At 38.8% G+C, this 230,686-nt stretch carries 177 protein-coding genes, 4 tRNA genes and 2 pseudogenes (2 of these 183 running past the window's edge); 78 read left to right on the plus strand and 105 right to left on the minus strand.

The genetic code is table 11. The features are described from left to right. The 3 genes in view from LVD15_RS02325 to LVD15_RS02335 are tightly spaced (each overlapping or abutting the next) and all read right to left on the minus strand, a layout consistent with a single transcriptional unit that may run on beyond the window. Nucleotides 1-992, minus strand: the 5' portion of a protein-coding gene (locus LVD15_RS02325) for a TRAP transporter large permease (protein WP_233778681.1). The gene continues 301 nt to the left of window position 1, outside the view; the window shows 992 of its 1,293 coding nt (coding positions 1-992); the start codon lies at nt 990-992; its stop codon lies beyond the left edge, outside the window. Continuing rightward, entirely contained in the window at nt 982-1,455 is a 474-nt protein-coding gene (locus LVD15_RS02330) for a TRAP transporter small permease (protein ID WP_233778682.1), read from the minus strand. Before LVD15_RS02330 ends, LVD15_RS02325 begins: the two co-directional genes overlap by 11 nt. Next, a complete protein-coding gene (locus tag LVD15_RS02335) occupies nt 1,452-2,441 on the minus strand; it encodes a TRAP transporter substrate-binding protein (protein WP_233778683.1) in 990 nt (329 codons plus the stop codon). The genes LVD15_RS02330 and LVD15_RS02335 overlap by 4 nt, the downstream gene beginning before the upstream one ends. 259 nt (nt 2,442-2,700) lie before the next feature. Between LVD15_RS02335 and LVD15_RS02340 the strand changes: the two genes are divergently transcribed. The 3 genes from LVD15_RS02340 to LVD15_RS02350 all read left to right on the plus strand — a co-directional run bounded on the left by LVD15_RS02340 (nt 2,701) and on the right by LVD15_RS02350 (nt 6,158). Then, complete coding sequence (locus LVD15_RS02340; RefSeq protein WP_233778684.1) at nt 2,701-3,834, plus strand: endo-1,4-beta-xylanase; 1,134 nt, start codon at nt 2,701-2,703, stop codon at nt 3,832-3,834. A 17-nt stretch (nt 3,835-3,851) separates the two neighbouring features. Further along, a complete protein-coding gene (locus LVD15_RS02345; RefSeq protein ID WP_233778685.1) occupies nt 3,852-4,679 on the plus strand; it encodes an aldo/keto reductase in 828 nt (275 codons plus the stop codon). Between the two features lie 186 nt (nt 4,680-4,865). Continuing rightward, nucleotides 4,866-6,158 (plus strand): glycoside hydrolase, encoded by a 1,293-nt coding sequence (locus LVD15_RS02350; protein ID WP_233778686.1) that lies wholly within the window; start codon nt 4,866-4,868, stop codon nt 6,156-6,158. A 79-nt stretch (nt 6,159-6,237) separates the two neighbouring features. Here the strand turns inward: LVD15_RS02350 and LVD15_RS02355 are convergent, their stop codons facing one another. The 8 genes from LVD15_RS02355 to LVD15_RS02390 all read right to left on the minus strand — a co-directional run bounded on the left by LVD15_RS02355 (nt 6,238) and on the right by LVD15_RS02390 (nt 20,863). After that, on the minus strand, nt 6,238-8,193 hold the full coding sequence (locus LVD15_RS02355) for a sialate O-acetylesterase (RefSeq protein WP_233778687.1): 1,956 nt from the start codon (nt 8,191-8,193) through the stop codon (nt 6,238-6,240). A 12-nt stretch (nt 8,194-8,205) separates the two neighbouring features. Then, nucleotides 8,206-9,963 carry a family 43 glycosylhydrolase gene (locus LVD15_RS02360; RefSeq protein WP_233778688.1) on the minus strand — a complete coding sequence of 586 codons (1,758 nt, stop codon included), beginning with the start codon at nt 9,961-9,963 and terminating at the stop codon, nt 8,206-8,208. 283 nt (nt 9,964-10,246) lie between these two features. Beyond that, on the minus strand, nt 10,247-11,368 hold the full coding sequence (locus LVD15_RS02365) for a carbohydrate binding domain-containing protein (protein ID WP_233778689.1): 1,122 nt from the start codon (nt 11,366-11,368) through the stop codon (nt 10,247-10,249). A gap of 19 nt (nt 11,369-11,387) precedes the next feature. Next, nucleotides 11,388-13,154 carry a RagB/SusD family nutrient uptake outer membrane protein gene (locus tag LVD15_RS02370; RefSeq protein ID WP_233778690.1) on the minus strand — a complete coding sequence of 589 codons (1,767 nt, stop codon included), beginning with the start codon at nt 13,152-13,154 and terminating at the stop codon, nt 11,388-11,390. A 25-nt stretch (nt 13,155-13,179) separates the two neighbouring features. Further along, the gene (locus LVD15_RS02375) at nt 13,180-16,254 is read right to left on the minus strand and encodes a SusC/RagA family TonB-linked outer membrane protein (protein ID WP_233778691.1); all 3,075 of its coding nucleotides are present in this window, start codon (nt 16,252-16,254) and stop codon (nt 13,180-13,182) included. A gap of 514 nt (nt 16,255-16,768) precedes the next feature. Further along, a complete protein-coding gene (locus LVD15_RS02380) occupies nt 16,769-19,453 on the minus strand; it encodes a restriction endonuclease (RefSeq protein WP_233778692.1) in 2,685 nt (894 codons plus the stop codon). 881 nt (nt 19,454-20,334) lie between these two features. Continuing rightward, a tRNA-Arg gene (locus LVD15_RS02385) sits at nt 20,335-20,406 on the minus strand. A gap of 181 nt (nt 20,407-20,587) precedes the next feature. Further along, complete coding sequence (locus LVD15_RS02390) at nt 20,588-20,863, minus strand: hypothetical protein (RefSeq protein ID WP_233778693.1); 276 nt, start codon at nt 20,861-20,863, stop codon at nt 20,588-20,590. 278 nt (nt 20,864-21,141) lie between these two features. Here LVD15_RS02390 and LVD15_RS02395 point away from each other — a divergent pair, with 278 nt between their 5' ends. Then, nucleotides 21,142-21,582, plus strand: coding sequence for a helix-turn-helix domain-containing protein (locus LVD15_RS02395; RefSeq protein ID WP_233778694.1), 441 nt, complete (start codon nt 21,142-21,144; stop codon nt 21,580-21,582). Nucleotides 21,583-21,600: 18 nt separating this feature from the next. Here the strand turns inward: LVD15_RS02395 and hflX are convergent, their stop codons facing one another. After that, the gene (gene hflX, locus LVD15_RS02400) at nt 21,601-22,749 is read right to left on the minus strand and encodes a GTPase HflX (protein WP_233778695.1); all 1,149 of its coding nucleotides are present in this window, start codon (nt 22,747-22,749) and stop codon (nt 21,601-21,603) included. Between the two features lie 215 nt (nt 22,750-22,964). Here hflX and LVD15_RS02405 point away from each other — a divergent pair, with 215 nt between their 5' ends. The 19 genes and pseudogenes from LVD15_RS02405 to LVD15_RS02490 all read left to right on the plus strand — a co-directional run bounded on the left by LVD15_RS02405 (nt 22,965) and on the right by LVD15_RS02490 (nt 46,810). Beyond that, nucleotides 22,965-24,071, plus strand: a complete 1,107-nt coding sequence (locus LVD15_RS02405) for a glycosyltransferase family 4 protein (protein ID WP_233778696.1) — start codon at nt 22,965-22,967, stop codon at nt 24,069-24,071. A 70-nt stretch (nt 24,072-24,141) separates the two neighbouring features. Continuing rightward, nucleotides 24,142-24,687, plus strand: coding sequence for a dTDP-4-dehydrorhamnose 3,5-epimerase (gene rfbC, locus LVD15_RS02410; RefSeq protein ID WP_233778697.1), 546 nt, complete (start codon nt 24,142-24,144; stop codon nt 24,685-24,687). Between the two features lie 14 nt (nt 24,688-24,701). Then, nucleotides 24,702-25,469, plus strand: a complete 768-nt coding sequence (locus LVD15_RS02415) for a polysaccharide biosynthesis/export family protein (protein WP_233778698.1) — start codon at nt 24,702-24,704, stop codon at nt 25,467-25,469. Nucleotide 25,470: 1 nt separating this feature from the next. Further along, nucleotides 25,471-27,810: a GumC family protein gene (locus LVD15_RS02420; protein ID WP_233778699.1), complete on the plus strand. Its 2,340-nt coding sequence runs from the start codon at nt 25,471-25,473 to the stop codon at nt 27,808-27,810. Then, nucleotides 27,803-28,189 (plus strand): CpsB/CapC family capsule biosynthesis tyrosine phosphatase, encoded by a 387-nt coding sequence (locus LVD15_RS26790; protein ID WP_255763369.1) that lies wholly within the window; start codon nt 27,803-27,805, stop codon nt 28,187-28,189. Before LVD15_RS02420 ends, LVD15_RS26790 begins: the two co-directional genes overlap by 8 nt. Further along, on the plus strand, nt 28,186-28,533 hold the full coding sequence (locus tag LVD15_RS26795) for a CpsB/CapC family capsule biosynthesis tyrosine phosphatase (protein ID WP_255763370.1): 348 nt from the start codon (nt 28,186-28,188) through the stop codon (nt 28,531-28,533). Before LVD15_RS26790 ends, LVD15_RS26795 begins: the two co-directional genes overlap by 4 nt. Further along, complete coding sequence (locus LVD15_RS02430; RefSeq protein WP_233778700.1) at nt 28,533-29,513, plus strand: NAD-dependent epimerase/dehydratase family protein; 981 nt, start codon at nt 28,533-28,535, stop codon at nt 29,511-29,513. The genes LVD15_RS26795 and LVD15_RS02430 overlap by 1 nt, the downstream gene beginning before the upstream one ends. A gap of 304 nt (nt 29,514-29,817) precedes the next feature. Further along, a pseudogene (locus LVD15_RS27245) lies at nt 29,818-29,925 on the plus strand (hypothetical protein); the annotation flags it as partial. A gap of 132 nt (nt 29,926-30,057) precedes the next feature. After that, complete coding sequence (locus LVD15_RS02440; protein ID WP_233778701.1) at nt 30,058-30,990, plus strand: tetratricopeptide repeat protein; 933 nt, start codon at nt 30,058-30,060, stop codon at nt 30,988-30,990. Beyond that, entirely contained in the window at nt 30,990-31,763 is a 774-nt protein-coding gene (locus LVD15_RS02445; RefSeq protein WP_233778702.1) for a phosphosulfolactate synthase, read from the plus strand. Before LVD15_RS02440 ends, LVD15_RS02445 begins: the two co-directional genes overlap by 1 nt. A 12-nt stretch (nt 31,764-31,775) precedes the next feature. Further along, nucleotides 31,776-32,717 carry a polyprenyl-phosphate transporter gene (locus LVD15_RS02450; RefSeq protein WP_233778703.1) on the plus strand — a complete coding sequence of 314 codons (942 nt, stop codon included), beginning with the start codon at nt 31,776-31,778 and terminating at the stop codon, nt 32,715-32,717. Further along, nucleotides 32,717-33,457 carry a shikimate dehydrogenase family protein gene (locus LVD15_RS02455; RefSeq protein ID WP_233778704.1) on the plus strand — a complete coding sequence of 247 codons (741 nt, stop codon included), beginning with the start codon at nt 32,717-32,719 and terminating at the stop codon, nt 33,455-33,457. Before LVD15_RS02450 ends, LVD15_RS02455 begins: the two co-directional genes overlap by 1 nt. A 307-nt stretch (nt 33,458-33,764) precedes the next feature. Further along, on the plus strand, nt 33,765-39,878 hold the full coding sequence (locus LVD15_RS02460) for a type I polyketide synthase (protein WP_233778705.1): 6,114 nt from the start codon (nt 33,765-33,767) through the stop codon (nt 39,876-39,878). After that, nucleotides 39,878-40,321 (plus strand): lipocalin-like domain-containing protein, encoded by a 444-nt coding sequence (locus LVD15_RS02465; RefSeq protein WP_233778706.1) that lies wholly within the window; start codon nt 39,878-39,880, stop codon nt 40,319-40,321. Before LVD15_RS02460 ends, LVD15_RS02465 begins: the two co-directional genes overlap by 1 nt. Before the next feature lie 270 nt (nt 40,322-40,591). Further along, nucleotides 40,592-40,999 carry a hypothetical protein gene (locus LVD15_RS02470; protein WP_233778707.1) on the plus strand — a complete coding sequence of 136 codons (408 nt, stop codon included), beginning with the start codon at nt 40,592-40,594 and terminating at the stop codon, nt 40,997-40,999. A gap of 180 nt (nt 41,000-41,179) precedes the next feature. After that, nucleotides 41,180-43,207 (plus strand): excinuclease ABC subunit UvrB, encoded by a 2,028-nt coding sequence (uvrB, locus tag LVD15_RS02475; RefSeq protein ID WP_233778708.1) that lies wholly within the window; start codon nt 41,180-41,182, stop codon nt 43,205-43,207. 8 nt (nt 43,208-43,215) lie between these two features. Further along, nucleotides 43,216-44,646 carry a trypsin-like peptidase domain-containing protein gene (locus LVD15_RS02480; protein WP_233778709.1) on the plus strand — a complete coding sequence of 477 codons (1,431 nt, stop codon included), beginning with the start codon at nt 43,216-43,218 and terminating at the stop codon, nt 44,644-44,646. Nucleotides 44,647-44,717: 71 nt separating this feature from the next. Beyond that, the gene (gene amaB / locus LVD15_RS02485) at nt 44,718-46,265 is read left to right on the plus strand and encodes an L-piperidine-6-carboxylate dehydrogenase (protein ID WP_233778710.1); all 1,548 of its coding nucleotides are present in this window, start codon (nt 44,718-44,720) and stop codon (nt 46,263-46,265) included. 128 nt (nt 46,266-46,393) lie between these two features. Then, a complete protein-coding gene (locus LVD15_RS02490) occupies nt 46,394-46,810 on the plus strand; it encodes a response regulator (protein WP_202244039.1) in 417 nt (138 codons plus the stop codon). 80 nt (nt 46,811-46,890) lie between these two features. Here the strand turns inward: LVD15_RS02490 and LVD15_RS02495 are convergent, their stop codons facing one another. From LVD15_RS02495 to LVD15_RS02505, 3 genes are all read right to left on the minus strand, one after another. Then, nucleotides 46,891-48,339 carry a hypothetical protein gene (locus LVD15_RS02495; protein WP_233778711.1) on the minus strand — a complete coding sequence of 483 codons (1,449 nt, stop codon included), beginning with the start codon at nt 48,337-48,339 and terminating at the stop codon, nt 46,891-46,893. 552 nt (nt 48,340-48,891) lie between these two features. Continuing rightward, nucleotides 48,892-48,965 (minus strand) — tRNA-Ala (locus tag LVD15_RS02500). Nucleotides 48,966-49,016: 51 nt separating this feature from the next. Next, nucleotides 49,017-49,487 carry a C40 family peptidase gene (locus LVD15_RS02505; protein WP_233778712.1) on the minus strand — a complete coding sequence of 157 codons (471 nt, stop codon included), beginning with the start codon at nt 49,485-49,487 and terminating at the stop codon, nt 49,017-49,019. Between the two features lie 111 nt (nt 49,488-49,598). Here LVD15_RS02505 and LVD15_RS02510 point away from each other — a divergent pair, with 111 nt between their 5' ends. From LVD15_RS02510 to asnB, 3 genes and pseudogenes are all read left to right on the plus strand, one after another. Further along, entirely contained in the window at nt 49,599-52,526 is a 2,928-nt protein-coding gene (locus LVD15_RS02510) for an FAD-binding and (Fe-S)-binding domain-containing protein (RefSeq protein ID WP_233778713.1), read from the plus strand. A gap of 37 nt (nt 52,527-52,563) precedes the next feature. Next, nucleotides 52,564-54,672 carry an ATP-binding protein gene (locus LVD15_RS02515; RefSeq protein WP_233778714.1) on the plus strand — a complete coding sequence of 703 codons (2,109 nt, stop codon included), beginning with the start codon at nt 52,564-52,566 and terminating at the stop codon, nt 54,670-54,672. A 6-nt stretch (nt 54,673-54,678) separates the two neighbouring features. Continuing rightward, a pseudogene (gene asnB / locus LVD15_RS02520) lies at nt 54,679-56,579 on the plus strand (asparagine synthase (glutamine-hydrolyzing)). Between the two features lie 20 nt (nt 56,580-56,599). Here asnB and LVD15_RS02525 read toward each other — a convergent pair. From LVD15_RS02525 to LVD15_RS02620, 20 genes are all read right to left on the minus strand, one after another. Next, a complete protein-coding gene (locus tag LVD15_RS02525; RefSeq protein ID WP_233778715.1) occupies nt 56,600-57,874 on the minus strand; it encodes an OmpA family protein in 1,275 nt (424 codons plus the stop codon). Nucleotides 57,875-57,952: 78 nt separating this feature from the next. Beyond that, the gene (locus tag LVD15_RS02530; RefSeq protein WP_233778716.1) at nt 57,953-59,200 is read right to left on the minus strand and encodes an OmpA family protein; all 1,248 of its coding nucleotides are present in this window, start codon (nt 59,198-59,200) and stop codon (nt 57,953-57,955) included. 97 nt (nt 59,201-59,297) lie between these two features. After that, nucleotides 59,298-61,652, minus strand: a complete 2,355-nt coding sequence (pbpC, locus tag LVD15_RS02535) for a penicillin-binding protein 1C (RefSeq protein ID WP_233778717.1) — start codon at nt 61,650-61,652, stop codon at nt 59,298-59,300. Nucleotides 61,653-61,782: 130 nt separating this feature from the next. Beyond that, the gene (locus tag LVD15_RS02540; protein WP_233778718.1) at nt 61,783-62,232 is read right to left on the minus strand and encodes a GNAT family N-acetyltransferase; all 450 of its coding nucleotides are present in this window, start codon (nt 62,230-62,232) and stop codon (nt 61,783-61,785) included. Between the two features lie 303 nt (nt 62,233-62,535). Further along, complete coding sequence (locus LVD15_RS02545) at nt 62,536-63,009, minus strand: hypothetical protein (RefSeq protein WP_233778719.1); 474 nt, start codon at nt 63,007-63,009, stop codon at nt 62,536-62,538. A gap of 72 nt (nt 63,010-63,081) precedes the next feature. Next, on the minus strand, nt 63,082-64,128 hold the full coding sequence (locus tag LVD15_RS02550; protein WP_233778720.1) for a beta-ketoacyl synthase chain length factor: 1,047 nt from the start codon (nt 64,126-64,128) through the stop codon (nt 63,082-63,084). 5 nt (nt 64,129-64,133) lie between these two features. Beyond that, nucleotides 64,134-65,174, minus strand: coding sequence for a beta-ketoacyl-[acyl-carrier-protein] synthase family protein (locus tag LVD15_RS02555; protein ID WP_233778721.1), 1,041 nt, complete (start codon nt 65,172-65,174; stop codon nt 64,134-64,136). Further along, entirely contained in the window at nt 65,158-65,331 is a 174-nt protein-coding gene (locus LVD15_RS02560) for a hypothetical protein (RefSeq protein ID WP_233778722.1), read from the minus strand. The genes LVD15_RS02555 and LVD15_RS02560 overlap by 17 nt, the downstream gene beginning before the upstream one ends. Before the next feature lie 8 nt (nt 65,332-65,339). Further along, nucleotides 65,340-65,609 carry a phosphopantetheine-binding protein gene (locus LVD15_RS02565; protein ID WP_233778723.1) on the minus strand — a complete coding sequence of 90 codons (270 nt, stop codon included), beginning with the start codon at nt 65,607-65,609 and terminating at the stop codon, nt 65,340-65,342. Nucleotides 65,610-65,642: 33 nt separating this feature from the next. Then, the gene (locus tag LVD15_RS02570) at nt 65,643-66,920 is read right to left on the minus strand and encodes an ABC transporter permease (protein ID WP_233778724.1); all 1,278 of its coding nucleotides are present in this window, start codon (nt 66,918-66,920) and stop codon (nt 65,643-65,645) included. A gap of 2 nt (nt 66,921-66,922) precedes the next feature. Next, complete coding sequence (locus tag LVD15_RS02575) at nt 66,923-67,663, minus strand: ABC transporter ATP-binding protein (RefSeq protein WP_233778725.1); 741 nt, start codon at nt 67,661-67,663, stop codon at nt 66,923-66,925. A 3-nt stretch (nt 67,664-67,666) separates the two neighbouring features. Next, entirely contained in the window at nt 67,667-68,701 is a 1,035-nt protein-coding gene (gene darH, locus LVD15_RS02580; RefSeq protein WP_233778726.1) for a BtrH-related acyltransferase DarH, read from the minus strand. Further along, nucleotides 68,667-69,092 (minus strand): flexirubin biosynthesis protein DarG, encoded by a 426-nt coding sequence (DarG, locus tag LVD15_RS02585; protein WP_233778727.1) that lies wholly within the window; start codon nt 69,090-69,092, stop codon nt 68,667-68,669. The genes darH and DarG overlap by 35 nt, the downstream gene beginning before the upstream one ends. 11 nt (nt 69,093-69,103) lie before the next feature. Next, entirely contained in the window at nt 69,104-70,249 is a 1,146-nt protein-coding gene (darB, locus tag LVD15_RS02590) for a dialkylresorcinol biosynthesis protein DarB (protein ID WP_233778728.1), read from the minus strand. A gap of 147 nt (nt 70,250-70,396) precedes the next feature. Continuing rightward, nucleotides 70,397-71,800 (minus strand): NAD(P)/FAD-dependent oxidoreductase, encoded by a 1,404-nt coding sequence (locus tag LVD15_RS02595; RefSeq protein WP_233778729.1) that lies wholly within the window; start codon nt 71,798-71,800, stop codon nt 70,397-70,399. A gap of 22 nt (nt 71,801-71,822) precedes the next feature. Next, nucleotides 71,823-72,086: an FAD-dependent oxidoreductase gene (locus LVD15_RS02600; protein WP_233778730.1), complete on the minus strand. Its 264-nt coding sequence runs from the start codon at nt 72,084-72,086 to the stop codon at nt 71,823-71,825. Nucleotides 72,087-72,093: 7 nt separating this feature from the next. Further along, nucleotides 72,094-73,002, minus strand: a complete 909-nt coding sequence (locus LVD15_RS02605; RefSeq protein ID WP_233778731.1) for a hypothetical protein — start codon at nt 73,000-73,002, stop codon at nt 72,094-72,096. A gap of 19 nt (nt 73,003-73,021) precedes the next feature. Then, nucleotides 73,022-73,486: a hypothetical protein gene (locus LVD15_RS02610; protein ID WP_233778732.1), complete on the minus strand. Its 465-nt coding sequence runs from the start codon at nt 73,484-73,486 to the stop codon at nt 73,022-73,024. 220 nt (nt 73,487-73,706) lie between these two features. Beyond that, entirely contained in the window at nt 73,707-76,031 is a 2,325-nt protein-coding gene (locus tag LVD15_RS02615; protein ID WP_233778733.1) for a hypothetical protein, read from the minus strand. Further along, nucleotides 76,028-77,056 carry a hypothetical protein gene (locus tag LVD15_RS02620; protein WP_233778734.1) on the minus strand — a complete coding sequence of 343 codons (1,029 nt, stop codon included), beginning with the start codon at nt 77,054-77,056 and terminating at the stop codon, nt 76,028-76,030. Before LVD15_RS02620 ends, LVD15_RS02615 begins: the two co-directional genes overlap by 4 nt. Nucleotides 77,057-77,169: 113 nt before the next feature. Between LVD15_RS02620 and LVD15_RS02625 the strand changes: the two genes are divergently transcribed. Further along, nucleotides 77,170-77,649, plus strand: a complete 480-nt coding sequence (locus LVD15_RS02625; RefSeq protein WP_233778735.1) for a glutathione peroxidase — start codon at nt 77,170-77,172, stop codon at nt 77,647-77,649. 357 nt (nt 77,650-78,006) lie between these two features. Next, on the plus strand, nt 78,007-78,939 hold the full coding sequence (locus LVD15_RS02630) for a right-handed parallel beta-helix repeat-containing protein (RefSeq protein ID WP_233778736.1): 933 nt from the start codon (nt 78,007-78,009) through the stop codon (nt 78,937-78,939). 60 nt (nt 78,940-78,999) lie between these two features. Here LVD15_RS02630 and LVD15_RS02635 read toward each other — a convergent pair whose 3' ends face one another. Beyond that, entirely contained in the window at nt 79,000-80,073 is a 1,074-nt protein-coding gene (locus tag LVD15_RS02635) for an adenylate/guanylate cyclase domain-containing protein (protein WP_233778737.1), read from the minus strand. 540 nt (nt 80,074-80,613) lie between these two features. Here LVD15_RS02635 and LVD15_RS02640 point away from each other — a divergent pair. Further along, nucleotides 80,614-81,174, plus strand: a complete 561-nt coding sequence (locus LVD15_RS02640) for a T9SS type A sorting domain-containing protein (RefSeq protein WP_233778738.1) — start codon at nt 80,614-80,616, stop codon at nt 81,172-81,174. A gap of 315 nt (nt 81,175-81,489) precedes the next feature. On the opposite strand, the gene LVD15_RS02645 is transcribed toward LVD15_RS02640, so the two are convergent. From LVD15_RS02645 to LVD15_RS02675, 7 genes are all read right to left on the minus strand, one after another. After that, the gene (locus tag LVD15_RS02645; RefSeq protein ID WP_233778739.1) at nt 81,490-82,041 is read right to left on the minus strand and encodes a DUF3347 domain-containing protein; all 552 of its coding nucleotides are present in this window, start codon (nt 82,039-82,041) and stop codon (nt 81,490-81,492) included. Between the two features lie 74 nt (nt 82,042-82,115). Continuing rightward, on the minus strand, nt 82,116-83,816 hold the full coding sequence (locus LVD15_RS02650; RefSeq protein WP_233778740.1) for an efflux RND transporter periplasmic adaptor subunit: 1,701 nt from the start codon (nt 83,814-83,816) through the stop codon (nt 82,116-82,118). Then, nucleotides 83,803-85,137: a TolC family protein gene (locus LVD15_RS02655; RefSeq protein WP_233778741.1), complete on the minus strand. Its 1,335-nt coding sequence runs from the start codon at nt 85,135-85,137 to the stop codon at nt 83,803-83,805. The genes LVD15_RS02650 and LVD15_RS02655 overlap by 14 nt, the downstream gene beginning before the upstream one ends. Then, a complete protein-coding gene (locus LVD15_RS02660; RefSeq protein ID WP_233778742.1) occupies nt 85,130-88,939 on the minus strand; it encodes an efflux RND transporter permease subunit in 3,810 nt (1,269 codons plus the stop codon). The genes LVD15_RS02655 and LVD15_RS02660 overlap by 8 nt, the downstream gene beginning before the upstream one ends. Before the next feature lie 133 nt (nt 88,940-89,072). Then, nucleotides 89,073-89,489: an HYC_CC_PP family protein gene (locus LVD15_RS02665; RefSeq protein ID WP_233778743.1), complete on the minus strand. Its 417-nt coding sequence runs from the start codon at nt 89,487-89,489 to the stop codon at nt 89,073-89,075. 177 nt (nt 89,490-89,666) lie between these two features. Continuing rightward, on the minus strand, nt 89,667-90,401 hold the full coding sequence (locus LVD15_RS02670) for a copper homeostasis protein CutC (protein ID WP_233778744.1): 735 nt from the start codon (nt 90,399-90,401) through the stop codon (nt 89,667-89,669). Between the two features lie 116 nt (nt 90,402-90,517). After that, the gene (locus tag LVD15_RS02675; RefSeq protein ID WP_233778745.1) at nt 90,518-91,981 is read right to left on the minus strand and encodes a TlpA family protein disulfide reductase; all 1,464 of its coding nucleotides are present in this window, start codon (nt 91,979-91,981) and stop codon (nt 90,518-90,520) included. A 129-nt stretch (nt 91,982-92,110) separates the two neighbouring features. Here LVD15_RS02675 and LVD15_RS02680 point away from each other — a divergent pair, with 129 nt between their 5' ends. Both LVD15_RS02680 and LVD15_RS02685 read left to right on the plus strand, forming a co-directional pair. Then, nucleotides 92,111-92,428 (plus strand): hypothetical protein, encoded by a 318-nt coding sequence (locus tag LVD15_RS02680; RefSeq protein ID WP_233778746.1) that lies wholly within the window; start codon nt 92,111-92,113, stop codon nt 92,426-92,428. Next, on the plus strand, nt 92,421-93,086 hold the full coding sequence (locus tag LVD15_RS02685) for an ATP-binding cassette domain-containing protein (RefSeq protein WP_233778747.1): 666 nt from the start codon (nt 92,421-92,423) through the stop codon (nt 93,084-93,086). The genes LVD15_RS02680 and LVD15_RS02685 overlap by 8 nt, the downstream gene beginning before the upstream one ends. 7 nt (nt 93,087-93,093) lie before the next feature. Here LVD15_RS02685 and LVD15_RS02690 read toward each other — a convergent pair whose 3' ends face one another. The 3 genes from LVD15_RS02690 to LVD15_RS02700 are packed head-to-tail and all read right to left on the minus strand — an operon-like array spanning nt 93,094 to nt 94,314. Beyond that, nucleotides 93,094-93,762 carry a hypothetical protein gene (locus LVD15_RS02690; RefSeq protein ID WP_233778748.1) on the minus strand — a complete coding sequence of 223 codons (669 nt, stop codon included), beginning with the start codon at nt 93,760-93,762 and terminating at the stop codon, nt 93,094-93,096. A gap of 37 nt (nt 93,763-93,799) precedes the next feature. Next, nucleotides 93,800-94,060 (minus strand): Txe/YoeB family addiction module toxin, encoded by a 261-nt coding sequence (locus LVD15_RS02695; protein WP_233778749.1) that lies wholly within the window; start codon nt 94,058-94,060, stop codon nt 93,800-93,802. Beyond that, a complete protein-coding gene (locus LVD15_RS02700) occupies nt 94,060-94,314 on the minus strand; it encodes a type II toxin-antitoxin system Phd/YefM family antitoxin (RefSeq protein ID WP_233778750.1) in 255 nt (84 codons plus the stop codon). The genes LVD15_RS02695 and LVD15_RS02700 overlap by 1 nt, the downstream gene beginning before the upstream one ends. A gap of 190 nt (nt 94,315-94,504) precedes the next feature. On the opposite strand from LVD15_RS02700, the gene LVD15_RS02705 reads away from it, so the two are divergent. From LVD15_RS02705 to LVD15_RS02720, 4 genes are read left to right on the plus strand one after another with little or no spacing between them, the layout of a single operon-like run. Next, nucleotides 94,505-94,894, plus strand: a complete 390-nt coding sequence (locus LVD15_RS02705; RefSeq protein WP_233778751.1) for a group III truncated hemoglobin — start codon at nt 94,505-94,507, stop codon at nt 94,892-94,894. Continuing rightward, nucleotides 94,891-95,391 carry a GNAT family N-acetyltransferase gene (locus LVD15_RS02710; RefSeq protein WP_233778752.1) on the plus strand — a complete coding sequence of 167 codons (501 nt, stop codon included), beginning with the start codon at nt 94,891-94,893 and terminating at the stop codon, nt 95,389-95,391. The genes LVD15_RS02705 and LVD15_RS02710 overlap by 4 nt, the downstream gene beginning before the upstream one ends. 53 nt (nt 95,392-95,444) lie before the next feature. Further along, nucleotides 95,445-96,482, plus strand: coding sequence for a potassium channel family protein (locus LVD15_RS02715; RefSeq protein ID WP_233778753.1), 1,038 nt, complete (start codon nt 95,445-95,447; stop codon nt 96,480-96,482). 46 nt (nt 96,483-96,528) lie between these two features. Further along, entirely contained in the window at nt 96,529-97,095 is a 567-nt protein-coding gene (locus LVD15_RS02720; RefSeq protein ID WP_233778754.1) for a pseudouridine synthase, read from the plus strand. Nucleotides 97,096-97,173: 78 nt separating this feature from the next. Here the strand turns inward: LVD15_RS02720 and LVD15_RS02725 are convergent, their stop codons facing one another. The 5 genes from LVD15_RS02725 to LVD15_RS02745 form a co-directional block, all read right to left on the minus strand. Beyond that, complete coding sequence (locus LVD15_RS02725) at nt 97,174-98,340, minus strand: porin (protein ID WP_233778755.1); 1,167 nt, start codon at nt 98,338-98,340, stop codon at nt 97,174-97,176. 6 nt (nt 98,341-98,346) lie between these two features. Further along, complete coding sequence (locus LVD15_RS02730) at nt 98,347-99,075, minus strand: SdiA-regulated domain-containing protein (protein WP_233778756.1); 729 nt, start codon at nt 99,073-99,075, stop codon at nt 98,347-98,349. Between the two features lie 4 nt (nt 99,076-99,079). Then, nucleotides 99,080-100,240, minus strand: a complete 1,161-nt coding sequence (locus LVD15_RS02735; RefSeq protein WP_233778757.1) for a hypothetical protein — start codon at nt 100,238-100,240, stop codon at nt 99,080-99,082. Nucleotides 100,241-100,704: 464 nt separating this feature from the next. Next, the gene (locus LVD15_RS02740; protein ID WP_233778758.1) at nt 100,705-102,063 is read right to left on the minus strand and encodes a M28 family peptidase; all 1,359 of its coding nucleotides are present in this window, start codon (nt 102,061-102,063) and stop codon (nt 100,705-100,707) included. A gap of 103 nt (nt 102,064-102,166) precedes the next feature. Continuing rightward, nucleotides 102,167-103,966: a SpoIIE family protein phosphatase gene (locus tag LVD15_RS02745; protein WP_233778759.1), complete on the minus strand. Its 1,800-nt coding sequence runs from the start codon at nt 103,964-103,966 to the stop codon at nt 102,167-102,169. Between the two features lie 243 nt (nt 103,967-104,209). Between LVD15_RS02745 and LVD15_RS02750 the strand changes: the two genes are divergently transcribed. Then, nucleotides 104,210-106,087: a M1 family metallopeptidase gene (locus LVD15_RS02750; protein WP_233778760.1), complete on the plus strand. Its 1,878-nt coding sequence runs from the start codon at nt 104,210-104,212 to the stop codon at nt 106,085-106,087. Nucleotides 106,088-106,135: 48 nt separating this feature from the next. Here LVD15_RS02750 and LVD15_RS02755 read toward each other — a convergent pair whose 3' ends face one another. The 5 genes from LVD15_RS02755 to LVD15_RS27075 all read right to left on the minus strand — a co-directional run bounded on the left by LVD15_RS02755 (nt 106,136) and on the right by LVD15_RS27075 (nt 111,837). After that, nucleotides 106,136-106,696, minus strand: coding sequence for a TetR/AcrR family transcriptional regulator (locus LVD15_RS02755; RefSeq protein WP_233778761.1), 561 nt, complete (start codon nt 106,694-106,696; stop codon nt 106,136-106,138). 145 nt (nt 106,697-106,841) lie between these two features. Further along, nucleotides 106,842-108,419, minus strand: coding sequence for a hypothetical protein (locus LVD15_RS02760; protein WP_233778762.1), 1,578 nt, complete (start codon nt 108,417-108,419; stop codon nt 106,842-106,844). Between the two features lie 74 nt (nt 108,420-108,493). Next, on the minus strand, nt 108,494-109,672 hold the full coding sequence (gene uxuA / locus LVD15_RS02765) for a mannonate dehydratase (RefSeq protein WP_233778763.1): 1,179 nt from the start codon (nt 109,670-109,672) through the stop codon (nt 108,494-108,496). Between the two features lie 27 nt (nt 109,673-109,699). Continuing rightward, entirely contained in the window at nt 109,700-111,271 is a 1,572-nt protein-coding gene (locus LVD15_RS02770) for an alpha-glucuronidase (protein ID WP_306416843.1), read from the minus strand. Next, nucleotides 111,205-111,837, minus strand: a complete 633-nt coding sequence (locus LVD15_RS27075; protein WP_306416844.1) for an alpha-glucuronidase family glycosyl hydrolase — start codon at nt 111,835-111,837, stop codon at nt 111,205-111,207. Before LVD15_RS27075 ends, LVD15_RS02770 begins: the two co-directional genes overlap by 67 nt. A gap of 117 nt (nt 111,838-111,954) precedes the next feature. Between LVD15_RS27075 and LVD15_RS02775 the strand changes: the two genes are divergently transcribed. Continuing rightward, nucleotides 111,955-114,147: a glycoside hydrolase family 3 N-terminal domain-containing protein gene (locus LVD15_RS02775; protein ID WP_233778764.1), complete on the plus strand. Its 2,193-nt coding sequence runs from the start codon at nt 111,955-111,957 to the stop codon at nt 114,145-114,147. A 211-nt stretch (nt 114,148-114,358) separates the two neighbouring features. Beyond that, a complete protein-coding gene (locus tag LVD15_RS02780) occupies nt 114,359-114,994 on the plus strand; it encodes an energy transducer TonB (protein ID WP_233778765.1) in 636 nt (211 codons plus the stop codon). Nucleotides 114,995-115,012: 18 nt separating this feature from the next. On the opposite strand, the gene LVD15_RS02785 is transcribed toward LVD15_RS02780, so the two are convergent. The 24 genes from LVD15_RS02785 to LVD15_RS02900 form a co-directional block, all read right to left on the minus strand. Further along, nucleotides 115,013-115,654, minus strand: coding sequence for a hypothetical protein (locus LVD15_RS02785; RefSeq protein ID WP_233778766.1), 642 nt, complete (start codon nt 115,652-115,654; stop codon nt 115,013-115,015). Between the two features lie 20 nt (nt 115,655-115,674). Beyond that, a complete protein-coding gene (locus LVD15_RS02790; protein ID WP_233778767.1) occupies nt 115,675-117,831 on the minus strand; it encodes a TonB-dependent receptor in 2,157 nt (718 codons plus the stop codon). Nucleotides 117,832-117,938: 107 nt separating this feature from the next. Further along, the gene (locus LVD15_RS02795) at nt 117,939-119,957 is read right to left on the minus strand and encodes an nSTAND1 domain-containing NTPase (protein ID WP_233778768.1); all 2,019 of its coding nucleotides are present in this window, start codon (nt 119,955-119,957) and stop codon (nt 117,939-117,941) included. After that, nucleotides 119,944-122,664 (minus strand): baseplate wedge protein, encoded by a 2,721-nt coding sequence (locus LVD15_RS02800; RefSeq protein ID WP_233778769.1) that lies wholly within the window; start codon nt 122,662-122,664, stop codon nt 119,944-119,946. Before LVD15_RS02800 ends, LVD15_RS02795 begins: the two co-directional genes overlap by 14 nt. 14 nt (nt 122,665-122,678) lie before the next feature. Next, the gene (locus LVD15_RS02805) at nt 122,679-123,428 is read right to left on the minus strand and encodes an adhesin (protein ID WP_233778770.1); all 750 of its coding nucleotides are present in this window, start codon (nt 123,426-123,428) and stop codon (nt 122,679-122,681) included. A gap of 19 nt (nt 123,429-123,447) precedes the next feature. Further along, nucleotides 123,448-124,284, minus strand: a complete 837-nt coding sequence (locus LVD15_RS02810; RefSeq protein ID WP_233778771.1) for a baseplate J/gp47 family protein — start codon at nt 124,282-124,284, stop codon at nt 123,448-123,450. Continuing rightward, nucleotides 124,269-127,232, minus strand: coding sequence for a baseplate J/gp47 family protein (locus LVD15_RS02815; RefSeq protein ID WP_233778772.1), 2,964 nt, complete (start codon nt 127,230-127,232; stop codon nt 124,269-124,271). Before LVD15_RS02815 ends, LVD15_RS02810 begins: the two co-directional genes overlap by 16 nt. A gap of 7 nt (nt 127,233-127,239) precedes the next feature. After that, nucleotides 127,240-127,659, minus strand: coding sequence for a GPW/gp25 family protein (locus LVD15_RS02820; protein ID WP_233778773.1), 420 nt, complete (start codon nt 127,657-127,659; stop codon nt 127,240-127,242). 3 nt (nt 127,660-127,662) lie between these two features. After that, nucleotides 127,663-127,962, minus strand: coding sequence for a PAAR domain-containing protein (locus LVD15_RS02825; RefSeq protein ID WP_233778774.1), 300 nt, complete (start codon nt 127,960-127,962; stop codon nt 127,663-127,665). Between the two features lie 20 nt (nt 127,963-127,982). Then, the gene (gene vgrG, locus LVD15_RS02830; protein ID WP_233778775.1) at nt 127,983-129,779 is read right to left on the minus strand and encodes a type VI secretion system tip protein VgrG; all 1,797 of its coding nucleotides are present in this window, start codon (nt 129,777-129,779) and stop codon (nt 127,983-127,985) included. Further along, complete coding sequence (locus LVD15_RS02835; protein WP_233778776.1) at nt 129,757-130,449, minus strand: CIS tube protein; 693 nt, start codon at nt 130,447-130,449, stop codon at nt 129,757-129,759. The genes vgrG and LVD15_RS02835 overlap by 23 nt, the downstream gene beginning before the upstream one ends. 3 nt (nt 130,450-130,452) lie before the next feature. Then, complete coding sequence (locus tag LVD15_RS02840) at nt 130,453-130,629, minus strand: DUF5908 family protein (RefSeq protein WP_233778777.1); 177 nt, start codon at nt 130,627-130,629, stop codon at nt 130,453-130,455. Nucleotides 130,630-130,635: 6 nt separating this feature from the next. Next, entirely contained in the window at nt 130,636-131,136 is a 501-nt protein-coding gene (locus LVD15_RS02845) for a phage tail protein (RefSeq protein ID WP_233778778.1), read from the minus strand. Between the two features lie 75 nt (nt 131,137-131,211). Further along, a complete protein-coding gene (locus LVD15_RS02850) occupies nt 131,212-131,664 on the minus strand; it encodes a phage tail protein (protein WP_233778779.1) in 453 nt (150 codons plus the stop codon). Nucleotides 131,665-131,714: 50 nt separating this feature from the next. Further along, a complete protein-coding gene (locus LVD15_RS02855; protein WP_233778780.1) occupies nt 131,715-133,208 on the minus strand; it encodes a phage tail sheath family protein in 1,494 nt (497 codons plus the stop codon). Between the two features lie 18 nt (nt 133,209-133,226). Beyond that, on the minus strand, nt 133,227-134,249 hold the full coding sequence (locus tag LVD15_RS02860) for a hypothetical protein (protein WP_233778781.1): 1,023 nt from the start codon (nt 134,247-134,249) through the stop codon (nt 133,227-133,229). A 165-nt stretch (nt 134,250-134,414) separates the two neighbouring features. Next, nucleotides 134,415-134,981 carry a Pvc16 family protein gene (locus LVD15_RS02865; protein ID WP_233778782.1) on the minus strand — a complete coding sequence of 189 codons (567 nt, stop codon included), beginning with the start codon at nt 134,979-134,981 and terminating at the stop codon, nt 134,415-134,417. Nucleotides 134,982-134,994: 13 nt separating this feature from the next. Beyond that, the gene (locus LVD15_RS02870; RefSeq protein ID WP_233778783.1) at nt 134,995-135,234 is read right to left on the minus strand and encodes a hypothetical protein; all 240 of its coding nucleotides are present in this window, start codon (nt 135,232-135,234) and stop codon (nt 134,995-134,997) included. 5 nt (nt 135,235-135,239) lie between these two features. Beyond that, entirely contained in the window at nt 135,240-136,985 is a 1,746-nt protein-coding gene (locus LVD15_RS02875; RefSeq protein ID WP_233778784.1) for a glycosyl hydrolase family 18 protein, read from the minus strand. Between the two features lie 5 nt (nt 136,986-136,990). Beyond that, nucleotides 136,991-137,884, minus strand: a complete 894-nt coding sequence (locus LVD15_RS02880; RefSeq protein WP_233778785.1) for a hypothetical protein — start codon at nt 137,882-137,884, stop codon at nt 136,991-136,993. 32 nt (nt 137,885-137,916) lie between these two features. Continuing rightward, nucleotides 137,917-139,110, minus strand: a complete 1,194-nt coding sequence (locus LVD15_RS02885; RefSeq protein WP_233778786.1) for a DUF4407 domain-containing protein — start codon at nt 139,108-139,110, stop codon at nt 137,917-137,919. Beyond that, nucleotides 139,097-140,332, minus strand: coding sequence for a hypothetical protein (locus tag LVD15_RS02890; protein WP_233778787.1), 1,236 nt, complete (start codon nt 140,330-140,332; stop codon nt 139,097-139,099). Before LVD15_RS02890 ends, LVD15_RS02885 begins: the two co-directional genes overlap by 14 nt. A 108-nt stretch (nt 140,333-140,440) precedes the next feature. Continuing rightward, nucleotides 140,441-141,793, minus strand: a complete 1,353-nt coding sequence (locus LVD15_RS02895; RefSeq protein ID WP_233778788.1) for an ATP-binding protein — start codon at nt 141,791-141,793, stop codon at nt 140,441-140,443. Nucleotides 141,794-141,799: 6 nt separating this feature from the next. After that, nucleotides 141,800-147,049 carry a contractile injection system tape measure protein gene (locus LVD15_RS02900; RefSeq protein ID WP_233778789.1) on the minus strand — a complete coding sequence of 1,750 codons (5,250 nt, stop codon included), beginning with the start codon at nt 147,047-147,049 and terminating at the stop codon, nt 141,800-141,802. 208 nt (nt 147,050-147,257) lie between these two features. On the opposite strand from LVD15_RS02900, the gene LVD15_RS02905 reads away from it, so the two are divergent. The 4 genes from LVD15_RS02905 to LVD15_RS02920 all read left to right on the plus strand — a co-directional run bounded on the left by LVD15_RS02905 (nt 147,258) and on the right by LVD15_RS02920 (nt 152,498). Continuing rightward, nucleotides 147,258-147,824 carry an RNA polymerase sigma-70 factor gene (locus LVD15_RS02905; RefSeq protein ID WP_233778790.1) on the plus strand — a complete coding sequence of 189 codons (567 nt, stop codon included), beginning with the start codon at nt 147,258-147,260 and terminating at the stop codon, nt 147,822-147,824. A 21-nt stretch (nt 147,825-147,845) separates the two neighbouring features. Next, nucleotides 147,846-148,838: a FecR family protein gene (locus tag LVD15_RS02910; protein WP_233778791.1), complete on the plus strand. Its 993-nt coding sequence runs from the start codon at nt 147,846-147,848 to the stop codon at nt 148,836-148,838. Further along, on the plus strand, nt 148,825-149,955 hold the full coding sequence (locus tag LVD15_RS02915; RefSeq protein WP_233778792.1) for a hypothetical protein: 1,131 nt from the start codon (nt 148,825-148,827) through the stop codon (nt 149,953-149,955). The genes LVD15_RS02910 and LVD15_RS02915 overlap by 14 nt, the downstream gene beginning before the upstream one ends. 68 nt (nt 149,956-150,023) lie before the next feature. After that, nucleotides 150,024-152,498, plus strand: coding sequence for a PKD domain-containing protein (locus LVD15_RS02920; protein WP_233778793.1), 2,475 nt, complete (start codon nt 150,024-150,026; stop codon nt 152,496-152,498). An 83-nt stretch (nt 152,499-152,581) separates the two neighbouring features. Here the strand turns inward: LVD15_RS02920 and LVD15_RS02925 are convergent, their stop codons facing one another. Then, on the minus strand, nt 152,582-153,649 hold the full coding sequence (locus LVD15_RS02925; protein ID WP_233778794.1) for a UDP-glucose--hexose-1-phosphate uridylyltransferase: 1,068 nt from the start codon (nt 153,647-153,649) through the stop codon (nt 152,582-152,584). A gap of 151 nt (nt 153,650-153,800) precedes the next feature. On the opposite strand from LVD15_RS02925, the gene LVD15_RS02930 reads away from it, so the two are divergent. Both LVD15_RS02930 and LVD15_RS02935 read left to right on the plus strand, forming a co-directional pair. After that, the gene (locus tag LVD15_RS02930; protein WP_233778795.1) at nt 153,801-154,031 is read left to right on the plus strand and encodes a DUF2188 domain-containing protein; all 231 of its coding nucleotides are present in this window, start codon (nt 153,801-153,803) and stop codon (nt 154,029-154,031) included. Nucleotides 154,032-154,212: 181 nt separating this feature from the next. Then, complete coding sequence (locus LVD15_RS02935; RefSeq protein ID WP_233776421.1) at nt 154,213-155,550, plus strand: transposase; 1,338 nt, start codon at nt 154,213-154,215, stop codon at nt 155,548-155,550. Nucleotides 155,551-155,825: 275 nt separating this feature from the next. On the opposite strand, the gene LVD15_RS02940 is transcribed toward LVD15_RS02935, so the two are convergent. From LVD15_RS02940 to LVD15_RS02975, 8 genes are all read right to left on the minus strand, one after another. Continuing rightward, complete coding sequence (locus LVD15_RS02940) at nt 155,826-164,501, minus strand: OmpA family protein (RefSeq protein ID WP_233778796.1); 8,676 nt, start codon at nt 164,499-164,501, stop codon at nt 155,826-155,828. Nucleotides 164,502-164,503: 2 nt separating this feature from the next. Continuing rightward, complete coding sequence (locus LVD15_RS02945; protein WP_370687395.1) at nt 164,504-165,466, minus strand: PorP/SprF family type IX secretion system membrane protein; 963 nt, start codon at nt 165,464-165,466, stop codon at nt 164,504-164,506. A gap of 14 nt (nt 165,467-165,480) precedes the next feature. Further along, complete coding sequence (locus tag LVD15_RS02950; RefSeq protein ID WP_233778798.1) at nt 165,481-176,454, minus strand: BspA family leucine-rich repeat surface protein; 10,974 nt, start codon at nt 176,452-176,454, stop codon at nt 165,481-165,483. Continuing rightward, entirely contained in the window at nt 176,435-177,181 is a 747-nt protein-coding gene (locus LVD15_RS02955) for a hypothetical protein (RefSeq protein WP_233778799.1), read from the minus strand. Before LVD15_RS02955 ends, LVD15_RS02950 begins: the two co-directional genes overlap by 20 nt. A gap of 171 nt (nt 177,182-177,352) precedes the next feature. Beyond that, nucleotides 177,353-177,514, minus strand: a complete 162-nt coding sequence (locus LVD15_RS02960; protein WP_233778800.1) for a hypothetical protein — start codon at nt 177,512-177,514, stop codon at nt 177,353-177,355. A 493-nt stretch (nt 177,515-178,007) separates the two neighbouring features. Beyond that, nucleotides 178,008-178,424 (minus strand): hypothetical protein, encoded by a 417-nt coding sequence (locus LVD15_RS02965; protein ID WP_233778801.1) that lies wholly within the window; start codon nt 178,422-178,424, stop codon nt 178,008-178,010. Between the two features lie 23 nt (nt 178,425-178,447). After that, on the minus strand, nt 178,448-179,023 hold the full coding sequence (locus tag LVD15_RS02970; RefSeq protein ID WP_233778802.1) for a chorismate--pyruvate lyase family protein: 576 nt from the start codon (nt 179,021-179,023) through the stop codon (nt 178,448-178,450). Next, nucleotides 179,020-179,727, minus strand: coding sequence for a class I SAM-dependent methyltransferase (locus LVD15_RS02975; protein WP_233778803.1), 708 nt, complete (start codon nt 179,725-179,727; stop codon nt 179,020-179,022). The genes LVD15_RS02970 and LVD15_RS02975 overlap by 4 nt, the downstream gene beginning before the upstream one ends. Nucleotides 179,728-180,319: 592 nt before the next feature. Between LVD15_RS02975 and LVD15_RS02980 the strand changes: the two genes are divergently transcribed. Both LVD15_RS02980 and LVD15_RS02985 read left to right on the plus strand, forming a co-directional pair. Continuing rightward, on the plus strand, nt 180,320-181,204 hold the full coding sequence (locus LVD15_RS02980) for an alpha/beta fold hydrolase (RefSeq protein ID WP_233778804.1): 885 nt from the start codon (nt 180,320-180,322) through the stop codon (nt 181,202-181,204). A gap of 486 nt (nt 181,205-181,690) precedes the next feature. Beyond that, nucleotides 181,691-182,569 (plus strand): alpha/beta fold hydrolase, encoded by an 879-nt coding sequence (locus LVD15_RS02985; protein ID WP_233778805.1) that lies wholly within the window; start codon nt 181,691-181,693, stop codon nt 182,567-182,569. A 50-nt stretch (nt 182,570-182,619) separates the two neighbouring features. Here the strand turns inward: LVD15_RS02985 and LVD15_RS02990 are convergent. Both LVD15_RS02990 and LVD15_RS02995 read right to left on the minus strand, forming a co-directional pair. Beyond that, a tRNA-Lys gene (locus LVD15_RS02990) sits at nt 182,620-182,692 on the minus strand. Between the two features lie 182 nt (nt 182,693-182,874). After that, nucleotides 182,875-182,947: transfer RNA gene (locus LVD15_RS02995), tRNA-Lys, on the minus strand. A 217-nt stretch (nt 182,948-183,164) separates the two neighbouring features. Between LVD15_RS02995 and LVD15_RS03000 the strand changes: the two genes are divergently transcribed. After that, a complete protein-coding gene (locus LVD15_RS03000) occupies nt 183,165-183,893 on the plus strand; it encodes an SH3 domain-containing protein (protein WP_233778806.1) in 729 nt (242 codons plus the stop codon). Between the two features lie 4 nt (nt 183,894-183,897). Here LVD15_RS03000 and LVD15_RS03005 read toward each other — a convergent pair whose 3' ends face one another. Beyond that, the gene (locus tag LVD15_RS03005; protein ID WP_233778807.1) at nt 183,898-186,567 is read right to left on the minus strand and encodes a T9SS type B sorting domain-containing protein; all 2,670 of its coding nucleotides are present in this window, start codon (nt 186,565-186,567) and stop codon (nt 183,898-183,900) included. Nucleotides 186,568-186,685: 118 nt separating this feature from the next. On the opposite strand from LVD15_RS03005, the gene rlmD reads away from it, so the two are divergent. The 5 genes from rlmD to LVD15_RS03030 all read left to right on the plus strand — a co-directional run bounded on the left by rlmD (nt 186,686) and on the right by LVD15_RS03030 (nt 189,516). After that, the gene (rlmD, locus tag LVD15_RS03010; protein WP_233778808.1) at nt 186,686-188,107 is read left to right on the plus strand and encodes a 23S rRNA (uracil(1939)-C(5))-methyltransferase RlmD; all 1,422 of its coding nucleotides are present in this window, start codon (nt 186,686-186,688) and stop codon (nt 188,105-188,107) included. A gap of 150 nt (nt 188,108-188,257) precedes the next feature. Next, complete coding sequence (locus LVD15_RS03015; RefSeq protein ID WP_233778809.1) at nt 188,258-188,512, plus strand: ribbon-helix-helix domain-containing protein; 255 nt, start codon at nt 188,258-188,260, stop codon at nt 188,510-188,512. Continuing rightward, on the plus strand, nt 188,499-188,792 hold the full coding sequence (locus LVD15_RS03020) for a type II toxin-antitoxin system RelE/ParE family toxin (RefSeq protein ID WP_233780923.1): 294 nt from the start codon (nt 188,499-188,501) through the stop codon (nt 188,790-188,792). The genes LVD15_RS03015 and LVD15_RS03020 overlap by 14 nt, the downstream gene beginning before the upstream one ends. 81 nt (nt 188,793-188,873) lie before the next feature. Beyond that, nucleotides 188,874-189,164 carry a DUF2752 domain-containing protein gene (locus LVD15_RS03025; RefSeq protein ID WP_233778810.1) on the plus strand — a complete coding sequence of 97 codons (291 nt, stop codon included), beginning with the start codon at nt 188,874-188,876 and terminating at the stop codon, nt 189,162-189,164. A gap of 4 nt (nt 189,165-189,168) precedes the next feature. Further along, nucleotides 189,169-189,516 carry an NINE protein gene (locus LVD15_RS03030; RefSeq protein ID WP_233778811.1) on the plus strand — a complete coding sequence of 116 codons (348 nt, stop codon included), beginning with the start codon at nt 189,169-189,171 and terminating at the stop codon, nt 189,514-189,516. A gap of 77 nt (nt 189,517-189,593) precedes the next feature. On the opposite strand, the gene clpB is transcribed toward LVD15_RS03030, so the two are convergent. Then, nucleotides 189,594-192,200: an ATP-dependent chaperone ClpB gene (clpB, locus tag LVD15_RS03035; RefSeq protein ID WP_233778812.1), complete on the minus strand. Its 2,607-nt coding sequence runs from the start codon at nt 192,198-192,200 to the stop codon at nt 189,594-189,596. Between the two features lie 156 nt (nt 192,201-192,356). On the opposite strand from clpB, the gene LVD15_RS03040 reads away from it, so the two are divergent. Then, nucleotides 192,357-193,637 (plus strand): tetratricopeptide repeat protein, encoded by a 1,281-nt coding sequence (locus LVD15_RS03040; RefSeq protein ID WP_233778813.1) that lies wholly within the window; start codon nt 192,357-192,359, stop codon nt 193,635-193,637. A gap of 57 nt (nt 193,638-193,694) precedes the next feature. Then, on the plus strand, nt 193,695-194,741 hold the full coding sequence (rlmN, locus tag LVD15_RS03045; protein ID WP_233778814.1) for a dual-specificity RNA methyltransferase RlmN: 1,047 nt from the start codon (nt 193,695-193,697) through the stop codon (nt 194,739-194,741). On the opposite strand, the gene LVD15_RS03050 is transcribed toward rlmN, so the two are convergent. The 6 genes from LVD15_RS03050 to LVD15_RS03075 all read right to left on the minus strand — a co-directional run bounded on the left by LVD15_RS03050 (nt 194,738) and on the right by LVD15_RS03075 (nt 201,428). Next, nucleotides 194,738-196,003 carry a hypothetical protein gene (locus LVD15_RS03050; protein ID WP_233778815.1) on the minus strand — a complete coding sequence of 422 codons (1,266 nt, stop codon included), beginning with the start codon at nt 196,001-196,003 and terminating at the stop codon, nt 194,738-194,740. The genes rlmN and LVD15_RS03050 overlap by 4 nt on opposite strands. A 138-nt stretch (nt 196,004-196,141) precedes the next feature. Continuing rightward, nucleotides 196,142-197,347 carry an IS4 family transposase gene (locus tag LVD15_RS03055; RefSeq protein WP_233776251.1) on the minus strand — a complete coding sequence of 402 codons (1,206 nt, stop codon included), beginning with the start codon at nt 197,345-197,347 and terminating at the stop codon, nt 196,142-196,144. Between the two features lie 133 nt (nt 197,348-197,480). After that, a complete protein-coding gene (locus LVD15_RS03060; protein WP_233778816.1) occupies nt 197,481-198,398 on the minus strand; it encodes a rhomboid family intramembrane serine protease in 918 nt (305 codons plus the stop codon). Between the two features lies 1 nt (nt 198,399). Beyond that, entirely contained in the window at nt 198,400-199,197 is a 798-nt protein-coding gene (locus LVD15_RS03065) for a rhomboid family intramembrane serine protease (RefSeq protein WP_233778817.1), read from the minus strand. 5 nt (nt 199,198-199,202) lie between these two features. Continuing rightward, complete coding sequence (gene mutL, locus LVD15_RS03070; RefSeq protein WP_233778818.1) at nt 199,203-201,062, minus strand: DNA mismatch repair endonuclease MutL; 1,860 nt, start codon at nt 201,060-201,062, stop codon at nt 199,203-199,205. Between the two features lie 15 nt (nt 201,063-201,077). Then, on the minus strand, nt 201,078-201,428 hold the full coding sequence (locus LVD15_RS03075) for a hypothetical protein (protein ID WP_233778819.1): 351 nt from the start codon (nt 201,426-201,428) through the stop codon (nt 201,078-201,080). 205 nt (nt 201,429-201,633) lie between these two features. On the opposite strand from LVD15_RS03075, the gene LVD15_RS03080 reads away from it, so the two are divergent. The 4 genes from LVD15_RS03080 to LVD15_RS03095 all read left to right on the plus strand — a co-directional run bounded on the left by LVD15_RS03080 (nt 201,634) and on the right by LVD15_RS03095 (nt 206,408). Continuing rightward, nucleotides 201,634-203,913: a serine hydrolase domain-containing protein gene (locus LVD15_RS03080; RefSeq protein WP_233778820.1), complete on the plus strand. Its 2,280-nt coding sequence runs from the start codon at nt 201,634-201,636 to the stop codon at nt 203,911-203,913. Between the two features lie 33 nt (nt 203,914-203,946). Then, nucleotides 203,947-204,543: a serine hydrolase domain-containing protein gene (locus tag LVD15_RS03085; RefSeq protein WP_233778821.1), complete on the plus strand. Its 597-nt coding sequence runs from the start codon at nt 203,947-203,949 to the stop codon at nt 204,541-204,543. Nucleotides 204,544-204,558: 15 nt separating this feature from the next. Continuing rightward, entirely contained in the window at nt 204,559-205,716 is a 1,158-nt protein-coding gene (gene bshA / locus LVD15_RS03090) for an N-acetyl-alpha-D-glucosaminyl L-malate synthase BshA (RefSeq protein ID WP_233778822.1), read from the plus strand. A gap of 80 nt (nt 205,717-205,796) precedes the next feature. Next, on the plus strand, nt 205,797-206,408 hold the full coding sequence (locus LVD15_RS03095; RefSeq protein WP_233778823.1) for a sterol desaturase family protein: 612 nt from the start codon (nt 205,797-205,799) through the stop codon (nt 206,406-206,408). Nucleotides 206,409-206,587: 179 nt separating this feature from the next. On the opposite strand, the gene mdh is transcribed toward LVD15_RS03095, so the two are convergent. The 4 genes from mdh to tilS all read right to left on the minus strand — a co-directional run bounded on the left by mdh (nt 206,588) and on the right by tilS (nt 209,459). Next, the gene (gene mdh, locus LVD15_RS03100; RefSeq protein WP_233778824.1) at nt 206,588-207,520 is read right to left on the minus strand and encodes a malate dehydrogenase; all 933 of its coding nucleotides are present in this window, start codon (nt 207,518-207,520) and stop codon (nt 206,588-206,590) included. 101 nt (nt 207,521-207,621) lie between these two features. Then, nucleotides 207,622-208,140, minus strand: a complete 519-nt coding sequence (locus tag LVD15_RS03105) for a Crp/Fnr family transcriptional regulator (protein ID WP_233778825.1) — start codon at nt 208,138-208,140, stop codon at nt 207,622-207,624. Further along, complete coding sequence (locus LVD15_RS03110) at nt 208,133-208,294, minus strand: tRNA lysidine(34) synthetase TilS C-terminal domain-containing protein (protein WP_233778826.1); 162 nt, start codon at nt 208,292-208,294, stop codon at nt 208,133-208,135. The genes LVD15_RS03105 and LVD15_RS03110 overlap by 8 nt, the downstream gene beginning before the upstream one ends. Beyond that, on the minus strand, nt 208,284-209,459 hold the full coding sequence (tilS, locus tag LVD15_RS03115; RefSeq protein ID WP_233778827.1) for a tRNA lysidine(34) synthetase TilS: 1,176 nt from the start codon (nt 209,457-209,459) through the stop codon (nt 208,284-208,286). Before tilS ends, LVD15_RS03110 begins: the two co-directional genes overlap by 11 nt. 46 nt (nt 209,460-209,505) lie before the next feature. Here tilS and LVD15_RS03120 point away from each other — a divergent pair, with 46 nt between their 5' ends. The 15 genes from LVD15_RS03120 (at nt 209,506) to LVD15_RS03190 (ending at nt 223,044) form a co-directional block, all read left to right on the plus strand. Then, entirely contained in the window at nt 209,506-210,360 is an 855-nt protein-coding gene (locus tag LVD15_RS03120) for an OstA-like protein (RefSeq protein WP_233778828.1), read from the plus strand. Nucleotides 210,361-210,379: 19 nt separating this feature from the next. Further along, a complete protein-coding gene (locus tag LVD15_RS03125) occupies nt 210,380-211,165 on the plus strand; it encodes an LptA/OstA family protein (protein ID WP_233778829.1) in 786 nt (261 codons plus the stop codon). Between the two features lie 96 nt (nt 211,166-211,261). Then, complete coding sequence (locus tag LVD15_RS03130) at nt 211,262-211,972, plus strand: T9SS type A sorting domain-containing protein (RefSeq protein ID WP_233778830.1); 711 nt, start codon at nt 211,262-211,264, stop codon at nt 211,970-211,972. A gap of 103 nt (nt 211,973-212,075) precedes the next feature. Then, the gene (locus LVD15_RS03135; protein WP_233778831.1) at nt 212,076-212,888 is read left to right on the plus strand and encodes an outer membrane protein assembly factor BamD; all 813 of its coding nucleotides are present in this window, start codon (nt 212,076-212,078) and stop codon (nt 212,886-212,888) included. Nucleotides 212,889-212,912: 24 nt separating this feature from the next. Next, nucleotides 212,913-213,236 carry a DNA-directed RNA polymerase subunit omega gene (locus LVD15_RS03140; RefSeq protein WP_233778832.1) on the plus strand — a complete coding sequence of 108 codons (324 nt, stop codon included), beginning with the start codon at nt 212,913-212,915 and terminating at the stop codon, nt 213,234-213,236. An 8-nt stretch (nt 213,237-213,244) separates the two neighbouring features. Next, nucleotides 213,245-214,444 (plus strand): bifunctional phosphopantothenoylcysteine decarboxylase/phosphopantothenate--cysteine ligase CoaBC, encoded by a 1,200-nt coding sequence (coaBC, locus tag LVD15_RS03145; RefSeq protein WP_233778833.1) that lies wholly within the window; start codon nt 213,245-213,247, stop codon nt 214,442-214,444. Next, nucleotides 214,432-215,322: a type IX secretion system protein PorD gene (gene porD / locus LVD15_RS03150; RefSeq protein ID WP_233778834.1), complete on the plus strand. Its 891-nt coding sequence runs from the start codon at nt 214,432-214,434 to the stop codon at nt 215,320-215,322. The genes coaBC and porD overlap by 13 nt, the downstream gene beginning before the upstream one ends. Beyond that, nucleotides 215,323-215,544: a hypothetical protein gene (locus tag LVD15_RS03155; protein WP_233778835.1), complete on the plus strand. Its 222-nt coding sequence runs from the start codon at nt 215,323-215,325 to the stop codon at nt 215,542-215,544. Further along, a complete protein-coding gene (recN, locus tag LVD15_RS03160) occupies nt 215,545-217,203 on the plus strand; it encodes a DNA repair protein RecN (RefSeq protein ID WP_233778836.1) in 1,659 nt (552 codons plus the stop codon). It abuts the gene before it with no gap. A 101-nt stretch (nt 217,204-217,304) separates the two neighbouring features. Continuing rightward, nucleotides 217,305-218,210: an STM4015 family protein gene (locus tag LVD15_RS03165; protein WP_233778837.1), complete on the plus strand. Its 906-nt coding sequence runs from the start codon at nt 217,305-217,307 to the stop codon at nt 218,208-218,210. Nucleotide 218,211: 1 nt separating this feature from the next. Continuing rightward, nucleotides 218,212-219,342 (plus strand): STM4014 family protein, encoded by a 1,131-nt coding sequence (locus LVD15_RS03170; RefSeq protein ID WP_233778838.1) that lies wholly within the window; start codon nt 218,212-218,214, stop codon nt 219,340-219,342. 1 nt (nt 219,343) lies between these two features. After that, nucleotides 219,344-220,006, plus strand: coding sequence for an HAD family hydrolase (locus LVD15_RS03175; RefSeq protein WP_233778839.1), 663 nt, complete (start codon nt 219,344-219,346; stop codon nt 220,004-220,006). Between the two features lie 3 nt (nt 220,007-220,009). Then, entirely contained in the window at nt 220,010-220,807 is a 798-nt protein-coding gene (locus LVD15_RS03180) for an STM4013/SEN3800 family hydrolase (protein ID WP_233778840.1), read from the plus strand. Between the two features lie 21 nt (nt 220,808-220,828). After that, complete coding sequence (locus LVD15_RS03185) at nt 220,829-222,166, plus strand: STM4012 family radical SAM protein (protein WP_233778841.1); 1,338 nt, start codon at nt 220,829-220,831, stop codon at nt 222,164-222,166. After that, complete coding sequence (locus tag LVD15_RS03190) at nt 222,163-223,044, plus strand: STM4011 family radical SAM protein (RefSeq protein ID WP_233778842.1); 882 nt, start codon at nt 222,163-222,165, stop codon at nt 223,042-223,044. Before LVD15_RS03185 ends, LVD15_RS03190 begins: the two co-directional genes overlap by 4 nt. 37 nt (nt 223,045-223,081) lie before the next feature. On the opposite strand, the gene LVD15_RS03195 is transcribed toward LVD15_RS03190, so the two are convergent. Both LVD15_RS03195 and LVD15_RS03200 read right to left on the minus strand, forming a co-directional pair. Beyond that, complete coding sequence (locus LVD15_RS03195) at nt 223,082-223,996, minus strand: NAD(P)/FAD-dependent oxidoreductase (protein WP_233778843.1); 915 nt, start codon at nt 223,994-223,996, stop codon at nt 223,082-223,084. Nucleotides 223,997-224,046: 50 nt separating this feature from the next. Further along, nucleotides 224,047-224,604, minus strand: a complete 558-nt coding sequence (locus LVD15_RS03200) for a TetR/AcrR family transcriptional regulator (protein WP_233778844.1) — start codon at nt 224,602-224,604, stop codon at nt 224,047-224,049. Between the two features lie 144 nt (nt 224,605-224,748). Between LVD15_RS03200 and LVD15_RS03205 the strand changes: the two genes are divergently transcribed. From LVD15_RS03205 to LVD15_RS03220, 5 genes are all read left to right on the plus strand, one after another. Beyond that, a complete protein-coding gene (locus LVD15_RS03205) occupies nt 224,749-226,194 on the plus strand; it encodes an SLC13 family permease (RefSeq protein WP_233778845.1) in 1,446 nt (481 codons plus the stop codon). A 36-nt stretch (nt 226,195-226,230) separates the two neighbouring features. After that, nucleotides 226,231-227,445, plus strand: a complete 1,215-nt coding sequence (gene dinB, locus LVD15_RS03210) for a DNA polymerase IV (protein WP_233778846.1) — start codon at nt 226,231-226,233, stop codon at nt 227,443-227,445. Nucleotides 227,446-227,542: 97 nt separating this feature from the next. Beyond that, the gene (locus tag LVD15_RS03215) at nt 227,543-229,777 is read left to right on the plus strand and encodes a PHP domain-containing protein (protein WP_306416846.1); all 2,235 of its coding nucleotides are present in this window, start codon (nt 227,543-227,545) and stop codon (nt 229,775-229,777) included. Further along, a complete protein-coding gene (locus LVD15_RS27080; RefSeq protein WP_306416847.1) occupies nt 229,770-230,546 on the plus strand; it encodes a helix-hairpin-helix domain-containing protein in 777 nt (258 codons plus the stop codon). Before LVD15_RS03215 ends, LVD15_RS27080 begins: the two co-directional genes overlap by 8 nt. Before the next feature lie 107 nt (nt 230,547-230,653). After that, a protein-coding gene (locus tag LVD15_RS03220; protein WP_233778847.1) for a carbonic anhydrase crosses the window boundary here: on the plus strand, nt 230,654-230,686 show its 5' end (the start). 759 nt of this gene lie beyond the right edge of the window; 33 of the gene's 792 nt are visible here — the first part of the coding sequence; it begins with the start codon at nt 230,654-230,656; the stop codon falls past the right edge of the window.

Raw genomic sequence — 230,686 nt, forward strand, 5'->3', positions numbered from 1 at the left:
CCTATAAAAAGAAGTATCATGTTAATGATTAGAAGTATCACAAACTTATTATCACTGAGCTGAAGTAGTGCTTCACTAAATGATTGTGGAATATCAGCATAAGCCATAACCCATGACATACTCATGGAAGTACCTATAAGTAGAAGAACGATACTAGTAGTTAAAATAGACTTAATGAAAATATCAAAAAACCGCTTTCTATCCATTTCACCATAGATTAGGGAAAGAACAAAAGTATATAACACTGCCACACCAGAAGCTTCGGTGGCGGTAAATATACCGGTGACAATTCCTCCGATTACCACCACTAACAGGAGTAGACTTGGCAAAGCATCGAAAAACTTTAGTATTAAATCTCTTAAAGTAGTTCTGGAACCTGTCGGGTAATTCTTCTTTTTGGCCCAGTACGCTGCCACTGCCATAAGCACCAAGCCAGTAATAATGCCCGGGATATAGCCCGCAAGAAAAAGGGCTGTTATAGATGCTCCGCCACTAGCTAATGAATACACAATCAGAATATTTGACGGAGGAATAATTAGCCCTGTAGTAGCGCTGGTAATATTAATGGCCGCTCCAAACTCTCTGGGATACCCTTCTTTTTCCATCCTGGGGCCTAAAATACCTCCAATGGCAGAAGCAGCTGCAGCTGCAGATCCTGAAATAGCGCCAAATAACATGGCTCCGATAATATTAACATAGGCCAATCCTCCAGGAAAAGAACCTACCAATGCTTTAGCAAAAGCAATGAGCCGATTGGCAATCCCCCCTTGATTCATAATTTGCCCGGAAAGAACGAAAAAAGGAATGGCTAATAAAGCAAAACTATCCAGCCCGGTAGCCATTCGCTGTGCCACCGTAGTAAACGCCGGAACAGAATCTATAGAAATGAGCATAGTAAAGAGAGTGGACAAACCTATACTCCAGGCTACAGGCAGCCCTAAGCCTAGAAATATGAGAAAGGTAACTACGAGTATTAGAACTTCAATGGCCATCGGAAATGTTTTTTGGAGAAATAATTTCTGCTATTTTGTAAATAAGAACAAGCACACCGCTAATAGGAATGATTGCATAAATCACCGAAAGTGGAATATTTAATGCGGGAGAGCTCTGAGAGAGCTTATAGGTAATATATACCAGACGACCACCTCCTAAAATCATAGCGGTAAAAGCAAAAATGCTAATCAGTATGTTTTGTAAAATTTTTAAACGTACCTGCTGCTTTTCATTTAATTTATCTGACAAAAGGTTAATTGCTAAATGCCTCCCTTGTCCGGAAGCATAGGCGGCTCCTAAAACACCTATCCATATTAAAAGAAATCTGGCCAGCTCATCAGTAAATGAACTTGGAGAAACTAATATATATCTGGAAAACACCTGCCATAATACATCGAGCACCATGACTACCATAAGAATTACCAGCACATAGGATAAGCCTTTATTTATAACCTTTATCATTTCGTATTCTGGATTTGTTGGATCAAACTATTCATTCGGGCCTCAGAACCATAGGTATCATACATATCTTCTACCCTGGAGCTGAAAAGCTTTTTATCAGGATAAATCACTTCTACTCCGGCCGCTTCCACAGCATCAATAGCATCTTTTTCTGCTTTTTGCCATAAGGTACGCTGATATTCTACTGACTCATCTACCGCCTCTTGCACCCATTTCTTCTCCTGATCAGACAGCTGATCCCAAACCACAGTACTCATAATCAGCACATCCGGCAAATAGGTATGTTCATCTATTGTATAATATTTACAAACTTCATAATGATGTGAGAGATAAAAACTAGGAGGATTATTCTCAGCTCCATCTACAATGCCTTGCTGAAGTGCAGTATACAATTCACCCCATGAAACCGGTGTAGGTGATCCGCCCAGTGCTTTCACCATATCTATAGAAGTAGCACTTTCCTGCACCCGTATTTTTAGACCTTTGAGATCTTCCGGAATATTAATAGGTTTGTTTATAGTATAAAAACTGCGACTACCGGCATCATAATAAGCCATACCTTTTAGCCAGTATTGTTTTCCTTCTACTAATAAGTCCTGCCCCAAATCACTATCTAAAACATTGTAATAGTGCTCTCTATCTCTAAATAAAAAGGGCAAACCAAACACTTTCATGCCGGGAGCAAAATTCTCTAACACACCCGTAGACACCTTGGTCATACCCAAACTACCAATCTGAAGAAGTTCCAGACATTCTCTTTCAGTACCCAGCTGTTGACTAGGATAAATATCAATATTTAAACTGCCATTAGATTTCTCCTCAACCCTATCTGCCATGAACTCCATAGCTACATGCACAGGGTGTGATACATCCAGCCCATGAGCTAACTTGATAGTTTTTACATTACCTTTCTTTTCACAGCCCATTACGAGCGCCAGTAAAAGGCAAATTATCACTTTTTCAATCGTTTTCAGTTTATATATCATAGCAAATGTGTCTAACTGAATATTTTACTTCAATCGATTTCATAATCCACAATATAGTTGTGCAATCGATTGTACACAAATATATAATTTAAGAAATGATAAAAAAATAAAATTTAATTTCTATAATTAGAAAACGATTTATTTTCATGTTCAATGACTAATATTAAAAATTACAATCCTTTGCTGAATTTAACACAGTGGTTTATTTCCGTTTACGCAATCGATTGTTTAAATTAATAAAAATATATCATACTTAGAAATGAATAACGCTAGCATTCTAAATATTTATTCAATAAGTTTTCTTATTATTTTCATATCATTATCTTCTTCTTGCAAGAAAGAATCAAAAGATACCTCCTTAACTTCAGCTAATGACAGCACTATGGGACTTAAAGATTACTATAAGGACTACTTTCCTATTGGCGTTGCGGTATACCCTGAAGCTTTTGATGGTGAGCAATCAAATTTAATTACTACTGAGTTTAATAGCATGACGCCTGAAAATGTCATGAAAATGGGGCCAATACATCCGAAACCTGACACTTATTATTGGCAAGACGCCGACAAAATAGCTGCTTTTGCACAGCAACACAATATGAAACTGAGAGGTCATGCCTTATGCTGGCATCAGCAAACACCGGATTGGATTTTCACTGATAGCTTAGGCGAAACCATTTCTAAGCAGGCTTTACTACAAAGATTAAAGGAGCATATCTTCACCGTGGTAGAAAGGTACAAAGGAGCAATTTACGCCTGGGATGTAGTAAATGAAGCCGTAGCAGACGATTCCACTAAAATCTATAGAGACTCTGAATGGTACCAGATCTGCGGTGAAGAATTTGTAGCTAAGGCCTTTGAATATGCGCATGAGGCCGATCCTGAGGCCAAGCTTTTCTATAATGACTACAATATAGTAAGGCCCGAAAAACGACGACGGGTTTATCAGTTTCTCAAAAAGCTTATTGATCAGGGAGTGCCTATTGACGGGGTAGGCATACAAGGTCATTGGTCAATATTTGAACCAACAGAAAATGAATTAAGAGAGGCCATAGAAACCTATGCTTCACTGGGCTTAGAAGTACAGATTACTGAACTGGATGTTTCAATCTACCCTTGGGAAAAGCATGTGCGAGAGAAAAAAGAAGGTGAACATGATGATTACACTCCGGAGCTCCAAAAGCAGCAAAGCGACCAATATGAAATGTTTTTTAGAGTTTTCAGAGAATATAAAGACACCTTAACCGGCGTCACTTTCTGGAATATTTCTGACAAGTACAGTTGGCTTGACACCTACCCTGTACCTGGTAGAAAAAACTACCCGCTATTGTTTGATCAAAATCTTCAGCGTAAACAAGCCTATAAAAAAGTTGTTGATTTTTATGAGGAAGAATAATTACCAAGATTAATACCATGAATATATCTAACCTAAACGGAACCGTACAACTAAAAAATGGCCTGCCCATGCCCTATTTCGGACTCGGCGTGTATAAAGCCAAAGGTGATGAAGTAGTGCAGGCAGTAAAACACGCTTTATCTACCGGCTACAGAGCCATTGATACAGCGGCCATGTACAAAAATGAAAAAGATGTGGGCCACGCCATCACCTCCTCTTCCATAGATCGGGAAGAAGTATTCGTTACCAGCAAAGTCTGGAATAGTGATCAGGGTTATGACTCTACCATAAAGGCATTTCAGCTCTCATTAAGCGAGTTAGGCTTTAGCTATCTTGATCTTTTTCTAATTCACTGGCCAGTAAAAGGCAAATACAAAGAGACCTGGAAAGCCCTGGAAACACTTTATGAAGAAGGTAAAATAAAAGCCATTGGGGTAAGCAATTTTCTAACAGATCATCTAGAAGATCTTTTCCAAGATTGTAAAATAAAGCCGATGGTTAATCAGTTTGAGTTTCACCCCAAGTTGATTCAACAAGACCTGATTGATTTCTGCCATAAAAATGAAATAAAAACCCAGGCCTGGAGTCCGCTCATGCAAGGAGATTTGAATAATGAAACGCTAAAAGCTATTGCTGCTCAATATGATAAAACAGTAGCTCAGGTGATTTTAAGGTGGGACCTTCAGAAAGGTATGGCTACAATTCCCAAAAGTAGCACTCCATCCAGAATTGAGGAAAATGCTAATATCTTCGACTTCCAATTATCTGATGCAGATATGGGAAAAATTGAAGAATTAAATCAAGATAGAAGGTTAGGTCCAAACCCTGCCAACTTCAATTTTTAGTACACTCAACCCTCCTACTTCTTGGGATAATTTATTTTAAATTCAAAAAAACAAACGGTTGTTTCTTATTTTGATAATAATACAAATAATAAGCTATTTTACAGCTATTTAATAAACGCAATCGTTTGCGTAAATTGATGTAAATGATTATTTTGAAGTTGAATATTACGCAACTACAAACCAATCATGAAAAGGACAAATTACATTTTTTTACTCTTCTTCATCATGCCTCTTTTTTCTTGTGGAGATGATGACTCTTCGGAGCCACAAGAAGAAGATACCAGTCACAACTATCAGATTACGCTTAATCCCGCCACTACTTATCAGACTATTGCAGGTTTTGGGGCTGCCAATGGCGTATTTAATCTTTCTTTATACCCTACTACGGCAGAAACACAAAAGGCTTTTGGTTTAGATGACGGAGAAATGGGCCTCAGCATATTCCGTATTAAGCTGCCCTATGATTCAGATGATTGGGAACGGCTCATTGCTCCTGCCACTGAAGCACAGAAGTATGGCGCTAAAATACTGGCCTCTCCGTGGTCTCCTCCTCCTGCCTTAAAAAGCAATAATGATCCTGTAAGAGGATATTTACTGCCAGAAAATTATGATGAATACGTAACCCATCTTAATAGTTTCATAGATTATATGGAAACCAACGGAGTGGATTTACATGCTATCTCTATACAAAATGAACCTGACTGGGAGGCTGAATATGAGTCTTGCGATTGGAGCTCTACCCAAATGATCAACTTCCTGAGTAACCATGGGGCAGATATAGATGACCGGGTAAAAATAGTAGCTCCAGAATCACTAAATTTTGATCAGGGTTTTACAAATGCCTTATTAAACAATGATGCCGCTGCTGCCCAACTCGATATAGCTGGTGGACATTTATATGGTGGCGGATTGGCTGCTTTTCCTATTGCAGAACAAAAAAACAAAGAAATCTGGATGACAGAATATCTCCTCAATCTGGAGGAAGGAGACTGGAGAAGTGCTTCTGAAAACACAAAATGGCAAGAAACGCTCAACATGCTCAATTCTGTGCATGAAGCGATGACTTATAACTGGAATGCCTACATATGGTGGTATTTAAAAAGGTATTATTCGTTTATTGGAGATGGAGAGCAAGGCACCACCAGAGGCACCGTAATGAAAAGAGGCTATGCCTTCGCCCACTTTTCTAAGTTTATAAGACCGGGCTATCAAAGAATAAACTTTGAAGAAGATACTTCAACCGGGCTTGACATCACTTCTTATATGGAAGATGATAAATTGGTAATGGTAATCATTAACCCTACCGGCACCTCGGCTTCAGACATAGCTATTGCAGCGGAAGGCATGGATTTCTCTACAGCCATGGCCTATACAACCACTATTAATGAAAATATGACCGAGCAAACACTGGAGATATCTGATAATATGGCCATTGTTAACATTACTGGTAGCAGTGTTACCACTATTATACTAGAATAAATATTGGAGCTGTCTCAACAGTAACTTTTAAGTCAGAAGACTCTCTCTGATAGAGCCACTACTTTTGAGACAGCACTTTTTACTTCACTTCAATTTGAAAAGGAGAAGCTGGAAGTCCTTCTTTATTGTAAAGATTCACCTGATCTGGATTATCCGCCCAGCCATAGCGTACATATTCAGGATTTTCTACCGTTTCATTCCACACTATAAGCGTTTTCTGATCCGTTGAAATCTCCGCTTGAGCCCAAACAAACTTCTTATCCTTTCCTGCTATGGCAAACCATTTTAAAGGCTCATCATTATTAACCTCAAGTCCACTACCCACATGATCAAACTGAAGCACCACTTTCTGACCTTCTTTCTTTGCTGATTGAATCAATGGCCCTGAATAGACTATATTTTCATCTCCATAAGCCATATGCTGCGCCGCTAGGGCTAATCTATCCCCTACTGGCTTCTTACGATCTGGGTGTATATCATTCCACTCCCCTAGATCAATAGCTACTGCCATAGCTGTATTGGGCATACTTAAGGCTTTTCGCTGCGCCTCTCTGATCTCTGCCCAACTGCTCTCCGTTGGCTGATAATTGACATCTAAAAAATTAGGTAACTGTACGTAAAGAAAAGGCAATTCTTCATCATTAAACTGATTCCTCCAATCATCAATTAAGGCTTTTTGCAAATCAAGGTAACTTCCTGGCTTGTCTACATTGCTTTCTCCCTGATACCACAATACACCTTTTAAATGAAGCTTCTTATAGGGAGCAACCATTCCATAATAATAAACCGTTGGTTGGAATCTCAGCAAAACTGATGGTGGTTCTTCTGCCTTTTCAGGATAGACGGCTCCCACTTTGTATTGCCAATACCCTTTTAAATCTACTGTATCACTTTCACTGGCTATGTAATAGGGCTTATCTGGCACCAAACCACCTTTTCCTTCATAATTCAACACTCTGATAACAAATGTATTCTTGCCTTCCTTTAAAAGCCCCGCAGGCACATTATACCTCCTCTGAGGATACAAATAGGTAGTATTTCCGATCTCTTTGCCATTGACATAAAAATGATCAGCATCTACAATTCTACCCAGCGCTACGCGAGCGGGCTGGCCTGCCATAGTAGCGGGAATATCTACTTCCTTTCTATACCAAACTACTCCGTTAAGTTGCTTTATGCCCTGATCTTCCCAATATCCCGGCACATTCATCCTTCGCCAGCTATCAGACTTATAATCAGCACTATACCATGGATTTTCTGCAACAAGCCCCTTATCTTCAGGAAGGTTAGCGTACCAATCACTTCTAAAAGCCTCCGCTTTCCTATTCAAACCAAATACCTCTGCCGTATCTTTATTTTGGATGAGTTGAGCCGATAAATCATCAAATGATTTAAGTCCTGATTCACTAATCCAAGCTTCTATGCGCGAACCTCCAATGCTGGCATTAATAAGACCAATAGGCACAGCGTATTTAGCATATATTTTTTTAGCAAAGAAATAGGCTACAGCCGAAAATTTAAGCACATTTTCAGAACTAGCTTCTTTCCATTCCCCATCGGGTAAGTCTTCAATTGGGCCTGTTAAAACCGGGTTAGATGACACTAAAAATTGCCTTATTTCCGGGTTTTGCGCTTCCTTGATCTCCTGAGCATACCTATCCTGATGCAGTTCCAGGTAATGAACCATATTAGACTGCCCGGCACAAAGCCACACATCTCCAAATAAAATATTGGATAATGATATGGTGTTTTTCTCTCCTTTAACCGTTATTTTAAATGGTCCGCCAGCCTTCTGTGCAGGGAGTGTAATTTCCCAATCGCCTTCTTTATTGGCTTTGGTTTTATAGGTTTTCTTTTTAAAATCAATACTTACAGCTTCGCCCTGACTTGCCCAGCCCCAAATCTTGACTTTGCTGTCCCTTTGAAGAACCATTCCATCACTTATGAGTCTGGGTAAGCGTACCTGAGCAGCCGAAGGATTATGCCAAATAGCGCACGAAACAAAAGCCAAAAGCAATACAATGGTTCTTTTCATAACAAGTTCTATCTATTCAGCCACCTGAACTTCTGCCAAGCTTCCAATTCCATTTTCATTAAAAGCCTGAATATTGAAATAATACTTTTGGTTCACATCTAGAGAATTGATTTGCACGCTTTCAACATCATAGACCTTATAATTATGGTAAAGCTTATCTGCACTGGTTCCATAGGCAATGTTGTAGCCCATAGCGTCATCAGAAGCATTCCATTTTAAAGAGACCTCTCTTTTATCATCAGAATTTCTTTGAACTGCAAGACCTTCAACTTTCTCAGGCACAGCGCCATCACCCTTACCAAAAACTCTTAGTCCACTCAAAGCAAAATTACCAGAAGACACCCTCATATTCCTAATTCGAATAAATTGAGCCATTACTTCTTCAGGCAGTTGAATATAATCATGTGATCTGTCTTTATTGTTTTGAGACCGATCTACCAGCATTTCCCAGTTCTCATCGTCATTAGATATTTCTATGATATACTCATAAGCCAAGCTATCCTTACGACCAAAGACCGCAGTATTATGTTCTGCAAAATTAACCTGAATAGCATGTACATGCTTAGAAGAACCTAAATCTACTGTAGCCCATTCATTGCTTTTACCTGACGCAGCAGACCAATAGGTTCTTATATCTTCATCTACCATATTTGAAGCAGGAAAGGAATCAAGCACTGAAGAGGAAGTCACTTTTTTGTTATATGAGAGCAACATCCAACCTGCGAAGTAATCATCAAAACCATTGATTTTTTCATCAGGCATTATCATGGGATAATCACCAAACTTAGTGATAGAATGCAGCACACCTTCTTTATCAAAAAAAGTAGGATATAGCACCAAGCGTCTCTCAAACATCTGCTTCACTGAGATAGAAGCGGTAGCCATATGCCAATAATTACCATATTTATCCTGAAAAGTGCTTCCATGCCCGGCGCCATTCGCAAAGCCTTCTGGTTTATAAGAAAAAGGATTATGACTAGCCAGCTCAAAAGGACCAAGTGGACCTTCTCCAGTATACACTGCATCAGCATAGCTTTTGTATTCTGTACCAGGGCCGGCATATTGAAGATAATATTTACCATCGTACTTATTTACCCAAGCGCCCTCAATCCAGGGAGCGGTGCTTTTGTTAGTATTATAATCACCAGGCACTTCCCAACCATACTGCGCTGGGGCTGGATGCATTAATTCTTTAGGTGAGCCTATAAAATCAAAATTATTTTTATAATCGATTTCTACGCCATAAAGAGGATTTACGTTAGAGCAACCCCAGTACAGGTATAGTCGTTGGTCATCATCCATAAAAAAGGCGGGATCCCATACAGGCTGAGCCAGTTCCTCTCTGGCCACTTGCCAATGTCCACTTAAAGGGTCTGCAGATTTATAAATAGTACTTTTTTCATTCGAAGAGGCCAGAAAATAGACTGTATCACTGATTACTATGGCCGTTGGAGCGTACTCTTCAGTAGGAATTTCATCAGTTTGAATAAAATTCCATTCTATCAAATCAGCAGAAGACCAGTACCCTCCTGACTTGGAAGCGAATAACAAATATTGATCTTTATATGCGATAACACTAGGGTCTGCCGCCTCTCTTCTTGAGGGAGAATCTAAGGCAAAGCGGCAGCTTATGTTTAAAGGATTACATACAGTAGTAATGGCATTTTCCGCAGGAGTAACAGTGCTTTCTGTCTCTGTAGGCGTACTACATGAAAGCCCCAAAAAAATTAGAATTATAGATCCTAAAATATAATTAGATGGTTTATTCATAACTGAAAGAGGGTTGATATTCAATTAATATTATTGATTTGCAATGCTCGTTTGCGCTTTCTTCAAACCTAATGATTCAGCCTTTATTATAACCTGCCCTTTTTGATTTTTTTAGTTTTTATGATAATTAAAAAAACCTTATTAATCATGATTTATAATTTACAATCAGGTATTAACCGCTTCCACATTAAAGACATAATTTAGATATTAAAAAAGAAGCTGTCCAGAAATTATGACATAATTCACAACTCCCAGACAGCTCAACGCAAACGATCAAATTATATCATTCTTCTACTACTCTCACATTATCTATAAAGTAGGTATTAGCTTCTCTTCCCATATCAAATGACAGCTGTGTGGCTGTTTGTGTAGGTTCAGTTACTGTAAAGCTCCATGTTACTTCCTGCCATGATGAATTGATAGTCTGATCACCCTGATAAGATGCATTAGGCATTGAAGATAAACGGATGCTGCCACCATCAGAAGCGGCTTTTACCCAATAGCTGACAAGATAAGTTTTTCCTGACGTGGTAGGAAATGCATCAGAAACCACCTGCACGCGCCACTGACTAGAGCCGTAGGCCGTGGGGTTAACTACCTTCATTGAATAATTACCCGTGAGCACCTCATCAGGTCCACTACCTACGGTTACGGTAGCATCACCTGACGGATTTCCTGTATTATAAATATTCCAGTTTACCAGAGAAGATCCATCCCCTGCCTCAAAACCACCATTGGCATTAATCTCTTCTAAACAAGCCGGAATGGAACCATTGCTTTCGCAAGCTACATAAGCATAGGTAGTCTCCACTCTGGCTCCAGAACTGGAAATCAGATAGAAATTATCTCCATCAGTAGCTCCGGAAGGCACAGTAAAAGTGAGCATTCCTGCTGATGAACTGACAATGCTCCCTGCCACGGAACCAATACCTGCTTCAGCCACAGCATCAAGATTAGTACCTATAAATGAAATTTCATCTCCTTCAAAACCAGCCATAGGGTAGACCATGCTTACAGATGGGTTAGCCACTACTTCTATTTGAGAATAAGCACGCTCAGGGCCTGAAAATATCAGCACCACATCTACCATGCCCAATGAAGGAGCTGGCGTACGAGGGACCTCAAAGGCCACGCTGGTCTCCTGGGCTTCTACATCTGGCGAAAGCAAACCATCGATCATTACAAACTCTACTCCCTCAAGGCTGCTGCCCTGCACTGTGGCGATAGCACCTGCGCCGGTCACTTCATTATCAAATCCCGTAATCCGGCTGCTTACATCTACTGCCTGATCTACAGGAGCAGCTCCGGTAAGCTTTTCTTCATGCTCATCATCACAAGCCGGCAGTACTATAAAGCCAACTGCCACACATGTGATGGTCCATATATTCTTAAAATTGAATTTCATGTTTCTTGTGTTTAGTCGATTAATAGCCATCGTTTTGAGGATATCTGCCATCAGCTTGTGATGGGTCTATAGAAAGGTCAATCTGACTTTGAGGTATAGGTCGGTATCTATGAAATTCCTCTATTTTATCTGCAGCTATCGCATTGTAAAGCCTCACTCTTTCCAGCAATTTTTCTGTCCTTTTCAGATCAAACCATCGCTTCATTTCTCCTGCCAGCTCTCTGGAGCGTTCATCTAAGATAAAATCTACCGAAACATCTCCTGAAGTAATTTCCATAGCAGTTTCCATACCCGGATTAGCGGCCCTTCTTCTCACTGTATTAATAAATTCAGCAGCCAGAGCAGCATCTCCACTCATAAAGGCAGCTTCCGCACCTATTAAATAAGTCTCCGCCAATCTATGCGCCAGATAAGGACGATAAGAACCAACATTTGGATTATCTTCCGTTCCATCCTGAGGTCTTTCTACGGCATTGTGCTTGCTTAGAGAAGGGTAATAATCATCCTGCTCACTTACCTCGCTAGGATCAAAAATAGTATACCTGGCACTTGCCTGATCTGCATTTGAAATCTCAAAAGGAGGCATATACAAAGCCGTATCTCCTACCTGATATTTAGGCTCGCCTACCTGCGAATCATCTACATAGCCGGCATCAGCATCTTGCTGCGTCCATAAGGGCAAGCTTTCTTCATCATTAGCGTACCACACGGTTTGAAATGATTTGAAATACCTTGAATCCACATCTTTCATATTAAAGACATTGTTCAAAAGGTTATCAGTAGGTTTCATTCTTATCCATGGCCTTCCGTTTTGCACATCTCTGATTAAGCCATCTACATCACGATAGTAAAAACATCTGAAATAAAAGTTGGCTCTGTTTTGCAGGTATTGATCATCAGTACTTACAAAGGCCTCTATGTTAGTATAATCAGCATCGCCGTTTCTGTTAGCTGAAAACAAGATTTCCGCATTATATTCATTCCCTTCTCTATGCACATCAGCAAAATCTGGCAAAAGTTGGGCGCCATAATTAGCATTAGGGGAGGTAGCATCAGGAATTAGCCGTTCTACAGCCATCAAAGCACTATCATAATCAGCATTATTATTTAACAACCAGGCACGGGTAAGATAGGCTTTCGCCAACAAATGAATAGCAGAAGCCTTCCACACATGACCATCACCACTAGAGGATTCTGGTAAGCCCGCCTCAGCATCTTTTAAATCCTGAATAATGGCTTCATAAACCTCTTCTTCAGAGTTTCTACTCACCATTACCGTTGGGTTTTCGTTATACCTCAATCTGCCCGCTCCCAGATCCAGTGTCACTCCGCCATAGGTCTGCACTAATATAAAATACCAGTGAGCTCTTAGGTATTTAGCCTGAGCAATGAGAGAATTAAGCCTGTCTTCGGAAATATCATCAGCGTTTTGTCCTAAATCTATTACACCATTACAAGTGTTTATGGCGGGATATGCCCTATTCCAGGCAGTATTTATTGAGCCAGAAGCAGGTGTAATTATATACGTATTAAGATCCGGGCTATTCGCCTGGTCTCCTTCAGTCCATTCATCGGTACCAAATTCTACCATGTCCATGCCTCCCATAGATCCGTACCAATATCTGAAGTAAGCATAAGCAGCAGTTACTCCGCGCTCTATGCCATCTCCTGTTTCAAAGTAATCGGCCGTTAATGCCGCCCTGGGTTCTTCGTCCAATACATCCTGACAGCTGGCAAAAGGGAATGCCAGGATGATGAATAACATTATATATTTTAATACTTTCATTGTGATTCTAATTTTGAGATAATACTTAGAAAGTGAGGTTAACACCTAGCATAAAGGTTTTTACAGGCGGCGTATCGGCTGATACTGTAAGCTTATTGCCTAAACCCGGAGTAATACCGTTAGTTACACCTCTGCTGGTAGGCTCAGGATCTAACCCACCATAATCCACATAGTCTGAGAAAAAGGCTTTGAAAGGATTGCTGGCACTGAAGTATACTCTGGCTGATTTAAGGCCTACCTTATCTAGCAAATCATTGGGTAGCTGATAGCCAAGATTAATACTTCTGATTTTTACAAAATCACCAGAAAAGTAGCCTGTAGTACTTCCGTATCTCACAGTGTTTCTTCCTGGCCTCGAAAACTCATTGGTAGGATTATCTTCTGTCCAATAATCTACATCAGGGCCATTTCTTCTTCCTTCAAGGCTATTGACTGGGTTACTGGAGTTCATCTGATACAGTGAGCTCACTATTTCATGCCCAAACATACCGAAGGTCACTACACTTAAATCAAAACCTTTGAAAGACGCTCTGGCGGTAAACCCGAAAGACCATTTAGGGTCCAGCTGACCAAGAATCGTCCTATCTTCATCATCAATATCATCATCACCATCTTGGTCTTTTACTTTTATATCTCCTGGAGCATCACCATACTGAGCGGCTTCATCGGCTTCATCTAGTTGCCAGATGCCTACCTTCTCATAATCATAAAGCACATTGATGGGCTCACCCACAAACCAGGCTCTGTCAGGGTTGCTGTCTCTACCTTCAGTCAGCTTTACTATTTCTGTGCTATAGCTTGTAAAGTTTACATCGAAACCTAATCCGAACTCATTTCTGTTAAGCGCTTCAATGGCCTCACCAGAAATCATCATTTCGATTCCTTCACCTTTAGTTTCACCTACATTTTGGGTAAAGCTACCGGTAATACCAGAGGTAATAGGCAGCTGCACTTCTTGCAATACGCCATCAGTCCTGTTCTGATAATAATCAATGGATCCTGTAATTCTATTAGTTAAAAGGCCAAAATCTAAACCTACGTTAAACGAATTAGTGAACTCCCAGGTAAGATCAGTATTGGCCAAATTAGAAACATAAAAGCCGATTGCTCCACCTTCATTTCCAAAATTATATCTTATCTGATCTAGCTTACCTATAGATGAATAGGGTGCCACAGCCTGGTTAGAGGTACGTCCATAACCAACTCTCAATCTTAAATTAGACAAGAAATCATTCTCACTTAAAAAGGATTCGTTATGTATGTTCCAGCCAACAGCAAAGCCGGGGTAAGTAAACCACTCATTGCCATCAGCCAAACGCGAAGATCCATCTCGTCTTACGGTAACAGTAGCAACATATCGATCATTAAAATTATAATTTAAGCGAGCCATGAAAGAAGACAGCCCCCAGCGCGTATAATTATAAGCACTGCCAGGTATAACATTATTCGCAGCTAATGAAAGGTTATAATATTGTAGGTCATTCGCCAAAACTCCTACAGCATTTACCCCACTACTATTATATTCTTCTTCCTGCACACTATACAAACCGGTAAATTTAAAGGAGTGCTCTCCAAAAGACCTTTCGTATAAAATGAGGTTTTCAATGGTATATCCCCAGGTGTCACTATTGCTTATGGAAGCTGCATTTCCATTATCAATGTTTTGCATGGGCGTAACCTCACTGAAAAATCTGCCATATTCATCCTGACGATAATCAAGGCCCGCATTAAGTTTATAACTCAAACCTTCTACCGGTAAGTTTACTTCTAAATATGCGGTATTAAACGTCCTGATTCTTCTTCGGTCTTCCTCCCAGGCTCCATCTCTGTATAAGGTAAGCGGATTTACCAGATTAGGATCTAAACTACCTTCAGCAGGAGTTTCTTCTACTTCACCATCTTCATTATAGGCATTATATAAAGGACTTAAAGTCAAAATATTAAACATAGGACTCACTCCTTCTCCTTTTCTATAAGAAATGGAATTCAAAGTGCTAATTCCTACTTTCAGCCAATCATTTACTCGCTGATCTAAGGATAGCTTTAAGTTGTACCTCTTAAAAGATTGACCTGGGAAAACCGTGGTTTGTTTAAAATAACCAGTAGAAACAGCAAATTGAGTATTTTCACTACCACCAATTACGCTCAGGTTATGATTTTGAATATAACCGTCTTTGATCATCAGGTCTTGCCAGTCAGTACTTCTGGCTTCTTGAAGTGATTGCAGCTCTGCCTCTGTGAAATTGGCATCCGTATATAATTTTAGCCTGGCAAATTCTTCTCCATTCATCAGATCATATTTACCCAAGGCCTGTGTTACACCTGCATAACCATTATAACTAAAATTAAGCTCACCTACCCTACCTCTTTTAGTGGTAATAAGTATAACCCCATTTGCACCTCTTGATCCATAAATAGCTGTAGCTGAAGCATCTTTCAGCACGTTAAAAGACTCTATATCAGTAGGGTTTATATCATTTAAGCTTCCGCTAAAAGGGATTCCATCTACCACAATCAGCGGGCTGTTTAAATCTCCGCTACCTAATGATCTATTTCCCCTAATCCTTATTTGCGGATCACTACCAGGCCGGCTAGAGGTTTGACTGATCTGCACACCCGCTATTCTACCTTGTAAGGCAGAAGAAGCTCCTGTAGCCGCGGGCACTTCAGATATTTTAGCCGCATCTACAGATACTAATGAGCCTGTAACATCTGTCTTTTTCTGTTTACCATAGCCTACTACCACTACCTCTTGTAGTGCTGTAATATCTTCAGTGAGCTCCACATCTATTTTAGTTTTAGAACCAACCGCAATTTCATGTGTGGCATAACCCACAAAAGAATAAATTAACACATCATTAGGCCCAGCTTTAATGGTGTATTCTCCATCAATATCTGTAACTGTACCCGAACTAGTTCCTTTAACCATTACTGCTACACCAGGTAAGGGTTCACCTCCGTCTCCACTAAGCACAGTACCGGTTATGGACTGCTGCTGAGCAAAAAGCACAGAGGTATAAAACAGTAATGCTAAACAAACTATTAAGGATAAGGCTCCTGAGAACCCCTTCCGTAAATAAAGTAGTAACGTTTCTCTCATAATAAGGTAATTAGTTTGTTTTCAATAGAAGTTGAGTCAATTGTTCTCTGATTTGAGGGAATCATGAGTTTCGAAAACGATTGATAACCACAACTTTTCAACAAAGTAGTAAACATTTGAGATTTACGCAATCGATTGTGTAATTATTTAACGAATTGCTCTCATAATGAGTCGAAAAACAACCTAATCAACGATTAAACACCGCAAACGATTGATGTTTTACGCAACAAAACTTGAGTGAGAAGAATGAATTGTTCCTTCTGACAAGCAGCCCCTAGCAGACAAATACAGAAACTTTTGCAAGCGGATTTGGCTGCAATCGAATTTTTTAAAAAGCAGGATTGTAGTGGGATGGAGACCTCCTTGTGCGGTTGTGTGTGGCGCACCGTGAGCCATAAGCTCACACTACTGTTGATCACATAACAAGAGCCGTATGAATCGAGAGGTTCACGTACGGTTCTGTGAGAGGCTTAGGGGTGAGATTCCTATTTGCCTACTCGATTGTGCAACGTTTTTATTTTGAGCTAATAAATTTTGCCCATTGTAAAATATATCCTGCGTAAATGGTTTTCGATCCATCTGAAAGATTGGAATCAAGAATGTTAGGATTATCCTTAATTAGACTTTTAGCTGTTACTCGTGTAGTATTGTTTTTAATTAAAAGTAAAGCTTCTTGAATCTTAGGAACTGTTTTAGCTTGTTCTCTTATTAATTCTTCGGAGTTTTGATTATTAAGTCTTTTACCAACTTCAGTTAATTCAAAATGACCATTATTTAATGTAACGATCCCAAACAATGCAAGGTCTCGGACAATATTTGAATCTAAGTTATTCAAATCTAGGTCGTTTGGAATTGTCTTTATTATTGGTAATAATTCTTTTGTAGATGTTCTAGGAGATAGAGTTGAAGGATCGTTCTTTATTTTTTCATAAAGAGAAACCTTTTTGCCTCCACCTTTTTTGGGCAGCTCAATTTTATTTTTAATCTTCAAGTCGCTGTAATAAATCCAATTTAGTAGGTAATTCGCATAAATTTTCCAGGTTTGATCCTTAAACGAGTAGCCTTTGAAATTTGCCTTAAATAATTCTACAATGTTTTCCGAAGTAATTGGTGGTTTTAAATCAGCTAGTTGATTAATAATTGAATAATTCTTGAATTTTTCAGTTATGAAACTCTTAAAGTAATCGTCTGAGGCTAAAACCTTTTCATTACCTAAAGTGAATTTTTCTTGAGATTCTACTTTTTTGATTAAACCTAAATTTCTTAAATCAATCAGACTATTCTCAATTGCTTGATTGGCAATGGATTTTCCTAGTTCAGATTGAATTTGTCCAGTTGAAAGTGTGCTCTTTTTGTTGAAAGTTTTGAAAATCTCAAGACAGGTATTAACACTTGATCTAATTATATAACTTTCACCAATTATTGGTACTTGACCAGTCACGAGATAATCACGGAAGATATCCCAGTATATGTTATAATTTAAGCCTGAACGTATAATTAATCGCTTATCTCTTAAAGAAGAGATTACTTTTTCTGAAATTATTTCGTTGACGTCAGATGCTTCGAAGAATTTACCATCATAGGCACACTGAGCAATATGTTTTAAGCCTTGAATTTCAGGCGAATCAAGCTGCTCCAAATCTGAATTAAATAGTTCTTCAATGTTTAGGTTTTCATCTATCAAATCTGATTTTTCTTTCCCAGCCTTGATTTGGTCATAAATATGTATACAAAGCTTTTTTGTTAGCCAAGGGTAGTTTTGAGAGCTTTCTACTATTCTACGTTTTATGTCGTTATTTAGTTTTCCTATACTTTTCTCTAATTGGGATATTATACCATTAGTCTCTTTAGAACCAAACTCCGTTATTGCAAATTCTACTGCTTGTTCTTTGGCCTGCTGCCATAGGTGATAAGCTTTGTTTTCACTAGGGATAAGTATTTCAGTCTTCCATGAAAAACCAATTATTATATTTTCTTTTAAGTCTGATATATCAACTAAAAATTTATAGAACGACTCAAATAAGTAATCCTTTCTAAATATATCCTCGAATTGATCAAAGATGAGAACCAACATTTTCTCATTTGTTCTCAAATATTTCAGTAACTCCCTCACCGATTCTGAGCTTAGTAAATCATAAGTAGAAGTAAATGAAATATTCTTTTGAAATAAATCTTGTTTAATAAAACCATCCTCGATTGCCTTTTTGAGAATTTTTTCAAAGGAGAGAGCGACAAAATTTGAGGAAAGGGCACTTCGTGAATCTATAGCTAAAGCATAAAATCTGTTCTTGTAATACTTATTTCTACTTCTTCCTTTAATATCTGCAACTAATGAACTTTTACCCCAACCCGATTTTCCTGTTAAATAAAATAGTCTTCTCTGTGTCTCACTTTTAAGAGCTTTGTTGAAAAAATTGAAGACATCTGATCTTATTTGGTCTCGCCCTACAATGTGTTTTGTAGAGGCGGGTAGGTAATCAAACCAATTCTCACTTTCCTGTACTTCTGATACTGTTTGAATTTCTAGCTGCTTTTCCTTTTGCTGAACAGGAGATTGATTTGATATAGGGGCTACCAAGGTCAATTCATTCAATTCTGGAAGTTTTTCAGATAATTGAGTCTGAATATCATCATCATCAATTAATTTACCCTTAGATGCATCTACTAAATAATATGAACTAGGTACAGCTCCTAAGGTTTCTTTAATGATTAAAATATAAAAGTCGCCAAAATGTGTCACTGCTAGGATTTCCTTTGTTATTTCTTTATCTACATTCGGAATGGGCTTTATCTTTTTAGCTTCTTGCAGAAGACTTATTAACTTTTTCGGTTCAAAGAATGTCAAGTTCCTATACCTATCGTCCGTTTGAAGTTCGTCAACTAATCCTTTTGCTTGATGTTCTAATTCCTTAGTCCTAATAAAATATCCAAAGTCAACTTTTTTTAGTCTAACCTTAGATTCAAATGTTAGTATTTCAGAAGAGCTAACTTTATCCTTGGCTTTGCATTCAACATATAGAGTCTCGTTGGGTCGATCTTTGTGCTTACATGTAAGATCTAACTCCATTCCAGTGTAATTGACGTTCGAACTAACTTCATATCGATGTGTTTCAATAATGTCTCTCACAATTCTCTCGAAACAGTTTCCCTGTTTAAAAGGATTTTGATCTTCCAGAATAAATTGAATTTCAGAATTCATTTGAATTGGTTTTTCAGTGTTGCACAACGTTTACTGTATGTTTCGTGGCTGATTTCAAGGTAGTGAAATTTCGGTTTACCACTGAGTCAATCCGCAAGATTGACCGATTTTTCACGAAGAACTAAAGCCTCGAAAACCACCAACCAGTCATGAAATATACAGCGTGTGGTGTGCCTTGAATGGTGAATATAGCTCAAGAAAATGAGTGTTCCAAAGGGTTAGAGTCCCGTAAGCGCCGGGGTCGTGCCCAGAAGCCAAGCAAGTGGCAAGGCTGTCATCGGTTACAATGGAACTGAGGAAATACAAAGCATTCATGAATACCTTTAAAATAAAACACGCATGAATAAAGCCAGACTGCGATGTCTGTACTGAAGAACATGAACTGCATAAAGAGGCTATAAGTTAACACATCCTGCCGAAGTCCAACTCCTCGAAAGAGACTAGTGCCGAAATAGTAGATGTGGCAACGATAGACACCAAGATATTCCCCTTACCTGGGGAGGTCTTCCCCCATCGAGAATGAGAAAAGAAGCCAGCAGAGGCCATAGTAGCTATTGGCATCGAGCCTTGACATTCAAAGATCATTCTTTATGGAATTCTATTCTGTCTATAAGTTGTCCAGTTTCAATATTCTTTGGGTCAATTAGAGCCAGCATCGATGCTTAACGCAACAAAACTTAAATGAATAGCTATTTGCTATCTCTTTAAAGAATAATTCGGCTTATTTTTTATGGAAGAAAATAATACGTATATAGACGGTGGGGAGCGTATAAAATGATTTTATACGGAGGGCAGCGTATAAAAAAACCAACACATGTATTATTTAATGTATAAAAGGTAAGAAACAGAAAAAGGAAGAATGAATTCTTCCTTCTGATAAGTAGCCCCGACAGGAATCGAACCTGTATCTGGAGTTTAGGAAACTCTTATTCTATCCATTGAACTACGGGGCCTCCTTGTTTTAAGGGATCGCAAAGTTAATGAAATTTTCTTTTAAGCCAAGGTAGAGACGTTTTTAGTAAAAACCATTACTCTATAAAATAAAAAATGTCATCCGAGGAGATAACGTTTTACCTCCTCTAGATGACGTTCAACCTAAACCCAGGTGGGTGTCTTTAATATTTTATTCGCCTTTTAGGCTGTTATTCTCATATCTACCAGATCCTGACTAAATGTAATCTTTGCAATCACTTCTTTAGTCTGTCTATCTGTATAAAAAAGCTGTCCTCCAGTCATTTCCACTTCCAAATTACTTTCTTCAAAGGCCTTTCCATACTCTATTTCCAGCTCCTCGCATGCTACCCAACAAATCGGCAGCTTTTCTACATGCTTAAAGGATTCTTCAATCAGATCTCCTTGAGCTGAATGAATAAAAAATTCTAAACGCGGATAGTTGTCAATTGATATCATGTCGGTATATAAGGTTTAGTTGGTAAATTATACGGTTAAGTGATTAATTATACTTCAAATAAACGCTATATAGAATTTTTATTCAACCAAATGTAAGTTTTTATACGTATTACACAAAATATATATCGTATTTTTAACCAAAATATTCTTTATACTATTCATTTTTTTTGATTGTGTATCGGAAATGGAACAATCGTTTTTTTTCTTATATTTAAAATTCTAAATAGTTTATTTTAGCAAAACTCACTAACATTAACTCTAATTAAGGTGTTATTACTTTGACGACGACAGCAAATAAAATTGCTTTTTTTCGCAAAAAGAAAGGGCTTACCCAGCATGATCTGCGAAATGAAGTGTACAAACGGATAGGTAAAAAATTCAGACAGGGAACTATCTCATCCTGGGAAAACGGGAAAACAGCCCCTGATATGGACGTATTAAATGTACTGGCTAGTATCCTGGATGTAAGCGTAAATGAACTATACGAAAAAACGAATAATCAGGAAGCACCTGTTGTCACCACCTTAAAAGACATTACTCTTTACATGCAGGCCTTAAATGATATCCAAAGAGATTATGATAAAGGCCAGATGGAATCTGCTTATAATGACTTAAAAGAATTAACTGAGGAAATTATTAGTGAACTTAGTGATGTAGTAAACCAGCATGAAAAAGTTATTACCCAACTAAAGGCAGTAAAAGAAATTATGCGCCTTTAATTAAAGACGCTATAATTACTACCATGTAACATCACTCAATGAATTGGGGTAAATCTGGTAATGTTTATTCTTAGCTGCTAATAAAATCTTTTCTCTAAGCTGATCCATATTAATCTTCTTCTCAGCTGATACAAAAACTCTTTCATCGTCACTCGCTATATTAGCGATTTGCATATTTTCAACACCCTCTCTCACCTCATCATCTAGTAGATCTACCTTATTAAACACATAAATAGTAGGCTTATCAAGCGCATCTAGCTCTTTTAACGTTTCTTTTACCACTTTTATATGGTCTTCAAACGCTGGGTGCGCTACATCTACTACATGTAATAAAACATCAGCCTCTTTCACCTCTGCCAAAGTAGACTTGAAAGACTCAATTAAGTGGTGAGGAAGTTTGCGTATAAAACCTACCGTATCTGATAATAAGAATGGAATATTTTCAAAAACCACCTTTCTAACAGTGGCATCTACAGTAGCAAACAGTTTATCCTCCGCCTTTACATCACTCTTACTCAACAATGTCATTAAAGTAGATTTACCTACGTTAGTATACCCTACTAAGGCTACTCGTACTATTCCACTTCTAGACTTTCTCTGCACCTCATTCTGCTTTTCTATTTTTTCAAGCTTTTTCTTAAGCACAGAAATCTGATTCCTAATATTTCTTCTATCAGTTTCTATTTCTTTCTCTCCAGCTCCGCCTCGAGTACCTGTTCCTCCACGTTGTCTTTCAAGGTGAGTCCACATTCTGGTTAACCTAGGCATCAGGTATTGATACCTCGCTAATTCTACCTGAGTTTTTGCCTGAGCGGTTTGTGCTCTATTAAGAAATATATCAAGGATTAATAAACTCCTATCATACAACTTGCACTTTAGCTCTCTTTCCAGGTTTCTAAGCTGACTAGGAGAAAGATCATCATCAAATATCACAATATCGATCTCTCGGCTAGTGATATATTGTTTTATTTCCTCCAGCTTACCTTTACCTACAAAAGACCGTATATCGGGTTTATCTAGTTTCTGTATAAAAACTTTCTCAGTTGTAATATGTGCGGTAGAAGCTAAAAACGCTAACTCATCCAGGTGCTCATTAATAACCACCTCATCGAGTCCCTTTTCTGCCACTGTAACCAGCACACCTTTCTCATTTTTATTTCTACTCACTGTCTCCATATTCTATTAAAGATAATGATAAATTAATTTACAATGTTATGGAATATGTTTAACTTATATAATATTCGAACCTTCTTACGATCATGTAAGAAATGGTTACTTTGAAAACATTTTTGATATAAAACCAAAATAAGTTTCTTAGAGGTTCAAATTTATAAAATAACATAAGGAATTTTATTTAGTTAAAAGAATTACTAGTTGGTGGAATGAAGGTTGCTATTGTATTAAACACATCTTGGAATGTCTTCAACTTCAGAATGAACCTGATCAAGGCATTACAAGAGCAGAATCACACGGTCTATGTTGTTGCTCCTGCAGATGATTATACCCATAAGCTCAAAGAGGCTGGGTGCATTTTTCATCCTGTAAAAATGGATAGCCGGGGCGCTAACCCAATCAAAGATTTTGCTTTATTTTTTGAACTAAGAGGCATCTATAAAAAGATTAAGCCTGACATTATTTTACACTATACCATTAAGCCCAATATTTACGGTACCATGGCAGCGGCTTCATTAAAATTACCTGCCATAAACAACGTATGCGGCTTAGGAACAGTCTTTCTACAAAAAGGAATTGTGTCTAGCATTGCTTTAATGATGTATAAAGTAGCTTTTAAATTCCCTAAAAAAGTTTTCTTTCAAAACCACCATGACTACGATCTATTCATAGAGAAGAAGCTCATCAAGAAAGGCATCAGCGATGTTATTCCCGGATCTGGCATTGACCTATCTCACTTTCCGCCCATGGCCTTTCAAAGAAATACACCTTTTACGTTCCTTCTCATATCAAGACTTATTCATGACAAAGGAGTGATTGAATTTATAGATGCGGTGAAGCAATTAAAGAAATCAGGACTTAATGCACGCTTCCAAATACTGGGTGCAAAAGACCCTGAACACAGGCGAGGTATTAAAACTGAGATCATAGATGAGTGGATAAGCTCAAACACCATTGAATATCTGGGCACTACTAACGATGTAAGATTTTTTATAAAAAATGCGGATTGTATAGTATTACCATCTTATAGAGAAGGCACGCCGCGCACCTTACTTGAAGCAGCCAGCTCAGCTAAGCCTATTATAGCTACAGATGTACCCGGATGTAATAACGTAGTAGAAAATAACTATAACGGCTTTTTGTGTGAACTAAAAAGCGCTGAAGATCTGGCTCAAAAGATGCGCAATATGAGCATTTTATCAGATGGAGAAATAGAAGCTTTTGGTTTAAATGGCAGAAAAAAGGTAGAAAATGAGTTTAGCGAACAAATAGTTATCGAAAGATACCTAAAATCCATAGCAGAATTTAACAGATAAACTTTAATTCTCAGAACACTAGTGCTAACTTAGTAGTTTATTGTGCACAAATCGATAAACTAATCTAACCATGACCATTAAAGAAACCGGCATTTCGGGGCTATATGAAATATATCCCAGCATTTTCAATGATGACAGAGGCTTTTTCTTCGAATCATATAATGATAAAAAATTAAGCGAATCCGGAATTAACTATAATTTTGTTCAGGACAACCAATCCTTTTCAAAGAAAAATGTAATCCGAGGATTGCACCTACAGCATGCGCCATATGCACAGGCAAAGCTTGTAAGGGTAATTACCGGAAAAGTGCTGGATGTAGTAGTAGATTTACGTCCTGACTCAAAAACTTACAAGCAAGTTTATTATTGCCTGTTAGAAAGCGATAAAAACAATGCTCTCATGGTGCCAGATGGTTTTGCTCATGGCTTTGCCGCGCTGGAAGACAGTATTTTTAGTTATAAATGCAGTAATCTGTATAATAAAGAATCAGAAAGTGGAATTATATATAATGACACAGATTTAAACATAGATTGGCAAGTAAGCACGCCTATTGTTTCAGACAAAGACTTAGAACTACCTAGTTTGGCTGAATTTGAAAAGGCTGTTTTAAATTAAACACTTTCAATAATTTGAAGAACTTATTTTTTTTTGGGGTCATTCTTACTTTATGCTCATGTGGAGCTTCTAAGAACACTGTAATGTTCAAAGAATATGATAATAAGCTTTCTAAACTTAACGAAGAAGTATTAAAGGCTGAAAGCAATTACATCATAGAAAAGAATGACTACCTTAAGCTTTCTGTATATACACAAAACGGGGAACAATTGATTGACCCGGAAAATCAATTATCACAAACCGCAAAAAGCCCAGAAAGCAGCACTTCAACAACCACTATAGGCATTAGGTATCTTGTAAATATTGAAGGCTTTGTCAACTTCCCTATGTTGGAACCTATAAAACTGGAAGGCCTCTCTATTGCTGATGCAGAACAGATAATTGCTAAGAAGTATGCTACTTTTTACACAGAGCCATTTGTAAGACTAACGTTTTTAAACAAGAGAGTAACATTATTAGGTACAAATTTAGGAGGAGAAGTTATACCTCTGGAAAATGAAAATTTAAAGGTCACTGAGGTTATAGCGCTCTCAAAAGGCATAAAGGAAACAGCTAAAGTCAATAACATCAGGTTACTGAGAGGAGATGAAGTATATTTGATAGATTTATCTACCATAGATGGGTATTTAAACTCTAATATGATAGTGCAAAACGGCGATATTATTTACCTAGAACCTTTGAGAAAGCCATTTACTGAGTTTATCAGAGATAATGGACCGGTTATTTCAATTTTAAGTAGTGTAGCATCTCTCATAGCTGTTGTAATCAGCCTCAATAATTAACGTGGAAAAGGACGCTAACAAATCTTTAGAAGCTTTTGACTTAGATAAAGCATATGCAGTATTCAGAAAAAGTATTATCTGGATTATGCTTATACTTCTTACCACAAATGTTATTGCCTATTTATATGTAAGGTGGACCAAACCACTCTATGAATCTCAATCAGAATTAAAGTTAGACGTAAAATCAGAAGCATCAGAATTAGGTCTGCCTGGCATCAATGACAATTCAAGTTTAAATGTCATTTCTGGAGAAATTGAACTTCTTAAATCAAGACTGTTCTTCGATAAGGTTATCCAAACCATTGATTTGAGCATTAGCTATTATACATCGGGTAATGTACTGATAGATGAAAAATTCAAAACTTCGCCCTTTATTGTTGATTATAATCTAAAAGATCCATCATTATATGATAGGAGAATTTATTTAACCATCATTGATGATCATAATTACACTATTAATTTCACAGGCTCCGAAAATGAAGATAGTAATCAAAAATTCAGATTTGGTCAAAAAGTAAGCAATAATCAAATAGATCTAAGCATATATCTTACTGATTACTATGAACCCAAAGGAGATAAAAACTTCTTTTTTGTGATTAATAGTAAAGAAGCTCAAATACAATACATCGCCAGAAATATTTCCGTAGAACCGTTAAACCTTAACGCCAATACCATAAAAGTAGGCTTCAGAGATTATAATGCTCAAAAAGCCAGAGACCTTGTCAACGCTATTGACACACTATATCTTAACTATACTGAGCAGGAAAAGAATCTTGAAAACAACCAAAAGATAGAGTGGCTAAACAAAGAGCTAAGACAAATAGAAATGCAACTCGAAGGTTATGAGAATTACTTCGAAAACTTCACCATTGAGAACAGAACTAATAACCTTGATGTAGACCTGCAACAAACTATACTAGCGATTAATATGCTAGATTCTCAAAAATATGAGTTAAACAAAAAGATCAACATTACCTCAGAGTTACTTACTAAAGTAAAAAATGAATCCAGTGAAGAGCTTCTTAATAACAACCTAAATGTATTTCCTATCTCTTTTCAAGATAAGCTTGTTGAACTTCAGGAGTTAGTTAAGAAAAAGAAAAGCATACAACTATCTTACAGTGATAGCACCTTTGCTGTAAAACGGTTGAACCTGCAAATTACTGAACTACAAAACAGTTTAATTTCGCACCTGGAAAGCCTCAAGGAATCATATCAAAAAGACAGAATAAACCTAAATAACAGGCAAAATGCTCTGGAAAAAGACTTCATAGAATTACCAGAAAAAAGCACTGAATTTAACAAAAACGAAAGGTTCTTTAAACTTTACGAAGAGTTTTATTTGTCTTTAATGCAAAGTAAAGCTCAATATCAAATAGCTCAGGCGGGCACTACTACAGATTTCAAAATTTTATCCCCTGCTTTTATCCCCACCGCTCCTATTTCGCCAAATGTAAGAATTATTCAAGGCATAGGAATGGTCTCCGGGCTGGTGCTCAGCTTATTATTTGTAATGCTGAGATATGTTTTGCATAATAGTATAAATGGAGTTAAAGAACTTGAAAGACTCACCAGCGCACCAATACTGGGCAGTGTACCAAAAAGCCAGGAAAGAATAGTAGAGACACAGTTAATCATTCACAAAAGACCCAAATCAGCTGTTAGTGAATCTTTAAGAACGATAAGAACCAATATCGAATTCCTTATACCAAAAGACAAAAAGAAAGTAATAGCTGTCACCTCCACCGTTAGTGGTGAGGGTAAAACTTTCATTTCGGTTAATCTTAGTGGCATTATAGCTGCTTCTAAAAAGAAGGTGATCGTATTAGACCTTGATATGCGTAAACCTCGGGTTCACTCTGCCTTTAATAGTGAAGAGTCTTCCAAAGGAGTAAGTACCATACTAATAGACAGACATACCATAGCCGAATGTATTCAAAAATCTGCTGTAGAAAACCTGGATTTCATCCCTGCAGGACCTACTCCTCCTAACCCGTCAGAATTGCTTATTAATGGTGAATTTGATCAACTACTAGAACAGTTAAAGCTGCAATATGACATAGTAGTACTTGATACTCCTCCCGTTGGTCTAGTTACTGATGGAGTAATAGCTATGAAAAAAGCAGATGTGGGCTTATACATTGTTAGGTCTAACTATTCTAAAAAAATCTTCATGAACACTTTAAACAAATTGGTTAAAGTGAATAACTTCAATAATTTGGCTGTTATCATGAATGCCACTTCAATAGTAGGCGCAAGAAGCTATGGTTATGGCTATTATGAAGAAAAACCAAAAGGGTTCATTAACAAAATAAAGCACGCATTTACAAAAGGTGTTTAATATATTCAAGAAAAAAAATACTGCCTCAAAAAGGTTTCTTAAAACAGATCTCCATTCTCACTTGCTACCTCAGTTAGATGATGGTGTAGAAAGCTTTTCAGAATCACTAGAAATAATAAAAGGCCTTAAAAGCTTAGGTTATAGTAAAATCATAACGACACCACATGTTATGTATGATTTTTATGATAACACCCCTGAAACTATTTTGGAAAAATACAATGCCTTACTAAAAGCACTTAAGGAAAACGAAATAGACATAGAATTACAGGCCAGCGCAGAATATTACTTAGATGAAAACCTGGTTGAAATTGTAACCAAAACTCCTGAGAAGCTCCTGACCTTTGGAGACAACAATTTTCTTTTGAAACCTCATTTATGAATGAGCCGTTTTACCTTCAAGAATTCATCTTTGAAGCTAAATCAAAAGGACTAAATCCTATTATGGCACATCCGGAACGCTACGCTTATATTCATAGCGATTTTTCTAAAATAGAAGACCTGATTAATAGAGGCGTACTTATGCAAGTAAACATAAACTCGTTTTCAGGCTATTATTCTAAACAAGTAAAAAAGACCGCTGAAAAAATAGTAGACAAAGAATTAGTGCATTTTATTGGTAGTGACTGCCATAACCTAAAGCACTTTGAAGTAATGAAAAAATCTGTGACCGAGAAATATTATAAAAAGGCGTTAGATTTGCCATTACTAAACGAGCGTCTATAATGATTTTAGTAACAGGAGCTAATGGTCTGGTCGGTAGTTATGTGTGCAGAATGCTCTTACAGCGCAACATGCCTTTTATAGGCTTGGTGAGAGAAACTAGCGATCTAAGCCTTTTAAATGACATTAAAGATTCTATTCAGTTAGAGTATGGAGACCTGAGAAACCCTCAGGAGCTGGAGCCTATCATAAATAAAGTGAATACCATTATTCATTGTGCGGCTATAGTATCTTACTCGCCTAAAGAAAAAGATAAAATATACAGGGTTAATGTTGAAGGAACGGAAAACCTTGTCAACCTCTCACTGGCAGCTAATATTGAATATTTCATTCACCTCAGCTCTGTAGCTGCTATTGGCAGATCTAAGCCCAGCGGCACCATTAATGAATCAGAAAAATGGGACAATGGAGCATGGTCTACTCGCTATGCTGAAACCAAATACCAGGCAGAACTAGAAGTTTATAGAGGTATAGCTGAAGGTTTAAATGCCGTAATTCTAAACCCCTCTCTTATTCTAGGTCCCGGTGATTGGGAGAAAAGCAGCGCTAAGCTCATAAAATATGTCTGGGATGAAAAACCGTTTTATACTGAAGGCACATTAAACTATGTTGACCTCAGGGATGTTGTTAACATAATAATAAAAATGCTTGACACCCGTTTAAGTGGGAGTAGATATATACTTAACGGAGGAGCCCTGAGTTACAAAGACTTTTTTGTGCTGGCAGCTGAAAAATTAAACAAAAAAGCACCTCACATAAAAGCGGGAAAATGGATGACCACCGCTGCTCTGTTACTACAAAAAATAAAATCATTATTCACTAATAAAGAACCTGTTATAACAAAAGAGACGGCAAGACTTAGTAAAAACAAAATATACTTTGATAATAGCAAGATCAAGAGTGAACTAAATTATACCTTTGCCCCTCTTTCCGATACCATTGATTGGATCTGCGAGTTTTATTTGAAGAAGAATACAAATTAAAATTCACCTTTAGTCTTTTTTGAAAAAATTAAGATTATTTTAATTAAATTGTTTAAACTTTTTGAGGTGATTGAATGGCTGAAAACTTTAAGAAAAAAGAAGAAAACGAACTCCTAAAAAGGTTCGAAGATCATATAAAAAACAGAGCTAATTATTTTTTGAACTCGAAGGATTTGAGCAAATAATTGGCATATACCTCGATAGAGGACAGTATAAAAAGGCTCTGACAGCAGTAAACATAGCCGGTGATCAGTATCCATTCTCCACAGAACTACTTATTACCAAGGCACAAATACTGTCTAACCTGGAAGAATACAATGAAGCTTTAGAGTTACTTGACAAGGCCGAATCTTTCCAGCCTAATGATGCTGAAATATACTTTCTACAAGGCTCCATATTTTCTTTAAGAGCAGATTATGACGCGGCTATAGAAGCTTACCTTAAGGCTCTTCCTTTTACTGAGGAAAGAGATGAGGTGTTTTATAGCATTGGCTTAGCTCATCAGAGTAAAGAAGAATATTTAGAGGCTATTAAAGCTTACAAGATGGCCATTGAAGAGAACATCCTTCATGATGGAGCGCTATATGAGCTGGCCTACTGCCTGGATCTTTGTGGCGAGCTGGAAAGTAGTATATCCTATTATAAAAAATTCATTGACGCTGATCCTTACTCACAAGCCGCTTGGTATAACCTGGGTATAGTATATAATAAACTCGGGGAATACGAACAAGCAGTAGAAGCCTATGAGTATGCGGTAGTAATAGAAGAAAACTTCTCTTCTGCTTACTTTAATATGGGAAACACCTACCTGCAAATGGAAAAGTTTCCTAAGGCGCTTGATGCATATGTTAAAACCCTTGACATAGAAGGACCTAGCCCTGAAGTATATTGCCAAATAGCCATTGTTTATGAAAACATGGAGCAATATGAGCTAGGGTTAAAATACTTCCAAAAAGCAACAAAACTCGATAATTTATACGATGAAGCATGGTTTGGTGCAGGAAAATGCCTATTTCAACAAGAAAAGTGGTATCAATCCTTGCATTTCTACAATAAAGCACTGAAACTTGACCACGAAAATGCAGAGTATTGGAAAGCTGTGGCACAAACAGAGTATAATATAGGTAATATAGTATCTAGTATAGATGCATACGAAGAAGCTAGTATGTTAAATCCGGACGACAAAGAAATCTGGATGGACTGGTCCTATATTTATTACGAGCAAGGAGAATATGAAAAAGCAATTGAACTCATTTTAAGTGGCCTAGAAGAGGCTCCAGACGCCCCTGAGTATTTTTACAGGCTTACCGCTTATCTAATAAGTGCCGGAAAATATAAAGAAGCCTTTAATTATCTAGAAAATGCCTTAATTTTGGACTTTGATATGCATGAAGTTCTTCTTGAGTTTTTCCCTCGGCTAGAAACTCAAAAAGCATTGTATAAAATCATTAACCAATTTAGAAAAGAAAATTCATAATGAATTATACTTTGAAAAACGTTCCTGAGCGCACTGTTAAGCCCAGGCAATATGGCTTTACTATGGCCATGGACAAAGGTCTAAGCATAAGAGAAGCAGAAGATTTTATTAGCATCTGCGGTGATTATGTAGATATCGTGAAATTTGGCTGGGCCACGTCCTATGTTACTCCAAATCTTAAAGAAAAAATCAAAGTCTATCAAGATGCAGGCATTCCTGTATATTTTGGCGGCACTTTATTTGAAGCTTTTATAACCAGGGGTCAATTTGACGACTACCGAAAAGTTCTAGATAAATACGATTTGCAGTATGCAGAAGTTTCAGATGGCTCTATTGAATTAGATCATGATAAAAAATGTGACTACATCAATAAACTTTCTGAGCAAGTAACTGTACTTTCTGAAGTTGGCTCTAAGGATGAAGAAAAAATCATTCCTCCTTACCAATGGATTAAATTGATGCAGGAAGAACTAGATGCAGGAGCCTGGAAGGTAATAGGCGAAGCAAGAGAAAGCGGAAACGTAGGCCTATTTAGATCTACGGGTGAAGTAAGATCAGGTCTGGTTCAGGAAATCTTAACAAAAATACCTTTTGAAAAAATCATTTGGGAAGCTCCTCAAAAAGCACAGCAAGTGTGGTTCATTAAGCTATTAGGCTCTAATGTTAACCTTGGTAACATTGCTCCAAATGAAATCATACCACTAGAAACAATTAGATTGGGATTGAGGGGAGATACTTTTAGCCATTTTCTTTCATTACAAAATAACTTATAATCCCAATAAACAATGAGCAAATATAAAAAGAGCTTACTCATATATCTTAAAGGTTTAGGTATGGGAGGAGCTGACGTAGTGCCGGGTGTATCAGGTGGTACTATCGCTTTTATAACAGGTATCTATGAAGAACTGCTAGACTCTATCAAAGCCGTCGATCTGGATGCATTGAAGTTATTGCTCAAGTTTAACATAAAAGAGTTTTGGAAAAAGATCAATGGCAACTTTTTGTTGCCTCTTTTTCTGGGCATTATCACCAGTCTGGCCACTCTATCAAAGATCATTCTGTACCTTTTGGAAAATCACCCAATACCAATTTGGTCATTTTTCTTTGGTTTAATTATTATCTCAGCCATTTTAGTGTTGAGAGAAGTTAAAGAGTGGAAAGCAGGTGTGTTTGTGTCCCTCATTTTAGGGATCATCATCGCTTACATCATTACAGGCGCTACGCCAGCAGAAACGCCAACAGCTCCATGGTTCATTTTTATATCAGGAGCCATTGCTATTTGCGCCATGATTTTACCTGGTATTTCCGGGTCATTCATCCTTTTGGTTTTGGGTAAATATGAATACATATTCAAAGCCCTAAGCAATCTGGATATTACCACCATACTCATATTCATAGCGGGTTGTGTTACCGGACTACTATCTTTTGTAAGAGTAATATCATGGCTATTAAAAAAATATCATAACCTGGCTATATCTCTACTTGCAGGTTTTATGCTAGGGTCGCTTAACAAAGTTTGGCCATGGAAGATACCCACAGCCTACAGAGTTAACCATGATGGTGAACAAGTAGTATCTTTCACTAAAAACGTTCTCCCTACAGAATACCTGGAACACTTTAATAAAGACCCTCAAATATTGATCTCAATCATATTCTTGGCAGTAGGTATCTTCGTAGTAGTTTTAATTGAGAAAGTAGCCAATTACAAAGTAAAACCTGCTCAGTAATGGTTGAATTTGGTCTGATAGGAAAAAAGCTCACTCATTCCTTCTCTAAGGATTACTTCTCTAAGAAATTCATGGAACTAGGCCTCAGTGATCATGCTTATGAGCTTTTTCCTTTGGCTGATATTAGTGAGCTAACTGCTTTAATCAAAAACCACAAAGACCTTAAAGGCCTGAATGTAACCATTCCTTATAAACAAGAAATTTTGCCATTTCTAGATGCTATTGACCCTAATGCAGAAACTATAGGAGCGGTAAATGTAGTGAAGATAGAAAAGGGTAAGCTAAAGGGGTATAACTCTGATTTTTTCGGATTTAAGCAATCTTTAGAAGAATGGCTTCCCGATAACTTTCAAGATCCTGCTCTTATTTTAGGTACTGGTGGGGCTAGTAAGGCTGTAGCCGCGGCACTAAACGCCATAGGCATACCGTTTCAATACGTGTCCAGAACAGCCTCTTCTTCAACTATAAGTTATTCTGATCTTCAAGAAAATCAGCATGTTTATAAAAGCCACAAGCTTATAATTAATACCACCCCTCTTGGTATGTCTCCTAAAACGGATGAATATCCTGATATACCTTATCATCAGCTTACTTCAGATTATTTTCTTTATGATCTAATCTATAATCCTGAAGAAACTCAATTTCTAATTAAAGGTAAGGCCCACGGGTGCCACACCAAAAATGGATTAGAAATGCTACACCTCCAGGCTGAAAAGTCTTGGGAAATATGGAACTCATAAGTTCTTTCCTATTAAAGCAAAACTCCACAAGTAATTTGTAGCCAAATAGTTGAGAAATATCAAGCTATATTCTCAAAAGCTTCTATAACTTTCTTGACCTCCATTTACATTTCTTCCATTTATAAGTACAATTTTTCACACTTCACCAATTGAAGTAATATTGAATATTTCATCTTCATAAATCTCTATTTCTGGTTTGTTTAATGTAGGGTATTTATTACTTAAGTAGAGTTTAACAAAACTTAGATATAAGGTTTAATTCTTAAGCTTATAATTTCATAGGTGGATTATTTAATTGCCATCGACGATGATATCAGGGAGAAGTGAAAATGTGGGGAAAAGTGTTAAACCTATTGCCATTGTTGGTCTGTCCTGCAGATTTCCTAAAGCTCATAACTTACAAGAGTTTTGGAATATGCTGGAAAAGGGAATTGATGCTGTAGAAAAAATCCCAATTAACCGCTGGGATATTGAAGAGTACTACGATGCTGATAAGTCAGTTCCAGACAAAACACATCAAAGGCATGCCGCCATGCTCGATGATCTGGATAAATTCGATCCATTCTTTTTTAATATCTCTCCTGCTGAAGCCTCAGAAATGACACCTTCCCAAAAGCTTATGATGGAGCTCACTTGGGAATGTATAGAAAACAGCAATATCGCTTATAACCAATTGGCAGGGCAAAAAATTGGAGTATATATTGGCAACATATGGAATGATTTTGAACATCTGAGAAAGCATAAAAACGCAGAAATTTCCTCTCACTCTGCTATGGGGCAATCTGCAAATATCATTGCTAACCGTATTTCATATTTCTTTGGCTTCACCGGCCCAAGTTTGGTGGTAGATACCGGATGTTCGTCATCATTGGTAGCCCTTCATTTATCTTGCCAGGCACTGTGGGATAACAGTATAAATCATGCCATAGTGGGTGGTGTAAATCACACGCTAGATCCAGATCAAAACATTCTTTTATCTAAGTTTGGAGGGCTTTCAGCCAAAGGGAGTTGCAGCACCTTTGATGCTGCTGCTGATGGCTTTGTACGCGGCGAAGGAGGTGGTATCATACTCTTAAAAAGGCTGGAAGATGCTGAAAGAGATGGAGATAAAATTTTCGCCGTGATTAGAGGTAGTGCCATGAATAACAATGGTTTTAATGTAAACTTACCTGCCACCAGTACTGCCGGACAAAAAAGTGTATTGAAAGATGCTTATAAAAACTCAGGAATAGTTCCTGAAGAAGTTCATTACGTTGAAGCTCATGGTACGGGCACTAAACTAGGAGATCCTACCGAATGCCGTGCATTAGGCGAGTTTTTTGGAGAAAATAGGAAATCTCCACTTCATATTGGCTCAGTAAAAACTAACATTGGGCACCTGGAAGGAGCAGCCGGAATTGCAGGGTTGATAAAAACCATCCTAGCTATAAATAATCGCAAACTACCCAAAAACCTTCATTTCAATAATCCCAATCCTAATATTGATTTCGAAAATCTTAAGCTCAAAGTACAGCATGAATTAACCGACTGGCCTTCCTCTACTATTGAAACTCTAAAAGCAGGAATCAATTCTTTTGGCTGGGGAGGCACAAATGCTCATACTGTGATAGAAGAGTATAATCCTAAATCATGTAGTGTTAGTATTGAAAATCACAATCATGCTAAATATATTTTACCCATCTCAGCCAGGTCTGAGCAGGCATTCTTTAAAAACATTGAAAACCTACTCTACCATCTAAAAACACAAGTTAACGGTGTAGCTTATCAGTTTAAAAACATCTGCAAGTTAGCCGCCACCAGAAGGCAACATTTTGAATACCGAACAGCCTTTTCTGCCTCTGATAAAGATGGAATGATCGAGCAGATAAGCACGTTTTTAAATACTAACAAGCAGTGGTCTGCTTCTACTCCTGCCTCTAAAGAAGATAAGACAGTATTTATATTTCCCGGGCAAGGTTCACAATGGCTGGGCATGGGAAAGCAGCTTTTCGAAACCGAACCTGTTTTCAAAAAGGCGATACTAGCTTGTAATGAGGAATGGAAGAAATATACTGACTGGTCACTTATTGAGCAGTTATATGCCTCCGAAGAAACTTCCAGACTATCTGAAATAGATGTTATACAACCATTACTATCAGCTGTACAAATTGCCCTGGGAAAACTATGGTTATCTCTTGGAGTTATTCCTGATGCGGTGGTAGGCCATAGTATGGGAGAAGTGGCCGCAGCCTATATTGCAGAGGCTATATCATTAAATGAAGCCGCTCAGATCATTTGCACAAGAAGCAAACTAATGAAAACTGTAAGTGGCAAGGGTGGAGCCATGGCTGTAACCGAGCTCACAGTAGAGCAAGCAGAACGATTTATAGAACAGTACCCATCAGTATCTATTGCAGTTAATAACAGCCCCAAATCTACAGTAATAGCCGGAAATGAGTTAGCCATTGAAGAAATAATAGAAGCCTTAGACAAGCAAGGCAGGTTCGCCAAACGCGTTAAAGTAGATGTAGCTTCTCACTCATCTCAAATGGACGACCTAAAAGAACCATTAAAAAACAGCTTAACTGTTAATCCCCAAAAAAGTCAGATTGATTTATACTCAACAGTTAGAAACCTAAAGGTGGACGGCCCTGAGCTCACAGAAGATTACTGGACTGATAACCTTAGAGAAAGTGTGAAATTTGCATCTGTAATGGAGCAGTTGATAAAAGATGGTCATAAAACTTTTATTGAAGTTAGCCCCCACCCTGTGCTTATCACTTCTATACAGGAGTGCCTCGAAGCTCACCAGCAAAAAGGAGCAGTTACCTACACACTTTACAGAGACAAACCTGAGCTAAATGAACTTTATAACAACTTCAATAACCTGTATGAAAATGGAGGGTACATCCAATGGGATAAGTTTTACAAAAATGTAAATTCATACCATACTTTCCTTCCTAATTATGCTTTTGACAGAGCTAATTACTCGCTTATAGAACGTATTATCATTGATAAGAACAAACAAGGTCACCCTTGGATAGGCAGAGAGATAAAACTCGCCAACCTACCTGAAATTCACTTTTGGGAAGCTCATATTAACATTAATCAGTTTCCATTTCTTAGAGATCATCAGGTAAACAATGTGGTGGTACTTCCTGGTGCGAGTTATGTAGAAATGCTTCTCGCTGCCTTAACAGAGTTCTCAGGATCCAACCATTGTGAAATAGTAAATCTGGAATTTAAAAATGCGGTGACTTTTGACAATAATGAGTCAATCAAAATTCAACTTAAAATCCATGATGAAGACAGCGGGCTTTCATCTTTTAAATTTTATCATGAGAGCCAGGATCAATGGATATTAACCGCACAGGGCCAATATCATATTAAAGATGAAGTAAGAAGTTATAATATACAAAAGTTTAAATCTGTAGCAGGAGAAATTATTGAAGGGAAAGACTATTATGACAAACTCCAAAATATAGGACTCCAATATGGCCCATTATTTCAGGGGATTTCTCAAATTATAATAGATGGTGAAGACATTAAAACAACTGTAAAAGTAGATTCCAGACTTGCCGGCAAGCTCAAGAAATACCATTTTCATCCGGCCATAATGGACAGTTGTTTTCAAGCCATTTTTGCCAATTCAGTAAATAACAGCAATGATGATTACCGAACTACCTACCTCACAAAAATCGGCAACATAGAAGTTTTTAATGACATACCTGCCAATTCAGAATTACAGGTAAACGTAAAACTATATCCTCAAAAATCTAATGATCATCATAGCGAAATAGTAGCGGATCTATTTATTTATGATCAAAATGGCACTGCTTTATTGAAAGCCGACAAGGTATCAGGTAAGATTCTAACAGTCTCGGATTTCCATCAGGAAGATTCAGAATGGTTTTATCAAATTAATTGGTTAAAAACAGAACTAATTAAAAAACAGGCACCATCAATTTCGAAAAAATATCTCATAATTACTGATGCCTACACTACTGTGCACCAGCTTGCAATTAAACTGATTAAAAATGGGCACTCTGCCGATATCATATGCAGCAAGGTAGACCACCATGTCATTCCAGAAGTAAAAGTACATAGGGTAGACTTTGAAAATCATGAACATATTGCGGCTACTATCAGTAACCTCCATATTGACAGCACCGATGATATTATATTCTTTTTCAACAAAGAGCTTCGTCATGAGAAATTTCAGCCCAAAACAGAATCAGCTTTTTATCTTATAAGCATATTAAAATCTATTAACGAGCTGCATTTCAAAAGATACCCCAGGCTTACGCTAGTTACTAATGGAGGCAAACCTATAGAAAGCTCTATGTTAAATGTAGAGCATGGCCCATTGGTAGGTATAGGAAGAGTTACCGCTAATGAATTACCACAATTCGAGACTCAACAGGTGGACCTCAGTCTGCATCCCAATAATGTTGAGATAGATGCTCTTATAAATTTGCTACAAAATAGATTAACTAAAGAACCTGAAGTAGCCATTAGAAATAACAACACCTATGTAGCCCGATTAGAAAGAACTAAGCCTGATGTATTTAAAATACAAAACACAAAATTCAACGGTGAGGGTTATTACTTCATAACCGGATTCAATGGTATTGCTTTCAGACTAGTAGAGTGGATGTATGAGAAAGGTGCCAGAAAATTTGTGCTGGCCAGCCGCAGTGGAAAAGTAGATGAATATGTCAAAGAAAAAATAGATCTACTATCTTCCCAAGGTGCCAGTTTTGATGTAATTGCTTGTGATGTAGCTGAATATTTTTCATTAAAAAGTGTCTTTGAAACTAAGTTTGAAAGAAATACACTGAAAGGCATTGTCCATGCGGCAGGCCTTATCAAAGCCTCTCCTTTAGTAGAACTTGAAAGTTCAGAGTATTCTAATATTCTAGCTCCTAAAGTAAAAGGAGGATGGAACCTGCATCTACTTTCACAAAATTATGATTTAGACCTATTCCTATTATTCTCCTCCGCCTCATCTATGATAGGCCTCAGTGGACAAGCTAGCTATGTGGCAGCTAATGCGTTTTTAGACGCTTTAGCGCAATACAGGGTTATGCTCGGTCAAACAGCCATTTCAGTTAACTGGGGAGTAATGAAAGACGCAGGCATGGTCGCTAATGCACAAGACATGGCCAAATATGCTGAAGCAGAAGGCTTCACCCCTACTCCCATGCAGGATGCCGTACATGCTTTAGAGCATATCATTTTTATGAATCCAACCAATATTGGAGTATTTAAGCTTAATGCTGAGCAGACTGCTGACTTCTTCCCGGTCTTAGGTGCCAGCAACTACTTCAGCAATCTCCTAAAAAAACAAGTGCAAAACGCAAATGGTCAAAACCTACTTCAGACACTTGAATTACTTCCTAATAAAGAAGAGAAACAGCTGGCTCTGGAAAACCACCTTAAACAGCTAACGGCACAGATAATAAAAACCACTGCCGATAAACTCTCTCCTGATATGAAATTTAAGAGCTTGGGCATTGATTCTATTATGGCAGTACAACTCAGAAATAAGTTAGAGAAAGATTTATCTCTTAAGCTGTCTGTAACCAATATATGGGAATATCCTACTATCGCTGAATATGCCGAGTTTTTGCTCAACAGAATTATTCCAAATGAAAATGCAGACATTGCTTCCAACACAGAAAATAATACTGCACCAAAAGGAATAATTATTCCAAAATATAACCCAGAAGCCAAATTCCGTGTAATTTGTATTCATGATGCAGGAGGAAGTGCTTCCCTATTTCATGGCTGGGAGAACCAATTAGTAAACGAACTAGAACTAATAATTGTAGAGTTGCCTGGCAGAGGCAAACAACTATCTCAAAAGCCATTTAATGATATACAAATAGCAGTAAACAAAATAATGCTAGATCTGCAGGGTTATTTAAATAAGCCTTATATCCTGTTTGGTCATAGTATGGGAGGATTAATCGCCTTTGAACTTATGCGTTTATTAAGGCAGAAAAAGCTCAATCTTCCGCAGCAACTTTTTGTGAGCAGCACGCCACAATTAGCAGTGTATGAAAAAGCATACCTGAACCCGAAGCAGGACACAGACCAACTAATGTCTTCTTTTCCTCATTTAAAACCAGAAAACATCCCTGATCCAGAACTTAGAAAAGTACTTATCAGCCTATTACGAAATGACCTGAGCCTAATAGACAGTTTCAGCTACCAATTTGAACCTCCGTTTGACTTGCCCATTACGGCCATTCACGGAGTTCAGGACAACAATATTACTCCTGCTCAAATGCAGAATTGGAAAAATGAAACCACCCAAACATTTAAGCTAATACAGCGAAAAGGCGGGCATCACTACCTACACCATGACAGTGAATTCGTAACTCACCTTATTAATTCTGAGGTATCTCAGGCTATAAAAATTTTAAGTAACAGGTAATGGAAAATTCTATGACAGAAAAAATAATAGGCACGTGGAAACTGGAATCCTGGTATTATGAAGATGAAAACGGACAAAAGATTGATTATTTCGGAAAATCGCCGGAGGGCATTCTTATTTATGATAAAGTAGGCTACATGAGCGTTCATATCATGAAGCATGACCGTCAACTTTTTCAGCTCAATGGAATGTATGAAGGCTCCTCAGAAGAATTAAGCTCCGCCTTCAGAAGCTATTTCGGTTATTATGGAAGGTATTATTCTGACGAAACAGGCACCTTAACCCATATTGTAGAAGGCAGTGCTTTTCCTAACTGGAAAGGCAATATTGAAAAACGGTATGCCAAAATTGAAGGTGACAGGCTGATCATATATACACCACCTATAGAAACAGAAAACGGAAGTATTATATTTTTCATCACTTGGGAAAGATGTAAGAAATGAATTAAATACATGGATTTTAATCATAAACAATCATTGATGCTACAACATATTAAAATGGCATATTATCACCCATGAACACACCATTTATGTTCAACGCACCTAAATCCTGTAAATCAACACGTTAAAGAGATATCAATATTTCAGAAAACGTTAGAAATAATGAACTTTTATTAATTTCTGATGTAAATATTATTAGCGCACATATTGATTCTTTTTTTATAATAAAAAAATGAAAATTAGATAAATCATTAACTTATAAACAAGAAGGAAATGGACAGGGAAATTTTATTAAAGCAGTCAAATTTGGAAGTTAGTTTTGATAAAACCAATAAAATCATGTACTGCACATGGTTAGGTTTTCAAAACAAAGAAAAGATAATGACCAGTGGTGAAAAAATCATTGAACTTCTTAAAAGCAAAAAATGTGGTAAAGTTTTAAATGATAATACCAGCGTATCTGGCCCATGGCAAGATGCCGCAGAGTGGACTGCTAAAAACTGGTTTCCCAGAATGGAAGAAGCTGGGCTTAAATACTTTGCATGGGTATTCTCCCCTAATATTTTCGCTGAACTTTCAGCTCAAAAAGCAAAACCCGATTCTGAAGTAGTCACAACTTTTCATTCAGTATATGATGCCGAGCAATGGCTAAAGTCCAATGAGGTAGTATTTGATGAATAATTATTACTACCTCTAAAACAGGTTCCCAAAAAAATTACATCACAATATCCGGTGACACCTAACGTCATCGGATTTTTCATGTTTGCTTGAGCGCCAAAAGCACTGATAATTACAAACATTTTTAATCCTAGCCGTATTATAAGATATCAGTTCTTTAGATTTGAATAGAACGATTAGCTTATGCAGTTTAAAATTTCAAGTGAATACGAACCTACGGGTGACCAGCCTAAGGCTATAGAAGAATTATCGTCAAACATAGAATATGGAGAAAATTTCCAAACTCTATTGGGGGCCACAGGTACCGGAAAGACGTTTACTATGGCTAATGTTATTGCTAAAGTAAACAGGCCTACTCTTATACTTTGCCATAATAAAACCCTGGCAGCGCAGCTATACGGAGAATTTAAAAGGTTCTTCCCGGAAAATGCCGTAGAGTATTTCATTTCTTACTATGACTATTACCAACCGGAAGCGTTTATACCTTCTTCTAATGTATATATTGAAAAGGATCTTTCCATTAATGAAGAAATAGAAAAGCTAAGACTAAGCGCTACCTCCTCTTTGCTTACGGGGCGTAGAGATATTATTGTAGTAGCTTCGGTTTCTTGCATTTATGGTATCGGAAATCCTGATGAATTTGGCAGAAACATCATTAAACTAAAAGTGGGTGAAAGCATCCCAAGAAACAAGCTACTGTTTTCTTTGGTAGACATCCTCTACAGTAGAACGGAAGGTGAATTCAAAAGAGGAAATTTCAGAGTGAAAGGTGATACGGTTGATATTTTCGTAGCTTACGGAGATTTTGCCTACAGAATCATGTTTTGGGGTGATGAAATTGAATCTATTCAGCAAGTAGATCCTATTAGCGGAAAAACTATCTCCAACGAAACCAGCATTACCATTTTCCCGGCTAACTTGTTTGTAACGGGTAAAGAACTTTTGCATAAAGTGATCCACGAGATACAAGATGACATGGTATCTCAGGTGGAACATTTTCAAATCGAACAAAGGCACCTGGAGGCCAAACGACTTCAAGAACGTACCGAATTCGATATAGAAATGATGAGAGAACTCGGCTACTGTTCAGGTATAGAAAACTATTCCAGATATTTTGACAGGAGATCTCCCGGCGCACGACCTTTCTGCCTTTTAGATTATTTTCCTGATGATTATCTAATGTTTATAGATGAGAGCCATGTAACTGTGCCACAGGTAAGAGCTATGTGGGGCGGTGACCGTGCCAGGAAAGTCAATCTGGTAGACTTTGGCTTTAGACTTCCTGCTGCCCTGGACAACAGACCTCTCACTTTTAATGAGTTTGAAGGTATGCTTAATCAGGTGGTGTATGTCAGTGCCACTCCGGCTGAGTATGAGCTGCGGAAATCTGAAGGTGTAGTGGTAGAGCAAATTATTAGACCTACTGGCCTATTAGATCCTAAAATAGATGTAAGACCAAGCCTTAATCAAATAGATGATTTACTTGAAGAAGTAGATGAACGCACTAAGAAAGATGAAAGAACGCTGGTAACTACTCTTACCAAAAGAATGGCTGAGGAGCTCACGAAATTCCTCGAAAGAGCTGGCGTAAAATGTAGGTACATACATAGTGAAGTAGATACTTTGGATCGTGTGGAAATTCTACGGGAACTTAGACTGGGGGTATTTGACGTTCTGATAGGTGTAAACTTACTTAGAGAGGGACTTGACCTGCCAGAAGTGTCTTTGGTAGCGATATTAGATGCTGATAAAGAAGGATTCTTAAGAAACCAAAGGTCTCTGATACAGACAATAGGTAGAGCGGCACGTAACGTAAACGGTATGGTTATCATGTATGCTGATTCTATAACCCCTTCCATGAGAGCATCTATTGATGAAACCAATAGAAGAAGGAGCATACAGATGGCATATAATGAAGAACATGGCATCACTCCTCAAAATATTATCCGTTCTAAAGATTCTATACTGCAACAAACTAATGTAGCAGACAAGAACAAGAAACATAAAAAATACTATACTGGTGAAGAAGCTCCTTCTGTAGCTGCCGATCCTGTTATAGAATACATGGGTAAAAATGAGCTTGAAAAACTCATCACCAAAACTCAGAAAAACATGGAAAAAGCAGCCAAAGATTTAGATTTCATTGAAGCTGCAAAACTGAGAGATGAGTTAACAGAGTTAAAAAAACTAGTGAGCGAAAAAGAGAACTGATAGAATATATGAACAAACGTAGCTATTTCCTGGGAATGTTTTTGTCTTCCATATTAGGAGGCCTTATCGCGGCCTCTGCCATTTTCATATACCTGGAAAGAACGCCTCAAAAAACATATAATTCAATCTCTGAAAGACAAAAACGCATAAGCTTATCTTCTAAAAAAGATACCGCCTACATTGTTCCTCAGGGGCTCGATTTCATCTATGCGGCGCAAGAAGTTACCACTGGCGTAGTCCACATCCGAGCTATATATTCTTCAGGAAAATATAGTCTAAATCCACTAGAAAGCTATCTGGGAGGCCCATCACAATCTTCAGGCTCTGGGGTAATCGTATCTGATGATGGTTATATCGTCACCAACAACCATGTAATTGAAGATGCCAGCCAAATAGAGGTTATACTCAATGATAACCGCACTTACTTCGCTAAGGTAGTGGGCACCGATCCTACCACTGATCTGGCACTTATAAAAATCGCCGCTGAAAGCTTAAATTTTGTAGAGTATGGTGATTCGGATAATGTGAAAACCGGTGAATGGGTTCTGGCTATAGGAAACCCGTTTGATCTTAACTCTACCGTTACTGCTGGCATTGTAAGTGCAAAAGCAAGAAATATTGGCATATTAAGAGATAAGAACAACCTACAAATAGAATCATTCATCCAAACAGATGCTGCTGTAAACCCTGGCAACAGTGGTGGCGCATTGGTAAACCTAAAAGGTAAACTCATAGGCATTAATACTGCTATAGCTACTCCTACCGGGAATTATACAGGCTACTCATTTGCAGTTCCTGTATCTCTGGTGAAAAAGGTTATTGATGATTTACTAGAGTTTGGTGCGGTACAAAGAGCCTTGCTGGGCATTAGAATCGGAGATATGAATTCCAGGATAGCTGCCGCTGAAAATCTGGATATATTCAATGGCGTTTATATTAGCAATGTTAATAAAAACAGTGCCGCTGAAAAGGCCGGCTTACTTCCTGGTGATGTCATTATATCAATTAATGGCACTTCTATTAGTAATGTTTCTGAACTACAGGAGATGGTAGCCAGAAACAGACCTGGCAATAAAATAGAAGTGACCTACATAAGAGATGGTAAGAAAAGCTCCACTCAAGCCACACTTCAAAATACAGCTGGAAACACTGAAATTATCACTAAAACCTTTGACGGTGTTATTGAAGGAGCTACTTTTCAAAACTTCACTCCACAGGATGAAGATCCATCATTTAAAGGAGTCAAAATAATTGAGCTCCAAGAAGGTAAATGGAAAGAAGCCGGTATTAAAAAAGGCTTTATTATCACGGCAATAGATAAAACTACTATTGAAAGCATAGAAGATCTCAACAGGGTACTCACTAACAAGCAGGGAGGCATTCTTGTAGAAGGCATTTACCCTGATCAATCTAAAGGAGTCTATGGTGTAGAATGGTAAATGCCATTCTTTCTATTTAAAAATTGCACCTAAGGCTCATTTTTTTAGTTTTGTAAGCAAAATATAATCTCATGAATATAACAGCATCAGGTATTCAAGAAACTCTTGAAGCACTCAACATACAATCTAATAACAAGGGAGCCTCTACCGGATCCAACTGGCTTTCCGGAAGTGGAGAATCAATAGAATCACAGTCTCCTGTTGATGGTTCACTCATCGCCACAGTAGAAATTTCATCTCCTGAAACTTATGATGAAGTAGTAAAGCAAGCCGCAGCTGCATTTGAGCAATGGAGAATGACTCCTGCACCTAAAAGAGGTGAAATAGTACGCCAAATCGGAGATAAGTTAAGAAAGCATAAGGCTGATCTGGGGAAACTAGTTTCCTTTGAAATGGGTAAATCATACCAGGAAGGGCTAGGTGAAGTACAGGAAATGATAGATATCTGTGACTTTGCAGTAGGCTTAAGCCGTCAGTTGCACGGCTTTACGATGCACTCAGAGCGTCCCAGCCATAGGATGTATGAACAATATCATCCCTTAGGCATTGTAGGCATTATATCGGCTTTTAACTTCCCTGTAGCCGTATGGTCCTGGAACACTATGCTAGCCTGGGTATGCGGAGATGTGTGTATATGGAAACCTTCTGAAAAAACACCTCTATGTGGTATTGCTTGTCAGAATATTGTAGCTGAGGTTTTTAAAGAAAATGATGTACCAGAAGGTGTTTCATGCCTACTTAATGGTGATGCTAAAATAGGCGAATTGATTTCTAATGATAGTCGCATACCTTTAGTTTCTGCTACAGGATCTACCAGAATGGGTAAAAAAGTAGGAGCAGCAGTTGGCGCCAGACTAGGCAAGGCCTTATTAGAATTAGGAGGTAATAACGCTATGATTATCACTGAAAACGCTGATCTTAAAATAGCCATTACAGGGGCTCTTTTTGGTGCTGTAGGTACCTGTGGACAAAGATGTACCTCTACCCGCAGACTTATCATTCATGAAAGTATCTATGATCAGGTGAAAGAAAAACTGGTGAATGCTTATGGCCAACTGAAAATAGGTAACCCGCTGGACGAAACTAATCATGTAGGTCCACTTATAGATACTGATGCTGTAAAAATGTACTCAAATGCCATTGAGCAGATTAAAGATCAGGGTGGAAACATTTTAGTAGAAGGAGGCACATTAACTGGCGAAGAATATTCATCTGGCTGTTATGTTAAACCAGTGGTAGCAGAGGTGAAAAATGACATGCCTATAGTGCAGCACGAGACTTTCGCCCCTATTTTATACCTTATCAAATACAGTACTTTTGACGAAGCCCTAGCCATGCAAAATGGTGTTGCTCAAGGACTATCTTCAGCGGTAATGACCAACAACATGAGAGAAGCAGAGCGTTTTCTTTCTCATGCCGGCTCAGACTGTGGTATTGCTAATGTAAACATAGGAACCTCTGGTGCTGAAATAGGTGGAGCCTTTGGTGGCGAAAAAGAAACCGGAGGAGGAAGGGAGTCTGGATCTGATGCCTGGAAGGTATATATGAGAAGACAGACCAACACAATTAACTACGGCACAGAACTTCCTCTCGCTCAAGGAATAAAATTTGATATTTAATCCGTATATTCTATATATAAAGTAAAAATCTTATTAAAAGTAGCCGTAATATACTTTTTTATCTTGTATTGATAATTTTGTAATTACTGCGGTATGAATTATATTTAAATATACATTAAATCAACTCCATGTCTGAGAACGAAAAAAAATACATTTCAGTAATGTTAATCGACGATAATGAGATAGATAATCTCATTAATCAAAAGATGATTGAGGCAGCAGATATTTCTAAATATATTTATACTCACACTGGTGCCAAAAGTGCAATTGAATTTTTAAAAAACATTGAAAAGGTAGAGGAGATCTCTGCCAATGTACTACCTGATGTGATCTTTCTGGATATCGACATGCCCCTTATGGATGGTTTCCAATTCTTAGATGAGTTCGAAAAACTTTCAGAAGAAACCAGAAACAAATGTAAAATTGTGATGCTCACCTCCTCTATTAACCCTCAGGATGTGAATAAATCCAAAAAGTACAGCTACGTAAAACAATACATCAACAAGCCATTATCTCAGGAAAACCTTGAGAAACTAAATATTTAGCGGCTAACTTGATAAAGAAAAACAAAGGCTGATTAAATTAATAATCAGCCTTTACTTCACATCTGTAAATGTGATTTATATTATGGTTGCGTGCTTAATCTACTTATAAAGTCCTCATCTAACCTGATAAGAGCTGTAGGCGAAAAATGATCAATCTTCACACTCTCCGTCTTTTCTATTAAAGACTTAATCTTATCTACTTTATTCCTTTTTATATCACTGATAGACACTTTCATTATCTTAGATAAAAGAAGAATGTGTTCGCAGTTCTCTTTTCCAAGTAATCTTATTTGCCGTTGTATACTGTTTATCAGCTGATTAAATAGATCATAATCATTCATAAGACAATACTGTAAAGCCAGCACTATCTTAATCTCTAACTGCATAAACGGAAATTTCTTAAGACTTATCTCGTTTAGCAAGTTGTTAATCCATTTACTGGCTTCATCATATTTCTCTACGTAGTAACAAGAAATAGCCCTGTACATGGTGTAAGTAACATAGGTAGGCACATCCTGTTTATCAATTTCAAAATCATGGAAAATGCCTTCGTTCTCCTCATATACCTTTCGCACATTACCTATTCTGATATGGCGCTCCATTTTGGTTGCCAAAAACTGAGCCGGATAGGTATATAAAGTATAGTTAGTGAGCAAGTTACTGGCAGCATCATTCACCTCTTCATAAAATCTTTCAGCCTTTCTAAACACTCTATAGTGAGTATAATATTCGAATTTCAAAAATTCAAACACCAGATTAAGATGATAATAGATGGAATCTAGTTGATAAGAGTTGAAGATCTTCTGTACATTCTCCAGGATATCCTCTATTGGCTCATTATCTTCATCCATAGAATCTTGCTGATCCACAAATAGACGATGGAATATAACCATACAGCTGTAGTAAACATATAGCCTGTGAGATTCATAAAGTACGCTCACATTATACATTTCCTTTAGTAACAGCGTCAGTCCTAGTTTATCCGTTTCATCTCCTGATAAAGAATAGTTGCCGTACTTTTTAAAGTACTCCGCTAATAAATCTTCTGACTTATCTACTGCCAGCATATAAGCCACATGGCGGTTATACAGCTGAGAGTAACTATAATAATCAGGTGAATTGATATGCAGCTTTTTCAGAGATTTATAAACAATGGTAAGCTCATTAGAAAGATCGTAATCCAAAAGCTCCTTTTCTAACTTTTTCAGGGTGGCTACAGCAATGGCTCTTTTCTTAGTAAAGATGATCTCATTAATATTAGCCACCTTTTTCAGAATGTCCGTTCTAGGACTCTCCATTTGCTGAAGCAGATATTCCTCAATCTTTTGATTCAGACGAGACCTCAAAGTATAATACGCATTAGTATTTACTTCCAGCTCCAGCATAATTTTGGTATCAGAAAGCTGACGCTCACGCATTGCCTGAATCAGATAAGCTGATTTATCTGCATTACTTTCTAGTAACGAATCATGTATAGCTTTATAATCCCTTGTCGAAAGTTGTTTAATAATGTTCTTCAGCTTAGCCATAGACTCTAATTATTTCAAAAAAATTTATGTTATCAATATTAAAAGAAATATGTAAGCCTTACAACTTACATATAATATGAAAAAGTTACTAAATATATTGCTTACTTACATTATAGCCACCATATAATTTGATATTCTTATTAACATTACTATCCAAAGTAAGGCAAAAAAATACAACCCCTCATGTAAGATTTACTCGGCAACGATTCGAAAAAAAACAAAATAATAAAACCCAATTTAGTTAATTCAAATCAAAAGATTGCTGCAATGCTAAAATTTACTGCAATCGCACTATTTATAAACCAATATTAGCCGCCATCTTAATTTTTAATTAAACCCTACACAAAAACATACAACGTAACAAATCAGGAAGGTATTGCTCACCTCTATTCAAATAGGCCAAATACATTACAAGATGAGATGAATGTATATTCCTTTGATGAAATAGTTTTCCAAAGGAGAATGGTCATTAACCTTACTTTGAGAATAGAATAATAAAATTTAATTGGATTGGACGGAATATAGAATTGAGTATTCCGAAAAGAAAAATTGTGGAGAATACCGGATTCGAACCGGTGGCCTCTACACTGCCAGTGTAGCGCTCTAGCCAACTGAGCTAATTCCCCATTTTTCAATTTCCCTGTAAAAGGAGTGCAAATATATTAATTTTATAAATACTAAAAAGGCCTTCTGGCAGTAATAAATCTTTTTTTGTAATATTTTGTATCCATATCACTTTCTACCACTCCCAGAGAGGATGAGCTATGGATAAAACGCACGGTACCGCCTCTGGAGTAAGTCACCAAACCCACATGTGTTATTTTCCTTCTCTTTTTGCCGGTAGCAAAGAAAACCAGATCCCCAGCTTCAATTTTGTTTTTACTTACCTTCTTGCCAAGCTGACTTTGCATAGCTGAGGTTCTGGGCATATTAAACCCAATAGATGAATAACTATTATAAAGTAGTCCTGAACAATCCATTCCCCCTCTGGTAGTTCCTCCCCATTTATAAGGAGTACCCATAAAACTTTTTGCAGTTTTAATAACAGTCTGAATTTTATCCTGCCTAACTTTAGCCTTTCTGGCCGATGCACAGGAAGCAAGAAAAATGATCAAGGCCAACCAAATAACGATGCGGTTTTGCTGCATTTATAAGGTATAGTTTAAAAAATTTATTTTTCCTTTAACTTAAATGGTTAAGATCTTTTTACAAAAGACAAAAGGTTTTAATTTTCGAAAAAAAATAATTTACCAAGGAAGTTGGATACGAAGATAGATTTTACAGCATTAAAAGCTCAATTTGAAGGTGAATTTTATACTGATGATACCATGCGAACCTTATACGCAACGGATGCATCAGCTTACCGCGAATTTCCTTTGGCAGTAGCCATACCTAAGCATAAAAAAGATATTAAAGCGCTCATTACTTTTGCGCATAAAACCCAAATACCGCTTATACCGCGTACGGCAGGTACTTCGCTTGCTGGTCAGGTAGTAGGTGCAGGCATAGTGGTAGATGTATCTAAAAACTTCACCAAAATACTAGAAGTAAATGAGGAAGAAAGGTGGGTAAGAGTAGAACCAGGTGTCATAAGAGATGAGCTAAACATGCACCTGAAACCTTTTGGACTGTATTTTGGTCCGGAAACGTCCACTGCAAACCGAGCTATGATCGGTGGAATGATAGGCAACAACTCTTGCGGCTCTAACTCCATAGTGTATGGCAGCACCAGAGATCACCTTATTTCTGTTAAAAGCTTCCTATCTGATGGCTCAGAAGTAGAATTCGGCTCTCTTAGTAAAGAGGCCTTTGAGTTAAAAACAGCTCAGATAGATCTAGAGGGCAAACTTTATAAACATGTAAAAACAACCCTTTCTGATCCTCTTATTAGAAAGCAGATAGAAGATAACTTCCCTAAAAAATCTATTCATAGAAGAAATACAGGCTATGCTATTGATCTACTTAAAGACCTGGCTCCCTTTGCTGAAAATGGTGAAGACTTTAACTTCTGTAAACTGATAGCTGGCTCTGAAGGCACCCTAACCTTTGTTACAGAAGCCAAATTGGCGCTTCAGCCCTTACCAAAAGCGCATCAAGGCCTGCTATGTGTTCACTTTGAGTCTGTATACGAGGCTTTAAAAGCTAACCTTACCGCTCTAAAATATGAGCCCACAGCTAGTGAGCTGATGGATAACTATATATTAGAGTGTACTAAAGAAAATGTAAACCAAAGACAAAATCGGTTCTTTGTAGAAGGAGATCCTCAAGCCATTCTGGTGGTAGAGCTCAGAGAAGATAGCGAAGAGGAGATGCAAAAAAAGGTACTGGCGCTAACTGAGGAGTTAAAAGCTGAGGGGCTAGGCTATCATTTTCCGCTAGTGACCGGAGAAGACACCAAAAAAGTTTGGACGCTGCGTAAAGCAGGCTTAGGGCTTTTAAGCAACCTGCCGGGTGACGCTAAACCCGCACCTGTTATAGAAGATACAGCGGTAGATGTAAATGACTTACCAGATTACATCAACGATTTTAACGAAGTACTCACTAAGCACAACTTGTTTTGCGTTCATTATGCGCATGCAGGATCAGGAGAGTTACACTTAAGGCCTATTTTAAACCTGAAAACAGCTGAAGGGCATGAGCTTTTCAGAACTATTCTGGATGAAATAGCCAAATTGGTAAAAAAATATAAAGGTTCTTTAAGCGGAGAGCACGGGGATGGTAGACTGAGGGGAGAATTTATTCCTTTTATGATCGGTGATGCCAACTACCAGCTCCTCAAAGAGCTTAAAGCAGTATGGGATCCTAATCATGTCTTAAACCCAGGCAAAATAGTAGATACTCCTGCCATGAATACCATGCTACGGTATGAAGCAGGTCAGGAGACCAGGCAGTTCAATACTACCTTAAACTTTGACCAGTTTAAAGGCTACCTGCGAGCTGCTGAGCAGTGTAATGGTTCTGGTGACTGTAGGAAAACACATCTCTCTGGAGGAACCATGTGCCCGTCTTACATGGCCACTAAAAGTGAGAAAGACACTACCAGAGCACGAGCTAACATATTAAGAGAGGTGCTCACTCATTCTAAAAAGGAGAATCCATTTGATAGTGAAGAGATAAAAGATGTAATGGACCTCTGTCTTTCTTGCAAAGGCTGTAAATCAGAATGCCCCTCTAATGTAGATGTGGGTAAGCTTAAAACAGAATTTCTACATCAATATTATAAGTCAAATGGAGTGCCTTTCCGCACCAAGCTGATATCCAATTTCTCTGCTTTAAATAAATTGGCCTCTATTGCACCAGGTATTTATAATTTCACCTTCACCAATAGCATCACCGCCCCTATCGCCAAGTCCATGACAGGCTTTGCGAAAGGAAGAAGCATGCCTCTATTGCATAAAAAGTATACGCTCAAAAAATGGTTCGATAAAAAATTCACCCCTACAGGCAATAGAAATAATGGATCTGTTTACCTGTTTATGGATGAGTTCACCAACTATAATGACGTAGACCTGGGTATAAAAACAATTCAGCTTTTGGATAAACTGGGTTATGAAATAAAAACCGTAGAACACGAAGAAAGCGGCAGAACTTATCTTTCAAAAGGGCTTTTAGATGAAGCTAAAGTGGTAGCTCAAAAGAACTACGATATATTTAAAGATATCATTACTTCAGAGGTTCCGCTTATAGGTATAGAACCATCGGCCATACTGTCTTTTAGAGATGAGTACCCCGATTTAGTTAATCCTGCTGAGCGCAAACAAGCCCAGCAGCTGGCCAAGAACACATTAATAATTGATGAGTTTCTTGATCAGCAAATGGCCGCAGGTAAAATAAAAGCTGACCTATTCACTGATGAGCCAAGGTTAATAAAACTTCATGGACATTGTCATCAAAAAGCTTTATCATCTCTGGTGCCAACTAAAAAAATATTATCATTACCTAAAAATTATCAGGTACAATTAATTCCTTCTGGCTGTTGTGGTATGGCTGGTAGTTTTGGCTACGAAAAGGAACACTTTGATATTTCTATGAAAATAGGCGAATTAGTACTTTTCCCTACGGTAAGAAAACAAAAGGAAGATGTGATCATAGCGGCTAATGGAACCAGTTGTAGACATCAAATAAAAGACGGCACCAAAAGAAAAGCTATGCACACGGTTGAAATTCTTTATGAAGCATTGATTTAGAAATAGAATTTTTTCTATATTAAAGAAATTTGTCTCTATGAAAATAAGAGGACTCTTCTTTATAATATTATTTTTTTGTCTTTCTATTGCTAAATCACAGGATAGCACGGTTATTCCTGATTTTATATTAAAAAAGGAAGACGGTAACGAGCTTCAGGTTCATCACTATTTTGATAGTATCCAGTCCACTCAGGATTCGGCTATGCTATCAGAAATTTATAATACCCTGGAAAAGCATGGCAACAAAAACAAGTGGCCACTGCTCCAGGCTGCATTATATAAAAGCCGAGGAGACCTATACTTTAACCAAAACAGCTTTGTAAATGCTATCCATAGCTATCAAAAAGGCTTAGACCTATGTGAAAAATATGAGCTAGAACTCACACAAGGCCTCATTCTTTTCGAAATGGCACAAGTATATGAAGCTATCGATAAAAAACCCGAAGCGCTTGAATCACAATTAAAAGCCTATTCTTTATTAATTAAACATGATTCAGAATATGCTTACAATAGCCTTTCTCATATGGCAGACATTCATTATAGTTCAAAAAACTATGATGAAGCCATTGAAATAGGAAAGCAAGCCATAAACCTGATAGAATCACTACCTCCACATCAAACCGATTATTCAAAATACATTAGTGTATTAAATACCATTGGCATTGCCTACCGAGAGAAGAATGAGCCTGATAGTTCTATTTTCTACCTAAATCATGCCGCGGTTTTAGCTAAAGAAAAAGGTTTTGAATTCTGGGAAGGATTAGCACTCGGCAACCTTGGTTTAATGTATCAGAAAATGGGCAAAATCAATATTGCCAGAGAGCTGGTTTTAAAAGATTACAGAATAAGTCTTTATCATGATCAAAATAGAAGTGCTATTAAATCAGCCATTGAAATTGGAAAAATGTATCAAACAGAAAAGAATTTCAATGATGCCAAACACTATTATGATACCGCTCTATTCCTCATAGATAATGAGATCATTCAAAACAAACTACCATTATATGTAAGACATGCAAAGGCTGTGGCTTCATGGTATGAAGCTCAAGGCGATTTTATTAACGCCTTTAAACTTCAAAAGCAATACATAGCTATGTCAGACAGCCTTAGCGCTCAGGCCATACAGCTTAAGCTAGCAGAGATTAAGGCTACTAACGATTTTGACACTCAGGTAAATGCCATAAAGCTACTTACAAAGAATGGTGAACTTCAAAAACAAAAAATACAAAAGCAAAACCTTATTATAATAGCTTCTATCACCTCTTTGCTATTCATTATCACTACAGCTATACTTATATACAGACAGTTGATCCTCAAGAAAAGAGACCATCTTCTTTTGGAGAAACATAAAGATAAAATTGAAGCCCAAAACACTGAACTAGAGGCCCAAAGTGAGCAGCTAAGCCATCAGAACAAGCTCATTCAGCACATTAACACCAACCTGGAACAAGAAGTACAAAAGCGTACTATAAAGCTTAAAAAGCTCAATGAAGAATTAGATACCTTCATTTACAGATCTTCACATGACATCAGACAGCCTATTGCTACTATATTAGGCTTAGAAAATATAGCACGGACTTATGTTAATGATGGCAGGGTACTAGAGGTGCTAGCAAAAATAAAAGCTACTGCCGCCAGCATGGATAACATGCTATGGAAACTACAAATGAGTTATTTGCTTAACCATGACCATAACCAGCTGGCTGAAATACAAATAGAACCCTTCCTGCTGGGTATTATAAGCATCTATAATGATTACATTACCCACAGGAACATAAACCTGACTACTCAAATAACACCATTTTCGATTACCAACAATCCGGAACTGCTTAAAATAGTTCTTAGAAATATAGTTGAAAATGCCCTGCATTTTAGTGATGAAACCTCTCCTGAAGTAGAAATTACTGGATATGAACAAGAGGGAGAATATATATTGAAGGTTTCTGATAATGGAGAAGGGATTAACCCTAACCAGGTAGAAGATATTTATAAAGCCTTTTATAAAGCCAATACAAAATCACAGGGAAATGGCTTAGGTTTGTATCTGGCAGCCAAAGCTGCAGATATTCTAAATATTAATATTGACGTTAACTCTAGTTTTGATAAAGGCACCACTTTTACTTTATCAATCCCTGTAAAAGCTTAAGATCTCATGTGTGGCATTACTGGTATTTACGCGTTTAACATGGTCGGACGAGTAAGCATGATTAATGTGGCTAAGGCCACTTCTGCTTTAGAAAAAAGAGGCCCTGATGTACAAAACACATATAATGATCATTCGGTAGCCTTAGGCCACAGAAGACTATCTATTATAGACCCCACACCCGAAGGCCATCAACCCATGTATGATGAGTCGGGCAGGTATGTAATAGCCTTTAATGGTGAAATATTCAATTACAAGAGTCTTAAGGAAGAGCTGCAAGCTCAAGGCCATACTTTTTCGCTCACAGACTGACACTGAGGTACTGCTGCAGCTGTTTATCAAAGAAGGGAAAGAATGCCTTCAAAAACTCAATGGCTTCTTTTCTTTTGCCATCTGGGACACTCAAGACAAGTCTTTATTTATAGCCAGAGACCGAATTGGTATAAAGCCACTCTACTATATGATGGATAATGACAGGCTGCTTTTTGGTTCAGAAATGAAAGCCATAGAAGCTTATGGCATTGAAAAAGAATTAGATTACACTTCACTCAACACTTACCTGCAGCTTAACTACATACCTGCCCCCAGAACCATATTTAAGTCAGTAAAAAAGCTGATGCCCGGTCATTACATTGAGGTTACCCCAGAACGCTTTTATATAAAAGCCTACTATGATATACCTACACCAGACAAAAATAATAGCACTAAAAGCTATGAAGAACAAAAAACTGAGCTAAGCCAACTTCTGGAAGGTTCAGTGCAAAAAAGACTTATGGCTGATGTTCCGCTAGGTTCCTTTCTCAGTGGCGGTATTGACTCATCAGTAGTAGCTACTCTGGCTGCAAGACACAAACCCGATCTGCATACTTTTTCTATAGGCTATAAAGATGAAAAATTCTTTGATGAATCTGACTATGCCCGGCTAGTTGCCAAGAAAATAGGTACGGATCACACGGTTTTCTCACTCACTAATCAGCAGATGTATGCACACTTGCATGACATACTTGACTATATGGATGAGCCCTTTGCAGACAGCTCTGCCATTGCGGTGTATGTACTCTCTCAGGAAACCAGAAAGCATGCTACAGTAGCTCTTTCTGGAGATGGAGCCGATGAGCTATTTGCCGGATATAATAAACATGCCGCTTTCTTTAAGATTATTGAAGGTGGGCAAAAAGCGGAATGGGTTAAAAACCTTGGCCCCGTTTGGGGATTGATGCCCAAGTCAAGAAACAACAAGCTCACCAATCTTTTCAGGCAATTACACAGATTCAGTGAAGGCATGAAGCTTAACAGTCGGGAAAGATACTGGCGATGGGCTGGCTTTGCGACTGAAAACCAGGTCAGTAAATTATTAACTCCTGAAAGCCGGCAGAAAATAGATCAGGAAGAGTATTTAACCTTTAAAAATAGCATTCTTCAGCATTTACCAGACCAAGAGTCTATCAATGACATTTTATATACAGATGTAAAATTAGTTTTACCAGACGACATGCTGACCAAAGTAGACCGCATGTCTATGGCAAATAGCCTGGAGGTGAGAGTGCCTTTCCTCGATCATGAAGTGGTAGAGTTTGCCTTCAGCATCCCTCCTTCTTCCAAAATCAATAAAGACATTCGTAAGCGAATACTTCAGGATACTTTTAAGGGTATTTTACCAGAAGAGCTGTATAACAGGCCCAAAAAAGGGATTTGAAGTACCGCTTTCTAAGTGGCTCCGTACCGATATGAAATCAATGATTACCGATGATTTGCTAAACGATAAGTTTATTGCCGATCAAGGTGTTTTTGATGTAAAAGCCATAAAATCATTAAAAAAGCAACTGTTTTCCAGCAACCCGGGAGACGCACATGCCCGGGTTTGGTCAATTATTGTATTTCAATGGTGGTGGAAAAGGTATATGGCCTAAGCCTATAATAGGCCTATGCTTTATTCTTCTAGAATTTCTATCTCTACCCTAACGTTTTCGCGAGCTTTAGGGCTGTTTTTATCATAAAGCATGCGTCTGCCGCCCCATGCTTTTATTTGGATGCGATCTTCATCTATACCCTCATTTAAAAGGTATTCTTTTATAGTTAGTGCTCTTTGTTTAGAAAGCTCTTTGGCTGAGCCAAACCCTTCCTTATTCTCTTCATTAAGCGCAAAAAACTCTTCTGAATCCCCTTTAGAAATTATCTTACCTGGTCTTCTACCATTAGTATGCCCGTGAATCTTAATGGTATATCCCTCGTTTTCTTTTAACATTTCTAACAGGCTATTCACTTCATATCTGGACTCTGGCCTCATTAGCGTCGCGTCATTATAAAAATGCACATTAAACATGGTAACAATATCGCCTATATGATATCTTACCAATTCAAAGTTCACTACATAAACATCTGATAGCAGCTCTACATCTTCAGAAACCGTGTCCTGCAAAGGGTGGTAATAGTTGATTTCCTTTTGTACTTTTCTATATCCAAAAATATCACACAAAAGCGTGATATCTCCGCTGCCATTTTCAGGATCAGACAGCTTTATATAATCCCCACCTTCCTCTTTCCTTAGCAGCTTGGCCCTTTCAGTATCAATTATTTTTACTTTGCCGTCTACATCTTTATGATTTCTGCCATTAAACAGATTTATAAACAGGGAATAATTAGAAAGACTGAGCGAATCCTCTTCCTCTTCAATATCTTCAATCTCAATCTCTTCTGTCACATCATTTTCAGCTATTACAGTAAGTGAATCGACTGCATCTTCTACAAGATCATTTTCTTGACCTTTGTTTTCAGTCAAATCATCAGTCTTATTGATGTCATCTGTATCTGTTTCTTTCGGAGACTCTTCAGCAGCGGCTGTTTGCCCGGACTTCACCGGCCCTGTTTTGCATACAAAAACCCAGGCATCCTTATATGAACTACTCTTTCGGATTTCTCGCATTTGCTGAATAGAGGCCCCGTAATTTTCAGAATAGTGTAGATACACAAAAAGAAGATTTTTCCTGGCATTAAAACCATATTGAGCGCCAAGACCTGATTTATTCACCTCATTAACAAACCGTTGCGCTAAATCTTCTTTATTAGGTGAGTAAGCTCCAATAACTACATAATAGCCCTGAGCCATTGTGAGATCATCCTGAATCTGAACAGACTGAGACTGACTATAAAAAGAAGAAGCAAGCACTACAAGTGCTGTTAACCAGATTCGGGTAGATAATTTCATTAAGATAAAATCGATTTATACGCTAATTAATGCTAAAAATAATATTATGGAAGCAAAAATATTATTTTTACAAATATATTAATCATCGGTAATTTCAATCTCAACCCTTACGTTTTTATATGCCTGAGCATCAAACTTATCGTAAAGCATTTTTTTACCACCCCAGCCCTTCACCTCCATTCTTTCAGGATCAACCCCTTGCTCTATCAACCATTGCTGAATGGTGCTAGCTCTGTAAAATGAGAGTTTTTTAGCACTTCCTTTAGTTTCCTTATGCTCATGATCTAAGCTAAAGTAATTCTTATTCTCTTCATCCAGATGAATAATTTTTCCCATCGAGTTTCCATTAGTATGGCCATGAATAGTCACTTTAAACTTTTTGTTTTCATTGAGCATATCTAGCAAGCTATTCAACTCAAAGATGGATTCGGGCTTCATTATAGCAGCATCTTTAAAAAAATAGACATTGTACATCACCAGTACATCTCCCTTTTTAAACCGCTGCATATCAAAATTAACAATGATAGAATCACCTTGAGTTTCTACGAATGTTTCTGTAGAATCATTGATTGGGTTATCAAGATACAAGTTATGTTGCACCTCTTTAAATCCGAAAATATCAGTAATCAGTTGTATCCTTTCTGTGCCATTATTAGGATCTCGCAGCTTCACCAGTTCATGCGTTTTTACTTTATCGAGTTCTTTTAACCTTTCAGAATCAATGATTCTCACTTTACCTTTTACTTCCTGATAATTTTTAATGTTTACACTATTCAAATACAAATAATAATAGCCTTCTTCAGGCACCAGATTGATTGATTTTGCCTCCTTTCCCTTTATGTCAGTACCAAAATCTGTAATTTGCTCCTCGGGTACTGACATAGGCTTAGCTTCTGTGTCATCCTCCTCTTCAGCTATAACTGAAACAGGCTTTTCTTCCGCAATATCTTCTGAAGGCAACATGGTTTCCGGCTGTTCATTAAAGCTGCCGGTAAAGACCCATACATCATTAAAATCATACATATTACGTATCCTGTTAGCCTCGCTTACGGCCTCTTCTTTATCATCAGAAGAAAATACATATACATAATAAAGGTCTCTATCTGTTCGCTTTTCGTAATGAGCAACCAAGTCATTCTGCTGAGCATAATTCATCAGCTTGATGGCATTTTTCTCATAAGCAAATGCTCCTATTACTACGTAACTCTTATCGGGATTTGGCTCACTGATTATGCTACCCTTCATATCATATGAACACAGCACCAGCAACACACTTAAATAAAGAGGGGTGAACCTGAACCTCTTAAGGTATTCTTTCCAAAACATTGCAAAGTTTCAAATGGTATCTTACTCAATATAACAGATAAAAAGCTTAATTTAAAATGAAACAGAACAATCTATTAATCAATATTTTACAGAAACGCTATTCTGATATCACTTTAAAATGGCGAGTTACTGTTTCGCCAGCTTCGTCTACAAGGGTTAGTGTATAGTCTCCTGCCCCGGGATTAATAGACATTTGATGTATACGTTTGGTCTCTCCGAGGTATTGATCATTCAAATGCCAGTAAATAGTGGTTTCAGGTCTTCTGTGAGCCACCTCTAGCACGGCACTACCTGGGCTGCTATCCAACTCTCTGGGAATGAATATTTCTGCATTAGCCTTGGGATAAATGATTTCCATAGCCTGTCTTCCGTTCTCCTCAGCCATGCAATCACTTCTATATGGAGGTAATTTTTTATATGATGGATTATTAGACCTGTAATAATATTCCTGCACCGGAGGAAGCACAAACCAGCTTACATGCTCCATATTATTCACTGATTCGCAATTAGAGTTCACTCTATAACCATTATGATCCAGATGTATTCTATGATGAAAAGGGCAAGGAGACATCTTTTGACCAGCAGATATCACCTCCAAAGTATCTACTTCAGGGCACACATCAGAAGCCTGATAACCAGACACAAGACATATCGGCAACTTTATCATTTCAGAAGAAGGAGACTTAAACCATTCTGCTTTAGGCAAAACATCAAAAATATCGAACAAAATGGGAGCTGCCGCTTCAACTCCTGTAAGTCCGGGGCGGCCTTCACCATCAGCATTACCTACCCAAACACCTACCACATAATCGGCAGTGGTACCTACTGCCCAGGCATCTCTGTAGCCAAAGCTGGTTCCTGTTTTCCATGCGATCTTCTGAGAAGACTCAAAAAGCTGCCAGGGCCCTTCATCTACCGGGCGATAGACCTCAAGCATAGAGGTTAGTGTATGATAAATAGCGGCCGCGCTCAGCTCTCCTGTCTTGGTTCTCTTGCCTTCTCTTTGCTCTTGAAGATAAGTGAGCGGCATGAAGTTATTAGTTGCATATTTATAACTGTCTGTCTGCTCGTAGAAAGATCCTAATGTTCTGGATAGCCCGGCATACATACCCGAAATATCCCACAGAGTACCTTCTGCACCGCCTAGCACTAGTGCCAAGCCATAATGATCTGGTGATTTGGTAAGGGTGGTCATGCCTAATTCTTTAAGCAGTGAATGAAATTTCTCATACCTATACCTTCTTAAGAGCTGTACGGCAGGCACATTTAAAGATCTGGCCAGGGCTCTATCTGCTGCTACGGCACCATCATAAGTTTTAGAGAAATTTTTAGGAGCAAAGCCACTAAAAAACACAGGCACATCAGGAATTAACATTTTAGGAAGCAACTGCCCCTCATCCATCATAGCAGCATATAAAAAAGGCTTGAGAATGCTGCCTGTACTTCTAGGCGCTGTAATTATATCTACCTGACTATCATGATTAGCACCCGCAGAAGAAACATTACCTACATAAGCCAAAACCTGACCAGTACGTACATCTGCCACCAAAGCCGCTGCATTATGCACTTCATTACCCTTCAAGTGTCGATGGTGCGTTTCTAAAATTTGAGATACTCTATCCTGCAAGCCTGGTCTAATGGTGGTATGCAAATTTTGCTGCGACTTACCATCATTAATAGCTCGGGTAAGCAGATGAGGAGCCTTTTGAGGCAATGGCAACGGTTCTTCGGGAATAGGCTCAGCCATAGCCAATGAGCATGTCATTTCATCTATAACACCATCATCTCTTAGTTTCTTTAACAGCCGATTGCGTTTACTTTCCAGCTCATCTCTATTTCTACCAGGATGTATCAAAGCTGGGCTATTAGGCAGAACCGCCAGGAGGGCCGCTTCTCCCCAACTCAGCTCATCTGGCTCACGATTAAAATATCGCCAGGTAGCTGCTCTGAGTCCAACCACATTACCTCCAAATGGCGCATGAGAGGCATACATAGCCAAAATCTCATCTTTAGAATATTTTACTTCCAAACGAGTAGCCAGCACTATTTCTATTATCTTTTCCCAAATGCTTCTAGGCCTATCTTTTCGACTCAGCCGCATTACCTGCATGGTTATAGTACTACCTCCACTCACTACATGCCCTGCATTTATATTTTGCCAGGTGGCACGCACCATAGAAAATGGATTCACCCCGGGGTGCCAGTAAAAAGATTCATCTTCAAAATAGGTGACCGCAGTTGCATATTTCTCAGGTACCGAATCTAATGCAGGGAATCGCCATTGACCATCAGGAGCCACAGAAGCGGAGAGCAGCTGACCGTCTGCGGCGGTAATGACGGTAGAATAAGGATCATTGAAAAGCTTGCGCGGAAGAATTAGGCTATACGCCAACAATAATACCACAATACCACCAACCCAATAATACTTATACTTTTTAAAATGCTGTTTCACAGCCGCAAATGTAGGCGAACCACCTTTATTTAAAGGTGCTTATAATGAATAATTTAAAGAATGAATAGGGTGATAATCTCTTCAATCGCATCTCACTAAAAGCGCTAATTTCATGTATTCTGCGAAATAACTAGAGCTTTTTCTGAAAACACCGGCTATTATCAACACCTATATACTGTCCATAATTAGGGATCGGTGAATAACCACACTTCTCGTATAATCTTATTGCTTCAGGCTGTCTTATGCCTGTTTCCAGCACACACTTCTTATAGGAAAGTTCTGCTGCCCACTTTTCCAATTCACTTAGAATTTGTACTGCTATCCCTTCTCCACGGCATTCGGGTGCGGTAAACATCCGCTTCACTTCCATAGTAGACTCATTAAATTCTTTAATAGCACCACAGGCAACAGGCTTGTCATTTTTATAGGCTACCAATGCATATTTAATGCTATCCAGCTTATTATATTGATCATAAAATGCATGTTCATCTCCATCTCTTACCGCCAGATCAGCATCTAAAATGGATACCAAGCTTTTAAAAGCCGAATCAGAAGCATCAGTTCTAACTATTTTAATCATCTCAATATAATTATAAATTCATGAATTAACTAAGCTCTACCTATTCCGCCTTTTCTTCCTTTTTGACTTTTTCTCAATACTATCGGAAGAATCCTCGATTCGGTAACAAAAGGAAATGGGTATAATTTGTACTACTTCAACTATTCTACCTTCATGTACACCTGGCGTAAACTCAAACGGCATTTTGCCAATTACATTTAGGCAAAAAGTAATAAAATTCTCATTCAAGTGTCTTTTTAGTCCATAATGACGTAAACTAAAAAGTCACATAAAGCCTTATTAAGTCGTATAGCTAACCTAAAACTACTTTTTCAGTACTATTTCTGCTTTACTAATTTTTAGGGTAGGATTTTCTGAAGTAACCAAAATGGCCTGAAAAGTATAATTTCCATCTTCTTCTATGGTGAGGTTTGCATTTCTAGCATTAAACTGCCATTTTGTTAGACCTCCTGCCTGCACTTTGGTCTCAGACATAGTCATATCACTCTCAAAAGGATCAATTTCCATACCTCCGAATTTGGCTCCATCTTTAAGCACCTCCATTCTGAAACTCATTACCACATCACCTTCATATTCTACGTCTATATCAGACCAAATACTCAGTTCATCTCCCTTTTCCAGGTCAATGGATGTTTCTTTAATGATGAGGTTATTGTCATCAGTGCTTACTTCATTAACGGGTATACGCGCCACTTCTTTGCCAGTAAGGGCATCACAGCTTGCTAAAACCAGTACTACTAAAATTATTGAGAGTGTATTAAATATCTGTTTCATCATATTTGCTTTTGAGAAAACAAAATTAGTATTCCGATAAGGAAAAACAATTGGCGAGTCCTTATTTTAAAAAAATCACTTTTTTAGCAGGATGAAGCCGTGCTGCTTCCCTTCGCAATTGTTATATAACAATATATGCTTAAATTCTTTTTTGCCCGCATTTTTCCATAGACAAATATCAGGCAATGCACTTCCTGTTATCAACATAGCTGCAATCCACAAAGAAAAGGCTGGCACCGAATAATAATCACCTGAAAGGTGCTTATAAACATATAAATTCTGCTCTTTAAACAAATGCTTTTCTACGTGATCATAAAACCTGTCTGCCACCACATCTCCATTTCTGCCCAGCACTAAAGCATCAAGGTCATTAACATCGAGATGATTTCTGCTCAAAAACTGTTTTATCTTATCCTCAACCATAACCTCATCTACATGCTGAATGGAGTCTACATCCACCACCTCGGCTATACTTCTATCACTTCGGTTAGCTTCAGCCACAAACATGGTTACCCCTTCACCAGGCAACGTACCTTGAGTGCCTGACTTCAGCAGATGTTCCGTGGAGATCTCCTCCTTTTTAAAAAGATTCCTTTGAGATTCTATATTGTAGTTACTCGAAGACTGTTCTTCACCCCCTCCAATTAATAATGCTTTGCAGTTGCCTTCTTCCAGCAACATTTTGGCGTCTAACACTGAAGATTCAAAGCACAACCCTTGGTTTACATGCGTAGTATTATAACCTCTCTTCTTGCCCATTAAGGCCAGCATACCCGCTACACAATTAGGCGTAGACTGCACAAAATCAGTTGGTGTGAGTGTTCCTTCGTTATAATCTATGATTTGATTTAAAAAGCGCAATGAATGGTCTACACTTCCATTTGACGAAGCAAATATTACGGCATCTACATCGTTATTCTGCTCCATTAGCGGCATACCTGTAGCTACGCTCATGCGCACTAACTTGCTCATTCTGCGCAGCAGCCCCATAGGAATAATGCCTTTGTAGCTAGGCTCATTGGCCAGCAACTGAGGATCATTATAGAATTTTACACCTTCCGTGAACAGAGCTCCATAATAAGTCTCCTGAGGTGAAATGCATGACATATCCCGGATAAACATACTACTCAAACTTTAGAAAATATTAATGAAGAACAATTACCGCCAAATCCAAATGAATTAGAAAGGACATGATCTACTGCTTGCCTTTGCTCATACTTCATTACCGGAACTAAACCATACTCTGCTATTGGTTTAGCACAATGAAGACTGGGATACAACTCTTTATTATTCAAGACCAGCAAGCTAAAAACAGCCTCTATGGCTCCTGCTGCGCCAAGTGTATGACCAGTATAGGTTTTGGTGGATTGAAAGGCGGGCACTTTACCTGCAAAAACTTTATTCATACCGGTTTGCTCGGTAATATCATTATTGGGAGTGCCAGTGCCATGCGCGTTAATGTAGTCAATTTTCTCAGGCGATAAGCCAGATACTTGCAAGGCGTTGGATATTGAAGCCACTACGCCAAAGGCTTCATCTGAAATGGAAGACGGATGAAAAGCATCATTAGCATTACCATAGCCAGCCACCTCGCCATACACTCTTTTATCACCTGCCAGCTCTTCAGATTCAAGAATAAGATAAGCGGCTCCCTCTCCAAGATTCAATCCTACCCGATCTTCATCAAAAGGCTTACTCTCTTCTTGCGATAAAATCTGCAATGAATTAAATCCATTTACTGTAAACTTGGCCAGAGCATCGGCACCACCTACTATGGCTCTGTTGGCTCTGCCTGACTTTATGAGCTTGGCGCCAAACATAATGGAATTAGCCGATGAAGAACAGGCCGTATTAAAAGTAGTAGAAGCACCTTTAATCTTTAACCTTCTGGCAATATTGCTAGTATGCTCCCCTACATTATACGAAGCCAAAAACTGTGATGGGGGGCCTATTAAGTGAGCATCTTCATATAACTGATCGGTTCGTGACATACCTCCCACTGTACTGGCAGAAATAAAGGCTGTTTTAAAGTCCTGTACCTGTTCTGAGGAAAGCCTTGCATCAGCAATAGCCTGAATTACGGCATAAGAAGCCAGGGCTTCTGTTCTGGATATACCCTCCTCATTAATCTGACACCTGCCCAGTAGTTCATCAGTAGAAATGGGCACCTCCCCCGAAAGGAAACACCTCAGTATAGCGCGTCTTTAAGATACTGGCCTTTTTCACTCCACTGATCCCATGCCTCAGGTTCTCCCTGTTTTCGTCCATATTACTTCCTATGGCAGAGATAATACCTATACCAGTAATAAAAACACGCTTACTCATAAATTAACTTATGCTTTTTGGTTTTCGGTTATAAAATCAGCTAGCTGACCTACGCTACCCATAATTTTTTTACCCTGCTTAGAATCTGTGATCTTAAGACCATACTCTCTTTCTAACAGCACACTCAGCTCTATGGCATCAATAGAATCTAATGCAATATTGCTATCAGGTCCAAATAATGGTTCATCAGCTTCGATATCTTCTGGCTGCATATCCATTAAATTAAGATACTCAATGATCTGCTTTTTTAATTTTAAAATAAGTTCTTCACTAGCCATAGTTATGCTATTAAAATAAAAATTGATATTAAATTAAACTATTCTATTCTTCTTCAATTGAAAGAAGGTAATTACAAAACAAACTAAACAAAAAATAAACAGCCCCAGCAAATCGGACCAAAGTGCCTGCCAGTTTCCTCCTTTTAGAAATAAAGTGTAAAAACATTCCAGGCACCAATATAATGGAGAGCCATGACTTATAACTTGCATGTATTCTGGCATAACAAAACTGGGCACCAGCACCCCGCCAATAGCGGCAAAAATAACAATAGCCACCGCCCCAAAGCCATTGGCCTGCTCCTGTGTTCTTGCTGACATACCCACGGCAGCCGAAAAACTGATAGCCGAAAGCCCTGTCATAATAACTACGACAAGGCAAGCCAATAAATTATCAGGAAGTACTAACTCCGGCAACCCAAGTGATGGAAAAGTAAATCTTGCCAGAGAGAAGATAACTGATACCTGAAGTATAACCGCCAAAAGGTATATAAAAAGCTTTGCCCATAGCACCAGTGTGAAATTGGTAGGCATAGTCTTTAGTCTCATAAAGCTACCGTTCAACCGCTCCTTTACCAGATTATTACCCATAGGGATCACCATAAAAAATATAGCAAAAATGGTCCATGCGGGTACATTATGCTGGGTAGAGTTAGGCGCTAATTCATTTTCAGAAAGGGTAGCTGCATACTGTTCTATGGTTACCTGGTTAGAAGTAAGCGCCTTTTCCAGCCGTTCTGGAGCCTTATCTAATTGTAATTGCGCTGATATTTCTTTTATTAACAAGTCGCCTTCTATACTTTTTACAAAGGCATTGACCACATTAATAATAGAAGAGCTGAAATTTTCTTGCAACACAGGATCATGATAAAATAAGAGCGAAGGCATATTTAACTCTGTAGAAGCCTGAGATTCTGCTTTTACCTCTAGCTCTTCCAGCATGATATCACTCACTAAGCGAGATTTTTGGGTAAGCTTATCAGAAAAATCAACAGGAATAATTAAACCTGCTATTTGACTTTCTGCATTCATGGCCTGTTTAATATTATCTTTACTGAGGCTATCACGCTCAGTAATAGTGAAAAAGCGTGACTCATCAAGCAGCTTCACTAGCCGCTGTCCTTGCTCGCCGGTATCTTTATTGGCTACTATTAGCGTAACCTTGTTTTCATTAACTATTTGAAAAGCACTATCCTGAATGATGGTAATAATAAAAACCAGCAGCACAGGCATGAAAAACATGAGTGCCAATCCTGTTTTATCATTCCACAAGATCAGAAGTTCCTTCTTACAAGCTATCCAAAATCTAAACATAGTTAATCCCTGTACGACTCCCCTGTTAAGTTAATGAGTAATCCTTTTAAGTCTACTTCGTGCTCTTGCAGCAGATGCTGAGTATTGCCTTTAATAATGATTTCTCCATGATCTATGAGTGCCACTCTATTACAAAACTCTTCCGCTTCATCAAGGTGATGAGATGTGTAAATAATGGTAGCACCTTCTTCGTTGAGGTGCTCCAGAAGTTTTATAATGGCCATTTTACTCTGCACATCTACTCCCACGGTGGGTTCATCTAAAAAGATAACTGCCGGCTGGTGTATAATGCCAATTGCCAGATTCATACGCCTTTTCATACCTCCTGAAAAAACGCCTACCTTCTTATTCTTCACCTCACTAAGCCCTAGTATATTGAGAATATCCAATGACCGGGATTTTATTTCTGCTCTTGACAGTTTGTACATAGCCCCGAAATATTCGAGGTTTTGCATAGGAGAGAGCTCTCCATAAAAGGCATATTCCTGAGGCACGAAGCCCAGTTGCTGTTTTACTTCTATTTTATTGATCTCACTATCACCCCAATAGTAAAAATGCCCGGAAGAGGGCTCTTGCAGACCACATAATATAGATATTAGCGTGGTTTTACCCGCTCCATTTGGCCCAAGTATACCGTACCGATCTCCCTTAGCTATAGTCAAATCTATGCCTTTCAGGGTGTCTTCTGTCTGCCCCGGGTATCGCTTAGTAATGCGCTCTATAGTTATGCAACTGTCTGCCATAAACTACAAACGAAGCTTACGTAATTCTTTGAAAGTTTTTAATTCTAGCGCAGAGATTTCTGACATGGCATCAGCTACTTCATCAAAGTTTTGCTGTGCAGTGGCTCTGCCTTTTATAATACTAGCCATGCGCACAGCATTATATCTTAGCAAGTCACCTGATTTAGTCATTTCTTCTGAAAAGCGAATGAGCTCATCTTTGCCTAATATCTCAGCGGCCTGCTCTAAAAAGGCAGCATATATAAAACGGAAGCCTCCACCGCCGGTTCCTATCTCCTCTTGCATACGCACAATCTGAGCCAGATACAAGGCTGCTCTACGCTCACCCAGCTGATCTCTCCACTTCCTTATTTTCTTGGCAGTGTAATTAAAGCCACTAGCCCCTACTTGCTCCATAGGCACTTGCGTCATCCACCAGGTAGTTTTTTTAATTCCTTTTTTAATGGCCTTTTTAAGCTTGGCTTCGTCTATTTCTCCCACATTTATGGGGTAGTACATTTGTCCGTTAGGCGCTAATGGTCCTCTGGCGAAGCGTACCTCATCTAACTGCTCAGGGGTGAGCTTAGTAAGTGTTTCCATAACAGGATCACTCACTATGTAATGGCCATCTTCAAAGCCATGCACAATGATATTATGCGCATTAAAATGGAAACGGTATTCTCTGGGGAAATAAGGCAGATGAAAAACCCCTACCTGACATCCTACAGGATCACCATCTTCCAATTTTTTATCTAGATAAGCCCTGGCCGTAACTGGAGATCTGAATTTTTTTCTGGAAACTTTTACCCCCAGCGCCTTACAGGTATCTCTAAAAATATAGCCCGGCATAATTCTAAAAGCTATCGCGGGAGCATTATTCACCTTTAAAAAAGGGAGATGTACATAAAACATACCGGCTCCGATACCGAAAGCCAGCGGCTCATTCATAAAATCAACTCCATGATGCCTTAGTAATGTAGTAACTACTCCATTCTCACAGTGAGCAGTTTGTATATGTTTTATGTTATTTTCTGATGTATTTGTCAATATTCCCTCCATCAAATCTTTTCAATTCTTCCACTGAGATTTTGAATGCAGCAGCATATTTCCCCAGCTTTTTATCACTCAGCTTTTTAAACACAGAAGGTTTTATATGTCTTTTTATAGTCCACTTCCAAAATCCGGTATATCCAGATAAGGTAGGGTAATCCATGATGTTTACTTCCATAAAAAACAGCACCGGGCTTTTCTTCCCAGACTTCACCTCCTCTGCAGCTTCTCTTACCCTGTCATTAATATCTGCCCAGGCTTCATCTAAAGCATCAGCCTTTACCTTCCAGCCAGTACTCAGGCTCTGCCCGTATTTACCGTCATCATCTTTAACATAGCACACCTCTCTGGTAACATCTCTCAGTGCTGACGAATCTTGTGGAAGGTCTTCTTTTTTCATAGCAAATTATATTAACAAACAGTTAACCAGGCGTATACATACGAAAACCTGGAACTCTCCGGTACCATTAATAATAGTTTATCGCCCTCTTTTAGTTTCCCACTGTTAAACAATTCTTCTACCATAAGGTAAATAGAACCTGAACCTACATTACCTTTAGTAGCCAAGTTAGTAAACCATTTTTCTTCAGGGATGCTCAGTCCATCAGCAGCTAAAACATCTGCTATTTGCTGTTTAAAGAAATAGCTAGACATATGAGGAAGGAAATAATCTACCTCTTCAATATTTATATTATGCTTTTTAAGTGATGTTAAAAGCAGCTCATTACCTAATTTAACAATATTATCACCCAAAAGCTTCACATCCTGCTTTATGCTCATTAATGATTTATTAATAAGGTCAGCAGGTTCATAATCTTTATACGATTGAAAATCTCCATTTTCTAATCTATCGCCGCCCATATACATGCATGGCTCTATTTTATGCGCGAATGAGCAGGCTTCCATCCAATCTATTCTAAGGGAAAGGCCTTCTTTACTTTTCTCTGTCTCCAGTAAAAATGCTCCGGCACCATCAGATAGCATCCATCTTAAAAAGTCCTTCTCAAATCCGATGTAAGGGTTTTCTTCCAACTCCTGCATCTTCTGAATTTCTTCTTCATACTTATCAGCAGTCATGGCTATGGCTATTCTCTCTGATCCACTGGTTACCGCTTTGCTCTTATCTCCTAGTTTGAGAGACATATAGGCATATTTTAAAGCGTGCATTCCTGAGCAACATACTCCTGATGGAGATACCACTTCTATATTACTGGTCTCTGGCAAGCAGCCATGCACCATTACAGCATGTGAAGGCATGATCTGATCCGGGCTTGAAGTACCACAGCTCAAAAGCTCTATTGTAGTAATTTCATCCGGATCATTTTTAAACAATCCCCTAATGGCATTGGCCACCATTTCAGCATTTGTATGGGTAGATTTACCTTCTTTATTTACGGCATAGTACCGCTCTTTGATACCATTCCTTCTTAAGATTATCTCTTTAGATCGAGATTTTTTTCCATTAATGTACCCCAGGTACTCTTCCAAGTCTGCATTATAAACCGGGTCATTTGGAAGAAAAGCAGAAGCCCTGGTGATAAAAACATCTTTTAACATCAAAAAAATATTTAGGGGATTTAACCAATTGTTGTATTCGTAAAACTATCTCTTTTTTTCATTAATCAGATCAAAAAATAACCTTTTCATCAATATCTAAAAATGAGAAATCTGTAATATGCTAATGATTATCAATATATTAATCTTTTATTTAGCTACTACTGACTCTAGCCATATGACTGAAAGCGCTTCTCTGATTATGGGTGTGGCAGGAATAGCTGACGAACCATTACTTTGATTCATTAGCTCATTTTTTCCTGATTTTAAAGACATCATATATGGATCTACAGCCATATCTTCTGGAGTTCCTAATAGCTGATGACTCACTACCCTAAAAAGCTCTGCCGCCATTTGCTCCAGCAAAGAAAGGTTTTTTTCTAGTTTCATAAGCAATTCTTTATCCGAAGGGTAAATTTCTTCAATACCTTTCTGTAGATCATTCATAAACGGTACAGACATAGGGTCTAGATATATTTCTTTAATCTCTTTGTTCTCCATCCGGCCCCAGTCTAAATAGAAGTCTTGTACATTTCTATTTAGCTTACCGAGTCGCTCTCCGAAACTGTTTTTGGTAGTAAATAATTCTTTGAGAACATTCATATTTACAAAGGCTTTATTTGTAAACACTAATGAGGGCACACTCCAGTAGAAAGCAAAATCCCACGTGATTTTAGCAGCCATCACTTGAGTATTACCAAAGAGCTCGTATTTCTGAAAATAAATAGGAATCCAGTTTTGAAATAGCCGTGCATGCACCTGATCATACACTTTAGTGCGCGTATAAACATCTTCTCCCTGATAATCTCTCAATATCAGGTCGGCTGTCCAGCAGTTACTCATGGAGATAAAATCAGTGCCAGGAGAGTAAAAAGGATCTAAAAAAGCGCCTGATTCGCCCACTACAGCCCATTTATCAGTAGAATAGAAGAGCTGCGAGTCATAGGAAAATTTTTTCAACACTTTAAAATCCAACACATCATCTAACCTACCTTCCAGCTGATTAGCACATTGGGGTTCGTTCTGCTTAAGCCACTCAAAGGCCTTTTCTAATTTATTAAAACAGGCAAAATCATGAAATCGAGGGTCTGCCACTATACCTATGCTGGTATTACCTGATGACAATGGAATAAGCCAAACCCAATAGCCTTTGCTCATTAAATGAACTGTACTCAACCTTCTTAGTCCGGGAGCAACATAATTAATCCATTGCGGATTAACTGACCAATCTGAAATATCTACTTCGCCTTTAATCCTAAACCAGGCAGCGTTAATATGATGCTCTATTTCCTTACCTAAGCCGAGCTTTCTTTTCAAAAAGCTAGCTCTTCCGGTAGCATCTACCACCCAGCTGGCCATTATGGTATGCAAATCTTCTCCTTGCTGATAAGTTACTGTGTGGCAATCTTCTGATATATCTACCTCTTTAACCGTGCTGTTCATGATCACATGAACGCCGAGGTTGGAGATCATACCTATCAGATCATTTTCAAAAATGCCTCTATCAATCTGATGACTGGGCACAAAAAGCTTATTTACTGCACCGAATTCCATCCGCCTGTCTATGGAATTACTCTCATTTGGTGAGATAAAAAAACCTCAACCCATGCTTATACAGATGTGTTTTATCCAAGTAATCTTTAAGACCAAGCTCCTCTCTTAGATAGTACGTGCCCAGCTCTACCGTTGATTCTCCTACCTTATGGGCTGCATCAGGAGCCGTGTCGGCCCTACGCTCCAGCAAAGCTACATTTAACCTTGGTTCACTCTTCTTCAGCTGCATGGCGAGCGTTAAGCCAGCCATGCCACCACCCATAATAATCACATCGAAATCAGGCATCAGCAATCTATCTTTTTATCCCAAGATATAAATAATGCTGTTTATTTCTTCTAATTTTTAAAAACATTAAGGGTCTTAGCAAGGTAAATATCACTAAAACAGGAGGAGAAACTACAAAAAGAGCAATTATAAGATACCATTTGAACCTATTTACCCATACTGCTCTTTTTTCAGGATTAGTACCTTTTTTTCTTATTAGGTTAGCCCAAATGTTAAATAGCATTTTTCCTCTGGACTCTACCAGCATAAGCGCAGCTGACACTTTTATGCCCCCTTTTTGCAATATTTTTCTCTGTAAGCCTAAATAGTCACAGTGATTAATGGCCTCTGCCACCGGCTCTCCATATTGACGTGCGGCCTTAATATCTTCATCACTTACCCCTGGTAAAGGCAGAAATCCCCATTTGCGTGTTTTCTCACCTGTAAGCAGCCAGTGTAAAATAGTGAGGGCACTGATATGATTTTGAGCTCTGTCTATCAGGGGCACATTACCTACCATATAACCTCCTGCTGCATTTACCTCTCTTACTATGCTTTTCTGAGACTGAAGCCACATATTTCTGGCTCCTATTACAGTAACTACAGGAGTATCTTTAAGCACTTTCCTGAATTTTTCATCCTGCAAAAGTGCCATGGCTGGTTGTGACGGGGAAAGATACCAGGGCTGGTATCCAAATATTATGAGTTGATATTCTTCTTTGGCTAGTGAATAAGGAGCCAGCTTACGCGGATGCTCCAATACCGTTTCAGGCATAGCATCAAAAAAGGTAGGAGAAGTCCAGGGAAAGGGGAAATCATCTTCAGGTTTTACCTTAACCCTATCAATGTTCACCCCTTTAAATGGCAATAAAAAATTATCTAAAATACTATCTAGCTGGCCCGATTGGCTATAGCTGATAACAAGAATGTTCTTCATAAGAGTAATAAAAATTACCCTAATCTATCAAATCTTCCGCTTTTAACACAGTAGAATGTGACACATAATCCTTGATGTAATTTTTCAGATCTTTATCCAGCTCAGGATAGCTCTTTAGAATCAATGCTTTATCTTCTTCTATTTCATTATTATAGTTGAGAATTTTAGGGGCATGCTCCTGTATGGTTAACCTCAAAAATCTATATTCCACATTAGCATTTTGACTATCAATAGCGTCTTCAAGCAGTTCATGACCTTCTTTAAAAAGCTCCAATTTATTAGCTGGTCCTTTTACCAAGCCGGCCTTGGTCATAAGTAGGGTTCCTTTATAAGCTTTTATATCTGTTTCATCTCCTTGTAAAGATGACAGTGCATGCTCTATTTTATCTAAAGATCCATCGTTAAGCGCATTAAACACTACCGCTCTGCTACTGGCAAAGAAAAAAAGACTGGTTAAGAATATACTTGATATTATTTTCATCATTTTTCAATTATAAGGTTACTCTACTCTTTAGCTAAACAATTATTTATCCAAACTTTAAAAAGGAGAAATACACTCAAAAAATATAGCTAATAAGCATACTGATCACACTTAAATAGAAGATATCCCTCTAAATAAATGAAATGTGGGGAAAAATCCCCACAGTTACCTTCCATATCGTTATAAAAAAAGGGAAGACTTGCTTCCCTCTTGTTATATCAGCTTAAACTGAAGTGTAATACCTAAAGAAACTACACTCTTCAATAATTTCCTTATAAAATTGAGTATTATCATATTCGTTTTGGAGCCTTCTAAAACTTCGTTTATAAGGCCTTATTTCATCCGTTACATCTCCGTTATATCCCCAATATTTATAGCTTTTCACTTCATTATACATGCTATTAAGCTCGCATTTGGCCATCAGATAAAGGCAACGGGCGTTTAGTTCTCTGTCAGTAGAGTTTTCTATTACTTTTTCATAAAAGCCATATGATTTTTTAGAAAGCTTGTTATAAACATCATAATGATCATCTAAATCATACAGGTTGTAACCTCTATTCGACTCAATAATGGTTGAAGCTCTATTCTTCTCATCATAATCACTTAAAAAGAAATTATAGTTACAGCAATTGCCGCCACCTATGAGCACATCTCTATAGTAGCCTGAATTAGAAGCATTATAATAGAAATTTCCTAATAGATAAAACGCCAGCTTTCTCTTCCACTGTGCTGTATTATTTTGAGCCATATCTTCCAGTTTAGCAACGTAATCAGCAAGCTCAGCCTTAGTGAAGTTACTTTTAATAAAACTAAAAGGAGAGGCCAGGTATACAGAGTCAACCATTACCATATCTTCTGAGCAGCTAAAACATTCCATAATATTATTGCTGAATATTTTTGCCGACACTTGATATGACACCATATTATCCCCTTCGTTTACCTTTGATTCTTTTAACCAGGCATAAGCCTCCTGAGGATTGGCCTTTTTTAAATAATACAGCCCTTTTATATATTTTATGTAATCAACAGCCGAATATCCGCCATCTATATTATTAGTCTTCCTCATTAGCATTTGCTCAAAAGCATTCTTCTGCGGCTTCTGCACAAAGGCCAAAATATCATCTATAAGAGGCAATGAGGCTATGCGACGAATGCTTTCTATGTCATTATGCACAAAATAGGATTGAGCCAATTTACCATCTTTATAGTACAGATGAGCTACCTGATCCATGATAAGGTACTTCCAGGAAGGCTCTGAAGTCTGCCAATTGCTTACTTCTACAGAAGTCATTTCACCATCTAAAAAATTAGCAAGATAAGCCTCATGGTCAACCGTCATTTTACTCCACGTAAATACTTCATAAACTTTAGTGAGTTCAGCTTTCTGACCTTGAAGACTATTATCATTTACTTTTGTCAGCTCAGCTTGTGCTTCTTTTATGTTCCCTTCACAAAAGGCAAGGTATGAAGAAGCCATTTGCCAGAATGCCTGGTTCTTAATTTGCTTATTTTGTTTTGCCTTACTAACAAAAGCAGTCAGGTATTCTAAGGCCTCTCTACCTTCTTCTGGGTTTGGCAAGCTCATATCTTTAACCCCAATGTGGGTAGGCCAAATGGTTCTTTCTAAATCATTTAAGGCTCGCATAAATATTAACTCCACCTTCTCATCATTAGGAGCTACCTCATATAATCTATCTAGCGTTTCCTCATCTCCAGCCATACTGCGTACTCCGGTAATGGTAATGTAAGCTGCCTTATCCTGATTATCTTTGAAAAAAGATTTACCTTCTGCCCCATTTCGGGTACAATACTGGTAACTCAGAAATGCGGATGTTTTTCGGTCTATGCTGTTGTTAAAAATATCTATAAAGAAATAGGCCGCTTTCTCATATTGATATAATGAATAATAGCACCCCGCTACCTGATCTTTAGCGTAATAATATAACTCTGATTTTTCAAACTGATCAGCCACCTGTTCTTCATAAAAATCTATCGCCTCCTGATACTGTGAGCCATAATGAAAAGCCCTGATGATTTGGTATGCATACCTTAGCTTAAGCTGATCATTTTTAGCACTAGCGAATAATTTACTTCCCTCTTCTATCAACGCTGAAGTATTTTCAGTCTCAACTTTCATGATATCACGATACTCCCATGAATTCGTTCTTCTATCAGAAAAGGTTGCACTGCATTTACGAGCAAAGTTCATGTATGCTTTCACCTGAGCATCTAGATCTGACTTATGCTTGCTTAATAGTACTTTAAACTCTGCATCAGTAGCATGAAAAGTCTTTCTAATATCCTCTTCAGACCACTCTGTAAGCAGCTGTTGCCATAAAAGCACATTACCCTCATGGTACTCTTGATCCCAGTCGGCATTATAGAAATGGTTAGCATCTTCTCGCAGAAAAGGATAATAAGCTTTAGCGGAAATATTAGTCTGCTCAAACAGATTATAAAAAAAGTAAAGATCATCTACCGGCCCCCAGCCACAGCTAAAAGCACCCGTAGTAACCAAAATCAGAAGTAATGTTAATTTTCTCTTCATAGTTGCTCTGCTAAAGTTCTAATATCCACATTGTTTACTATTTCATCATCCAGGTGATAGAAAATCACCCCTTTTATTTTCAATTGACTTTTCTTAATCATCTGGTAGGCGTTTAAAATCTCTTCTGTCTTTACCCTTTCCAATTTTATCTTAAAACCTGGGGTGAGATAAAAGCTATGAAACAAAGTATCTTGCTTTACACCATATAAATTCTCTCCTATCTTTTCGAAATAGGCAGACTCAGATGTAAAGGCAGCTTTATCTACATGATTTATCAGTCTTATTTCATTGGCCTTATTTTTCACTACCATCTGCGAAAACACTGGTAAGGCCAGTTGCAGCTCCATAGGGTAAGAGGATTCAGCATTGATGTAATCAGCTACGGTTTTAGATTCTAAAATGGAATTATTGTTATCATCATCCAGCTTACCCATATTATAGAGCATGAGCACGCCTTCATCTACCGGAGGCACACCCGTTTCCTTCGGATATTTGATCTGATGAAGCCGTATGGTAGCACTTAGCTGATAGTACTTTTTAAGCTCCGTAAGTAGTTCAAAGTATTTCTCTCTGGTCGATGGCGTCCAATCACAGTCTACTTGGATATGTTCTAAGCGCTTACTGAAATGATGCTCGCTAATCTGATCAGTAAGTTTATGTATGCGATCAGCCAGCGCTACTACATCCGATTTCTTAATGGCCTCATTGGTTATAAAAACCACTGGAATAATATCATAATTTTTATAGGCGCTATCTACCTCTCGGAGTACATACACAGGGTAAAGACCGTCGTTAGTTCTGGAAGGATTGGCTACATCATCTACATCAAAATAATGAAGGAATATCCGCTTTGCTTTTACTTCTTCCAGCGTTTGTTTTATGGAATTGCTATACTGAGCCCTGGCCTTCCAATGATAAAAGGCTATTTCAGGCTTACTTTGTTGCTCACAAGAAAGTAACATCAATAAGCCCCCCATCACTAATAAAATCCGCTGCATCTGCTCTGTATGATTTAAGAATGGCATAATTACCAATTAATTACAGAGCTAAGAAATGATACCCTGAAAAAAATATAGATTCAATGAATTTTAGCTATATTTACATCGCGCACGATTTAAAAAATTAAAATAAGAGTAGCATGGAATTTTATGATTTAAAAGCCGAAACACCTCAAGGCAAAGAAATACCTATGTCTGACTTTAAAGATAAAGCAGTATTAGTAGTAAACACGGCCACGCAGTGCGGTCTTACCCCTCAGTTTGAAGGACTGGAAAAACTTCATCAAACCTATGGTTCGAAAGGACTGGTAGTATTAGGCTTTCCTTGCAATCAGTTTTTAAGTCAAGAGCCTTTAAGTAATGATGAAATGGAAAAGACTTGTAAAATCAATCACGGCGTTACTTTCCAACTCACTAAAAAGGTAGACGTTAATGGCTCTAACACACACCCTGTTTTCAAATATCTGAAAGATACACTTGGTGGTACTTTAGGCAAAAAAATAAAATGGAACTTCACCAAATTTCTTATTACCCCTGAAGGAAAGCCATTTAAACGCTATGCTCCTACCACTAAGCCTGAGAAAATTGAAGATGACATAAAGAAAGTGTTGCCAAGTTAAGGCTCCTTTATAAACACTAAAAGCCGGTGAGATTCTTTAAACCGGCTTCTTTTTTTGATTCCCCCTAATCAATGAGACTATCCTGACGGACTAGCTCCAACACTTCCACATGGCTTAACAGGTAATTTTAAAGCTAAAATTTAAAGAAAGCATCTCTTCTCTAACTGATCTTTAATATGCACCGCCTTTCACATTGCTTATTTTAGAAGCAATATATTTTTATTTTATACTTTTCTATGAAGGTTTACATAAAGATGACTAAACTATCTCATGTAATTTACATTAAGAATTTAATGAGGACCGGCCAATCGTTTTTAGGAAGCTTTGCACTAAAGTTCAACCTAAATTCAATTAAAAATGAAAAGACTACAGTATTACTTTTCACTATGTCTAATGACATTGGCGATTTTATCATGTAATGAAAATGAGGTAAATCCAGATAATGAGCAAAAGGAGCCTCTTTCATCAGCGGCAAAACTAGAAGCCGTAAACAAACAGAATTTATCCGTTCTGGCCAACGCCGTACAGTCAGCATCTGTTACCGTAAGTGATGAATCATCTCTTAGGTCAGCCATCAGAAATGCCAGCCCGGGAGATATTATCCGTGTAAATGGTACCATCAGGCTTACCCAAACTTTAGAACTGGCCAATAGTGGCACTTCTAGCAACAAGATTAATTTCACTGGCGGTGTGCTTGATTGCTCGCTCATTCCTTCAGGCTGGGGCGTAAAAGTGAATGGAAGCTACTGGAATATCAGCTACATGACTATTAAAAATGCGCCAGACTGCGGTTTAGTATTCCAACATGGCGGGTATAACTGGGTGTATGAGGTTATTACACATGGCAACCAGGACTCAGGTATTCAGATTTACAATGACTCGCACCATAATAGCATTAACTATTGCACCTCTTATGATAATTATGATGTAGCCAATGGAGGTGAAAATGCTGATGGCTTTGCCTGTAAGCTTTCTGCCGGCCCAGGCAACCAGTTTGACCACTGCTGGGCAGAACACAACTCTGATGACGGATGGGATCTTTACGGACAGCCATACAGTGTGTCTATCACTAACTGTACTGCCAAAAACAATGGTTATGGTAGCAATGGAGATGGCAACGGATTTAAACTAGGTAGTGCTGGTCAGAATGTGCCACACACAGTTACTAACTGTACTTCTGGCAATAACCTAGCTGCAGGATATGATGGCAATGGAAACACCGGACATATTAATACTACAGGCAGTGGAGGTTATGGTAACGGAAAAGGCCTTTGGGTAAGAATTTATTAATTGTTCTCTTCATTCAGCATAAGAGGGCTGCTACTTTGCAGCCTTCTTTTTTTACTTACTTTACTTCTGCTCTATAGTGAATATTTTCACATCATTGGTTTTACCCTTTAAGGGAGTTTCTGCCACAAAAGAGACATCGTAACCATTATTACCATTAAAAGCATTCGCCACTTCCTCCGTAACTAACAGCGGACAATGATAGTAATTACAAAGATCCTGAACCCTGGAAGCTGTATTAATCACATCACCATGATAGGCCACTTCGGACTTCAGCTCACCTACTTCAGCCACCGTAATTTTTCCCATATGCAAGGAAGCTTTAAAAATAGGACAGTGGTCATATTTAGCTAGATAGGCGCTGCTTTTCGCTTCTAATAAATTCCTAAAACTAAAGAAAACTTTAAGACAATTAGCTGAAGATAATCCATGCTTGGTCTTCCAGGTAAGTACCGCTTCATCACCCACAAACTGATAAATAGAGGCATTATACTCCATCACTATGCCTGAAAGATCTCTAAAGCAGTCTTGCAACAAACTACTAAATTTCAAATGCCCCAACCTTTCTGCTATTGATGATGAAGACTGCAGGTCTAAAAACATAAAAATACGATCCTCCTCTCTCGGATGTCTGTATTTACCTGTCATCATGTTATAAATCATGCCTGGCCCCACCCGCTTATCAAACTGTAATATAAAATCCATGGTTATGGAGGCCACACTAATAAAAAGGCATAAAGACAAAAAGCTCCATGACCATAAAAAATTAGCAATAGCAACTAAATTTTCGGTACTGGCATTAAAATAAAAGACCAATAGTATTGTTACCATAGCCAGAATTACCAGCAACATAAGTATAGCAAAACGGTAGATACTATTCACCAAAAATGACTTGCTATTAAGTAGTTTAGGATAAACAAAAGATTCCAAAGAACCCAACGTAGTACCTATAATAAGCCCCAGCATAGCGGCTTGCGCCAGCATATGATCAAAGCCAATAATATACGTAAGCTCACTCTGCTGCGGAAAACGCCCCACATGCAAGTACCTGACGATAACGTATAAATCGGCTACAAATATCCAATAGACTATTATCACCAATAGCCTTTGTAATTTATATCTAATGATTGCTCTCACTGTTCAATATTTTATTAGGACCACCCAAAAGCAACGGCCCCTGGCAAACCTACACATTCAAAGGTTAGTAAATCTTTAAGTAGTGAAAAGTAATCAACTTTTGAAACGGACAATTTTCACAACGAACAGCACACTCTTATTGACAATTACCAAATATGATAATCATTATTTCAATTGAAAGCCTTACTCCTCTCTTGACTGGTCAACTACACCCTCCCCATTATTAACAGAATGTTACGTGATTTTGATTTCGAATTTACCCTGAATAACGATTAAATATTTGGAGGAAACTCACAGTACTTTTTAACCACATCGCTCTTCACTAAGAAGTCAGTATTCTATTTTTTACCCTAAAAGTTTAGTAAAAAGTAACATTTAAAAGATTAGTAACAACTCCCTCTAAAAAGGCTCTTTCATTCATAAATCCTTAAAGATTACATGAATATTGAATAAATACCTAAACCAAAAATACTTGGCAGATTTGCATCGAAATAAAATTTCAGACAACAACAAAAACTCAAACAAGTCATGATAAAAACAATGAAATTAATCGCTGCACTCCTAATAGTTTCGAGTACAGCTTTTGCAAGTACAGAACTAGACAAATCAAAAGTCAATATTTCTCTTTCTTCTGACAAAGAAGTATACACGCTGTCATACAAAGGGGGAGATTCTAAAAAAGTATATGTTGAAATAATCTCATCTGAGGGTAAAACCATATTTTCAGAATACATTAAGGTGGATGGTGCTTTTAACAGACCTTATAACCTAAGCGAGTTACCTGCAGGTGAATACACTCTAAAATTGAGAGATCGTAATGGAGTAACTACCAGAACCATAAACCATGGCATCAGCAACACAAAAGAAACCAAGCATTTCATAAACTTAAGAGCTAAAGACAGAAAGTACCAACTAACTATTGCCTCTACTGAAAAAACCGCTAAGGTACGCATCTTCAAAAACGGACAGGAGATTTACTCTGCCCTTAAGGATATCAAAAACGGATATAGCGAAATATTCAACTTAGAGCAACTAGACCCTGCTCAGCAGTATGAATTACAAGTAATTATGAATGACGAAGTGAAATCTTTTTCCCTATAATATATTTTAGTTTCCTCGATTTAAGCTCAGGCTCCCATAGGTCTGAGCTTTTTTTGTACACCTCAAACACACTAGTACATTAAATCACAGACAATTAACTCTTAGGTATTACAAGAGATTTAAATGGCAAATCCAATGAATATTATAATATTAACAGCCGTTTTATTGTCCTGAAATATGAAAATATTATCAATCTTAATTTCAGATATTTCCACATTAATTTTGAAGAACCAGCAGAAATAAAAAAATCGCCTACTTTGGGTAAGCGATTTTTAAATTTATTCAAAGCTAATTCATAGGCCTCTAGCCTTAGAATCACTCAATAGTCTCCTCTACCTTACCGCAGTGAAGCATTTTATCTCCGAAGTAAGGGTTATTCACTTGCTCTTCCATGCTCAGCCAGTAGGCTCCTTCATTATTAAACGCCATAGGACAGAACTGACGATAAACGGTGCTTTCATTAGCTTTAGTGGACTTCACTAAATTGTAAATATCTTCAGAAAGGCCGTTGAAAAACTTACGCTGCGCTTCTATATCTTTTTCATTAGCTATGTTTTGAGCAGCAGCGTAAATAGCTTCTGCGGTACTAATCCCTTTAGCCTTCAATACAGCAGCTATTTCACTCGCAGCAGCACTAGCTTGCTCAGCATTGGTTTGTACTAGTGCATCTTTCACTTGCATATAGGCTGCAAGCACCTTTTGCGCTTCTTCTTTAGAGACATCTCCTTCTTGCTCCATTTCTTCTGATAACTCTTCGGCTGTTACTTCAGGCTCTTCAGTAGAGGTGGCTTCCTGCTTGCCTCCTCCACATGCTACCAGACTTACTGTGAATACTGAAGCCAATAATAATGTTAATAGTGATTTCATTGTTTTAAAGTATTTGGGTTTGTTTTATTTCTATTATTTATTCTTCCTACGGCAGATTGAAACCTGCCAATTGTTTAATTCATTACCTGAGTTACCTCTCCACAACTGAGCATAAAAGCCCCGAAATATGGATTTTTCACTTCCTTTTCAGCACTAAGCCAGTCTGCACCCTGATTATTATCAGCCATAGGGCAGTGCTGCACATATAAGGTTGATGACTCAGGCTTCATTTGCTGTGTTAAAGCTATTATATTCTTAGATACAAGGATAAATTTTTCTCGCAATTGATCGATATCTTTTGACTCTGCCATCGCTTCAATTGATGTCTTTAAGGACTTCACATATTTCATCCAAATCATGTGTGCATCTCCTTCAAAAACCTCCATTTCTACGTTATTAACAGTTTGCTGTAATGATTTGGTTTCAGCCTGAGCTTGATTAAAATCATCATTAACCAAAGCATTTTTTACTAAAAAGTATTGCTTAATTATAGACTGCAATGCCGCATTAGCTCCGGCAGAAAGCTTTACACTTTCTGTTTTTTCCTTTGGGTTCATCATACTGGGTTTACCGGCCAATTGAGCGGCAGCGTCTATACTGAAAGTGCCATTTACCACTATTCTGTCTCCTGCACTCAAACCACTTTCTACCAAATATTGATTCCCTTTCTCTGGCCCAAGCACCACTTCTCTATATTCAAAGGTGGGCTGATCATAGCCTTCCAGCTTCACATAGACTAAAGAGCGCTTCCCAGTCCATAATACCGCTGACTGCGGAATAGTAATGACTTCTCCTGATTCTTGCTTCTCACCATTCAAAACAGTAGCCTTAACAAACATTTCAGGTTTCAATTTACCTTTTGCATTCACCACTTCAGCCCTAATGCCAGCCACCCTGTTAGATGGATCTATAAAAGGATCTATAAATGTCACTTTAGCTTTAAAGCTCTCTCCTGGTAATGAAGGAACGGTAAATGTAATTACATCACCTTCTGAAATACGGCCCAAATCCTGCTCATATGCATCTAAGACCACCCAAAGCTTGCTCAGATCTACAATCCCGAATAAGGGCTCTCCTTTTTTCACATGCTTTCCTGAAGAGGCATAAAGCTTCTGCACCACCCCAGAATAATGAGACCTCAGCGGCAAAGCCATACTCACCTTACCTTCTGCTTCAATCTTATTAATCTCGCTTTCGGCCAATTGAAAATTCTTAAGCTTATTTCTCACCGCATTATAGAGCTCCGGATTTGAATCTTTGTTTTTAGCAGCCTCCAACAGCTCCTGCTGAGCCATTATGAATTCAGGAGAATAAATAGACGCCAATACCTGACCTCTTTTCACCTTTTCACCAGTAAAATTCACATATAACTTCTCTATTCTACCATTAAAGTGAGCTGAAATAAGAGAAACATTCCTTTCATCAGCCTCAATCTTTCCGCTTAGTTGAAGGTTCTTTGAAGCCGCTTCACCAGATCCTACTACTACGGTCTGCACATTAGCCAGCGCTATGGCCGATTCACTCATTTGCAAAGCATCATTAGCCACCAGCTTACCCTTATTTTCACTAAGCGGTATAAGCTCCATACCACAAATAGGGCACTTGCCCGGCTTATTCTGCCTTATTTGAGGATGCATAGAACACGTCCAGACTGTTGCCTCCCCTCCTGAATGCTGATGCTGTTCTGACTCTCCTCCAAAGAGTAAGCTGCCCAGCACAACCCCTACAACCAGGGCTGCCAGCATAAATAGTATTGTTGATTTATTTAGTTTCATGATCAATATCAATGTTTTTAGCCCATAATTTTTCTAATAATGCTATAGCTATTTGTAAGTCGGCCCCGGCTTTATCTAAGGCCAATTCATAGCGAAGCACCTGCTGCTCTATATCCAGCACTTTCTCATAACTGCCTTCACCACCAGCATAAGCCTGAGTGATGATGTTTGAGGCCTGCCGAGACTGAACCAGCAACTCTGCATATAATAGACGCTTGCGATCAGCATCTTTATATTGATTAATAGCTTGCACCAGCTGAGCCTCTAAAGAATTCTTCTTTTGCTCAATTTCTTGCTGCAAGCTCTGCTGCATATAATCTACTTCGCTAATTTTTGCCTTGTATTTTTTCCTGTAAATAGGAATACTCAGAGTAGCCATAGGCATTAAAATATCTTGCCCGTTGTCCGGTACGTCCATATCTGTTCTTGGAGTTACTAAACCATAGCTTATCCCCACTCCAAATGAAGGCTGACCCTCTTTCTGCGCAATAACCTTTTGAGAATTTAAAGCGGCATTTCGTTGATATAAAGCATTCAATTTAGGGTTATTCAATAGAATACTATCCATCAGCACCTGATCATCCAAGGCTAGCTCTGTACTAACCAGACTATCCTGCACCTCTACTTTTTGGTTTACAGAATGGTTGAGCAAGGCATTAAAGCGAGCGGATTGGGTTTGCTGTATATCGAGCAACATTTCTAACTGAGCTTGCCTTTCTTTTGCTTCCATTTGTACTTGCAGCACATCTACCATAGAGCCTTCTCCTCCTTCTATTCTGCTTAAGCTTACTTTCTCGTCTCGCTTCAAAATATCAAGATAACGACGCGTGGTGTTTATACTTTTTTGAGTAACGTAAAGCTGATAATAAGCTAATTTCACCTCATAGAACAGTTCATTTTTCACTTTTAGAAACTCTTGATAACTCACTTCAGCCTGCTGTGAAGCGGCATCTTTTTTAGCAGCAAGAGTACCAAACCATGGAAATGATTGTGAAAGCTCTATGCCCATTACCCTTTCTCCTACCCGCGTTTCTGTAGGTAAGATGGCATAACTCAAGCTGGCTTTAGGATCTGGCAAAGCCCCCACTTGTGGCACTTTTTGAAGATCAGCATAATAGCGATTAAACTGAGCCTGCAACCCGGGATTATGCTCTGCGGCTTCTTGCAAATACTCATTTAACTGACCAAAGGACATATTATTGATGAATAAGAAGAATAACGTTAGCATTATTCCCTTTACCCGAATCAGATAATTGCTCAATGTATTTTTCCTTAGCTGAAAATAACCATTCATGGTATCGAATTTTTTAAATCTATTCATCTTTAACCCTCCTTTCTTGCCACACACTGTACAGCACGGGCACTACAAACATGGTCATTACTTGTAGCAGCATACCGCCAAAAGCAGGAATAGCCATTGGCACCATAATGTCAGAACCTTTACCGGTAGAAGACAGCACAGGAAGTAACGCTATGATAGCCGTAGCGGCTGTCATCATTGCTGGTCGTACTCGCATCATTCCCGCATGTAATACTGCCTTTCGCACTTCTTTTTTGGTGGCTGGCTTCTCCCTTTCAAAAGTTTGAGTCAGGTAAGTACCCATGATTACGCCATCATCAGTAGCTATTCCAAATAAGGCTATAAAGCCGACCCACACCGCCACGCTGAGGTTAATAGTGTGCATCTGAAAGAGATCTCTGAGATTAGTTCCGGCTACGGAAAAGTTCATAAACCAATCTTGACCATAAAGCCAAACCATTAAAAAACCTCCTGAGAAAGCCACGAATATGCCGCTAAAAACCATAGCCGACATAGTCACTGATTTGAACTGAAAATACAAAATCAGGAAAATAATGATTAATGACAACGGCACTACAATAAGCAATCTCTGTGTAGCTCGTACCTGATTTTCATAGTTCCCTGTAAACTGATAACTAACTCCGGCAGGAATTTCTACTGCACCCTCATCAATCTTTTGCTGAATAGCCGCCTGAGCTTGCTCCACCACATCTACTTCGGCAAAGCCCTCTTTCATGTCAAAAATAACATAGCTGACTAGAAAGGTATTCTCACTTTTAACATTTTGAGGTCCCTGAGTATATTTTATAGTTGCCAATTGCCCCAATGGAATCTGAGCTCCTGAGGGAGTAGGGATCAAAACCTCTTTAACGGCCTGCGGACTATCACGAAACTCTCTGGCATAGCGAACCCGCACCGCAAAACGCTCCCGGCCTTCTACCGTAGAAGTTTGCTCCATACCCCCGATAGTACCGCTGATGTAGCTCTGTACATCCTGAATGGTAAGCCCATACCTACCAATGGCTTCTCTGTCAATATCTATATTTAAATAAGGTTTACCCACTACCCGATCCGCAAAAACAGTAGGTGCATCTATACTCGGCACCTGCTTAAGCACTTTTTCAATCTCGAAACCTACCTTTTCAATGGTTTTTAAGTCTGGACCATATACTTTGATACCCATAGGAGCCCGCATACCGGTTTGCAACATCACCAGCCTGGTCTGTATGGGTTGAAGTTTGGGGGCAGAGGTAAGACCGGGGTAATCAGATTGAGCTACAATTTGCTCCCAAATATCATCTGGCGATTGAATTTCAGGTCGCCACTGACGGAAGTATTCTCCTCCGGGATCCTTGATTAGGCTTTGTGTATCCAATTGTAAAAGATCACCTTTTTGAGGATCATATAAATCGCCATTTTTTAATTCAAAAGCCCCCTCTTCATTCACTTTAAAACGCTGCCGTTGACCATCTTCATCTAAGATATACTCAGATTTATAGTTGATGATGTTTTCAAACATAGAAACAGGTGCAGGATCCAGCGCACTGTTAGTTCTACCCCACTTACCAACTACAGATTCTACCTCAGGAATATTATTTACCCGCAAGTCTAATTGCCTGATGACCTCAATATTCTGCTCTACTCCTGTATGGGGCATAGTACTAGGCATAAGCAAAAACGAACCTTCATCTAGCGTAGGCATAAACTCTTTACCTACTCCTGGAAATGTGTGTTCCATTGCTTGCCAACCACCACTATCCCGGAGTTCCCAACCGACCTTCTCTGCTCCTGTAGCCACAAAACCAAACACTTGGTTAAAGCCCTGCCAAATGAGAACACCCAGCAAAATGCTCATAACAGGAACAATAAGAAAAGTTAATTTATGATTGAGACACCAAGGCAAAATACGAGGGTAAAAATGCACCACAGATAATAGTACCGCCAGTATACTTCCTACCATTACTACTACAAAAAGAAAGTTAGCAAAAGCGCTATTTTGAGGCCCTAGAGGCATCCATTCCTGTGTTAAAAAGAACAGTACGATCAGAACAGATACACCAATATTTATCCAATTGGGCAATTTACTATTTCGTTTCTCCCAAAAATCATGAGTGAGGGATATAACTCCGAAAAGAGATAGCAAAAGGGCAATCCATGTACTGAAAATAAAGGCTAAAACTACTCCAGCCACTATCAATATCGCGCCCCAAATTTTTCTGGTTTTACTTTTATCTAAACGAATAGAAAATACTAACTGAGCTAAAGTCGGTATTACTATTATTCCCAATGCAAAAGATGAAAGGATCGCAAAAGTTTTTGTAAAAGCTAGCGGCCTAAAGAGCTTACCTTCTGCTGCTTCCATAGCAAAGACAGGAATAAAACTCACTACAGTAGTGGCCAGGGCAGTCATAATAGCAGGAGCTACTTCTTTAGCCCCTTCAAATACTACCTTCTGAAGTTGCTTGCCTTTCACTCCATTATTCTCGGGTAGCTCCAGGTGTCGCACGATATTTTCTACGAATACAATCCCTACATCCACCATTACCCCAATGGCTATGGCTATACCAGACAAGGCCACCACATTAGCATCTACACCAAAATAGCGCATGCTTATGAAAGTAATAAGCACTCCAATAGGTAATAAACTAGATATTAGTATCGATGCTCTGAGGTTCATCACCAGCACTATTACCACCAAAATACTGATTAGTATTTCATGCGATAAGGCCGATTCCAACGTACCCAGCGTTTCATGAATCAGCCCTGACCTATCATAAAAAGGCACTATAGTTACCTTAGATATAGAACCATCTTCTAATGTTTTTTGAGGCAGACCGGAGCTTAGTTCATCAATTTTTTCTTTTACATTAGTAATTACCTCCATAGGGTTAGCTCCATAGCGTGCTACCACTACACCTCCTACAGCTTCAGCGCCCCCTTTGTCTAGTCCGCCTCTGCGAGGTGCAGGACCAAATGACACATGTGCAACATCTTCAATTCTAATGGGCACATTATCTCGAACTGTAACTACACTTTTCTTAAGGTCATCCAGGTTCTTGATATAACCAAGGCCACGCACCAGGTATTCGGCTTTGTTAAACTCAATGGTTCTGGCTCCGATATCCAGGTTACTCTTCTTCACCGCCTGCATAATCTGAGCAACAGACACCTTACTGGCCTTCATGGCATCAGGATCTATGTCTACCTGATATTCCTTCACATAACCACCCACAGAAGCGACTTCTGCCACCCCACTGGCTGAGGTAAGTCCATATTTCACGTAGAAGTCCTGTAATGTTCTAAGCTCCTGCGGATCCCAGCCACCATTTGGCTTACCCGTTTCAGGATTACGACCTTCCAGCGTGTACCAGTAGATCTGCCCTAAAGCGGTAGCATCTGGCCCCAAAGCCGGAGTAGCCTCTGAAGGCAATGTACCGGCAGGCAATGAGTTTAACTTCTCTAATATTCTGGTTCGACTCCAGTAAAATTCCAGGTCCTCATCAAAAATTATATAGATGCTGGAAAAGCCAAAAACAGAGTTACTCCTGATGGTTTTTACCCCAGGGATACCTAATAAAGCGGTAGTAAGCGGATAGGTAATCTGATCCTCAATATCCTGAGGAGACCGCCCTTTCCATTCTGTATAAACTATCTGCTGGTTCTCACCCAGATCCGGAATGGCATCTACAGGCACAGGGTCTCGAGGAAGGCCTATATCCCAACCAAACGGAGCGGTAACTATACCCCAGGCTATCAAAGCCAGAAGTAGCAGAAAAGTGACCAGCTTATTTTCTAAAAAATATTTAATTATTCTATTTAACATGATATAGTGTCTTAAAAGACATACATTAAGATCAGCTTAAGCAGATCTTGAAAATATAAGTAAGAAGTCTACATACTGAGATATAGAATTCTTGACCGGACTATAAATAGACCGTGATTATATCATGCTAGATTTATAAAAGAAAAGACTGATTCAGGATGTGTATATCCTGATCCAGCAAAGGAGGGGGATCATTGGTTTTATGAATTTGAACGAAACTATCATTAGGCTGAATAGCCAGAAAAGTATAAGTAAAGGCCGCTAGAAACTGAAGGTTAACAGCATCTAAAGCCACTTTAGTAAGTACTGTATTATCTGCACTTACTGTCTGATAGTCATTATCACAGCAATTGTTAACAGGCTTTACTACCTGCTGACCTGTTGAAGAACTGCAATCAGTATCCATTTGCATAACACAGCCCAGCATGTGCTGACCAAGCATTATTTCTGACTCTACCGCATAGCCTCCACAATAATGTGTTGCCAGCGTAATGCCGGTGCTGGCCATGAGCATCAGACCTGCCAGAAATATGGATAAAAGTTTCTTCATATTGCTACTTTCTCCTACGCAGATGACTTAAAAAGGGTTCATCAGGAAGGATTATTGTAAAGGTAGTGAATTTTTATAATGAATAATACCCCACTACCTTAGAATGAATTATGACCTTTCTCAGTTGTCTAAGCACCGTCATAGCAGATTACCATGATACATATTCAACAGATTCTTCTAGTCTCTAAAAGCCGCAATCACATTACTGTCCACCACAGAAATACTAAATTCAGGCTGTTGTAAGGCGCCTCCCATAGACACTCTGCCATTTCTAAACTGCATCTTGCTTTCTACCGGCTGTCTGCCCGAAACATGGCATTCTTTAGCGCCAGTCTTTTCAACTATCTTTTTAAGATTATACGGCCTGATGCCTCCACCTACCAATATAACTATTCTGTCGCCAGCCTTTTCTATTAATTCATTGAGAAGATCAGCTCCTTCCAGCGCAGTACGCTCCAACCCAGAAGTAAGAATGCGATCTACTCCTAGTTCTATTAGATCTTCTAAAGCCTGAAATGGATCAGCAACCATATCGAATGCTCGGTGAAAAGTGACTTGTAACGGCCTGGCTAAGTCTATCAACTCCTTAGTTTTCTGCTTGTCTACCTCTCCTTGAGGAGTAAGTAAACCAAAAACTACACCATCAACACCCAATGATTTGGCAACTTTTATATCCTCCTTCATTACTTCGAACTCCTCCTCTGAATACAAGAAGTCTCCTCCTCTGGGTCTTATCATCACCATCAAACCAATGGATACTTTTTCTCTCACCAGCTTGATCATGCCAGCGCTAGGAGTGGTTCCCCCCTCAAAAAGGTTATCACATAATTCTACTCTATCAGCACCACCTGCCTGTGCATTTACACAAGATGCCACTGAATCCGTTACTACTTCTATTGTTAGTTTTGTCATTGATAAACTGATTTAGCAGGCGAAATTTAAAGAAATTTAATAAAGATTCTTAATTAAGAAGAAACTTTTAATCTCAACACATCAAATACAAATGAGTATCTCAAAAGAAAGAAAAACTACTTTGCAGCTAATTCTCTCAACCTGATTTCTATGGGAATTGCTTTTTCTACCACTTCTGCTGATGGGCCTTCCGCAGCAAAATCTATTAAGAGGCCTTGTTTATCAAAAATGATATAATTGGGCACCCAGTTTATTTTTAAATATTGATGCAATTGAGATTTATACCCATTTTTAAAAGCATAAATAGCCTTTGACTGTTGGGTATGCTCCTGGATCACATCCCAACCAATACCCTCAGTATCATCCACAGTAATATACACAAACTCCACCGGCAGCTTACTCAGCTTTTCTCTCAAAATTTTAGCATATGGCATTGCTTTAATACACGGACCACAGGTAATAGACCACATATCTAAATACACAACCTGACCTTTCATACTATCTATCACCTCTCCTAGTTTCACTTCCTTCCCGTGAGGATCAAGAAGAAGCGTATTATAAAAGGCTTTATTCATTGGTTTGCCAATCAATTTTAGATTCTCTCCTCTTTTATTGAGCTGTTTATCAATTATCTGCTTAGTTATATCCTCAGTGGCTATTTCATCAAAAAGAGCAATAGTTTCTTCATCATAAGTGTTTTCGTCCAGCTGATCTATGATATACTGAGTCAACACATATTCCCTGCTTCTGCCTGATAAAGAATCCTTCAAAACTATCATGATAGCAGCAGGCGTATCTATCTCTGGGTGGAGTTGCTGAATTTCTGATGCTTCAAAATATAAGGCATTATTCAACATATAGATATAGTAAGAGGAATTTACAAATGCATCATTTTGATACTCCTCTACATTTCCACTCTGCACGTAAGTTGCTGACCAATCAATATTTACTTCTGATCCTTTCTTTTCTTGGTAGTAGCTCTGAAATAAGCCAAGCCCAGAATAATAAGCAGCCTCTGTATCGGCTTTGAATAAATCTTTAAACTCCTGACTTAAACGTAAGGAATTAGAATACTCAGACAAGTAATTCAGTCTCTCTTGCCTGAGATGTGTGGCCCATTTCAAATAGCTATCAGGAGACCAAATAGTGTCACTTTGATAAAAAGCATAAAACTGCGACAAAGAAAGGCCAGATTCTTCCGCTTGCCGAATTAATATATTTCTATCAGCTCCTTTGCCTGCAAACAATAAGGTGTCAGGTTTAATGGTAATAGAAAGCTTATCTCCCGGAGCTAGCAGTATCTCTGCACTCTCTTCTCCATAAGTGAGGTAGGCACTTGACAATTTTCCTAATGGTATTTCTATATGAAATTTAGAATCTTTCGTAAGCTCCATAGCATAAGATTGACCATCATATTCTATTGGGTTATCCACGACATCCTCTAGAGATATCTCTCCTACTTGCATACCAACAACTTGCCCTTCCACCATCACTTTTCTCTCATTCTGAGGCAATGGCTTTCCCTGCACATGCTGTTCAACACACAAAAAAATGATTAAAAAGGCGCAAATGAGTTTCATAATAAATACATCTATTTTATAGTCATATTTAATATTACAATTATAAATCATATTTAAAAATATAATTTTTCAATTTCAAATAAATACGGCATCATATTTGATTAACTCAACACCTAACCTTTCATTTCTATGGTAAATTATAAAAACTGGTGGTTCAGTATCAAAATCTTTTATCGTGAATTCAATATCTACAACCTGATTTTCACTCTATTCTCTGTATACTTACTATATATTGACCCTGTACACAGCATCAAGTACATCTTTTGGTTCAAAGTGGTTGGGTACGCAGCTATTACCATTTATTTCACTTCCTATAAAAAAGAGCGACTGTATTTCTTTTACAACCTGGGCATTAAACGCAAAAGGCTATTCATTCCTGCAATTATTATTGATTTCGTCACCCTTATTATAATACTCATGTTGGCTAATTATTTTATATATGGATAAACTAGAAATAGACGGTGTGAGTCTGAGCTTTTCAGGCCGCACGATATTAAATAACATTTACCTCCAATGCCAAACCGGAGAAATTATAGGTCTATTGGGGCGAAATGGTTCTGGTAAATCTAGTTTGATGAAAATGATTTTTGGCAGCCTTAAAGGCGATCATCAGTCGGTAAGAATCAATGGTCACTACCATGAACAGGCATTTTCAGAGCCTAAGACCATTCATTTTATGCCTCAAAATGGCTTTGCAATGAATCGCCATTCTTTTAACCAGCTAGCCACTTATTTCGATCTGGCTTCTCACCTGGGAGTTATTTATGAGAATGATGAAGTTTATAAAAAGAGAAATGATCAGCTAGGCACGCTGTCTTATGGAATGAGAAAGGTAATGCAGATCCTCTGCATATTATATACACCGGGTAAATTTGCTATTCTTGATGAGCCCTTCAGCCACCTCTCTCCGCTAATGATAGAACAGATTACTCCTCATATTCAGACTCAATCAAAAGTGAAGGGAATTATTCTTTCTGATCACCTTTATGAAACCGTTTATGACGTCAGCTCTCGTCTATATGTGGTATCCGCGGGAGTGCTACACCATATACAAGAAAAGGATGAGTTGGTAATGTTCGGGTATGTGAAGGGGGAAGAAGTTTAAGATATTCTCAATTCATTTTTCTATAAGCTTCGCAAATAGTAAGAATAATGCTGCCTCCTATTGAGCCATTTATTGAAAGCTTCAATGGTTCTGACTTACCTAATAGGTTTAGTACCAAATACGAACCTTGCTTCATTAAATTTAAATTACAATAAACCAAGGTAACATCAGACCACGAGATAAAATCACCTCCTGCAATAGTAATCCCTTCTTTATTGACCAATGCCAATTCTAAAGCATCTACTTTGAGGTTCTTCCAATTAAGAATAAAAGCATAGATCGCCAATCCAAAACATGTAAGGGCAATGCTATAAACTCCACCAAAACTAACCCCTAAAAATATTACCCCAATCATTATTAAAAACATTGAAGTTAAGGCATATAACCCGATTTTATACCTTTTAATTCTAAACTCAGCAGGCAAATAATGCTGAGCTAACAAAATCAATCTTTCATGGGTGGAGTAAAAATTCTTACTTGCAAAACTTCCATTTCGTATCTTTTCATCAAACAAGCGAGCCTCATAAGCTTCTCTTTCCGCAGAGTCTTCTATAAAGTAGGGACAACGATTCTTAAATTGAGGTTTATCATTTGTAAGTTTACAGACTACACCATAATTGTTATAAGCTCTATTGCTGCAAATCTTACAATATTTGAGACGTTCCTGAATATCCATTTATTACTTATAAAATAGACTAAAAAATAAGAGAACGCTATTTATCATAGTGATATTTACAGCTAAAAATGATCAAATCTGCACCTGAAACCTGATATACTAATCTATGTTCTCGGTCGATTCTACGCGACCAATAGCCAGAAAGCTCATATTTTAAGGGTTCTGGCTTACCAATTCCTTCCAAAGGGGTTCTCTTGATATCCTTGACTAAGTCATTTATTTTCTTCAATATCTTTCTATCTTCCTTTAACCAAGAGGTGTAATCTTCCCATGCGTTATGTGAGAAAATAACATTCACTAACCCTCAATCAACCCTCGTTTAACTACTTTTCCATCTTTTATCTGCTGTATCGATTCAAACAGTCTATCAGCATTTTTCTTTGAGCTCAACAAATGAACTGTTTCCATTAAAGAATTATATTCGTCAAGTGAAATCATTACGGTACCATTTCCCGTCCCTCTTTTAACAATCAATGTTTCTTGATTTTGCTCCACATCATCAAGATACTTCTTAAGGTTAGTCCTAAACTCTGTATAATTTGCTGCTATCATAAATTTTGAATACTAAGTACGAATATAAGTACGTTTTTAATTACTTAAAAGTTCCAACCTCCTCCTACACCTGAATTTCAAAAATATATTGAGATAGTATTTCTTAACCATCATAAACCCTTCACCAACACGAAATACCTGGAAATTTATAATTACATCTTATATTTGCATTCCAAAAAAGACATCAACTATGGAAAAAGCGGATCAAAAACACGATATTCTCACGCTGGATGATGTAAAGCTATTAGTCAACACTTTTTATGATAAGGTAAAGGTTGACCCTATTTTAGGAGGTATTTTTAATGGAGTCATTCAAGACCGGTGGCCTGAGCATTTAGATAAAATGTATCGTTTTTGGCAATCCATACTATTGGAAGAAAACACCTATAACGGCAGACCTTTTCCTCCACACATGAATCTGCCTGTAGGCAAAGAGCATTTCGATCAGTGGTTGATTTTATTTTTTGACAATATTGACTCTCAATTTGAAGGAGAGAAAGCGCATGAAGCCAAGTGGCGCGCCTATAAAATAGCTCAAACTTTTCACTCTAAAATAGAATACTTCCGTCAGAATTCATGAATAACATAATAGCTGTAGAAAACGTAGATCAACTTAATAATGTAGAAAAACTGGCCACACAAATCTGGCATGAGCACTACACTCCGCTTATTGGTAAAGAACAAGTAGAATATATGCTCAACAAATTTCAGTCTGTGGCTGCCATGCAAGAGCAGCTGAAACAAGGCTATCTCTACTTTCTTATTTTAAATAATAATACGCCATGTGGCTATTTATCTGTACAACCCAGAGATAACAATCAGGAGCTATTCCTTAGCAAAATATATGTTTCGGGTGATTTTAGAGGGAAAGGTATAGGCAAAAAGCTCATGCAGCACGCTATATCTATAGCCAAATCTTTACCTGCACAAAAGATCAGGCTCACGGTTAATAAAGACAATGCAGGCAGCATAGCCGCATATCATAAAATGGGCTTCACTACTACTGACATGGTAAAAACTGATATTGGAAATGGCTTCTATATGGATGATTACATCCTGGAGCTCCCACTACACTAGTAGCAAAAGTTATATTTTATTAACATAAAGTCCATTATCCGGTTTGTTAGTGTATGAATTGGATATTAATCATTTGCGGAGGCATACTGGTATTACTGGCCTCTTATGACATAATAAGGACTACGATTAATAATAATGGAGCCGGTTTGCTCTCCAGCAGGATAGCTTCAGCAGTCTGGAGTATTCTATTCCGATTGGCGGGCAAAAAGGGAAAGCGTAAGCTTCTAGCCCAAGCCGGCTTATGCATTATTCTATCTTTGGTGCTCACCTGGATCTTTGCCACCTGGCTAGGCTATACACTTATCTTCGCCGCAGATCCGCAATCCGTTCAAGTTTCATCTTCTAACGCACCTACCCTGCTTCCTGAAAAGATATATTATGTAGGCTATACCTTAAGCACTATGGGTAATGGTGATATGGTGGCATCCACAACAGGATGGAAGATATTCTCGGTTATCGTTTCCTTTTCCGGACTCACCTTTCTTACACTTGCCATTACCTACCTCATCCCTATTTTATCGGCTGTAGTGGCTAAAAGAAAGCTTTCAGCCTACATCTTCTTCTTGGGTAGCACACCGGTAGAGATGCTCAACAACGGCTGGGATGGCACCAGTTTTAAAAACCTGGAACAGCACTTTCTGGGTTTGGCTGATTTAATCCTTCACCATAAGGAAAGACACTTACTATATCCTGTATTGCACTATTTTCATAGTACTGATGATAAATATGCGGCTCCCAAAACACTTACTGTGCTAGATGAGGCCATCACCATGTTACTATACCACCCTGATTTAAAAAATAAGTTTAACAGGCTCAACGTAAAAATCCTCCGTAATGCTATGGATGAATACCTGCTAACCCTTAGCTCTACTTATATAGGCAAAGCCCAGGAGTGGCCTGAAATACCTTATGTAGATGACTTGCAAATGACCACTCCTCATGGCAATGAAATATTGAAAGAAAGCTATGATAAATTAAAAGAAAGAAGGCAATTACTAATGGGGCTAGTCCAAAAAGACGGTTGGAAATGGGCTGATATTTATTCTCCACAAAGCCCTACCTTAACACTTGACCTGCCTAACGTTCTTTAAGGTGATTGATTTTGCCTATTTTTGAGGTTCGATTCAAAATTATAGCATGTCAGAGCATCGTCATTTCATTCTAAACAAGCCTTTTGGATACCTATCTCAGTTCGTCTACAATCAGACAAAACGGAGAAATAAAAAACTATTAGGAGAGCTGCATGACTTCCCTGACGGTACCATGTCCATCGGCCGTTTAGACAAAAACTCTGAAGGACTGCTGCTGCTTACTACTGATGGAAAAGTAAGTTATTTTGTCCGTAGCCGAAAGGTAGAAAAAGAATACCTGGCTCAGGTAGAAGGTGAAATAACAGAAGAGGCCATTGAAAACCTTAAATCAGGCGTGGAAATTAGTATCGATGGAGAAAAATACGTCACAGACCCTTGCCAGGTTAAAGCTGTAGATAAAATCCCTGATTATATTGGGCCTAAAGATATGGGCAACCGAACTACCCGCTGGATCTCCATTACACTGAGAGAAGGTAAATTTAGGCAAGTTCGGAAAATGACTGCTATGGTGGGTTTTCGTACGTTAAGATTAATTAGAGTACGAATAGGTGACACCTATTTAAAAGACCTAGAACCAGGAGAGGTACTAGAAGTAAGTGATTTTGACATTTAAGCAATCACTTTACTGATCTAAAAGCAAAAAATCCGCTTCCCAGGTTTAGAAAGCGGATTCTATTATACTTTTCCAGGGTTATAAATTCAGAGTTAGCCCCACTCTTATTTGCTCTTTCCATTTTAAGGCATCAATGGTTTCTTCTTCAGAAATAACATTGAAATACTGGGCTTTAATCATGGCATCAAAGCCTTTCAACTGATAAGCCAGAGCCGCGCAGAACCTTTTAGAATCTCCATCAGCAAGATCATTCAGGTTGAGCTGCTCGTAACGAACACTTAGAATGGTTTTGATGTCTTTCGCAAAGTAACTTAACTGCCCATAATAGCCTCCAGCCAAAAAGTAGCCTTCCGTTTTATCTGAAGACAATCCCAGCAATAATTGGTTAGCAGGATCTTGAGGCTCCCCTCTTACCTGATGAATTTCAAACTGGCCAGAAAAGCCCTGATACTGTACTGAAAAGTCCATTCCATAAACATATTTCTTTCCATCTATCACGCTCATACCGTACTCACCCTGGCTATACTCAGGAAATTCTTCTCCTTCCGGCAGTTTTTTATTAGCATATCTACCGTTTAAACCAACTGAAAATAATGGAACCGGCGTATGCACATAGTCAATCTCTCTTTTCTTACTTGCGGCAGGATATGAAAAATCAACTCTTCCTATATACTCCAACCCTCCGCTGGCATCATTATTACCTCTCAATGAATATTCTCCCAAGCCTGTATAAGCTCCGGCATATACATTTATTCGGCTCTGCCAGAAATCCTGAAATAAGGTCACCCCTACATCTCTTCTGCTAAACAAATCTCCTCTGGCTATCTGGGCTCGTTGCCAGTAGGGTGAATAGGGAAATGGTGTTAATGAACTTCTGGAATAAGGCAATTTACCATAACCCACTTTCACATTCATAAAGTTGAATCCTTTATAAATCACATAAGCATCCATAAGCCCCGGGTTGGCAGGGTCTACTTCTCCGTCGTTAGCCAAGTCAGGAAAGTCCACCTGAATCTCATACTCCCATATATCTCTAACACGGCCTTCAATATTTATCTGAGCATCTCTAAGCTTAAAACGATCCTTCTTCTGATCCTCTTCTCCATCTTTTAAAAACCTCTGATTATAATAAGTAGAAAGTCGACCTTTTATTTCAACAACATGATCAGCGGTACCAATAGTCACCTGAGCCTGCACCAAACCACTTACGCAGGCCATTATCAATATTAATAATACTCTTTTCAAGACTTCTTAATTTTCTGGATTGTTGAAATAATAGATTTTTTGCATGGCATCTGAAACCACTATGATGTTACCATCCGCATCAAAAGCAAGGCCTTCTGGGTTAAGTACAGGAATCTCCCACTGAGAAAGCACCTTATAAGTATTAGCATCCAGCTTAAAAATGCTTCTATCTTCATCGCTCAATAACCACACATAACCATTATAAAAAGTAGCTGCAGAAATGTCTCTTGCTATATGACTGATGTCTATGGTATTAACTTTTTCAAAGCTCTCATTAAGCTCAAAAAGATAAGCCGGGCTCTTCTCAGTAATTAACAAAAACCGATTTTTGATTTTATTAAATGTAAAGGCCTCATAGCTTTTATTTCTACCCCCATGATAAGAAACCTCATAAGTTCGCTGCTGCGTAAGGGTTTCCAAATCGAATAGTTTGATAGTTCTTGAAAACTCTTCCACGGCATATACAAAATTTGCATCAGCATATACTCCTTCGTCATCTAAACCTTTATAGCCCTCTGCTTTTCTTATTATTTTACCTTTTAAGTCTGTTTCGAAGAGATAGCCATTATCACTTACAATAAAGAGTGATTTTCCATCATGCGCCAAAGCCACATCAGATGGCTCCGGAATATCTACAGTAACCTTTTCCGTAGGTTTTAATTTAATATCTTGTGCAAAAAGACAAGTGCAGCTAAAAACTAAAGCTACACTAAGCACCTTTCTAAATAATGTCATTGTCTTAAATTGAAGTACCTTCCAACGTTATATTATCATAGCGGGTATTACCCTTTTCTGTCTCCTCTGAAGAGAATTTCACTTTGAAATCCTCATTATTATTTACATCAGATATAGCGCTGAAATCAATTGTTACCAGCACATAACCCAGATTTTCAGCATCAGAATCCTCTTCAGGCACTTCAAAGCTTGCAGCAGAGAGATTATCCTGAATAAAGTCTGTTCCATTAACTGAATAGTAAATATTTTGAGATGTGGCTCCTTTGCCTGATCGCTGCACAGCAAACTTCATTACCACATTTTCATAACCTGAGGTAGGCAATGACAGTATAAAATCTCCTGATGGATTTCTTAATCTCAAGCCCGTAGAGGGCTCATCACCATTCAAAGCATTAAGAGTGGCACCTTCTACATCGTCATACTCATCTCCAGAATATGACCAGCTACCAGCCCCGATATTTGGTGTTTCTAAATCATCAGCATTGTTAAAATTCCAATAATGAAATACTTCCACCTCTTTTTCGCCATCAGGAAAATCAGGAATAGGCTCTCCATTGCGTATACCATCAAGGGTTAGATTATCGAAACGGGAGTTACCAGAATCACCATCAGCATTAATATCAAAGGTGATTTTAATTTTAAATTCAGGGTTGTTATCGGCCTCAGGTATATCCTGAAAATCGAACTGGTGAAGTACAAAGTTTTCAGCTACCGCATAATCGGTATTCTCAAGGCCAATTTTCACATAATTAGCCCCATCTACAGTATAGAAAAACTGCTCTCGCTGCGGACCGCTGCTAGTGCGTCTCACCGCATAAGTGACTATAACATCATCATACCCTGTGGTGGGCATGCTTACCGTAAAATCTCCTGATGGATTTCTCAGTCTTAATGCATTTCCTGCTTCGTCTGCATTACGCGCATTTAATAATGATCCTTCATCCGTATCATCATAATAGCTTCCTTCATAAATAACTGATGTACCACCAATACTGTAAGTGGGCGTTATCAACGTTTCTTCTGATGTGTTATCATTAAAATTCCAATAATGCACTACATCATAGCTAGTGGTATCAACGATGGTCTCAGGTATTACTCTGTCCTCAGTGCAGGAGAATAAACCTAGTAAGGCCAATACCAATGTAATAGATATCCTACTCTTCATTCTTTTAAAAAATTTGAGCAAAGAAAGGTATCTCGTATTAACTCAGAGTTTAATTTATGTTACGTATATGTTGTTAATGTTAAGTAGTGCCATTTCTAAGTAGCCCGCATCCTGTTATAATACAGATGCGATACTCAAATAATGCAAGATAAAAAGGTCAGATAATTAAAAGCTAAATCGAATTACCAAATATAATTTCCTAACATAAAACATAAGCAGTAATTTGTTTAACCAAAGAAAGAAACTCGTGCTTTTCTTTCCTCAAAGTGGTTTGACTGACCTAGTATTAACATTAAGTTAACATCTAAAAAAATCAGAGTTTCATGAAGTTCATTTAATTGGATATTAAACTCACAACCATTTAACTCCTTCTTGAAAAAGCTCAAGAATAATTGATAACTAACATCACTAAGTCTTCATTTTAATTGAAGAGGCTTCGTTATATGATAGAATTAAATGCTTACTTATTCTCTCCTATAAACACCCCCCGGAAACACTACCACACTTTCATTTCCATCTTTCGCCACTGCCGCCACTCCGAAAAAGTAGTTATCAATCACCACATTCTCCAACAAATATTCTGACACATCCCCTACAAACTTAGAATACTGCCACTGTGCTTCTGTAGTTTCTCTCCAATAGATTTTATAACCAGCCAAACTCTCATCATCCGTTTTCTCCCATCGAAGTGAAGTGCTTGCTTGCACGGCACCAGCTATTTCTACATTATCAGGTGCTGGTGGTGCCCAGGCCAAACCAGCCAGAGTAATTGCATTTACGGCTGTAAGCTTAGCGGCATAAGGAAAATTAACATGCTCAATAACATCTCCATAGGCTACACCATCTTCAGTTCTCACATCCTGATGTTGCCATGTGTAATTTTCATTTGTCTCCATAATACGCACTCCAGGAAAGCCTGCATCATTAAAAGGCTTATGATGTCCACCTCTCCCAAACCTATCCAGTCTATAGATCATCATAGGCTTCATTTCAGGCATGTAGGTATTGGTCATTCTATCAATATACCTGGCCAGCTGACGAGAAACACCATCCACTTCACCGCCATAATAGCGCCTCATAGTGCGAGTTCGTTCATCTTCCGTAACAGGTGTAGGCTCAGAAAATATGCGGAAACTGCGGTTATCAATCACCTGGTTTATGCCTTGAATATTACCAATCATGTCATTATTCAGCACTCCAATGATATCCCAATCATGGGCTTTGGCATATTCAGCCATTATTTTACCTCCAAAAAGCCCTTGTTCCTCACCTGACAGCCCCACATAAATAATACTTGATTCAAACTGATATTTACTCAACACACGAGCCGCTTCTATTACGCCTGCCATGCCCGAAGCATTGTCATTAGCTCCTGGGGCATCAGATTTTGCATTCATGACATCTGTAACCCGGCTATCAATATCACCAGACATAATCACATAACGGTTGGGGTACTTACTGCCTCGCTGAATAGCTACTACATTAACTATTTCTACATCCTTCTTAATACGTGTTTCAGGATCTCCTTTTACGATATCCCTCATAAAGCTCACTTCAAGACAGCTCTTACAGTCTTTTGAGATATTATCAAATTCAGATTTTATCCACCTTCTGGCAGCCCCGATTCCTCGCTTTTTAGAAGTAGTATCTGACAAAGTATGTCTGGTACCAAAAGAAACCAGTCTTTTTATGTCTTGCTCTATCCTATCAGCGGAAACGGCTGAGACAATATCGTAATGCCGCTGATCCGTGGCTGGCGGCACTTGGGCTGAAGAAATTGAAATAATAAAAAAGGCAAATAAAAGACTGAATGCGTATTTCATAATAATATGGGATTCGTATTACAACCAAGTATAACATTAATCCATTACGAAATCCAGTCCTATTATTTAAATGGTCTAATAAATAATAATTTATTGAAGAGGTTTAACCATCAATATTATCCAGGCGAATACCCATCACTAATATATCATCTGTTTGGTGGCCATCACCTTTCCATGACTCTATAGCATCATTTAATGCTTTCTTTTGCTCTGCCAAAGGCAATTCATGGATACTCAACAGTAATTCCTTGAACCGTTTAGACATGAACTTAGTGTTATTAGGTCCTCCAAACTGATCTTGAAAACCATCTGAAAACACATAAATCATGGTTGGCTCATCTATGGCCACTACATGTTTGGTAAATGGAGCTGGCTTTTTCTTTTTCATAGGCCTGTTACCACCTATAGCCCTGGTATCTCCTTTTATTTGGTGTAATTCTCCCTCCTGAATGTAGATTAAAGGGTTTTTAGCTCCTGAAAATTCAAGAATATTTTTCTCTTTTCTATAAATACAAAGGGCCACATCCATACCATCTCGGTTGCCAGTAGTTTCTTGTTGCAAGGCTTTTCTTATGCCTGTATCCAGCTTTTCCAGTATCTGGTTAGACTCCGCCTCTCCCTGATTCACAATATTGGTGAGCGTGTTCATACCTATCAAAGACATGAATGCCCCTGGTATACCATGGCCCGTACAGTCTACTGCAGCAAAAACAACATCAGGATCATACCAACTTTTTATTTCTGAGAACCAATAAAAATCACCACTTACAGAGTCTCTGGGTTTGAATAATATGAACGATTCTGGCAGCAGGCTTTCCTGCACGGAAGCGTTTACTAACATGGCTTCCTGAATACGCTTGGCATAGTTAATACTACTTTGTATACTCTTATTTTGCCTGTCTATTTCTTTATTAGCCTCAATCTTTTTCCTGTAACTACGAATAATCACTACCACTAAAGCTCCGGCTAAAAGCACTCCAAAAATGATGAAGTTTCTTACCAAAGCGGCATTTTTCAATCTGGCATTTTGCTCTTTTATTTCTAAATCTGCCAGCTGCTTATCTTTATTCAGTAAGTCTATCTGCAATTTCTGATTTTCGCTTACCTCTTCCATATTCCTCAGTGAACGCTCAGTAGCTTCCAATGAATAACGAGTAGCCAAAAGGGAGTCTTCTACCTGCCTTAGTTTATCCATACTGGCTCCCGCTCTACTTCTGCCATTTCGTATAGATCTCCCTGATGATGAAATGGTACTTTCTGTATCACCCTGCTCCTCTACGGGTTCAGCATTGCTGTTTTTCAGACCATTAAGTAGGGTTTCATATTCCTTTACCTTATCAGCCTTTCCCCAGGAGTCATACGTCTCCACCAATAAGGCATAACACCTCATGCGAGTTTGCAAGTCCTTTTCTACAATAGCCAAAGAAAGGGCTTCTTCCAAGGCACTTACTGCTCGCCTCTCCTTACCCTGAGCCATAAAAGAAATACCACTATTTATCAGGGCTTCCATTTCATAATCGGCTTGCCCAACACTCTGAGCAGCCTTCAAGGACCTCTTAAAACTAGTCTGTGCTTTGCTGGCATTATTTTGATCCAGGTAGATATTACCTTCCAGCTGATAAGCCAGATATTCCAGTAAATCATCGCCTGATTTTTTATTATAATCAAAGAAAGTATCTATATACTCTAGCGCTGCGGCTTTATCGCCCTGAGTGTAGCTATGCTTGGCCAGCTGATAAGTATAATACGACGCCTTGCCGTAATCTTCTTCTTTTAATACCTGCTGCAAACTTTCCGTAAGACTCTCTTTATCTACACTTTGTGCTACTGAATCAGAAACCCCCACTACAGCCCCAGATATTAATATTGTTACTGCGATAAAACGCAAAAAATAATCGTACATATTACTGTAGAAAAAAAATGAAATATTTCAATTACTATACATTATAAGTATCTTATTTGGGTAACCATGTTTTAATGAATATTAACACATTAATTTGATTACCTAATATTACTCCCAAATCCGTAATAATTACCGCTTACACTCAATTTTAATACTATAATCAAATTACCACTTATTTACTTCTTTTCCCCTATAACTACGGTCTAACTTTGTAGTTTATTAACCTACAGCAACTTAATAACCATGATGAAAATAAAAATTATAACAGGCGTCCTCTTTTTGATGACCCTTTCTGGGTTTAGCCAAAGCTTGTATCAGCCCAGAGATTTGAAAGAAGCATACCAAAATAATACGCGAGATACGAATGGAAAACCGGGCATCAATTATTGGCAAAACAGAGGAGTTTACAATATTGATATCAGAGTTACGCCTCCACAACGTACCGTTTTCGGCTCTGAAAACATTACTTATACTAATAATAGCCCTGACACTTTAAGCAGGCTCAATTTCAAATTATTTCTCAATAATCATAAGCCAGGCGCGGCAAGATTGAGTCAAGTTGGTGAAGATTATCTTACCTCAGGCATGCATATAGATTCATTTAAAGAGAATGGAGAAGCATCAACCTGGAAAGATTTAAACGATGGCACCAATAAGTTCATTAATTTAAAAGAACCATTACTTCCTAGTAAAAGTGTGAATTTGAGTATAGAATGGCACTATGATGTTTCTATTGAGAGCGGCCGTGAAGGTGCTATTGACAGCACTACCTTTTTCCTGGCTTACTTCTTCCCCAGAGTAGCTGTATATGATGATTATAGCGGCTGGGACACTATGATTTTCACAGGATCGCAGGAGTTTTACAATGATTTTAATGATTATACTTTCTCAGTTACCGTACCCAAAAACTATATAGTTTGGGCTACTGGAGACCTGCTAAACCCTGAAGAGGTATTGCAACCAAAATATTCTGATAAACTAGAAAAATCTATGACCAGCGATCAGGTGATCAGAATAGCTACCCCAGAAGACCTGGCGCAGCAGCAGATTACCAAGCAAAGTACCTCCAACACCTGGAAATGGAAAGCCGATAGCATCACAGACATAGCCATAGCGATAAGTGACCATTATAACTGGGACGGCGGCAGCGTAATAGTAGATGAAAAAACAGGACGTAGAGCCAGTGTACAAGCCGCTTATAATGATGATGCTCAAGACTTTCACCAGATGGTAGATTTTGGAAAGCATTCTTTAGAATGGTTCTCTAATAATTCCCCAGGCGTACCCTATCCATATCAAAAATCTACGATTGTAAGAGGCTTTGCTGATATGGAATACCCCATGATGGTAAACGACAACAGCACTCCTAATCCTGATTTCTCAAGGTTTGTAGTGGAGCACGAGATCGCTCATACCTATTTCCCTTTTTATATGGGCATTAATGAAACGCGCTACGGCTTTATGGACGAAGGCTGGGCTACTGCACTGGAATATATGATAGGTATAAATGACCTAGGAGAAGAGGCTGCTACCCGAAATTTTCAGATGTTTAGAGTAAACCGATGGGCTAATGATGCCAATGCAGAAGAAGACATCCCTATCATAACGCCTTCTAATATACTTACCGGTGTTGCTCTGGGAAATAATGAATATGGAAAAGCAGCAATAGGATACTTAGCCATGAAAGACCTACTGGGAGACGAACTTTTCTTAAAAGCATTGCAAGGTTATATGGCGCGCTGGAATGGAAAGCACCCTACCCCGTGGGATTTCTTCTACTCTTTTAATGACATTAGCCAGCAGAATCTTAACTGGTTCTGGAACAGTTGGTTTTTTAGTAACAACTACATAGACCTGGCTATTACTGACGTACAAACAAAAAAGAAAAACACCAGTATTACACTAGAAAACATTGGAGGCATGCCTGCTCCGGTAGATGTAATTATAACTACCAGCACTGGCGAAAGCAAAACCTATCATTATACTCCAGAAATATGGAAGAACGATCTAGACAAAACTACTATAACACTAGACGGTGAAAAGGATATCGTTTCCATATCATTAGAAGGAGGAATATTTATGGATGCCGATACCTCTAACAATCAATGGAGTAAAGAATAAAACTTTACATTTTCCTTTCTGGTGTTTTTAGAACATCAGAAAGGAAAATCATTGACTCACTTCTATATTCACAAAGCCCTCAACCAGTTCTATGGCTTCGTTTATCATTTTTCTGTTAATAGTTCGATATTTATATTTTTCATACCACCCTCTATAAAAATGTAATAACAGCTGAGTCTTATTATGAGCCTCTTCCTCTGAATAGCCCAAATCACTAATTAGTATGAAAGCCACCTCATAATTCTGCTTTTCATAGTCCTTCAGTATTTTCCTAAAGTATTTATCTTCAGCGGCTATCTTTTGTAAGTAAAAAGTCAAATCTTTAAAACTGCCTGATTTAAATAGAAAGAGAAGATAATTCTTAAAACGTTCCTCTCTGGAATGCTCCATATGTAGCTTTTGAATCACTGAGTCCTGATGCTCCACCCAATAATTAATTACCTGCTTTAGAAAAGCCTTGCGGGTTTTAAAATGCCAATAGAAACTCGATTTATTACAGTTAAGAATATCGGCTAATTGCTCTACATTAATGCCCTCGTTTCCCTGAGTTGAAAACTTCTCAAGCCCCAGCTGCAGCCAATCTTCCTTTTTTGCTTTTATTACAGGCATAGGATTAAACGTTTTCGTCTATTTAGATAGAATATAGCCATTTTATTAGACGAAAGCGTCTATATGTAAGAAAAATGACTTTATCAAAAAAAGAGGCACTGAACTACTCCAATGCCTCCTCTTACCTATTGAATATAATAATAATCTATATTTTAACCCAAATTACCTGTATAGTTTTTCCGTCATGAGCATTTAACCTCAAAGTAGCATAAGTATGTGATTCCTGATCATAATCAGCGACTGAGAACATACCAAACTGATAATCTCTTGACTCTGCCTTTTTGCCAAATAAAGCAGTTCTATCATAATTATTAGCAGCTTTATTTATATCTACATAAAAGGCATCAGTAGCAGAAACCCCACTGATCAGAGCCAATTTACCTGATTCTTTAATCTTTTCTCCATTTGAAAACACATCATTATACAATAGGTAATTAGATTCAGCTCCATTTACGTATGAAAGGAATTTATATTGATTACTACCTAAAAGTTTAGTAGCCTCATTTCTTACATCATTATGAATAAGCACAGAAATGTCTCCCTGAAGAGAATGACTTTTAGGCACAAGAGTCTCCTTTTGCAATCTCAATTCCGGACTAAAAGTAGACACCACAGCATCCCCTAAAAGACTAGCTAACACCACCGATCCTTTCAAACGATAAAATCTGCGTTCATAAATAACGGAGTACGTACCATCACTATTTACATGAAAATCACTAGGCACACCTTCATATTTATGGTCTGTATTAGCAAAGGACTCATAATTGACTTCAACAGAAGGATTATCTAAGTCCTTCACATATTTAGTAGAAAGGCTTTCAGGATCAAACACGGTTAGATTAGAAGAATATAACCCATAAACACTATTAAGGTCGGGAGCATAAGTCAAAAGTGACAATGCAACGATAAATTTTTCTTGAGGATTATATTTTAACACCGCCTCAGCCAATTTCTGATCTCCATTAAAATCTTTTTCTTTAACATAGAAAAAATCATGATCACTTTTCAAACTACCAATAAAAACGGTACCCTTATTCTTTTCCAAATCAGAACCGACCAAAGCGATAACCTGATTATCCAAAACCATAAACTCTACCAGCCTTAAAGCCTTATATTCTCCGCTTGTAGGAATAAAATATGCTTCAGTCATTTTAGTATGGTTGGCATCATAAAAAACCAGCTGTACTTGCTTGTTTTTACTAAATTCAGTGGCATTATAAAGACCGATTGCATAATTGCCCGATTTATCATCGTGTCTCACCAAAAACTTATTCTTGACTTTTTTCGAATTCGGCTGTAGTTTGGCCACCAGCTCTTCTGACTTTAGCTTACCGTCATTGGTGTCTATGATTACTCTGTATAAAGAAGTAGGTTGCTTTTTCTCTTCAATGCTCAAAAAAGTTACTAGCTCATCTCCTTGATCAAAAGCACTCAATATTTCTGTGGTTCGTAGCTCTAACCTTCCTTTTGAGTTAAACTGGGGTTTGGCAAATTTATCTACCAAAAGTTTACGTTCTTTACTATAAACCCAAACATGAAAACCATCCCTCTCGGTGATATGTAATAATGCGGTCTTACCATCAGACAGTTGAAAAATCTTCAACCACCCTACTACAGGCTCTTCTTTAAGAGGCTCGCTTTCCTGAATATCAAAGTTTTGACTGAATACAGGAGCTATATTTAAAAGAAGAAATACGAAAATTAAAAAATTAATTGATCTCAATATTTTATACTTAAAATTAAAAAGATGCAATTTATATTTTTCCTTAAAACCTCTCTATAATTGAGCCTGAAAAATTAATCACTCATAATAGAGGCTAATCCCAACTCCAGACCTCTCAACTCGGCTAACCCTTTTAACCTGCCAATGGCGGTATAACCAGGGTAAGTATCCTTTTTCAGATCATCCAGCATCTGATGGCCATGGTCCGGGCGCATAGGCAATGAACGCTGGCGTTTATTCATAAGCTTCAGAACTTCTCTAACTACCGCTACCATATTAGTATCTCCATCCAGGTGATTGGCTTCGTAAAAATTACCCTCTTCATCTCTTTTGGTATTCCTCAAGTGCAGAAAGTGGACATGCTCGCCAAACCGTTGAATCATCTTAATAATATCATTATCAGGCCTGGCACCCAAGCTCCCTGTACAAAAACAGAGGCCATTAGCAGGAGAAGGCGCCGCATCAAGAATATCCGCTAAATCTTGCTCTGTACTCACTATACGGGGCAAGCCTAAAATAGGATATGGAGGATCATCGGGGTGAATAGCCAGCTCAGCACCTACCTCTTCCGCTACAGGTACCACTTCCTGTAAAAAATAGGTTAAATGCGATTTAAGCTTTTCTCTATCAATATTTTCATAGGTTTTTAATGCCTTAATAATGCCTTCGGGAGTAAATTTTTCATCACTCCCGGGCAAGCCCAGCAGCGCATGGTTGAATAGTTCCTCCCTCTCCTTTTCTGACATCTGCTCATAGCGTAATCTGGCCACCTCTATTTCTTCAGTAGAATAATCATTTTCAGCCTCTGGCCTTTGAAGCAGAAATAGATCAAAAACATTAAAAGCCACTTTTTCAAACCTCAACGCTCTACTACCATTGACCAGTTCGTAAGTAGGATTAGTGCGCATCCAATCCAAAATAGGCATGAAATTATAAGTTATAACCTTAACCCCACATGCTGCCAGGTTTCGAATGCTCTGTTGGTAGGCCTCTATATATTCTTTAAACTTTCCCGTCTGCTTTTTTATATCTTCATGTACAGGCAAGCTTTCTACCACTGCCCAATTCATACCTTCTTGCTCCACTATTTCAATCCGCTTCTTTATTTCATCTACAGTCCACACTTCCCCTACAGGAATATGATGAAGGGCTGTAACCACGCCTGTACACCCCGCCTGGCGAATATCTCTTAAGCTAACTGCATCATTAGGGCCGTACCACCTCATGGTTTGCTCCATTAAAAACTTATTCATAGGTCTAATGCTTATATTCTTCATAATTTAATTGCCTGGCGCGAAAGGGAAAGTAAGCCCTTCGTAATATTCCAGGGTATGTGATGCCTTAGGTATATCTTTCGGTATAGGTTTCCCTGAAAAGGTCTGAAAGTAAAGCAGGCAGGCATCTCTCCACCATTCCGCTTCCTTTTTCTGTATTTTCAAAAAGGTTTTCACCTGTTCAAATCGTCCTTTATCTATGCTGTTTTCTAATGTTTGCCATTGCTGCTGCATTTTCTCCACCTCTTGCACGCCATGCTGGTACTCATTACTCATAGCCATCCACAGCTCTTCCCCTGATTTCATTTTGTAATTCCAGGGAACATGATGAAACCACAGCAAAAATTTTTCAGGGCATTGTTCCAGAGAGCTGAACTTTGCTGCTACCTCAGGATAATATTGGGCTACGGCATTACTTCCCGATGCTGTGCGGTCAAAACCAATTCCATTCTTATCAGCTTTATGATAATATACCGAAGTCCAATCTGCCCGATGCTTGTTAGCTATCCAAGGACCAGGCCCATAATGATGTCCCCAGCCCATAATATGATGTAAACCAAATGGAGTCATATAACTTACTACCGCTTCGTGCGAAGTCATCATAATATCTGTAATGGAACGGATCACCTCCTTTTGGTTAGAAAAAGTCATCCTGATCCACTCTTGGGCTATTTCTTCTGACGAAAGGCTATGATTCCATGCCAACCGACCAAAGGCATACCAGTTTGACTGCCCAAATAAATGTCCCGTCCAGTTTCTGTCTGTCCCGATATTAGAAACCCCTGCTATACCCGTTAACCGATGATTATTCAAAGAACCATCTATCACCTCAGCCACAGTGGAGCCTTTACCTTTGGCATAAGTATCCGATTCAAGACATTCTTTATACATAGGAGAAAGATAGGCCAGGTGCGTTCCCTGACCGAGATATTCCTGCGTAATTTGGAACTCCATCATCATCGGAGTTTTAGGCATAGCACCAAATAAAGGGTGAAAAGGCTCACGAGGTTGAAAATCAATAGCTCCATTTTTCACCTGGACCATCACATTATCATCAAACTGACCATCAAGTGGTTTAAACTCATTATAAGCCTGTTTTGCCCTGTCGTCTGGCTCTTCATTACTATACACAAAAGCACGCCACATGACCACGCCTCCATAAGGTTTTACGGCTGCTGCCATCATGTTAGCCCCATCAGCATGGGTACGCCCATAATTTTGAGGACCAGGTTGACCTTCTGAGTTTGCCTTTACCAAAAAACCACCAAAGTCAGGTATCATATTATAGATCTCAGTGGCTTTATCTTTCCACCACTGCTGTACTTCAGCGTTAAGCGGATCAGCGGTTTCCAAACCTCCAATCTCAATAGGAGCACTAAAACGGGCTGTGAGATATACTTTTAAGCCATAAGGACGGAAAACATTAGCTAAGACTTTCACCTTCTCCAAGTAGGCCGGGGTAAGGACTAAAGCATTAGCATTTACATTGGTAAGAACGGTACCGTTTATACCTATAGAAGCGTTGGCCCGAGCATAATCAATATATGAGAATCTATATAATCTGGCAAGCGGTGCCAATCCCACAAGGAAAAACCCGCATACCCTCTTTCTACCGTACGATCAAGGTTATCCCAATGATTGAGCACCCTTAGTTTTACCTTAGGTGTACTAGTGATATTAAGTTCTTTTATACTTTGCTGTGTCTGAAGTAATCTTAAAAAATGAAAAGTACCATATAACACACCAATATCTGTATTAGCCGCAATTATGATATTCCCCTTTTTTGTAGTAATCATATATCCTTCATCTCCTAAAGGGTCTAATGATTTTTGAAGCTTTAAAGAAGCGATATAAGGTGATGAGGCAGAAGTACCCAGAACAAGCGTCTGTTCGCCAACCTGGTCAGCATACTTTAATTCCACCCCAAGCATGCCTTTCATAGCAATGCTCAATTCATCCACAGCCGACTGTATGGTGGGTGACTTATCCGCAGCCACAGAATAGGCCTTTAGTGCTTGTACATATTCCGCTTTAAGCGACGCATTGTCAACAGGTTTATAACGCAACCATAGATCATAGCCGTCTTCCGCTTTCGTTTGGAAAAAAGCCAGTAGTAGAAACAGTAAAACTTTAAACTTTATCATTTTATGAGGGAATTTATGCTTTCTAATTTAAAAAATAATTTACGCAATCGATTGTTTAAACTTAATAAGTTTCTAATTTTAATGATAATACGCTACAACAATGTCAAACTAACAATCATGAAAAATAAGCCTACTATAATAATTCTTGCCTTATTCTTATCGACCATAAGTTATATAGCAATAGGGCAAACTCCAATTTATAAAGACCCAAATCAGCCTATTGAAGCCCGGGCTAAAGACCTGGTAAGCAAAATGACTCTAGAAGAAAAAGTGCTTCAGATGATGCACACTGCACCTGCCATCCCCAGGCTTGATCTGCCTGCTTATAACTGGTGGAATGAAGCATTGCACGGAGTCGGCCGATCAGGCTCAGCCACGGTATTCCCCCAAGCTATTGGTTTAGGTGCTACTTTTGATTCAGACCTGGCTTTAAGAGTATCAACCGTCATTTCTGACGAGGCCAGAGCCATGTATAATGCCGCCATTGCCAAAGGCTATCATCAAAAATATGGAGGCCTCACTTTCTGGACGCCCAATGTTAATATCTTCAGAGACCCTCGCTGGGGCCGTGGACAAGAAACATACGGAGAAGATCCTTTCCTCACCTCCACTTTGGGAGTTGCCTTTGTAAAAGGATTACAGGGAGAAGATCCTAAATATCTCAAAACAGCCGCTTGTGCTAAGCACTATGCCGTACACAGCGGACCGGAAAGATTGAGACATGAATTTAATGCTGTAGCTAGTAAAAAGGATATGTTTGAGACCTATTTACCTGCTTTTCATGCTTTAGTTGATGCCGATGTTGAAGCGGTAATGTGTGCTTATAATGCCACTAATGGTGAACCTTGCTGCTCTAACAAATACCTGCTACAGGATCTATTAAGAAAAGAATGGGGCTTTGATGGCCACGTGGTAAGCGACTGCTGGGCCGTAGTAGACTTTTATGAAGGCCACAAAAACGTTAAAAATGTTACGGAAGCTTCAGCTCTAGCTGTAAATAGTGGAGTAAACCTCAATTGTGGTGATGAATATCCTGCTTTGGTAGATGCTGTAAAGCAAGGATTGATCTCAGAAGAAACCATCAATAACACACTGGCTCACTTACTGGAAACCCGCTTTAAACTCGGCATGTTTGACCCTGAAGAAAACGTTCCCTACAATAATATTAGCCCTGAAATCATTAATAGCAAAAAGCATAGGGCCTTAGCCAAAGAAGTAGCCACTAAGTCTATTGTAATGCTAAAAAATAATGGCGTGCTTCCGCTTAAAAGTGATTTATCCACTTACTATGTAACCGGTCCTAACGCTGCCAATGTAGAATCATTAGTAGGTAATTATTATGGTGTAAATCCTGAAATGGTCACTGTGCTGGAAGGCATAACCAAAGCCATTGAACCCGGAAGCCAGCTTCAATATCGACCTGGTGTTTTGCTTGACAGGGAAAATGTTAATCCTATAGACTGGTCTAGCAGTGTAGCAGCCAAAAGTGATGCTACTTTCATGGTTATGGGTATTAATGGCCTTATTGAAGGTGAGGAAGGAGAATCTATCGCCTCTGAACACTACGGAGACCGATTAGACTACAACGTCCCTAAAAATCAAATCGATTATCTGAGAAAGCTAAAAGATAGCAATGACAACCCCGTGATAGCCATTGTAACTGGCGGAAGCCCCATGAACCTGGCTGAGGTACAAGAAATAGCAGATGCTGTTTTACTGGTATGGTATCCTGGTGAAGAAGGTGGAAATGCGGTAGCTGATATTATTTTTGGTAAGACATCTCCTTCAGGAAGGCTGCCTATCACTTTCCCTAAGTCATTAGACCAACTCCCTAACTATCAGAACTATGATATGGAAGGCAGAACTTACAGGTATATGAAGGAAGAGCCTTTGTACCCATTCGGTTATGGGTTAAGCTATACTACGTTTAACTACTCTGACATTCAGCTTAGCACTACTACTGCCAGAAGAAAAAAAATGGAACCCATTACCGTTTCCGCTTTAGTGAAAAACACTGGTGAATTTGAAGCAGAAGAAGTAGTACAGTTTTACATCACTGACAAAGAAGGTAGTGCTCGCACGCCTTTATATTCATTAAAAGGCATTAAAAGAGTGAAATTGAAACCAGGAGCATCAGAAAGAGTGAGCTTTTCTATCACTGAAGACATCTTATCATTAGTAGATAATGAAGGAAGAAGTATCCTGGAAAAAGGAGAGTTTGATGTATTCATAGGAGGTTCACTACCAGATAAAAGAAGTAGCGACTTAGGCATGCCTGCAGTCGCTAAAACCACACTCACGTTGAAGTAAAGGTAAAATTAAGATAGAAAAAGGAGGCTGTATCAATATGACTTTGGATCTCCAGGCCCAAGGTTCTGAAACGGTCTCCGTTTTCGTTTTTTGGATCTTACTTAATACTCTAGTTAATTCATCTTTCCTCTTAAAATATTCATTAAATGGTCTCTAGTATGAAAGTGACTTTTATCCACTCCCGGGTTATGATGTAAAAAAGCACTTATCTATGGAGGACATCCAAAATATTAACCTGGCTTTTCCTTGTGATCAAAATCGAGGGACATTAAGTAAGAAAGATCAACAACTTCACTGCGCTAAATGTCAACATCAGGTTCATGATTTCACTGAGAAAAATGCTAAAGAGCTAAACAATGAAGTTATAAACGCTACAAGACCAGTTTGTGGTATTTTTAAAGCTCATCAGCTCAGTAAAAGTTTTCTAAAGTATGCTTCTCTTTCATTACTGGCTACCGCTACGGCTTGCTCACAAGATTTACTCCCTGAGCCTGCGCCAGTCCAAGAAATAATAATAGAAGAGGGTAATGAAGAATTTTTAGGAATCATAATCGAAGCTTCCCCCATGCCCGAAGCAGGCTTCGAGCAATTCTATAAAAGTCTGTCTGAAGCCATAAAATTACCTAAAAACTTAACTGATCACCCTGCTAAGGTTTATGTAGGCTTTATGGTAAATACTAACGGAGACATGACTAATATTGAGGTGCTCAAAGGCGGTTCGGAAGAGCTTAACAAAATTATTATAGATGCTATTAAAGGACTTAACTACCATTTTAAACCTGCTGAGCAAAAAGGCATAAAAGTAGAATCCAGAATGGTAGTTCCCATCACTTTAAAAAACGAATAATTAAAGAGGTTCATTTCTCTATTCACACTTTTCTGACATTTCTACGGCCCGCTTATGTCCCCAGGTTGGTGCTATTCCTGTGTCCATTTTCGCTTCACTTTTATAAAGATTCACACTTCGTCTGGCCAATTTGCAGGGCTCTTCTGTGCTCTTACCAAAAAACTGAGCAGTACCATATTGCAGCTGAGCCATAAGAAAAATTGCTCTGGGATTTTCTGGATTTTGATCAATGGCCTTTTCAAAATATTTAAACGCTTGCGGTGATAAAGTCTGCCCTCTATTGGCCGGATCTACAGCCAACTTACCCATAACGGCATAACCTTGCAGTGCTGTTATCTCCGAATTGTTGGTTATTGCTTTTGCCTGAGCAATTAACTCCTCTGCCTTTTTATAATATTGATCCTTTTGATCTCTATCCAAATCTGCATCAAACCCCATGATGATATAAGTGAGGGCCGAATAATATAACGGTAGCCATTCCTGTTTCTCCTTCTGACCGATTCGCTCAAAAGTATTGGCAACTGACTGAAAATCTGTAATAGATTGGGACTGAGACAACTGTTTTAAATTTTTCACCATGGCCCTTTCATAGGGTGACTGTGCATATGCTGACAAGCAGAAAATCAGAAGTATGGCAGATATTAAGATGATATTTTTCATAATATTAAATGGTTATGGCATTAAAGATTGTTTAGCATATTGGCCGATTTGTCTTTAGACAATGTGATAAAAACACCTAAAAACAAGAACCTGTCTGCTGATTGTATTACGGGCTGGCTGGCATACTGTCCCCTTTCATCAGGATGAGAACTGTATTCATATCCGAAAATATTTTCACTACCCAACACGTTACTACACTCAGCGTGGATAATGATATTTGGGGCAGGCAAATAGCTCCAGCTAAGGCTGAGGTTATGATAATCTTTAGTTTTACTACCCATCTCCACAGGTTGATTCTTATCATTATAAGTGCAACCGTCATTCCATGAATATGAAAAGCCTATTTGAGATTTCAACTGCTTGATGAAATGCTTCATCACCACAGAGACATTATGCCTGGGAGCATAGCCAGGAGTAACTTGAGTAGTGAACTGATCAAACTTTCTTTTACTATCTACAAAGGAATAGGTCACCCAAAAATCAGTTCCGCTAATGCTTTTATTATCTCTATAAAACACATCAAAACCACGACTATAGCCCTTTCCTGTATTTTCAAGACCAAAATAGTTTTCAGAAGCCATTGAATCATAGGTAACTAATGACTCATATTTTTTATAGAAACTCTCTATCCTAAAAGTTCTACCTTCTGTTTGCAGCAGGTAATTAAGAATAAAATGTCTAGCTTTTACATTATCCAGCCCGGTAGACTGCACCAGTTTTTCAGCTACTGGCATTTGTCTGAAATTACCATAAGCAAAAGAAAACTGTCCATGTTCACTGGCTTTATAGGCCAATGATGCTCGAGGTGTAGCCCAAACTTTGTCCAAGTAGCTGTTGTAAGAAGTTCTCAATCCTGCTCTTATGGCCCAATTGTTATTCAAGTAATAATCCGCTTCAGCAAAATGGTTAACAAAATGAATGCCATAGCTCCTTTTGGCTCCAACACTTTCATTCTCTTCTGAGTAACCATCATAATAATATTCCACCCCATTTTTTAAAGAAAATTTCTCACTAAAGTCTTTCACTGCCACTATTTTACCATGCCCCAGATCTGCCTTTCTTTTGAAAGGGGTTTCTCCAAGAATTATATCATCAGTGTTTAAGGAAAAGGAAGCTCCACCATATACAGACCAATCGTTTTTTAATATTTGCTTATAGCTGGTACTACCAAAGTGATATTGATTATCCATATCTACCAGCTGTTTATAGTCTTCTCCGGCTAATGGTCGATTAAGAGAAAATTGAGCTCTTTCTGTATGCACGAATACTTTCACCATTCCATTATCGCCTAGCTGCTGCCTGCCCAGCACTTCTGCACTCCAGCTGTGTGGAGCCCTATTCCAGTCATAGTTCTGTGAAATGATAGATTGATAAGGCTTTAAATCCATATATGTACCGTTAAAGCTGATGGCATTATGCTCCCCTACTACGGTTTGAGAGTAACCGGCGCCTACGCTCATAAGGCTAATATCAGCCTGACTACGAAGCGGCATATCTACCGAATTGAGCACTAGTGCAGACGATAGAGCCTGACCGTATTCCGCTGAATATCCGCCAGTACTAAAAAAGCTGCCTTTAAATAGATTTGCATCAAAACGTGAACGTGTAGGTACATTAGGGCCGGTGCTACCATAAGCATTGCCTACTTCAAGCCCATCTATATAAATATTAGTTTCAGAAGCATCTCCTCCACGAACAAACAAACGACCATCATTACCTACAGTGGAAGTGCCTGGCAACTTGGTTAGCGCTCCAATAAGGTTACCCGCAGCCCCAGAAGTAGTAACTATATCCAGGGGTTTCATCATTACTGACTTAGCCTCATCACTGGCCTCCATAGCACCTGCAGTAATAGTTACCGCTGATAATTCATCAATACTTTCCTGAAGAGTGATCATCAGCTCAATAGTAGCTCCATCACACAGCACTTCCTTTTCAAAACCTTGGTAGCCTACCATTGAGGTTACAACCAGCTGACTGCCATCTTCCTCGGTAGTAAACCGGAAAGAACCATCAGCTCCGCTACTGGCTCCATCATAAGTATCCTTTAAATAAACATTGGCACCTGGAAGACTATTCCCGGCAGCATCAGTAACCCGACCTGAAATAACTGTTTGTGAATAAACCTGACCTGTTAATAAGGCTAAAAACAGAAGAATAAAGAGAGATGATTTCATGACTTTAGAAGTTAATTACACTCCTAAAGTGGCTTCCTTTTAAAAGGAAATAAAAAAAGACTTACCCAATTGACAAGATCCGAGGCTGAACCGTAGAAGCACCTAACTCAATTTTTTTGAAGCCCATCACATTTACTATTCACAGAGGTTAACTTATTCCATTGTTCATCATTGCAATGGGCTTTTAGGGTTTGACAAAAATGGTCTATAATATACCTTGCGCTGTCTATTGAGCCATCATTCGGGCTAAGACCCTTCCAGTTTAAAGCCCAACTTCTCAGCGTATTTTGTATATTCAGAATCTCTAGCTTAATCCCCCTTTTACATAAAGAATCAGTTTCTATCAGCACTTCTGTATAAGTATAAATATCTTCCAGTGTTTTACTATCTTGCTTTCTAAGATCCCAAACCCGATATCTTACCTCATCAATATGGGCTGAGTCAAGGTCTTGCAAAGCATCAATGTATAAGGCTCTGATGGAATCAAGATCCTGCACCACCGCTAGCTTCACTTTTTCTGATCTCATCTTTTCCTTTTCACTCATCGCCCATGTAGCTAAAATCAAAGAAAGAATACTGGCAATAATAAGTACCCAGCGAAATTGCTTATCCTTCCTTACTTTTTGCTGGTGGCGGAGCTTCTCTGTATGTAGAATGTGTTGGTAGTTCTGTTCACTATCCAATAAATAGTCTATGGCTCCATTGAAATGATTAGAATAATACTGCGCCCAGGCTTCATTAGGGTCTTCTTGGTTGTACCAATCTAAGGCGATCTTCAATTCAGGATTCTGATAAAAGCCTCTTTTCTCTTGTCGGTATAAAAGTAAAGCACTCACCAACCGCAGAAATATCTCCGAGTTATCATCCTCAGCATTCACCCAATCATTTAATCTTGGCCATGCTAATATCAGCTCTTTGTTCCTTAGTGTGATTTTTGAATTTCTATTAACATATAAAAAACCTTCTTCTAATAGGCTATCAAGTGAATCTAGTCTCTCCTTGATGTCATAAGTCTCTATTACTTCTATCAGTTCTATCTGGTCAACACCAAATTTATTCACCACATCCACTACCTGTTGCTCGGAGCATTCAGCTATTTCGCTGATAGTTGATATTAGTACAGCATTAATGTTTCCTGTTTTGTCCTTACGGGTAATAACTTTAAACAGGATACTACAAATACGTTTTTGTTCGGGGTTGAACTTATCAAACAATTGCTCCGCCTTTCTCTCAATAGCTTGGGAAATCCTACCTGCTCTTTTGTAATGCTGAAGACCTACCTCCTGATACTCGCCCCCTTCATCTCTCCAGATATCTACCATTGATTTCAATACGTATTGCAACTGATAGTTATTGGCCTCAAACTTTTGATATTCCTGTAAAACCACTTCAATTAACTCTCTTTCAAACCTAATTCTCGCGCTATTAAAACCATGAGCTATTACTTTTTTGAGCTGTGTGGGATCCATTTTAGGAATCAGGTATTGACTATCATTGATCATCTCTGGCAAACCAGGATAACGAGAAGTGCTGCTTAAGTAATCAGAAGAAAGGGCTATGACCAGGTAGACAGGATAGTTGCTCCTCCTTATAAATCTCAAAATAAGGTTGATGAATAGTAAAATATCCTCTTTCTGATCATATAGATCTTCATTAGCTAAAATATCTTCAAAGTCATTAATGAATACTAGCAGGTTATGCTCTTCTTTTAGCGAGTAGGTTTCAAATACATTTAAAAGCCCTTGCACTCCTTCCCTAAGCATATCCTCAATATGGCTGGTGAAATTGGGTTCTATTTTACCGCCTTCTAAAAACACCTTTGAGTTTGCCAATACTAAAGCCAGATTACGTAAAGGGTTGGTACCCGGCCTGAAGCTAACATACTCCCACTGGCTCCCTACCATACCTGCAAAACCTGCTTCTAACACCGGTATAATAGCACAGTTTAGCAAAGACTCCTTTCCTCCCCCGGCCTCTCCCACCAATGTTATAAACTGGTTAGACCGTAACCTGCTGAGAATATCATCTGTACGATAGCCGTAAGAATAATAATAATCCTTTTCTGCCACGGAGTATGCCCTTAAGCCCGGAAACGGGTTTGTTATTTCATCTTTAAGGTTGGTCATCTTCAGGTTGGATTAAAATTTTAATTAATCGGTCAGAAAGCCCATTCAATTTTTTCCAATCAAATTCGGGGCGTGCCCTTTCTTCGAGCCATTCCTTTTGTATTTGCTCAAAAGTTTTCATCTGTGCTATATCAAACCAATGCATATCTACTTTTAAATGGGCAGGCACATTTTGCCTTAAGGCATTCATCAGAAGCAACCTAAACTCTTCATTTTGAAACCGAGCCACCCAAGCAGGCAAAATAATGCTCATGCGTCCGTTATAAAATAGCCGATTTACCGTTCGCTTTTCTGACTTCACTCCGGTCAATACCACTTTCTTCTGAAAGGAATTACTATCCTTTTCCAAGGCTTTAAAATAGGCTATCAGGCTGTCTATTTTAGTGGCCACGCTCTCTTCTGACTGCAGCTTAAATGCATAGCGAGCAATATCACCCCGATCTCCATCTTTAAGAATAATAGTGTGCCCACCTGATCTTAACTGAGCTCGTTTATAGTTTGATTTAATGGTTCCTGCTATTAAAGCATCAGCAGCAAAACTTCTCTGCCTTCCATATTCAAAAGATTCTAAACTATTGAAAATCACCGCATCATTAGCATCTAAAAGCTGGAATTGAAATTCATCAGTACCATAAGGACGCAGGAGAACATGCTCTACCACATGAAAGCCCTCACTCTTATTATTGATCTCAGTGAAATACTTAATAAGCTTATTTATTGTTTTCTTAGCCTTATCTACATCATTAGCCTCAAAAACCTTAATCGGCATTTCATTTTTGTGAGTATAAAACAATACCATATACTTGCCGCTGGCCTGTACCAGATGATAATTAGCCTTGTTAACTCCTTTAGAAAATAGATACTCAAAAGTTTTTCGATCTTTCACCAGAAAGGTCACTTTTTCACTTTGACTGTGCCTGTAATTAATTGTTTGTCCGTTATCAGTGGTGAGCTCCTGCTCTTCTACAGTGCGGCTACCAGGATCATAGACATCTATTTTTATATCAGAAAAGTGCTTTATCAGCGAGTGCTGTCTGTGATCTTTAATATTGAGCTCATAGCTTACCTTTTTCCGAAAAACAGGTACATTATCCTGATCTATAGAATCCTTTAGATAATTAAAGGCCTTTGATCTGTTTCTGCTCAGATGCACATAATCCTTCAAATAATCTGCCTTTAAAACTACTATTTCTTCCGCCACCTTCTCTTGTGGCAAGTCTCCAAACAAGCTTTTCACCTTACCATTCATACCGTTGGAAAAGCGCTCTCCAAAACGGGCCAGCAGGTGATCTAAGATCCTATTTTTTCTATTAAGGAAGTGATCAAATTCAGCCAGGAGAGATTGTAAGGCTTCGTCAGTAGGGTCTGTTAATACTTCTGAGAGATCAGGAAACTCAATAGGGAGCTTGGCATAATAGGTTTGGCTGCTTATGTCATTAATAGAAAACAATTCCTTTATATGCTGCAATTGTGCCAAATGATTCGCCATTACCTGATCAAATAGTAAGAGAAATCCTTTTAACTGCCTGGCCTTAGCTTTTCTTTCTTCACGAGCATCTTCAGGTAAACCATAGCGACCTACTCCATACATTGCTGGCAGCGTGTTCTGCACAGACGGAAAGCTAGCAATCTCTTTCAGCTTGAACTTAGAGACGACCTTATCAAATTGCCATTTTAATTTTTGCTTAAAGGCACTTTTATGTTGATCTAATTTTACTTCAAAAAGATGTTTGGTTATTGATGCATCAAAATCATAGGCAATCCCTCCTTTGGTCATATCTATATTACTTAGAAGATCTACATGGAGCTGAGGGAAATGGCCTGCTTTCACTTTTAAGACATTCCCATATACCTTCACATCATCCTGATAAACAATTAAGTTTTGTAGGCTTCGAACACCTGGTACTGTAGATATAATTTCACTGATTTTTGACACATAGAATTCATCATTTTTATGAGGTAGCTCTTCCTTTTGAATAAAACCATGCTCAAAAGAAGGAGTGTCAAAAATGTTCTCCTCAGCCATACCTTTTCTGAGCAACTCCTCATAAACATGAAAATGTACTACAGGATTCAAATAGGCATCGAGCAAAAAGAGTAATTGAGACAACACTTCTTCGCCGACGGCATCAGACCGGATATCTATATTGGCACTAATTTTAATATGCTGAGGCAACAGAATGCTCACCTCATTAAGGTCTTCTCCAAGGTTACGATTTGCTGCAAATAGTGCCTTTACCCGAGCTTTCACCTGATCATATTCTGATTCAGGAGTTTCATTAAACACCTGAGCAGTAACATTATACAAACCGGATATACCCAGTTTATCTTCATCTACCGGATCTATCCATACATTATTAACCTCACTAACCTGATCCATTATAAGTATGCGATAATCTGCAAGAGTCAGGGCACTGCAAGGGAATATTTCATTTGGAGGATAGAGCGCATTAGAATCAGAAACAGGCTTGTAATCATCATCATAAAAAAGCAGCTTTTCTATGCTGATATTAGTTCGATAGGCCACATCCGTTAGCGCATAACATATCTGCTCCAGCAGCGTAACACCAGGATCATGCTCATTATAGTCTGTCCAAATGCTACCCGAAAGCTGCTGAAGATATTCTATTCCTTCCCTTCTTAAGGCCTGAAAGTCCATGCTTCTGGGCAGGTCAGGATTTCGCGCTATAGAATCGGGTTTTTGCAAGGTATAATAAAGGTTTATTGCTTATTGAATAATTGGTCATCCCACAGGCTACAGACATGAAAAGAGATATAAAACGGCTTATCTCCATTCATACCATAATGGCTACTGGTGCGCATCTCCAGCCTGTAATTATCTGGTGTGCCTCTCCATCTAAATTTAAGCCGGTTCCAAAAGCTGCCATACCATGATTGTGTTACCTTCACTTTACTGGAAGAGGTTCCAAATGCACTTACAGCAATAGCGTGAGCCATAGCATACTTTCCTCGGCCCTTGCCTGCTGCTACTTTAGCTACTATTTCAAAGGCATTACAATCTGTGAGATTTTCTATGGCCGCGTGCCAGTTTCCATCAGCAGGCACAGCATTTATTTTAGAGTAAGAACCCACCCTAACCTGTGTACGGCTGGTGCCTTTTACATCTAACTTAGCCTTGGGGAACAGCGTACCTACTCCAATTCGCCCATTTTTCTGAAAAAACAGTCGATGCTTATTGACTCCCTCTCCTATACTTAAGCCCTTGACCTCTTCTATAGGATTAATCACAAACTGCCAATCAGCCTCTTTATCTCTCACATTTTCATAAAAACTCATCACCTTCTTACTACCTCCCAGAGGTGATAGCTGCAGGCCATCTTCAATGCTTTTGGCAAAGCCGTCATCAATCTTATTAATGGTAGAGTCTATGAGGTCAGAAAAATGCACCTCAGTAGGATTGGCTCCATTTTTAAAGAAATTTTTTAGAGTAGTTCGATTATAGATTGGCATAACCTTAGTCTTTTAATATTCAGATATCAATTTCTACGATGAAGTAGTCTGCATCATCACCCTTGTCTTTATCAGAAGTGGGCATATCCCACTTTTCTTCAGGGCTCTCTGTAATTACAAAATCACCTCCCAGCCGCATGCTCTCAATGGCTGCCTTCTCTGGTACTTCATGAATAGTTTTTTCTATTATATTAATTTGATGCTTCTCCATAGGCACTAAAATGCTCCAGGGAGTACTTGGGCGCAGCAAGCCCGGTCCGTCCATAGAATCAGAAATAGAGTACTCCTCCCTACTATGATGCACCACCACTACCGATAGTTTAGTTATGAAAGTGACATATTCTCTAGATTCAAGAAATGTAAGGACTTCTTCATGCTTTACAGAACCCCAAAACTGAATGCCGGCAGAGGTCCGGTAAAACCAGGGACATAAAAATTGCTGTAGTTCCTCGTGCAGCCTGGTTATGTATTCACCCTTTTTACTGTTATCATTAAATTTGAGATTACAATTAATCTTCACCCGTTCATACACGGGATTCATTACTTTAACACTCACAAAATGAGAGGCATGCGATAAAACAAAGCCCCTTATTTCTCCTAAGGTCTTAAAATCTATTTTAGGTAAATAAAAAGCTCTGTTTCGGTCAATATCTGGCACTACCACTATCACTACTTCCCCTCCTTTTACTTCTTCAAAACCATCTGCCGGGGTTATACAAACTACTCTTTTCACCATAGGAAAATGAGATAAAATGAGATGTTCATAGTCCCAAGGAGTAACCAACCTGTTTTTATGCCGCAACCGCTCACTTACGCGAGCATAAAACCTATCTTCAGTTTCTACAGGAACCCCCAAAAAGAAGGAGCCACCTGTAATACGGCTCCAATTTCTGATCTTGCAGTAAGTAGACCTTCAATAGTGCCAGCTGGAATATTAGCGGTCCACTGGGCACCTTGCTTATGCGGCTGCCATGAAGCTGATATGGTCTGAGTATAAACCCCTTTGGTCTTGGGCAAGAGATCTACATTACCTTTGGCAGAAGCACATATCCAATGTTTGCCATAAGGCAAAATGCTGTTAGTATCAGTAATATCATCTGGTATCGATAGTTTTATAATACCTGAAGAGGTGAAGTCATTGGTACTATCAAAGATGATATCGCTTTTCTCAAAATCAATCCATTGATCATTAGCCAGGTACTTCCAGTGTAGTGTCGGCAGCTCAGCTCCCCAGTCATTCCCCTTACGCTGCTCCAGCAAGAAATAAATAGTTAAAACTTCCGGAGGGTTCAGTTTAGACAAGCCCATAAAAAGGTAGCCGTTATCATCAAACTGTGGCAAAAGATAATGATCATAAGGAATGCTGTTTTTAAAGACTACTCTGGTTCCAAAAGGATTAAGATGATAGAATTTTTCATCTGCCTCAGGATCACTTCTTCGGGTAGCTGTTTTTTTAAAGAAAATCTTGCTGGATGCCTTATAACCCATATAAATGGTGCGCAACTGTGGAGCAAATGGCACGTTTGGTAAATCCAATGGTTCCTTATTAGATGGCTTGGATTTTTCTACTACCTCATTAGCAAACAGGCCCGGATATAGATCTTGTCCAAAGCCCATTTCAGGAGAAACCAGTTCCAACTTCAGGTAGCCAGCCCGGGTTGTATTATCATAGTCTGGTAACTCATCCATATTATAATCAGTGCTAATCTGCAAAGCATCAATATCTACCTGACTGATTACATTTTTATCTATAAGCCGGGTTTGCCTGACCTGGCCTTCCATTACCTCAGCTTCTTCAAAAAGCGTGTAATATTGTAAACGGTCTTTTGATTTGGGAAAAAACTCATATCCTGATAAGGCTCTTAATGATACCTTAAAAGAATCATTAGTGATATTCTGATTATACTTCCGATAATATTCTTTAAATCCACCTTCTTTACGAGGTAAATTATGCCATTCCAGATCTATAGTGAGATCTTTTAAATCCTTTTTAAACACCTCATCATAACCAATAAGCATGAACGAACCCACTACAGGAGTGGTACCAAAAGGATAGAAAGGACTGCTTATATCCAATTTACCCAAATTATTAAACACTTGCAGGCCTTTGATATGCTCAACCTCCACCTTAATATCACACTCTTCAATAATGAGATCTCTGAGATAAGAATAAGCATACATGGCTCTCTTGGTACTTAAAAGCACTTTTAACACAGGCCACTTAGAATCAAAATACCCATAATCAGGATGCTCTAATGGCAGACCTGTTATAGCAGGATCAGCCATACCCAGCTCCAAGTCAAATGAGATTATACCGCTGGTCCAGCCTTTATCGGGCACAATTCTATAATCATCAATTTCATACCAGCCATCAGCCTTAGACAAGTAGATTTCAAAGGAATTAGAAAATACCTTTTGAAAGGCGCTCTCCGCACTTATCTTTTCGTCAGATGAAAAATCTTCAAGAAAAGACACCATGGGAGACATGGATTTCAGGTTAAACTTAAAGTCAACTTTAATTTTTCGATACCCCTCTTTCAAAAGCAGGACTGGAGAGGAAACAGCATAACCTACTTCAGAACTATGCATGCTTCTTTTGTCTTGCTTCAGCGTAAATTGCTCTTCTCCTAAAGTCGGAAAAGGAACCGGAGATTGACCTTCTATCAGCGGCACTTCTGCCTGATAGATGTTAGAAATAAGCTTATACTTATCTCCTTCGGCAATAATTGGTTGCTTAGACAAAAACAAAACTCGTAAGTCCGATACAATGGCCTTATTTATAACCAGATCATCATCTGCTTTATAAAGGTAATTATAGCCCTCTTCATCCTGCCCAGCGGTAAATAAGGTACCCTTTTCTAAATAAAATCCTTCTATATGATCTGATAAAGCAAAAGTCAGATGCACCTGATCTGGCGCTGACATATGAAGCTTCTGCTTGAGTTTATCAAAATAATAGTAATCCAGATGCTTTTTGAGTATGGAGTTAATATCTCCTTTTACATGATCAAAAAGCCTTAAAAAAGCTATTACCAGGGCATTTTGTGGTGCATGATCATTTTCTGATAGCGACTGATCTAAGATTTTGGGAGCCAGATTAACTATATAGGTAATGACCCGTAAAAAATCTTTAAACAGAAAAGTAAGCTGCTTGGCTAAGTAACTATACTTTTCTCGTTCGCTTTCACCTTCTAAGCCATATTCATCATCATCCTGATCACCCCAGATTTTATCTAGTCCGGACATGCCATGCATATAACTTCCGGCTAGCTCATTATCATTAGTGAAATGATGAAAAGCATGAGCCATAGCCTGAAAACGCTTGTACTTACTACCTAATCTATAAGTAATAGCATTCCTCACAATATCTGCCAGCTCATTATTGCCTTCTCCAAGATTATATTCATTAGAAATGCCATACCACTCATTAACCATCTCTATGAGCTTCCAAACTTCTTCATAAAGATCTCTGAGATACAACCTGGATTTCTCACTATCTACCTCATTTTCAAAACTATATAGCGTCTCATTGAAGTGAATATCTATTTTTTCAACATCAATGATTACAATCCTGGCTAGCAAAAAGGTAATATCACTGGCTAAAAAAGGCTGCCAGTTGCCGTCTTCCTTATTTTTAAGGTTATAGAATTTAATAGCTCCTGCATATTTATACAAAAGCGCCAGATAGTCTGCCAGCTCACGCTCATCTATTTTTACCTGTTCATGGTGCAATAGTGTATTAAGCCTGTCAGTCTGAGAGGTTCCATTTGCATGCGATAATATGTTCCTGAGTTTATCATTCATCACCTCATTACATGCCGGTTACATTAGTACCTTCTTTAAGGTAGAAAGGATACACAATATTAGTTCTCACGTTAATTTTTCTGATGGTATATTCTAAAGTGATATTCACTACACCTTCTAAAGTTTCTACCACATCTACCAACACCTGATGCAGCGTTACTCTGGGTTCATAATTAAGCACGGCTGTTCGTACAGCATCTTTCATTCTGTTTTCTGCCAGGCTATCCATGGTATCAAAAACAGAAGAGTGCAGGCCACAGCCGAATTTTGGTTTCATAATCCGCTCTCCCGGGATAGTAGATAATATTATAAAAAGGCTTTGTTTAATATCTTCCTCTTCTTCAATCATCACACTTCGCTTGAGCTTCTTATCAAACGCCGGAGGGAATGCCCATCCTCTACCTAAAAATGAATTATCAGCACCCATTGCCTACCCTCCTATCATTACTGTAGGGCAGCCAAGTACTATTTGCCCTCCATGTGCCGTGGTATCGCCCATTCGGGCAGCAGGTTTACCTCCAATCATTACCGTAGCCGATCCTTTGATAATAGTGTCTGGCGGCCCTACGCATACACAGTTATCGCCCATTACGGCTGCTGGCATCCCTCCTATGAGCACGGTAGGCACTCCCGGACCAATTACAGGACCTCCCACATGCGGTATAGGTGGCAACCCTGGTGTTTGCATCGGACATGTGTGCATATCTGTTAATCTCGCTGCTAGTGGCATAAGTTTTTATTTTTTGGGTTTTAGTTGATCATAACCATGGCTCCTTTCACCTCTACCTGCCCGGAAGCCTTAAGCGCTGCCTGAGCTGATCCTTCAGCAGAAAGAGCCATATTGGCCTTTATATTTACATTGTTTCCTGTTACTGAAGCATCTCCTGTGGCTTTTACAGTGACATTAGATGTGGCCTCAGCACTCAAGCTGCCTGAAGCAGATATTTTGATATCTTTCGGGCTATTTATCACTATTCCTGAATCAGACATTTCAATTTTATTGCTATTCTGATCCTGCATGGTAATAGATTTAGCATCATCACTAAGAGTTATCTTATTACCGCCAGGAGTTTCTACAGTAATTACCTTTTTATCTTCATCAAAAGTGAGTTTCATTTCGCTTTTGGTAACTATCCCTTTGGTTTTGTTCTCGCTATCGGGTGTATAAGGAGGCTTCAATTTTTTCCCGTACATTGATCCTAATATTATGGGAAATCGTGGATCGTCATTAAGAAAGCCTAATATTACTTCATCATTTACCTCTGGGTAGAAATAGTTTCCTATGCCGTCTGAAGCATAAAAACCAGACAGCCTGGCCCATACACCATCCCCACTTTCTTCTATTATCGGCACATTTACCAATACCCTAAATTCACCATCCGGATCCTGATCTATCTGCTTTACTACGCCTATCTGCAGGCCAGAAATTCCAGGCAGAAGGCCGGCCGTAAGTGGGGTCTCTATCTTACGGGTTTCCGCATACCATTGATCATCCAGCCCAAAGCCAATTTTAGTGACCCAAGCGCCTTTTTCTAAGGTATGTTCTACTTTAGAAACATAGGCCTTTCCATTAAACCTTGCGCCAAAACCATCTAAGGATATCAATACATTGGGCTTAACCGTAGCATTTCCTGGAATAGTAACGTAGCCTTTAACCTTAGCTAAGCGTGATTTTTGCAAACGAGCATTAGCCCAGTCTTTCAGTACGGCAGCCTCTTCAGGTGCTGTAGTGCTCATGGTGAAAGATGATAACCCTACCACGCCTGACAGCTTTTTACCGGTAAGGTTACTCTGCTCATTTACAGTAGGCTCTACAGATTGGCTTTTCACTATTTTCTGAGTGGTACTATCCCAGCTCAGGCATTCCACAGAGGCCAGCTGAGAGGTGGCTTCCAAATCGGCCTGAAAATCGATAACATCTACACCAAAGGTGAGGTCGAGAACAGTAGACCCGCTTAGTTCAGGTGCTCCTATTTTTAAATTACCATCATCACAAATAGCTAAAAAACCATTGACCTCGGCTCTTGAAAGCACAAAATCCCAATCGGTACTATTATATTGAATGATTTTTTTATGCACATTATTAGTGCTGCTCACCGTCTTGGTAATACCACTATCTCCTAGGATGGAAGTAATAATATCGCTATCCTTTTTATCTTTGAAATTTCGACTATTTCGGCCTATAGTCAGTTTTACCGCTTCATCAGAACACCTCACGGTAAGCATAGATCTTGTGCCTGACATGGAACTTCTGACCTTAATATTTTGAGAAACTATGATCCCTTTAAAAGCAGTGGTTTCATCAGAGTGATAGCCAAGATCTACCTCAATAGTGCTCCCGGGAACAAAATCATTAGATTCGCTAATCTCAAAGGTCTGGTCATTGGGGCTGCCATCAAGAATGACGATCTCAGCGATATTTATCTTGTTCACCTCCTTTTCAATAAAAATGCTTACTACTTCATAGTAATCTTTTATAGCCTGGCCATCTACAAGTACTTTAAAAGTGGGAAGATCTGTTTTACTATTTAGAGGAGATGTTGCCATAAGATAAAGGAGGAAAAATAATTTTTTGTCCGGGGTTTAAACAACTTAAATTGATAATATCATTATACTCAGCCACTTGCAGATAGTACTTACTATCTCCATAAATTTTGTAGCAGAGCAAGGGCAGGTTATCTCCCGCCACTACAGTATGCACATGTGTAAGGTCAGGAGAGCTGGTATTATTTATTTTAGCCTGTGTTTCTGCATCAATAAATTGCTCAAATTCTGCTGACAATTTCGCTCTTACCGGAGTACCATCAGGTTTAAATAGCAGGTAGTCCACTTCTAAAGACTTCATGACACAAGGAAATACCAGTACAGAATCCCACCTCACTTTCAGGTAGTTTTTACGATGTATTTTTCCATTGATTTCCAACCCCAGCTTTCTTAGCTTCTCTATACTTTCATGTACATCAGTACAGCCAGGGACTATTCCGGTAGCATCCAGATAAAAATCAAAGGTTAATACTTCAAGCTTTTCAGAATCATTGCCAGGAGCTACTTCTCCATTACTGAGCACATTCTTCTTTTCATATGTTTTTTGAGGAACAGAAATATCATATTTTTCAGGATTCATTTGAAGGCTAAAGTCACCCGCACTGCTGGTAAAATCAGGCTGTTCATAAGCCTCTATAACCATTTTTACCCGTTTCCCGCTATTCGCCGCCATGCTTTACCGTCTTTCCTTTCTTATTAAATAGTCTTCCATCTTATCAAGGCACTCTTTTATAATATCTTCTTTGAGCAGCTCTATATCCAACGGTACTGCTTTTGAGCGCGATGCGGGAGCCGAACCAGCACCTTCCTCAAACTTGGCCTGAATTACAAATTCATTTATTTTTAAAGGCATCTTCTATCAATTGATAATTTTAAAATCCTCAAACACCAGGGTGATTGTCTCTACAACTATAGCTGCATCTCCCGTGGCGGTGGAATTAAACCCGCCTATCTCCATTTTTTTAGGATGTGCACCGCTAAACAGCCAGGTAAAAACCGGCTTACCGGTTTGGTTAAGAAGCTTAACATAGATGTTTTTTTTAACCATTGGGGAGGAATAGTCATTACTAAAAAAGCTCATACACCATTTAGAAAGGTCAGTATTTGCCTTTAATAAGCCTCTTTTCAAAACCAGATCAGAATACTTAGCCCTACCGGGAAGTTCATATACCGCTCCGTTTTCTCCTCCTTCTTTTACGGTAATGCCATCAGTGATCTCCATGGTTATACCTGATACTTCACTGAATTTAGAGTCTACCTGATTGGTAATTCCTTCAAAACTTACAGAAAAATAAAACCCTACTAAAGGGTAATAGGGAGGCTTTCCCCACTGACCTACATTTGTTTTTTTCTTAGCCAAGGTTATAGCTCTTTAATAAAAAAAATTGTGTTCATCAGACTATCCAATGAACACATGTTGTTCGGTTATTTGTGCTTAAGGAGTACTAATGGTTAATCCTTCATGAGCTAAAACAAGCGTTTCAATAGCGGCATCGCTGCTGGTAGAGTTAAGGTCTGTTCCTTGCACCTGCTTAGGAAAAGCATTGGCCAGCGTCCATACAATTTCAGAATCGCCAGACTCATTGAGCAACATAATAGTAACCGTTTTTCTTTCAATGGTATTGAGTTTTATCTCATTGAACCATTCAAAAAACTGAACGTCAGTAGTGAAGATCCCTTTCTTCAAGGTTACATCGCTAGATTTCTTTAAACCAGGCATTTTTATGGTCGAAAAATCGGGGCTATCACCATGCCTGTACTCATATACATCTGTTTCTATATCCAGGCCAGATACTTCCTGAAAAGAGGCTGCAATACCGCCATCTACCTCTACTTTGAAGTAAAACTTAGGTAATGGCCATACGTTATCTTGACTTTCTCCTGCCATTGTATTTTAGGTTTAATATGTTAATGTTTTAAATTTCTAATTAATAAAGGTTATGATTTTTGCATTTGCTGTTGGAAGGTGATGACAATAAACTCAGCAGGTCTTGTTACAGCCAGTTTCACTGTTATTCTCATAATTCCATCGAGCACATCAGTAGGAGTCATGGTTACCCCAAGGCCAACATCTACACTAAAAGCATCTTCTGGAGTAGAGCCGGCCAATGCACCTCTTTTCCACTGATCAGTAAGGAAATTGGTCATCATGCCTTTCACCGTTACCCAGGTATTCACCACGTTGGGTTTAAAAACATAAGCCTCTGAAGCCGCCTTGAGCGATTGTTCTATCATGATTACTGTTCTTCTCACTGACAGGTATCTCCAATCCTGACTGTTACCGTCAAGCGTTCTTGCGCCCCAAACCAGCACCCCTTTACCAGGGAAACTTCTGATAGCGTTTATGGCTTTTCCGTTTAGAGGAAGGTTTAAATCTTCTTGAATAGTATGGGTAATATTTACGGTTGGTTTTATTACAGAACCAATAGAAACATTAGCGGGAGATTGGAATACGCCTACTGAACTATCTACCATAGAAAGTACACCAGCCATACCTACACTTGGAGGCAAAATATTGGTTTGAGACCTTACTTCAGCCATAATAGCTTTATATAGCGGACTTACTGCGCTCAGCGTTTGGTGCAGAGAGGTTACGTCAGCATCATCACTAGAAAGTTGTTCTATTTCTGCTTTTATTAATTCAGCTCTCTTTTCTTTTATGGCTTCGTTAGCCACCATATCGTCCACTTCCTTATTTAACACTGCGGCCAGGCCATCAGCATTACTAATATTGGTATAGTTAATTTCATCAGCAGAAACTATGGTAGTACTTAACCAGGGATAGTAGGCCGCCCCCCATTGCAGGAAGTTAATACCAATACCTTCACGAAACTTGGTGATTACATCATCATCAGCCATGGTTCGCTCCTTATGTCCTCCATAAATATCTAGCAGAGCTACACGACTTTTCATTTCAAAGCCACAGTGCTGCAACATATCTTGCTGTAAAGAATAGCAGTCTGCCTCCTCTAGCAGCACGGCATCAGGTATTACCAACATGGTAGGCTCCGGCTCTTTAAGCAAAGTACGTATGCCACCTTCATTATCCACATCATTTAGCTCTGATGCTTTAACACCTGAAGAATAATCTCCTACCGACACGATATAGCAGGTAGAACCACCATTGGCAAAAAAGAGCCTTAGACAATTGTAAAGATTATATTTTGTGTCAGGATTAACCGTAAGATTAAACTGAGCCTCATCATCCTCCGCCACTTCATACGTGATTTTAGGACCTCTACCAAAAAACTGATGGTACTCCCCTAATGAAGTGATGCGTGTAGGCACATTTTTTATAGACTTATTGTCTCTCACTGCCTTTTCTGTATAACCTACAAAAGCAGGAACTGCCGTAGCCACTGCTACTGCCGAACTAGGGAAGGCACTTTTCTCCTCAATATACACTCCCGGGGTAGCCAATACTTGAGTCATAATTTCCTAATAGTTTTATTAAAAATATATATACATTTCTGAGTATGCTCTTATCTCTCCCTGCTCAGCCTGCATCCTTACCTTGTTCACATCAGGAGTGGGTAAATTCATCCGTTTCTTTACATTTCTGCCTGCTTCTATCTTTACCATCTCCAGCTCCATGTGCCTTTCATACCGCTCTTGCAATTGAATAGGAGCTGTAGTTTCAATATAATAAGCCTTTTCTCCTGTGACCATGATCTTATCCTGCACATCGTTAAGTGGTACTTCATTTTTGCCTGAGTACACTTTGAATTCAGCATATTTTCCATCATCACGATGAATAAGGTTGTATTTCCAGGTAGTAGCCCTGGAAGCTATATTTATTGTATAGTCTGTTCCTTTTATAGTATCAAAATGGTGCTTACCTCCACTGCCTGGTTCAATGACTATATTAAGCACTGCCATGCACTGCTTAAGGCCTGAAGGCTTATAGTAAAATGAGTAATTCTGATCCTGAGTAGATATTTTCAGATATCCGCTTTCTTTTAAAAACAAATTGAATTCAGCCTGATCTATTGAAGCCCAACCCCTTTGATGAAAGACTTCACCGTAAAGATTTTTAATGCTAATGTCTGAATCGGATCCAACAGCATTTAAATGATTTTTAATATCTAATACTGAGGACACAAGAACCACCTGTTCTCCACCAGCCAAATAATCGCCTTTATGCAGTTGCTGCTCTTCAGCACCTAAATTAGTTAACCAGTAAGGCTCATTAAGAGCAGTAGAAATGTCTGAGTAATTATAAAAAGAGGTGTCTTTAGCTATAAGAAAGAAACAAAACCGAAGAGGCGACTTGATATTTTTTAACAAAGAAGAGCCGTTTTCAGATTCTCTGTATAATAAAGAAAATCCTGAATCAAAATCGCGAAGTACAATTCCATAGCTTTTTAGTAAACTCTTTGTATTCCCATCTAAAACCTGCCTTACTCCCCTGAATTTGCCTGAACTATAGTACTCGTGAAAATAATTTACCGAAAAAAGCTTTTCGTATTTCAAAGGTTTAGATCATTAAAAAATTAATCACGTAGCTAAAAGAAGCATTTAGTTTAATATAGTAAATGTATGAAAAAAAAGCGTTTAAAATAATTATTAAAACATTTTCATAAACTAAATATAAATTATTTTAACTATTTCACTTTAACAAACTGAAAATCATAACACTTATGATTCCAGGTCAAAACCTTTAATAGCAGGGATCTCATCAATGATATTATCCTGACTAAAGGTGAGCATCTTCATTTTGTAGACTACCGTGGGCGTATACTTGGCTCCAGTCATAGAAAAAAGGTTCATTTGCTCCTGGGGTGCCAGAGATAGCATGTCAAAATGGATTTTTTCTACATTCTGGCTAAGACCTGGAGTATTTTGTGCTGTAAACAATGGTTTCGACTGAAAGAAGTAGATAACCCCAGAAATATATTTCAGAGACTCCACATAATTTCTTGGCTGGAAATAGGCCGAAATCATAATGGTAAGGTTCACGCTGATGGACGGGGTGAAATCCACAAAAGCACTCCCCATTAACCGCTGATTGGCTTTGGCCTTTAGTGTACCCTCTTCTGATATATTAATTAAAGTAAGCACCATTTTATTATGGCCTTCTATGGCTATGGCTCCGCTCTGATCAATGATATTAGATAAGATCACCTTATCTTCCACTGAATTAAATCGTGTTTTAAGATATTCATTAAGTTCTCCGGCTATTACGGGAAGTATGTTATGTATCATGAATTGCTTATTCTTATTGAGATATTAAAACCCTTTTTACCGCCCATACGGTAAGCCGAATGAGGTAAACGCCTATAAACCCAAGCACTCCACCAATTATTAAAAGATCCATTTCCAACACCTTTTCGTCTGGCGTTAGTACTGCTCCTGAAGGCTGCACATGCATCAGATATAAAAACAAGAACCCCACTGGCAAAGCAGTGATCAAGGCTATGAAGAAATATAAAAACTCTCGCGCTATAGTACTTTTCATATATTCTAAGGCAATTTATTTCTATAAGAGATGTACCTGTTTGTGACCAAATAAACAATGACTGCCCCTATCACTAATCCGATCAGTAAAGGAAAAAGATAGGCGCCCAACCCGCCTTCCGGGTGAACCAGCAGAGACACAGACACAATGCTCAACACTATGATTACCCCTGCGAACAAGGCTCTATAAGTGAAGTTTTGGAAAAATATTTCACGTACCCTCCAATCGAATAGTGATATAAAAAGGCCTAATACAAAGAAATAAACGATAATAATCAGGCCAACACCTATAGCTCTTTTGTGCTCTACCAGGGATTCTACCATTCCGTAAAGTCTCCCATTATCCACATCTATGGGTTCTATGCGTTGCAATGGCTTCATGCCAAAGCTCTTGGCTATGGCATTAGTAATGCCCGGCTGATTGCCATCATACCCTAATGACCAGATAGCGGCACCTTTCATACCATGATCAAGTGCCCATTTAAATTTCATTTCTAAGCCTTCAGAACTCTCATACCAAACCAACTTAGTTTGCTTGCCCTGATCTACTATAAAAAATGAACTACCACTCACTGGGTCATAAGAAGTTTCGTAATCTTGACCATAACGGGCCATGACATCGCTATAAGTGATATAGCCGTCAAAATTAGCTTTAGCATCCCAACTGTTTCCTTTCAATGTCCATTCGGTACCGTAAGCAGGCAAGCCCAAAATCGCCTTTGCTGGCTTAAGTCCATTTCTTATACAATAATCAAACGTGTTTACAATACAAGGACAGTTACTATTGATGGTAAGCAAAGGTGACACCGGCCCCGGTTTACCTCCACAATCTACCCGACTATAATCGTAGCCCTGCACCACATAGAGGTCTACCACATCATTCAAAGCAAAAAAGTCAATGCCTCCATGATTATTGTAGGCTGGCACCTGAACTGTGACCATACGTGCATCTCCCAGCTTGCTTTTCACCTGCTTCACAAACCTTGTAAATGCTTCTTTGTTGTTTTCAGTAAGACCTTCAAAATCAATATCTACACCGGCTCCGCCACGCATATTCAATAGCATGTCCACCGAGTCTATCATGCGCCCCCACAGCATCTCATCTTGTAAAAAGGCATTAGTCTCAGCGGCCCCATAATTAGTGATGCTCAACAGCACTTTTACATCATGCGCTTTAGCTGAATCTATCATAGCTGTGGTTTTCCAGTCATTGATGGCATCAGCATCATTATACAGACCGGAATTAGGATCTATATCATAAGAATAATAGGAAATGATGGAAAGCAGGTTATAATTATAGTTCTTGAAATCATCTTTCATCCAGTAAGGATGCCACCCGAATACAATATCGCCTTTGTTAAGCGCATTGATTTTATCTAACCTATTATAGAAACGATTGTCTGTAGAATCCCAAACTATTTTATTGAGGTTCTTGGTATTCTTAAACTTCACCTGATGATACTTGCCATGCAGTGAGCGAAAGAGATAGGCATAATCATTTACCACTCCCCGCTGAGGAATGTATCGTTCCTTTTCCCACGCAATAGTATCAGCCACATTTTCTTCAGGAGTAACCGTTTTCTTTTCTGAGCTAAAAAACCGCTCCATGCGCCTCATATCACTTTTGGCAGTGTTAGTCTCTCGCTCCGTTTGCCGAAGCTTTTTCCGTGCCCCTTGCAATAAACCCTGCTGAGCATGAAGTGCTACTGAACTCAAGTTTAATATGACAAGAAAGATTAAAGCTCTACTCATAATCATTATTTCTTTTTAGGCACTTTTTTCTCTCCACTTTTAACAAAATCAAAGGCCATTACTTTAAAATAGACATACTCTCCCACTACTTCGTCATCATTAATTACAGCCAAAGTATAGTGCCCCGGGTGCTTATTAACTGTACCATAAGCTGTAGTATGATATGAACTATTTACTCCAGGCCCTTTCAATGACAATTCAATTTTTTTGCTCTCAGACTCTGGAAATTCATTCCTATTCTTCATAAAAAAGGCCACTAAGGGATCTCCCACGGGTTGCTGCGTTTTTATATCTACCTGGTTATTTGCCTCAGCACCATATTCTCTTCCAAACCCAATTAAAAAGGCCCAGTATAGCGGCGCCTTGTCTTTCGCTGGAGCAATATCAAACTCCACCGTTTTCCTATAATCTTCCTTGATATTTCTTCTGGCTCCAAGGTAGTAAGTATCATCAAGGACTAACCGAGGAACGGTGTCATATACGGCCACTGTAACAGAATCTACAATAATAGGTACCTTGATTTTTGTTGTTTCCGTCCACCCTTTGGCCTGTTTCAAAGTGATAGTAACATAATTATTCTTCAGACTCCTATTGAGTATTTCCAGCGTATAAGTGCCTGCACCGGCATCAGTGGGTAGTGGCATATTTTCTACCTGATCGTCTATCATGAACTGCTTCTCTGTATTATCAGGAAAAACTATGCGATATTTCATTTTAACATCTTTTTCCTTTTTCAAAGTGTACAATAAGCTATCTCCTGCATTTACCTGAAATGGAAATTTCTTCTTTGTCATTACCCACACTTTCATCCTGGTATGTAAAAGAGTAACCGTATCTATACCGCTATAAGTACTGTCTTCTAATGTAAATTGCTGCGCCACAGAAATTCCACAGCACAAAAAACATAGTATTGAGAAGAAAAAAGCTGCCCTCATATTATTTTATCAGTGTTCTGATATTGATCTGTTTTACGCTTCATATCTTCCCTGAGCTTTTTCTTTTCCTGCTCTACCCAAATAGAAAGCTGCTCACGCACCAATTCTTCCTGAGCTTCTTCTATCAGTTGTAATGTTCTTTTATTATTAATGATCTGCTGCTCCACTTTTTCTTGCTCTACATTAGCCAAGACAGTCAGCTGATTATTGAGCTTCTGGTTACGCAGATTAATCGATGATATTTCATCTATCTCATAATCATACTCTATAGTTTTAAGCAAATGATCATAAGGCCCATAAGGGGAAAGTAACTTGGTAAGTATAGGCGCCACTTCTATGCAAATGAGTAGCATAACAATGGCTAATGACGGACCTGAAGGCAGATTTCCTAAGGCATTTAACCTGGCCAGTAAACCAGAAGCGAAAGAGGCCTGTAACTCATGCTTATACTCCTTTTCTTCTGCATGAAGATCATCTATTATTGCTTGTATGGTCTGTATTTCTTCATCATTTTCAGCTTTAGCCAGCTTATATTCTTCATCAGCCTTCAGGTATTTCTGCTCCTTTCTCAAGCATTCAGAACCTATACCTTTTTCGCCGGTACCACAGCTGCCTTCGCACTCACATTTATACTCTTCATAGTACTTTTCCCGAATTTCAAACTTAGCATTAGTGGCGGCTTTTAGCTTTTCTATAGAGGCTCTGCGCTTGTCTATTTTCTGCTCATAGAGCTGATCTATGTCTTCAAGCTTTTTCACCCCTGTGTAGTGTAGCTGCTCATTGATTTCCTGCTCAAAAATCTTTAACTCCAACGGCTTAGAGATAATGAGAGACAGAAAAACCGCCAATAATAAGCGTGGTATCACCTGTTTCCACTGATCCGACTTCTTATCATTTTTCTTAATGGTAGAAACAATAAACCTATCTAAATTAAAAATAAGCCCACCCCAAAACAGCCCCAATAGAGCCCCGATAGTTACACTATTAAAAACGGTATAAATAGCATATCCACCTGATAAAGCGGCCAATAAACCGGTAAAAAAGACGGTAGCTCCTACGCCGGCATATTTATTCCTTTCTGAAGAAGGGCACTTTTTTAGAAGATCCTGATTAGCAGCTGAGCAAAACAGGAAAAACCTCATAAAAGGCTTCAGCTTTACTTCCTCTACCTCCATATTATTCCTGCTCATAATAAGATTTCATTGATTTAAGAACATCAGCAACACCAGGCTTCCGTTTAAATAATCGTTTCAATTGACAAAAAACACCCCTATTTATGGATTTAATATTACATTTTTTATTGTAATTATTAAAAATTAATTCATCCGCATGATTCACCAGATAGGTTCCTCGCTGCTCTTGGGCTTTTCTAATTTCCTCAAGTGATTGATTATAAATTCCTTTTCTATTTTTTATCTCTTCTAAAATTTCTGCTGTATCAGGTATCTTTTTTTGAAGCTGCTCACTCAAAGCTTCTGAATTGAGCATTAATTGATCTCTAAATACTTTTATAGGAAAAACTAATAGCTGGATTTTGCGAGTGACCGACCTATTATGAACTACGGCCTCTATTAGGATTTCGGTATGCCTTTCTGCCAGGAATCCATAGATCCCTTCGGTACCTTGTAAATCGAATGGTAATATGCTTACGGCATTAGAATCTTTAACCGACCATTGAAACCGTACGTAATTACCTTTAGAAACACCGTAAACGTGAGTTCCTTCAGCATCCGCCGCTAAATCAGAATAATTTTGTGTTTTGGGGTGAGCAGCACTTAAGGTATAGTTGATTTGAAGATCATCATACACACTTACAAAAGTCGTTCTTAAGCTCGTTTGCGCCTGATTATAGGCTCCCAACTTAAATATAGTATTGCGCTGAGGCCTTACCTTTTTATAACCGATATGATCCACTTCGCCAATGCCATGAATAATAACCGTTTGCGCATTTTTTACTTCCCAGCGTAAAGTAATCTCATCATCTTTAAAGATAATATCATCATTCACTTCAAAATGAATTTGAATATCATTGTCTTCCTGAAGAAAAGGAGTCGCTCCCTTTATCAGGGACCTGGTATTTCTTAAGTACTGGGTTAAATCATCTGCTGGTGTGGTGCCTGCATCATCATAAATGGATAAATTTTGATAATCAGCTATAGCATATGATATAAAATCATGCTCCACCACATATATCTGAGCTCCTTTTTTGAGTAAAACCAGACATTTATTAAACAGAAAAACATTATTTTCTATGACTAATCCTACTTCACGAGAAACCACAAGGGTAACGGCTATCCCTTTCTCTAACAGGGTAGTTAAAGCACTCAGAATCTCTTCTGAAGGCGGTTGATTTACTACCAGCTTCAGGTCTTGCTTTACATCAGAAATTACATAGCCAATATCAGACTGCATAGAGAGGTTATTAGATCAATACTCCCATCGCCTCAATCAATCATGTGCTCAATGTATCACAACTACACTTAATATGCAATCAGGTGTTAGTTTATGGGTATTTTTCAACTAAAGTGTAATGCCTTCTTTATGATACTCCTTGTTTATGCCTTTGAGAATATCTTCCATATACACCTTATCATCACCACGCTTTTTGGCTGCTATAGTGCAATGACGCAGCACGTTAATCATGCTACCTCCTGTTATTTCATGATCCATAGCTATTTGCTCCAGGTCTACATCTACCAGGTCAAAGGTATCATCAAAATACTTTTGCCATAGGCGAAGTCTTTCCTCCAGCTTAGGTTTAGGAAAATACACCACAGACTGAAAACGTCTTAAAAAGGCCGTATCAATATTATCTTTGAAATTAGTAGCCAGAATGACTACCCCATCAAAATCTTCAATCCGCTGCAACAGATAGGCCACCTGCTGATTCACAAACTGATCATTACTACTCTGCACACTGGTGCGCTTTCCGAAAAGGGCATCGGCTTCATCAAAAAACAGTATCCAGTTCTTATTTTCAGCCATTTCAAAAATACCAGCCAGATTCTTTTCCGTTTCTCCGATATACTTAGACACCACAGCAGAAAGATCAATCTGATAAACATCCATTTCTGCTTGCTGCCCCAGCAATGCGGCTGTCATCGTTTTTCCCGTTCCGGGAGGGCCATGAAAAAGTATCCTAAAGCCTCTTTTCAAATGCTTTTGCAGCTTATCATTTTGCATGATTTCATGACTATGCTGAATCCATATTTTTGCTTCTTCCAGGTCATTGAGCGTATGATCATCATACACAGCATCTTCCCAATGCAGCCTGCTGGTGAGCCGCCGTGCAGGAAAAGAAGAGGTATATTGCGGCTTGTACTCCCGGCCTTGCACCAAAAGACTCAGATATTCTTTACTAATAGTGAGTGCTCCACTAAAAACAGGTTCATTTTCATTGATACCGGTTAGGCTTAGGATGTTTTGAGTATGAAAAAAGTGAGTGTCAGAAAACAGATCCAGAAGCTCAAACCGTTTCTCCAGATCATTTCCACTTAGTATAAAAGAAACCGTTTCTCCTGTAGGAATAAAACCACTGTGGGCCTGACCGGTTATACCACCAAAAACCGTGAATCCGCGGTCAAAATTGGTGTTTTTGGTGAAAAATATATCATAAATAGCCGGAGAGACATGCACAGCCAGAGCCATCAATAAGATTATCCTCTCTTCTGCAGTAAATTCATACTCCTTAATTACCGCACTATAAACAGAATCATCCTGACTAAGGTCTGGTGGAGGCACCTCATCTATACTTTTATGTTCTGACTCCTGAAAATAATTATTGAACCTGAACTCAATCACCTGACTGAGCCAGTCGAGATCTTCCTTAATTACTTTAATAGCTGATTTTATCTTTTTACTTTCAGAAGCCATTTGATGTTAATTTCGCCACTTTACGTTTAAGCTCTTTTTCATCCAAGATAATTTTATTGTGTTAAACGACCAAGGCATAAAATCCAATAAAATATCCTTACCGCTTTCCTCCACCTCAAGCTCCCAATTGTAAGGTGTTTCTACCAGATATCCTGTTCTCATTAAAAAACCTTCCCTCAAAGCATCAACAGAAACATTTTGCATTCTGTCCCAATTTTGCAGCACTCCTTTCAGCAGGCTTTCAGAAATATCCTTTTCTTTATCAGTCAACTCTATAAATCGGTCTACCGGATAAGCTAAATCCACTCCGCAGAGCACTTTGTTAAGCACCAGCTCATGCTCAGGTGTTTCCTGCTCTCCAGTGATCAGATATTGAACCAGCAATACTGCCCTGGCAGCCGTTTCCTCATCTTTAAAAACCCGCTTTTCTTTCATTTGGAGCATATCAAAATAGCGAGGTAAAAAATTAGCCAGAATAACAGCTCCTGCGTTATGTACCTCCAAACTTCCCTTCAGTGGGGTTTCAGGTATGTCCTTTTTATCTTCCTCTTTCGTGGTTTTAGATGGTTTTTTCGGCAAAGCTACGGTCTTTTTTAGAGAACGCTTAAAAAGAGTAGATACCTGCGGTGAAGGTTTATAGTCTTTAATATGCTCTTGAACCTCTTCTTTCCACCCAGGAATCAGCCGTAGCTTCACTTCTTCAAAGAAAGCATGAATAAGCCTTTCAGAGTTAAACTGAAGCTGCGCTCCTGTCTTTAATGATGCTATTAAGACTTTGATAGCCAGTGCTTCATAGTTGCCTTTAGATATTTCAGGGTGTGAATATCTCATAAAATCCACCACTCCTGTAAGCCACTCTGCAAGCCTTACTTTTGGAATCTGATAGATAAAAGCAGCGATTTGTATTAACAGAGTATTTCCATGTTTCAAGAGCTTATCTACAGCTAGTGGCTGCTTGAAAGATTGTAAGGAAGCTCGTAACTCCGGACCATTCGTTTCTGCTTCTGCCTTGAATATATCCTGAAGCTCCTGATATGTTTTAATTTCAGTATTAAATGGCAATGCTGCCTTGGTAAGATAAAAAACGAGGACATCGAAAAAAGTTAACTGTTCGGCTTCAGAATCCTCCCCATTGATGAGAGAAGGAGAAGTTTTAAGGCCTTTAGATAAAGATGGAACTGAAGTCAAAACCTCAATTAAGGTATCGAATTTAGACTCGCCCTTCAAAGCCATTTCATGCGCAATATGCTCCATCCTTTCTAAAAACTGTCGATGATTTATATTAAAAGCATCAGTAACGAACATAGACATTTGCGACGTAAATGCCTGAGCAGTAAAACTTCGTTTATTGGTTTTTACATAATTATACATGTACAGGTAAACCGAATGTGCGGAAGGAAATGCTAGTCTGCCATAATACTCCCGCGCCGACAACTGTAACACCCTGACATACATCACTATGAAGCCTGCTATTTCAGGAGCCATAGCTGTAATCAGACTTAAGTATTCGTTTAAAGTGACCTCTTTAATTATTTTCTGAACAAAGGCCTGTTCCTTTCCTGATGTACGTAATGACTCAATTAGGCTTGGTATATCCCTTTGAAATATAGTTTTGTACAGTCTCGCTTTCTCCTTTTCTATAGAGCTGCCTTTTTTCTCTGGATGCTGATACCACCATGGAAATTCATTATATTCCAGTATATAAAAAAGAGCATTAACATCAACAGCATTGTCGCTTTCCTCAAGCTTATCTTCCTGCTGAACAGTTACTGGCTGATTACCTTTAAATGCCTTTAAGGCTTTAATTAAAGGTTTACTTTTTAGTTTATGAACCCTTTCGTTTAGAAAGTAATAAATCTCCTGAATACCAAGCGCATAATGTGCAGCTATATTATTTATTAACTGCGTAGCCACCTGATGCCCTTGCAAAGAAGTCGATTTCACCAAAGCTGCTGTTATCTGTTCATTTAAATAAGTTTCTAGATGAGTTTTAGTGGTTTGAAGAAAGACAGGTAGTTCTTTCAGCAACAGTAAATCTGCCACCACCAATCGATAAACCTTAAACTTCTGCGCATCAACGGCCTTTAAAATAGCCTTAAGCTCTTCATCGCCCACCAATTGAGTAAATGTTATTAATGCCTGATCATCATCTTTAATAAAAAGCAAAACATCCAAAATCTTATGCATAGAGAGCTCTATACCACGAGAAATTAGTTTTTTAATGGATGAAACACCTCTAAATGTAGACCATACAGGAAAAGTCTGAGTTTTTAAGTAATAAATAATCAGTTCCTCGGAGGTAAATTCCGCCTGCCGATCAGTCTCCACTCCCTCTTTAAGCCATTCTCTCAGCTGACCTCCTTTGTTCATAACTAACTGCTCATCAATCGCTTCTTTTAAGATATGGGGACCTATTTGAGGATAATAATGACTGAGTTCATGCCAAAACACACTTCCTTGCTTACCATATTGATGGGAAAAGTACTGTGCAAAAACGACTAATAACTGTTTAACTGTATACTGGAAAAGAGTCCTTTCCTGCATCAACAGCACTTCCAATAAGGATAAATATATGTTCCTTTTAAAAGCTGCTTCAGAAGACTTAAAACTGAGATTATGGGCTGATTTTCCGAAAGCAATCAGTGTTTCGAATACCAATTCAAATACCGCCAACCTTTGGCTATTGACCTGCCCCAGCATCACCACCAGATCTGCTGATCTTATTAAATTTACCAGTCTTATAAAAGCCGGTCTATCTTGATATATTTCTTTAAATACCGAAGTAACCAGAGCTGGTCGTTGCTTTATATTCTCCCTTAAAAGAGACTTCAATTGAGTTAACTCTGAAATGCTAGCCCACTTTGGAATATGCCCTTCGACCGCATAAAACTGGATTAAATCAGAAAACTCATATTCAGATGAATGCTCTAATGCGATTCCTTCTAAACGCTTTCGTTTAATTGGCTGCTGAGAAGACTTTGTTTCAAGAACGGGTGCTGTTTCATTTTCAGTTGAGGTAAGCTCTTCTTTTTGATCATTAGGCGTAATACCCCTTATAAATTCTTTGCCCTTATTCTCTAACCACTTAGCCAGATGTTGGTAATAATAACTCCTGTTAATTGGGTTCTTTAAAAGTAATTGCAAGACCTTGCTTGCATTCCTATACTTAGCATTCGACAAACTCTTCTTCAGATTTGTGAATATATACCCATAAATAAAATGAACTATTTCCGTGACAGAAGTAGAAAAATCACTGGCAACCAATTTTTCCAACACTCCTTTGACTAAATCAAAAGACAAAGGATAAATTGATTTTTCATCACCTGGAAAAGAAGGTAATTCTGCTTGTAATCGCTTTATTTCTTTAAAAACCTGCTCCAAAACAGACCTTTGAAAAGGAGCCAGTTGAAGCACCAGCTGCTGCCGCTGCCTATCATTCAAAACCTGCAAAATATGCCTCCAAAAATCAGGGTGGACTTCATATTGGAGTAATAACTGAGGCAAGAAATAATGATTTTGAAATGCCTCTAAAAGAGCCTTCTCCACCTCTTTCTTTTTCTTTTCCGCTTTATTATTCACATTACCCCCGTTAGCCAATATCTCTGGAATAATTGAGGCATAATAACCTTTTGACTTGTACCATTGCTCAGACTCCTCTTTCAAAAGAGAAATTAAGGCAATACCTGGGTGCTGCTGTCCTTGTGCGAGTAGTGTAATTATTTCATCAGCTTTTGCTTGAAGCTGAGTAACACTTTGCGTGAAAACATGAAAAAAGGCCGCTGTAAATTCAGCTTCATTAACAGTTTCAGAAGTTCCTTGATGCATCACCTCGAAAAAGGAAAAATACAAATGCCTTTTTATCCTTTCAGGAACATCCATAGCATGAAACTCATCCGAATCAAACAGGTTTTCAAAAAGAGATAAGTGCTCAGAATCACCAAAAAGAAGATGTATGATTTGAATGACTTGAGTGATATCCAGCTGATAAGCCACTCTATACCTTACTGGGAAATGTGCCCATTTTTCATGCAATACTTGAGTTAATAGGATAGCATGAGATTGCAATAAACCGTCCACAACATCAGCCAAAGTCAATTCTGAAGGGAAAAGCCCTGTCTCCAAAAAGCGAATGAAAAGATCCATTTGGCTATAGGAAATTGCCATTTCCCGATCCTTTTCAAAGGTCTGACGATTGTCCTTGCCAACAGCCAACCAGCTCTGATCATCATCCCAATCATTGAGTTGACTCTTTAATCGTCTTTGAGCATATTTAGTCAGCACTACACCAGACTCTTTGAGCATATCCCTGATTACTTTGGCCTGAGCCTTCTGCTGCTTACTATTAGCCATAAAAGCTAAAAAGGCCTTTTTATATTGATATGTATAGGTATAGCGATGCGCTAATTCGTTCTCAGCAAATATTAGACGAACACGTTTAAAAGTTTCTATAGATTGCTCATATTCAGGAATCAACAAAAACAAAGACTCTAAAAATTGAATAGATAAGGTCTTTATTATTCGATCTTCAATCTCTTTTTTATTTAGTTTAGGAGCCAGGCGCTGCATCATCTTTTTTCTGTCCGAAGTATTGAGCTTTTTTAAAGCCGCTTCTACTTCCCCCTGAAAATAAGTGCGGAAACTACGCGGCCATTTCCCTGACATAAAGTATTGTATCAACTCATCTACTCTGTTTTTTTGAATTGAAGTGTGACCTAGCAATTCTTCCAATTGATGGTAAAGTTGAGGTTTCAATTGCCTTTTCAACCTTTTCTGCACCACCACTTGCAAGCGTGCTTTCTTAAGAGTCTCTATTAAAAGCCTTTCATCTTTTTGCCATAATTCTTCAATCAATTCATTGATATCATACGCTTCTTCCACATGAGCTGGAAAGTAAGATCGACTTAAAAAATGAGTGAGCCACTTATATCGATCATCAGCACTGTCTGATTCTAACTTCCTAAAAACCGGCAACTGCCTATTCTTTGACAGCTTTTTAAACTCACGATCGAGCAATTCAATCAATCGCCTTTTATATTCTTCAAGAAAATTCTCCGTATTAAATGCCCCCAGATCAAGCGCCACTTTATCTATAACCACCTCCTGATCATCAGAAAAATACTGATTAAACAGCTTCTCTATCGAATCATTAATGGCTTTGCTATTACCTTGTAGCTGCTGGCTAATACGCTTGTGATCAGCCACATCTTTGGCTGTAATTACTACACGGTATTTTTTGATTTGGTGGGGTTTAGACAAAATATAGCAATAGTGATAAGTTCACAATTTAGAATGATCCTTATATTAAATATTGAGTTTTGCAATATAGATAAATTGCCATTTGGATAAAAGAGCATGTATTTATTCACTTTATCTTCCTCAAAAGCATCGGTGATAGTATTATTTCTTTGATATTTGTTATAATTTCACCTTCCTTTTGTAAAACTAACAGCTTTAGAGACCACGGTTGGCACTAGATAATATTATAGAACGCGTAAAGAGAGGTGATAAAGAGGCCTTTGAAAGTATTTTTAGAGAATATTATAATCCTCTATGGAATCTTGCCAACGGTATTTTAAAGGACGAAGTTCTGGCGGAAGAGCAGGTACAAGAAGTGTTTATCAAATTTTGGGAAAACCGACATCAGCATCAATCTACGCTAAAGATTTTTCCATACCTTCTCACAGCAGTTAGAAATAAGTGCTATAACCACATAAAAAAACAGGCTGTAGAGCAAAAGTACATTAACCATACTCAGAAGTTGTTTCAGGATCAGATATTGAATTATGAGTATGATGACCTTACGGAAGATCTGATCAAAAAGATGGAGCGTATTATAGGTTCTCTTCCTGACAAATGCAGAGAGGTGTTTACCCTGAGTCGCTTTGAAAACCTTAGCCATAAAGAAATAGCCGAAAAATTAGATATAAGTACTAAAACTGTTGAGAACCATATTACAAAAGCAATGAAGCTTTTGCGGGAGTCAATGGTTGAATTATTAATTATTTTAATCTTTCTAATAGGGGATTTATAACTTCAAGTTGTTTGCTACTAAATGGATCATAACCAAAACGATATTAATGATGCACTAATTCTGGCCTATCTGAGGGGAGAAAACCTTTCTGAAAAAGATCATGAATCCATAGAAAAATGGTTATCAGAACCAGAAAACCAGGCCAAGGCCAGAGAACTATTTCAGACCTGGGAACTTTCGTTACTGGCATCATCCAAACGCACTGATGTCGATGCTGCTTTTCAGAAAGTAAGTAATCAACTTGCTCATGAACCTACGGCAAAAGAGGTAAAACTAAAAAACATATGGTGGTATGCTGCGGCTAGTATTCTTATTATAGCAGTTTCTATTTTCCTTTATTCAAGAAATGAAAAATCTATACCGGAACAAAAAGCTCAATTAACGGCTCTGGAAACCAATACCGATTATACCCTTGAGGATGAAAGCTCTGTAAGCTTAAAAAAAGGAGCACTACTTACTTACCAACCCAAATCCTTCAATAGCGGAACAGAACGTATAGTAAATTTGGAAGGTGAAGCTTTTTTTGAAGTGGCGCATAACCCTGAAAGGCCTTTTATTATTAAGGCTAATAACGCCGAAATCAAAGTGCTCGGCACCAAGTTTCTGGTAAAAACCTATAATGACCAACCTACTCAGGTACTGGTGACAGAAGGAAAGGTACAAGTAACCTATAAGAGTACTGGTGACATTATTATACTGGAAGCTGAAGAAGAAGTAGTGGTTCAAAAGGATCAGGCTCCTATTGTAAAATCATCTGATGTTAATCAATTGTATTGGAAAACCGGGGTAATGCGGTTCCAAAATGAATCTTTATCAAAAGTATTTCAGACTCTTTCTTCAGAATTTGGCAAACAAATTATTGTAGAAAATGATGATATCAATCAATGCAAGATTACAGCGACCTTTAAAAAGCAATCTTTAGGCACCATCATTAAAGTGATTGAATCTACTCATCAGCTAGAAAGCTCAATTAGTGGAGATAGTATAACTATTAAAGGGCATGGGTGTAACTAAAAAATTCCTCTTCCTACTATACTTTTTTCTATTATCACAGGCACTAATAGCTCAAGAAAAACAAGCTTCTTTTCATTTTAAGAATTCCAGTTGGCCGGAAGCTTTACAGAGTATTGCAGACAAGTACGACGTATTCCTTTCTTATGACCCACAGCTTTTTAAAGAAGAAAGCCAACTCAATCTGGAAATCAAAAACAAGACTCTGAAGGAAACCTTAGAAACATTACTGCACCCAAAATACAACTTTAAGGCTATTGAAGACTACATAGTTATCACAAAAGCCCCGGAGCCGGTCATCATTCCCAAGCCTGCGCCTAAACCACAAATTGTGTATGACACCATCACTATAGAGCAAACAATAGTTAAATATGACACACAGCGTGTAGAAATGATTGTTTATGATACTATTACAATAAAGGAAACTAAGCATATTTATGACACCATTCAAGTTGAGAAAAAAGTAGACCTGACTAACCAACACTGGCAAAACAGCATTTATCTGGCTCCGAACGTATGGGTCAATCAAACGGAAGAAAGTAACATTACTTTTAAGGGTATGGGGTTAGGGTTTATGTTCTCTTATCAACTGAAAAAGCTCAAACTTCAAGGAGGAGTTGAATACAATTATTTGCTACATAATGTACAATACACTACCTCTGAGACTAATACAACAATGCAGATAGATACAGTTTCCACATATTATATAATAAGAGACGGCGCTGAAATACCCGTTTACGTAACGGATACCACGGAGATTAGTACTGAACAAATTAAGGACGTGGACCGTCATGACAATGTGCAAAGACTTACTGTTTTTGCCGGAGTGGGTTATACACTCAAAAAAGGCAAACTCTCCATCGACTTGAGCCCGGGTATCTCTGTCAGCAGAGTGTTTAGGGATGATTTGGATGATGAATCTATCATAGAAGGAGATAATGAAATTAACATCCCCCCACAGGACTACCAGGTAGACTTATATTTTAACTTACCAATTTACTTCAGTAGCTGGGAAAGAGGTGAATTCTACATAGCACCATATGGCAAAATTGGCTTAAGTGATATGGCGTCTTATCCTAAACGATATATGGCTGGGATTAAATTTGGATTTATTTTTTAAAAATTCTCAATCCCCAATAGGGGATTTGCGTGATGAAGTGGTTCCCTATGTAAAAGCCAAATATTATCATGAAAAAGACTTATCTAAAACCATTTTTAACCACCTTCATTAGCCTGGCTATTTTCCTAATAGTCCATTCTAATGTAGATGCCGGCACTTCCTCCCTTGATTCGGGATATGTATGTGATGCCGGTTTTACTTATGTAGTAGACACCACCGGAGTTCCTACCTACACCTTTACTGCCAATGAAACAGACCCCGAATTAACTTACTCTTGGAATTTTGGGAATCAGTGGTACGCTTCAGGCAGAGAGGTAGAGTATATTTTCTATGATGGTGGTGGGTGGAATGTATACCTAACAGTATCTGACGGTATTGACAGCTGCACTACTTATGAAATTGTATCCGTTATTCCAATTGAACCTAATCAGTGTTATTTTAACTATGAAAAAGTATCTGATTCTACTTTAAAAGTATCGAGCTATTCCCCTTATCATTATGAGCAACCTTATAGCTTTGATTTTGGAGATGGCACTGTAGTAACGGACACCATGAGTCACCCAACTAAAGAATTTTCTCATACATATGACACTGCGGGGACTTATCAGGTTTGCTTTTACATTGCCAATATTGATAGTGACAGCTGCAGCTACTGCAAGTCTTTTACTATGGATTTTCCTCCTGCACCTGTAGATACAATACAGTGTAATGCAGGCTTCACCTATAAGGTAGATACCACAGGAGTTCCTACTTATACATTTACTGCTGATGAAACGGACCCCGACTTAACTTACTCTTGGAATTTTGGGAATCAGTGGTACGCTTCAGGCAGAGAGGTAGAGTATATTTTCTATGATGGTGGTGGGTGGAATGTATACCTAACAGTATCTGACGGTATTGACAGCTGCACTACTTATGAAATTGTATCCGTTATTCCAATTGAACCTAATCAGTGTTATTTTAACTATGAAAAAGTATCTGATTCTACTTTAAAAGTATCGAGCTATTCTCCCTATCATTATGAGCAACCTTATAGCTTTGATTTTGGAGATGGCACCGTTGTATCAGATACTATGATATACCAAAGAGATTTTTACCATACTTATGATACTGCAGGAACCTATCAAGTGTGTTTTTATATAGCCTATGCCCCTGGAGATACCTGTAGCTACTGCAATTCCTTTACCATGGCAGGCTCTGTACCGATAGACACTACTCAATGTGATGCCTCTTTTACGTTTACCCAAACGGATGATTTAAACTATCTTTTTAATGCCAACCAGAGAGATTCTATTGATCAATACACCTGGAGAATTGACGGAACGACAGTAGCTAATACGCTAGACCTTTTTTACACCTTCCCAGAAGAAGGATTATATACAGTAAGCCTTAACATAGGAGACAGCTCCAATAACTGTTATTATTCAGAATCAGTTGAGGTAAAATCCCTGATCGACTGCAGTTTCAGTTATGATAGTTTAGCTTCTAATACTTTTCAGTTTTATACTTCAGAAACAGGAGACGCTTCATACTTATGGGACTTTGGAGATGGAAACACATCCGATTCTTCTTCAGTAGTAATGCATACTTTTAGCAGTGCAGGCATTTACAATGTATGTCTTACAAAAACGAATCTTACAGATACCTGTCAGCATTGTAATGAGATTGTGGTAGGATCGCCAGAGCGCGACAGCTTATATATAGAAGGTAGCGTTTATGCTGACTTGCTTCCCGTATTTGATGGAACGGTAGAACTTTATAAGAAAGATAGTATCGAGTGGGAAAAAGTAAAACAAGTTAACCTATCCAATGGATATTTCAGATTCAGCCAACTAACTCAGGGACAATACATTCTATATGCCCGAGGAGATGAAGATGTATACACTTCGTACATTCCTACTTACTTTGTAAACGGTATGGCCTATGAAGATGCTTATTCGATCAACCTTAACGAGCCTGCGGTAAATGTTAATATTACCCTTATAAAAAGTTATTCATTATCCTCTTCAGGAGATGGTTCTGTAGCAGGTAGAATAAGTTTGAGTGATGATTCAAATGATCCTTATGTGGTACTGCTTAAAGATCAGAGTGCGCAAAAAGTAATTAAGTGGACAATGAGTAATGATAAGAACTTCAGCTTTGAAACATTACCTTACGGCACCTATCAGGTTACAGTAGAAAAACCTTCTAAATCTGTATCAAAATCATTTGAACTAACAGCCACATCACCCAATATTAATAACCTCGAATTAGGATCTAACCTTGTTTCAGGTGTTGATGATCAGCTGACACTAAGTTCTATTGGGGTTTATCCTACTCAAATAGATAACAAAGTGATTATAGCCAACAAAGGGTACGAAGAAAAAGCACTTACCGTTCATGTTCGCTCTGCTACTGGAGATCACTTCATTATCCAGTCTATAGACATAGGCGCAGGGTCTACTTATGAATTACCTTTACCTGGGCTTCCTTCAGGCTTATATCTGATTCAATTAAATGATGAGAATGGAAAGTCAGGAACATTTAAAGTAATAAAGCCATAATATATTTAGCTTAAACCTCCTATTTATTACTTCCTTTAAACATAAGGAGGCTGTACCAAAATTTACAATTGATACAGCCTCCTTTATTTTTTATAAGTATTTATTAATAATTGTTTCTTATAATGCACATCAGACAACCCTTGTAACGTTTTAGCGGCTTGCTCAGGAGTAATATCTCTTTGAGGATTACCAAACATTTCATAGCCCACCATAAATTTCTTAACGGTAGCAGAGCGCAGCAATGGAGGATAAAAACTCATATGCCAGTGCCAGTCAGGGTATTCGCCACCATCATATGGAGCTTGGTGAATACCTGATGAATAAGGGAATGATGTCTTAAAAAGGTTATCATATCTGATAGTGAGCTGCTGGATAGCTTCGGCGAAAGCCAGTTTTTCATCTTCAGTCATCTCTGTAATATGAGCCATTTTCCTTTTAGGGATGATCATAGTCTCATAAGGCCATACCGCCCAGAAAGGCACCAAAACTACGAAATGATCATTTTTGAAGATGATTCTCTCATCATCTTCCAACTCTTGTTTGAGGTAATCTTCAAGAATAGACTTACCCAGGTTATTATAGTATTTTTCAAAATTAACGGCCTTTTTAGCGGGCTCTACAGGAATAGACTCCTGCGCCCAAATCTGTCCGTGTGGGTGCGGGTTAGAGCAGCCCATGATGCTTCCTTTGTTTTCAAAAATCTGAATATGATTTACATATTCTATCTGAGATAGTTCAGCACATTCTTTAGCCCATAAATCAACCACTCCTTTTATTTCACCCACTTCCAGCTCTGGAATGGTCAGGTCATGACGGGGAGAAAAACAGATCACTTTACAGATTCCTTTTTCACTTTTTGCCTTCATTAATCCTTTATCATATCCATCTCCGGTAAAATCGGAGGTAAGAGAGGCAAAATCATTCACAAAAGAAAAAGTATGCTTATAATCAGGGTTTACTTCTCCATTGGAGCGTGTATTTCCGGCGCATAAGTAACAACTAGGATCGTGCTGTGGTCGTTGCTCGGCGCTGCTCTCCTCCTGCTGTCCTTGCCAGGGTCTTTTTGCCCTGTGAGGTGATACCTGTACCCACTCGCCTGTTAAAACGTTCAGCCTGCGATGTGAATGATTAGAAAGATCAAAAGTTTCCATGTATGTTTTCCTTTTTTATATCCACATATAAACGTAAATAATACGCTTATAAATACCAAGCATCCAAAGGATTAAAACCAACACATTTAGGGTAATGGCATACCCTTTGAATCCTATTATTTAAGTTATGTAAAATTAAACTAAAATTATCATGGAAAACTATCATTTAACAAAAGAGGGCGACCATTGGAATTTGACTAAAGAAGGCAACAGTCGTGCGTCTAAATCCTTCGAAACCAATAAGGAAGAGGCTATAAAAAGCAGTGCTTCTTACGTTAACAGCCATGGTGGCGGTTCCTTGAAAATTCATAAGCTTAATGGCCAAATAGAAGAAGAAAGAACTTACCCCAGAAGTGCAGATCCTACTGACTCTCCGGGTTGATATTAAAAAGGCTGTTTCATAACTATAATAGGGCCTCCCTTTTAAATAAAAAACACTGAAATACAGTTACTTATCAGTATTAAAGCATAAAATAAAACCCCGAAATTAGCTATATAAAGCTTTTTTCGGGGTTTTTGATTTGTTAAATTGTAGTGCCTAATCACAATTAACACTGCAATATATGAGAGATCAAGAGCTTTTCCAACCGCAAGATTACTTAACTCCAAAATGGTACTTATTCAAGAATAGCAAATTAGGTAAGGTTTATAATACTATTCCTTGGAGTCAACTTTCAGAATGTTTGCCAAAGGAAAATAGAGGCCCAGGCGCACCCCGCTGGTTTTCGGCCCAAGGCATGTTTGGTCTAATGTTTCTAAAATCTTATTTAAACCTGAGTGACGAGAAGTTAATAGAACGATTTAATACTGACTGGAGCCTTCAGCTTTTTTGCAATAAATTGTTGGATGATAACCAAAGAATTAAGGATAAGGCCATTTTAAGTAGAATAAGGACGTATATGGCTGATAATACTGATTGGCAACAACTTCAGGAAGTACTCATTCATCATTGGAAAAGAGATATGAATAATACGCATGTTCTCTTAATGGATGCCACTTGCTATGAAAGTTATATTCGTTTTCCTACCGACGTTAAGCTAATCTGGGAAAGTTGTCAATGGGTGTTTGAAAAACAGCTTTACAGATGGTGTAAAATATTAGGTGTAAAGAGGCCTCGCTCCAAATATATAGATCAAAAACGCAAGCAGATGTCTTACGATCGTAGTCGAAAAAAGACATACAAAGCTGGACGCAAGCGTAAAAAGGCATTGATATATCTACTGTCCAAAGGGCTTGGACAGCTGCAGTACTTACTCAATGAAAACCCACAAATACAGCTTCACTTTCAAGAGCGATCATACCTAAAAACAATAAAGAAGGTACTTGAGCAACAGCAATTCTTGCAGCATCATCCAGCTAAAGAATTGAAAAACAGGATAGTATCGCTTCCCAGACCTTATGTCAGGCCTATCGTACGAGGCAAAGAAACTAAAAGGGTTGAGTTTGGAATGAAAGCCCACATGCTTCAGGTTGACGGCATCTGCTTTATTGATGCCATGGAGTTCAGGGCATTCAATGAAAGTACCAGACTAAAAATAAGTAGTTTAAAACATAGATCGATATTTGGCTCCCTTCATCAGCTGGGGGCGGATCGTATTTATGCCACTAACGCCAACAGAAAGTATTTAACAGTAAGGAAAGTGTTCACTTGCTTTCCAAAGAAAGGCCCCAAGGTAAACAAACCTCAGGAAAGCAAACTCAGAAGCCTCATCTCTAACCAGAGAGCAACCGTGATGGAAGGAAGCTTTGGTACCCATAAAACGGCTTACGGCCTGAATAAAATCAAGGTTAAGGGAGAAAAACGAGAAATGATACATGTATTCTTTGCCGTTATGATGGCCAATGCTGTTAAGATGAGCAAAAAGAAATCAGAAGACATACCACTACTTCAGGCCGCCTAAACCTAAATCAGAAAAGCCCCAGGGATCGGTGTGTCTATACTATTCTAAATCGATATTCCTTCAGATTTATTAATAAAACCACTCACGATTTTGCACTTTTCGAAGACGCTAAAGCGGAAGGTGTTCAGATTTATAACAAAAAAAGCTGGACTTAATCAGTCCAGCTTTTATATCTTGTTTTGATTTATGCAATTATCAAGGGAGGCCTATAATAGTTTGAAACAGCCTTTTTAATTGTTTCTAATTATCTACTATCGTAGAATCATTTTAACACATTACTCTTCCATGAGTGCGATAAATTCAGGGAAGGTTATTTTTTCTCCATTGTAAAAAACAGCTATGTAGGCATCCTTTACTCCCCGATCTATTACTTGCTGCCTCACTTCTTCAGATTTACCGAAGGTTTCATAAGGAGTCAGGTAATAATAGTTCATTTCGTTTACTAATGTCCTTTCTACTTCTCCCAAATCTTTCAATTGATCAAAGGTAAGATCATCATTACGTCTGTAGGCACCTACTGCCACTTTAAACACCACTCCTTCTTTTTTCACCTCACCATATTTCTGCAATAATTCCTCATAGCTTGAGGCTACTCTCACCTTGGCTGACGGCTGTGTTTTTACAGGCTGAGGCTTTTTAATAGTAAGCGGCTCCATTTCTTCGACCTTCTCGGCAGCAACAAATAAGTGGAATTCACCTCTACGGTTGAGCTTATGCTGTTGCTCATTACAGCCTCCTGTAGGGCATACCACTACTGGCGCCGACTTACCGTATGATTTCGCATCTATTCTTTTCTGAGACATGCTTAACTTGCCCAGGTACGTCTCTATGGCTTTTGCACGTTTCAGCGTGAGCTTCATATTATAAGATGCACTACCTCTAATATCAGCATGTGTCGCGATCAATACATTTAATGCCGGGTACTCTTTCATTAGATTGGCTAACTTCTGCAACTGCTTGGTGTCTTCATCATCTAAAGCGTAGCTATCAAAGTCGAAATATATATTACCCAGGGTGAGGCCTTGATATTTTTCCATTTCTATCAGAGTAGCAGGATCATCCATTAACATTTGAATTGTTCCTTTACCTAAAAGTCGCTTACCAGCTTCATTTTGAATATACAACTGACCATCTTCCTCCACTATCTCCTCATGAGATTCTTGATTAATGATATAAGCCTTAGGATTACTGTTATCTACTATTACTAGTTTAGAATCTTGGTTGAGTGCCAGTAGTCGTTTTCTAGTTAAAGAAACCTCTACCGCCTGTGGACCAAAAGCATCTCTACTTACGCTAATATGCTCCTGCTGTACTGCAAAGTCATCAGATCTGATTTCCAGTTTATAAACAGATCCTTTTTGTCCTTTGAATGAAAGAAGTCCATTTTCTATACTACGCACCACTCTTTCAGCAGAAGTAGTATCGGTAATAATAAGCTGTCCTTTCTCTAATGGTTTTCTATTATCATCTAACACTATCAGAGCAACCGGAATTTGATCTTCTCCGTATGGCTCCATACCTATCTCTACCTTCTCAGCATCACCTGATACTCCTGAGTACACGCCGGACAGCTCACCTTTGCTGGCAATAGCCATGTAGGCTGAACCTTCAGGAATCTCAAAAGTGACTATGCCATTTTTGTCTGTCATGAGTGTCATGTCATCCACTAAGAAGCTAAGCACTTTCACAGATGCTTCCGCTACAGCAACACTATCAGAAAGTGTAAAGGTGTGTGCTACTATTGATTTTCTATCTCCAATGTTAGACCTTAAAATAAGCTCCAGAGGATTAGCCTTTTTAGTTTTACGATCAATTTCAATAAAGGCTGATTCTTTGGCATATTTCTCAGTGATGACCTCAACTTTATACTTGCTTCCTGGCAAACCATAGAAAGACAAGAAGCCTCTATCAAGCACTCCCGTAACTTGCTCTCCACTTTCCATATCAGTTATTATCACTTCACCCTCCGGCACTTCATCACCCCCTTCATGACGAACAATAGCAGTTACAGGAACTCTGCCTTTAGGATTTTTGATCATAGCAATAGAAATTTCTTTGCCATTATCTTCATCTGAAAGACCAGTATACATTCCTGAATAATCTCCTTTAGTGGTCATTATCAAGTAAGCAGTACCTGCAGCCATTTTAATTTCAGCCTTGCCCTCTGAATTACTTCGCAGATGAGAATCTCCAGAAGCAAAATTCAATACCTGCACCTCAGAATCATCAGCATCTTTTCCATCGATCATCAGATGCGCAGTGATGATTACCTCCTCTAATTCTGAGCTTTCTAGTTGGATGGAAGTCGGCTGAGTTGTGCCTTTTTCTTCTACAGCTAGTGCGGTGGTTACTGGTTTATAACCCGGCAAGCCTTTGGTTAAGTTGTATGAAGAACCTGGTTTACCATAGAAGGTTAAATAACCATCCTTAATCGTTCCACGGATGGTTTCTCCATTGGCATCAGCTAACTCTACTTCTCCGTCTGTTAAAGTGGTGCCTTCGGCAGTTTCTACTTTCGTGTAAACCGGTACTTTGCCGCTTGGTGTTTTTTCCAATTCTAAAGTCAGCTCTTTGCCGGCATCGGCATCAGAAAGGCCAGTGTACATGGTGGAGTAGCCACCTTTAGTTACCATGATCATATAGGCAGAACCTGGAGCCATTTTTAAACTCACTTTTCCATTGGCATCGCTCACTAAAGTAGCATCACCAGAAATGGAATTCAGCAACTGTACTTCGGCTCCTTCTACATCCTTACCATCGATCATCAGATGAGCAGTGATGATTACTTCCTCTAATTCTGAGCTTTCTAGTTGGATCGAGGTCGGCTGAGTTGTGCCTTTTTCTTCTACAGCTAGTGCGGTGGTCACTGGTTTATAACCTGGTAAGCCTTTGGTTAAGTTGTATGAAGAGCCTGGTTTACCATAGAAGGTTAAATAACCATCCTTAATCATTCCACGGATGGTTTCTCCATTGGCATCAGCTAACTCTACTTCGCCGTCTGCTAAAGTGGTGCCTTCGGCAGTTTCTACTTTCGTGTAAACCGGTACTTTGCCGCTTGGTGTTTTTTCCAATTCTAGAGTCAGCTCTTTGCCGGCATCGGCATCAGAAAGGCCAGTATACATAGTGGAATAGCCATCCTTAGTTACCATGATCATATAGGCAGAACCTGGAGCCATTTTTAAACTCACTTTGCCATTGGCATCACTCACTAGAGTAGCATCACCAGAAATGGAATTTAGCAACTGTACTTCAGCTCCTTCTACATCCTGTCCGTCTATCATCAGATGAGCAGTGATGATTACCTCCTCTAATTCTGAGCTTTCTAGTTGGATCGAGGTCGGCTGAGTTGTGCCTTTTTCTTCTACAGCTAGTGCGGTGGTCACTGGTTTATAACATGGTAAGCCTTTCGCTAAATTATAAGAAGAACCTGGTTTACCATAGAAGGTTAAATAACCATTTTTAATCGCACCGCGGATGGTTTCTCCATTGGCATCAGCTAACTCTACTTCGCCGTCTGTTAAAGTGGTGCCTTCGGCGGTTTCTACTTTCGTGTAAACCGGCACTTTGCCGCTTGGTGTTTTTTCCAATTCCAGAGTCAGCTCTTTGCCGGCATCGGCATCAGAAAGGCCAGTGTACATGGTGGAGTAGCCATCTTTAGTTACCATGATCATATAGGCAGAACCTGGAGCCATTTTTAAACTCACTTTTCCATTGGCATCGCTCACTAAAGTAGCATCACCAGAAATGGAATTCAGCAACTGTACTTCGGCTCCTTCTACATCCTTACCATCGATCATCAGATGAGCAGTGATGATTACTTCCTCTAATTCTGAGCTTTCTAGTTGGATCGAGGTCGGCTGAGTTGTGCCTTTTTCTTCTACAGCTAGTGCGGTGGTCACTGGTTTATAACCTGGTAAGCCTTTGGTTAAGTTGTATGAAGAGCCTGGTTTACCATAGAAGGTTAAATAACCATCCTTAATCGTTCCACGGATGGTTTCTCCATTGGCATCAGCTAACTCTACTTCGCCGTCTGCTAAAGTGGTGCCTTCGGCAGTTTCTACTTTCGTGTAAACCGGTACTTTGCCGCTTGGTGTTTTTTCCAATTCTAGAGTCAGCTCTTTGCCGGCATCGGCATCAGAAAGGCCAGTATACATAGTGGAATAGCCATCCTTAGTTACCATGATCATATAGGCAGAACCTGGAGCCATTTTTAAACTCACTTTGCCATTGGCATCGCTCACTAAAGTAGCATCACCAGAAATGGAATTCAGCAACTGTACTTCGGCTCCTTCTACATCCTTACCATCGATCATCAGATGAGCAGTGATGATTACTTCCTCTAATTCTGAGCTTTCTAGTTGGATCGAGGTCGGCTGAGTTGTGCCTTTTTCTTCTACAGCTAGTGCGGTGGTCACTGGTTTATAACCTGGTAAGCCTTTGGTTAAGTTGTATGAAGAGCCTGGTTTACCATAGAAGGTTAAATAACCATCCTTAATCGTTCCACGGATGGTTTCTCCATTGGCATCAGCTAACTCTACTTCGCCGTCTGCTAAAGTGGTGCCTTCGGCAGTTTCTACTTTCGTGTAAACCGGTACTTTGCCGCTTGGTGTTTTTTCCAATTCTAGAGTCAGCTCTTTGCCGGCATCGGCATCAGAAAGGCCAGTATACATAGTGGAATAGCCATCCTTAGTTACCATGATCATATAGGCAGAACCTGGAGCCATTTTTAAACTCACTTTGCCATTGGCATCGCTCACTAAAGTAGCATCACCAGAAATGGAATTCAGCAACTGTACTTCGGCTCCTTCTACATCCTTACCATCGATCATCAGATGAGCAGTGATGATTACTTCCTCTAATTCTGAGCTTTCTAGTTGGATCGAGGTCGGCTGAGTTGTGCCTTTTTCTTCTACAGCTAGTGCGGTGGTCACTGGTTTATAACCTGGTAAGCCTTTGGTTAAGTTGTATGAAGAGCCTGGTTTACCATAGAAGGTTAAATAACCATCCTTAATCGTTCCACGGATGGTTTCTCCATTGGCATCAGCTAACTCTACTTCGCCGTCTGCTAAAGTGGTGCCTTCGGCAGTTTCTACTTTCGTGTAAACCGGTACTTTGCCGCTTGGTGTTTTTTCCAATTCTAGAGTCAGCTCTTTGCCGGCATCGGCATCAGAAAGGCCAGTATACATAGTGGAATAGCCATCCTTAGTTACCATGATCATATAGGCAGAACCTGGAGCCATTTTTAAACTCACTTTGCCATTGGCGTCACTCACTAAAGTAGCATCACCAGAGATGGAATTGAGCAATTGTACTTCAGCTCCTTCTACATCCTGTCCATCGATCATCAGATGAGCAGTGATGATTACTTCCTCTAATTCTGAGCTTTCTAGTTGGATGGAAGAAGGATGAATTTCTCCATTTTCATCAACAGCCAATGATTCACCGATCGGTTGATATCCAGGAATTTGCCCTTCTATCTTATAAGAATTCCCTGGTTTGGCTTTAAAGGAAAGTATTCCATTTTTCAATTCAGCTTTTGTTCTCTCTCCGGTTTCTTCATTTACAGCATAAATATCAACTCCATCCAGTATCTGATCGCCCATGCCCTTCAGCTCAACCGATGCATCAACCAGCTGTTCTGATTCATCTTTCGTATATTGATCAAATAAATCAGCTTGTAAGCCTGCAGGATCCTGATTAGCAATGAACATGATTACTGCTTCCAACGGAAGTTTAACATATTTCATTTTGTTTGACTGTTCTTCTACTTGAGCGTTATCTAGAGTCGAGGCTGTAGCCATATCTGGAGCTTGCTGTTGTGTTGAACTATCCGCCTGTGCTAGTATAGGGGTTTCACCTCCTAAATGCTGTAGACGTATATAAGCTGGGGCTACCTTATCTGCTTTAGCTGGTATAATTACTTTTTCTTTAACAGGTAAATATTCTTCTTGCTCTACAAAAACATCATATTGCTTACCCTGAGCACCCAAAAACTTCAGCTCATTGTTTACAAAATCAGCTTTAACCTCCTTTCCTGTCTCTCTCTCTTTTACTTTCAAGCTGGCAGGATCAATAGGAGTTCCTTCTTCATTATCTACCTTAACCGCTACAGGCACTTGTTTCACCAGCTGAATGGTAGGCAACTCACTTAGGTCTCTATTTAAAGGAAAGTCAGATTTAGCTGTTGCTTCTTGTGGCAGGTAATTATCTGCAGAAACTATTAGTTTATATTCATGACCTTCCTCTACAGGAAAAGTCAAAAGACCATTCTCTATGGTTCCATCAATTTGTTCATTGTTAGTAAGATCAAGAATTTGAGCAGTGGCATTTGGTATTACCTTACCATTCTGATCTGTAACTACCTGCAATAAATTAGTATTAACAGGAGGGTTTTTACTTAATATCAATTGCTGAAGTACTTTGTTTTCAGCAATGCCCGCATACTCTCCTTTCCAGCCGTCCTTTTCACCAGAAATGATATAGGCCTCTCCCTGAGGAACCTCAAAATATACCATGCCATTTTCATCTGAAAGCAGCCTTTCTGATCCTGAAAAACGCACTAGCTCAAGGTTGGCATTAGGCACCAAGCTATTATCATCTTCTTTGATTACTTCAATAGTTACCAATTCATCATCAGTAGCTTCATTTCTCAGGGTTAGTGCAATATATTGCTTCTGATTATCATTAATTTTCACTTCCCTTTCCAGCAATTCATACCCTTCAGCTTCTACCTGCACTTTATAGTCGCCATTCATCTCTCCCAGGAAGCTACTAAGACCATACTGGTTTTTCAGTTCTACTTTCTCTCCAGTTTCTTCATTTATCAATGTGATTTTAGCTGTCTCAATAGCCCTGCCTTCACTATCCCTAATCATTAAAATGCGGGGCGCTCCTGCCCGTTGCTCTGCAGAAACATAGACTGTATCTCCTTCTACTGAAATAAAATCAGGATTATCAGCAATGAAACCGTACTCCATACCTACCAGATCACCATTAGAGGCCACTAGCATGTATGGCGCGCCAACGGGAATCAGAAAGTTTACTTCTCCGCTTTCATTAGTGATGTCGTTCTGATCAACCCCCAGTGGATTCATAGCATCCACATTCATATTATTTAAGAGTTTTCCTGACGATTTATCAATAATATACCCTCTGAGCATCACAAAGGCTGGTTGCTCCTTGACCACCCATTCCCAGTTTTTTACATCTTCCTCTTCACTACTCAAGGTTAAGGTGGTACTCACTACCGCCTTGCCTGGTGTTACTGCCTGTATTTTGTATTGATGTCCTTTTACCCCTTCAAACTTAACCAGTGAACCGGCTATCTCTCCGGGTACTTTCTTGCCTGTGGTGACATCAATAATTTCTATATCTGACAGCTCTCTGGGTAAGCCTTTTTCATTGGCAATATTACCCAGGCACAGTACACTTTCTTCATCATCAAAAGCCTGTACAGGGTGAATAATATGCTCTACATCTTCCACAGTACTGGCTATGCCTGATATAATTCCTGTCTTTCCGTCTTTTTTAGCAATTAAAATATAGGCCGTTTGGTCTGGCAGCTCAAATAATACTGTGCCATCTTCATCAGCTTTCAACTGAATATTATCATCAGTTGTAATCACCTCTACTTCAGCTCCTGGTAATGACACACCTGAAGCTGCACTCATTACCTGTGCTCCCATATTAATCTCTTGAGAGCTTCTATCAAACCGGAAAATATCATCATTACCCGCACGAGTAGATGAGAAATATCCACTTTTATGATCCTTAGTTATGAAAGCGAAATCATCCTTGTTAGAATTAATCGGGTACCCCAGGTTTTCTGGTTGATCAAAACCAGCCATTCCCCACTTACTTTTAAAAATATCTAAGCCTCCCAGTCCGCCATGCCCATCAGAGCCAAAGTACAAGGTATTATCTACATAATATGGAAAAACTTCATTTCCCGGAGTATTCACGGTAGGCCCAAGGTTCATGGGCTCACTCCATATTCCTTTATACCTTCGAGAAACATAAATATCTGTACCTCCATAGCCCCCGGGCATATCAGACACAAAATATAACACATTTCCTTCTTCAGAAATATTAGGATGCGCAAAGGAATAGCTATAATTATTGAGTGCTAAAGGTTCTATTTTTAGGTTTTTGGCATCACCAGACAGATCTACTTCAAAGAGTTTTAGGTTAGAGATGAATATGTCATTAAGCCCTTTTATTTTGCTTTGAGAGTTTCTGTTAATGATCATTTTGGTACCATCAGCGTAGACAGATGCGGGGCCATCATGCATATCTGTTACCAGGTGCCTGTTCAGTAATTCAGGGGTATTTAAAGAACCATCTGGCGCAAATGGAGAATAGTATAAATTCAAATAGAATGAATCATCCCAGTAATACTTCTTATGAGACAGCAGCCTTGACCTTGAAGCAGTGAAAATGAGTCCATCTTTATAATATACAGGCGCAAACTCAGGGTCCTCAGTATTAAGCATGGGCTTCACGGTCACTTGTGAGGAATCAGTAAGGTATTGAGGCGAATTTCTGATATTGAGCAATAATGACCGCGCTACTTCTGCTGCAGGCTCTCGATTAAGATATTTCTGAAGCTCATGTTCAGCTTCCTTTTTATGGCCCATCTGCACGAGCTGACGGATATAGTAAAAGGTGTCTTCTTCTGTAAAAGCAGCTCCTTTACTCAGCGCCTTATCATACCATTCTTCAGCCTTTTTAAATTGATTGGCCTTTGCATACGACTTAGCCACTTGTAGCATGACAGCACTAGAGTCAGATGAATTTTTTATAGCCCGCTCATAATACTGAGCAGCACTAACATAGTTATGGTATTTAAATAAGGAATCAGCTAAAACCTGATAAGCATGTTGACTATGCTGCGCATTTACTTTTACAGCAGTAACAAAAACAAGTAGCAAAAAAATAAACTGTCGCTTCAAAACTAAAAATATCTAGGTGACCTGATAATATGTGCATCTTTGCTGATGCGATAATTCAAAACAAATTCATGAGTTCCCCACCTATTAAAGGTGTTGATGGAGTATCCGTAGGAGTAACCAAAAGCCAGCTGATTGGTAATATTTACTTCCAGCAAGCCAGAAACAGCATTATCTAAGCTGTAAGAAACCCCGACACTGCCCAAATCTCTAAAAAATACATTGACATTAATGTCATAATGTATAGGGCCTCCTTCTACCCATCTTAGCAATACGTTGGGCTTAAGTTTTAAATCATGATTAAGATCAAACACATGACCTGCAGTAAGAAAATAATGACGGTGCTCGGCTTCTATTTCCTGATCATTACTCTTCCATTTATTATTCACCACGGTAGGCATGGCTATTCCCACGTAAGTGGTTTTAGAGTAATAATAAACTCCTAAGCCCAGGTTAGGCATTAAATCTCCCTCATTAGCCATGAAGGTAGGGTCAACGGTATTACCTTGAGTTACTATATCCAAATCAGCCAGATTAGCCCTATAATAAGAAAGGCCCAGCTGCCCACCCATGGCTATTCTACCATGTGCAGAAACAGGAATATAATATGAGTAAGTGCCATTTAAAGTGGTCTGACTTAGCACTCCGGCCTGATCATGCACCAACATACCTCCTACAGAAGAGCGTGAAAACTTCACGGGAGTATGCATAGAAAAAAGCTGCGTTTCCGGAGCTCCTTTTATGCCAGTCCACTGACTTCTATAAGCAGCTGTAAAAGCCATAGCCTTCTGACTGCCAGTATAAGCCGGGTTAACCACCAGTCCATTAAACATATACTGTGTATAAGTAGGACTCCTTTGTGCTTCTACCTGCTTAGTGCCTAGTAGAAACATGCCCAATAACATAAAAAATAAAATAAGCCTTCTCGAAGCAAAAAGTGACGAGTGCTTTCGGGTTAATAACAACATATAGACCTTTCTATTTAATGAACAATAGTAACATATCCACTTAATGGCTTACCAGAGCCTAAGCTTATGATGTAGTAATATGTACCATCATCCAGTGTGTTTCCTGATTCCTGACCTGTATTTCCTCTACCATCCCATCCCTGGGCGTTTTCATAATTATCTTTCTTGTACACTAATAGCCCCCATCGGTCATATACCTTTATTGAGCTATTGAACATTTCGATATTTCTAATGAACCAGGTATCATTGTTTCCATCATTGTTTGGTGAAAATCCTTGTGATATTTCCAGCGGTTCGTATTCATAATTTAAGTACACTGTGGCACTGTCAGTAAGTCCGTAAGAATCAGATATGGTGTAAGTAAAGGTATCTTCACCTATGCCGCTTCCATCAGGGTAGTACACTATATAATCTCCTTCTATGACTACTCTACCATGAGCCGGACCAGTAACACTAACAATAGTGATCACATCACCTGCATCCGGATCGCTATCATTTTCTAATACATAAATGATTATAGGATCCAAGTTGGTCACTATATATGTACCATCATCTACCGCCACCGGGGCATTGTTAGCTCTATTGACACTAATACTCACCGTGGCCACATTTGAAGTGATTCCCGCTTCATTATTTACGGTATAAGTAAACTGATCTGTACCCTCATAATCATCGGTTGGCACATATGTAACCGTACCATCAGCCTCTATCTGCACGGTACCGTTTAGAGGAGCACTTATTATAACTATGCTGCTGACATCTAATGCATAAGCTACATCATAGTCATTATCAAGAATATCAATATTGATTGTCTCATTAAGAGTAATAACGATATTATCATCCTGAGCAACAGGGGCACTAATTTCTATTACCGTAATACCCAGCGTGCCATTTGTGGTATGCACACCATCACTTACTGTAAATGTAATTGTGGGCACAGATCCATAATAAGACTCCTCAGGGTCGAAAACATAACTTCCATCACTTTCGATTGTAACCTGACCTTCTGTTATATCTGCGGTTTGACCAGCAGTATAATTAGATCCGCCTATTGAAAAACCAGTAATTGATAATGCATCTCCATCAGGATCACTGGCCTGACTTAATACACCATTTGTTGCAGTTACGGTAAGCCCTTCATTTTGTAAAGTACTATTTGTATAGTTCTGAACTATTGGATCTTCATCATTCAAATTTCTGATCGTTACCGTCCAATTGATTGAAGAAGCATTATGATCTTCATCTGTGGCTGTAATCTGAACCTGATATACATTGTCCTCATCATCATCCTCAGGATCTTCATAATCCTGAGCCGGAAGTGATACTACACCAGTGGATGAGTTAATGCTAAATAGCGATCCATCATCACCGCCAGAAATAGTATAAGTTATATCTCCAATATATGACCCTGTTATGCTTTGTGAGGCCGAGGTATAGGCGCTATTTTCATCAATTATCACATCAGAAACTGAATTAATGGTAAAAATCTCGATTTCTACTATATTATTTACTGTCACCGTCCAGTCGGTAGAAGCAGTATTACCGTCTTCATCGGTTGCTGTAATTTGTATTTCGTAAACATTGTCCTCATCGTCATCGGCTGGGTTTTCATAATCCTGAGCGGATAGTGATACCACACCAGTAGATGCATTGATACTGAACAAGCTCGCATCTGCGCCCCCAGAGATTGTATAAGTAACATCTCCGATTGGTGAGCCAGTAATGCTTTGCGCTGAAGAGGAATATGCAGTGTTTTCATTCACACTCGCATCAGAGACCGCTGTAATACTAAATGTAGCATCTTCTTTTACATCATTTACTGTTACTGTCCAGCTGGCCGAAGCAGTATTACCATCTTCATCGGTTGCTGTAATTTGTATTTCGTAAACGTTGTCTTCGTCGTCATCGGCTGGGTTTTCATAATCCTGAGCGGATAGTGATACCACGCCAGTAGAAGCATTGATACTGAACAAGCTCGCATCAGAGCCGCCAGAGATTGTATAAGTAACATCTCCGATTGGTGAGCCAGTAATGCTTTGCGCTGAAGAGGAATATGCAGTGTTTTCATTCACACTCGCATCAGAGACCGCTGTAATAATAAATGTAGCATCTTCTTTTACATCATTTACTGTTACTGTCCAGCTGGCTGAAGCAGTATTACCATCTTCATCTGTTGCTGTGATTTGTATTTCGTAAACGTTGTCCTCGTCATCATCGGCTGGGTTTTCATAATCCTGAGCGGATAGTGATACCACACCAGTAGATGCATTGATACTGAACAAGCTCGCATCTGCGCCCCCTGAGATTGTATAAGTAACATCTCCGATTGGTGAGCCAGTAATGCTTTGCGCTGAAGAGGAATATGCGGCGTTTTCATTCACACTCGCATCAGAGACCGCTGTAATAATAAATGTAGCATCTTCTTTTACATCATTTACTGTTACTGTCCAGCTGGCTGAAGCAGTATTACCATCTTCATCTGTTGCTGTGATTTGTATTTCATAAACGTTGTCCTCGTCATCATCGGCTGGGTTTTCATAATCCTGAGCGGATAGTGATACCACACCAGTAGATGCATTGATACTGAACAAGCTGGCATCAGAGCCGCCAGAGATTGTATAAGTAACATCTCCGATTGGTGAGCCGGTAATGCTTTGTGCTGAAGAGGAATATGCTATATTTTCATTCACATTAGCATCAGCTACTGCATCGATAGTAAATGTAGCCGTTTCAGTTACATCATTTACCGTTACTGTCCAGTCCGTTGAAGCGGTATTGCCGTCTTCATCTGTTGCTGTAATTTGTATTTCGTAAACATTGTCCTCGTCGTCATCGGCTGGGTTTTCATAATCCTGAGCGGATAGTGATACCACACCAGTAGAAGCATTGATACTGAACAAACTGGCATCTGCGCCGCCAGAGATTGTATAAGTAACATCTCCGATTGGTGAGCCAGTAATGCTTTGCGCTGAAGAGGAATATGCTGTATTTTCATTTACACTTGCATCAGATACGGCATCGATAGTAAATGTGGCCGATTCGCCTACATCATTTACTGTTACCGTCCAGTCCGTTGAGGCTGTATTCCCATCTTCATCGGTTGCTGTAATTTGTATTTCGTAAACATTGTCCTCATCATCATCGGCCGGGTTTTCATAATCCTGAGCGGACAGTGATACCACGCCAGAAGAAGCATTGATACTGAACAAGCTGGCATCTGCGCCGCCAGAGATTGTATAAGTAACATCTCCGATTGGTGAGCCGGTAATGCTTTGTGCTGAAGAGGAATATGCTATATTTTCATTCACACTAGCATCAGCTACTGCATCGATAGTAAATGTAGCCGTTTCAGCTACATCATTTACCGTTACTGTCCAGTCCGTTGAAGCGGTATTGCCGTCTTCATCTGTTGCTGTGATTTGTATTTCGTAAACGTTGTCCTCGTCATCATCGGCTGGGTTTTCATAATCCTGAGCGGATAGTGATACCACACCAGTAGATGCATTGATACTGAACAAGCTCGCATCTGCGCCCCCAGAGATTGTATAAGTAACATCTCCGATTGGTGAGCCAGTAATGCTTTGCGCTGAAGAGGAATATGCAGTGTTTTCATTCACACTCGCATCAGAGACCGCTGTAATAATAAATGTAGCATCTTCTTTTACATCATTTACTGTTACTGTCCAGCTGGCTGAAGCAGTATTACCATCTTCATCTGTTGCTGTGATTTGTATTTCGTAAACGTTGTCCTCGTCATCATCGGCTGGGTTTTCATAATCCTGAGCGGATAGTGATACCACACCAGTAGATGCATTGATACTGAACAAGCTCGCATCTGCGCCCCCAGAGATTGTATAAGTAACATCTCCGATTGGTGAGCCAGTAATGCTTTGCGCTGAAGAGGAATATGCAGTGTTTTCATTCACACTCGCATCAGAGACCGCTGTAATACTAAATGTAGCATCTTCTTTTACATCATTTACTGTTACTGTCCAGCTGGCCGAAGCAGTATTACCATCTTCATCTGTTGCTGTGATTTGTATTTCATAAACGTTGTCCTCGTCATCATCGGCTGGGTTTTCATAATCCTGAGCGGATAGTGATACCACACCAGTAGATGCATTGATACTGAACAAGCTCGCATCTGCGCCCCCAGAGATTGTATAAGTAACATCTCCGATTGGTGAGCCAGTAATGCTTTGCGCTGAAGAGGAATATGCAGTGTTTTCATTCACACTCGCATCAGAGACCGCTGTAATACTAAATGTAGCATCTTCTTTTACATCATTTACTGTTACTGTCCAGTCAGTGGAATTAGTATTTCCATTTTCATCGGTAGCAGTAATCTCTACTTCATACTCGTTATCTGAATCTTCATCAGCAGGATCTTCATAGTTTTGTTTAGATAAAGATACTACACCGGTCTTATCATTTATACTAAATAATGCGCCATCAGCCCCTCCAAGGGTATAAGTTAAAGATCCATTGTAACTACCTGATATGGATGGCGTACCGCTAGTATACACGGTGTTTTCATCTATATCTACATCGGCTATATCATCTATGGTAAATTTAAAACAGCTTGATGCAGAAAGTGCATCTCCTGAAATAGTCCAGCCTTGATCATCAATTAAAGCATCTCGCGCATCTTCTGCATGGGTTGCATATGTTAGGTTATTAGCTCCTAGAGTTCTATCTGTTACGGTGGGATTATTAGTTTGCCAGCCTATGAGTGTAGCTGAGTAATTAATACAATCTAGTCCTGCACGTTCAAGCATACTAGTCATATTTACTTCTGAGTTTAACTCCCAACTGCCCAAGTCCTGATTAAATCTGCCATTCAAATAAAACATAGTACTCATGTTTGTAACATGACTCACATCCCAAGAACTTATATCTTGATTAAATTGGCCTCTATAAAACATAGACCTCATGTTAGTAACATTACTTACATCCCAACTAGAAATGTCTTGATTAAAATTAATTGTTGGTTCATTGCAAGCACAAAACATAGATGACATATCAGTCACATGACCTACCTTCCAATTGCTTATATCCTGATTAAAATTGGTTGCATTACGAAACATTTGTGACATATTGGTCACATTTTCCACATTCCAGTTGCCAATGGATTGATTATATGCATGAGCACCACTAAAAAGACTGCTCATATTTGTAACGTTGCTAACGTCCCAACTAGACAATGATTGATTGAACACCGAGGCTCCATTTAACAGGGCTCTCATACTGGTTACACTACTAACATCCCAACCGTTTAGAGGCTGATTGAATGTACTAGCTTCATAGAATAAGAGGTCCATATTGGTGATTGTACTTACATCCCAGTGATTTAAATTATCATTAAGTACTGAAGCCCGAGCAAACATATAGGACATATCCGTAACTCCACTGAGGTCAGGAGCATCAACTGCATTAACTCTTAGGTTAGAGCATCCATAAAACGCTCTTTGCATGCTAGTCCAAGCAATATTCCCCCACTGCTCAACAGTCAGTATTTTTTCTCTATCCCCATCATTGTTAAAATAAATCCGAGGGAAACCACCTGTAATGGACACAGTATAAGTTCCTGCTGCGGCATAATCGTGAGAGATATTTCCAGTAACATGGGTATTACTGCTTCCATCTCCCCAGTATACTGTATAATCATATCCTCCGCCTGTGGTAGGAATAGTGATCGCTTCATTTGCTACTGTGGTTTGCCAAGTGGTAACAAAAGCATCAAATACCGTTACCGACCAACCTTCGGTGTAATAATTTCCATTCTGATCAGTTGCTGTTATACTAACCTCATAGATATTATCCGAATTACTATCTACTGGATTAGTCCTACTTCTAGGTACCATAGAGACTACTCCATTGGCATCTATGGTAAAAGCAGCTGCATCTTTTCCACCCAGGCTATAACTTAACGTTCCAACTGGTGTTCCGGAAACAACGGGTGTTGGCGAAGAGTAGGCCACACCCTCACCAATCAATACATCTTTTATCTCCTCAATTTCAAACAGAGAGCATACAGAGCTTTTGACATTATCATTAATAATCTGCCACCCTTGATTATTAATTAATTTATTGCGGGCATTTGCAGCATCGGAGCCATAAACAAGACCATCTGCACCTAATATGCGATTTGTTACGGAAGAATTATTGGTAAGCCACCCATTAAGTGTGGCAGAATAATTCATGCAGCTTAATCCAGAATTTGAAAGCATTTGATCAAGGTTAACAGCGGAATTTAAAAGCCAACTACCTAAGTCCTGATTGAAAGAAGAGGCAACGCTAAACATTTGTGTCATATCAGCAACTTTCGATACATTCCAGTTTCTTATATCCTGGTTAAAAGATGTGGCTTCTCTAAACATTTGTGCCATATTTGTAACGCTAGCCACATTCCAATTGCTAATATCTTGGTTAAATGAGGAAGCGCTTTTAAACATTCTTTGCATATCAGTCACTTTCTCCACATTCCACCCTGATACATTCCCGTCGAAAGAGGTGGCTGAGTAAAACATGAATGCCATGTTTTCAACATTATCTATAGTCCAACTACTTAAAGATTGGTTAAAAGCTTCAGCTCCAGCAAACATTGCCTCCATTTCGGTAACATTACTTACGTCCCAATGGTCAATGGAACTATTGAAGTTGCTTGCTCCGCTAAACATATCAGTTAAAACTGTTACGTTGCTTAAGTCCGGGGCGTCGGTAGCAGGCACAGTTAAATTTTTACACCCTAAAAATGCGCCCTTCATACTGCTCCATGATATTTGCCCCCACTGTTCTACTGTAAGCAATTTTTCAGCGTTGGTAACATTACTTTCTGAAAATGAGATTTGAGGAAAATCGCCGGATATATATACTTTATAATTACCTGCCGAGCTATAAGTATGCGTAGCATCTCCTGTTTGGTTGAGGTCAGATGATCCATCGCCCCAGTCTATATTATAATCATATCCTGCCCCTGTGGTCGGAATAGTGATGTTCTCATTGGCAGTAGTGGTTTGCCAAGTGGTAATGAAGCTGCCAAGAATAGTAATATTTACATCCTTCTTGTCTGTAGCATTTTCTTTATCCGTAACTCGCACCTGGACCTCATATATATTATCGCCATTGCTATCATTCGGAGAAGCAAATTCTGGTGCAATATTGAAAGAGAGCTCTTGTGTGGAAGAGCTAATGCTAAATAGCGCTGCATCAGCTCCACCACTAATGTCATATGTATGAACATCTCCCGTAGCCAAATCCGGATCTATAGCAATGATTTTCATTACTATTTTTTGATTTTCAAAAACTGATGTGTCTTTCTGCACTATTTGGGGCGTATCGTTTACAGGTGTGACATTAATTGTCATGGTATAAGACTTACTATATTCAGTGGCACTATGACCACTGTTATCTTTCACTTTAAAAGTAAAAGAACTGTAAGGTGCACCAAATTCGTCTGCAGATGGAATGAAAGTAAGCAGACTGGGATTTTGATAATCGGTATTAACCTCAGCATTAGCCCCATTATACTTTAAAGTTCCTTTAGAGGGTAAACTCTTCAGTTGAAACGCACTCATCAAGTCCCCATCTACATCTTTGAAATCAAATTCTGAGGCACTAAATTCATGGGGAATATCCTCAAGGGTCGTAATGCTATTGTCTTTAGAAGTTGGTGCATCAGGGACCGATCTTACATGAATGGTTAATGTAAATACTTTAGTGCTCCATACATTATTGGCACTTCTTATTTTATAACTGAAAGAGGCATAGTTAGTGCCGTAATCATTAGCATCAGGTGTAAATTTCAAACCTCCTGAAAACACATTCTCTCCAACAATTCCACCACTGAAGGTTCCCTTCCCACTAAAGCCAGTAATTTTGAAATTTTGGAAAAAATCACCATCTGCATCATAATAACCAATAGTAGAACCTGTAAAGGTTAAAGTTTCATCTTCATCGATAGTGATTTCAAAAATGGTAGCTATTGGCGGATCCTCTACGGCATTAACACTTATTGTAATAGTGTAGGAAGATTCACTATATTGGGTAGCAGCGTCATTGCTATCGTCTTTTACTTTGAAAGTGAATGAAGCATAATTTTCACCATATTCATCCTCATCTGCTATAAAAGTAAGCAGACTAGGATTTGCGTAATCTTTACCAACCTCCGCATTAACACCATTATACTTTAAAGTTCCTTTAGATGGCAAACTTTGCAGTTGAAGCGCACTCATCGAGTCTCCATCTACATCTTTGAAATTAAATTCTGAGGCACTAAATTTATAGGCCACATCTTCATCAGCAGTAATGCTATTGTCTTTAGATGTTGGTGCATCAGGTACAGGCGTTACATTGAATGTAATGGTATGGTTCTTACTCAGATTATCATTCAATGGATAGCTGTATAATTCTTGAACCTCTTTTAAAGTCAACACCTTATCATATAGCAACACGTTATCTAGAGTTCCATTTAAATACTCAGCATCAGGAGCGGAAATAGTGTGTCCGATTAAAAGATTAAGTGCTTCATCAAAGGCACCTGAAAATGAGCCCCCCTTGGTTCGTTTTACTCCATCCAGATAAATATTGTGATTGCCACCATCTACCACTAATACTATATGGTTATAGCTACCCACGTTGTGACTTGTGGTAGTGCTAGACCTGGCAGATGCCCCCCCCGAGGTCATCCAAGAAAACCAAGTCTGACCATTATTTCTTAAAGAAAGCCCCCACGATGCTTTGCCGCTTTCTATGGCTGCCGGATTTGTAGCTGTTGCTATTACAGACCGATCTCCCCCTGCAATTTGCACCCACGCAGAGATAGAAAATGTATTATTGTTGGTGAAAAAGTCCTTTTGAGGACCCAGATTTATATAATCATTTACACCATCAAATGCTGCAGCTATTCCTGTATCATTATAACCTACACTGTATGTAAGGTCTCCGTTAACGGTACCATCATGCCCGTGGCCCGAATAATCCTTAGCATCTCCATTAAGAGGATAGTAGCCCATCAGGCCATCGGTATTACCTGTTGATCCTCCATCGTCTTTTACCTGAAAAGTAAAGGAGGTGTAGCCAGTACCATTTTCATCTGCGGCTGGCTCAAAAGAAAGCAGTGACCTATCTGTATAATAAACGAAAGCTTTTGCTGCTACCCCATCATACTTTAGCGTACCTTTTTCAGGCAGAGCGGTAATAATGAATGATTCATAGTTGTCGCCATCATCGTCTGAGAAGGTAATATCTTTAGCTGAAAAACTGTAGCTTTTATCTTCATCCATAGTAATAGTCTGATCTGAAGAGACAGGACTCTTATAGACTTTTTCTATGGTAATGCTAAAAGTAACATGAGCTGAAGAGTCCACTCCGCCATGAGCAGTTCCACCATTATCTTTCAAGACCACATCCACAACAGCCACTCCAGAAGCGTCATTAGCTGGCGTATAAGTTAATGTGCCATTAGCATCAATTGCGGGAGGTACACTAAATAATGCTGTATTATCATTAGACAAATTAAAATTTAAAGATTGCGAAGTTTCTTCAGCCGATCCTTTCTTAATTTCAGTCGCCCAATTTTTAATCTCTTGTGCTCCTGCCCCTTCAATTGTTCTTTGGTTGGCACCGGCAGTAAAAGATGGTGCATCATTAATTTCATAGCCTAGCGTAATATATCTGGTACTGTTGGCTGGTATTAGCGATGTGGATATCCCTGTAATACTTATCAGGCCGGTATTATTAGAAAAAGTAATACCATCTGCAGCTCTAACTATTGTTGCATCAGTGAAGTCTCCATCATCATCAATTAACAAAAATAATTTATCGGCATTGATAGTTTTAAGATCATTTATATTGGCGACCTTCATATCCAGACTGTAATTATCTAAAAAATTGGTATTTACCAATTTCCACTCTCGTTCTATTCTGGCATTACCATCTGGCAAGTCTAGATTACCTGCTGAGGTAGTATGCATAGCCCCTCCATCATGAGCCAGAATAATGGATGAAATGTCATTGGAAATTGTTGAGGAATTTGCTCTATTAGTGACTTCCAGTGTTCCCAGGTAAATCCGAGTAGAATCGTCTGCTGTTTTAGATTGCTTTTGATATAAACTGCTGGCGTCATCTCGGGTTACATTCAAGACATCAACATTGTAGTTAGCATCAGCAGCCCTCAAGGTAGTGCCATCGCTGGCCAGATATGATCTTGTTTTATCAAGTACCACTCCATACTTAAGAGCCATGTAAGATTCTAATTTTGCACGCTCGGTGTCAGATAATTTGTCATTGACCATAATTATTTCAGCAAGTTTTCCATAAAAATACCTGCCTCCATCATTGTCTATTGCAGCGCTTTTGGATGATCTACCTATCGTGAATGGTCCGGAACTACCATCATGCGTAGGGCTGGAAGCGATGACTGAACTCGACATGCTTTCTAATGATGGGATGGCTACTGATTCTATCGTTTCGCCATTAATTATTAATGATTGTGTATTTGTAAAATCATATTCTACCCCAACAACTACTGACTTCGCGATCTTTTCATTAAGAGGTGACTTACTTGTTGCTACACCGTGGAAATCCGTAGGGCTGTAAAACAAATAAGCATCAGAACCTACAGCAACACCATAACCTTCATTACCTAAAAAACCATGATCTATTACATAAGGGGATGTTTTTAAAGGATCATCATAAGGTTCTACCACCATATATATGGATAAGGCAGCACCTGTTCCATATATAAAATCATCATAAAAATCCAGCGCGTCGTCACTTCCGTCAAATTCAATAGCAGGGTTATAATTGATACCTTCAGCCAAAAAGGTAGGAGGTGTATTAAGCTGATGAGAAGTAGCTGCATTTGATCGGTAACCAGACCTGTCTTTCCATGACAATACCTGATCACCATCCTGTGCTTCACTCATACCTGCCTTGTACGAGTTTTTATCTTTATACACATACTGATCAGCTTTGAGCCAAAGCACTACAGGAGAAGTCAAGCCAGCTAAGCCCCCCCCCTTCTATATTTACATTTAGTACATAGTCACTAGCACTATATTCATTTCCATTGTACACTTTAAAAGTAAAGCTAGAATACGCAGAACCATCTTCATTTTGCAATGGAGAATAAGTCAATTTACTTATATTCGCTTCGGCTATTTCAAAATCCAATCCTGAAATCTCTGAAGCAGTTAGCTGTGAGCCGTTATAAGAGAGGGTTCCTTTTGAGGGCAAACTAGTGATAAGGATACCCGCAAAAGGATTCCCATCAGGGTCATTAAAATCACTCGAGAAATCAGTAGAACTAAATGTTTTAGTGGTGTTCTCCGCCATATAAATATCCGTGTCTTCAGCTGTAGGACTATGGCTAGTGAGCAAAAAAAAGGCAGATTCATGAATTCTATCATATTCAACAATTATTTGACCCACACTTTTGGAAAAGTTTAATAATTGAAGGCTGTCTTCGACTCCCCCTCTTACAAGTCCCAAAGGTGAAATAACATCACCTGAATGAATTGACCTGTCAAGGATAGTTTTCACATCTTCTTTAGAAATCATACTCTCATTATTAGAAATATAATGACTCCTTTTAAAGGAAAATATGCCGATATCCTCATAATCAGCATAATGTTGGTTTTTATTGGCTAGCTGCGCATAAACTATATTTTGTAAAGAAACAAGCAATGCAAACGTGGAAATAACGTTTATCATTTTAAAAAAAGATCTTTGAGATATGCCTAGTATAAATTTATTTACTATCATGAGTTTCAGGTCCAGCACCTCAAGAGAGGCGCTTATGATAAAATACTGCTTTAGTAATTTAAAGTGTTGATTTGGTTAAAGCTGAAAATCAGCACAGGTCGTAATAATTAAGTAAATGCACTAATCAGATAATATGTGCCTTTTGTATAAAAACTTTGTTTCAAAGTATTGAACCAATGACAACCTTTGGCCAGGATGGCCGTTATCATACAAGAGAGTAATAATGCGAGCAAACACTTCCTGCAGAATAGAAAGTGTTTCATAGATAATATTTGTTTTCATTTCAAAACTGGTTAGGCTTTAATCTTTATCAGCTAACTTCAAACTCCACACATACCTAACCCTTTAGAATTCAAAGCCAACAGAAAACATTAAGGAACTTACAGAAGGCAAAATTCGTACTCAAACGATTTAGCAAAAAACAAACCCTATAAATAATTGAAAATCAACACCTTAATAATTTTTAAAGAAAGGTGCCAAAATGAATAAAATCCCAATTTGGGATTTTATTCATCTATTACATCCCAAATAGAGATTACGAACGCATTACGTTTCAATCAATTTATGATGAAATTAAGGATCAATATTTAAGCTAAAACATCTTCAAGTACTTACAACCGCCACACCTCTATTTAGCTAGCCACATACTTTACCCCGGATTTTTACCTCACCGATAATCACGAGCAACCAGTTGCAAAAAAAATTATAAAAAAAAGGAGAAAGACGAATCTCACTCCTTTTTAATTAAACTATAAATTATAACTATACTTCTACTTTAGTTTCTTTTTTTAAACCATTCTTTGGCCTGATCGATGGTTGAAAACATACCAATATGCAAGGTCTTGCCTCCATATTTTGTAGACTGATTCATATAATTCTTCACAGCCATTTCTCCAAACACATTCTCCGGCACAATAAAAGCTACATACCTAACTCCTGCCTCCAAGGCTTTAGGGTTCCAGTGAGTTGCCACCCAATCAGTATCCTCCTTCTGCTGTACAGAGTGAGACCTAGTGTCTGCCAACCACATAATATCTTTTCCTTCCGGTTTGTACTGAATGCAGTATTCTAATCCTTTTAATAAAAAGGCGCGAAATTCATCACTCTTCATAAATCCAGTAAACCTACCAATAACACACGGAGCACTTTCATCATACTCCAAAACACCCTTGCTTTTTTCTAAAAGAACCATAACTTCTTAATTTAATTTACTACTTAGTTTTTAAGTTTTTTTATTGTTGGTAAAAATGACTCAGTAATCAACGCAAATGGCAAGTCTAATAACTTGAAAACCGACTGTCTATTCCATATTGGCAAAGACAAGATATACTCCTGCCTACGCGCAAAACGCCCTTCTGGGCTATATGCCATAAAGGGAAGGTGAGCCATATTAAACATACTAATAGCGAAAGGAGACCTTGTAATACCAGGGTTGTTATACAAAAGATTCTCCCCGATAGGCTTATCTCCCAGCTCATCAAATAATGATTTATATGCCGTATACATTTTCAACGGCACTACTGTACGCGCATACACTTGCGGATGCTCGTCGCCCAGAAGAAAAATTTGCCTTATATAAGCATATTCTCCTCTTAAATACTGTTTTTCATATTCGGTAAGGCGCCCAATCCCTTCACTTATCCTCACTAATTCAAAGGTTTCATAAGTACGCCTAATACCATCACTCAGCTTGTAAGCAGCTGGTGTAAGCCAATCATAAACATTATCAGGAACATCACTATTAGACAGCTCGCTGACATCCACCCAGTTTTGAATCTTTGTTGTTTTCATATGCCTTTTTTTGCTATCATTCCAACTCTCTCTTTTCCATCATACCTAATCCAGTCAGGCAAATGGTTATTAGGATCTCCAAAAACGAATAATTGTTCTATATCGAATAATGGAGAAAACACTCTATGAAGATCATCCTGATCAATATGATTGATACAGTCTGGCAAGGCACTGGCAATAGGGTTATCCTTACTATATTCAGACAAGCACTCTATATACCCTGCCCACTCTTCACCCTTCTCCTTCTTAGCCTCATATATAGGTATATAAGACTCACAGTGCCTTAAATAAGGAGTAAAGCTTACCACATAGAGCTTACCCCCATGCTTAAGCCACCTAAAGATTTTTTCTGCAGCCATCTCTATCTCAAAAGGCTTCAAAAAAGGAAATACTTGAGAAATGTAAATAGCCTGAAAATGATTATCAGGAAAATTAACATAAGGAAAATTACCCTCCATAGTAGTAAGCCTTCTGGAATGAGTAACAGGAACGCGCTCTTGCAGGCTTTCCAAATGCTCCTTATTAATATCTATAGCTACTACTTCTAAGCCTTTACGTAAGGCCGGCAAGGTAGCTACCCCATAAGCAGCACCTACATCGAGCACAGGACCGTGCCCCACTGTAGCCTCCGCTATAAATTTTTTCCCGATCTCCGGGAGCACATACGTAAACCCTCTTTTGTTTTTAGTTACCGCCGTAGACATATTGACATTTCTCTTGTAATAAATATTATGCTATAATAATATCTATTTTAACACGAGATCATTCTTTAACCCCTTAAAAGTCACATCAAAAAGTAAAATCACTAAATTTCATCTGAATGACTATCTCACACCATACGACTGCTATCACGGGTCGTTTAACTAAAAAAAGAACAACTAATTCTTCCTATTAATATGAAAAATTAGTATATAAAAGAGGGGGATTTCCAATTTTGGATCAAAAACAATAATATACCTCCAATACCCTACATACATCTACTTAGAATCACACCATAAATACCGTCAACATCCTGTTCTTCTCTCCCAAATACACACTAAGTATTAAAAGGGCTGCTTTACTAATGATTAGCCTTTGATATTTAAATTATCAAGCGCTCCAACCCGAAAAGCTAGCGAGGAACCCTACCCAAACAAACCATAAACACTTATAAAACAGACACTTATCAATAAAACCAAATTCTAATACAACCAAGACCACCACAAGAGTAAGGTATGCGTTTAGTTTCGGTTGACCCACGCCCTATCCGCGTATTAATTTTGCACTTTTCCAATTACAAATCTTAAACAATTGAAAATGAGAAATTTAAAATTTTCCATCCTAGCATTGATTGTTGTTATTTTTTTTAGCTGTGAGGACAACAATAACGAGAACTATCAACCTACCTTTTCAAAAACCAACCCTTCCCTATCTACTCAAGAATCATCTCAGACTAATGCCAAGAAAAAAGGCGACAAGAAATTTTTACTAGTACACGGAGCCTGGCACCCTGAAGGCTCATGGAACAAAATGGTAGTAGGTCTCGAAAAATTTGGCCATGAAGTACACACCATTCAACTTCCAGGCTTAGGCACTGACAGAACTCCGATCAGCCAGATTACCTTAGCCACACATGTAAATGCTGTTACCTCCAAAATGCAAGAGATAGGGAGCGGCATCACATTAGTAGGCCATTCTTATGGTGGCGTAGTTATTTCTCAGGCAGCAGAAAACCTAAGTTCATACGTAGATCAAGTGGTGTATGTATCTGCTTTTATGCTCAATGATGGGCAGAGCTTATTTGATATAGCCGCCACCGACCTCAACTCTGTAGTTACCCAAAATATTGTGATTACAGGCGACAGCGTATTTATACCGGAAGATGCATATGAAAATGCATTTTACAACTACGGACAAAACTCTAATAATAAAAACATTGATGAAGATATATACTTTATAAAGACATTGCTAGTACCTCAACCATTAGCAACATTCACCACGCCAATTTCTTTATCATCAGCATACAACAATCTCGATAAAGTGTACATCTCTTGTACTGACGACCGCGCAATCACTCCACAAGCTCAACAAAATATGTATTCTAATTATCCAGACGTGCAAGTGTATACTATACAAAATGCAGATCATTCACCGTTTTTATCCAGGCCCAATCAACTTCTTAACATATTGAAAGGACTATAAATTAAAAGGCCGATTAATTGATTTAATCGGCCTTATTACTTTTTAAAAGTTAAAAAGAACCTGAATTTATTTTTTCGATGATTTTTCATAAAAGAAAGGTTTAATTATAAACCTCATTTAATCTGTCAGAAAGGTGTAAATAAAGCCATTCATCACTATGCACCAAATTACTTTTAAAAGTAATAATTACTTAAAATGATAACGAAGCCAACCTCCTCCCTACTGAAAGAATATTAACCAAAACCACTTTCACTTCACTCAGGACCAATTATGCCTCTGTAACAAGCTCCTACGACAAAAAAAAACTACCATTTGAGATAACCTTACAAACAAAGACACTTTAGACAATCCCTCCTCATTACTTACTAATCCTTAATAATCCAATTAGTTAAACCAAGTAAGCTATGGTTTGACATTCAGTTGATTGCCAGCACTTCAACCTACTACTTTTGCACAATTACCAAAACAAAACATAAATATTTTAATATGAAGAGATTTATACTATTATCCCTTATTATCTGCTCACTAATTATCTTAAGCTGTGAGGACAACCACCACGAATATCAACCCACCAACTCTACAGAAGAAATCCTCAGCTCATCTGAAGCCACAGCCTCCCCTACAAGAATGACCACCAGCCAAAAATTTCTATTGGTACATGGAGCCTGGCACCCGGAAGGATCATGGTTTAAAATAGTAAAAGGCCTGACCCAACTAGGACATCAGGTCTATACCGTTCAGCTTCCCGGTCTTGGAACCGACAAAACCGCTGTTGGAGACGTAACCCTGGCCTCGCATGTAAATACAGTTACTAATAAAATGCTTGAAATAGGAGGGTCAATTACGCTGGTAGGACACTCATATGGAGGTGTAGTTATTTCACAAGCCGCAGAAAATCTACCTTCCTATGTAAAACAACTGGTCTTTGTATCCGCTTTTTTATTAACTGATGGCCAAAGCCTGCTAGATATCGCTTCTTTAGACACAGGATCAGTAGTAACTCAGAATATTATAATAAATGGAGACAGTGTATACATTCCTGAAGCCTCTTACGTAGACGCATTTTACAACTTAACTTATGCTGTAGACAAACCTAGACTTGAGCTTGAAATAGAGTTAATGACTACCCTACTAGTGCCTCAACCTTTAAGCACATTTACCACTCCAGTATCTCTTAGTAGTAATTTCGACAACATAAAAAAGGTATATATTGCTTGCCGGCTAGACCAGGCCATTACGCCCAGAGCTCAGAGATATATGTGCAATCAGTACCCAGACATCACCATCCATGTGATTCAGTACTCTGATCATTCTCCATTTTTAACCAGACCCCAAAAGCTACTCACCCTTCTAGATGAGTTATAAAAAAAGCCTATAAAACAAAAAAGCCACTTAGAAATCTAAGTGGCTTTTTGTGATCCCGCTGGGGCTCGAACCCAGGACCCTCTCCTTAAAAGGGAGATGCTCTACCAACTGAGCTACGGAATCTTAACAGATATTTAAAAAAACTCATTTCTAAGCTTTCATAAATAGGGCTGCAAAAGTAATACTTTCAATGTAAAATGCAAACATTGTGTTTTTAAAAATTAAGAAGACAAATTAAAAATTTCGTCTCATAATCAACACTTTACAATAAAAAACCACCTAGACTTTTCTAAGTGGCCGGGTTGTGATCCCGCTGGGGCTCGAACCCAGGACCCTCTCCTTAAAAGGGAGATGCTCTACCAACTGAGCTACGGAATCTTACCATTTTTTTCAGTCCAAAGGAACTTTTTAAGACCCTTTTTGTGAATGGAGATGCAAAAGTAATGTTTCAGACCTAAAATACAAAAGCTTCAGTTTAAAAAAATTAAAAAAATCCGTTTCTACCTCTAAAATCACCGTTCTCGCAATCTTAGCGCAGATATCACGTTAAAAAAAATTGAACCATTATATTTGCAGCTGGTTAAAAGTATTCATTATGCGTTTATTCTTCATTATCTCGTTCATATGCTTAGCTGTTCCTTTTTCTCAGGCCGAGAATCAGGATGCTTCAACACTTCAGGATGCTGACTCGCTTTTTAATGCTAAAAAGTTCACTGAATCATTTAAGCTTTATGAGCAGCTACTTACTGCAGAAAAGAAAGCATCTCCTGCCATGCTGCTAAAGATGGCTTACATAAAAGAAGGACTGGGAGATTATAGCATGGCGCTTTATTACCTTAACTTGTATTATCTGCAAACCTCAGATAAAAAAGTGCTTTCTAAAATGGAAGAGTTGGCTGACAAAAAAGATCTTGAAGGCTATACTTATGATGATTTTGAGTTTTTTGAAACGGTATTTTTTAAGTACTTCAACCAGATCATATATGCTCTACTAGCTATTTCAATCATACTTTTTGCCATAATTATAAGATATAAAAAGAATAGCGAATACAGCCCTGTAATTCCGGCCATACTAAATGCTTTGGTATTAGGGTTATTATTTTACACCCTAAACTTTGGCAGAGATTATCATAAAGGCATAGTAGTAAAATCTAACACCTACGTGATGGAAGGTCCCTCCGCAGGAGCCGAAGTAGTAGCCATTATAGGAAAAGGTCATAGGCTGCCCGTATACAAAAATCAGGATGTATGGACCCAAACCGAATGGCAAGGCAAGAAAGCTTACATCAAAACAGACAAATTAAAAAAAGTGAATTTCATGTAAGGCATCACTTCATTAAAGTGAGCGCTCCTCTATAACGTATATTAGAATATTGGATATAGTAATAATATATTCCGGAAGGAACAGCGCTACCATACCATTTAAAGTCGCGATCACTACTATTGAACACCTTCTGCCCCCATCTATTAAAAATCACCACTTCTTCAAATTGCCCTGCGCAATTATCTAAAGGCAGAATGTTTCGCAATTCTTCTGATCCCTCCACCTGCTTATACATTCCGAAGTAATCATTTAGGCCATCATGATTTGCCGGGGTGAAGAAATTAGGAGGTAGAAACTGATCGCTTTTATTATCGATATCCTTTATAGTTACATTCAATCTCAATGTATCTGCATCAGAAAAATAACAATGGTCATCAGACAAAATAAACTCCAATAAATACTGCGCCTCGCTCTCTCCTTTTAGAGCAGAACAGCCTGGGGTCCAGGTAAAATCGGAGCTCACCGAACCAAAACCTCTAACATCATTAAACTTATAACCAAGCTCTACATCTTTATTGATTTGCCTTAATAACAGCGCATCTCCCTCATCATCCTGCCCTGACAAACCTAGAGCAATACTTTCCCCTACCGTAATAGTAATATTACTACCTTGTAAAACTGTCTCACCACGCCCCACTACCTGCAAAGAAAGATCACTATTAGGCGGTGGATACAAAATAAAATCAACCGTTAAGGTGTCTCTGTTGGTTATATCACACTTATCATCATCTTCAGCAAAAAAATAGACTCTAAGAGAATCCTTTTCTTCAAAAGAAAAAAAGTCGCAATTGAGATCCCATACAAATTCGGAGCTGAGCTGCGTAGGACTGGCACCACCTTCACCAACAGCTCCGGCATAAGTAATACCATAGTCAGCAAAATTAAAATTAGCCCCCATTCCATTGAGCACTGTTCGGTCACCATCCTGATCAAGTGCGCTTACATCAAAACGAATGACATTATTTAAGTCAGAAGTAAAACGGACATACTCAGTTGTTAACTCAAAGTCATTGCTATAAACATCTGGCTCACTGTTAAAAGGAAGGTTAATCTCAAGATTCAGGGTCAGCAGCACCGGATCTTCATACTCACAGTCATCAGAATCTTCCACATAGACTAATATTTCAAACTCCGTTTTACCATCAAAACTTACGGTCTGGCAGTCATAATTCCATTCTAACCAAGTTTCTAACAGCCCTACTTGATTCCTCCTATTCACTATTGTGAAACCATAGTCATCCAACTCAAAATCCACTGGATCTAACATAATATCCATAAAATCAGCATCGGCATCTTGCCCCAAAATATTGACTATCTTCAAACCTCCGGCCTGTTCATTTACTTCAACATACCTTAAAGCCGCATTAGAATAACTTCCTACACCATCTTCTCTATGAGTAATTTCAGGCAACTCATTAGCTGGCGGCTCTATAAGCACCGTGAGCCTGACCGTATCTTGTAATGGCTGCGGACAGGTACGGTCAAGACCGATAAAATCAATATCAAACGGCAAATCCTGCTCAGGAGGGCAATCAGTAAAACATACTCTGGCGCGCAAATTATCACCAGAAGGCGACTGCCCAATGATATTAACAGTGTAATTTTCATAATCAAAACCTACAGGATCAAGATTAAAATTCACCCTCCCTCCTTTCGCATCTTGCACCTCAAACTCCACACATTTATCATCATCTGCCAAAAACTCCAGCACATCTCCTTCAACATAAGTACTCCCATCTTCAAGGTTAATACTTAGCTCGGGAGCTTCACCAGGATCTTCACAGTCCACAACTACCATCTGAAAATCACGGCGCACCTCCCCTATTTTCTCTCCATCACGATATTCTTCACATTTGACCGCAAAAACAAAAAGCCCTTGCTCTGAAGGCGTCACCCTCAAAAGCCCATTATCACTGATATAAAGATCCGGGTCTCCATGCATAATATTATTAATGCCATAACTCCCCCTCCATTGCACCGTAGGGTATGGCGCACTCGAAGGAGGCTGCGGATGCGGATCAGCAGAAGGGGTATTAAGAGGCTCCACCAAACTATAAACCAGAGAATCTCCATCTACATCACTACCTCTAAAATCAGCATAAAAACTACGATCCACACAAGCATAATCGCTCAGTGGAGGAAATAGCTGAGGAGATGAATTAATAAATCGCTCTCCATCTTTTATTAAAGGAGGTATTTCCAGGTAAAACGTCTGACCTGCAGCCACTCCGGCAGCATCAGGATCTTCAGAGAAAATATTTTGGATAGTATAATTTCTACAACATCGCTGCCAGGCAATATAGTACCCTGAAGGACTAGCATATTCATTAGGATCAAGCGTAATCACCGATGAAAAGACCATTCGAGTGGTATTCACCACAGCATCATCCTGACAGTCCGGCAAGCTGTAAATTACCTTCGACTCACTCCTGAAGGGCAGAGAGATCTGCCTCATTCTATTATTATCACTCTTACGATAAATCCATGCTATTGGCGTCGGTTCATACTTAGCTCCCGGGTTTCCGTTAATCTCATCGAAGTAAATAATAAGATTTAACCTATAATTATTTCCAGAAAGATAGACTAATTCAAATTCACCCCCTACGATATGAGAAGCAAATGAACTAGCTTTGCAGATTACCAGAAAGCAAATAAGTAAAAAACTTCTTTTCATTGGAGTTGAAGAGATTAGGTGTTTCTGATTATAATCAAATATTCATTAATATAAAATGAGTATCATTATTTTTCAGAAAGAGCAATAAGTTCCATAATACCAAAGCATAAGTACAAGCATGAAGTTAAAAAATAAAATTTTAAAAAATATAAAAATTGAAGGTATTGCAGCGGAAGGCAAGTGCATTACAAGGTATGACGGACAGGTTATATTTGTAACAGGTGTAGCTCCGGGTGACACCGCCGACATAAAGGTAATAAGAAAGAAAAAATCCTTTCTTGAAGCCATCCCTGTAGCCATTCACGAATATTCTTCCCTGCGTGCGGAGCCTTTCTGCGAACATTTTGGAACCTGCGGCGGATGCAAATGGCAACATATCAACTACCAAACACAGCTGGACTACAAACATCAGCAAGTAGTAGATAACCTGGAACGAATAGCAAAAGTACCATTACCTGAAGCCAAAAGAATATTAAGCTCTGAAGAAACCCGATATTATAGAAACAAGCTGGAATTCACCTTCTCTAACAAACGCTGGCTCACTAAAGAGGAAATCTCTCAGGATGAAGATCTGGATCGTGATGCCCTGGGCTTCCATATCCCAAAAAGATTCGACAAGATATTAGATATCAACCACTGCTATTTACAGCCAGACCCTTCTAATGACATCCGCCTTACGGTCAAGGAAGTGGCTAAAGCTAACAACATACCCTTCTTCGATCTTATTACTCAGGAAGGTTATTTGAGAAACCTAATCATCAGAAACACAGTAGCAGGCGAGGTCATGGTTATTCTTCAAGTAGCAGGAGATAATGAGGAATATCTTTTTGCTGTATTGGATGCACTTAAGAATAAATTTCCTCAGATCACCTCTCTGAATTATGTGATCAACACTAAAAAGAATGAGACTTATAATGATTTGGAGGTAGTTACATACCACGGTTTACCGTACATCACAGAGCAAATGCAGCTGCCAGATGCTCCTGATAAGCATGTGAAATTTCAAATAGGTCCTAAATCATTCTTCCAGACTAACGCAAAACAGGCTGAAGCTCTATACAAGAAAGCCTGGGAAATGGCCAAACTCACCGGAGAAGAACTAGTATATGACTTATATACTGGCACAGGAACCATTGCCAATTATATAGCTGCCAACGCAAAAGAAGTAATAGGCATAGAATACGTAGAAGCGGCCATTGAAGATGCCAAAGTAAACTCTGAAATCAACAATATTAGTAACACTAAATTCTTTGCTGGTGACATGAAAGACCTGCTTACAGATCACTTCATAGCTGAGCACGGCAGACCAGATGTAGTAATTACTGATCCTCCACGCGCAGGCATGCACCCTGATGTATGCGAGGTACTCATAAACACCAGACCTCAAAGAATAGTATATGTAAGCTGCAACCCAGCTACACAAGCAAGAGACCTTGCACTATTAGGCGACTATTATGAAGTGACCGATGTGCAGCCAGTGGACATGTTTCCTCACACTTATCACGTGGAGAATATTGTGACTCTGGAATTGAAAGGATAGCTTTTAATTTCATAAATATTACAAAAGATGCGCTAGTGGGTTAATTAGCGCATTTTTTATTTATAAAGCTCTCTGTACTCCTAAAACCGACAATTGTATTTGATGTTAATTTGGTGTAATTTTACATCAAATTAACATCAATAAAATACTATGGCCAGACAAAGCATAACCTTTACTGAACCCAATGACAAATGGCTAAAAGCACAAATTGAAAGTAAAGAATATACTAGTAAAAGCGAATTAGTGAATGACTTAATCAGAAAGGCACGAGCAGAAGAAGAGAAGAAATTAGACTGGCTTAGAAAAAAACTTATCGAAGCAGAACAAAGTGGATTCACTAAAATGAACCGAGACGAAATCCTTGCATTATCTAAGGATGAGCTACATCAAAATGGAGAACTATAAGCTTAGTGAAAGAGCAAAATCTGACCTAATTCGCATTCACCAGTACGGCGTACGCACTTTTGGAGAGCACCAGGCTGACAAATATTTTTACGCATTCTTTTCTCAATTTGAGCGAATTGCTCATCAGCCTTACCTATATCAAGCTGTTGACTTCATACGGCCCGGATACCGACGTTGCACCTGCGGTGTTGATAATATTTATTACCGAATAAAAAACACGAACAGCATAGAAATTATGCGCATAATCGGTCGTCAAGACATTGATGAGGATCTACTTTAAAACCAAAACACACCACTTATCATCAGATCCTAACCCTGATCTGTTATTTTGCGTAAAAAAAATAAAATCAGAATTCATTCATTGAAAAAGGGCATAAAACATATTCCTGTTGAGGCTATCATCTGGATTGCCGCACTTATTTATCTGGCTTTTATATCTCCAGAAGAGCCGCATTTCACCTTATGCCCCTTAAAAAATCTTAATTTCCATTTTTGCCCGGGTTGTGGACTGGGTCAATCCATATCGCTGGCATTTCATGGACACTTTATAGCTTCACTGAAAGCTCACCCTCTAGGAATATTCGCCATAATGGTGCTATCTTTCAGGGTGATAACTCTTTTGAAAACTCAATTTATAACAACAAATAATTAAAACTATGGCTAACACGTATGATCATATACCCGAATTAGAGGGCGAGGAACTGGCCTATATCCAAATGATAATAGGTTCTTTAACTGAAGAAAAGGCGGCCAAATTTTTCTCTGTTTACAGGGCAAGAAGAAGAAAGCCTCAAGAGACATTGATTTTTGCCATCCTGGGTTTGTTTTGTATTGCAGGAATTCAGCGCTTTGCACTTAACCAAATAGGCATGGGCCTTCTTTATTTCTTTACAGCTGGCTTGTGCTATATAGGTACTATTATTGACATTATTAACTATCAAAAACTATCTTTCGAATACAATAGACAGATAGCTGACGATATTAAAATAACTATGGGCATTTAAGTAATGAACAAAAAGATGGCTCCGGGAACCACCCCGGAGCCTGTTCAACCTAAACCCAGTTTACCAACTTCACATTCCTAAACTTCAACTTCATCAAGATTTATAAATTCTATTGTTTTGTCCTCATTAAGGTTAACGCCCACAATAGCATCTTTATTGACTTTACCTGCCAAAATATCTTTAGACAGTTCATTTAATATCTCTCTTTGTATCACTCTTTTTAATGGTCTGGCTCCAAATTGCGGATCAAAACCAATCTTAGCCAAGTGATCAAGTACTGCATCTGAAACTTCAAGTTTCACGCCAGACTCTTCCAGTCGTTTTCTAATAATCTTAAATTGTATATCTACAATCTTTCTGATATCAGATTTAGACAGCGGTCGGAACATGATAGTCTCATCAACCCTGTTAAGAAACTCAGGCCTTACTGACTTTTTCAGCAATTCAAAAACCTGATGCTTCGTGGTCTCTATCACCTGCTCTACATTCTCCTCATTAAGACCTTCAAAGCTATCCTGAATAATGCCTGAGCCTATGTTGGTAGTCATGATAATAATAGTGTTCTTAAAGTTAGCCACCCTACCTTTATTATCAGTCAGTCTACCATCATCGAGCACTTGGAGCAGTATGTTAAACACGTCAGGGTGAGCCTTTTCTATCTCATCGAGCAGTATTACTGAGTAAGGTTTTCTTCTCACCGCTTCTGTAAGCTGGCCGCCTTCATCATACCCTACATATCCGGGAGGCGCTCCTACCAATCTACTCACCGCATGCCTTTCCTGATACTCTGACATGTCTATCCTCACCATAGCATTTTCATCATTAAAAAGGTATTCCGCTAAGGCTTTAGACAGCTCCGTTTTACCTACACCTGTAGTTCCTAAGAATATAAACGAACCAATAGGCCTTTTCGGATCTTGCAGTCCTGCTCTACTTCTTCTCACTGCATCAGAAAGTGCCTGAATAGCCTCTTCCTGACCAGCCACACGCTTACCAAGTTCCTGCTCCAGGTGTAGAAGTTTCTCACGATCACTTTGTAGCATTTTTGCGACAGGTATGCCCGTCCACCTGGCAACTACTTCTGCAATATCTTCACTATCTACCTCTTCTTTCATCAGGCCTTCACCCTTCATCTCAGCCATTTTTTGCTGATTTTCCTCTAGCTGCTTTTGAGCTTCTACCAACTTTCCATATCTGATCTCTGCCACCTTACCAAAGTCACCAGACTTCTCGGCTTGCTCCGCCTCAAACTTCAGCTTATCAATATTCTCCTTCTGCTCTCGGATACCCTGAACTACTGCTTTTTCATTTTCCCACCTGGCTTTCAGGTCATTCCTGACATCAGTAAGATCTGCTATTTCTTTAGTCAAAGACCTTTCTTTTTCCTTATCCTTCTCTCGCCTGATCGCCTCGCGCTCAATCTCCAGCTGCATGATTTTTCTATTCAGCTCATCTAATTCTTCAGGCAGAGAATCCATCTCCAACCTCAGCTTAGAAGCCGCTTCATCCATCAAGTCAATGGCCTTATCTGGCAAATGTCTATCTGAGATATACCTATTAGAAAGCTCCACAGCCGCTATTACTGCATCATCTTTTATACGCACACCGTGGTGTATCTCATATTTATCTTTAATACCCCTAAGAATAGAAATAGCATCTTGAGCTGACGGCTCATTTACCATTACGGACTGAAATCTTCTTTCAAGAGCTTTATCTTTCTCTACATATTTCTGATACTCCTTAAGCGTGGTAGCTCCAATAGCATGTAGCTCACCTCTGGCCAGCGCAGGTTTCAGCAAGTTAGCCGCATCCATAGCTCCTTCGCCACCACCAGCACCTATCAGCGTATGGATCTCATCTATGAACAAAATAATCTGCCCATTAGAGTCGGAAACCTCTTTAATTACCGCTTTTAATCTCTCCTCAAACTCTCCTTTGTACTTAGCTCCTGCCACCAAAAGCCCCATATCCAAAGAGATCAATATCTTATCTTTCAGGTTTTCAGGCACATCCCCATCTACTATCCTTTGCGCCATACCTTCCACAATGGCCGTTTTACCCACTCCTGGTTCACCCAAAAGAATAGGGTTGTTTTTAGTCCTTCTAGACAATATCTGAAGCACCCTTCTTATCTCTTCATCACGACCAATTACCGGGTCTATTTTCCCCGCTTTAGCCTGCTCTATCAGGTTAATGGAGTACCTCTCCAAAGACCTGTATTTTGATTCTGCATTGGGATCTTTCACTGAATCACCTCCTCTCAACTCTTTAATTCCTGTTATTAATGATTTCCTATCAAATCCTACATCTTTTAACAATGAGGCCACCTTTTCGTTTCCGCCCAGCAACCCTAAAATGACGTGTTCTACAGCTATATACTCATCTCCAAACTCTTTGAGCTCCTTCTCTGCACGCTGTAAAGCACTGGCCGCATCATTAGATAAATAAGGCTGCTGTCCACTTACTTTTGGGTAACTATTAATGATTTCATCCAGCTTATTATCCAGGTGTAATTGATTAACATCCAATTTCTTAATCAGAAAAGATATCACATTTTCACCGGTCATAAGAATGGCCTTCATTAAGTGGCCGGGCTCTATAGCCTGCTGACCACCACCAGTAGCTACTTCAGCTGCCTTTTGCAGCACCTCCTGTGACTTTATGGTGTATTTATCAAAGTTCATTACTTATATTATTTATGTTTTTATGTCTTAATTCTTATTGCTTCACTGTGTTCTCATCAAATTCTTGTCCAACAGTCCAATTCAAAAAAAGTCAGAAAAAATGACAGTTATTTTAAGAAAAAATATTATTTTGATGACATATTGTCTTAGATTGGTATGAAAAGAACACTTATAATCGGACTTATTTTCCTGTTAATAGGAAGCGGTTCATTTGCCCAACTGAACCTTCCCGAAGACGAATCACTCAGCCGGGAAGCGCAAAGTATGTACGCCCTCTTTTCTGATAACTTCAGAGCAGACAACCTTAATGCTGCAAGAAAACCTTTAGAATGGCTTTTAGAAAACACTCCGGGTATTCATGAAAGTATTTACATCAATGGAATAAAACTATATCAGGAATTAGCTGATAAGAAAAAGCCTGCCGAGGCATATGAAGACTCCGTGCTGATTGTTTATGATCTGCGCATGGAGCATTTCAATAATGAAAAAGACTTGATTGACCGCAAAGCATCTGCCTCTTATAAATACCTGAAAGATAGGCCTAACAAGGAAAAAGAACTCTTCGAGGTATTTGAAAAAACCTACAAACTAAACGGCACTGATGTAGGCGTTAATAATCTGGCGGCTTATATGGATGTAATTAGAAGGTATAATGCCATTTCTCCTCTATCTGATGATGAAGTGCTGACCCGCTATTACAAAATAATGGATGCTATTGACGCCAAAAGTGAATCTGTAAACGAAGAAACACTCGAAAAAATCAGATCAGTCACCACCAAAATACTTTTGCAAATAGTACCTGTAAACTGTGATTTTATTAGAGAAAAGTTAGCCCCCAGAATCGCTACAGACCAGAATATGATGAAAAGAGTGTTTAAACTGGCCGTATCTGAAGGCTGCACCAGCGAACCTTTCTTTTTTGATGTGGCTAAAGAATACATAAAAGTAGATCCTAATCCTTTAATCTATCGCATTTTAGCAGACCACGATTGGAATGAAGGCAAAAAACAGGCTGCTATGGAATATTACAACAAAGCCATAGAAGCCAGTACAGACGCCTCCAAAAAGGCAGATCTCTATTTTCATATAGCCGTAAAACAAACTCAGGCTGGCAATAAAATAGAAGCAAAAAATTATGCTGAAAAAGCCTTAGCTACTGATGGTAATTATAAAAAAGCATATAAACTTATTGGCGATTTATATTACAACAGCTTTAATGATTGCAAAAAAGAAAGCAGCAAAGTAGCCGACCGCTCTGTATACTGGGCCGCCTATGACATGTATGAGAAAGCCGGCGACACTGATGCTATGAAAAACGCAGCCCAGCAATTCCCTACAATAGAAGATATTTTCAACGAAAGCCTTGATGAAGGAAAGAACTATCAAGTAGCCTGTTGGATTAACCGAAGTACTATCATAAGACGAAACCCTAATTAAAACTTCGAAAATGAACCGTATGGCCTTGTCTGATGTTTGTTTATCTTTGCAAATATTATGATAGCACAAGAGGAGAAAAAGGACATCAGGCAGCTCAACAGAGAGCAGATAAAGGATTACTTTGTAAGCATAGGAGAAAAGCCTTTTCGCGCCAAGCAAGTATATGAGTGGCTATGGAAAAAGTCTGCCAAAGATTTTGACCAGATGACCAATATCTCTCTGGAAACCCGAGATAAGTTAAAGGCGGATTTCATTATCAATCATATAGCTGTAGATCAGATGCAGCGCAGCGATGATGGTACTATTAAAAATGCTGTAAAACTGTTTGATGGTGCTGTGGTAGAGTCTGTGCTTATTCCTACTGACACCAGAATTACGGCTTGTATCTCCTCACAGGTAGGCTGCAGCCTGGACTGCAACTTTTGCGCTACCGCCAGACTAAAGCGCATGCGCAACCTCAATGCTGATGAAATTTATGATCAGGTAGTAGCTATTAAAGAACAAAGCGAACGCTTTATGAATCGCCCTTTGACCAATATAGTATTCATGGGAATGGGCGAACCACTGCTTAATTACAGTAATGTGATTGCTGCCATTGACAAGATCACTCTCCCTGAGGGCCTGGGTATGTCTCCAAAAAGGATTACACTTTCTACGGTAGGCATTCCTAAAATGATCAAAAAAATGGCCGATGATGAGGTGAAGTTTAATCTGGCCGTTTCATTACACTCAGCCATAGATGAAACCCGATCTAAGGTAATGCCCATTAATGAAAAAAATGACCTTGATGCGCTAAAAGAAGCTTTGAAATATTGGTACTACAAGACCAAAAAGAAAGTTACTTATGAGTATGTAGTATGGAGGGGAATTAATGACACTGAAAAAGATGCCGATGCTCTGGTAAAATTCTGTAAAGTGATCCCTTCTAAAGTAAATCTGATAGAATACAATCCTATTGATGACGGGGAGTTTCAACAAGCCTCTGAGGAAGCTCTGGATATCTACACTGAAAAATTAAAAGCAGCCGACATAATAGTAAATGTAAGAAGAAGCAGAGGTAAAGACATTGATGCCGCCTGTGGGCAGTTGGCGAATAAGAATTAATCCACCCCAACCTCTCTTAAAACCTGATTTTCTATATCTCTTATCTGAATGATTAATGAACCGGAGGGCTTAGCTGGCAAAGCTAAGCTAACCGTACTTTCATGATCAGTTACAGCAATATGATCAAGAGGTACAGGATGCTCTTCTTCATTTAACTCCTGCTGATAATACGCCTGCACAATTATTTCTTGTTCCTTAAAATCAGAGATATATACTGAAAAAGGCTTCATTAGTAAATATTTAAAGAGCCAATCAGGCCTGTCAGATTTGAAGCGCGTCCGTGAGTGAAATATTTGTAAATCTACCAAGTCGGCATAGCGCTTACTCTTATAAAGACTTCCATTGGTATACACCACTGATGGAGCCTCGATCTTACCTGCCACATATTCGTACATATAAGATTCATGCTTTCGACTACCTTTTTCAGTATATTCTGTTTGCTCAATAGTAAAAGGGTCTATTCCATAATTCCTTTTAAGAAAATAGGCCATTCTCTTAATGCCGTCCTTCTCTTGCTCCTGCAAATGATCATACCCCACGTACATAAAAACCTTCGCATTCTCATCGGCTTCTAACACAGCATTTACATTGACTGCCATGATAGAATCTCGGAAATTAGACCTCTTCTTCCAATCTTCAATCTCCATTTCCTGATCATCTCTAACCTCATGTGCTATAAACTTAAATCCTACTGCCGCTGCCTTTCTAATGAGATTACCAAAGGTAGGCTCAATGGTATAAGTACCGCTTCCTTCAATAGGATATCCTCGCTCCGCCAGTTTATCATCAGTATAGAGTAAGGTTTCTACCGCAAAATACCGATACCCCATCGCATATAAAGAATCTAACAGACTAGCGGCAAAAGCACGATGTAATGCCACATGATGCGCTTCATTGAGAATTAGCAATTGAGATTTCCGGGCTTTTTCATAAATGAGAGGAGCAGCAGGTAAAATTTTAATATCTTCGGTAGAGTCTACCTTATTGGCCTTTCCCCTTCCAAAAGCCTTGTCATAGCTTTTTAGAGCCCCAAAATAGTCTCCTGCATAAGACTGATAAGTAGATAACGCCTGGTAATAATAGCCTTCATAGTCAGTGTTAAGGTAAAGCTCTGCTGAATCTCGCAAAACCTTTACAGGTTTAAGATAATTAAGATTCCGCTTGGCTTCATCGACTAATTTAAATGGGCTTATAGGCGTGTTTTGCGAAATGCCAGTAATAGATATAAGACCGAAAAGAAATATTAATAGAATAGGCTTCATATTTAAGAATGTAATATACTCCTAAATATAAAACCATATTTTAAATCACTAGTGTCCGACTAAACTCTGGTCTAAGAAATTTTAGCGATTCTAAGCAAAAATAAAGTGGTTTTCTTCTAATCTGGAAAAGTGAGCCCTCTATGGACTAAATAAAGGGTATTGATTGGTTTTATATATTGTTTTTTGAAGTTCTAGGTCTGGATTGTTTAGAAAGCGGGTAAGGTGAACATAGGCCATCAAGTGAAACCTTACCAATGAGACCATATTAGAGAAGGCCCATCTTTTTTTGATCTGTTTTCGGACTACTTCCATCAATAATAGACAGATCAGGGCACTCCAAATTTGGATCTCAATAGCATTTTGGTTGTCCCCCAGAAAATATTTGAGAGGAAAGTTCTGCTTCAGCTTTTTAAATAAAAGCTCTATCTGCCATCGGTATTTATAAATGGCCGCTATTGTGGCTGCTTCCAACTCCATATTATTGGTCATAAACACTAATAATTTATTATTGAGGTCATCATAATAGGCTATTCTTCTATTTTGAAGCTCTTGCACTTGTCCATCAGTCTTGAAACTGATAACAACTTTTTCATCCTTAAGTACACAAAAGTCTTTATCTTCAGGCAGTTCTAGCTCATCTATTGATTGATATCTGGCATTTTCCTTCATTCTAGTAATGTAAAATATCCCTTGATGACTCCATTGTGCGTATTGTCTATAATCGATATACCCTTTATCCATCACCACATAGGATCCTTCTGGGAGTTGTAATTGCTTTAAAAATGTATGATCATGCTGACTTCCCTTGGTCAACCGTACTAAACATGGCATTAATTCTGCCGCATGAATCATTACATGAGCTTTAATGCCTCCCTTGCTTTTGCCATCTTTTCTAGGGCGTCCTGCTACCTTGAGAATATCTTTAAACAGACTAATAATCGTTGAATCAACAATATAAAGTTTATTGAGAACTTCCATTCTCAAGCGGCTGTCCGGCAAAAGGTGCCGATACTTTTTAAACAATTTCATGTAAATGTCTGCAAAGACTATACTACTGCGTTTTTTGTTGCTATCTGATAAAGTGGAACGTCTGGGTATAAATTGAATACCTAAATGGATCAGCTTGTTTTGGCAGGCCAAAAGCCCCGTAGTAAGCTCTCTGAGAGCACTTGCCCCACTGAAACAGCAGTATAACATGCTTACTAGGTGATGCCAAGTATTCAATTTCTTGTAATATCTGTCAGATTGGTATTTTGATATTATTTGATTTAACACCGATTTATCTATCAGCGATAATAGTTGAGAAAAGATTGGCTGTCCGTAGAAATATGTATTTTTACTCATGTGTGATTTTTTGTTGTGGTAAACCGAAAATACACATTATGGGGCACTCTTGAAATTATTCAGAGGCCCCTATCTTTTTCTCGGACACTAGTGATTTTAAATATTAAATAATATAACAATTCAATTTTGAAACCTACTTATTACTCGCATTAAAAAGCTTCTGCTTTTCCTCCTTAGAAAGGCTTTCGTATCCTTTTTCAGATATTTTGTCCAGAATGGCATCTATTTCTGCCTGATCAGATTTTTTAGAGTGAACCGGACTACTAGCTGTTGATGTATGTGCTTTGCTTTTCCTAGACTGCTTAGTTCTTTTATAGCTTACTTTAATATTAGGAGAAGAGGTAAAAAGCCTTTTGAAAAAATACATAATCCTAATTACCCAATTCCCCAGATCAGTGCCTTTTTGTATTTGCTTTATATAAATGAAGCCCACTAAAGCGCCACCTAAGTGAGCTATCTCACCTCCGGCATTACTACCTGTAGATTGCAAAAATGAAAGCACCACATAAAACAGAGCGATATACTTTATCTTTACTGGACCTATAAATAGTAGAGCTACAGTATAGTTAGGCACCAGTGTAGCTGCTGCTGCCACTACAGCAAGCACTCCTGCAGATGCTCCAAATAAAATAGATACATTAACCGCCTGAGCAAAATAGGGTATAAGATTATATGCCAACATATAAAGCACTCCACCACCTAAACCTCCTAAAACATAAGAGGCAATGAGCTTATCACTTCCAAGGAAATTAATTAATATCCTTCCGAACCAATAAAGAATAAGCATATTCATGAGTATATGCCATATGCCTACATGCGTAAACATATAAGTCAATATTGTCCACGGTCTGGTTATAAATACATCTACATTAGCTGGTAATGCTATAAAACTTATAAGCTCTACGTGTGTCTGCGCCAGGTTCATGATCACATTGAGCAAACCAATAAGCACGAACATTACTACATTTATGATAATGAGCTGAACATGAGAATAATTAGGCCTATTAAAAGCATTTTTAAACTCGTCTAAAAAGCCACCTCTGCTATACATCTTAATAAAATTTATTTCTTTGGCCCTGCCAAATTTTGATCATTATAAAAGCGAACACCATCCCTCCCAGGTGAGCAAAGTGCGCTACGTTATCGCCAGGATTTCTGCTTAGCCCGGAGTAAAGGGCTATTCCTCCAAGTATGAGCACTAAATATTTTGCCTTAATAGGTATGGGCGGAATGAGCAACATAAGCTGTGTATTAGGAAACAGCAAGCCGAAGGCCATAAGTATACCATATACCGCTCCTGATGCACCTAGCATTTTTCCGCTTTTAGAGGCACTCTGATATGCTCCAATAGCTATATCTTTACTTCTTTGAATATAAGCTGGATCGTTTTCGTGCTTAGAGAATTCATTAGAAAAATCAAATACTGATTGATTGAAATACTCCTTATTCTCATCAGCAAAACGAGTGAAATTATCTGCATTAGGAGCTTCTAAATAGGTATCTACAGCACCTTGAAGGCTACTTACCCTCCAATATTCTATACCATTATATAGTAATCCTGCACCTATACCAGTAACCAGATAAAATATCAGAAACCTTTTTGGCCCCCAAAACTGCTCCAACAAAGGCCCTAGAAAAATGAGCCCGAACATATTAAACATAATGTGAAATATGCCCGAATGCGCAAACATATAAGTCAGAAATTGATACGGCCTGAAGTTAGGCGACTGCAACCCCCACAGAGAGACATACTCCGTTAGATGCATATCTCCCATTAAATACTGAAGTAAAAAAACTACTACATTTATAATCAACAGGTTTTTAACAACCGGCGTAAGTCTCTGCATCATATCTCTTACCTATTAAAGAAATTTTCTATCCTATTTAAATCCAAAATATGAAAAGTTGTTTGCCCATTAGCAGCATAATTTGGATTGGAACAAGCAAATAACTGATCTACCAACCCGGACATCTCCTCTTCATTTAAGCGAGCCCCTCTTTTAATGGCTGTTCTGCGAGCCAATGCCCTGGCCAGGTTCTCATTTCGGGGAATAGAAAGCTCAGATTTATTTCTCTTAAACTGATCTATAAGTCCTTCAAAAATCTCCTTTTCATTAGCATTACCAATATCAGCCGGCAAGCCCTTTATAATAATGTCATTTTTGCCAAAAGGTTCTATTTTAAAACCTAAAGCTGACATCTCCTCCTGCATATCCATTACGAGGGAATAGTCTCCAGGGTTTAGTGACACCGTTTGAGGAAAAAGAGATTGCTGCGATGCCCCTGTGTTATTTTTAAGATGGTTGATATATTTTTCAAACAATATTCGCTCATGCGCTGCCTGCTGATCTACCAACATCAATCCTGATTTCACCTGAATAAGGATATACTTATTATGCAGCTGAAACATGGCTTTACCTCGCTCTTCATTCTCAGCCTCTACCGGTGTTTCTGCGTTTACCTTACTCCCAAAAGTAATAGTAAGGTTCTCTTCCGGCTCATGCCTGTTAGGCATAGAGGTCATTGAAGGAGTCTTACCCAAGTGTTCCTGATCAAACAGTTTCTCCCAATTATCTCTGTTAGACTTCTGCTGGGGCGACTCCGTATTTCTAAACTGAGTATAGTTCTTATCTTTTATAGTCTCTCTTTCTCTTGTCAGGTCCATCCCGCCAGAGAGCTTGGTTCCTAAATTAATATCTGCCTGAAAATCAATAGTAGGCGTAATGTTATGAGTAGCCAGCGCCTGCTTTACCGCTGCCCTCACCAAAGTATAGATAGTGCGCTCATCATCAAACTTAATTTCTGTCTTGGTAGGATGAACGTTAATATCTACATGTACGGGATCTAACTCTATAAAAAGCACGTAAAAAGGAAAGCTTCCTTCTGGCAGCAGCCCTTCAAAGGCGTTCATCACGGCGTGGTTGAGGTAGTTACTTTTTATAAACCTGTTATTAACAAAGAAAAACTGCTCCCCTCTGGTTTTGCGCGCAAACTCAGGTTTACCTATATATCCATAGATTTTCACCTCAGCCATTTCTTCTGAACAAGAGGCCAGTTGCTCCCGGTAGTTTTTACCAAAAAGGCCTATAATCCTCTGACTCAGTTTACCGCCTGGCAAGCTATAGGTTTCCAAATCATTTTGGTAGAGAGAAAATTTTACTTCCGGATTGGCCAAAGCCACCCTTTGAAACTCCTCAACTATGTGCTTCATTTCTACGCCGTTGGATTTCAAAAAATTCCTACGGGCAGGCACATTATAAAACAGATTTTTTATGCAAATAGACGTTCCCTTTTCACAAGCTACAGGCTCCTGCTTTTTTATTTCAGAAGCCTCTACAGTAATCAGCGTACCCAGCTCTTCACCTTCCTGCCGCGTTTTAATCTCCATCTGAGATACAGCAGCTATTGAAGCCAATGCCTCTCCACGAAAGCCCATGGTTCGTATAGAAAAAAGATCTTCTGTTTTGGTAATTTTAGAAGTAGCGTGTCTCTCCAGGCTCATTCGAGCGTCAGTTTCAGACATACCTTTTCCATTATCCATGATCTGCATCATGGTTTTACCTGCTTCTTTAATAATCACAGTGACCTCATCCGCACCAGCATCTATGGAGTTTTCCAGAAGCTCTTTTATGGCCGATGCCGGACGCTGTACTACCTCTCCTGCTGCTATTTGGTTGGCTAATGAATCAGGAAGTAATCGTATGATGTCTGGCATGTAGTATTCTCGGCTTTAGATAATTCTTTTGACTTTAAGGTACAATAATACAGAAGATACCAGAAGAAAAATATACAAAGCAATATTTCCATAGAACCAATATCCCACAAGCCCGGCAGTAAGTAACAAGATAATTACAGGCTGAGTCATGTTTACATTCTTTCTGGCCGGTTTTCTGGTAGTAAAAGAGCCAGAGATTCTTGACTTAGGAAAATCTTTTTCATCAAGTTTTCCCAGGTCCGCCTCAATCATGCTCTTAATGTGAGAAGTGCGCGCGTCTATTTCTTCCTTTACAGGATCATAATAACGGGGCGCTACATTGAATCTTTGGTATTTCGGAGTCTTAAATAATGAAGGAAGTCTCATATGTTAAATATTTTTGGCCTAGATACACCGTTCATCTTCAGGATCTTACTACATTCACATCGTAAAGAAATGATTGACGAAGTTATATCTTTTTGATAACATAATCCATTATTCGTAATATGGACACATGTTTGGCAATTATTTCTATCTTAGTAGAATACAAAATTAATTTTTTAAACGTTTTATTCATAAAGGAAACGGCTGCATGTTTAAAAAAGTTTTTAGCGCCTCTCTATTGATTTTTGGCTTATCGGTTACTGGCTTCTCTCAAAACCAACAACAAGAACAATGGGTAGACAGTGTCTATCAAAAACTTAATCTGGAGCAAAGAATCGGTCAGCTTTTCATGGTTCCTGCTTATTCTAATGGCAGCACCGAGCATTTAGAGAGTCTCGAAGCACTCATAAAGAAAAGACAAATTGGAGGCCTCATTTTTATGCAAGGTTCTCCTATCAAACAAATTAAAATCACTAATCGGCTGCAATGCTTATCCAAGACGCCTTTATTAATAGGTATGGATATGGAGTGGGGTGCTGGCATGCGAATAGACAGCACGCTGAGCTTTCCCAGGCAAATGGCATTAGGTGCTATAGAAAAGGATAGCCTTATTTATGCCATGGGGCAGGAAATAGCCCGAGAGATGAAAATACTAGGCGTACACCTCAATTTCGCTCCTGTAGCAGATATTAATAACAATCCGCTAAACCCGGTTATAGGCGTAAGGTCTTTTAGTAGTGACAAAAAAATAGTAAGCGAAAAAGCATTAGCTTACATGCGAGGCCTGCAGGAAAACGGCGTATTAGCTTGCGCCAAGCACTTCCCTGGCCATGGAGACTCCCATCAGGATTCTCACCTTACTCTTCCTAAAATTGATATCAGCCAGGAAAGGCTGGATACACTTGAATTATACCCTTTCAAGCAGCTGATGAACGCCGGAGTAGCCAGCATAATGACAGCACACGTAGATATGCCCGCCATCACCAAAAAGAATGAGCCTGTATCCTTATCAGAAAAGGCAATATCGGGCTTTCTGCGCTCAGACCTTCAATATCAAGGACTGGTAATTACTGATGCCTTAAACATGAAAGCTATATCTGGTAAATATAAAGCCGGAGAAGCTGAAATGGAAGCTCTGAAAGCGGGTAATGACATCTTACTATTTCCAGAAAATATTCCAGAAGCATTAGAGAAAATAAAATTAGCACTACGTAAAAAAAAGATAAGGCAAGATCAGTTTGAAGCCAGTGTTAAAAGAGTGCTAAGAGCAAAGTATAGAGCCGGACTAACAGGTAAGTGGCAACCTTTAAATACTGAGAACATCATAAGGAAGCTTAATAAACCCAAAGCCAAATTTCTACAAAACAGTCTTTTTGAAAACACTATCACTACTGTATTTAATGCAGACAGCCTGCTTCCCATTGTTAATCTAGATAATAAATATTTCGCTTCCCTTACTATAGGAAGCACCGGCCAATATGATGATTACCTTGACAAATATGCACCGGTAGTCCATTATAAATATGAAGCCTCCTCTAACGAAATATTATTTAAAGAGCTGAAATCATACGGCGTGATAATGATAGCCGTTGCAGATATAGACCCTGCAAAAGACAACTATGGGATTTCTAAAGATGCCATTGATCTTATTAACAAACTAGGGAAAGAAACGCAGGTAGTGCTTAATATTCTTGGTACACCTTACGCTATACCACTGTTTAGCAATGCTTCCGCTATTACCTGCTCTTATGAAAACAATATCATCACTCAGCAGCTAATTCCGGAAGCTATATTCGGGGCCATTAAAACCTCTGCTCGCCTTCCTGTAAGCATTAAAAACTTCCCCATTGGCAGTGGAGCTACCACGCCCTACCTCCAGCGCCTTGGCTTTTCTATACCCGAAGCCGTGGGAATGGATATGGATGTTTTAAACAAAATTGATGGTATTGCTAAAGAAGCCATCAATGATAAAGCAACCCCTGGCTGCCAGGTATTAGTAGCTAAAGACGGTAAAGTGGTTTTCCAAAAATCATATGGCTACTACACTTATGACAGCCTTAGACCTGTTACTAAAGAAACCATTTACGATATAGCCTCTGTAACTAAAGTAATGGCCAGCATGCAGGCTTTTATGTTTTTAGAAGAAAGAGGGGTAATTGACCTTGATAAAAAAATATCAGTCTACTTGCCTGAGCTTAAAGGCACCAATAAAGAAAATATGATTTGGCGAGACATCCTCACTCACCAAGCCGGACTATGGCCTTATCTACCTTTCTGGAAACAGACCACAGATGATCCTACCCTTTTTCATCAGTTTTATCATAAAGAGCCTAGCTCAGAATTTTCTTATCAGGTATCTGACAACCTGTACACCTCTGATGTGATGCAGGATAGCCTTTGGAGCTGGGTGGTAAGCGCTAAGCTGAGAGACAAAGAGCCGCACGTACCCTATGACTATAAGTATAGTGACATGGGGTACTATATATAAAAAAGAACCGCTGAAAAAAAACTCAATCAACCGATGAATGAGTTTCTTCAACAAAATTTTTATGATCCTATGGGGCTTACTACTATGGGCTACCTCCCTCTATGTAATTACCCGCTCAGCCGCATAGCTCCTACAGAAGATGACAACCTTTTCAGAAATAATCTTGTTTATGGGTTAGTACATGATCAAGGAGCCGCCATGAGCGGCGGTGTAGCCGGTCATGCAGGCTTATTTAGCAATGCACTTGACTTAGCAAAAATGCTGCAAATGCACCTTCAGGATGGTGAATATGGAGGTATCAGATATTACCAAGAGGGTACATTAGAACGATTTACTACGCAGCAATATAAAACTAACAGAAGAGGAATTGGCTGGGATAAACCGCAAATGGGAGAATGGAACGGACCTACTTCCACCTATGCTTCCGCGAAAACTTTCGGGCATACCGGATTTACCGGCACAGCTATTTGGGCAGATCCAGAATTTAACTTAATTTATATATTCTTATCTAACAGGATATACCCCGATGCTGAAAATACAAAACTTATTAAAAATAATATCCGTACAAGAATTCAGGATGTGATCTATGAATCTATGTGGCACTATAATCAACATATAGATTCATATTAATTTATGAGAAAAAGGATGAAAATAGGAATTGTATGCTACCCTACGTTTGGTGGTAGTGGAGTGGTAGCAACAGAGCTGGGCAAAGCCTTGGCTAAAGCGGGTCATAATGTTCATTTTATAACCTATTCACAACCTACCAGGTTGGATTTTTTTAATGAGAACCTCTTCTATCATGAAGTAGATATTCGTTCTTACCCGTTATTTCAATACCCTCCTTATGAGCTGGCTCTGGCCAGTAAGTTGGTAGATGTAGTGAAATACGAGAAGCTAGAGATATTGCATGTACATTATGCTATTCCACATGCATCTTCTGCCTATATGGCTAAGCAAATACTAAAAACAGAAGGCATAGACATACCTGTAGTAACTACCCTGCACGGCACAGACATAACGCTCGTGGGTAAAGATGCTTCATACGCTCCGGTAGTTACTTTCAGCATTAATGCTTCTGATGGTGTAACAGCTGTTTCTGAAGATTTGAAGAAAGACACCTATGAGCACTTCAAAATCACTCAGGATATAGAGGTTATTCCTAATTTTATTGATCTTGACAGGTTTAAAAAGCAGAAAAAGGAACATTTTAAAATGGCCATTTGTCCTAATGATGAACCTTTAATTGTACACACTTCCAATTTCAGAAAAGTGAAGCGTGTCGATGATGTTATCAGAATATTTAGTAATATCAGGAAAGAAATACCTGCTAAATTATTGTTAGTAGGTGACGGCCCGGAAAGAAACAATATAGAAGCACTGTGCCGTCAATTTCAAATCTGTGATGACGTACGCTTTTTAGGAAAGCTAGAAGCCGTAGAAGAAGTACTTTCTGTAGCTGATCTATTTATAATGCCTTCAGAAAAAGAAAGCTTCGGACTAGCAGCGCTGGAAGCTATGGCTTGTGAAGTGCCGGTAATATCATCTAACGCTGGTGGTTTACCTGAACTAAACATCAATGGAGAAACCGGTTACATGAGTAAAGCCGGAGACATTGAAGACATGACAAAAAATGCTCTGCATATTTTAGACAAGGACAATCTGCCTACTTTCAAAAAGAATGCATTAGCAAGAGCTAAGCAGTTCAATATCACTGAAATTATGCCGATGTATGAAAATATGTATCAAAAAATACTGGACAAACAGTGGAAAAATGAAACAATTTCACCCAAAGCGGTGTAATTAGTTAATTATAAAAATGGCTCAATTTTATTAAAAACCATTTACATAAATTATTTTTGTGAAAATTTTAGCACAGAGGAATGGCACAAGTAGAATCAAAAGACACTAAAGTATTATTTAACAATAAGCTCATTGAGAGGCTTTCAAGAACACATATATCTATACCTATCACCTTATTTTTCATTTATTCAGCAGGGCTGTTGTACTGGAGTGTAACCCACACAGCATTAGCAGTAGCAACTACCGTTACTTTATTCTTTGTAGGGTTGTTTGTCTTTACATTTGTTGAATATTTAATGCACCGTTATGTATTTCACATGGATACATATACTAAGCTCAGAAAAAAGATACAATACAATTTCCATGGGGTACATCATGACTATCCTAAAGATAAAGATAGATTGGCAATGCCTCCGTTGGTGAGTCTTACGCTAGCTACCACATTACTTCTAATATTCAGATTAATTATGGGAGACTTTGTATTTGGCTTCCTTCCTGGATTTTTGATTGGTTATGCCAGCTATTTGTTTGTACACTATATTGTACACGCTTATCAGCCACCAAAAAATGCATTTAAAACTTTGTGGGTGCATCATGCTATACACCACTACAAAGATCCTGAAAGAGCTTTTGGTGTATCATCTCCATTTTGGGATTACATTTTCAGAACCATGCCTAAAAGAGGAAGATAAATAATATTATATTTTAAAGGGTGCTTATACAAGGCACCTTTTTTTGTGCCTCTGCCTCACTAATCATAGCCATTTCTCGCTTTTCATCTCTCCTGCCTCAGCTACCATCTAATTATCATTACCAACAAAAAAAGCGGGACAAAGCCCGCTCTTCTTTCAATTTCAATATTAAGAACTAATTATCCGTTCAATTTATCAAGAACTTCCATTACTTCTGTAACATGCTTTCTAGAAGTTTCTAGTAATGCTTTTTCTTCATCGTTAAGGTCTAATTCTATTACCTTTTCAACTCCGTTTTTACCAAGCACTACAGGTACTCCTAAGTAGCAGTTATCAATTCCGTATTCACCTTCCAGCTTAATACATACTGGGAATACTCTTTTTTGATCTTTAACGATAGCTTCAGCCATTTGAGCAGCAGCAGAACCTGGAGCATACCAAGCTGAAGTACCCATTAATTTCACTAGCTCACCACCACCAGTTTGTGTTCTTTTGATGATAGCATCAAGCTTATCTTTATCTATAAGCTCAGTTACAGGGATACCCCCTACGGTAGTGTATCTTGGAAGAGGCACCATAGTATCACCATGACCACCCATAAGTACAGCTTGGATATCTTTAGGAGAAACATCAAGTGCTTCAGCTAAAAATGCTCTGTAACGGGCAGTATCTAAAATACCAGCCATACCCATTACTTTGGTACGAGGTAGTTTAGATGATAAATGAGCCTGATATGTCATTACATCAAGAGGATTAGAAACAATGATAATAATAGCATCAGGAGAGTGCTTGATTACATTTTCAGTCACTGACTTCACAATGCCCGCATTGGTTTCGATAAGGTCATCACGAGTCATCCCTGGTTTTCTTGGTAAACCAGAAGTAATAACCACTACATCAGAACCTGCTGTTTTGCTGTAATCATTAGTTGAACCTATAGTTCTGGTATCGTACAAATTAATGGGAGCTTTCTGAAAAATATCTAAAGCTTTTCCTTCTGCTACTCCTTCTTTTATATCTACCAGCACTACTTCATTAGCTATTTCGCGATAGGCTAAAACATCGGCACAGGTAGCGCCTACATTACCTGCTCCAACTACTGTTATTTTCATAATTTTTATATGTAATTGATTGAATGAATTTGTTTATACGGCTAACAAAATTAACCAATACGAAGGACTTCGCTAAGCTTACAATCAATTAAATTAAGGCCTTAACCGCGATAAACCTGACTTAAATTGAAGAACCCCATAGAGGACTTGTAAGCCTTAAAAACATTGGAATTATATTCATTATAAACCTCCGCCAGCACCTCCAACATACGGGTCTTTATTTTTATATTATTTTCAAAAATATCGAAGATATTATCTTGGGGTATCACATAAAACTCTGCCTTTTCTGACACCACAAAAGCATTAAGCAAACGCTTGGTATTTCTCAACAAGCAGCTTTCTCCCAGCGCTACTCCCGGCCCTACTTTGGTAAGGTCTTCAAACCTTTCATTCACATCTATAGTGAGCGCTATTTCTCCTTTTTTAATGAGGTACAAAGCATGGCTAGGGTCATTTCTAAAAAATACCACTTCGTCTTGCTCATATTTTCTCTCATACATAAATGGCAGGAAGAGTGACATCTGCTTGTAATTGAGGGTGGAGAATAAATCTATCCTGGACAGATATAGAAATAAATCGTGCTGCTCAGGCGTAAAGGTCTTTTTAAATGGATTATTCATGATCTACTCTTACTATGTTGAATATCTTCTTTGAAGAAGATGTTATCTTATACCGGTCATCTATTCTGTAGCCAATCACCCAAGCAATATTTTCACCAGAGGTAAGCACATAGACCCTCTCTTTCAAGTTTAATGGAATTTTCTCATCTATCATAAAATCGCTTAGCTTTTTTTTTACCCCTCATTCCCAGAGGTCTAAAAGCATCTCCCTGCTGCCATTTTCTCACTTTAAGAGGGAACTCCAAACGCTCATAATCCAAGCTCACCTTATTGGCTGATTTTAATATTTTACTATTGTCTTCTGTAGTATAAAGCTGAAAAGTCAACTCTCCTTGCTTCACTAAATCATCCTCTTCTTTAATTTCAAAGGCTATTTCTTCTTCTCCTCTTTCACTAACAATAAGACTGTCCCTATCCACATTCACCTGATGAGAAGCCGATAGAAACAGCTTGCCTGGCTCGCCTACCCTTACAGCCTGCATCACTTCTTCCGCCTGCACAAACGTAAAACCAAAAGGACGAAGCAGTTCTTCTAGCACCACTACTTTATCAATCTTCCGTAACTGCTGTAATGACAGATAATGATCCGCTCCTTTTTGCTCCCAGTAGTTATATTTGAAATCATCTCTTACCTCATGCAGCATCTGCTCCATTTCCATTAACCGCTTTTGGGTGTTTACATAAGTGTTTTCTACCGAAGGGTTAATCTTCCTTAGCTCAGGCACCACATTATTCCTGATCTTATTTCGCATATAATCATCAGAAAAATTACTAACGTCATCTCGCCAACGTATTTCATTGCGGCTGGCATAATACACTATCTCTTCCTTAGTAGCCCACAGCAATGGCCTTATTAGCCGGCCATTCCTAGCCTTGATACCTCGCAAACCGCTTATGCCCGTACCTTTAGTTAGGTTATAAAGGGTAGTCTCCAAACTATCATTAAGATGATGGGCTGTTACCAGGCAGCTTAATCCCCGCTCTTGAAGCAATTTATTAAACCATTCATACCTCAATTCCCGAGCTGCCATTTCTATAGAAATAGAGTTTCTTTCGGCATAATTTTTGGTATCAAATGACTCTGTTACACAATCAACCTTTATCGATTTGGCAAACTTTTTCACAAAATCTTCATCTTCATCAGAAGAAGCGCCTCTCAGGTTAAAATTACAATGTGCTATTGTAAACGAGTATTTAGCCTGCTTCAGCAGCATGGCCAGCACCATGGAGTCTACTCCTCCACTTACCGCTACCAGCAGCCCATCGGTATATGTACATAAATTATTGTCATCTATAAAATCTAAAAATTTCTTAACCATGGTTGTACCCCATTTTTTTGGTTAGTTTTGCAAACTGTTAATTATCATGATCAAATTTACCCTAAAAATAACATATATTCTTGTTCTGCTCTGCGCTACTGCTCTTACGGCTTTCGCACAGAAAGAACAGATACAATTGAAGCAAGCCGATATATGGAAGGGCGGAATTAGAGATGGCCAACGCATAGATCGTGTTATAGGCAATGTTATCTTCCAACAGAAGGAGACCACCATCTATAGTGACTCTGCCTACTTCTTTAACGCAAAAAACTTCATAGAAGCTTACGGCCATGTAAAAATTGTAGAAGGCGACTCAGTAACTATTACTGCCGAAAAACTTATATATGATGGTAATAAAAAAGAAGCGCAACTCAGGGAAGATGTAGTCTTTGTAAAAAAAGCACAAATGACTTTATACACAGACTACCTGGATTATTACCGAATACAACAGGAAGCTCGCTACTACGAAGGCGGCAAAATAGTAGACAGCGCCAACGTACTTACTAGTGAAAAAGGATACTATCAGGTAAATACTAGTATGGCCTCTTTTAAAACTGATGTAAAGGCAGTAAACCCAGACTACACCTTAACCTCTGATACTCTACAGTATAACACCAAGACCAAGATTATTTACTTCCGTGCTCCCACCAAAATTGTAGACAGTGACAGTAGCATTTTCAACTATGAAACCGGACAGTACGATACTAAAATAAAACGTTCTGACCTGAACATTGGTCAAATAGAAAGTAAAGAATACATACTTAAAGGTGATAGGCTTAATCTGGATGATCTGAGTAAAAAATATACTGCTAAAGGCAATGTAGTGCTCATTTCTAAAGAGCAAGATGTGATTATTACCGGAGATGATGGCTTTTACCAAAAAAAAGGACGGAATCTCTAAAGTATATGGAAATGCACTTATGAAAAAGGTAATGCAAAAAGATACGCTTTACCTAAAGGCTGATACTTTGGTAGCAATAGAAAATGAAGATCCTGCTAAAAAAAGGTTATTAGCTTATAAAAATGTTAAAATATTTAAGCCTGATCTCCGTGGAGTTTCTGATTCTCTGGCCTATTTCACCAGTGACTCTACCATTTACTTTTATGATGATCCTGTATTATGGAGCGGCGGCAGCCAGATAGAAGCTGATTCTATTAATGCCGTCTTAGCCAATGGCTCCATAGAAAGGCTTAATATGAATGAAAACTCCTTTGTAATATCTGAAGATAGTATCTCCAATTACAATCAGATAAAAGGACGGAGCATGGTAGCCTACTTTAAGGAAGGCAGCATTAAAAAAGTGGACGTTAATGGTAATGCAGAAAGTTTATTTTTCGCTCTGGATGAAACAGATAGTTACCTGATGGGGATGAATAAAATCACCTGTAGTTTTATGATTATCAATTTCAAGCTTAATAAGGTAGACAACCTATCTTCTTATGTAACTCCCGATGCCTCATTTATCCCTCCGCATGAGCTGGAAGATCCTGAAAGAAGATTAAAAGATTTTAAATGGAGAATTTCTGAAAAACCTGAAAGAAAAGATGTGCTGGGAGAAGAGGCTGACGCAAAGCCGGATAGCAACGATGACACCGAAGAGAAAGACACAGGACCATCTCCAAAAAGCATAGAACTTGAAACAAAAAAAACTAACGACAGTATAAAGTTAAAGAAGAATAGATCACAATTGAAGAAGGAGGAGTAGCAGGAAGTGGTAAGCTTTATTTATTAATAGTTTTTTTGTATATTGTTCAGTTCAGTAGTAGGCTTTATATAAGTAGATCATAACTATGTTTTTAACATGAAATTATATTTATCAATGGTTCTGGGCTTTATATCCATATGCAGTGCATATGCGCAAAGCTTTGAAGTAATTGATAATACTCAAGCCTTCGCAGGAAACATAGGACAAGACATTTCTGCTACTATACCCATAAGAAACAACTCCTCCCGGCCCATTCAAATGATAATTAAAAGAGTGGATCAGATGATAGGCACAGGCCAAATCAACTACTTCTGCTGGGATAATGAATGCTTTGACCCAAGCACTAATCAATTGCCATTATCAAAACGTTTAAACCCAGGAGAAACCACCTCTAAATTTAAAAGCATACTCATAGGAGGCCTCGCACCAGGGTTTAGCACTGTGAAATATTTAATTTTTGACAGGGACAATCCTACTGATGCCATTGAGCATGAAGTAACTTACACCATTGAAGAAAGCACCGAAAAGAAACTGATCTTCAGCTCCAAAGACATAAAAATAAATGATGTTTACCCTAATCCTGTTGAAGATTTTGCTATTGTAGAATACAATATCCTCAACCAAAACAAAAACGCTAAAATAGTCATTCACAATGTTTTAGGCAGTATTATTAGCGAATACAAGCTATCATCATTAGAAACTAAAATTAAAATAAAGACTAATGATTTGAACTCCGGAGTATACTTTTACACCTTATATGTAGATAACGACGGAGTGATGACCCGCAAGCTGATCGTTAAAAAATAATCTCCCTCAACAAACTAAGCCCAATATACTTTCGTTATAAACCTCGGCGACTACGCATAATACCATTGTATATTATAAATTACTAACCTATATTTGCACCCTTATGTTAAAACGGGTATTTTCCAAGAACTTTATCATTGTACTTACCATCCTTTCTATATTCTCATGTAGCAAATTCCGCAAAATTGAGAAAAGTGAAGACTGGAGGGTTAAATATGATGCGGCACTAAAGTATTACGAAGACAAAGACTATTACCGCTCAGGCGTATTATTTGAGCAGGTTTTACCTATAGTAAGAGGACTTCCTGAGGGTGAAGATGTTCAGTTTAAATTTGCTTATTGCCAATATTATCAGAACTTCTTCTTACTAGCAGCACATCACTTCAAAGTGTTTTATGAAACTTACGCCAGAAGTGAATACGCTCAGGAAGCACAGTATATGCATGCTTATTCTTTATATGCTAACTCCCCTGCTTACAACCTGGATCAGACCAGTAGTATGGAAGCGCTAATAGCTATGCAAAACTTCATCAATAAGTACCCTTCTACCAAGTTTAGAGATGACGCTACTGCCGTTATTGATGACATACAGGAAAAACTGGAATTAAAAGCTTACGAAAATGCTAAGCTTTACTATAAAATAGAAAAATATAAAGCTGCAGTAGTAGCTTTCGATACCTTTAAAAATGACTTCCCTGATTCAAAATTCAACGAAGAGGTAGCCTACATGAAGTTTATGGCTCAGTATGAATTGGCTCAGCGTAGTATATACAGCAAACAGCTGGAGCGCTACCAAGAGGCCAACACCTATTACTTAGAGTTTATAGATGACTACCCTGAAAGTGAATTTATTAAAGACGCAGAGAAGAGATATGCTAACAGTTTGGAGAAATCTACCGAACTGGCAAAAAAATAATTTAATTAAATTGAAATAAAAGTTATGGCTATTCAAGCATCAATTGTTACAAGAGATATGGATAAACTTGCCAATGTTACTGGCAACGTATATGAGAGTGTAGCAATCATTGGAAAAAGAGCAAGACAAGTTGCTGTTAATGTAAAGGAAGAGCTTAACAACAAGTTAGCCGAATTTGCCTCAACAGTAGATAACCTTGAAGAAATTTTCGAAAACAGAGAGCAAATAGAAATCTCTAAATTCTATGAGAGAATGCCTAAATCCACTAATGTAGCTATTGAAGAGTTCATAGAAGGAAAAGTTACATTCCGTAGAAGAGAAGAAGAAGATGGTGGCCTAAGTCTATAATCAGCTAAATGCTCCAGGGTAAGAAAATCATACTCGGAATATCCGGAAGCATAGCCGCCTATAAAGCAGCCACACTTACAAGGCTTTTAGTAAAATCAGGAGCAGAGGTGAAGATTATTATTTCTTCCTCTGCTTCTGAGTTTATTACCCCTCTTACTTTAGCTACCTTATCCAAGAACCCGGTACTCTCAAGTTTTACTAAAAACAGCGCTGGCGAATGGAATAATCATGTAGAATTGGGGTTATGGGCTGATGCTATGATCATGGCTCCGGCCAGTGCCAACACCATAGGAAAAATGGCTAACGGGCTGTGCGACAACCTACTACTTGCCACCTACTTATCTGCCAAATGCCCCGTTTATGTGGCTCCTGCTATGGATCTGGACATGCACAAGCATCCTGCTGTACAGGCGAACATAGCCAAGCTGATAGAATATGGCAATAAGATCATAGAAGCCCAACACGGCGAACTAGCCAGCGGACTGGTAGGTACAGGCCGTATGGAAGAACCTGAAAATATAGTATCTATACTTAAGCAAGAACTAGGTGCAAAAAAGCCTCTAACGGGTAAAAAAGCGCTAGTTACCGCAGGCCCTACTTATGAAGCCATAGATCCTGTTCGCTTTATAGGTAATCACTCTAGCGGAAAAATGGGCTATGCTTTAGCAGAAGCATTACACGCTGCTGGAGCAGAAGTCACCCTCATAAGCGGACCTACTCACGAGCAATTATCTTCTGCAGACATACACCTTCACAGGGTAACCTCTGCACAAGAAATGCATGATGCGTGCATAGAGAAATATCCTGAAACTGACATAGCTGTATTAGCTGCAGCTGTAGCTGATTACAAGCCGGCCAAGCAAGCCACTCAAAAAATAAAGAAGAGTTCTGACCATCTGTCCATAGACCTGGTAAAAACTTATGATATTGCCAAAGCCTTGGGAAAATTGAAAAAAAATGGCCAGTTTACAGTAGGTTTTGCCTTGGAAACAGAAAATGAAGTGACTAACGCACAAGAAAAACGAGAGAAAAAGAACTTCGATTTTATTGTACTTAATTCCCTTCAGGATAAAGGAGCTGGCTTCGGGCATAATACCAATAAAATATCTATTATTGACAGACAAAATAATGTCCGTGATTTTGAGTTAAAAGATAAAAGAAGTGTAGCCCAGGACATTGTCAACGCCATTATCGAATGTATCGAATAATAACTATAGCCTTTGTTTTTATTTCTTATCTAAGTGTAGCTCAGGAGCTAAACTGCAAGGTCACCATTAATTCTGATCAGGTACAAACCTCTGACCGCAGAATTTTTGAGGATATGGAGAATGCACTTTCGCAGTTTATGAACTCACGCACATGGACAGATAACACCTATGAGAGCTTTGAAAGGATAAAATGCAACCTCATTATCACCTTGCAAAATCCTACTACCATAGGCAGCTACCAGGCTACTGTACAGGTACAATCTGCTCGCCCTGTTTATAATTCTAATTACGAGTCTATCGTGCTTAACTTTGCTGATAGAGACTGGGCGTTTGAATATGTAGACTCTCAGCCGCTAGATTTCAGTGACAACATCTATAACTCTAACCTTACTTCGCTACTTGCTTTTTACGCTTACCTGATCATAGGCATGGATTATGATACCTTCAGCCCTATGGGTGGTACACCTTATTTCCAAAAAGCTTTAAACGTAGCTACTAACGCGCAGCAGTCTAACAGACCTGGGTGGGACGCTATGGGAAGTACTAGAAACCGTTATTGGCTGATCGAAAATTTAACCAACTCACAGCTTTCTCCTGTAAGACAAGGATACTACGATTATCACAGGCAGGCTCTTGATACCTTTGAACAGGATAAAGAACAAAGCCGCAAGAAGATAGTAGAAGTACTGAAAAACATAAGAAAAACACGCACCGCCTACCCTAACTCCATTCTGATTATCGCTTTTCTAGATGCTAAGTCAGATGAGCTGATCAATATTTTTTCGGAAGGCAATATACAAACACGCAGAGAGGCTTTTGATGCACTTTCTAACATTGATCCTTCCAAGAGTAGTTCTTACGAACAAATGATTAAATAAATGGCTAAAAGACAACTACGCCTATCTCCAGACCTCATCTCTGAAAAATGGTCTGAAATTTCTGGTAAAAAAGCTAATATTGTACTAAACAATAGAAGAGTCATCTTTGTAAAGCTGATAGAACACTCTGCCGACCAAATAAAGGTAGAAGATATGAAACAGCAAAAGCACAAAGTAGACACTAAAGAAATATCAGAAATCATTCTAGACATTAAAGCTTAAATGCTCAAACATCTATTAATTAAAAATTACGCTCTTATTCAACATCTGGAGATAGACCCTTCAGCTAATCTGAATATCATCACAGGAGAAACCGGTGCTGGTAAGTCTATTATGTTAGGAGCCGTAGGATTATTGCTTGGTAACAGAGCTGATACCAAATCATTATTAGATGAAAGTAGTAAATGTATAATCGAAGGCCAATTTGATATCAAAGAATATCAACTAGAAAAACTTTTTGATGAAGAAGACCTTGATTATGCCCCTCTGTCCATTTTCAGAAGAGAAATAAGCCCTTCTGGCAAGTCACGTGCGTTTATTAATGATACACCTGTAACGCTAGACATACTCAAAAAGCTCAGCACCAGGCTTATGGATGTGCACTCTCAGCACGAGACACTACATTTAGGCAAACATAATTACCAGCTTGCCTTTGTAGATGCTTATGCAGGAACCACCGCACTAAGACAAGCTTACAGAAGTAAATTCCAAGCCTATAAAAAGGCTCTTCAAAAGCTGGAAGCGCTAAAGAAGGAAAATGCTGAAGTAGGTAAAGAAGCGGATTTTAATAACTTCTTACTCTCTGAACTCACAAAAGCAGAGCTCAAAGCTGGAGAGCAGGAAGAGCTTGAAGCATCATTAGAGGTGATGGAGCATGCTGAAGAGATCAAGACCAAGCTCAACGAATCATTAGCCACCCTTTCTGACGGGGAGTTCGCTGCCATTAGTGGTTTGCAGCAAGCTAAAACGCTGGTTAGTCAGCTAAAAACATACGCCAAAAGCTATGAATCAATATCTGAAAGACTCGAAAGCACATTTATAGAGCTCAAGGACATCATAAACGAGATTGAAAAGGAAGAAGACTCAGTAGAGTTTGATCCTGAGGAGATCCAAATTACACAAGAAAGGCTTAGCCTCATTTACTCACTACAACAAAAACATCAGGTAAGCGGCATTAGCGAACTGTTAGAAATACAGGCTGATTTAGAAAGCAAAGCCAATAGGTTTAATAACCTGGATGATGAGATTCAAAGTGCAGAAGCTGAGGTAAAACAATACCAGGAAGCAGCCCAAAAAGAAGCGGAAGCCTTAAGTCAAAAAAGGCAAAAGGTCTTCACTGCTCTGGAAAAGGAACTTAAAACATTACTAGCTCAGGTCGGCATTCCTGATGCTTCTATAAATATCACTAATGAAGTGGTAGCACTGGGAGATCATGGTATAGATCAGGTTAATATTCTATTCAGTGCTAACAAAGGTATAGCGCCACAGGAGCTCTCCAAATCTGCCTCAGGAGGTGAATTTTCAAGGCTCATGTTTTGCGTGAAATACATCCTGGCAGATAAAATATCTATGCCTACCATCATTTTTGATGAGATAGACACCGGAGTTTCTGGAGAAATAGCATTAAAGCTAGGTGATATGATGAAGAGAATGGCCGAGAACCACCAGGTGATTACCATTAGCCACTTGCCTCAGGTAGCCGCCAAAGGCAGCAAGCATTATTTTGTATTTAAAGATAATACTTCTGATAAGGCCATTAGTAAAATTAAAGCTTTAGATGAAGAGGAAAGAATATCTGAAATAGCCAAAATGATAGGTGGAGACAAACCGTCAGAAACGGCCTTCCAAAGTGCGCGTGAATTACTGCAGGTAACTTCCTGAAAATAAGACTTATTAAATTTCTTTCTTCCTTTTTCTTTTTCATAAATATCAGGAAATTAGCCACATATTTATTTTGAAACAGAAAAACTTAGAAAGCAATAATGATTAGTGAAAACGCATCATCATTCAATAACAAGCCCGTTGTTGATTTTGAAGGAACAATTAGCCCAGACAAAGCCTATCGTATTCGTATAGATTATGATAGTGAAGTAACTTTTGGCTCATTGATAAAGCAGTTTTGTGAAGACCCGAATGCTCAGCAAGTAGAAGAAATCATTTTAGGTAACTGGTTTGGAGATGTATCAGAGCCCGAAGAGTCTAATTTCCCAGTTGATGCTTTAGTAGAAAATAAGGACAAACTACCTAACCTTAAATACATCTTTCTTGGAGATATTACTTATGAAGAATGTGAAATCTCCTGGATAGAAAACGCTGATGTAAACTCAATATTTAAAGCTTATCCTGAGCTTAAATATTTCAAAGTAAGAGGAGGAAACGGCCTTTCTTTTGGAGAATTAAAGCATGATGCTTTAGAAACTCTGATAGTAGAAACCGGAGGGCTGGGGGCTGGCAGCATTGATGAGTTAGCGAAAGCTGAGCTTCCTAACCTTAAGCATTTTGAAATCTGGACTGGTGATGAAAATTATGGTTGGGATGGTAATATTAATACCTTTAAGCCATTTTTCTCTAAAGACAAATTCCCTAAACTAGAGTATTTAGGCTTGTGTGATTGTGATATCACTGATCAAATAGCAGTGGCCTTAAAAGACGCTTCAGTACTTGATATTATCTCTACTTTGGATTTATCCAGAGGTACGCTGGGAGATGAGGGTGCTGCCGCTTTATTAGCCAACAAAAAAATAGAGAACCTTAAGTTTTTGAATCTCAGATTCCACTATATGTCTTCTAAAATGACTGAAAAAATAAGTGCTCTTCCTGTAGAGGTTAACGTAGGTGACCAGCAAGAGGAAGAAGAGTATGGTAGATATGTAGAAGTAAGCGAATAATATGCAGCTGGTACTCATCGGCAACCCAGAAAACCGAAGAAGCCAGTTTTTAAAGGAGGCAGTAAACCACAAGTTACTGCCTCCTTTGCTTATAATCTCTTATGAAAGCCTTTTAGAAAACCCAGAAATATTACACACTCTACCTGACAGCGGGTGGCTTAAAATTGATTCTCCTGGAGAAAACTTCAAGGTTTATAAGCAAATACTCGCTTTGGCTCCTGATGAAAGCAGGTATAATCACATTCCTGCGCATGAAGCCCTTCAGCTTCCTTATGATGAAGGACGCATCTATTACAGCCATCAATGGTATGCTGGGTTTAAAATATTGCTTCACAAAATAGAACTCGCACTAAAAAATAAGCCTGGGCTGAGGTTAGTAAACTCAATTGACAGCATTGAGTTGTTCTTCGACAAAATAGCATCTAAACATATGCTTAGTAAAAATGCTATTGCCACTCCTGCTTTTTTAGATGAAATTCTGCATTATGACCACCTGCACCAGGTACTGGAACAAAAAAAACATCAGCAGGTGTTTATAAAATTAGCGCATGGCTCTAGTGGGGCAGGTGTTTTGGCTTACAGAAAAAATAAAAAAGGCCAGGAGATGCTCACTACTTCCGTAGAATTGGTTAATGAAGGAGATAGTGTCAAACTCTACAATTCATTAAAAATAAGGAGATATACTGACTATAAAGAAATCAGAACCATAATAAACATCTTAGCTAAAGAACGCATTTATGCAGAGCAGTGGATTCCCAAAGCCAGCCAGTCGGGCGGCTTTTTCGACTTACGCTGCGTTACCATTGGAGGGGAGCCTACGCATATGGTTATGAGGCAAAGCCGCTCCCCTATCACCAATTTGCACCTGGGCAATGCCAGAGGCGATCTTAGCTACCTCAAACAATCCATGAGCGATGAACAATGGAAAAATATAATGACTCTAGCCAGAAAAACAGCTCATACTTTTAATGATGCCAGGCTAATAGGGTTAGATATTTTGCTCCCTCCTAAACTGGATAAGCCCATGATTATAGAAGCTAATGCTTTCGGTGACCTTTTACCTCGTATTTTACATGGAAATGAAAATACTTATGAAGCCACGGTGAGCTATTTGTTACAAGAAAAAAAATAGAATGACGCATACTCAAGCTATAATATTCGACTTAGATAACACTTTAATTAATAGAGATCGCGCCTTTCAGGCATGTATAAAAGATTACCTGTCTAATAACGGCTACGAATCAATAACCATTGATTGGGAAGAAGTAATGATTCAGGACCAGGAAGGCCATGCTAACCGGCTAGACTTCTGCGACTGGTTTATTAGCGCTCATCAATTAGACTCCACTAAAGAAGAGCTTTGGCAATACCTTCAAACCAACATTGCCAGCCATATCTCGCCTGATGTTAAGGTCATCGAACTATTAGAGCATCTTTCTTCCTCCGCCATCACTTTAAAGCTACTGACCAACGGAGGTGTTAAAAATCAACAGCAAAAAATCATCAATGCGGAGCTACACCGTTTCTTTAGCAATGCAGATATTTATATTTCTGAGGCCACCGGATATTCAAAACCCGGCTTACAGGGATTCGAAAATGTACTAAATGACCTACATTTGCCTGCGGAAAAAGTGATGATGGTAGGAGATCAATTATATATAGACCTTTATCCGGCCAAGCGGCTGGGAATGCAAGTCTGCTGGGTTCATAATAGTAAATCGCAGAGCTCAACACCTCCTTTTGTAGATCTAAGAGTGAGCCATCCTATAGAATTAAAAGAGCATATTAAAGCCTAAAGCATGTTTGAGGGAACGGAAATAGTGGGTAAAAAATCGATAGTGCTGATTACGCTGGACACCTTGCGCTATGATGTAGCTCAGCAACTATTTTTAGATGGAGAAACGCCTAATCTGGCCAAGATGCTCCCTGCTTCAGGCTGGGAAAAACGGCATGCTCCCGGAAGCTTTACCTACGCTTCTCACCATGCCTTCTTTGCCGGCTTTCTACCCACTCCAGCTGATAACCCTAAAGCTCCTCGCCTATTTGCGGCCAAATTTGCAGGTAGTGAAACCGCTACACAAGGCACCTATGTCTTTGAAACACCTAATATTGTTATGGGATTAGAAGAGGCTGGTTATCATACCATTTGCATAGGTGGAGTCGGTTTTTTCAACAAACAAACAGCACTGAGTCAGCAGTTTCCTGGCATGTTTCAGGAGAGCCACTGGCAAACAAGCTTTGGCGTTACTGATCCTTCTTCTACTGAAAATCAGTTTAAAAAAGCAGCTGATTGCCTTTCTCACTTAAGTGATGATCAACATTTTTTCTTGTTCATCAATATCTCTGCCATCCACCAGCCTAACCATTTTTATTTAACCGATACTGAAGAAGATACCAAAGCCTCTCATGCAGCGGCTTTAAAATATGTAGACAGCCAACTTCCACTCCTTTTTTCATCATTAAAGCAAAGAGGAGAAACTTTTTGTATTTTCTGTTCTGACCACGGCACCACTTATGGAGAAGAGGGTTATACCGGCCACAGATTGGCTCATAAGCATGTGTGGGAAGTTCCTTATGCAGAGTTTTTAGTGAAGTAGAAAAAGGCAAAATAAAGATATATGCTTTCAACAAAGAGTTTAAAAGAAAGAATAGCAACAGCAGACTATTTTCAGGGATATGCTTACTCCTATCCTCATAAAACGGCCTATCGAGCTTTTGAGAAGCCATATTCTATGCAAGAAGTATGGCAAAATGAGGATAAATCGGCCTTGTTTTTATATTTACATGTACCCTTTTGCGAAATGCGCTGTGGGTTCTGCAACCTTTTTACTGTTGCCAATCCTAAAGAAGGCCTTTATAATCCGTTTATAGAACAGCTGAAAATCCAGTCAGAAGTAACCGCTCAGGCCCTGGGGGACTTTAAAGTAGCCCGAGCAGCTTTAGGAGGTGGAACCCCCACTTACCTCAGCCTGGAAGAATTAGAAGCCCTTTTTTCTATTCTTAAAAAAGACTGGAATCTGGCACCTGAACAGATCCCGACCATGGTAGAAGCCTCTCCTAAAACATTAACGGAAGAGAAATTGGCCTTTTTAAAAGAATCTGGAGTAACCAGGCTCAGCATGGGAGTACAGAGCTTCATTGAAGAAGAAACAAAAGCCTTAGGGCGTCCGCAAAGTCCCAAAGATTTGATGCATGCCATTGAATTATTACAGCGGTTTAATTTCCCCATCACTAACCTTGACCTGATCTACGGAGTGCAAAACCAAACACCTGATAGCTGGAAGTACTCATTAGAGACCACGGTCAGTTATCAGCCAGAAGAAATTTTTCTTTACCCTCTTTACGTAAGACCTTTAACTGGCTTAGGCAAAAAAAGCAGCCACCAGGAGTGGACTGACTTCAGAATTAGGTTATATCGCATTGGCCGTGATTACCTGCAGGCAAATGGCTATGAGCAAAAAAGCATGCGCCTTTTCAAAAGAAAAAACAGCGCACTTGCAGATCAACCTGAATATCATGCTCAGGAAAATGGAATGGTAGGCCTTGGAGTAGGTGCCCGGTCATATACTAAAAATCTGCATTACAGCTCTGAATATGCTGTGGGAAGCAAAAGCATAAAGCCTATCATTCAAAATTTCAATCAAATGACCGCTCAGGATTTTAATCAGGTGCCTTATGGTGTTATTTTGAATGATGAAGAACAAAAAAGGCGATATATCATCAAGTCATTATGCGAAGGGTCAGGCCTTTCTTATGCCAGATATCAGGCCTTTTTCAACTCAAAAGTCATGAGCGACTTCCCTGAATTAGCTCAGCTTTTTGATCTTGGTTTCTGCCAGGATAATGCTACAGGCATCTATTTAAATGAAGAAGGGCATGAACACGAAGACATCATAGGACCATGGCTTTATTCTGAAAACACTATTCAAAAATCTGAATCCTATTCTTTAGTATGAGTAAGCGCTGGTCCATTTTATACCGAGGCTCTCTTTCCAGCTGCAATTATGGCTGCGACTATTGCCCTTTTGCTAAAACTAAAAATACCAGGGAAGAACTCGCTCAAGACAAAGCTGAGCTAGACCGCTTTACGCAATGGGCCATCAACAGAAAAGAGTGGATAGGCATATTATTTACCCCTTGGGGAGAAGGACTCATTCGTAAGCACTACCAGCAGGCCATGACTGAGCTGAGTTGGGCTAAAAATATAAGCAAAGTAGCTATACAAACGAACCTCAGCTGCCCTACCCAATGGATGGAAAAAGTAAACAAAGAAACTTTTGCACTGTGGGCTACTTACCATCCTACTCAGATCAGTCTGGAGAAATTTGCAGAGAAATGCATAGAACTTGAGGCCATGAATATACGCTATAGTGTAGGCTTCGTGGGTTTTAAAGAAGACCTAGATATGATGGAAAAACTACGGTCTTTGCTCCCCAACTCTGTTTACTTATGGGTAAATGCTAACAAAAAAGATCCTGATTATTATGCTGAAGAAGATTTTTTAAGAATAGAGCGAACAGACCCCCATTTCCGCACCAATACCGTATATCATAAAAGTGTGGGAGAAGCATGTATGGCCGGGCATTCTGTATTTTCTGTAGACGGAGAAGGGAACATGACCCGATGCCATTTCATAAAGCAGCGCATAGGTAATATTTATGATGCTGATTTTGAAGATTCGCTTTATCAAAGACCATGCAGCAACAATACTTGCGGCTGCCATATAGGCTATGTGCATATGGACAAGCTAAAGCAATATAATCTATACGGAAAAGGCGTGTTAGAAAGAATTCCCGACCAATGGAATTATGAAAACATAAAAGCAGATTCCTGAAACTTAATCTGATAATTTCAGGCATCTGCCTAATCTATTATTTTGAGTATCTCTCTGCAATGATTTCTTTACTGATGAAAGCCCCTGCAAAATTACCTGCAGCCACCGCATTAGCCACCGAACGCATGGGGCTACTATTATCGCCAGCGGCAAATACTCCTGCTACGCTGGTCTGCTTAAAATCATTCACAGCAATATGTCCGCTCTCAGAGAAATTACAATTGAGCATTTCCGGAATAGTAGATTGCTGCTCCATAGGTAAAGCTGCATAAAGAGCTTCCAGCTCCACAGTCTGTCCATCAGCCAACTGCAAATGTTGAAGCTTACCATCATGATGTAGCAGCTCTGTTATTTTTGTATCAACAATGGCAATATTATTTTCTTTAAGCTTTTGAATACCCGCTTCTGGCAGGTCAGTCGTGCCATTGGTAAATAACGTTAACTCTCCTGCCCAATGATTAATAAAAAGAGCATGCTCAATAGCCTTCTCCCCATTCATAAAAAGACCTGTTTTACTTCCTTTATACTCATAACCATGGCAATACGGACAATGAATTACTGAAATCCCCCAACAGTCTTTAAAGCCTTTGATTTCTGGCATTATATCTTTCATTCCGGTAGCTATTACCAGCTTACTCGCTCTATATATACCTCCTTTTTCTGTAGTAATTTCAAACCCAGCCTCTATCTGCCTTCCTGAAACAGCTATATCTTCCTGAAAAGTTACCGAATCATACTTCAGTACCTGCTTACGGGCTAGCTGTGATATTTCCGCAGGAGGCGTGCCATCATGAGTGATAAAATTATGTGAATAGGGCGTTTGCCTATTACAAGGTTGGCCTGCATCTATAATCAAAGTTCGCATAGATGCCCTGCCCAAACTCATAGCAGCAGATAGCCCGGCATAGCTACCTCCAATAACTATAACGTCATATGTAGTTTCTTTTTCCATTACACTTACTTTTAATGTCTCAAAAATGAGACATAATTATCCAAATTTTTTTATTCCAAAATTGCCTTCTTTAAAGAGTACCAGGCCTGTTTTTTCACACTCTGATATTCCATATTCTTAATATGAAGTGAATTAACTGAGCTATTCACTATTCCGTTAAATAAAATAATGATCCAATCTTGGGTGAGGTGTTCACTAAGCTTGTTCGCATCTTTAAGCTTTTGAATTACCCTCATGATCCTGCTAAAGGTACTATCATATTGCCTGCACTCTTCATTATTACTAGAGTGCTTATGGTCATGGTGGTTATGCAGCTTATATAAAAAGGCATATTTTTCACCACAGCTCACCGCTGCATAAAGCATATGCTCCAGCTGCACTACAGGCTCATCAGAACTATTTTCAGCCTCTTCCATTCCTTGTTTACAGCGCAGTTGCATCTCATTCATGCATGCGTGCAGCAACTCATTTCTATCCCTAAAATACCGATGAAGCGTTCTACGGGTAACTCCCGCATGAATAGCCACCTTCTCTAAAGGAGCTGAAAAATCTTCATTAAAAATGAAGATAGCTGCATCTATAATATTTTGTTTAGTATCCGTACCCATAAACTTGATGTAAATATAAACGAATGTCTCACAAATGAGACGCAATATTTAACTTTTTTTATAATTCTCATCCAAAGTAAAACATGGCATTATTTTAATAAAATCACGTTATTTACTGTATCCCCTTACATGTAAGCTAATCTCATGAAAAAAATACGTCTACTATTCCTTGTATTAGGTCCTTTATTATTTTCAATATTATTGCTCTGCCAAAACTCTGCCTACTTAACTCCTGAAATATGGCGGGTGCTGGCCGTAGCCATCTGGATGGTCTCCTGGTGGATATCAGAAGCTACACCCATAGCTGTTACGGCTTTGCTCCCTATGGTTTTGCTTCCCCTTCTCAATATTTTCAAAATCAGTGAAGCCACAGCACCCTATGCCAGCTCTATTATTTTTCTATTTATGGGTGGCTTTATGATTGCCCTGGCTATGGAAAAGCACAACCTCCACTTAAGGATAGCCCTGAACCTGGTGAAAATCACCGGCACAAGTGGCAATGGTATTATTCTGGGCTTCATGCTGGCCACCGCCCTGCTCAGCATGTGGATTAGCAATACAGCCACTGCTGTAATGATGCTGCCAGTAGCCTCTTCTGTAGTTAACCTTCTAGGTGAAAGCAACCTTAAAATGGGGCAGTCTCAGAAAAAATTCGCCTTATCTCTTATGCTCATTATTGCCTACTCAGCTAATATAGGCGGCACTATTACGCTCATAGGCACTCCCCCAAATGTAGTAATGACGGGCTACCTAAACGAAATTTTACATTATCAAATGGCTTTTAGCCAATGGTTTATCATAGGCCTCCCTACCGGCATTGGGCTGCTGCTGGTCACTTACTTTCTCATTACCAGAGTGCTGTACCCTAATAACCTCAAAAAAATTGAGGGTTCAGAAGTGCTTATCAAAAATAAGCTCGAGGAACTGGGTAAAACCTCTAAAGAAGAAAAAATGGTGCTTACCATATTTGCCCTTACCGCCCTGGGCTGGATCTTTAAAAATCAAATCAATAATTTAATTGGTGCACCCCTGCTATCGGATACTATAACCGCCATGATAGGCGGCCTACTCATGTTCATTATTCCTGCTGACATAAAAAAGGCGGGCTTCCTCCTGAAATGGGATGACACTAAAAAGTTGCCTTGGGGCATACTTATACTCTTTGGTGGCGGCATGTGCCTGGCCAGAGGCCTAGAAAAGGTAGGTGTAATAGAAGCTGTAGGAGAGTATATGAGTAACTATAAAGATGTAAATCACTTTCTCCTGATAGGTATCACTACCGGAATGGTGCTCTTTCTTACTGAAATAATGAGTAATGTGGCTCTAGTTACCATTTTCATACCCGTAGCCATAGGTATTGCTCAGGGTCTGGGCATTAACCCACTACTGCTGGTAGTGCCTTCTACCCTAGCCTCAAGCTGTGCGTTTATGATGCCTATTTCTACACCTCCAAACGCCATTGTATTTGCCAGCGGTCATATAAAAATGAAAGAGATGATGAAGGCAGGAATCCTAATTAACATTTTTGCTATTATCTTCCTTACCATTATCACCTATATTTTTATAAACGCATATTTTACACCTACTTAAGTTAGTAAATACTAAAATATTTAGTAATATTGTGTTATGGTTTCACGATCAATATTACACCTGGATTTAGACACTTTTTTTGTGTCTTGCGAGAGACTGTTGGACAGTCGGCTCAACAATAAGCCCATACTTATAGGTGGTGTAACTGATCGAGGAGTAGTGGCCTCTTGCAGCTATGAAGCGCGGCAGTTTGGCATCCATTCTGCCATGCCCATGAAGCTGGCTCGCGAACTATGCCCTGAAGCAATAGTGATCAAGGGCAACTCTGCCACTTACAGCGCCAAGTCAAGCGAGGTAACTGAAATTATAAGAGAGCAGGTGCCGCTTTTTGAAAAAACCTCTATTGATGAGTTTTATGTAGACATGTCGGGCATGGATCGTTTTTTTGGTAATTACAAAATGGCCAGTGAGCTGCGTACCAAAATCATACATAACACAGGACTTCCTATCTCTTTTGGGCTTTCCCAAAATAAGACGGTATCAAAAATAGCTACGGGAGAAGCCAAGCCCAACAATCAGATAAAAATAGACTATGGCTTAGAAAAGAATTTCCTGGCTCCTCTTTCAGTTAAAAAAATACCCATGATAGGAGACAAGACCTACATGGCGCTATGCAATCTGGGGATAAAACACATCCATACCATTCAGGAAACGCCTATGGAGCTCATGGAAAAAGCTTTTGATAAAAATGGCATTACCATGTGGAAAAAGGCCAATGGCATAGATCCCTCCCCGGTAATCCCTTACTCAGAAAGAAAATCTATCTCCACAGAGCGAACCTTTGACAGAGACACTATAGACGTAGTAAAGCTTAAAGCCATTATGCTGGCTATGGCCGAAAACCTGGCTTTCCAGCTGAGAAGAGGGCAAAAGCTCACTGCTTGTGTTACGGTAAAAATCCGATATTCAGATTTTAACACCTACACCCTACAGTCAAAAATACCGTATACCTCGGCCGATCATGTGCTCATTCCAAAAGTATTGGAGCTATTTAACCGAGCCTATGACAAAAGACTACTAGTAAGGCTTATAGGTGTAAAATTCAGTCATTTGGTTAACGGCACTTACCAGATCAACCTATTTGAAGACTCTTTAGAAATGATCAGCCTGTACCAGGCCATGGACAAGATCAGAGATAAACACGGTGACCGTACAGTGATAAGAGCTGCCGGTATAGAAGCTAAAACGATAAGCAGGTTTAATCCTTTTAAAGGAGACGCGCCTCCGCTACTCCCCAACAGAAGGGTTTGAGTTTTTAGTAGTAGTGAGTTTTAGTAGTAAGTCATAAACATTTACTCGCTACCCGCTACTATTCTTTCATCAACTATATACTTAGTACTATTTCTTAATGTACCTCAACACCCATACCTATTACAGCTTTAAATATGGCACCATGTCTTGTGAAGAGCTGCTCATAGAAGCTCAAAATAATGACATAGACCGTTTCGTGCTTACAGACATCAACTCCACTGCCGCATGTCTGAATTTTGTAAGACTATCTATCAAGCATAAGATTGAGCCCATATTAGGCATCGACTTCCGAAACGGCGTAGCGCAGCAGTTTATAGGAATAGCTAAAAACAATCAAGGATACTTTGAGCTCAACCGCTTTTTATCCGGATTTCTACACTCTGGCGATCCTATACCCGAAAAAGCACCATACTTTAGTCATGCTTTCATTATTTACCCCTTCGCCCAATATGATGGCAGGAAGCTCAAAAAAAATGAATTCATAGGCATTTCGCCTGAACATATTAACCGACTTAGATTCTCGCCTTATGCCCATCTAATTCAGGATAAAATGGTGATTTTACAGACCGTTACTTTCAGAAATAAGAAAGATTTTAATGCTCACCGCCTCCTCAGAGCTATAGATAATAACACCCTCCTCAGTAAGCTCCCTGAAACTGAAGAAGGCAGCTTCAGCCACCAGATGCTTCCTAAAAAAGAGCTTCTCACGCTGTATGGAGATTATCCTTCTATTATAAAAAATACCGAAAAACTGCTCAACAGCTGCAGCATACATTTCGATTTTGGTGATGAACAAGAACACAAAAACCAAAAAAACTACACCCACTCTGAGCATGAAGATTTCAAAAAAATATGCAAGCTATGCTACAAGGGATTAAGGTACAGATATCCTGAAATAACAGAAGCCATTAAAACCCGGCTAAAAACAGAGCTGAAGGTAATTAGAGAAAAAAGCTTTATCGCTTACTTCCTCATCAATTGGGACATTGTTTCCTTCGCTCGGAGGCAAGGATTTTTCTATGTGGGCCGAGGTAGCGGCGCTAACAGCATAGTGGCCTACCTGCTAAGAATCACTGATGTAGACCCCATAGATCTGGATTTATATTTTGAACGTTTTATTAACCTTTACAGGAAAAATCCACCCGATTTCGATATCGACTTTTCCTGGACTGACCGTGAAGATATTACGGCCTACATTTTCAAGAGATTCAAAAATGTAGCCTTGCTTGCTACGTACAGCACTTTTCAGCTCCGAGCCGTAATCAGAGAGCTAGGAAAAGTATTTGGCTTACCCGCTCATGAAATTGAGAAAATAGCGGAGGGTAAGCCCAAACAAGACTACTATTCTCAGCTGGTGATAAAGTACAGTCATTTGATTCAAGGCTTCCCCAGCCACCTGAGTATCCACGCCGGCGGCATTCTGATTTCAGAAAAGCATATTCATTATTTCTCAGCCACAGACCTGCCTCCCAAAGGTTATCCTACCACTCATTTCGACATGGTGATAGCTGAAGATGTAGGCCTTTATAAATTTGATATACTCAGCCAACGTGGATTGGGCAAGATTAAAGACACCCTATCCCTCGTAAAAGAAAATAAGCCCGAAGAGCCTGATATAGACATTCACGATTTAAACCGATTCAAAAAAGATGAAGCGGTAAAATCACTACTAAGACAAGGAAAAGCTATTGGTTGCTTCTATGTAGAATCTCCTGCTATGCGTATGCTTCTAAAAAAACTGGAAGCCGATGACTACTTAGGGTTGGTCGCGGCCAGCTCCATCATCAGACCCGGAGTAGCTAAGTCTGGCATGATGCGCGAATACATCCTCAGGTTCAAAAACCCAGAAAGAAGGAAGGAGGCCCACCCTACCCTCCTAAGCATTATGCCTGAAACCTATGGGGTAATGGTTTATCAGGAAGATGTAATAAAAGTAGCCCACTACTTCGCAGGCCTCACTCTGGCTGAGGCTGACGTGCTAAGAAGAGGGATGTCTGGTAAGTTCAGATCCAGAGATGAATTTCAGAAAGCCAAAGACCAATACTTTTCTAACTGCAAAGCCAAAGGTTATACCTATGCTGAAAGCGCCGAAATATGGAGACAAATAGAAAGCTTTGCCGGATACGCTTTCTCTAAAGGTCATTCCGCCTCTTATGCAGTAGAGAGCTACCAAAGCTTATTTTTAAAAGCCTATTACCCGCTAGAATATATGGTGGCCACCATTAATAATTTTGGAGGATTTTACAGAACTGAGCTCTACGTACATGAAGCCCGCATGCATGGTGCCGAGATATCCCCCTCCCTGCGCCAACGCCAGCGATGCCATGACTAAAATATATGGCAAAAAAATATATTTAGGCCTGGCCTTTATTAAAGATTTAGATCAAAGAACCATAGAGCAAATACTACGAACCAGAAAGACTTACGGAGCATACCGTTCACTCACTGATTTCGTTAAAAAAATCCCTTTATCACTTGATCAAGCCTCTTTACTCATCAAAGCTGGCGTGTTTGGTTTCACAAAAAAGAATAAAAAAGAACTCCTTTGGGAAGCTCATTTCTTACTGGCCAATGCTAAAAAAGCATCTCCTATGCCCAAGCTATTTGAGGTAGAAACTAAGCACTTAACCATTCCTAACATATCACCTCCTCACCCTTTAGAAACTGCCTTTGATGAAATGGAGCTGTTAGGCTTCCCTTTGTGCAATCCTTTTGATCTACTAAAAAATAGGCCTTCCCATTTTTTCAGAGTAATTGATTTTCCTAATAATCTGAATAAGAGCATCATTATTTACGGTTACTTGGTAGCTATTAAAAATACACGTACTTCAAAAAATGACAGGATGAATTTCGGAACATTTTTAGATGTAAGCGGCCAGTTTATAGACACCGTTCATTTCCCACAATCATCCCGTCAATGGCCCTTCAGAGGGCGCGGTATATACGCCATTACAGGCAAAGTGGTAGAGGAGTTTGGCTTCTACAGCCTGGAGGTTACAGAGATGATAAAAGAGCCCTTTATTGATGACCCCAGGTACAGCGAAGACAATGGAAAATTAGCCATTAGAAGGAAAACTATGAGGCAGACTTTTGAAGAGTAAAAATAATTTATAACCACTTAATAATCAACAATATAAACTCTTTCAGAAAATTGACTATCAATGCCAATTTAAATACCTTGCTGCCTGATAAACGAAACAATAATAATATGAAAGAGATAAAAATTTTAGCCGCATTATTA

This window comes from Fulvivirga maritima (assembly GCF_021389955.1).
Classification (GTDB): domain Bacteria; phylum Bacteroidota; class Bacteroidia; order Cytophagales; family Cyclobacteriaceae; genus Fulvivirga; species Fulvivirga maritima.

Coding starts and splice junctions, on each gene's coding strand:
- LVD15_RS02330 (WP_233778682.1), bottom strand. CDS start 1,455: ATGATAAAGGTTATAAATAAAGGCTTATCCTATGTGCTGGTAATTCTT.
- LVD15_RS02335 (WP_233778683.1), bottom strand. CDS start 2,441: ATGATATATAAACTGAAAACGATTGAAAAAGTGATAATTTGCCTTTTA.
- LVD15_RS02340 (WP_233778684.1), top strand. CDS start 2,701: ATGAATAACGCTAGCATTCTAAATATTTATTCAATAAGTTTTCTTATT.
- LVD15_RS02345 (WP_233778685.1), top strand. CDS start 3,852: ATGAATATATCTAACCTAAACGGAACCGTACAACTAAAAAATGGCCTG.
- LVD15_RS02350 (WP_233778686.1), top strand. CDS start 4,866: ATGAAAAGGACAAATTACATTTTTTTACTCTTCTTCATCATGCCTCTT.
- LVD15_RS02355 (WP_233778687.1), bottom strand. CDS start 8,193: ATGAAAAGAACCATTGTATTGCTTTTGGCTTTTGTTTCGTGCGCTATT.
- LVD15_RS02360 (WP_233778688.1), bottom strand. CDS start 9,963: ATGAATAAACCATCTAATTATATTTTAGGATCTATAATTCTAATTTTT.
- LVD15_RS02365 (WP_233778689.1), bottom strand. CDS start 11,368: ATGAAATTCAATTTTAAGAATATATGGACCATCACATGTGTGGCAGTT.
- LVD15_RS02370 (WP_233778690.1), bottom strand. CDS start 13,154: ATGAAAGTATTAAAATATATAATGTTATTCATCATCCTGGCATTCCCT.
- LVD15_RS02375 (WP_233778691.1), bottom strand. CDS start 16,254: ATGAGAGAAACGTTACTACTTTATTTACGGAAGGGGTTCTCAGGAGCC.
- LVD15_RS02380 (WP_233778692.1), bottom strand. CDS start 19,453: ATGAATTCTGAAATTCAATTTATTCTGGAAGATCAAAATCCTTTTAAA.
- LVD15_RS02390 (WP_233778693.1), bottom strand. CDS start 20,863: ATGATATCAATTGACAACTATCCGCGTTTAGAATTTTTTATTCATTCA.
- LVD15_RS02405 (WP_233778696.1), top strand. CDS start 22,965: ATGAAGGTTGCTATTGTATTAAACACATCTTGGAATGTCTTCAACTTC.
- rfbC (WP_233778697.1), top strand. CDS start 24,142: ATGACCATTAAAGAAACCGGCATTTCGGGGCTATATGAAATATATCCC.
- LVD15_RS26795 (WP_255763370.1), top strand. CDS start 28,186: ATGAATGAGCCGTTTTACCTTCAAGAATTCATCTTTGAAGCTAAATCA.
- LVD15_RS02430 (WP_233778700.1), top strand. CDS start 28,533: ATGATTTTAGTAACAGGAGCTAATGGTCTGGTCGGTAGTTATGTGTGC.
- LVD15_RS02440 (WP_233778701.1), top strand. CDS start 30,058: ATGGCCATTGAAGAGAACATCCTTCATGATGGAGCGCTATATGAGCTG.
- LVD15_RS02445 (WP_233778702.1), top strand. CDS start 30,990: ATGAATTATACTTTGAAAAACGTTCCTGAGCGCACTGTTAAGCCCAGG.
- LVD15_RS02450 (WP_233778703.1), top strand. CDS start 31,776: ATGAGCAAATATAAAAAGAGCTTACTCATATATCTTAAAGGTTTAGGT.
- LVD15_RS02455 (WP_233778704.1), top strand. CDS start 32,717: ATGGTTGAATTTGGTCTGATAGGAAAAAAGCTCACTCATTCCTTCTCT.
- LVD15_RS02460 (WP_233778705.1), top strand. CDS start 33,765: ATGATATCAGGGAGAAGTGAAAATGTGGGGAAAAGTGTTAAACCTATT.
- LVD15_RS02465 (WP_233778706.1), top strand. CDS start 39,878: ATGGAAAATTCTATGACAGAAAAAATAATAGGCACGTGGAAACTGGAA.
- LVD15_RS02470 (WP_233778707.1), top strand. CDS start 40,592: ATGGACAGGGAAATTTTATTAAAGCAGTCAAATTTGGAAGTTAGTTTT.
- uvrB (WP_233778708.1), top strand. CDS start 41,180: ATGCAGTTTAAAATTTCAAGTGAATACGAACCTACGGGTGACCAGCCT.
- LVD15_RS02480 (WP_233778709.1), top strand. CDS start 43,216: ATGAACAAACGTAGCTATTTCCTGGGAATGTTTTTGTCTTCCATATTA.
- amaB (WP_233778710.1), top strand. CDS start 44,718: ATGAATATAACAGCATCAGGTATTCAAGAAACTCTTGAAGCACTCAAC.
- LVD15_RS02490 (WP_202244039.1), top strand. CDS start 46,394: ATGTCTGAGAACGAAAAAAAATACATTTCAGTAATGTTAATCGACGAT.
- LVD15_RS02495 (WP_233778711.1), bottom strand. CDS start 48,339: ATGGCTAAGCTGAAGAACATTATTAAACAACTTTCGACAAGGGATTAT.
- LVD15_RS02505 (WP_233778712.1), bottom strand. CDS start 49,487: ATGCAGCAAAACCGCATCGTTATTTGGTTGGCCTTGATCATTTTTCTT.
- LVD15_RS02515 (WP_233778714.1), top strand. CDS start 52,564: ATGAAAATAAGAGGACTCTTCTTTATAATATTATTTTTTTGTCTTTCT.
- LVD15_RS02525 (WP_233778715.1), bottom strand. CDS start 57,874: ATGAAATTATCTACCCGAATCTGGTTAACAGCACTTGTAGTGCTTGCT.
- LVD15_RS02530 (WP_233778716.1), bottom strand. CDS start 59,200: ATGTTTTGGAAAGAATACCTTAAGAGGTTCAGGTTCACCCCTCTTTAT.
- LVD15_RS02540 (WP_233778718.1), bottom strand. CDS start 62,232: ATGATTAAAATAGTTAGAACTGATGCTTCTGATTCGGCTTTTAAAAGC.
- LVD15_RS02545 (WP_233778719.1), bottom strand. CDS start 63,009: ATGATGAAACAGATATTTAATACACTCTCAATAATTTTAGTAGTACTG.
- LVD15_RS02550 (WP_233778720.1), bottom strand. CDS start 64,128: ATGTTTATCCGGGATATGTCATGCATTTCACCTCAGGAGACTTATTAT.
- LVD15_RS02560 (WP_233778722.1), bottom strand. CDS start 65,331: ATGAGTAAGCGTGTTTTTATTACTGGTATAGGTATTATCTCTGCCATA.
- LVD15_RS02565 (WP_233778723.1), bottom strand. CDS start 65,609: ATGGCTAGTGAAGAACTTATTTTAAAATTAAAAAAGCAGATCATTGAG.
- LVD15_RS02570 (WP_233778724.1), bottom strand. CDS start 66,920: ATGTTTAGATTTTGGATAGCTTGTAAGAAGGAACTTCTGATCTTGTGG.
- LVD15_RS02575 (WP_233778725.1), bottom strand. CDS start 67,663: ATGGCAGACAGTTGCATAACTATAGAGCGCATTACTAAGCGATACCCG.
- darH (WP_233778726.1), bottom strand. CDS start 68,701: ATGGAGGGAATATTGACAAATACATCAGAAAATAACATAAAACATATA.
- DarG (WP_233778727.1), bottom strand. CDS start 69,092: ATGAAAAAAGAAGACCTTCCACAAGATTCGTCAGCACTGAGAGATGTT.
- darB (WP_233778728.1), bottom strand. CDS start 70,249: ATGTTAAAAGATGTTTTTATCACCAGGGCTTCTGCTTTTCTTCCAAAT.
- LVD15_RS02595 (WP_233778729.1), bottom strand. CDS start 71,800: ATGGAATTCGGTGCAGTAAATAAGCTTTTTGTGCCCAGTCATCAGATT.
- LVD15_RS02600 (WP_233778730.1), bottom strand. CDS start 72,086: ATGCCTGATTTCGATGTGATTATTATGGGTGGTGGCATGGCTGGCTTA.
- LVD15_RS02605 (WP_233778731.1), bottom strand. CDS start 73,002: ATGAAGAACATTCTTGTTATCAGCTATAGCCAATCGGGCCAGCTAGAT.
- LVD15_RS02610 (WP_233778732.1), bottom strand. CDS start 73,486: ATGATGAAAATAATATCAAGTATATTCTTAACCAGTCTTTTTTTCTTT.
- LVD15_RS02615 (WP_233778733.1), bottom strand. CDS start 76,031: ATGAAGAGAAAATTAACATTACTTCTGATTTTGGTTACTACGGGTGCT.
- LVD15_RS02620 (WP_233778734.1), bottom strand. CDS start 77,056: ATGCCATTCTTAAATCATACAGAGCAGATGCAGCGGATTTTATTAGTG.
- LVD15_RS02625 (WP_233778735.1), top strand. CDS start 77,170: ATGGAATTTTATGATTTAAAAGCCGAAACACCTCAAGGCAAAGAAATA.
- LVD15_RS02630 (WP_233778736.1), top strand. CDS start 78,007: ATGAAAAGACTACAGTATTACTTTTCACTATGTCTAATGACATTGGCG.
- LVD15_RS02640 (WP_233778738.1), top strand. CDS start 80,614: ATGAAATTAATCGCTGCACTCCTAATAGTTTCGAGTACAGCTTTTGCA.
- LVD15_RS02645 (WP_233778739.1), bottom strand. CDS start 82,041: ATGAAATCACTATTAACATTATTATTGGCTTCAGTATTCACAGTAAGT.
- LVD15_RS02650 (WP_233778740.1), bottom strand. CDS start 83,816: ATGAAACTAAATAAATCAACAATACTATTTATGCTGGCAGCCCTGGTT.
- LVD15_RS02655 (WP_233778741.1), bottom strand. CDS start 85,137: ATGAATAGATTTAAAAAATTCGATACCATGAATGGTTATTTTCAGCTA.
- LVD15_RS02660 (WP_233778742.1), bottom strand. CDS start 88,939: ATGTTAAATAGAATAATTAAATATTTTTTAGAAAATAAGCTGGTCACT.
- LVD15_RS02665 (WP_233778743.1), bottom strand. CDS start 89,489: ATGAAGAAACTTTTATCCATATTTCTGGCAGGTCTGATGCTCATGGCC.
- LVD15_RS02670 (WP_233778744.1), bottom strand. CDS start 90,401: ATGACAAAACTAACAATAGAAGTAGTAACGGATTCAGTGGCATCTTGT.
- LVD15_RS02675 (WP_233778745.1), bottom strand. CDS start 91,981: ATGAAACTCATTTGCGCCTTTTTAATCATTTTTTTGTGTGTTGAACAG.
- LVD15_RS02680 (WP_233778746.1), top strand. CDS start 92,111: ATGGTAAATTATAAAAACTGGTGGTTCAGTATCAAAATCTTTTATCGT.
- LVD15_RS02685 (WP_233778747.1), top strand. CDS start 92,421: ATGGATAAACTAGAAATAGACGGTGTGAGTCTGAGCTTTTCAGGCCGC.
- LVD15_RS02690 (WP_233778748.1), bottom strand. CDS start 93,762: ATGGATATTCAGGAACGTCTCAAATATTGTAAGATTTGCAGCAATAGA.
- LVD15_RS02700 (WP_233778750.1), bottom strand. CDS start 94,314: ATGATAGCAGCAAATTATACAGAGTTTAGGACTAACCTTAAGAAGTAT.
- LVD15_RS02705 (WP_233778751.1), top strand. CDS start 94,505: ATGGAAAAAGCGGATCAAAAACACGATATTCTCACGCTGGATGATGTA.
- LVD15_RS02710 (WP_233778752.1), top strand. CDS start 94,891: ATGAATAACATAATAGCTGTAGAAAACGTAGATCAACTTAATAATGTA.
- LVD15_RS02715 (WP_233778753.1), top strand. CDS start 95,445: ATGAATTGGATATTAATCATTTGCGGAGGCATACTGGTATTACTGGCC.
- LVD15_RS02720 (WP_233778754.1), top strand. CDS start 96,529: ATGTCAGAGCATCGTCATTTCATTCTAAACAAGCCTTTTGGATACCTA.
- LVD15_RS02730 (WP_233778756.1), bottom strand. CDS start 99,075: ATGACATTATTTAGAAAGGTGCTTAGTGTAGCTTTAGTTTTTAGCTGC.
- LVD15_RS02735 (WP_233778757.1), bottom strand. CDS start 100,240: ATGAAGAGTAGGATATCTATTACATTGGTATTGGCCTTACTAGGTTTA.
- LVD15_RS02740 (WP_233778758.1), bottom strand. CDS start 102,063: ATGAAATACGCATTCAGTCTTTTATTTGCCTTTTTTATTATTTCAATT.
- LVD15_RS02745 (WP_233778759.1), bottom strand. CDS start 103,966: ATGTACGATTATTTTTTGCGTTTTATCGCAGTAACAATATTAATATCT.
- LVD15_RS02750 (WP_233778760.1), top strand. CDS start 104,210: ATGATGAAAATAAAAATTATAACAGGCGTCCTCTTTTTGATGACCCTT.
- LVD15_RS02755 (WP_233778761.1), bottom strand. CDS start 106,696: ATGCCTGTAATAAAAGCAAAAAAGGAAGATTGGCTGCAGCTGGGGCTT.
- uxuA (WP_233778763.1), bottom strand. CDS start 109,672: ATGAATAAGTTTTTAATGGAGCAAACCATGAGGTGGTACGGCCCTAAT.
- LVD15_RS27075 (WP_306416844.1), bottom strand. CDS start 111,837: ATGATAAAGTTTAAAGTTTTACTGTTTCTACTACTGGCTTTTTTCCAA.
- LVD15_RS02775 (WP_233778764.1), top strand. CDS start 111,955: ATGAAAAATAAGCCTACTATAATAATTCTTGCCTTATTCTTATCGACC.
- LVD15_RS02780 (WP_233778765.1), top strand. CDS start 114,359: ATGGAGGACATCCAAAATATTAACCTGGCTTTTCCTTGTGATCAAAAT.
- LVD15_RS02785 (WP_233778766.1), bottom strand. CDS start 115,654: ATGAAAAATATCATCTTAATATCTGCCATACTTCTGATTTTCTGCTTG.
- LVD15_RS02790 (WP_233778767.1), bottom strand. CDS start 117,831: ATGAAATCATCTCTCTTTATTCTTCTGTTTTTAGCCTTATTAACAGGT.
- LVD15_RS02795 (WP_233778768.1), bottom strand. CDS start 119,957: ATGACCAACCTTAAAGATGAAATAACAAACCCGTTTCCGGGCTTAAGG.
- LVD15_RS02805 (WP_233778770.1), bottom strand. CDS start 123,428: ATGCCAATCTATAATCGAACTACTCTAAAAAATTTCTTTAAAAATGGA.
- LVD15_RS02815 (WP_233778772.1), bottom strand. CDS start 127,232: ATGAATGATAAACTCAGGAACATATTATCGCATGCAAATGGAACCTCT.
- LVD15_RS02820 (WP_233778773.1), bottom strand. CDS start 127,659: ATGGGTGCTGATAATTCATTTTTAGGTAGAGGATGGGCATTCCCTCCG.
- LVD15_RS02825 (WP_233778774.1), bottom strand. CDS start 127,962: ATGCCACTAGCAGCGAGATTAACAGATATGCACACATGTCCGATGCAA.
- vgrG (WP_233778775.1), bottom strand. CDS start 129,779: ATGGCAACATCTCCTCTAAATAGTAAAACAGATCTTCCCACTTTTAAA.
- LVD15_RS02835 (WP_233778776.1), bottom strand. CDS start 130,449: ATGGCGGCGAATAGCGGGAAACGGGTAAAAATGGTTATAGAGGCTTAT.
- LVD15_RS02840 (WP_233778777.1), bottom strand. CDS start 130,629: ATGCCTTTAAAAATAAATGAATTTGTAATTCAGGCCAAGTTTGAGGAA.
- LVD15_RS02850 (WP_233778779.1), bottom strand. CDS start 131,664: ATGGCAGGAGAAAGTCAAGATAACGTATGGCCATTACCTAAGTTTTAC.
- LVD15_RS02855 (WP_233778780.1), bottom strand. CDS start 133,208: ATGACTCAAGTATTGGCTACCCCGGGAGTGTATATTGAGGAGAAAAGT.
- LVD15_RS02865 (WP_233778782.1), bottom strand. CDS start 134,981: ATGATACATAACATACTTCCCGTAATAGCCGGAGAACTTAATGAATAT.
- LVD15_RS02870 (WP_233778783.1), bottom strand. CDS start 135,234: ATGAAAAGTACTATAGCGCGAGAGTTTTTATATTTCTTCATAGCCTTG.
- LVD15_RS02875 (WP_233778784.1), bottom strand. CDS start 136,985: ATGAGTAGAGCTTTAATCTTTCTTGTCATATTAAACTTGAGTTCAGTA.
- LVD15_RS02885 (WP_233778786.1), bottom strand. CDS start 139,110: ATGAGCAGGAATAATATGGAGGTAGAGGAAGTAAAGCTGAAGCCTTTT.
- LVD15_RS02890 (WP_233778787.1), bottom strand. CDS start 140,332: ATGCAGTCTGATATTGGCTATGTAATTTCTGATGTAAAGCAAGACCTG.
- LVD15_RS02895 (WP_233778788.1), bottom strand. CDS start 141,793: ATGGCTTCTGAAAGTAAAAAGATAAAATCAGCTATTAAAGTAATTAAG.
- LVD15_RS02910 (WP_233778791.1), top strand. CDS start 147,846: ATGGATCATAACCAAAACGATATTAATGATGCACTAATTCTGGCCTAT.
- LVD15_RS02915 (WP_233778792.1), top strand. CDS start 148,825: ATGGGTGTAACTAAAAAATTCCTCTTCCTACTATACTTTTTTCTATTA.
- LVD15_RS02920 (WP_233778793.1), top strand. CDS start 150,024: ATGAAAAAGACTTATCTAAAACCATTTTTAACCACCTTCATTAGCCTG.
- LVD15_RS02925 (WP_233778794.1), bottom strand. CDS start 153,649: ATGGAAACTTTTGATCTTTCTAATCATTCACATCGCAGGCTGAACGTT.
- LVD15_RS02930 (WP_233778795.1), top strand. CDS start 153,801: ATGGAAAACTATCATTTAACAAAAGAGGGCGACCATTGGAATTTGACT.
- LVD15_RS02935 (WP_233776421.1), top strand. CDS start 154,213: ATGAGAGATCAAGAGCTTTTCCAACCGCAAGATTACTTAACTCCAAAA.
- LVD15_RS02945 (WP_370687395.1), bottom strand. CDS start 165,466: ATGTTGTTATTAACCCGAAAGCACTCGTCACTTTTTGCTTCGAGAAGG.
- LVD15_RS02955 (WP_233778799.1), bottom strand. CDS start 177,181: ATGATAAACGTTATTTCCACGTTTGCATTGCTTGTTTCTTTACAAAAT.
- LVD15_RS02960 (WP_233778800.1), bottom strand. CDS start 177,514: ATGAAAACAAATATTATCTATGAAACACTTTCTATTCTGCAGGAAGTG.
- LVD15_RS02965 (WP_233778801.1), bottom strand. CDS start 178,424: ATGGTTCTTTTAGAAAAAAGCAAGGGTGTTTTGGAGTATGATGAAAGT.
- LVD15_RS02970 (WP_233778802.1), bottom strand. CDS start 179,023: ATGAAAACAACAAAGATTCAAAACTGGGTGGATGTCAGCGAGCTGTCT.
- LVD15_RS02975 (WP_233778803.1), bottom strand. CDS start 179,727: ATGTCTACGGCGGTAACTAAAAACAAAAGAGGGTTTACGTATGTGCTC.
- LVD15_RS02980 (WP_233778804.1), top strand. CDS start 180,320: ATGAGAAATTTAAAATTTTCCATCCTAGCATTGATTGTTGTTATTTTT.
- LVD15_RS02985 (WP_233778805.1), top strand. CDS start 181,691: ATGAAGAGATTTATACTATTATCCCTTATTATCTGCTCACTAATTATC.
- LVD15_RS03000 (WP_233778806.1), top strand. CDS start 183,165: ATGCGTTTATTCTTCATTATCTCGTTCATATGCTTAGCTGTTCCTTTT.
- LVD15_RS03005 (WP_233778807.1), bottom strand. CDS start 186,567: ATGAAAAGAAGTTTTTTACTTATTTGCTTTCTGGTAATCTGCAAAGCT.
- rlmD (WP_233778808.1), top strand. CDS start 186,686: ATGAAGTTAAAAAATAAAATTTTAAAAAATATAAAAATTGAAGGTATT.
- LVD15_RS03015 (WP_233778809.1), top strand. CDS start 188,258: ATGGCCAGACAAAGCATAACCTTTACTGAACCCAATGACAAATGGCTA.
- LVD15_RS03020 (WP_233780923.1), top strand. CDS start 188,499: ATGGAGAACTATAAGCTTAGTGAAAGAGCAAAATCTGACCTAATTCGC.
- LVD15_RS03030 (WP_233778811.1), top strand. CDS start 189,169: ATGGCTAACACGTATGATCATATACCCGAATTAGAGGGCGAGGAACTG.
- clpB (WP_233778812.1), bottom strand. CDS start 192,200: ATGAACTTTGATAAATACACCATAAAGTCACAGGAGGTGCTGCAAAAG.
- LVD15_RS03040 (WP_233778813.1), top strand. CDS start 192,357: ATGAAAAGAACACTTATAATCGGACTTATTTTCCTGTTAATAGGAAGC.
- rlmN (WP_233778814.1), top strand. CDS start 193,695: ATGATAGCACAAGAGGAGAAAAAGGACATCAGGCAGCTCAACAGAGAG.
- LVD15_RS03050 (WP_233778815.1), bottom strand. CDS start 196,003: ATGAAGCCTATTCTATTAATATTTCTTTTCGGTCTTATATCTATTACT.
- LVD15_RS03055 (WP_233776251.1), bottom strand. CDS start 197,347: ATGAGTAAAAATACATATTTCTACGGACAGCCAATCTTTTCTCAACTA.
- LVD15_RS03060 (WP_233778816.1), bottom strand. CDS start 198,398: ATGTATAGCAGAGGTGGCTTTTTAGACGAGTTTAAAAATGCTTTTAAT.
- LVD15_RS03065 (WP_233778817.1), bottom strand. CDS start 199,197: ATGATGCAGAGACTTACGCCGGTTGTTAAAAACCTGTTGATTATAAAT.
- mutL (WP_233778818.1), bottom strand. CDS start 201,062: ATGCCAGACATCATACGATTACTTCCTGATTCATTAGCCAACCAAATA.
- LVD15_RS03075 (WP_233778819.1), bottom strand. CDS start 201,428: ATGAGACTTCCTTCATTATTTAAGACTCCGAAATACCAAAGATTCAAT.
- LVD15_RS03080 (WP_233778820.1), top strand. CDS start 201,634: ATGTTTAAAAAAGTTTTTAGCGCCTCTCTATTGATTTTTGGCTTATCG.
- LVD15_RS03085 (WP_233778821.1), top strand. CDS start 203,947: ATGAATGAGTTTCTTCAACAAAATTTTTATGATCCTATGGGGCTTACT.
- bshA (WP_233778822.1), top strand. CDS start 204,559: ATGAAAATAGGAATTGTATGCTACCCTACGTTTGGTGGTAGTGGAGTG.
- LVD15_RS03095 (WP_233778823.1), top strand. CDS start 205,797: ATGGCACAAGTAGAATCAAAAGACACTAAAGTATTATTTAACAATAAG.
- mdh (WP_233778824.1), bottom strand. CDS start 207,520: ATGAAAATAACAGTAGTTGGAGCAGGTAATGTAGGCGCTACCTGTGCC.
- LVD15_RS03105 (WP_233778825.1), bottom strand. CDS start 208,140: ATGAATAATCCATTTAAAAAGACCTTTACGCCTGAGCAGCACGATTTA.
- LVD15_RS03110 (WP_233778826.1), bottom strand. CDS start 208,294: ATGATAGATGAGAAAATTCCATTAAACTTGAAAGAGAGGGTCTATGTG.
- tilS (WP_233778827.1), bottom strand. CDS start 209,459: ATGGTTAAGAAATTTTTAGATTTTATAGATGACAATAATTTATGTACA.
- LVD15_RS03120 (WP_233778828.1), top strand. CDS start 209,506: ATGATCAAATTTACCCTAAAAATAACATATATTCTTGTTCTGCTCTGC.
- LVD15_RS03125 (WP_233778829.1), top strand. CDS start 210,380: ATGAAAAAGGTAATGCAAAAAGATACGCTTTACCTAAAGGCTGATACT.
- LVD15_RS03130 (WP_233778830.1), top strand. CDS start 211,262: ATGAAATTATATTTATCAATGGTTCTGGGCTTTATATCCATATGCAGT.
- LVD15_RS03135 (WP_233778831.1), top strand. CDS start 212,076: ATGTTAAAACGGGTATTTTCCAAGAACTTTATCATTGTACTTACCATC.
- LVD15_RS03140 (WP_233778832.1), top strand. CDS start 212,913: ATGGCTATTCAAGCATCAATTGTTACAAGAGATATGGATAAACTTGCC.
- coaBC (WP_233778833.1), top strand. CDS start 213,245: ATGCTCCAGGGTAAGAAAATCATACTCGGAATATCCGGAAGCATAGCC.
- porD (WP_233778834.1), top strand. CDS start 214,432: ATGTATCGAATAATAACTATAGCCTTTGTTTTTATTTCTTATCTAAGT.
- LVD15_RS03155 (WP_233778835.1), top strand. CDS start 215,323: ATGGCTAAAAGACAACTACGCCTATCTCCAGACCTCATCTCTGAAAAA.
- recN (WP_233778836.1), top strand. CDS start 215,545: ATGCTCAAACATCTATTAATTAAAAATTACGCTCTTATTCAACATCTG.
- LVD15_RS03165 (WP_233778837.1), top strand. CDS start 217,305: ATGATTAGTGAAAACGCATCATCATTCAATAACAAGCCCGTTGTTGAT.
- LVD15_RS03170 (WP_233778838.1), top strand. CDS start 218,212: ATGCAGCTGGTACTCATCGGCAACCCAGAAAACCGAAGAAGCCAGTTT.
- LVD15_RS03175 (WP_233778839.1), top strand. CDS start 219,344: ATGACGCATACTCAAGCTATAATATTCGACTTAGATAACACTTTAATT.
- LVD15_RS03180 (WP_233778840.1), top strand. CDS start 220,010: ATGTTTGAGGGAACGGAAATAGTGGGTAAAAAATCGATAGTGCTGATT.
- LVD15_RS03185 (WP_233778841.1), top strand. CDS start 220,829: ATGCTTTCAACAAAGAGTTTAAAAGAAAGAATAGCAACAGCAGACTAT.
- LVD15_RS03190 (WP_233778842.1), top strand. CDS start 222,163: ATGAGTAAGCGCTGGTCCATTTTATACCGAGGCTCTCTTTCCAGCTGC.
- LVD15_RS03195 (WP_233778843.1), bottom strand. CDS start 223,996: ATGGAAAAAGAAACTACATATGACGTTATAGTTATTGGAGGTAGCTAT.
- LVD15_RS03200 (WP_233778844.1), bottom strand. CDS start 224,604: ATGGGTACGGATACTAAACAAAATATTATAGATGCAGCTATCTTCATT.
- LVD15_RS03205 (WP_233778845.1), top strand. CDS start 224,749: ATGAAAAAAATACGTCTACTATTCCTTGTATTAGGTCCTTTATTATTT.
- dinB (WP_233778846.1), top strand. CDS start 226,231: ATGGTTTCACGATCAATATTACACCTGGATTTAGACACTTTTTTTGTG.
- LVD15_RS03215 (WP_306416846.1), top strand. CDS start 227,543: ATGTACCTCAACACCCATACCTATTACAGCTTTAAATATGGCACCATG.
- LVD15_RS27080 (WP_306416847.1), top strand. CDS start 229,770: ATGACTAAAATATATGGCAAAAAAATATATTTAGGCCTGGCCTTTATT.